At 64.5% G+C, this 222,140-nt stretch carries 208 protein-coding genes, 1 other RNA gene and 3 pseudogenes (2 of these 212 running past the window's edge); 85 read left to right on the top strand and 127 right to left on the bottom strand.

Annotation, left to right across the window (positions count from 1 at the left end):
* Nucleotides 1-138: the 3' portion of a ribose-5-phosphate isomerase RpiA gene (gene rpiA / locus KVG96_RS26015; RefSeq protein ID WP_217894578.1), read on the top strand. It extends 537 nt beyond the left edge of the window; only the last 138 of its 675 coding nucleotides appear in the window; its start codon lies beyond the left edge, outside the window; the stop codon is at nt 136-138.
* Between the two features lie 136 nt (nt 139-274).
* Here the strand turns inward: rpiA and KVG96_RS26010 are convergent, their stop codons facing one another.
* From KVG96_RS26010 to KVG96_RS25995, 4 genes are all read right to left on the bottom strand, one after another.
* A complete protein-coding gene (locus tag KVG96_RS26010) occupies nt 275-1,192 on the bottom strand; it encodes an SdiA-regulated domain-containing protein (RefSeq protein ID WP_217894577.1) in 918 nt (305 codons plus the stop codon).
* A 108-nt stretch (nt 1,193-1,300) separates the two neighbouring features.
* Nucleotides 1,301-2,230 (bottom strand): SdiA-regulated domain-containing protein, encoded by a 930-nt coding sequence (locus KVG96_RS26005; RefSeq protein WP_217894576.1) that lies wholly within the window; start codon nt 2,228-2,230, stop codon nt 1,301-1,303.
* A 287-nt stretch (nt 2,231-2,517) separates the two neighbouring features.
* Complete coding sequence (locus KVG96_RS26000) at nt 2,518-3,183, bottom strand: fumarylacetoacetate hydrolase family protein (protein ID WP_217894575.1); 666 nt, start codon at nt 3,181-3,183, stop codon at nt 2,518-2,520.
* A gap of 39 nt (nt 3,184-3,222) precedes the next feature.
* The gene (locus tag KVG96_RS25995; RefSeq protein WP_217894574.1) at nt 3,223-4,617 is read right to left on the bottom strand and encodes a D-2-hydroxyglutarate dehydrogenase; all 1,395 of its coding nucleotides are present in this window, start codon (nt 4,615-4,617) and stop codon (nt 3,223-3,225) included.
* Between the two features lie 204 nt (nt 4,618-4,821).
* Here KVG96_RS25995 and serA point away from each other — a divergent pair, with 204 nt between their 5' ends.
* Complete coding sequence (serA, locus tag KVG96_RS25990; RefSeq protein ID WP_217894573.1) at nt 4,822-6,051, top strand: phosphoglycerate dehydrogenase; 1,230 nt, start codon at nt 4,822-4,824, stop codon at nt 6,049-6,051.
* A 174-nt stretch (nt 6,052-6,225) separates the two neighbouring features.
* Here the strand turns inward: serA and KVG96_RS25985 are convergent, their stop codons facing one another.
* On the bottom strand, nt 6,226-6,651 hold the full coding sequence (locus KVG96_RS25985; RefSeq protein WP_217894572.1) for a DUF4399 domain-containing protein: 426 nt from the start codon (nt 6,649-6,651) through the stop codon (nt 6,226-6,228).
* 134 nt (nt 6,652-6,785) lie between these two features.
* Between KVG96_RS25985 and KVG96_RS25980 the strand changes: the two genes are divergently transcribed.
* Nucleotides 6,786-7,364 carry a transporter substrate-binding domain-containing protein gene (locus KVG96_RS25980; RefSeq protein WP_217894571.1) on the top strand — a complete coding sequence of 193 codons (579 nt, stop codon included), beginning with the start codon at nt 6,786-6,788 and terminating at the stop codon, nt 7,362-7,364.
* A 39-nt stretch (nt 7,365-7,403) separates the two neighbouring features.
* Here the strand turns inward: KVG96_RS25980 and KVG96_RS25975 are convergent, their stop codons facing one another.
* The gene (locus KVG96_RS25975) at nt 7,404-7,889 is read right to left on the bottom strand and encodes a 2-thiouracil desulfurase family protein (protein WP_217894570.1); all 486 of its coding nucleotides are present in this window, start codon (nt 7,887-7,889) and stop codon (nt 7,404-7,406) included.
* 1 nt (nt 7,890) lies between these two features.
* Nucleotides 7,891-8,523 carry a 2OG-Fe(II) oxygenase gene (locus KVG96_RS25970; RefSeq protein WP_085630121.1) on the bottom strand — a complete coding sequence of 211 codons (633 nt, stop codon included), beginning with the start codon at nt 8,521-8,523 and terminating at the stop codon, nt 7,891-7,893.
* A gap of 108 nt (nt 8,524-8,631) precedes the next feature.
* Here KVG96_RS25970 and KVG96_RS25965 point away from each other — a divergent pair, with 108 nt between their 5' ends.
* Nucleotides 8,632-9,384, top strand: a complete 753-nt coding sequence (locus KVG96_RS25965) for a DUF2059 domain-containing protein (RefSeq protein ID WP_217894569.1) — start codon at nt 8,632-8,634, stop codon at nt 9,382-9,384.
* A 126-nt stretch (nt 9,385-9,510) separates the two neighbouring features.
* Here KVG96_RS25965 and bipL read toward each other — a convergent pair whose 3' ends face one another.
* A complete protein-coding gene (gene bipL, locus KVG96_RS25960; protein ID WP_217894568.1) occupies nt 9,511-10,461 on the bottom strand; it encodes a phospholipase BipL in 951 nt (316 codons plus the stop codon).
* A 97-nt stretch (nt 10,462-10,558) separates the two neighbouring features.
* Here bipL and KVG96_RS25955 point away from each other — a divergent pair, with 97 nt between their 5' ends.
* On the top strand, nt 10,559-11,137 hold the full coding sequence (locus tag KVG96_RS25955) for a DUF6436 domain-containing protein (RefSeq protein WP_217894567.1): 579 nt from the start codon (nt 10,559-10,561) through the stop codon (nt 11,135-11,137).
* 104 nt (nt 11,138-11,241) lie between these two features.
* Nucleotides 11,242-13,653, top strand: a complete 2,412-nt coding sequence (locus KVG96_RS25950) for a penicillin acylase family protein (RefSeq protein ID WP_217894566.1) — start codon at nt 11,242-11,244, stop codon at nt 13,651-13,653.
* A 45-nt stretch (nt 13,654-13,698) separates the two neighbouring features.
* Here the strand turns inward: KVG96_RS25950 and KVG96_RS25945 are convergent, their stop codons facing one another.
* Nucleotides 13,699-14,664, bottom strand: a complete 966-nt coding sequence (locus KVG96_RS25945; RefSeq protein ID WP_217894565.1) for a GlxA family transcriptional regulator — start codon at nt 14,662-14,664, stop codon at nt 13,699-13,701.
* A gap of 184 nt (nt 14,665-14,848) precedes the next feature.
* Here KVG96_RS25945 and KVG96_RS25940 point away from each other — a divergent pair, with 184 nt between their 5' ends.
* The 3 genes from KVG96_RS25940 (at nt 14,849) to KVG96_RS25935 (ending at nt 16,789) form a co-directional block, all read left to right on the top strand.
* Complete coding sequence (locus tag KVG96_RS25940; RefSeq protein ID WP_217894564.1) at nt 14,849-15,490, top strand: HD domain-containing protein; 642 nt, start codon at nt 14,849-14,851, stop codon at nt 15,488-15,490.
* Between the two features lie 163 nt (nt 15,491-15,653).
* Entirely contained in the window at nt 15,654-15,956 is a 303-nt protein-coding gene (locus KVG96_RS27590; protein ID WP_225927402.1) for a transposase, read from the top strand.
* The gene (locus KVG96_RS25935; protein WP_367617499.1) at nt 15,929-16,789 is read left to right on the top strand and encodes an IS3 family transposase; all 861 of its coding nucleotides are present in this window, start codon (nt 15,929-15,931) and stop codon (nt 16,787-16,789) included. The genes KVG96_RS27590 and KVG96_RS25935 overlap by 28 nt, the downstream gene beginning before the upstream one ends.
* Before the next feature lie 90 nt (nt 16,790-16,879).
* Here the strand turns inward: KVG96_RS25935 and KVG96_RS25930 are convergent, their stop codons facing one another.
* The 8 genes from KVG96_RS25930 to KVG96_RS25895 all read right to left on the bottom strand — a co-directional run bounded on the left by KVG96_RS25930 (nt 16,880) and on the right by KVG96_RS25895 (nt 25,694).
* A complete protein-coding gene (locus tag KVG96_RS25930) occupies nt 16,880-17,770 on the bottom strand; it encodes an ABC transporter permease subunit (RefSeq protein ID WP_217894563.1) in 891 nt (296 codons plus the stop codon).
* Complete coding sequence (locus KVG96_RS25925; protein WP_217894562.1) at nt 17,767-18,687, bottom strand: ABC transporter permease subunit; 921 nt, start codon at nt 18,685-18,687, stop codon at nt 17,767-17,769. The genes KVG96_RS25930 and KVG96_RS25925 overlap by 4 nt, the downstream gene beginning before the upstream one ends.
* A complete protein-coding gene (locus KVG96_RS25920; protein WP_085581002.1) occupies nt 18,684-19,826 on the bottom strand; it encodes an ABC transporter ATP-binding protein in 1,143 nt (380 codons plus the stop codon). Before KVG96_RS25920 ends, KVG96_RS25925 begins: the two co-directional genes overlap by 4 nt.
* Before the next feature lie 70 nt (nt 19,827-19,896).
* Nucleotides 19,897-20,994 (bottom strand): polyamine ABC transporter substrate-binding protein, encoded by a 1,098-nt coding sequence (locus KVG96_RS25915; protein ID WP_217894561.1) that lies wholly within the window; start codon nt 20,992-20,994, stop codon nt 19,897-19,899.
* Between the two features lie 188 nt (nt 20,995-21,182).
* A complete protein-coding gene (locus tag KVG96_RS25910; protein ID WP_217894560.1) occupies nt 21,183-22,292 on the bottom strand; it encodes a polyamine ABC transporter substrate-binding protein in 1,110 nt (369 codons plus the stop codon).
* Nucleotides 22,293-22,464: 172 nt separating this feature from the next.
* Nucleotides 22,465-23,829, bottom strand: a complete 1,365-nt coding sequence (locus KVG96_RS25905) for an aspartate aminotransferase family protein (RefSeq protein ID WP_217894559.1) — start codon at nt 23,827-23,829, stop codon at nt 22,465-22,467.
* Nucleotides 23,830-23,885: 56 nt separating this feature from the next.
* Nucleotides 23,886-25,244, bottom strand: coding sequence for a glutamine synthetase family protein (locus KVG96_RS25900; protein ID WP_217894558.1), 1,359 nt, complete (start codon nt 25,242-25,244; stop codon nt 23,886-23,888).
* A gap of 93 nt (nt 25,245-25,337) precedes the next feature.
* The gene (locus KVG96_RS25895; RefSeq protein ID WP_217894557.1) at nt 25,338-25,694 is read right to left on the bottom strand and encodes a glutamine amidotransferase; all 357 of its coding nucleotides are present in this window, start codon (nt 25,692-25,694) and stop codon (nt 25,338-25,340) included.
* 278 nt (nt 25,695-25,972) lie between these two features.
* On the opposite strand from KVG96_RS25895, the gene KVG96_RS25890 reads away from it, so the two are divergent.
* A complete protein-coding gene (locus KVG96_RS25890) occupies nt 25,973-27,349 on the top strand; it encodes a glutamine synthetase family protein (protein WP_085581012.1) in 1,377 nt (458 codons plus the stop codon).
* A 241-nt stretch (nt 27,350-27,590) separates the two neighbouring features.
* On the top strand, nt 27,591-28,244 hold the full coding sequence (locus KVG96_RS25885) for a TetR/AcrR family transcriptional regulator (RefSeq protein ID WP_217894556.1): 654 nt from the start codon (nt 27,591-27,593) through the stop codon (nt 28,242-28,244).
* Nucleotides 28,245-28,583: 339 nt separating this feature from the next.
* On the opposite strand, the gene KVG96_RS25880 is transcribed toward KVG96_RS25885, so the two are convergent.
* The 8 genes from KVG96_RS25880 to KVG96_RS25845 all read right to left on the bottom strand — a co-directional run bounded on the left by KVG96_RS25880 (nt 28,584) and on the right by KVG96_RS25845 (nt 35,923).
* Nucleotides 28,584-28,799 (bottom strand): TOBE domain-containing protein, encoded by a 216-nt coding sequence (locus KVG96_RS25880; protein WP_085581017.1) that lies wholly within the window; start codon nt 28,797-28,799, stop codon nt 28,584-28,586.
* A 109-nt stretch (nt 28,800-28,908) separates the two neighbouring features.
* A complete protein-coding gene (gene ssuB, locus KVG96_RS25875) occupies nt 28,909-29,715 on the bottom strand; it encodes an aliphatic sulfonates ABC transporter ATP-binding protein (RefSeq protein ID WP_217894555.1) in 807 nt (268 codons plus the stop codon).
* The gene (gene ssuC, locus KVG96_RS25870; protein ID WP_217894554.1) at nt 29,712-30,494 is read right to left on the bottom strand and encodes an aliphatic sulfonate ABC transporter permease SsuC; all 783 of its coding nucleotides are present in this window, start codon (nt 30,492-30,494) and stop codon (nt 29,712-29,714) included. Before ssuC ends, ssuB begins: the two co-directional genes overlap by 4 nt.
* A gap of 9 nt (nt 30,495-30,503) precedes the next feature.
* Nucleotides 30,504-31,652, bottom strand: coding sequence for an FMNH2-dependent alkanesulfonate monooxygenase (gene ssuD / locus KVG96_RS25865; RefSeq protein WP_217894553.1), 1,149 nt, complete (start codon nt 31,650-31,652; stop codon nt 30,504-30,506).
* A gap of 25 nt (nt 31,653-31,677) precedes the next feature.
* Nucleotides 31,678-32,643, bottom strand: coding sequence for a sulfonate ABC transporter substrate-binding protein (locus KVG96_RS25860; protein ID WP_217894552.1), 966 nt, complete (start codon nt 32,641-32,643; stop codon nt 31,678-31,680).
* Nucleotides 32,644-32,732: 89 nt separating this feature from the next.
* Complete coding sequence (ssuE, locus tag KVG96_RS25855; protein WP_217894551.1) at nt 32,733-33,326, bottom strand: NADPH-dependent FMN reductase; 594 nt, start codon at nt 33,324-33,326, stop codon at nt 32,733-32,735.
* Nucleotides 33,327-33,652: 326 nt separating this feature from the next.
* A complete protein-coding gene (locus KVG96_RS25850) occupies nt 33,653-34,291 on the bottom strand; it encodes a peroxiredoxin (RefSeq protein WP_217894550.1) in 639 nt (212 codons plus the stop codon).
* Between the two features lie 294 nt (nt 34,292-34,585).
* Entirely contained in the window at nt 34,586-35,923 is a 1,338-nt protein-coding gene (locus KVG96_RS25845; protein WP_217894549.1) for an OprD family porin, read from the bottom strand.
* Nucleotides 35,924-36,342: 419 nt separating this feature from the next.
* On the opposite strand from KVG96_RS25845, the gene tauA reads away from it, so the two are divergent.
* On the top strand, nt 36,343-37,278 hold the full coding sequence (tauA, locus tag KVG96_RS25840) for a taurine ABC transporter substrate-binding protein (RefSeq protein WP_437180528.1): 936 nt from the start codon (nt 36,343-36,345) through the stop codon (nt 37,276-37,278).
* Between the two features lie 81 nt (nt 37,279-37,359).
* On the opposite strand, the gene argA is transcribed toward tauA, so the two are convergent.
* A complete protein-coding gene (argA, locus tag KVG96_RS25835) occupies nt 37,360-38,658 on the bottom strand; it encodes an amino-acid N-acetyltransferase (RefSeq protein WP_217894548.1) in 1,299 nt (432 codons plus the stop codon).
* A 190-nt stretch (nt 38,659-38,848) separates the two neighbouring features.
* Nucleotides 38,849-40,006 (bottom strand): acetylornithine deacetylase, encoded by a 1,158-nt coding sequence (argE, locus tag KVG96_RS25830; RefSeq protein ID WP_217894547.1) that lies wholly within the window; start codon nt 40,004-40,006, stop codon nt 38,849-38,851.
* A gap of 155 nt (nt 40,007-40,161) precedes the next feature.
* On the opposite strand from argE, the gene KVG96_RS25825 reads away from it, so the two are divergent.
* The gene (locus tag KVG96_RS25825; protein WP_217894546.1) at nt 40,162-41,529 is read left to right on the top strand and encodes a CYTH domain-containing protein; all 1,368 of its coding nucleotides are present in this window, start codon (nt 40,162-40,164) and stop codon (nt 41,527-41,529) included.
* Between the two features lie 123 nt (nt 41,530-41,652).
* Here the strand turns inward: KVG96_RS25825 and KVG96_RS25820 are convergent, their stop codons facing one another.
* A complete protein-coding gene (locus tag KVG96_RS25820) occupies nt 41,653-42,117 on the bottom strand; it encodes an Lrp/AsnC family transcriptional regulator (protein ID WP_085581042.1) in 465 nt (154 codons plus the stop codon).
* A gap of 126 nt (nt 42,118-42,243) precedes the next feature.
* On the opposite strand from KVG96_RS25820, the gene KVG96_RS25815 reads away from it, so the two are divergent.
* The 3 genes from KVG96_RS25815 (at nt 42,244) to KVG96_RS25805 (ending at nt 44,847) form a co-directional block, all read left to right on the top strand.
* Nucleotides 42,244-42,582 (top strand): ACT-like domain-containing protein, encoded by a 339-nt coding sequence (locus tag KVG96_RS25815; RefSeq protein ID WP_217894545.1) that lies wholly within the window; start codon nt 42,244-42,246, stop codon nt 42,580-42,582.
* Nucleotides 42,583-42,674: 92 nt separating this feature from the next.
* Nucleotides 42,675-44,459: a type IV pilus assembly ATPase TfpB gene (tfpB, locus tag KVG96_RS25810; protein WP_217894544.1), complete on the top strand. Its 1,785-nt coding sequence runs from the start codon at nt 42,675-42,677 to the stop codon at nt 44,457-44,459.
* A 70-nt stretch (nt 44,460-44,529) separates the two neighbouring features.
* On the top strand, nt 44,530-44,847 hold the full coding sequence (locus KVG96_RS25805; protein ID WP_085581048.1) for a DUF2388 domain-containing protein: 318 nt from the start codon (nt 44,530-44,532) through the stop codon (nt 44,845-44,847).
* Nucleotides 44,848-45,447: 600 nt separating this feature from the next.
* On the opposite strand, the gene gcvP is transcribed toward KVG96_RS25805, so the two are convergent.
* Nucleotides 45,448-48,321 (bottom strand): aminomethyl-transferring glycine dehydrogenase, encoded by a 2,874-nt coding sequence (gene gcvP, locus KVG96_RS25800; protein ID WP_217894543.1) that lies wholly within the window; start codon nt 48,319-48,321, stop codon nt 45,448-45,450.
* A 153-nt stretch (nt 48,322-48,474) separates the two neighbouring features.
* Between gcvP and KVG96_RS25795 the strand changes: the two genes are divergently transcribed.
* Nucleotides 48,475-49,617: a DegT/DnrJ/EryC1/StrS family aminotransferase gene (locus KVG96_RS25795; protein WP_217894542.1), complete on the top strand. Its 1,143-nt coding sequence runs from the start codon at nt 48,475-48,477 to the stop codon at nt 49,615-49,617.
* A gap of 55 nt (nt 49,618-49,672) precedes the next feature.
* On the opposite strand, the gene gcvH is transcribed toward KVG96_RS25795, so the two are convergent.
* From gcvH to KVG96_RS25750, 9 genes are all read right to left on the bottom strand, one after another.
* Nucleotides 49,673-50,056: a glycine cleavage system protein GcvH gene (gene gcvH, locus KVG96_RS25790; RefSeq protein ID WP_217894541.1), complete on the bottom strand. Its 384-nt coding sequence runs from the start codon at nt 50,054-50,056 to the stop codon at nt 49,673-49,675.
* Nucleotides 50,057-50,105: 49 nt separating this feature from the next.
* Nucleotides 50,106-51,188: a glycine cleavage system aminomethyltransferase GcvT gene (gcvT, locus tag KVG96_RS25785; RefSeq protein WP_217894540.1), complete on the bottom strand. Its 1,083-nt coding sequence runs from the start codon at nt 51,186-51,188 to the stop codon at nt 50,106-50,108.
* 156 nt (nt 51,189-51,344) lie between these two features.
* The gene (locus tag KVG96_RS25780) at nt 51,345-52,961 is read right to left on the bottom strand and encodes an ABC transporter permease (protein ID WP_217894539.1); all 1,617 of its coding nucleotides are present in this window, start codon (nt 52,959-52,961) and stop codon (nt 51,345-51,347) included.
* 161 nt (nt 52,962-53,122) lie between these two features.
* Entirely contained in the window at nt 53,123-54,127 is a 1,005-nt protein-coding gene (locus KVG96_RS25775) for an extracellular solute-binding protein (RefSeq protein ID WP_217894538.1), read from the bottom strand.
* Between the two features lie 206 nt (nt 54,128-54,333).
* Complete coding sequence (locus KVG96_RS25770; protein ID WP_217894797.1) at nt 54,334-55,551, bottom strand: 2-octaprenyl-3-methyl-6-methoxy-1,4-benzoquinol hydroxylase; 1,218 nt, start codon at nt 55,549-55,551, stop codon at nt 54,334-54,336.
* 9 nt (nt 55,552-55,560) lie between these two features.
* Nucleotides 55,561-56,046, bottom strand: coding sequence for a DUF4442 domain-containing protein (locus KVG96_RS25765; RefSeq protein ID WP_217894537.1), 486 nt, complete (start codon nt 56,044-56,046; stop codon nt 55,561-55,563).
* Nucleotides 56,039-57,226: a 2-octaprenyl-6-methoxyphenyl hydroxylase gene (ubiH, locus tag KVG96_RS25760; RefSeq protein WP_217894536.1), complete on the bottom strand. Its 1,188-nt coding sequence runs from the start codon at nt 57,224-57,226 to the stop codon at nt 56,039-56,041. The genes KVG96_RS25765 and ubiH overlap by 8 nt, the downstream gene beginning before the upstream one ends.
* Nucleotides 57,223-58,557, bottom strand: coding sequence for a Xaa-Pro aminopeptidase (gene pepP / locus KVG96_RS25755; RefSeq protein WP_217894535.1), 1,335 nt, complete (start codon nt 58,555-58,557; stop codon nt 57,223-57,225). The genes ubiH and pepP overlap by 4 nt, the downstream gene beginning before the upstream one ends.
* A gap of 27 nt (nt 58,558-58,584) precedes the next feature.
* Complete coding sequence (locus KVG96_RS25750) at nt 58,585-59,145, bottom strand: YecA/YgfB family protein (protein WP_217894534.1); 561 nt, start codon at nt 59,143-59,145, stop codon at nt 58,585-58,587.
* Nucleotides 59,146-59,280: 135 nt separating this feature from the next.
* Between KVG96_RS25750 and KVG96_RS25745 the strand changes: the two genes are divergently transcribed.
* The 4 genes from KVG96_RS25745 to KVG96_RS25730 all read left to right on the top strand — a co-directional run bounded on the left by KVG96_RS25745 (nt 59,281) and on the right by KVG96_RS25730 (nt 60,699).
* Nucleotides 59,281-59,490 (top strand): TIGR02449 family protein, encoded by a 210-nt coding sequence (locus KVG96_RS25745; protein ID WP_085581072.1) that lies wholly within the window; start codon nt 59,281-59,283, stop codon nt 59,488-59,490.
* A complete protein-coding gene (locus tag KVG96_RS25740) occupies nt 59,487-59,804 on the top strand; it encodes a cell division protein ZapA (protein WP_085581074.1) in 318 nt (105 codons plus the stop codon). The genes KVG96_RS25745 and KVG96_RS25740 overlap by 4 nt, the downstream gene beginning before the upstream one ends.
* A gap of 30 nt (nt 59,805-59,834) precedes the next feature.
* A non-coding RNA gene (ssrS, locus tag KVG96_RS25735) (6S RNA) lies at nt 59,835-60,013 on the top strand.
* An 80-nt stretch (nt 60,014-60,093) separates the two neighbouring features.
* On the top strand, nt 60,094-60,699 hold the full coding sequence (locus KVG96_RS25730; RefSeq protein ID WP_217894533.1) for a 5-formyltetrahydrofolate cyclo-ligase: 606 nt from the start codon (nt 60,094-60,096) through the stop codon (nt 60,697-60,699).
* Between the two features lie 39 nt (nt 60,700-60,738).
* Here the strand turns inward: KVG96_RS25730 and KVG96_RS25725 are convergent, their stop codons facing one another.
* Nucleotides 60,739-60,894 (bottom strand): hypothetical protein, encoded by a 156-nt coding sequence (locus tag KVG96_RS25725; RefSeq protein ID WP_170929950.1) that lies wholly within the window; start codon nt 60,892-60,894, stop codon nt 60,739-60,741.
* A 196-nt stretch (nt 60,895-61,090) separates the two neighbouring features.
* Between KVG96_RS25725 and KVG96_RS25720 the strand changes: the two genes are divergently transcribed.
* A complete protein-coding gene (locus KVG96_RS25720) occupies nt 61,091-61,543 on the top strand; it encodes an EVE domain-containing protein (protein ID WP_217894532.1) in 453 nt (150 codons plus the stop codon).
* A 140-nt stretch (nt 61,544-61,683) separates the two neighbouring features.
* Here KVG96_RS25720 and KVG96_RS25715 read toward each other — a convergent pair whose 3' ends face one another.
* On the bottom strand, nt 61,684-62,091 hold the full coding sequence (locus KVG96_RS25715; RefSeq protein WP_217894531.1) for a flagellar basal body-associated protein FliL: 408 nt from the start codon (nt 62,089-62,091) through the stop codon (nt 61,684-61,686).
* Nucleotides 62,092-62,241: 150 nt separating this feature from the next.
* Between KVG96_RS25715 and KVG96_RS25710 the strand changes: the two genes are divergently transcribed.
* Nucleotides 62,242-63,219: an NADPH:quinone oxidoreductase family protein gene (locus tag KVG96_RS25710; RefSeq protein WP_217894530.1), complete on the top strand. Its 978-nt coding sequence runs from the start codon at nt 62,242-62,244 to the stop codon at nt 63,217-63,219.
* Between the two features lie 16 nt (nt 63,220-63,235).
* On the opposite strand, the gene KVG96_RS25705 is transcribed toward KVG96_RS25710, so the two are convergent.
* Nucleotides 63,236-63,865 carry a flagellar basal body-associated protein FliL gene (locus tag KVG96_RS25705; RefSeq protein ID WP_217894796.1) on the bottom strand — a complete coding sequence of 210 codons (630 nt, stop codon included), beginning with the start codon at nt 63,863-63,865 and terminating at the stop codon, nt 63,236-63,238.
* Between the two features lie 217 nt (nt 63,866-64,082).
* Here KVG96_RS25705 and glpT point away from each other — a divergent pair, with 217 nt between their 5' ends.
* Nucleotides 64,083-65,432, top strand: a complete 1,350-nt coding sequence (gene glpT, locus KVG96_RS25700; RefSeq protein ID WP_085581086.1) for a glycerol-3-phosphate transporter — start codon at nt 64,083-64,085, stop codon at nt 65,430-65,432.
* Here glpT and KVG96_RS25695 read toward each other — a convergent pair.
* The 6 genes from KVG96_RS25695 to trxA all read right to left on the bottom strand — a co-directional run bounded on the left by KVG96_RS25695 (nt 65,408) and on the right by trxA (nt 72,804).
* The gene (locus tag KVG96_RS25695; RefSeq protein WP_217894529.1) at nt 65,408-66,076 is read right to left on the bottom strand and encodes a gamma-glutamylcyclotransferase; all 669 of its coding nucleotides are present in this window, start codon (nt 66,074-66,076) and stop codon (nt 65,408-65,410) included. The genes glpT and KVG96_RS25695 overlap by 25 nt on opposite strands.
* Nucleotides 66,077-66,272: 196 nt before the next feature.
* On the bottom strand, nt 66,273-67,241 hold the full coding sequence (locus tag KVG96_RS25690; RefSeq protein WP_217894528.1) for a CDP-6-deoxy-delta-3,4-glucoseen reductase: 969 nt from the start codon (nt 67,239-67,241) through the stop codon (nt 66,273-66,275).
* Complete coding sequence (gene ubiD / locus KVG96_RS25685; RefSeq protein ID WP_217894527.1) at nt 67,241-68,707, bottom strand: 4-hydroxy-3-polyprenylbenzoate decarboxylase; 1,467 nt, start codon at nt 68,705-68,707, stop codon at nt 67,241-67,243. Before ubiD ends, KVG96_RS25690 begins: the two co-directional genes overlap by 1 nt.
* A 69-nt stretch (nt 68,708-68,776) precedes the next feature.
* Nucleotides 68,777-70,771 carry an acyltransferase family protein gene (locus tag KVG96_RS25680; protein ID WP_217894526.1) on the bottom strand — a complete coding sequence of 665 codons (1,995 nt, stop codon included), beginning with the start codon at nt 70,769-70,771 and terminating at the stop codon, nt 68,777-68,779.
* A 195-nt stretch (nt 70,772-70,966) separates the two neighbouring features.
* Nucleotides 70,967-72,226, bottom strand: coding sequence for a transcription termination factor Rho (gene rho / locus KVG96_RS25675; protein WP_085581097.1), 1,260 nt, complete (start codon nt 72,224-72,226; stop codon nt 70,967-70,969).
* Between the two features lie 248 nt (nt 72,227-72,474).
* On the bottom strand, nt 72,475-72,804 hold the full coding sequence (gene trxA, locus KVG96_RS25670) for a thioredoxin TrxA (protein WP_085581099.1): 330 nt from the start codon (nt 72,802-72,804) through the stop codon (nt 72,475-72,477).
* 275 nt (nt 72,805-73,079) lie between these two features.
* Here trxA and ppx point away from each other — a divergent pair, with 275 nt between their 5' ends.
* Nucleotides 73,080-74,582 carry an exopolyphosphatase gene (gene ppx, locus KVG96_RS25665; protein ID WP_217894525.1) on the top strand — a complete coding sequence of 501 codons (1,503 nt, stop codon included), beginning with the start codon at nt 73,080-73,082 and terminating at the stop codon, nt 74,580-74,582.
* 59 nt (nt 74,583-74,641) lie between these two features.
* On the opposite strand, the gene ppk1 is transcribed toward ppx, so the two are convergent.
* The gene (gene ppk1, locus KVG96_RS25660; protein WP_217894524.1) at nt 74,642-76,864 is read right to left on the bottom strand and encodes a polyphosphate kinase 1; all 2,223 of its coding nucleotides are present in this window, start codon (nt 76,862-76,864) and stop codon (nt 74,642-74,644) included.
* A gap of 18 nt (nt 76,865-76,882) precedes the next feature.
* Nucleotides 76,883-77,896: a porphobilinogen synthase gene (gene hemB / locus KVG96_RS25655; protein WP_217894523.1), complete on the bottom strand. Its 1,014-nt coding sequence runs from the start codon at nt 77,894-77,896 to the stop codon at nt 76,883-76,885.
* 208 nt (nt 77,897-78,104) lie between these two features.
* Here hemB and KVG96_RS25650 point away from each other — a divergent pair, with 208 nt between their 5' ends.
* Entirely contained in the window at nt 78,105-78,752 is a 648-nt protein-coding gene (locus KVG96_RS25650) for a DedA family protein (RefSeq protein ID WP_217894522.1), read from the top strand.
* Here the strand turns inward: KVG96_RS25650 and KVG96_RS25645 are convergent.
* A complete protein-coding gene (locus tag KVG96_RS25645) occupies nt 78,733-79,968 on the bottom strand; it encodes a sterol desaturase family protein (RefSeq protein WP_217894521.1) in 1,236 nt (411 codons plus the stop codon). The two genes, KVG96_RS25650 and KVG96_RS25645, sit on opposite strands and share 20 nt — an antisense overlap.
* Nucleotides 79,969-80,084: 116 nt before the next feature.
* Here KVG96_RS25645 and elbB point away from each other — a divergent pair, with 116 nt between their 5' ends.
* A complete protein-coding gene (gene elbB, locus KVG96_RS25640; RefSeq protein WP_217894520.1) occupies nt 80,085-80,753 on the top strand; it encodes an isoprenoid biosynthesis glyoxalase ElbB in 669 nt (222 codons plus the stop codon).
* Nucleotides 80,754-80,811: 58 nt separating this feature from the next.
* Here the strand turns inward: elbB and KVG96_RS25635 are convergent, their stop codons facing one another.
* Nucleotides 80,812-82,707, bottom strand: a complete 1,896-nt coding sequence (locus tag KVG96_RS25635) for an FTR1 family protein (RefSeq protein ID WP_217894519.1) — start codon at nt 82,705-82,707, stop codon at nt 80,812-80,814.
* A gap of 144 nt (nt 82,708-82,851) precedes the next feature.
* Between KVG96_RS25635 and KVG96_RS25630 the strand changes: the two genes are divergently transcribed.
* The 5 genes from KVG96_RS25630 to KVG96_RS25610 all read left to right on the top strand — a co-directional run bounded on the left by KVG96_RS25630 (nt 82,852) and on the right by KVG96_RS25610 (nt 87,608).
* On the top strand, nt 82,852-84,264 hold the full coding sequence (locus tag KVG96_RS25630) for a COG3014 family protein (protein ID WP_217894518.1): 1,413 nt from the start codon (nt 82,852-82,854) through the stop codon (nt 84,262-84,264).
* A 188-nt stretch (nt 84,265-84,452) separates the two neighbouring features.
* The gene (locus KVG96_RS25625; RefSeq protein ID WP_217894517.1) at nt 84,453-85,847 is read left to right on the top strand and encodes a COG3014 family protein; all 1,395 of its coding nucleotides are present in this window, start codon (nt 84,453-84,455) and stop codon (nt 85,845-85,847) included.
* Nucleotides 85,848-85,862: 15 nt separating this feature from the next.
* Nucleotides 85,863-86,237 (top strand): YcfL family putative periplasmic lipoprotein, encoded by a 375-nt coding sequence (locus KVG96_RS25620; RefSeq protein WP_085581119.1) that lies wholly within the window; start codon nt 85,863-85,865, stop codon nt 86,235-86,237.
* Nucleotides 86,238-86,273: 36 nt separating this feature from the next.
* Nucleotides 86,274-86,861 carry a penicillin-binding protein activator LpoB gene (gene lpoB, locus KVG96_RS25615; RefSeq protein ID WP_085581121.1) on the top strand — a complete coding sequence of 196 codons (588 nt, stop codon included), beginning with the start codon at nt 86,274-86,276 and terminating at the stop codon, nt 86,859-86,861.
* Nucleotides 86,862-86,864: 3 nt separating this feature from the next.
* Nucleotides 86,865-87,608, top strand: coding sequence for a penicillin-binding protein activator LpoB (locus tag KVG96_RS25610; protein ID WP_217894516.1), 744 nt, complete (start codon nt 86,865-86,867; stop codon nt 87,606-87,608).
* Nucleotides 87,609-87,704: 96 nt separating this feature from the next.
* Here the strand turns inward: KVG96_RS25610 and KVG96_RS25605 are convergent, their stop codons facing one another.
* The 3 genes from KVG96_RS25605 to KVG96_RS25595 form a co-directional block, all read right to left on the bottom strand.
* A complete protein-coding gene (locus KVG96_RS25605) occupies nt 87,705-88,337 on the bottom strand; it encodes a LysE family transporter (RefSeq protein ID WP_217894515.1) in 633 nt (210 codons plus the stop codon).
* A 210-nt stretch (nt 88,338-88,547) separates the two neighbouring features.
* Nucleotides 88,548-89,129, bottom strand: a complete 582-nt coding sequence (locus KVG96_RS25600) for a mechanosensitive ion channel family protein (RefSeq protein WP_085581127.1) — start codon at nt 89,127-89,129, stop codon at nt 88,548-88,550.
* On the bottom strand, nt 89,129-91,039 hold the full coding sequence (locus KVG96_RS25595; RefSeq protein WP_217894514.1) for an ATP-binding cassette domain-containing protein: 1,911 nt from the start codon (nt 91,037-91,039) through the stop codon (nt 89,129-89,131). The genes KVG96_RS25600 and KVG96_RS25595 overlap by 1 nt, the downstream gene beginning before the upstream one ends.
* Nucleotides 91,040-91,089: 50 nt before the next feature.
* Between KVG96_RS25595 and KVG96_RS25590 the strand changes: the two genes are divergently transcribed.
* Entirely contained in the window at nt 91,090-91,551 is a 462-nt protein-coding gene (locus KVG96_RS25590; protein WP_217894513.1) for a TIGR02444 family protein, read from the top strand.
* On the opposite strand, the gene KVG96_RS25585 is transcribed toward KVG96_RS25590, so the two are convergent.
* On the bottom strand, nt 91,548-92,666 hold the full coding sequence (locus KVG96_RS25585) for an AlgP family protein (protein ID WP_217894512.1): 1,119 nt from the start codon (nt 92,664-92,666) through the stop codon (nt 91,548-91,550). The two genes, KVG96_RS25590 and KVG96_RS25585, sit on opposite strands and share 4 nt — an antisense overlap.
* A 192-nt stretch (nt 92,667-92,858) precedes the next feature.
* On the opposite strand from KVG96_RS25585, the gene KVG96_RS25580 reads away from it, so the two are divergent.
* Nucleotides 92,859-93,524: an FKBP-type peptidyl-prolyl cis-trans isomerase gene (locus KVG96_RS25580; protein ID WP_217894511.1), complete on the top strand. Its 666-nt coding sequence runs from the start codon at nt 92,859-92,861 to the stop codon at nt 93,522-93,524.
* Between the two features lie 64 nt (nt 93,525-93,588).
* On the opposite strand, the gene rsd is transcribed toward KVG96_RS25580, so the two are convergent.
* The 8 genes and pseudogenes from rsd to KVG96_RS27920 form a co-directional block, all read right to left on the bottom strand.
* A complete protein-coding gene (gene rsd, locus KVG96_RS25575) occupies nt 93,589-94,059 on the bottom strand; it encodes a sigma D regulator (protein WP_217894510.1) in 471 nt (156 codons plus the stop codon).
* A gap of 181 nt (nt 94,060-94,240) precedes the next feature.
* Nucleotides 94,241-94,783 carry a disulfide bond formation protein B gene (locus tag KVG96_RS25570; protein WP_217894509.1) on the bottom strand — a complete coding sequence of 181 codons (543 nt, stop codon included), beginning with the start codon at nt 94,781-94,783 and terminating at the stop codon, nt 94,241-94,243.
* A 219-nt stretch (nt 94,784-95,002) separates the two neighbouring features.
* Nucleotides 95,003-96,241, bottom strand: a complete 1,239-nt coding sequence (locus KVG96_RS25565) for a heme biosynthesis protein HemY (RefSeq protein WP_217894508.1) — start codon at nt 96,239-96,241, stop codon at nt 95,003-95,005.
* Nucleotides 96,238-97,380, bottom strand: a complete 1,143-nt coding sequence (locus KVG96_RS25560; RefSeq protein WP_217894507.1) for a uroporphyrinogen-III C-methyltransferase — start codon at nt 97,378-97,380, stop codon at nt 96,238-96,240. Before KVG96_RS25560 ends, KVG96_RS25565 begins: the two co-directional genes overlap by 4 nt.
* A 16-nt stretch (nt 97,381-97,396) precedes the next feature.
* A complete protein-coding gene (locus KVG96_RS25555; protein WP_217894506.1) occupies nt 97,397-98,164 on the bottom strand; it encodes a uroporphyrinogen-III synthase in 768 nt (255 codons plus the stop codon).
* Nucleotides 98,161-99,102, bottom strand: a complete 942-nt coding sequence (gene hemC, locus KVG96_RS25550) for a hydroxymethylbilane synthase (RefSeq protein ID WP_217894505.1) — start codon at nt 99,100-99,102, stop codon at nt 98,161-98,163. Before hemC ends, KVG96_RS25555 begins: the two co-directional genes overlap by 4 nt.
* 127 nt (nt 99,103-99,229) lie before the next feature.
* Nucleotides 99,230-99,976 carry a LytR/AlgR family response regulator transcription factor gene (locus KVG96_RS25545; RefSeq protein ID WP_085630161.1) on the bottom strand — a complete coding sequence of 249 codons (747 nt, stop codon included), beginning with the start codon at nt 99,974-99,976 and terminating at the stop codon, nt 99,230-99,232.
* Nucleotides 99,973-100,092: pseudogene (locus KVG96_RS27920) on the bottom strand (sensor histidine kinase); the annotation flags it as partial. The pseudogene KVG96_RS27920 and the gene KVG96_RS25545, both read right to left, overlap by 4 nt.
* A 322-nt stretch (nt 100,093-100,414) precedes the next feature.
* Between KVG96_RS27920 and argH the strand changes: the two are divergent.
* Nucleotides 100,415-101,809 (top strand): argininosuccinate lyase, encoded by a 1,395-nt coding sequence (gene argH, locus KVG96_RS25540; RefSeq protein WP_217894504.1) that lies wholly within the window; start codon nt 100,415-100,417, stop codon nt 101,807-101,809.
* 90 nt (nt 101,810-101,899) lie between these two features.
* Here the strand turns inward: argH and KVG96_RS25535 are convergent, their stop codons facing one another.
* The gene (locus KVG96_RS25535; protein ID WP_217894503.1) at nt 101,900-102,559 is read right to left on the bottom strand and encodes a glutathione S-transferase family protein; all 660 of its coding nucleotides are present in this window, start codon (nt 102,557-102,559) and stop codon (nt 101,900-101,902) included.
* 123 nt (nt 102,560-102,682) lie between these two features.
* Here KVG96_RS25535 and KVG96_RS25530 point away from each other — a divergent pair, with 123 nt between their 5' ends.
* The 3 genes from KVG96_RS25530 to KVG96_RS25520 all read left to right on the top strand — a co-directional run bounded on the left by KVG96_RS25530 (nt 102,683) and on the right by KVG96_RS25520 (nt 106,435).
* Nucleotides 102,683-102,967, top strand: a complete 285-nt coding sequence (locus KVG96_RS25530) for a hypothetical protein (RefSeq protein WP_217894502.1) — start codon at nt 102,683-102,685, stop codon at nt 102,965-102,967.
* A gap of 191 nt (nt 102,968-103,158) precedes the next feature.
* Nucleotides 103,159-103,407 (top strand): TIGR02647 family protein, encoded by a 249-nt coding sequence (locus KVG96_RS25525; protein WP_217894501.1) that lies wholly within the window; start codon nt 103,159-103,161, stop codon nt 103,405-103,407.
* A gap of 184 nt (nt 103,408-103,591) precedes the next feature.
* Nucleotides 103,592-106,435: a class I adenylate cyclase gene (locus KVG96_RS25520; protein WP_217894500.1), complete on the top strand. Its 2,844-nt coding sequence runs from the start codon at nt 103,592-103,594 to the stop codon at nt 106,433-106,435.
* 7 nt (nt 106,436-106,442) lie between these two features.
* On the opposite strand, the gene rnk is transcribed toward KVG96_RS25520, so the two are convergent.
* From rnk to cyaY, 3 genes are all read right to left on the bottom strand, one after another.
* The gene (rnk, locus tag KVG96_RS25515; RefSeq protein ID WP_085581162.1) at nt 106,443-106,853 is read right to left on the bottom strand and encodes a nucleoside diphosphate kinase regulator; all 411 of its coding nucleotides are present in this window, start codon (nt 106,851-106,853) and stop codon (nt 106,443-106,445) included.
* Between the two features lie 142 nt (nt 106,854-106,995).
* The gene (locus KVG96_RS25510) at nt 106,996-107,208 is read right to left on the bottom strand and encodes a DUF1289 domain-containing protein (protein ID WP_085581164.1); all 213 of its coding nucleotides are present in this window, start codon (nt 107,206-107,208) and stop codon (nt 106,996-106,998) included.
* 1 nt (nt 107,209) lies between these two features.
* On the bottom strand, nt 107,210-107,542 hold the full coding sequence (gene cyaY, locus KVG96_RS25505; protein WP_217894499.1) for an iron donor protein CyaY: 333 nt from the start codon (nt 107,540-107,542) through the stop codon (nt 107,210-107,212).
* Nucleotides 107,543-107,894: 352 nt separating this feature from the next.
* Here cyaY and lptM point away from each other — a divergent pair, with 352 nt between their 5' ends.
* The 6 genes from lptM to KVG96_RS25475 are packed head-to-tail and all read left to right on the top strand — an operon-like array spanning nt 107,895 to nt 112,505.
* A complete protein-coding gene (gene lptM, locus KVG96_RS25500) occupies nt 107,895-108,068 on the top strand; it encodes an LPS translocon maturation chaperone LptM (RefSeq protein ID WP_085630167.1) in 174 nt (57 codons plus the stop codon).
* A 9-nt stretch (nt 108,069-108,077) separates the two neighbouring features.
* Nucleotides 108,078-109,325, top strand: a complete 1,248-nt coding sequence (lysA, locus tag KVG96_RS25495) for a diaminopimelate decarboxylase (RefSeq protein ID WP_217894498.1) — start codon at nt 108,078-108,080, stop codon at nt 109,323-109,325.
* Between the two features lie 4 nt (nt 109,326-109,329).
* Nucleotides 109,330-110,160, top strand: coding sequence for a diaminopimelate epimerase (gene dapF / locus KVG96_RS25490; RefSeq protein WP_217894497.1), 831 nt, complete (start codon nt 109,330-109,332; stop codon nt 110,158-110,160).
* 13 nt (nt 110,161-110,173) lie between these two features.
* Nucleotides 110,174-110,899 carry a DUF484 family protein gene (locus KVG96_RS25485; protein WP_217894496.1) on the top strand — a complete coding sequence of 242 codons (726 nt, stop codon included), beginning with the start codon at nt 110,174-110,176 and terminating at the stop codon, nt 110,897-110,899.
* A 2-nt stretch (nt 110,900-110,901) separates the two neighbouring features.
* Entirely contained in the window at nt 110,902-111,801 is a 900-nt protein-coding gene (gene xerC, locus KVG96_RS25480) for a tyrosine recombinase XerC (protein WP_217894495.1), read from the top strand.
* Nucleotides 111,798-112,505: an HAD family hydrolase gene (locus tag KVG96_RS25475; RefSeq protein WP_217894494.1), complete on the top strand. Its 708-nt coding sequence runs from the start codon at nt 111,798-111,800 to the stop codon at nt 112,503-112,505. The genes xerC and KVG96_RS25475 overlap by 4 nt, the downstream gene beginning before the upstream one ends.
* Nucleotides 112,506-112,595: 90 nt before the next feature.
* Here the strand turns inward: KVG96_RS25475 and sutA are convergent, their stop codons facing one another.
* From sutA to glnK, 4 genes are all read right to left on the bottom strand, one after another.
* Nucleotides 112,596-112,925 carry a dormancy-specific transcriptional regulator SutA gene (gene sutA / locus KVG96_RS25470; RefSeq protein ID WP_085581184.1) on the bottom strand — a complete coding sequence of 110 codons (330 nt, stop codon included), beginning with the start codon at nt 112,923-112,925 and terminating at the stop codon, nt 112,596-112,598.
* Nucleotides 112,926-113,026: 101 nt separating this feature from the next.
* The gene (locus KVG96_RS25465) at nt 113,027-113,452 is read right to left on the bottom strand and encodes a secondary thiamine-phosphate synthase enzyme YjbQ (RefSeq protein ID WP_217894493.1); all 426 of its coding nucleotides are present in this window, start codon (nt 113,450-113,452) and stop codon (nt 113,027-113,029) included.
* Between the two features lie 215 nt (nt 113,453-113,667).
* Entirely contained in the window at nt 113,668-115,005 is a 1,338-nt protein-coding gene (locus KVG96_RS25460) for an ammonium transporter (protein WP_085581189.1), read from the bottom strand.
* A gap of 35 nt (nt 115,006-115,040) precedes the next feature.
* Nucleotides 115,041-115,379, bottom strand: coding sequence for a P-II family nitrogen regulator (glnK, locus tag KVG96_RS25455; RefSeq protein WP_002555808.1), 339 nt, complete (start codon nt 115,377-115,379; stop codon nt 115,041-115,043).
* A gap of 413 nt (nt 115,380-115,792) precedes the next feature.
* Here glnK and KVG96_RS25450 point away from each other — a divergent pair, with 413 nt between their 5' ends.
* Nucleotides 115,793-116,053: an accessory factor UbiK family protein gene (locus tag KVG96_RS25450; protein ID WP_085581192.1), complete on the top strand. Its 261-nt coding sequence runs from the start codon at nt 115,793-115,795 to the stop codon at nt 116,051-116,053.
* Between the two features lie 94 nt (nt 116,054-116,147).
* Here KVG96_RS25450 and KVG96_RS25445 read toward each other — a convergent pair whose 3' ends face one another.
* Nucleotides 116,148-116,603, bottom strand: a complete 456-nt coding sequence (locus KVG96_RS25445; RefSeq protein ID WP_217894492.1) for a winged helix-turn-helix transcriptional regulator — start codon at nt 116,601-116,603, stop codon at nt 116,148-116,150.
* A 155-nt stretch (nt 116,604-116,758) separates the two neighbouring features.
* On the opposite strand from KVG96_RS25445, the gene KVG96_RS25440 reads away from it, so the two are divergent.
* From KVG96_RS25440 to KVG96_RS25430, 3 genes are all read left to right on the top strand, one after another.
* On the top strand, nt 116,759-118,000 hold the full coding sequence (locus KVG96_RS25440; protein ID WP_225927568.1) for an MFS transporter: 1,242 nt from the start codon (nt 116,759-116,761) through the stop codon (nt 117,998-118,000).
* 28 nt (nt 118,001-118,028) lie between these two features.
* Nucleotides 118,029-118,925 (top strand): EamA family transporter, encoded by an 897-nt coding sequence (locus KVG96_RS25435; protein WP_217894490.1) that lies wholly within the window; start codon nt 118,029-118,031, stop codon nt 118,923-118,925.
* Nucleotides 118,926-119,060: 135 nt separating this feature from the next.
* Nucleotides 119,061-120,554, top strand: a complete 1,494-nt coding sequence (locus KVG96_RS25430) for a YifB family Mg chelatase-like AAA ATPase (RefSeq protein WP_217894489.1) — start codon at nt 119,061-119,063, stop codon at nt 120,552-120,554.
* 251 nt (nt 120,555-120,805) lie between these two features.
* On the opposite strand, the gene KVG96_RS25425 is transcribed toward KVG96_RS25430, so the two are convergent.
* Nucleotides 120,806-122,782 carry a methyl-accepting chemotaxis protein gene (locus tag KVG96_RS25425; RefSeq protein ID WP_217894488.1) on the bottom strand — a complete coding sequence of 659 codons (1,977 nt, stop codon included), beginning with the start codon at nt 122,780-122,782 and terminating at the stop codon, nt 120,806-120,808.
* A gap of 182 nt (nt 122,783-122,964) precedes the next feature.
* Complete coding sequence (locus KVG96_RS25420; protein WP_217894487.1) at nt 122,965-123,885, bottom strand: LysR substrate-binding domain-containing protein; 921 nt, start codon at nt 123,883-123,885, stop codon at nt 122,965-122,967.
* A gap of 157 nt (nt 123,886-124,042) precedes the next feature.
* Between KVG96_RS25420 and KVG96_RS25415 the strand changes: the two genes are divergently transcribed.
* Nucleotides 124,043-125,434, top strand: coding sequence for a NorM family multidrug efflux MATE transporter (locus tag KVG96_RS25415; protein ID WP_217894486.1), 1,392 nt, complete (start codon nt 124,043-124,045; stop codon nt 125,432-125,434).
* Between the two features lie 54 nt (nt 125,435-125,488).
* Here the strand turns inward: KVG96_RS25415 and KVG96_RS25410 are convergent, their stop codons facing one another.
* Nucleotides 125,489-127,162 (bottom strand): putative bifunctional diguanylate cyclase/phosphodiesterase, encoded by a 1,674-nt coding sequence (locus KVG96_RS25410; RefSeq protein ID WP_217894485.1) that lies wholly within the window; start codon nt 127,160-127,162, stop codon nt 125,489-125,491.
* Between the two features lie 265 nt (nt 127,163-127,427).
* Between KVG96_RS25410 and rep the strand changes: the two genes are divergently transcribed.
* Both rep and KVG96_RS25400 read left to right on the top strand, forming a co-directional pair.
* The gene (gene rep / locus KVG96_RS25405) at nt 127,428-129,437 is read left to right on the top strand and encodes a DNA helicase Rep (RefSeq protein ID WP_217894484.1); all 2,010 of its coding nucleotides are present in this window, start codon (nt 127,428-127,430) and stop codon (nt 129,435-129,437) included.
* Between the two features lie 58 nt (nt 129,438-129,495).
* Nucleotides 129,496-130,068: a xanthine phosphoribosyltransferase gene (locus KVG96_RS25400; RefSeq protein WP_085578914.1), complete on the top strand. Its 573-nt coding sequence runs from the start codon at nt 129,496-129,498 to the stop codon at nt 130,066-130,068.
* Between the two features lie 127 nt (nt 130,069-130,195).
* On the opposite strand, the gene KVG96_RS25395 is transcribed toward KVG96_RS25400, so the two are convergent.
* From KVG96_RS25395 to dadA, 6 genes are all read right to left on the bottom strand, one after another.
* A complete protein-coding gene (locus KVG96_RS25395) occupies nt 130,196-132,118 on the bottom strand; it encodes an acetyl-CoA hydrolase/transferase C-terminal domain-containing protein (RefSeq protein WP_217894483.1) in 1,923 nt (640 codons plus the stop codon).
* Nucleotides 132,119-132,254: 136 nt separating this feature from the next.
* Nucleotides 132,255-132,671 (bottom strand): c-type cytochrome, encoded by a 417-nt coding sequence (locus tag KVG96_RS25390; RefSeq protein WP_217894482.1) that lies wholly within the window; start codon nt 132,669-132,671, stop codon nt 132,255-132,257.
* A 182-nt stretch (nt 132,672-132,853) separates the two neighbouring features.
* Nucleotides 132,854-133,402: a cupin domain-containing protein gene (locus KVG96_RS25385; RefSeq protein ID WP_008086779.1), complete on the bottom strand. Its 549-nt coding sequence runs from the start codon at nt 133,400-133,402 to the stop codon at nt 132,854-132,856.
* A gap of 122 nt (nt 133,403-133,524) precedes the next feature.
* Complete coding sequence (gene alr / locus KVG96_RS25380) at nt 133,525-134,598, bottom strand: alanine racemase (RefSeq protein WP_217894481.1); 1,074 nt, start codon at nt 134,596-134,598, stop codon at nt 133,525-133,527.
* A 93-nt stretch (nt 134,599-134,691) separates the two neighbouring features.
* Nucleotides 134,692-135,045 carry a RidA family protein gene (locus tag KVG96_RS25375; protein WP_085578920.1) on the bottom strand — a complete coding sequence of 118 codons (354 nt, stop codon included), beginning with the start codon at nt 135,043-135,045 and terminating at the stop codon, nt 134,692-134,694.
* Nucleotides 135,017-136,321, bottom strand: a complete 1,305-nt coding sequence (gene dadA, locus KVG96_RS25370; protein WP_085578923.1) for a D-amino acid dehydrogenase — start codon at nt 136,319-136,321, stop codon at nt 135,017-135,019. Before dadA ends, KVG96_RS25375 begins: the two co-directional genes overlap by 29 nt.
* A 154-nt stretch (nt 136,322-136,475) precedes the next feature.
* On the opposite strand from dadA, the gene KVG96_RS25365 reads away from it, so the two are divergent.
* On the top strand, nt 136,476-136,964 hold the full coding sequence (locus KVG96_RS25365; RefSeq protein ID WP_003177284.1) for an Lrp/AsnC ligand binding domain-containing protein: 489 nt from the start codon (nt 136,476-136,478) through the stop codon (nt 136,962-136,964).
* A 328-nt stretch (nt 136,965-137,292) separates the two neighbouring features.
* Here KVG96_RS25365 and KVG96_RS25360 read toward each other — a convergent pair whose 3' ends face one another.
* Nucleotides 137,293-137,646, bottom strand: a complete 354-nt coding sequence (locus KVG96_RS25360; RefSeq protein WP_217894480.1) for a YkgJ family cysteine cluster protein — start codon at nt 137,644-137,646, stop codon at nt 137,293-137,295.
* Nucleotides 137,647-137,791: 145 nt separating this feature from the next.
* Here KVG96_RS25360 and KVG96_RS25355 point away from each other — a divergent pair, with 145 nt between their 5' ends.
* Entirely contained in the window at nt 137,792-139,102 is a 1,311-nt protein-coding gene (locus KVG96_RS25355; protein WP_217894479.1) for an NAD(P)/FAD-dependent oxidoreductase, read from the top strand.
* Nucleotides 139,103-139,164: 62 nt separating this feature from the next.
* Here KVG96_RS25355 and KVG96_RS25350 read toward each other — a convergent pair whose 3' ends face one another.
* Nucleotides 139,165-139,410 carry a DUF1127 domain-containing protein gene (locus KVG96_RS25350; RefSeq protein WP_217894478.1) on the bottom strand — a complete coding sequence of 82 codons (246 nt, stop codon included), beginning with the start codon at nt 139,408-139,410 and terminating at the stop codon, nt 139,165-139,167.
* A gap of 178 nt (nt 139,411-139,588) precedes the next feature.
* Between KVG96_RS25350 and KVG96_RS25345 the strand changes: the two genes are divergently transcribed.
* Together KVG96_RS25345 and KVG96_RS25340 are read left to right on the top strand one after the other, a co-directional pair.
* The gene (locus tag KVG96_RS25345) at nt 139,589-141,010 is read left to right on the top strand and encodes an aminotransferase-like domain-containing protein (protein WP_217894477.1); all 1,422 of its coding nucleotides are present in this window, start codon (nt 139,589-139,591) and stop codon (nt 141,008-141,010) included.
* Between the two features lie 60 nt (nt 141,011-141,070).
* On the top strand, nt 141,071-142,639 hold the full coding sequence (locus tag KVG96_RS25340; RefSeq protein ID WP_217894476.1) for a phospholipase D family protein: 1,569 nt from the start codon (nt 141,071-141,073) through the stop codon (nt 142,637-142,639).
* 21 nt (nt 142,640-142,660) lie between these two features.
* Here the strand turns inward: KVG96_RS25340 and KVG96_RS25335 are convergent, their stop codons facing one another.
* Complete coding sequence (locus KVG96_RS25335; protein ID WP_217894475.1) at nt 142,661-143,806, bottom strand: MFS transporter; 1,146 nt, start codon at nt 143,804-143,806, stop codon at nt 142,661-142,663.
* A gap of 182 nt (nt 143,807-143,988) precedes the next feature.
* On the bottom strand, nt 143,989-145,482 hold the full coding sequence (locus tag KVG96_RS25330; RefSeq protein WP_217894474.1) for an aldehyde dehydrogenase: 1,494 nt from the start codon (nt 145,480-145,482) through the stop codon (nt 143,989-143,991).
* Between the two features lie 236 nt (nt 145,483-145,718).
* Here KVG96_RS25330 and KVG96_RS25325 point away from each other — a divergent pair, with 236 nt between their 5' ends.
* A complete protein-coding gene (locus KVG96_RS25325) occupies nt 145,719-146,081 on the top strand; it encodes a cupin domain-containing protein (protein ID WP_217894473.1) in 363 nt (120 codons plus the stop codon).
* A gap of 130 nt (nt 146,082-146,211) precedes the next feature.
* Here the strand turns inward: KVG96_RS25325 and rpmG are convergent, their stop codons facing one another.
* On the bottom strand, nt 146,212-146,367 hold the full coding sequence (gene rpmG / locus KVG96_RS25320; protein ID WP_003177274.1) for a 50S ribosomal protein L33: 156 nt from the start codon (nt 146,365-146,367) through the stop codon (nt 146,212-146,214).
* An 11-nt stretch (nt 146,368-146,378) separates the two neighbouring features.
* A complete protein-coding gene (gene rpmB, locus KVG96_RS25315) occupies nt 146,379-146,612 on the bottom strand; it encodes a 50S ribosomal protein L28 (protein ID WP_007921114.1) in 234 nt (77 codons plus the stop codon).
* Between the two features lie 446 nt (nt 146,613-147,058).
* Between rpmB and KVG96_RS25310 the strand changes: the two genes are divergently transcribed.
* Nucleotides 147,059-148,645 (top strand): ABC transporter substrate-binding protein, encoded by a 1,587-nt coding sequence (locus KVG96_RS25310; RefSeq protein WP_217894472.1) that lies wholly within the window; start codon nt 147,059-147,061, stop codon nt 148,643-148,645.
* A 70-nt stretch (nt 148,646-148,715) separates the two neighbouring features.
* Here the strand turns inward: KVG96_RS25310 and radC are convergent, their stop codons facing one another.
* A complete protein-coding gene (radC, locus tag KVG96_RS25305) occupies nt 148,716-149,390 on the bottom strand; it encodes a RadC family protein (RefSeq protein ID WP_217894471.1) in 675 nt (224 codons plus the stop codon).
* A 135-nt stretch (nt 149,391-149,525) separates the two neighbouring features.
* On the opposite strand from radC, the gene coaBC reads away from it, so the two are divergent.
* The 4 genes and pseudogenes from coaBC (at nt 149,526) to argB (ending at nt 153,742) form a co-directional block, all read left to right on the top strand.
* On the top strand, nt 149,526-150,734 hold the full coding sequence (coaBC, locus tag KVG96_RS25300; RefSeq protein WP_085655890.1) for a bifunctional phosphopantothenoylcysteine decarboxylase/phosphopantothenate--cysteine ligase CoaBC: 1,209 nt from the start codon (nt 149,526-149,528) through the stop codon (nt 150,732-150,734).
* A gap of 5 nt (nt 150,735-150,739) precedes the next feature.
* Nucleotides 150,740-151,195 carry a dUTP diphosphatase gene (gene dut / locus KVG96_RS25295; RefSeq protein ID WP_217894470.1) on the top strand — a complete coding sequence of 152 codons (456 nt, stop codon included), beginning with the start codon at nt 150,740-150,742 and terminating at the stop codon, nt 151,193-151,195.
* Nucleotides 151,196-151,415: 220 nt separating this feature from the next.
* Nucleotides 151,416-152,819: pseudogene (locus KVG96_RS25290) on the top strand (phosphomannomutase/phosphoglucomutase); the annotation flags it as partial.
* Nucleotides 152,820-152,836: 17 nt separating this feature from the next.
* Nucleotides 152,837-153,742: an acetylglutamate kinase gene (argB, locus tag KVG96_RS25285; RefSeq protein ID WP_085630201.1), complete on the top strand. Its 906-nt coding sequence runs from the start codon at nt 152,837-152,839 to the stop codon at nt 153,740-153,742.
* 165 nt (nt 153,743-153,907) lie between these two features.
* Here argB and pyrE read toward each other — a convergent pair whose 3' ends face one another.
* Nucleotides 153,908-154,552 (bottom strand): orotate phosphoribosyltransferase, encoded by a 645-nt coding sequence (pyrE, locus tag KVG96_RS25280; protein WP_217894468.1) that lies wholly within the window; start codon nt 154,550-154,552, stop codon nt 153,908-153,910.
* 82 nt (nt 154,553-154,634) lie between these two features.
* On the opposite strand from pyrE, the gene crc reads away from it, so the two are divergent.
* Nucleotides 154,635-155,414, top strand: coding sequence for a catabolite repression control protein Crc (gene crc, locus KVG96_RS25275; protein ID WP_007920349.1), 780 nt, complete (start codon nt 154,635-154,637; stop codon nt 155,412-155,414).
* A gap of 84 nt (nt 155,415-155,498) precedes the next feature.
* On the opposite strand, the gene KVG96_RS25270 is transcribed toward crc, so the two are convergent.
* Both KVG96_RS25270 and rph read right to left on the bottom strand, forming a co-directional pair.
* Complete coding sequence (locus KVG96_RS25270; protein ID WP_217894467.1) at nt 155,499-155,867, bottom strand: DUF4870 domain-containing protein; 369 nt, start codon at nt 155,865-155,867, stop codon at nt 155,499-155,501.
* Between the two features lie 28 nt (nt 155,868-155,895).
* The gene (gene rph / locus KVG96_RS25265; protein ID WP_217894466.1) at nt 155,896-156,618 is read right to left on the bottom strand and encodes a ribonuclease PH; all 723 of its coding nucleotides are present in this window, start codon (nt 156,616-156,618) and stop codon (nt 155,896-155,898) included.
* A gap of 269 nt (nt 156,619-156,887) precedes the next feature.
* On the opposite strand from rph, the gene KVG96_RS25260 reads away from it, so the two are divergent.
* From KVG96_RS25260 to KVG96_RS25235, 6 genes are all read left to right on the top strand, one after another.
* Complete coding sequence (locus KVG96_RS25260; RefSeq protein ID WP_217894465.1) at nt 156,888-157,751, top strand: YicC/YloC family endoribonuclease; 864 nt, start codon at nt 156,888-156,890, stop codon at nt 157,749-157,751.
* 10 nt (nt 157,752-157,761) lie between these two features.
* A complete protein-coding gene (gene gmk / locus KVG96_RS25255; RefSeq protein WP_085578963.1) occupies nt 157,762-158,382 on the top strand; it encodes a guanylate kinase in 621 nt (206 codons plus the stop codon).
* A gap of 167 nt (nt 158,383-158,549) precedes the next feature.
* Nucleotides 158,550-158,816 (top strand): DNA-directed RNA polymerase subunit omega, encoded by a 267-nt coding sequence (gene rpoZ / locus KVG96_RS25250; RefSeq protein ID WP_085578965.1) that lies wholly within the window; start codon nt 158,550-158,552, stop codon nt 158,814-158,816.
* A gap of 57 nt (nt 158,817-158,873) precedes the next feature.
* Nucleotides 158,874-160,979: a bifunctional GTP diphosphokinase/guanosine-3',5'-bis pyrophosphate 3'-pyrophosphohydrolase gene (spoT, locus tag KVG96_RS25245; protein ID WP_217894464.1), complete on the top strand. Its 2,106-nt coding sequence runs from the start codon at nt 158,874-158,876 to the stop codon at nt 160,977-160,979.
* 24 nt (nt 160,980-161,003) lie between these two features.
* Nucleotides 161,004-161,384 carry a RidA family protein gene (locus KVG96_RS25240; protein ID WP_065258184.1) on the top strand — a complete coding sequence of 127 codons (381 nt, stop codon included), beginning with the start codon at nt 161,004-161,006 and terminating at the stop codon, nt 161,382-161,384.
* A gap of 73 nt (nt 161,385-161,457) precedes the next feature.
* Nucleotides 161,458-162,198, top strand: coding sequence for a hypothetical protein (locus tag KVG96_RS25235; RefSeq protein WP_217894463.1), 741 nt, complete (start codon nt 161,458-161,460; stop codon nt 162,196-162,198).
* Nucleotides 162,199-162,336: 138 nt separating this feature from the next.
* Here the strand turns inward: KVG96_RS25235 and KVG96_RS25230 are convergent, their stop codons facing one another.
* Nucleotides 162,337-163,194, bottom strand: a complete 858-nt coding sequence (locus tag KVG96_RS25230) for an SDR family oxidoreductase (protein ID WP_217894462.1) — start codon at nt 163,192-163,194, stop codon at nt 162,337-162,339.
* 187 nt (nt 163,195-163,381) lie between these two features.
* Here KVG96_RS25230 and exbB point away from each other — a divergent pair, with 187 nt between their 5' ends.
* The 6 genes from exbB to KVG96_RS25200 all read left to right on the top strand — a co-directional run bounded on the left by exbB (nt 163,382) and on the right by KVG96_RS25200 (nt 170,284).
* Complete coding sequence (gene exbB / locus KVG96_RS25225; protein ID WP_217894461.1) at nt 163,382-164,332, top strand: tonB-system energizer ExbB; 951 nt, start codon at nt 163,382-163,384, stop codon at nt 164,330-164,332.
* 6 nt (nt 164,333-164,338) lie between these two features.
* Nucleotides 164,339-164,767 carry a TonB system transport protein ExbD gene (exbD, locus tag KVG96_RS25220; RefSeq protein ID WP_217894460.1) on the top strand — a complete coding sequence of 143 codons (429 nt, stop codon included), beginning with the start codon at nt 164,339-164,341 and terminating at the stop codon, nt 164,765-164,767.
* A complete protein-coding gene (locus KVG96_RS25215) occupies nt 164,764-165,510 on the top strand; it encodes an energy transducer TonB family protein (RefSeq protein ID WP_217894459.1) in 747 nt (248 codons plus the stop codon). The genes exbD and KVG96_RS25215 overlap by 4 nt, the downstream gene beginning before the upstream one ends.
* A gap of 279 nt (nt 165,511-165,789) precedes the next feature.
* On the top strand, nt 165,790-166,719 hold the full coding sequence (locus tag KVG96_RS25210) for a hydrogen peroxide-inducible genes activator (RefSeq protein WP_085638577.1): 930 nt from the start codon (nt 165,790-165,792) through the stop codon (nt 166,717-166,719).
* A gap of 9 nt (nt 166,720-166,728) precedes the next feature.
* Complete coding sequence (recG, locus tag KVG96_RS25205) at nt 166,729-168,804, top strand: ATP-dependent DNA helicase RecG (RefSeq protein WP_217894458.1); 2,076 nt, start codon at nt 166,729-166,731, stop codon at nt 168,802-168,804.
* A 79-nt stretch (nt 168,805-168,883) separates the two neighbouring features.
* Nucleotides 168,884-170,284, top strand: coding sequence for an aminoacyl-tRNA deacylase and HDOD domain-containing protein (locus KVG96_RS25200; RefSeq protein ID WP_085578983.1), 1,401 nt, complete (start codon nt 168,884-168,886; stop codon nt 170,282-170,284).
* Nucleotides 170,285-170,379: 95 nt separating this feature from the next.
* On the opposite strand, the gene KVG96_RS25195 is transcribed toward KVG96_RS25200, so the two are convergent.
* Nucleotides 170,380-170,763, bottom strand: coding sequence for a helicase (locus KVG96_RS25195; RefSeq protein WP_217894457.1), 384 nt, complete (start codon nt 170,761-170,763; stop codon nt 170,380-170,382).
* A gap of 519 nt (nt 170,764-171,282) precedes the next feature.
* On the opposite strand from KVG96_RS25195, the gene KVG96_RS25190 reads away from it, so the two are divergent.
* Complete coding sequence (locus tag KVG96_RS25190) at nt 171,283-171,651, top strand: DUF6124 family protein (protein WP_217894456.1); 369 nt, start codon at nt 171,283-171,285, stop codon at nt 171,649-171,651.
* A 560-nt stretch (nt 171,652-172,211) separates the two neighbouring features.
* On the opposite strand, the gene KVG96_RS25185 is transcribed toward KVG96_RS25190, so the two are convergent.
* From KVG96_RS25185 to tssA, 26 genes and pseudogenes are all read right to left on the bottom strand, one after another.
* The gene (locus KVG96_RS25185; RefSeq protein WP_217894455.1) at nt 172,212-173,045 is read right to left on the bottom strand and encodes a tetratricopeptide repeat protein; all 834 of its coding nucleotides are present in this window, start codon (nt 173,043-173,045) and stop codon (nt 172,212-172,214) included.
* A gap of 2 nt (nt 173,046-173,047) precedes the next feature.
* Nucleotides 173,048-176,299: an EF-hand domain-containing protein gene (locus KVG96_RS25180; protein ID WP_217894454.1), complete on the bottom strand. Its 3,252-nt coding sequence runs from the start codon at nt 176,297-176,299 to the stop codon at nt 173,048-173,050.
* An 18-nt stretch (nt 176,300-176,317) separates the two neighbouring features.
* Nucleotides 176,318-177,337: a tetratricopeptide repeat protein gene (locus KVG96_RS25175; RefSeq protein ID WP_217894453.1), complete on the bottom strand. Its 1,020-nt coding sequence runs from the start codon at nt 177,335-177,337 to the stop codon at nt 176,318-176,320.
* Nucleotides 177,338-177,342: 5 nt separating this feature from the next.
* Nucleotides 177,343-179,379, bottom strand: a complete 2,037-nt coding sequence (locus tag KVG96_RS25170; RefSeq protein ID WP_217894452.1) for a type VI secretion system Vgr family protein — start codon at nt 179,377-179,379, stop codon at nt 177,343-177,345.
* A 21-nt stretch (nt 179,380-179,400) separates the two neighbouring features.
* Nucleotides 179,401-180,408 carry a serine/threonine-protein kinase gene (locus KVG96_RS25165; protein WP_217894451.1) on the bottom strand — a complete coding sequence of 336 codons (1,008 nt, stop codon included), beginning with the start codon at nt 180,406-180,408 and terminating at the stop codon, nt 179,401-179,403.
* Nucleotides 180,405-181,133 carry a PP2C family protein-serine/threonine phosphatase gene (locus KVG96_RS25160; protein ID WP_085579018.1) on the bottom strand — a complete coding sequence of 243 codons (729 nt, stop codon included), beginning with the start codon at nt 181,131-181,133 and terminating at the stop codon, nt 180,405-180,407. Before KVG96_RS25160 ends, KVG96_RS25165 begins: the two co-directional genes overlap by 4 nt.
* A complete protein-coding gene (tssM, locus tag KVG96_RS25155; RefSeq protein WP_085579020.1) occupies nt 181,133-184,672 on the bottom strand; it encodes a type VI secretion system membrane subunit TssM in 3,540 nt (1,179 codons plus the stop codon). Before tssM ends, KVG96_RS25160 begins: the two co-directional genes overlap by 1 nt.
* A gap of 13 nt (nt 184,673-184,685) precedes the next feature.
* Entirely contained in the window at nt 184,686-185,561 is an 876-nt protein-coding gene (gene icmH / locus KVG96_RS25150; protein ID WP_085579022.1) for a type IVB secretion system protein IcmH/DotU, read from the bottom strand.
* Nucleotides 185,562-185,566: 5 nt separating this feature from the next.
* A complete protein-coding gene (gene tssK / locus KVG96_RS25145) occupies nt 185,567-186,898 on the bottom strand; it encodes a type VI secretion system baseplate subunit TssK (protein WP_217894450.1) in 1,332 nt (443 codons plus the stop codon).
* 2 nt (nt 186,899-186,900) lie between these two features.
* Nucleotides 186,901-187,401 carry a type VI secretion system lipoprotein TssJ gene (tssJ, locus tag KVG96_RS25140; protein ID WP_085630241.1) on the bottom strand — a complete coding sequence of 167 codons (501 nt, stop codon included), beginning with the start codon at nt 187,399-187,401 and terminating at the stop codon, nt 186,901-186,903.
* Between the two features lie 5 nt (nt 187,402-187,406).
* On the bottom strand, nt 187,407-188,603 hold the full coding sequence (gene tagH, locus KVG96_RS25135; RefSeq protein ID WP_217894449.1) for a type VI secretion system-associated FHA domain protein TagH: 1,197 nt from the start codon (nt 188,601-188,603) through the stop codon (nt 187,407-187,409).
* Nucleotides 188,604-188,621: 18 nt separating this feature from the next.
* Nucleotides 188,622-188,762, bottom strand: coding sequence for a type VI secretion protein (locus tag KVG96_RS25130; RefSeq protein ID WP_085579031.1), 141 nt, complete (start codon nt 188,760-188,762; stop codon nt 188,622-188,624).
* Nucleotides 188,763-188,900: 138 nt separating this feature from the next.
* Nucleotides 188,901-190,421: a sigma-54 interaction domain-containing protein gene (locus tag KVG96_RS25125; RefSeq protein WP_217894448.1), complete on the bottom strand. Its 1,521-nt coding sequence runs from the start codon at nt 190,419-190,421 to the stop codon at nt 188,901-188,903.
* Between the two features lie 10 nt (nt 190,422-190,431).
* A complete protein-coding gene (gene tssH / locus KVG96_RS25120; RefSeq protein WP_217894447.1) occupies nt 190,432-193,089 on the bottom strand; it encodes a type VI secretion system ATPase TssH in 2,658 nt (885 codons plus the stop codon).
* An 11-nt stretch (nt 193,090-193,100) separates the two neighbouring features.
* Nucleotides 193,101-194,108 carry a type VI secretion system baseplate subunit TssG gene (gene tssG / locus KVG96_RS25115; protein ID WP_085693776.1) on the bottom strand — a complete coding sequence of 336 codons (1,008 nt, stop codon included), beginning with the start codon at nt 194,106-194,108 and terminating at the stop codon, nt 193,101-193,103.
* Entirely contained in the window at nt 194,072-195,859 is a 1,788-nt protein-coding gene (tssF, locus tag KVG96_RS25110) for a type VI secretion system baseplate subunit TssF (protein ID WP_217894446.1), read from the bottom strand. Before tssF ends, tssG begins: the two co-directional genes overlap by 37 nt.
* A gap of 27 nt (nt 195,860-195,886) precedes the next feature.
* Nucleotides 195,887-196,318, bottom strand: a complete 432-nt coding sequence (locus KVG96_RS25105) for a hypothetical protein (RefSeq protein ID WP_217894795.1) — start codon at nt 196,316-196,318, stop codon at nt 195,887-195,889.
* 17 nt (nt 196,319-196,335) lie between these two features.
* Nucleotides 196,336-196,779 carry a hypothetical protein gene (locus tag KVG96_RS25100; protein WP_217894445.1) on the bottom strand — a complete coding sequence of 148 codons (444 nt, stop codon included), beginning with the start codon at nt 196,777-196,779 and terminating at the stop codon, nt 196,336-196,338.
* Nucleotides 196,776-197,180, bottom strand: a complete 405-nt coding sequence (locus KVG96_RS25095) for a hypothetical protein (RefSeq protein ID WP_217894444.1) — start codon at nt 197,178-197,180, stop codon at nt 196,776-196,778. Before KVG96_RS25095 ends, KVG96_RS25100 begins: the two co-directional genes overlap by 4 nt.
* Nucleotides 197,177-197,569, bottom strand: coding sequence for a hypothetical protein (locus tag KVG96_RS25090; RefSeq protein ID WP_225927567.1), 393 nt, complete (start codon nt 197,567-197,569; stop codon nt 197,177-197,179). The genes KVG96_RS25095 and KVG96_RS25090 overlap by 4 nt, the downstream gene beginning before the upstream one ends.
* On the bottom strand, nt 197,566-197,949 hold the full coding sequence (locus tag KVG96_RS25085) for a hypothetical protein (RefSeq protein ID WP_217894443.1): 384 nt from the start codon (nt 197,947-197,949) through the stop codon (nt 197,566-197,568). The genes KVG96_RS25090 and KVG96_RS25085 overlap by 4 nt, the downstream gene beginning before the upstream one ends.
* A 1,108-nt stretch (nt 197,950-199,057) precedes the next feature.
* Nucleotides 199,058-199,351, bottom strand: a pseudogene (locus KVG96_RS27710) (PAAR domain-containing protein); the annotation flags it as partial.
* 11 nt (nt 199,352-199,362) lie between these two features.
* Complete coding sequence (gene tssE, locus KVG96_RS25075; protein WP_217894441.1) at nt 199,363-199,770, bottom strand: type VI secretion system baseplate subunit TssE; 408 nt, start codon at nt 199,768-199,770, stop codon at nt 199,363-199,365.
* 9 nt (nt 199,771-199,779) lie between these two features.
* Nucleotides 199,780-201,255, bottom strand: a complete 1,476-nt coding sequence (gene tssC, locus KVG96_RS25070; protein ID WP_085579058.1) for a type VI secretion system contractile sheath large subunit — start codon at nt 201,253-201,255, stop codon at nt 199,780-199,782.
* A gap of 28 nt (nt 201,256-201,283) precedes the next feature.
* Entirely contained in the window at nt 201,284-201,787 is a 504-nt protein-coding gene (gene tssB / locus KVG96_RS25065; RefSeq protein WP_008007671.1) for a type VI secretion system contractile sheath small subunit, read from the bottom strand.
* A gap of 32 nt (nt 201,788-201,819) precedes the next feature.
* Nucleotides 201,820-203,379, bottom strand: coding sequence for a type VI secretion system protein TssA (gene tssA, locus KVG96_RS25060; RefSeq protein ID WP_217894440.1), 1,560 nt, complete (start codon nt 203,377-203,379; stop codon nt 201,820-201,822).
* Between the two features lie 718 nt (nt 203,380-204,097).
* Here tssA and tssI point away from each other — a divergent pair.
* The 5 genes from tssI (at nt 204,098) to KVG96_RS25035 (ending at nt 210,361) form a co-directional block, all read left to right on the top strand.
* A complete protein-coding gene (gene tssI, locus KVG96_RS25055; protein WP_217894439.1) occupies nt 204,098-207,439 on the top strand; it encodes a type VI secretion system tip protein TssI/VgrG in 3,342 nt (1,113 codons plus the stop codon).
* Between the two features lie 10 nt (nt 207,440-207,449).
* Entirely contained in the window at nt 207,450-208,121 is a 672-nt protein-coding gene (locus tag KVG96_RS25050; RefSeq protein WP_225927566.1) for a DUF2931 family protein, read from the top strand.
* Nucleotides 208,122-208,201: 80 nt separating this feature from the next.
* Nucleotides 208,202-208,834, top strand: coding sequence for a CDP-alcohol phosphatidyltransferase family protein (locus tag KVG96_RS25045; RefSeq protein ID WP_217894437.1), 633 nt, complete (start codon nt 208,202-208,204; stop codon nt 208,832-208,834).
* Complete coding sequence (locus KVG96_RS25040) at nt 208,821-209,420, top strand: lysophospholipid acyltransferase family protein (RefSeq protein WP_217894436.1); 600 nt, start codon at nt 208,821-208,823, stop codon at nt 209,418-209,420. Before KVG96_RS25045 ends, KVG96_RS25040 begins: the two co-directional genes overlap by 14 nt.
* Entirely contained in the window at nt 209,417-210,361 is a 945-nt protein-coding gene (locus KVG96_RS25035; RefSeq protein WP_217894435.1) for a phosphatidate cytidylyltransferase, read from the top strand. The genes KVG96_RS25040 and KVG96_RS25035 overlap by 4 nt, the downstream gene beginning before the upstream one ends.
* Nucleotides 210,362-210,466: 105 nt before the next feature.
* On the opposite strand, the gene KVG96_RS25030 is transcribed toward KVG96_RS25035, so the two are convergent.
* The 3 genes from KVG96_RS25030 to KVG96_RS25020 all read right to left on the bottom strand — a co-directional run bounded on the left by KVG96_RS25030 (nt 210,467) and on the right by KVG96_RS25020 (nt 212,269).
* Nucleotides 210,467-210,742, bottom strand: coding sequence for an HU family DNA-binding protein (locus KVG96_RS25030; protein WP_003213368.1), 276 nt, complete (start codon nt 210,740-210,742; stop codon nt 210,467-210,469).
* Between the two features lie 190 nt (nt 210,743-210,932).
* On the bottom strand, nt 210,933-212,081 hold the full coding sequence (locus KVG96_RS25025) for an NAD(P)/FAD-dependent oxidoreductase (RefSeq protein WP_217894434.1): 1,149 nt from the start codon (nt 212,079-212,081) through the stop codon (nt 210,933-210,935).
* Between the two features lie 20 nt (nt 212,082-212,101).
* Nucleotides 212,102-212,269 (bottom strand): rubredoxin, encoded by a 168-nt coding sequence (locus KVG96_RS25020; protein WP_085579074.1) that lies wholly within the window; start codon nt 212,267-212,269, stop codon nt 212,102-212,104.
* Nucleotides 212,270-212,469: 200 nt separating this feature from the next.
* Between KVG96_RS25020 and KVG96_RS25015 the strand changes: the two genes are divergently transcribed.
* Both KVG96_RS25015 and ubiA read left to right on the top strand, forming a co-directional pair.
* On the top strand, nt 212,470-213,030 hold the full coding sequence (locus tag KVG96_RS25015) for a chorismate--pyruvate lyase family protein (protein WP_217894433.1): 561 nt from the start codon (nt 212,470-212,472) through the stop codon (nt 213,028-213,030).
* Nucleotides 213,030-213,920: a 4-hydroxybenzoate octaprenyltransferase gene (gene ubiA / locus KVG96_RS25010; protein ID WP_217894432.1), complete on the top strand. Its 891-nt coding sequence runs from the start codon at nt 213,030-213,032 to the stop codon at nt 213,918-213,920. Before KVG96_RS25015 ends, ubiA begins: the two co-directional genes overlap by 1 nt.
* Nucleotides 213,921-214,057: 137 nt before the next feature.
* Here ubiA and KVG96_RS25005 read toward each other — a convergent pair whose 3' ends face one another.
* Complete coding sequence (locus KVG96_RS25005; RefSeq protein ID WP_217894431.1) at nt 214,058-214,441, bottom strand: COG4315 family predicted lipoprotein; 384 nt, start codon at nt 214,439-214,441, stop codon at nt 214,058-214,060.
* Between the two features lie 149 nt (nt 214,442-214,590).
* On the opposite strand from KVG96_RS25005, the gene phoB reads away from it, so the two are divergent.
* The 3 genes from phoB to KVG96_RS24990 all read left to right on the top strand — a co-directional run bounded on the left by phoB (nt 214,591) and on the right by KVG96_RS24990 (nt 218,156).
* Nucleotides 214,591-215,280 carry a phosphate regulon transcriptional regulator PhoB gene (gene phoB / locus KVG96_RS25000; protein ID WP_085579082.1) on the top strand — a complete coding sequence of 230 codons (690 nt, stop codon included), beginning with the start codon at nt 214,591-214,593 and terminating at the stop codon, nt 215,278-215,280.
* Between the two features lie 136 nt (nt 215,281-215,416).
* On the top strand, nt 215,417-216,703 hold the full coding sequence (gene phoR, locus KVG96_RS24995) for a phosphate regulon sensor histidine kinase PhoR (protein WP_264082405.1): 1,287 nt from the start codon (nt 215,417-215,419) through the stop codon (nt 216,701-216,703).
* Nucleotides 216,704-216,815: 112 nt separating this feature from the next.
* A complete protein-coding gene (locus KVG96_RS24990; protein ID WP_085579087.1) occupies nt 216,816-218,156 on the top strand; it encodes a hemolysin family protein in 1,341 nt (446 codons plus the stop codon).
* Between the two features lie 64 nt (nt 218,157-218,220).
* On the opposite strand, the gene KVG96_RS24985 is transcribed toward KVG96_RS24990, so the two are convergent.
* From KVG96_RS24985 to pstB, 4 genes are all read right to left on the bottom strand, one after another.
* Nucleotides 218,221-219,117 (bottom strand): peptidoglycan DD-metalloendopeptidase family protein, encoded by an 897-nt coding sequence (locus KVG96_RS24985; protein WP_217894429.1) that lies wholly within the window; start codon nt 219,115-219,117, stop codon nt 218,221-218,223.
* A 284-nt stretch (nt 219,118-219,401) separates the two neighbouring features.
* The gene (locus KVG96_RS24980) at nt 219,402-220,364 is read right to left on the bottom strand and encodes a response regulator (protein ID WP_217894428.1); all 963 of its coding nucleotides are present in this window, start codon (nt 220,362-220,364) and stop codon (nt 219,402-219,404) included.
* Between the two features lie 165 nt (nt 220,365-220,529).
* Complete coding sequence (gene phoU, locus KVG96_RS24975; RefSeq protein WP_217894427.1) at nt 220,530-221,291, bottom strand: phosphate signaling complex protein PhoU; 762 nt, start codon at nt 221,289-221,291, stop codon at nt 220,530-220,532.
* A 110-nt stretch (nt 221,292-221,401) separates the two neighbouring features.
* On the bottom strand, nt 221,402-222,140 hold the 3' portion of the coding sequence (gene pstB / locus KVG96_RS24970) for a phosphate ABC transporter ATP-binding protein PstB (RefSeq protein ID WP_085579095.1). The gene runs 95 nt beyond the window's last position; 739 of the gene's 834 nt are visible here — the last part of the coding sequence; the start codon falls outside the window, past its right edge — the gene reads right to left on this strand; its stop codon occupies nt 221,402-221,404.

Below are 222,140 nucleotides of genomic sequence, written 5' to 3'. Positions count from 1 at the left end.
ATCACCCACCCGGCGGAGCTGGAAGCGCAGATCAACGCCATCGTCGGCGTGGTCACCAACGGCCTGTTCGCGGCGCGTCCGGCGGACCTGCTGCTGCTGGGCACCCCTGAAGGCGTGAAGACCCTGAAGGCTGAATAAGCCGAAATTTCCGGGCAGATGAAAAAAACTGTGGGAGCTGGCTTGCCAGCGATAGCGGTGTATCAGTCGACATGTTTGGCGACTGATACACCCTCATCGCGAGCAAGCCCGCTCCCACAGTGTCTTGTGAAGCGAATTAGTTTTGCGCAGGCTTCCTGAAGACGTAAAACAGATTCGGCTCGCTCACCAGGTACAGCGTCCCGTCGTCGTCCATCGCAATGCCTTCGGCCTGCGGCACCGTGTTCTTCAGGCCCTGCCGTCCCCCGTTCAGCGACATCGTGCTCAACGGGCGCCCGTCCACATCCAGCTCCAGAATCAGCCGCGACTCGTCGGACAGCGCCAGCAGATGGCCGCTGCGCTCGTCGTACTGCAGGCTCGACAGATCCCGCACGAACATCCCGGCGTCGCGCTTGGGGTTGTTGATCACGTGCACGGCGTAGGACTTCTCCGGATTGAAGTGCGGAAAACCGTGCACCTCATAGATCAGCATCGGATCCCGCTCCTTGGCCACGAACAGGCGCTTGCCCACCGAATCGTAGGCCAGGCCTTCGAAGCCCTTGTTGCCGCTCATGTGCACGCCGAGGGTCATCTGCTCCGCATCGGCCGCATCGAGGAACGTGGTGTCCTGCTCCAGGTGGATCTTGATCAGCCGCTGCTGGCGCTCGTCGGTGATGACGTAGGTGTCGGCGTTGATGAACTCCACGGCTTCCGGATCGCCGAAACCGATCAGCGCCACCCGGCGCAGGATCCGGCCGTCCAGCGACAGCTCGATCAGCTCGGCGTTCTTGTTGGTGACGGTGAACAGGCTATTGCGCACCGGATCGTAGGTCAGGGCCGACACATCGTCGTCCAGCCCGTCGATGACCTTCGCCTCGACAGCCACCCGGTAGCGGTCAAGGCCGATGGCCTCGGCGCTGTGCGGCTGCCACAGCGCATGCAGGTTGAACCAGGCCCGTTCGAACAGGCGCAGGTACTGGCCGACGGCGATCAGCGCGATCAAGGCCACCGCAGACAGCAGAATGAACAGGGGTTTGGGACGGGCGAATCGGCGCATGCGGACGGGCTCGGAATCAAAACGGGCGGATGGAATATCACGCCCGTCTGAACTGAAGCTTAATGGCCGCCGGCCCGTGAGGACAACCGCACGCCTTGGGCGCCGGGGTCACTTCTGCTTTTCGAAGCGATAGAACAGGTTCGGCTCGCTGACGATGTAGAGCGTGCCCGACTCGTCCATGGTCACGCCTTCGGCGCGGGGGATGGTGTTCTTCAGGCCGTTGAAGCCGCCGAGCAGGGTCATGAAACTGACCTGCTCGCCCTTTTCGTCCAGTTCCAGCAACAGGTGCGAGTCGGCGGACAGCACCAGGGTGTGGCCGGTGCGCGGGTCGATGGCCAGGGCCGAAAGGTTGCGCAAGTCCAGTTCGTCGCTCGGCAGCTTCTGCTTGTCGCCCTTGAGGGTCTGGCTGCCGTCACTGCTCCAGGTGAACAGCGCCGGCGGGCGTTCTTCGCCCAGCAGCAGGCGTTGGTTGCGCTTGTCCCAGGTGATGGCCTCGAACGCCTTGTTCTGGTCCCTGGACGGGCCCAGGTCGTATTTCGGATAGTCGTCGCGCTTGAGTTCGCGGGTGGCGGCGTCGACCTTGACGATCGACAGCAGGTGTTCGCGCTCGTCGACGATGGCCATCAGGCCGTTCTCCATCACGGTGACGCCTTCCGGGTTGCTCCAGCCCACCAGCGGCATCTTGCGCAGCACGTCGCCCTGCAGGGTCAGCTCGACCAGGAACGGGTTCTTGCCCATCACCGAAAACAGGGTTTTGGTCTGCGGGTTGTAGGAGAGATCCGATGCCTCGTCCTTTTCCATCCCCGGCAACAGTTTGGCGTCGATCACCGCGCGGTAGCCAGGCAGCCAGATGCTTTCCTTCTGCCCGGCGGGGCTCTCGAAACGCTCCTTCACCCAAAGCAGCCCGCGGTCATCCCAGTGCATGGCATACGCCAAGCCATAGGCAATGACGCCCACCAGCAACAACCAGGAATACCAGCGCATGACGAACCGCGGGCGGCGGGCGGATTTGAGCTTGGGCAGCGATTGAGATGACATCAGAGGACGCGTTCCGAAAATTCAGGCTATGGGTAATAGCACAAAGGGGCCGGCTCAGACGCCAGAATGACCGGAATTATCCGTACAGAATGTGAAAAAAACGGCAAATGGCGGGATCGCCCTGCCTGTGGGGCCGCTGTCTTGATCCGTGCCTTGCGGTGGCGGGCCCACCGCATCGCCAGCAGGCTGGCTTCCACAGAGAAGCCCGGACATCCGCAAGGAACCTGCAGCCCCCAAAAACCTGTGTGGGCCAGCCTGCCGGCAATGGCGTCAGCGGCAGTGACGGATCAGCGCACGCTGCTGGTGAAGCGGCTGGCGCCCGGCAGTTCCAGCACGATGTCGTCGCCGACGTTCAGCGGCCCGACGCCCACCGGCGTGCCGGTGAGGATCACGTCGCCGGCCTGCAGCGAGAAGCAGCCGGCCATGTGCTGGATCATCGGCACGATCGGGTTGAGCATTGCGCTGCTGTTGCCGTCCTGGCGCACTTCACCGTTGATGGTCAGGCGGATGCCGATGTCGGTCAGGTCGGCGAAGGCGCCGGCGGCCACGAACGGCGCGATCACCGCCGCGCCGTCGAAGGACTTGGCGATTTCCCACGGCAGGCCCTTGGACTTGAGCTCGGCCTGCTTGTCGCGCAGGGTCAGGTCCAGCGCCGGGGCGAAGCCGGAGATGGCATCCAGCACTTCCTCGCGGCTCGGACGGGTGGACAGCGGCTTGCCGATCAGCACGGCGATCTCGGCCTCGTAGTGCACCGAACCGCGCTCGGTCGGGATCTTGAACCCGCCTTCCAGCGGCACCACGCAACTGCCGGGCTTGATGAACAGCAACGGCTCGGTGGGCACCGGGTTGTCCAGTTCCTTGGCGTGTTCGGCGTAGTTGCGGCCGATGCACACCACTTTCCCCAGCGGGAAGTGAATCCGCGTACCGTCGACGTACTGGTGCTGATAGCTCATTTACCGACTCCTGCCTTCATTGATTCACAAGGGTTGCGCTCAAACTGCGAAGATCTTGCCCGGGTTCATGATGCCGTTCGGGTCGAACACCGCCTTGACCGCTTTCATGTACTCGATTTCCGCCGGCGAGCGGCTGTAGGTCAAGTAATCGCGCTTGGTCATGCCCACGCCGTGTTCGGCGGAGATCGAGCCGTTGTACTTCTCGACGGTCTCGAACACCCACTTGTTGACGGTGGCGCACTTGGCGAAGAACTCGTCCTTGCTCAGGTTGTCCGGCTTGAGGATGTTCAGGTGCAGGTTGCCGTCGCCGATGTGGCCGAACCAGACGATCTCGAAATCCGGGTAGTGCTTGCCGACGATCGCGTCGATTTCCTGGAGGAACGCCGGGACTTTCGCCACGGTGACCGAAATGTCGTTCTTGTACGGCGTCCAGTGGGAGATGGTTTCGGAGATGTACTCGCGCAGCTTCCACAGGTTGTGCAGCTGGGTTTCGCTCTGGCTCATCACCCCGTCGAGCACCCAGCCCTGCTCCACGCAGTGCTCGAAGGTCTCCAGGGCCAGGTTGGCCACCTCCTCGGTGGTCGCCTCGAACTCCAGCAGCGCGTAGAACGGGCAGTCGGTCTCGAACGGCGCCGGCACGTCGCCGCGGCCCAGCACCTTGGCCAGCGCCTTGTCGGAGAAGAACTCGAAGGCGGTCAGGTCGAGTTTGCCCTGGAAGGCGTGCAGCACCGGCATGATCGAGTCGAAGTCCGGGGTGCCGAGCACCATCGCGGTCAGGTTCTTCGGTGCCCGGTCCAGGCGCATGGTGGCCTCGACCACAAAGCCCAGAGTGCCTTCGGCGCCGATGAACAGCTGCCGCAGGTCGTAGCCGGTGGCGTTCTTGATCAGGTCCTTGTTCAGTTCCAGCACGTCGCCCTTGCCGGTGACGACTTTCATGCCCGCCACCCAGTTGCGGGTCATGCCGTAGCGAATGACCTTGATCCCGCCGGCATTGGTGCCGATGTTGCCGCCGATCTGGCTGGAACCGGCGGAGGCGAAATCCACCGGGTAGTACAGGTCATGCTCTTCGGCGGCGTTCTGCAGCTGTTCGGTGACCACCCCCGGCTGGCAGACGGCGGTGCGGTCGGTGAGGTTGATGTCGAGGATGCGGTTCATGTAGTCGAACGACACGACCACCTCGCCGTTGGCCGCCACCGCGGCGGCGGACAGCCCGGTGCGCCCGCCCGACGGCACCAGCGCCACCTTGTGCGCATTGGCCCAGCGCACGACGGCCTGCACCTGCTCGATGGTCTTGGGGAACACGACGGCGCTCGGCGCCGGGGCGAAATGCTTGGTCCAATCCTTGCCGTATGCGTTCAGGGAGTCGGCGTCGGTCAGGACTTTGCCGGGCTCGACCAGGGTCTTCAGTTCATCAATCAGGGCAGGATTGGTCATCGACAGAACTCTCGAACAATTCATGGTCATCCTGAAGACGCTTCACGTCGCAGGAATGAGTGATTAGCGGGGTGGCTATGCTAGCATACCGACCCCGCAGGCCAGTGCCCAACGGCGGTTCTGCGGCGACGGCTTTCCTGCCGTCCGGGTCAGCATCTGTTGACCATTTCCTGCCATTTTTCTCCGGGATACAGGTTTACGCAGATGAGCAAGACTTCTCTCGACAAGAGCAAGATCAAGTTCCTTCTCCTCGAAGGCGTCCACCAATCGGCTGTCGACGTCCTCAAGGCGGCGGGCTACACCAGCATCGAGTACCTCACAGGCTCCCTGCCGGAAGACCAGCTCAAGGAAAAGATCGCTGACGCTCACTTCATCGGCATCCGCTCGCGCACCCAACTGACCGAAGAGATCTTCGATCACGCGAAGAAGCTGGTGGCGGTGGGCTGTTTCTGCATCGGCACCAACCAGGTCGACCTGGACGCGGCCCGCGAGCGCGGCATCGCCGTGTTCAACGCGCCGTACTCCAACACCCGCTCCGTGGCGGAACTGGTGCTGGCCGAGGCGATCCTGCTGCTGCGCGGCATCCCCGAGAAAAACGCTTCCTGCCACCGTGGCGGCTGGATCAAGTCCGCGGCCAACTCCTTCGAGATCCGCGGCAAGAAGCTGGGCATCGTCGGCTACGGCTCCATCGGCACCCAACTGTCGGTCCTGGCCGAAGGCCTGGGCATGCAGGTGTACTTCTACGACACCGTGACCAAGCTGCCGCTGGGCAACGCCGTGCAGGTCGGCAACCTGCACGAGCTGCTGGGCATGTCCGACATCGTCACCCTGCACGTGCCTGAAACCGCCGCCACCCAGTGGATGATCGGCGAGAAGGAAATCCGCGCCATCAAGAAGGGCGGCATCCTGATCAACGCCGCCCGCGGCACCGTGGTCGAGCTGGACCACCTGGCCGCCGCGATCAAGGACAAGCACCTGATCGGCGCCGCCATCGACGTGTTCCCGGTGGAGCCGCGCTCCAACGACGAAGAGTTCGAAAGCCCGCTGCGCGGCCTGGACAACGTGATCCTGACCCCGCACATCGGCGGCTCCACGGCCGAAGCACAGGCCAACATCGGCCTGGAAGTGGCGGAGAAGCTGGTCAAGTACAGCGACAACGGTACGTCGGTATCGTCCGTGAACTTCCCGGAAGTGGCCCTGCCGGCCCACCCGGGCAAGCACCGTCTGCTGCACATCCACGAGAACGTTCCGGGCGTGATGAGCGAGATCAACAAGGTCTTCGCCGAAAACGGCATCAACATCTCGGGTCAGTTCCTGCAGACCAACGAGAAGGTCGGCTACGTGGTGATCGACGTCGACGCCGAATACTCGGAACTGGCGCAAGAGAAGCTGCAGCACGTCAACGGCACCATCCGCAGCCGCGTGTTGTTCTGAAGCAGCTGCAAGCTTCAAGCTTCAAGCGGCAAGGCTCGTCGCTTGTAGCTTGTAGCTTGTAGCTTGTAGCTTGTAGCTTGTAGCTTGTAGCTTGTAGCTTGTAGCTTGCAGCTTGCAGCTTGCAGCTGAGAACGGGAGCTCCTCGGAGCTCCCTTTTTCATGCCCGCAGAACCGTCATTTCACCGTGATGGTGATCTTCTCCGAGACGATCGGCGGGTCGAACGCCATGTGGTTCTTGTCGCCCAGCTCCAGCTGCAGGGTGTGCTGGCCCGGCTTCAGTTCCAGCTCGGTTTCGGTCTGGGCCTTGCCGAAATGCTTGTGGTTGTCGTCCGTCGGGATCACCTGGCCGGCCGGAACGATGCTCTTGGCGTCCACCAGCAGATGGTGGTGACCGGTGTTCGCGGTCGGATCCCCCGCCGGCGCCAGCGCGATGCCCTTGACCTCGAACTTGACCTTGAACTTGCCTTCCACGACGGCGCCGCTGGTCGGCTCGACAATGTTCACCGAAGCCCCCGCAGGCGCCGGCGTGGCGGCGTTGGCGAGCATCGAGGCGCCGAGCACAAGGCCGGCGAAAGCGGCACGTAGCATGAATGTCTGCATTCTCTTCTCCAGTTTTTCCGTAAAATCCGCGCGGTCATGACAACTTCATGACCATTCGTTGTCGAAGGCACTCGTCAACCATAGCAAAGCGAGCCTGAACATCAGGCCGCGACAATGATTTCAAAGGAGTGACCATGCGTTTCCTGCCTGGCCTGATCTGCCTGCTTCCCCTTCTGAGCCCCCTGGCCCATGCCGAACTGATGGATGACATCAACGACCGCGGCGAGTTGCGCATCGCCCTAGAGGCTAATACACCGCCCTTCAATTTCAAGGACGGCGACACGCTCGCGGGGTTCGAGGTCGAGCTGGGGCAAATGCTGGCCAACGAGCTGGATGTGCGGGCCGACTTCACCGTCACCGACGAAAGCGACCTGCTCCAGGGCGTCGAAAGCGGCAAGTACGACATCGCCCTCAACCACATGGCATTGACCCCGGCGCTCAAGGATCGTTTCGACGTCAGCGAACCCTACGGCCAGGTCAACCCGCAGTGGCTGGCCAAGAAGGACGAACAGCCGCGCCCGCTGGTGCTGGTGCAAGCCTTGACCGAGGAGAAGCCCAAGGATGAAGCGCCGGTGGCGCTGGCGATTCCGTACCAGAAGGGCAACCCGGCGTTCCACGCGAGCCTGGAGAACGCCTTGCAGCGGATCAAGGCGGACGGGCGGCTGGCGACGTTGACGCAGAAGTGGCTGGAGCAGCCTGCCGAACACCCGTGAGCCGATGGCCCTGCGACGCCCGCCAAGGGGCAGCGCAGGTCAGTCGAGCGTCGCCAGGGCCTCGGCGGCCTGCGGCAGCTCCAGTTCGCTGAACACCTGCACGCCATGGCGCTTGAGCAGCGCCGCGGTGACCCCTTCACCTGAGACCTTCACCCCGCTGAACGTGCCGTCATAGGTCAGCAGATTGCCGCAGGACGGGCTGTTGGCCTTGAGCACCGCGATCCGGATGCCGTGGCGGCGCACCAGTTCCAGCGCCTGCTGCGCCCCGGACAGGAACTGCGCGCTGACGTCCTCGCCGTCGGTGGTGATGACCGCAGCGGTGCCGTCGAGCACTTCAGCGCCCTGCCCGCCCGGGATCTCCGCCGCCGCCCGGGGCGTGGGCAGACCGCCGGCCACCTCCGGGCAGGTCGGCACCACACGCCCCTCGGCCACCCATTGCTCCAGCAGCCCGAACGGCCCGCCGGCCCCGCCGTCGTAACGCACGGGATGGCCGAGCAGGCAGCGGCTGACCAGGACCCGCTCCATCTCAGAACGGCTCGTTGCCGCGGCGGCGGAACCAGCCGGTCAGCGACAGGCGCTCGCGGTTGGCCGGCAGCACTTCGTGGGGCACGTCGCCGGAGAGGAACACCACCAGGCAACCGCCCGTGGGCTGCACGTCGTGGATGCGTTCGTCGTCCAGGTACATGCGCAGCTGGCCGCCGTCCTCCGGCAGCCAGGCGTCGTTGAGGTAGATCACCGCCGAGACCGCACGCCGGTCGTCGTCGCGGAAACGGTCGACGTGCCGGCGGTAGAACGCCCCCGGCGGGTACAGGGCGAAGTGGCACTCGAAGTCTTCGAGCCCCAGGAACAGCCCGCGGTTGAGCGCCTCGCGCAGGCTGTCCATCAGGCTCAGGTAGCGGTCGCTGGCGGCGTCCTGGCCCGGCTCGAGCCACTGAATGTGGTCGCCGCGAATGCCTTCACGGACTTCCGTGGAGGCGCCGCGCCCGACCGCCGCCGGCGCCAGCTCGCCCTCGGCGGCGCGCTTGCGGCACTCGGCCGCCAACGCACGGGTCAGGTCCTGGGGCAGGAATATGTTCTGCTGCGACCAGCCGTGATCGGCGAGGTCGTCGACGATGCGCAGCAGCAGCGGGTGATCAGAGGATATGGGCATGGCGCGCATAGTATGCCGGCGGCGAGAAATCCGACAGAGCCACGCGGCGGCCTGATACGAATTCTCGACAAGTACCGGCACCGCACGGAGAATAGTCGGCTGCTGACAGGAGTCCTTATGCGCCGTTTGTTTCTCTCACTGTTGATGTTCTGCGTGTTGCCCGCCTGGGCAGACAGCCACGACCAGTTGTACAAGGTCGCCGGCTGGCCGGAACAGCGCGCGCATTTCAACGACGCCCTGAGCGCCGCGCAGCAGCGTTACCAGAACAGCCTGCCGCCGGCGGTGTTCCAGGCCCTGGTCAACAACAGCAACCAGCGCTTCGCCCCCCAGTCCGTGGACCGGCGCGCCGAAGCGCAACTGCGCCGGAACCTCGCCGACCCGAAACCGGCCCTGTCCTTTTTCCAGTCGCCTCTGGGCAAGAAGATCGTCGCCGCCGAACTGCTGGCGACCCGCCGCGACCAACTGGCGAAGAACGCCAAGGGCCTGCCGAAGATGCCGGCCAGCGACAGCCGCCTGCTGATCATCGGGCACCTGGCCCAGGCGCTGCCCGCCCGCGAGGCCGGCGCCGAAGTCAGCCTGGCGATCGCCGGCGTGGCGGCCGACAGCCTCAGCTCGATGATTCCCGGCCTGCTCGGCGCCGGCCAGGCCCAGGGCATGCTCGACGGCCAGCGTCAGCGGCTGATGGAGCAGATCGGCGCCGACCTGAACAACACCCTGCTGTACGTCTACCGCGACCTGTCGGACGAAGAGCTGGAAGAGTTCGCGACCTTCGCCGAGTCCGCCGAGGGCAAGGCCTACTATCAGGCCGCGCTGTCAGCCATCCGCGCCGGGCTGGCCGTCGGCCAAAGCACCTCGAACCTCAGTCAGTGATCTCTGTCGCCTGACAGTCCGCCATTGCCGGCAAGCCAGCTCCCACAGGGTTCTCGGTCGATCACGAATTGTGTGAACACCGGAAAGATTGCGGGAGCTGGCTTGCCAGCGATGAAGCCATCTGGATCACTGGGGATTGCGGCCCTTGATCCGCTTGCTCAGGAACTCGAAATACTCCTCGCGCATCTCCGCCACCTCGTTGGCCAGGTGATGCCGCGCCTGCGGCAGCATCAGGATCTGCGGCCGGTCGAACTTCCACTTCAGCACCTGAAGGTTGTGCGGCCAGTCCACGGTCATGTCCGCCTGGCCCTGGACGATCAGCGGCCGGCGCGGGCTCTTCTTGGCGTATTCGATGCGCTCGATCCAGCGCGACAGCGCACCGACCCACTTCGTCGGCAAACGCTTGGGCTGCAGCGGGTCGGCCTGCAGGAACGGCAGGAACGCAGGATCGTTGGTGTTCTCGCTGAAGCGCCGGGCGATGCCCCGGACGAAGGGCCGCAGCAGGTAATAGCTGAGCTGCGACCAGCCCCAGGCCCGCGGCCGCACCAGCGGCGCCAGCAGGATCACCTGGCCCTGGGCGGGGCTCTCGACGCTCTGGTCGAGCAGATGATCGACCACGATCGCCGCCCCCGTGCTTTGCCCGCACAGGTGCCACGGCTGCGGCAAGGCGATCGAGCGCGCCTCGGCGAACAGCCCGTGCAGGGCGTCCTGGTACTCGGAGAAGTCGCGGATGCTCGCCCGCTCGCCGCTCGACAGCCCGTGCCCCGGCAGGTCGCAGGCGATCACCGCGAAGCCCTGGTCCAGCGCCCAAGCGATCACATGCCGGTAGAGCCCGGTGTGGTCGTAGAAGCCGTGGAGCAGGAACAGCGTGCCCTTGGCCGTCTCCGGCCACCAGCAATGGCTGACCAGTTCGTAGCCGTCCACCTCGAAGCGGCCCATGCCGCGCCACACGTCGCGCTCGGGGAAGTCGGTGCGGTAGAAGCGCTGGTACGCCTTGGCCTCCTCCGACAGCGGCTGCCACTGGGCCAGGGGCCGCAGGCCGGCACGCAGATGATCGGGGTCGAAGGTCGCAGACATGGGCACTTCCAGAACGGTGAACAGACTTTATCGGCCTGCGATATTCATCTGTCGCGGCAGGCATGGCAAGCTAGCCGGCCTTCGAGGATCGAAAACCATGCGCCCGCCCTACCGCACCGCCCTGTTCGCCAGCCTGCTCGCGCTCGTGTGCGCCGGGGTGCTGTGGGCGGCGTACGACTGGTTCCAGGGCCGCTACCTGCGCGCCTTCAGCTCGCACACGGCGGTGTTCTCCGGCGATCCGCTGCGCCTGCCGGACGACCTGGCCGGCCCCGGCAGCATCCGCCTGGTGCACTTCTGGGATCCGGCCTGCCCGTGCAACGTCGGCAACCAGCAGCACCTGACGGAGATGGTCGAGCGCTTCAGCGCCAAGGGCGTGGAGTTCTTCGCGGTGCAGAAGGTCGGCAGCCACGGCCAGTTGCCCGCCACCCTCGGCAACCTCAAGACCATCACCGTGCTGCCCGGCTCCGAACAGATCCCCGCCAGCCCGGCCGTGGCGATCTGGGACCGCAGCGGCAAACTGGCGTACTTCGGCCCGTACAGCGAAGGCCTGACGTGCAACTCCAGCAACAGTTTTATCGAACCGATCCTCAATGCGCTCAGCGAAGACCGTCCGGTCAACGCCACCCACACGCTGGCGGTCGGTTGCTATTGCCCGTGGCCGGCGGCCGGGCCTTAAGGCATTCCGGACTTTTCGAAAGACAGCGATGCACGGCGCACAAGGTCTGTGCTAATTGTTGACGGCCCCCACGGGCGGGGATCCCGAACGCACAAGGAGTCACCATGAAACGCGTCTTCACCGTTCTTGCCTTGCTCATCGTCGCGCTGCTGGTCGCCGCCGGCGGCTACGTGTACAGCAAGCAGCCGACGCGTCAGGGCCAGGCGGAGCTGCGCAACCTGCAAGGCTCGGTGACCGTGCGCTACGACGAGCGCGGCGTCCCCCACATCCGCGCCGAAAGCGAAACCGACCTCTACCGTGCCCTGGGCTACGTGCACGCCCAGGACCGGTTGTTCCAGATGGAGGCCATGCGCCGACTGGCCCGCGGCGAGCTGGCCGAAGTGCTGGGGCCCAAGCTGCTCGACACCGACAAGCTGTTCCGCAGCCTGCGCATCCGCGAGCGGGCCGCCAGCTACGTCGCCGGCCTCGACCGCCAGTCACCGGCGTGGAAGGCCCTGGAAGCCTATCTGGACGGCATCAACCAGTATCAGGACAGCCACGCCGCGCCCATCGAGTTCGACGTGCTGGGCATCCCCAAGCGGCCGTTCACCGCCGAAGACAGCATCAGCGTCGCCGGCTACATGGCCTACAGCTTCGCGGCGGCGTTTCGCACCGAGCCGTTGCTGACCTATGTGCGCGACCGGCTCGGCGCCGACTACCTGAATGTCTTCGACCTCGACTGGCAGCCCAAGGGCGTGCTGGCCAAGGGACGCGGGCCTTCGGCGCTGGCCCTCGCCGCCGGCGACTGGCAAGGCCTGAACGCCCTCGCCCGCCTCAGCGAACAGGCGCTGATCGACCACGGCCTGCCGCAGTTCGAAGGCAGCAACGCCTGGGCGGTCGCCGGCAGCCGCAGCAAGAGCGGCAAACCGCTGCTGGCCGGCGATCCGCACATCCGCTTCTCGGTGCCGGCGGTGTGGTACGAGGCGCAGCTGTCGGCGCCGGGCTTCGAGCTGTACGGTTATCACCAGGCGCTGGTGCCGTTCGCGTTCCTGGGGCACAACCTGGATTTCGGCTGGAGCCTGACCATGTTCCAGAACGACGACCTGGACCTGGTGGCCGAGAAGGTCAACCCGGACAACCCGAACCAGGTCTGGTACCGCGGCCAGTGGACGGACATGCTCAGCAGCGAGCAGCGGATCGCGGTGAAAGGCCAGGCGCCGGTGACCGTCACCCTGCGCCAGTCGCCCCACGGCCCGATCGTCAACGACGCCCTCGGCACCGCCGCCGGCAAAACGCCCATCGCCATGTGGTGGGCCTTCCTCGAAACGCCCAACCCGATCCTCGACGGCTTCTACCAGCTCAACCGCGCCGACACCCTGGCCAAGGCCCGCGCCGCTGCGGCCAAGGTGCAGGCGCCAGGGCTGAACATCGTCTACGCCAACGCCAAAGGCGACATCGGTTGGTGGGCGGCGGCCCTGCTGCCCAAGCGGCCGGCCGGGGTGAAGCCGGGCTTCATCCTCGACGGCGCGAGCAATCAGGCGGACAAGGACGGCTACTACCCGTTCAGCGCCAATCCCCAGGAAGAGAACCCGGCGCGGGGCTACATCGTGTCGGCCAACTTCCAGCCGGTGTCGCCCACCGGCCTGGAGATCCCCGGCTACTACAACCTCGCCGACCGCGGCCAGCAGCTCAACCGCCAGCTCGCCGACAAGAACGTCAAATGGGACAACGAGGCCAACCAGAAGCTGCAGCTGGGCACCGCCACCGGCTACGGGCCGCGCCTGCTGGCGCCGTTGCTGCCGGTCCTGCGTGAGGTGGTGAGCGACCCGGCGCAGCTCAAGCTGATCGGGCAACTGGCCCAATGGCAAGGCGACTATCCGCTGGACTCGGTCAGCGCGACGGTGTTCAACCAGTTCCTGTACGACCTCGCCGACGCGGCGATGCGCGATGAGCTGGGCAACGACTTCTTCGAGACGCTGCTGTCGACCCGGGTGATCGACGCCGCGTTGCCGCGCCTGGCGGCGAACGCCGACTCGCCGTGGTGGGACAACCGCGCCACCCCGGAAAAGGAAACCCGCGCCGACACCGTCAAGGCGGCCTGGCAGGCCAGCATGGCGCACCTGAAGCAGACCCTGGGCGACGACCCGGCGCGCTGGCAGTGGGGCACCGCGCACACCCTGACCCACGGCCACCCGCTGGGCCAGCAGAAGCCCCTGGACCGGATCTTCAACGTCGGCCCCTACGCTGCGCCGGGCAGCCACGAAGTGCCGAACAACCTCTCGGCGAAGATCGGCCCGGCGCCGTGGCCGGTCACCTACGGCCCGTCCACCCGGCGCCTGATCGACTTCGCCGACCCGGCCCACAGCCTGACCGTCAACCCGGTGGGCCAGAGCGGCGTGCCGTTCGACAGCCACTACGACGACCAGGCCGAAGCCTATGTGGACGGGATGTACGTGCAGGCGCACTTCAGCGACGAGGAAGTGACGGCCAATACCCGCAGCACCCTCAAGCTGCTGCCGGCGCGGGCGGCCCGGTAACCTTCAGCGCGGCGACCGGCCCCGTCGCCGGATCGCCCCTGGCCCTCAGACTTCCAGCGCAAAGTGCTGCCGGAACTGCAGCGGCGTCACGCCGAGCCTGCGGTTGAACACATTGCGCATGTGCTGCGCATCGCGAAAGCCGCACCGGTAGGCAACGGTCTTGAGCGGCAACGCCGTGCTTTCCAGCATCACTCGCGCCGCATCCACCCGCGCCCGCTCGACGAACTCCGCCGGGGTGACCTGCGCCTCACGGGCAAACACCCGGGAGAACGTGCGTGCGCTCATGTTCGCCGCCTTCGCCAGGTCCGCGATGGCCAGATCCCCGTCCAGATGGGCCAGCACATACCGCTGCACCTGCGCCACCGCCGACGTCGGCTCGGCGTGGGGCGTCAGGAACGGGCTGAACTGCGACTGGCCGCCGGCGCGCTGGGTGAACACCACCAAGCGCTTGGCCACGTTCAGCGCCACGTCCGCGCCGTGGTCGCGCGCCAGCAGGTACAACGTCAGGTCGATCCCCGCCGTCACCCCGGCCGAGGTGTAGAGCGCGCCGTCCTCGACATACAGCCGGTCCGCTTCGACCCGGGCCTGCGGACACAGCTGCGCCAGGGCCTGGGCATCGTTCCAGTGAGTGGTCACCGTGCGCCCCTCCAGCAGACCGGCACGGGCCAGCATGAACGCGCCGTTGCAGATCGAGCCGAAGCGCCGCGCCCGCCCGCAGGCCTCGTGCAGCCAGCCGTCGAACGCCTCGCCGAAGCGTGCGGACGGCAGCTGCGGCCCGCCGGCCACCAGCAGCAGGTCGTAGGCCTGCGACGCTTCGCTGAAATGCCGGTCGGGGATCAGCGCCAAGCCGTTGGAGCAACGCACCGGCCCGTGCCCGGTGCCGATCACTTCCAGGCGGTAGTGATCCTCGGGCGCCAGAAAGCGGCCGGCTTCGGCCAGCACGTCCATGGGGCCCGTGACATCCAGCGACTGCACGCCGGGGAACACCACGATGGCGACGGTTCTGTTCATGGTTCAGGAAAATCCCTGTGGCAAGGGCCAAAACCTTAGCCAATCCACGCTCCGGAAGCGAGCTGGCACGATTTGCAGGCGCATTGGCAAGGATCGCAGCCATGGGCCGATTGTCCGGCTCCGGGGCGGGGAACAGACTTTGTCCATCAGCGCCGCCACGGCGTTTTCCACGAGGACGACCCCCATGAACACCACCATCGCCGGCATCAAGATCCCCGACAGCGCACTGGCCCGCGCCACCACCGAATACATCCGCGACATCGAATCCGACCTGCTCTATCACCACTCGCGCCGGGTGTTCCTGTTCGGCGCGCTGAGCGGCGAACGCCGGCAACTGGCCTACGATCCGGAGCTGCTCTACGTCGGCGCGATGTTCCATGACCTGGGCCTGGTCGAAGGCCACCGCAGCGACGACGAGCGCTTCGAGGTCGACGGCGCCAACGCGGCCGCAGCCTTCCTCAAGCCCTACGGGTTGAGCGACGACGACATCGAGCAGGTGTGGCTGTCGATCGCCCTGCACACCACCCCGGGCGTGCCGAAGCACTTGCGCCCGACCGTGGCGCTGGTGACCGCCGGCGTGGAGATGGACGTGCTGGGCATGGACTATGCCGCGTTCACCCACGTGCAGCGCGAAGCGGTGGTGCATGCGCACCCGCGGGGCGAGGGATTCAAGGAATGCATCATCTGCGCGTTCGCCGACGGCTTGCGCCACCGCCCGCAGACCACATTCGGCAATGTGAAGACCGATGTATTGAAGGATCAGGAGCCGGGATTCAAGCCGATGAACTTCGTTGAGGTCATCCGCCAATCACCGTGGATTTCCTGATCACATAAAAACCTGTGGGAGCGGGCTTGCCCGCGATGACGTCATAACAGCCAACAAATGTGTTGAATGTCAGACCGCTATCGCGGGCAAGCTGAACTGGCCTAATAATTCTGGACACCTCAATCGGGCGCTATGATGGCGCCCAAATCTGAGGTGTTTGGATATGCGTAATTCTTATTCCAGTGAGTTCAAACTCAAGGCGGCCGGCATGGTATTGGACGAGGGGCTATCGGTTCCCGAGGTCTGCGCCAGTTTGAGTGTTGGCCCTACGGCTCTGCGTCGCTGGGTTGAACAGGTTCGTCAGGAGCGCCAGGGATCGACTCCGGTCGGGGCCAAAGCGATTACTGCTGATCAGCGAGAAATCCAACAACTCAAAGCCTTGCTCAGGCAAAAAGACCGGGATATCGAAATCCTAAAAAAGGCCAGTGCTCTCCTGCTATTGGACGCCAAAGATCACTCTCGCTGATCGATGAGCTGGGTGAGCTGTACGGCGTTAACGAATGCTGCCGCGTGCTGGGAATCGGCCGCAGCAGCTTTTACGCCTGGCGTCAGCGCCAAGGCCGGGTGCGTCCCGAACGAGAAAAGCTCAAAGCCTTGCTGGTCAAGCACCACAAGGCCTCCAGGGCCTCTGCCGGTTCGCGCACCTTGGCCAAGGTGCTGCAAGCCAATGGGCATCGTGTCGGACGGTACATGGCGCGCAGCCTGATGCGAGAAGCCGGCATCGCCAGTCGGCAGCGTCGGCGTCACAAGTACAAGTCTTCGGGCGTGGAAGCGCTGGTGGCGCCGCATGTACTCAAGCGCCAGTTTGAGGTCACGGCGATCAACCAGGTGTGGTGCGGCGATGTCACGTACATCAAGGTCGGCAAGCGCTGGCTGTATTTTGCCGCGGTACTGGATCTGTTCGCCCGCCGGATTGTGGGCTGGTCGTTTTCGATGATCTCTGATGCCACGTTGACCTGCGAAGCCTTGCGGATGGCCGTCGAGCTACGGGGACACCCCAAAGATGTGCTGTTTCACTCCGACCAAGGCTGCCAGTACACCAGCCATAAGTTTAGAAGTGAGCTGCTGAAACATGGGCACCGGCAAAGCATGAGTCGTAAGGGCGAGTGCTGGGATAACGCCCCGATGGAGCGTTTCTTTGGCAGTTTGAAATCGGAGTGGGTGCCCGAAACAGGCTATGGCTCGGAGCATGAGGCCCGAGCGGATGTACAGCGCTATGTCACGCGCTACAACACCACCAGGCCTCACAGTTACAACAACTATTGGTCGCCGGTCGCGATGGAGAAACTGACGGCGTAAACCGTAATCGGTGTCCAGGATTACTTGACCAGTTCAAGCCCGCTCCCACAGGGATTGGGGACAACCACAGAACTGTGATCTCCCCCGGATTCAAGCCACTTCCGGGGTGGCCGAGCGGCGCACTTCCGGCTGTTTCCAGCCGTCCGCCGCGCTTTCCTCGATGGCCTGCTGGATCGCCTTGCGGCGCGCTTCTTCGGCACGGCGGCTGAAGAACCAGACCAGGAAGGTCACCAGCGACACCGCCAGCAGGATCAGGCTGGCCACAGCGTTGATCTCAGGCTTCACGCCCAGGCGCACCGCCGAGAACACTTCCATCGGCAGCGTGGTCGAGCCGGGGCCGGACACGAAGCTGGCCAGCACCAGGTCGTCCAGCGACAGGGCGAACGACATCATGCCGCCCGCCGCCAGCGACGGTGCGATCATCGGGATGGTGATCAGGATGAACACCTTCCACGGCCGCGCACCGAGATCCATCGCCGCCTCTTCGATCGACAGGTCCAGCTCGCGCAAGCGGGCCGACACCACCACCGCCACATACGCCGCGCAGAACGTGGTGTGGGCGATCCAGATGGTGACGATGCCGCGCTCCTGGGGCCAGCCGATCATCTGCGCCATGGCCACGAACAGCAGCAACAGCGACAGGCCGGTGATCACCTCAGGCATCACCAACGGCGCGGTGACCAGGCCGCCGAACAGCGTGCGGCCCTTGAAGCGGGTGATGCGGGTCAGCACGAACGCGGCCAGCGTACCGAGCGCCACGGCGGCGATCGCGGTGTAGCAGGCGATCTCCAGCGAGCGCACCACCGAGCCCATCAGTTGGGTGTTGTCGAGCAGGCCGACGTACCACTTCACCGACCAGCCGCCCCACACCGTCACCAGCTTCGAGGCGTTGAACGAGTAGATCACCAGGATCAGCATCGGCAGGTAGATGAACAGCAGGCCCAGCACCAGCATCAGGCTGGAGAAACGGAAGCGTTTCATTCTTTACCCTCCATTTCCTTGGCCTGGCTGCGGTTGAACAGGATGATCGGCACGATCAGGATCGCCAGCATCACCACCGCCAGGGCGGAGGCCACCGGCCAGTCGCGGTTGTTGAAGAACTCTTGCCACAGCACCTTGCCGATCATGAGCGTCTCGGGGCCGCCGAGCAGCTCAGGGATCACGAACTCGCCCACCACCGGGATGAACACCAGCATGCAGCCGGCGATGATGCCGTTCTTGGACAGCGGCACGGTGATCTTCCAGAAGCTGTTGAAGGTGCTCGAGCCCAGGTCGGACGCGGCCTCCAGCAGGCTCGGGTCATGCTTCACGAGGTTGGCGTAGAGCGGCAGGATCATGAACGGCAGGTACGAATAGACCACGCCGATGTACACCGCAAGGTTGGTGTTGAGGATCTGCAGCGGCTCGTCGATCCAGCCCATGCCCATCAGGAAACCGTTGAGCAGGCCGTTGTTGCTGAGGATGCCCATCCACGCATAGACGCGGATCAGGATCGCCGTCCAGGTCGGCATCATGATCAGCAGCACCAGCACGGTCTGGGTTTCCTTGCGCGCGGTGGCGATGCCGTAGGCCATCGGGTAGCCGATCAGCAGGCACAGCAGCGTGCTGAAGAACGCCATCTTCAGCGAGCCGAGGTAGGCCGACAGGTACAGCTCGTCGTCGCCCAGCATCGCGTAGTTGCCCAGGTTCAGCAGCAGTTGCAGCTTCTGCTCGGCGTAGCTGTAGATTTCGGTGTACGGCGGGATGGCCACGTCGGCTTCGGCGAAGCTGATCTTCAAGACGATGAAGAACGGCAGCATGAAGAACAGGAACAGCCAGATGAACGGAACCCCGATCACCAGCTGGCGGCCGCCGGGCACGATCCGGTTGAGGCGACGCTTGAGTTTGCGCATGTTCATGAGCGCAGCACCACGCCGCTGTCGTCTTCCCACCACACGTAGACCTGGTCGCCCCAGGTCGGACGCTGGCCGCGGCGCTCGGCGTTGGCGACGAAGGACTGCACCAGCTTGCCGCTCGGCAGCTCGACGTAGAACACCGAGTGGCCGCCCAGGTAGGCGATGTCGTGCACCTTGCCGCTGGACCAGTTGTACTCGCAGGTCGGCATGTCGGCGGTAACCAGCAGCTTCTCAGGACGGATCGCGTAGGTCACCGACTTGTCCTGCACCGAGGTGCTGATGCCGTGGCCGACGTAGATCTGCCGGTCCAGGTCCTTGCAGGTGATGGTCGCGTGGCCTTCGGCGTCGTCGATCACTTCACCTTCGAAGATGTTCACGTTGCCGATGAATTCGCAGACCAGGCGGCTGGTCGGGGTTTCGTAGATGTCGATCGGGCTGCCGATCTGGGCGATCCAGCCCAGGTGCATGATCGCGATGCGCTCGGCCATGGTCATGGCCTCTTCCTGGTCGTGGGTCACCATCACGCAGGTCACGCCCACGCGCTCGATGATCTCCACCAGTTCCAGCTGCATCTGCGAACGCAGTTTCTTGTCCAGCGCGCCCATCGGTTCGTCGAGCAGCAGCAGCTTGGGCCGCTTGGCCAGCGAACGGGCCAGGGCCACGCGCTGGCGCTGGCCGCCGGAGAGCTGATGCGGCTTGCGCTTGGCGTACTGGCTCATCTGCACCAGCTTGAGCATCTCGGCCACGCGGGCGTCGATCTCGGCGGACGGGATCTTGTCCTGCTTGAGGCCGAAGGCGATGTTCTGCGCCACGGTCATGTGCGGGAACAGGGCGTAGGACTGGAACATCATGTTGATCGGACGCTCGTACGGCGGCATGTCGGTGATGTCGACGCCGTCGAGGAAAATGCGCCCCTCCGTGGGCCGTTCGAAGCCTGCCAGCATCCGCAGCAGGGTGGACTTGCCCGATCCCGAGCCGCCGAGCAGGGCGAAGATCTCGCCCTTCTTGATTTCCAGGGACACGTCGTCCACGGCAACCGTCTCGTCGAACTTTTTCGTGACCCGGTCGATTTTGACCAGCACCTGTTTCGGTGTCTGGTCGCCCTCGAGGGCTTTCTTGTAGGCGCCGGAGGCAACTGCCATTTACGAAACTCCCAACAGAATGTGCAGTTCGCCCACGCAAGACGAACGCTGGATAGTTTGATCCTTAAAGTTATTTGCCCGACTTGACCGTGGTCCAGCTGCGGGTCATCAAACGCTGAATCTTGGGCGGCAACTCCTTCGACACGTAGAGCTTGTCGAGGATGGCCTGCGGCGGGTAGACCGCCTCATCGGTGCGGATGGACTGCTCCATCAGCTTGTCCGACCCGGGGTTGGGGTTGGCGTAACCGACGTAGTCGCTGACCTGGGCGATCACCTCAGGCTTGAGCAGGTAGTTGATGAAGGCGTGGGCCTCTTTCACGTTGGCCGAATCCTTGGGGATCGCCAGCATGTCGAACCACAGCGCGCCGCCCTCTTTCGGGATCGCGTAGGCGATGTTCACGCCCTTCTTGGCCTCTTCGGCGCGGTGCTTGGCCTGGAAGATGTCGCCGGAGAAACCGACCGCCACGCAGATGTCGCCGTTGGCCAGGTCAGTGATGTATTTGGAGGAGTGGAAGTAGGTCACGTACGGACGCACCGCCAGCAGCTTCTCGGTGGCCTTCTTGTAGTCGGCCTCGCTGGTGCTGTTGGCGTCCAGGCCCAGGTAGTTGAGCACGGTCGGCATCATTTCGTCGGCCGAGTCGAGGAACGCCACGCCGCAGCTCTGCAGCTTCTTGATGTTCTCAGGCTCGAACAGCACGCCCCAGGAGTCGATCTTGTCGACGCCCAGCACGGCCTTGACCTTGTCGACGTTGTAGCCGATGCCGTTGGTGCCCCACAGGTACGGCACGGCGTACTGGTTGCCCGGATCGTTCTGCTCCAGACGCTTGAGCAGCGCCAGGTCGAGGTTGCCGTAGTTGCCCAGCTGCGCCTTGTCGAGCTTCTGGAACGCCCCGGCCTTGATCTGCTTGCCCAGGAAGTGGTTCGACGGCACGACCACGTCGTAGCCGGTGCGGCCGGCCAGCAGCTTGCCCTCCAGGGTTTCGTTGGAGTCGAACACGTCGTAGACCGGCTTGATGCCTGTCTCTTTCTGGAAATCGGCCAGGGTCGTCTCGCCGATGTAGTCCGACCAGTTATAAATATGCACCGTACCGGCGGCCTGGGCTCCGACCGCGAAGGTCAGGCCGGCTGCGGTCAGCAGGGCATTGCGCAACGAAGAGAAAATAGGCAAGTGAAGGTCCTCTAAAATCAGTTGGGCCCAAGTTGCCCCGCATTGCATGACAGCCATGGCTGCCCGGCAACAAAACCGGCGCGCAACTTACCCTCGAAAAACCGTTCAAGCAAAACTTTCAGTCATTTAATTGCGCCGCTGGCCGCCCTCGCGGGGACGACGGCCAGCGGTCGCTGCCTCAAACCGGCTTATTTGCCGGACTTGATCTTGGTCCAGCTGCGGGTCAGCTCACGCTGGGTCGCGGCCGGCAGGTCGGCGATCGCATACAGCTTGGCCTGCACGTCCGCCGGCGGGTAGATGCCCGGATCGCTGGTGATGTCCTTCTCCACCAGCGGCGTGGCGGCGGCGTTGCCGTTCGGGAAGCGCACGGCGTTGGTGATGCCGGCCATGACTTCAGGCTTCTGCAGGAAAGTCATGAACTTGTAGGCGCCTTCGACGTTCTCGGCATCCTTCGGAATGGCGACCATGTCGAAGAAGCTGCCTGCGCCTTCCTTCGGAATGGCGTAGCTGACTTTCACCTTGTCGCCGGCTTCGGCGGCGCGGGACTTGGCCTGCTGCACGTCGCCCGAGTAGCCGACGGCTACGCAGATGTTGCCGTTGGCCAGGTCCGAGATGTACTTGGAGGAGTGGAAGTAGGTGATCGAAGGACGGATCTTGAGGAACAGCTCCTCGGCCTTCTTGATGTCGTCTTTCTTCTGGCTGTCGGTCGGCAGGCCCAGGTAGTGCAGCGCGACCGGGATCATTTCGGTCGGCGAATCGAGGAAGCTCACGCCGCAGCCCTTGAGCTTGGCGATGTTCTCAGGCTTGAGCAGCACGTCCCAGGAATCGATCTTGTCGGTGCCCAGCGCCGCCTTGACCTTCTCCGGGTTGTAGCCGATGCCGATCGAGCCCCACATGTACGGGAAGGCGTGCTTGTTGCCCGGGTCGCTGACCGACACGGCCTTGAGCAGGTCCTGGTTCAGGTTCTTCCAGTTCGGCAGCTTGGCGGTGTCCAGCTCCTGGTAGACGCCGGCCTTGATCTGCTTGGCCAGGAAGTTGTTCGACGGCACGACCACGTCGTAGCCCGACTTGCCCGCCAGCAGCTTGGCTTCCAGGGTCTCGTTGCTGTCGAACACGTCGTAGACGACCTTGATCCCCGACTCCTTCTCGAAGTTGGCGATGGTGTCCGGCGCGATGTAGTCCGACCAGTTGTAGACGTGCAGCACTTTGTCGTCCGCGTGGACCGCACCCGCCATCATGCCCGCCACGGACAGGGCGAGCAGTGTCTTGCCAGCAAGCTTTTTACCTAATGCCTTCATGCGTCATGCTCCAAATTTTTCTTTTTTGAACCACTTTGTTCAGCGGCCGAACCCCGACAACCGGAACCGCGGCTAGTCTGGCAAGATCCGGGCCGGTCTTTCAAGGAAAGACCGGCCTTTCTGACAGCTCAGTGCGCGCATGCCGGCGGCACCCACGCCAAGAGCCTAGCACTTAGCCTTGCAACGCACTCAGGGTCAGGTCCAGGCACTTGCGCGCCTTGGTCACCAGCTCATCGATTTCCGCCTTGCCGATCACCAGCGGCGGGGCAATGATCATGGTGTCGCCCACGGCGCGCATGATCAGCCCGTTGTCGAAGCAGAACTGGCGGCAGATCATGCCCACGCCCTTGCCTTCGTAGCGCTTGCGGGTGGCCTTGTCCTGCACCAGCTCGATGGCCCCCAGCAGGCCGACCCCGCGCACTTCCCCCACCAGCGGGTGATCGTTGAGTTCGCGCAGACGCTTCTGCAAATACGGTGCCGTTTCCTCGTGGGCGCGCTCGATGATCTTCTCTTCGCGCAGGATGCGGATGTTCTCCAGGCCCACCGCCGCCGCCACCGGGTGGCCGGAGTAGGTGAAGCCGTGGTTGAAGTCGCCGCCCTCGTTGAGCACCGCCACCACTTCGTCGCGCACGATCAGGCCGCCCATCGGGATATAGCCGGACGTCAGGCCTTTGGCGATGGTCATCATGTGCGGCTTGAGGCCGTAGAAATCGCTGCCGAACCATTGGCCGGTACGGCCGAAGCCGCAGATCACTTCGTCCGCCACGAACAGGATGTCGTACTTGGCGAGGATTTCCTTGATGCGCGGCCAGTAGGTGTCCGGCGGAATGATCACGCCGCCCGCGCCCTGGATCGGCTCGGCGATGAAGGCGCCGACGTTGTCCACGCCGATTTCGAGGATCTTCTCTTCCAGTTGGTTGGCCGCCCAGATCCCGAACTCTTCCGGGGTCATGTCGCCGCCTTCGGCGAACCAGTACGGCTGGGCGATGTGGACGATGCCCGGGATCGGCAGGTCGCCCTGCTCGTGCATGTAGGTCATGCCGCCCAGGCTCGCGCCGGCCACGGTGGAGCCGTGGTAGCCGTTCTTGCGGCTGATGATGACTTTCTTGTTCGGCTGGCCCTTGATCGCCCAGTAGTGGCGGACCATGCGCAGCATGGTGTCGTTGCCTTCGGAGCCGGAGCCGGTGAAGAACACGTGGTTCATGCCCTCGGGCGCCACGTCGGCGATGGCCTTGGCCAGTTCCAGCGCCGGCGGGTGGGCGGTCTGGAAGAACAGGTTGTAGTACGGCAGCTCGCGCATCTGTTTCGCGGCGGCGTCGGCCAGCTCGTCGCGGCCGTAGCCGATGGCCACGCACCACAGGCCGGCCATGCCGTCGAGGATCTTGTTGCCCTCGCTGTCCCACAGGTACACGCCCTTGGCATTGGTGATGATCCGCGGGCCCTTCTCCTTCAGCTGCTTGAAGTCGCTGAACGGAGCCAGGTGATGCTCGCTGCTCAAGGTTTGCCACTCACGGGTTTGCGGGTTGTTGCTGGTCATGCCAATTCTCCTTGTTATCGGTGAAGGCGCGGCGTGCGACGGCCGCGCCGGGCGCGTCAGACGGCGAACAGCAGGTATTCGCGCTCCCACGAACTGATCACGCGCTTGAAGTTTTCATGCTCGGCCCGCTTGACCGCGACGTAGCCGGTGATGAAGTTCTTGCCCAGGTATTTCTCGATGGTGGCGCTCTTCTCCATGCGCTCCAGGGCGTCCTCGATGGTCAGCGGCAGGCGCAGGTTGCGGCGCTCGTAGCCGCGGCCCACCACCGGCGCGCTCGGGTTGAGGCCCTCGACCATGCCGATGTAGCCGCACAACAGGCTCGCGGCGATGGCCAGGTACGGGTTGGCGTCGGCGCCCGGCAGGCGGTTCTCGACACGGCGGTTCTGCGGGCCGGCGTCCGGCACGCGCAGGCCCACGGTGCGGTTCTCTTCGCCCCATTCCACGTTCACCGGCGCCGAGGTGTCCGGCAGGAAGCGGCGGAACGAGTTGACGTTCGGCGCGAACAGCGGCAACAGCTCGGGGATCAGCTTCTGCAGGCCGCCGATGTGGTGCAGGAACAGCTGGCTCATGGTGCCGTCGTCGTTGGAGAAGATGTTCTTGCCGGTCTCGATGTCGATGATGCTCTGGTGCAGGTGCATCGCGCTGCCGGGCTCGCCGGTCATCGGCTTGGCCATGAAGGTGGCGGCCACGTCGTGCTTGAGCGCGGCTTCGCGCATGGTGCGCTTGAACACCAGGATCTGGTCGGCCAGGGACAGCGCGTCGCCGTGACGGAAGTTGATTTCCATCTGCGCGGTGCCGTCCTCGTGGATCAGCGTGTCCAGGTCCAGTTCCTGCAGTTCGCACCAGTCGTAGACGTCTTCGAACAACGGATCGAATTCGTTCGCCGCCTCGATGGAGAACGACTGGCGGCCGATCTCAGGGCGCCCGGAACGGCCGACCGGCGGCTGCAGCGGGTAGTCGGGGTCGTCGCTGCGCTTGGTCAGGTAGAACTCCATCTCCGGCGCCACGATCGGCTGCCAGCCCTTGTCGGCGTAGAGCTTCAGGACCTTCTTGAGGACGTTGCGCGGCGACAGCTCGATGGGGTTGCCCTGTTTGTCGTAGGTGTCGTGGATCACCTGGGCGGTCGGCTCGATGGCCCACGGCACCAGGTACACCGCGCTCTGGTCGGGACGGCAGACCATGTCGATGTCCGCCGGGTCGAGCAGTTCGTAATAGATGTCGTCTTCGACGTAGTCGCCGGTCACGGTCTGCAGCAGCACGCTCTCCGGCAGGCGCATGCCCTTTTCGGCGATGAATTTGTTGGTCGGCGAGATCTTGCCCCGGGTGATGCCGGTCAGGTCGCTGATCATGCATTCGACTTCTGTGATCTTGTGGTCTTTCAACCAATCGGTGAGCTGGTCGAGGTTGGTGCTCATAAGTGCCTCTGGGCTGTCGCCTGACGCGTGTCAGGCCATGTTTGACGCACGGGGCGTCGCGTTAAAGGGGGCTTGCGTGCGCGCAGTGCCGGCTTACGCCGGGCACCGCGCATCGACAATGAAGGAGGAGCTTACCTGCCCTTTACGCTGGCGTTGCATTTCCTGTGCGGACCTGGGGTGTGCAGAATCGTGTGCACCGCGCCGGACGCCGCACAGGCCGGAGGAATGAAAGCGATCTATATTGAAAGGAGAACCGCTAAAGGGGATGCCGTCGCGTGCGTCCTGAATACCGGACGCCGGAGCTTTTTCCGCCGGGGACAGGAGTCCCTTCCACAGGCTGCGGGCCTTGCCGGCCGCGCTGCGCGCGGACGTGTCGCCACTGATGTGATGAGCATGCAGGCCAGACTGCTGGAAGCCGTCGGTGACGCCGATGATCGGCAGGCGAGACATGAAGCACCCCGGTATTATTGCTGTTATGGGTTTGACCCGAGCTTAGCCTTGTTCATTTTTTTACACAACACCCCCGTAAAAAATACAACACGGCCTGCTCAAGCCCGCGGGTGGCGTGAATTCCGCGGACAAAAAAACGCCCCAAAGCGCCCCACAAATGCCCCCGTGGCGCTTTTTTAGGGCAAAAAAGGCCTCGCTTGACTTCGGCAGGCCGTTCGGGTTGACTGAAACCCGAAAAGATCAATGATTGATATTTTTAACAAAAAAGGTGTTGCATCATGTCGGTACCCCCGCGTGCCGTTCAGCTCAACGAAGCGAACGCGTTCCTTAAGGAACATCCTGAGGTTCTGTACGTCGACCTTCTGATTGCGGATATGAATGGTGTGGTGCGCGGCAAGCGCATCGAACGCACCAGCCTCCACAAGGTTTACGAGAAAGGCATCAACCTGCCGGCCTCCCTGTTTGCCCTGGACATCAACGGCTCGACGGTGGAAAGCACCGGCCTGGGCCTGGACATCGGCGATGCCGACCGCATCTGCTATCCGATCCCCGATACCCTGTGCAACGAGCCCTGGCAGAAGCGCCCGACCGCGCAGTTGCTGATGACCATGCACGAACTCGAAGGCGACCCGTTCTTCGCCGACCCGCGCGAAGTGCTCCGTCAAGTTGTCGCAAAGTTTGACGAACTGGGCCTGACCATCTGCGCCGCGTTTGAGCTTGAGTTCTACCTGATCGACCAGGAGAACGTGAACGGCCGTCCGCAGCCGCCGCGCTCGCCGATCTCCGGCAAACGCCCGCACTCGACCCAGGTCTACCTGATCGACGACCTCGACGAATACGTCGACTGCCTCCAGGACATCCTCGAAGGCGCGAAGGAGCAAGGCATCCCGGCCGACGCCATCGTCAAGGAAAGCGCCCCGGCGCAGTTCGAGGTCAACCTGCACCACGTCGCCGACCCGATCAAGGCATGCGACTACGCGGTGCTGCTCAAGCGCCTGATCAAGAACATCGCCTACGACCATGAAATGGACACCACCTTCATGGCCAAGCCGTACCCGGGCCAGGCGGGCAACGGCCTGCATGTGCACATTTCGGTACTCGACAAGGATGGCAAAAACATTTTTGCCAGCGAGGATCCCGAGCAGAACGCCGCGCTGCGTCACGCGATCGGCGGTGTGCTCGAGACCCTGCCCGCGCAGATGGCTTTCCTCTGCCCGAACGTCAACTCGTACCGCCGCTTCGGCGCGCAGTTCTACGTGCCGAACTCGCCGAGCTGGGGCCTGGACAACCGCACCGTGGCCCTGCGCGTGCCGACCGGTTCCGCCGATGCGGTGCGCCTTGAGCACCGCGTGGCCGGCGCCGACGCCAACCCGTACCTGCTGATGGCTTCGGTGCTGGCGGGCGTGCACCACGGCCTGACCAACAAGATCGAGCCGCCGGCCCCGACCGAAGGCAACAGCTACGAGCAGAACGAACAGAGCCTGCCGAACAACCTGCGCGACGCGTTGCGCGAACTGGACGACAGCGAAGTGATGGCCAAGTACATCGATCCGAAGTACATCGACATCTTCGTCGCGTGCAAGGAAAGCGAGCTGGAGGAGTTCGAGCACTCCATCTCCGACCTTGAGTACAACTGGTACCTGCATACCGTCTAAGCGGATTGCGGTGATTGAGAACGCCGTTGGCTGAGTCAGCCGGCGGCGTTTTTTTATGGCCGCCTGCGGCGGATCGCTGGCAAGCCAGCTCCCACAGGGTTCTGCCTTGCACTCAAGACCGGGGCTTGACGGAGCCTCTGTGGGAGCGGGCTTATCGGTCGCCGCACCGCAGCGATGGGCGTCCGGGCAGACAACGCCCAAGCCGGCTCGTACAATGCCCGCTGCCCCGCAGGAGACTTTCATGACGCGCCCCGCCCCCGTCCGCAAACCCCGTGCCCGCAGCCAGGCGCGGATCGATTCGATACTCGATGCCGCGCGCACCCTGCTGGCCGCCGAGGGCGTGGGCAGCCTGTCGATCTACAGCGTCGCCGAGCGCGCGCAGATCCCGCCCTCCTCGGTCTACCACTTCTTCGCCAGCGTCCCGGCGCTGCTGGAAGGGCTTACCGCGGATGTCCATGCCGCGTTCCGCGCCTGCCTGCAATTGCCCATCGACCACGACGCCCTGCGCGACTGGCGCGACCTGTCGCGGCTGGTCGAGCAGCGCATGCTGGAGATCTACGACCAGGACGCCGCCGCCCGCCAATTGATCCTGGCCCAGCACGGCCTCACCGAGGTCACCCAGGCCGACCGCCAGCACGACCTGGAGCTGGGCGACCTGATGCACAAGCTGTTCGACCGCCATTTCGAACTGCCCAGGCTGCCGGACGATGTGGACGTGTTCGCCCTGGCCATGGAACTGGGCGACCGCGTCTACGCCCGCTCGGTGCAGCAGCACGGGCAGATCACCCCGCGCATGGCCGAGGAAGGAATGCGGGTGTTCGATGCCTACATCGGGCTGTACTTGCCGCCGTACCTGCCCAAACGGGTTCTCCAGGGTCTGTGTGAAAAGTCTTGAGACGAAGGTCAGGCAAGGCGAAAACAGCCGAGGAAGCGGAGTCTACGGGTTGTACATGAGCATTCCGAGGCTGTTTTCAACGCAGCATCACCGAGTATCAAGGCTTTTCACACAGGGCCTAGGGCCCTGCCCGATGGGCGCGGCCACTGAAGCCGGATGTGCCGCCGTCATCGCGAGCAGGCTCGCGCCTACAGGTTTATGCACTGACCGCAGATCCTGATTTCACCGACGCCTCTTGTGGGCGCCAGCCCGCTGGCGATGGCCTCAGCGCCCCATTCAAGCCAGGCACAAAAAACCCCGAAGGGTTCGCACCCTTCGGGGTTGTCTGCATCCACAGCCTCACAACTTGGCGATGGACACCTCGGTGGACTTCACGAAGGCGATCACTTCGCTGCCCACGTCCAGTTCCAGCTCCTTGACCGAGCGGGTGGTGATCACTGAGGTGACGATGCCGGAGGCGGTCTGCACGTCGATTTCCGACAGCACGTCGCCCAGGACGATTTCCTTGATGGTGCCTTTGAACTGGTTGCGTACGTTGATGGCTTTGATGGTCATGGTATTTCTCCTGGAGTCGAAATGAGCGGCAAGCGGCAGGCCACCCGCTGCAAGCAAAAGCGATCCGCTTCCTCTTGCAGCTCGAAGCCTGAAGCTCGCAGCCGCTTCTTCATTGCGCCCAGCGCAGTTGCGTGGGCAAGGGTGAAACAGGTTCCGGCGCCGGCGGTTCGCCGGGCAGGGACAGCACACGGTTGAGCACTTCGGTTTCCAGCGCCGCCAGCCGGTGCGAGCCGCGCACCCGCGGGCGCGGCAGTTCCACGGCCAGGTCGAGGCCGACTTCGCCGTCCTCGATCAGGATCACCCGGTCGGCCACCGCCACCGCCTCGCTGACGTCGTGCGTCACCAGCAAGACGGTGAAGCCGTGCTGTTGCCAGAGGCGTTCGATCAGTTGCTGCATCTCGATCCGGGTCAGCGCATCCAACGCGCCCAGCGGTTCGTCGAGCAGCAGCAGGCGCGGCTGGTGGATCAGCGCCCGGGCCAACGCCACGCGCTGCTTCTGCCCGCCGGACAGCGCCGCCGGCCACTCGTCGGCCCGGTCCGCCAGGCCCACCGCGTCCAGCGCTTGCAGCGCCTGGGCCCGCCAGTCGCCCTTGAGGCCCAGACCGACGTTGTCGATGATGCGTTTCCACGGCAGCAGCCGCGCTTCCTGGAACATCAGGCGGGTGTCTTCCCGCGCCTCGCTCAGCGGCGCCGCGCCGGCCAGCAGGTCGCCGCCGGTGGGCCGGTCGAGGCCGGCGAGCAGGCGCAGCAAGGTGCTTTTGCCGCAACCGCTGCGCCCGACCACCGCGACGAACTGCCCCGCCGGGATGTGCAGGTCGATGTCGCGCAACACCTGCCGCGCACCGAAGGTCTTTTGCAGGTTGCGCAGCGCCAGCGGGATCCCGCGCAGCAGGCGCGGAGGCTGTTGAGCGGTCATGCCGCACCTCCTTTGGCCGCCTGATAGGCCGGATGCCAGCGCAGCCACACACGCTCGAGGCCACGGGCCGCGAGGTCGGCCAGTTTGCCGAGCACCGCGTACATCAGGATCGCCAGCACCACCACGTCGGTCTGCAGGAACTCCCGGGCGTTCATCGCCAGGTAGCCGATGCCGGAGCTGGCGGAGATGGTTTCGGCCACGATCAGCGTAAGCCACATGAAGCCCAGCGCGAAACGCACTCCCACCAGGATCGACGGCAACGCCCCCGGCAGGATCACCTGCCAGAACAGGCCGAACCCGGACAGGCCGTAACTGCGGGCCATCTCCACCAGCGCCGGATCGACGTTGCGGATGCCGTGATAGGTGTTGAGGTAGATCGGGAACAGCGTGCCCAGCGCCACCAGGAAAATCTTCGCCGACTCGTCGATCCCGAACCACAGGATCACCAGCGGGATCAGCGCCAGGTGCGGCACGTTGCGGATCATCTGCACCGAGCTATCGAGCAGGCGCTCGCCCCACTTCGACAGGCCGGTGATGAAGCCCAGCGCCAGGCCGATGCCGCCGCCGATGGTGAAGCCCAGCGCGGCGCGCCAGCCGCTGATCGCCAGGTGCGTCCAGATCTCGCCGCTGCGCACCAGGTTGACGCCGGCCTCGACCACCGCCACCGGCGCCGGCAGGATCCGCGTCGACAGCCAACCCGCCGACACCGACAACTGCCACACCGCCAGCAACAGCACCGGCAACGCCCAGGGCGCAAGGCTGTGGATAAGCTTCTTCATGGCGACGCCTCAGCTCTGGGACGCGGCTTTGGGAAGGATGTCGTTGGCCACCATCTCGCCGAACGGGCTGACGTAGCCGGCGCTTTTCGGCGCCTCCGGCCGTTCGATGTCCAGGTGCGGGAACAACAGCTCGGCCACCCGGTACGACTCTTCGAGGTGCGGATAACCGGAGAAGATGAAGGTGTCGATGCCCAGGTCCGCGTATTCCTTCACCCGGGCCGCCACGGTCGGGCCGTCGCCGACCAGCGCCGTACCGGCCCCGCCGCGCACCAGGCCGACGCCGGCCCACAGGTTCGGGCTGACTTCCAGGTTGTCGCGGCTGCCGCCGTGCAGCGCGGCCATGCGCTGCTGGCCCACCGAGTCGAACCGCGCCAGCGATGCCTGGGCCCGTTTGATGGTGTCGTCGTCCAGGTGCGAGATCAGCCGGTCCGCCGCCTGCCAGGCTTCGGCGTTGGTTTCGCGCACGATCACATGCAGGCGGATGCCGAAGCGCACGGTGCGCCCGAGTTTGGCGGCCTTGGCGCGAACCTGCTCGATCTTCTCCGCCACCGCCGCCGGCGGCTCGCCCCAGGTCAGCACCATTTCCACTTGCTCGGCGGCCAGGTCCTGGGCCGCTTCCGACGAGCCGCCGAAGTACAGCGGCGGACGCGGCTGCTGGATCGGCGGATAGAGCAACTTGGCGCCCTTCACGCTGATGTGCTCGCCGTCGTAATCCACAGTCTCGCCTTCCAGCACCCGGCGCCAGATCCGGGTGAATTCCACCGAAGCCTGGTAGCGCGCTTCGTGATCGAGGAACAGGCCGTCGCCGGCCAGTTCTTCCGGGTCGCCGCCGGTCACCAGGTTGAACAGCGCGCGGCCGCCCGACAGCCGGTCCAGCGTCGCCGCCTGACGCGCCGCCACCGTCGGGGAAATGATCCCGGGGCGCAGGGCCACCAGGAACTTCAGGCGCTGGGTCACCGGAATCAGCGACGCCGCCACCAGCCACGAGTCCTCGCAGGAGCGGCCGGTGGGGATCAGCACGCCGCCGAAGCCCAGGCGGTCCGCCGCTTGCGCGACCTGCTGCAGGTAGCCGTGGTCGACGGCGCGGGCGCCTTCGGCGGTGCCAAGGTAATGGCCATCGCCGTGGGTAGGCAGGAACCAGAAAATATTGAGGCTCATGGAGTGGTCTCCTTGGTTATTCGAATTAAGGTGCCTTGGCCACGGCGGCCGGCGGGGTCCAGATCACATCCTTGATGCTCAGCGGCTTGGGGATCAGCTTGAGCTGGAAGAAGGTGTCGGCGATTTTCTGTTGCGCGGCGACCACGTCCGGGGTCAGGAACAGCGCGCCGTAACCCTGGCGCTTCACCGAGGTCAGGGTGATGTCCGCCGGCAGGCCGAGCAGCGGCGAAACCTGCCGGGTGACGTCTTCGGGGTTGGCCTTGGACCATTCGCCGACCGCGCGCACTTCCTCGACGAGGGTGGTGATCACCTCGGGATGCTGCCGGGCGTAGGATTGGGTCGCCAGGTAGAACTGGTGGTTGTCGACGAGGCCTTTGCCGTCGCGCAGGGTGCGTGCCTGCAATTGCCGTTCGGCGGCGGCCTGGTACGGATCCCAGATCACCCAGGCGTCGACGCTGTTGCGCTCGAACGCCGCGCGGGCATCGGCCGGCGGCAGGTAAACGGCCTGGATGTCGCTGTACTTGAGGCCGGCGTCTTCAAGGGCGCGCACCAGCAGGTAATGGACGTTGGAGCCCTTGTTGAACGCGACCTTCTTGCCCTTCAGGTCCGCGACGGATTTGATCGGCGAGTCCTTCTGCACCAGGATCGACTCGCTGTCCGGCGCCGGCGGCTCATAGGCCACGTAGAGCAGATCGGCACCGGCGGCCTGGGCGAAGACCGGCGGGGTTTCGCCGGTGACGCCGAAGTCGATCGAACCGACGTTCAGGCCTTCCAGCAGTTGCGGGCCGCCGGGGAACTCGGTCCACTGCACGTCCACGCCTTGGGCGGCCAGACGCTTTTCCAGGGTGCCCTTGGCCTTGAGCAGCACCAGGGTGCCGTACTTCTGATAGCCGATCCGCAACGTCTCGGCCTGGGCCTGGGTGATGGCGCCGAAGGACACAGCCGCAGCAAACAGAGCGACCAGACCACGACGCAAAAATACAGTGCGCATAGCGCTCTCCTTTTTGCAGTTGGTTTTGGCTGCACCTGCTTGCCCGTTGGCGGGCGAGTAAGGCCAGTGATGTCAGATTCGGGTAAAGCTCAAATGCTCCAGCGGGCACTCAACAGACGTTCGTTCAACACACCCGGCGCCAGCGGCTTGGGCCGGCGGGCCATGGCCCCGACAAACAGCTCCAGGGCTTCGTGCAGACGCTGCTCCAGCGCCGGCGCGAGCTGCGGCTGGGCACTGCCTTCGCCGTAGGCGATCTGGCTGTCCTCCGCGAAGATCCCCTGCAGCATTTCCTGGGCCTTCAAGGCCGACAGCACCGGCTTGAGGGCGTAATCGACCACCAGCATGTGGGCGATGCTGCCGCCGGTGGCCATCGGCAATACGATCTTGTGGCTCAGGGCGCGTTCGGGCAGCAGATCGAGCACGGCTTTCAGGGCACCGGAAAACGAGGCCTTGTACACCGGCGTTGCGATCAGCAGGCCGTCGGCGTTTTCGATCCGGCGCAGCAGGTCGAGCACTTTCGGGCTGTCGAAGCGGGCGTGGAGCAGGTCTTCGGCGGGAAAGTCCCGCACCTGGTAACTCACCACCTCCACGCCTTGGCGCTGCAACCAGCGTTGCGAGCGTTCCAGCAGCACTCCGGAACGGGAGCGTTGACTGGGACTGCCACCGAGCGATACCACCAGCATTCAGAAGATTCCTTGCGCATTGCGGGCGATTCGCGGGGTGCGGTCTCGCTGTGTTGGAGTGACCTTACCAGCTCATTTATATATCCATAAATCATATTTATTCATTTGGTTATTCCCTGTAGAGATATGCGTCGTCATTTCCTCCAGGCAAAAAAACAGGCCGTCGAAACGGCCTGAAACCCTGCTTTGCGGGTACTGCACTTGAAGTCGTTGCTGAACGGGCCTGACTCATCGCGGGCAGGCCCGCTCCCACAGGGGAATGCATTCAACTGCGGGAGCCAGCCTGCTGGCGATGGCGGCTTCGGCCGCGCCGAATGCCCCGGGGATCACTTGTTCGGCTGCGGCGTCAGGCGCAGGTACGGCTTGATCGCCCGGTAGCCCTTCGGAAAGCGTCGTTTGATTTCTTCCGGATCCTGGAGCGACGGCACGATCACCACCTCTTCGCCGTCCTGCCAGTTGGCCGGGGTGGCCACCTTGTAGTTGTCGGTGAGCTGCAGCGAGTCGATCACCCGCAGGATCTCGTGGAAGTTGCGTCCGGTGCTCGCCGGGTAGGTGATGGTCAGGCGGATCTTCTTGTTCGGGTCGATCACGAACAGAGAGCGCACGGTGAGGGTGTCGCTGGCGTTGGGGTGGATCAGGTCGTAGAGGTCGGACACCTTGCGGTCGGCGTCGGCCAGGATCGGGAAGTTGACGAGGGTGTTCTGGGTTTCGTTGATGTCTTCGATCCACTTGTGGTGCGAGTCCACCGGATCCACCGACAGTGCGATGGCCTTCACGCCGCGCTGGGCGAACTGCTCCTTGAGCTTGGCGGTGAAGCCCAGTTCGGTGGTGCACACCGGGGTGAAGTCCGCCGGGTGGGAAAACAGCACGCCCCAGCTGTCGCCCAGCCATTCGTGGAAACGGATCTTGCCGGCGCTGGAGTCTTGTTCGAAATCGGGGGCGATGTCGCCGAGTCTGAGGCTCATGGTGCTGCTCCTGATGAGTGGGTGGAGAAGACAACTGTAGCTCGGCTTTTGATCTTCTGAAAAAGAATAAATATCTAGATATTTAGACCAAACAGAAATATTAAACATCTGTTCACTGGACGCCTCCGGGCATCGCGACCACCATCGGCCCCAAGGTTCGAGAAGGCCTTGAGTTGCAGTAAAGAGGGAAACCTCGGGAAGGGTCTACGGGGGTGGGCCCGACCCGAAACGCAAAAGCCCCGTCCGGCGCAATGCCGGACGGGGCTTTTTTTCATCGGCGACTCGGGCGCGCTGTTACAGCAGCGGGATCGAGTAGCTGAGGATCAGGCGGTTTTCGTCCTGCGAACGGGTGTTCGGCAGGTCGGTGCGCCAGGTGGCGTTCTTCCACATGAAACCGACGTTCTTCAGCGGACCTTCCGGAACCACGTAACCGATGGTCAGGTCACGTTCCCACTCAGTGTGGTCACCGCTTGGGGTGTCGATGTTGTCGCCACGCAGGTAAACGACACCGGCGGTCAGGCCAGGTACGCCGACCTTGGCGAAGTCATACGAGTAGCGACCTTGCCAGGTGCGTTCGCCGGCACGGCCGAACTTCTGGATCTGCATGTCGGTGATGGTGTAGTTGGACGAGCCGTCACCCTGGTTCAGCCAAGGGAAGTCGCTGTCGCCGTTGCTCACCTGGTAGCCGCCGCCGAAAGTGTGGCCAGCAACGGTGTACAGGAACAGACCGCTGTACAGGTTGTTGTCGACTTTGCCTTTGGTGACGCTACCGCCGTAGTAACCGGTGGTGAAGTAGTTCTTATCATGGCCGTTAGCGCCATCGTCACGGCTGTTGAAGTAGCGGAAGTCCGACTTCAACACGCCCGGACCGATTGCCCAGTTGTGAACCAGACCCAGGAAGTGCTGCTTGTAGAAGTCTTCCAGGTTGCCGTAGTAGTACTGGGCAGTCAGGTCTTTGGTGATTTTGTAGTCACCGCCGGCGTAGATGAACTTGTTGCTGTCGCGGCCAGTCGAGGTGCGACCGTTGGCGCCGGAAATCGACAGCTGTTCGTTGTTGCTCGAGTTACGACCTTTGGCGGACTCGATCTGACCACCGATCAGGGTCAGGTCTTTGATGTCGTTGGAGGTGATCTGGCCACCTTGCCAGGTTTGCGGCAACAGACGACCGTCGTTGGTCACAATGACCGGCAGCTTTGGCTGCAGGGTGCCCAATTTCAGTTCAGTCTGAGAAATCTTGGCTTTGGCGGTCAGGCCCAGGCTGGAGAAGTTATCAACGGCTTCGCCATTGTGTTCGCTTGGGAACACAGTGCCACCGTAGGAACCTGGGTTAGAGCCGGACGGAGCAGTGGCGCCGTTGGTGCCGCCGCCCGAATCCAGACGCACGCCCAACAGACCGATGGCGTCGATACCGAAGCCGACGGTGCCCTGGGTGTAGCCGGAAGTGAAACGCAGATCGAAGCCTTGGCCCCACTCTTCGTTCTTGTTCGGGCCGGCGCCATCACGGTTGTCGGTATTGATGTAGAAGTTACGCAGCCCCAAGGTGGCCTTGCTGTCTTCGATGAAACCGGCGGCGCTTGCCTGCTGCGCCAAAACCCCTACGGCCACAGCCAGGGCCAAGGTGGACTTGTTCATGTAACGCTCCTCTCGTTTCTAATTCTTGTGTTCCTGGTCCGGGGTCTGATGCCCCTGGATCCTAAGATGCGCGATTAGCGCCAGACCGTGACTGACAAGTCAATCGCAACCTTGTGCGCCTACGACCAAGGTCTAATCGCAGTGATTTGGTCCCTGCAGGGTAATGATTTCCTGATACAGCCAAAAAGAATTTATTCATTCTTTTTCATACCATTTCGGAATATGGCCATCTACTGGCCACCCACGCCGGGCTACAACGTATCGGCGCCTAAGCTCATTCCTAAACGGTATTTGGTCGCCTTTTTTTAGATCGATTAGCGTTGACCCAACCCCAATACGTCAATCCCTATCGAAAAGGCGACGCCATGATGGCCAAACGCGCACTATCTAGTCAATTTGTTACAGTTTGTGTGTCGGCGATGATTTCTTTTTCTGTCCAGGCTTCTGGCCTCACGGTCGGGTATCAGACCGGCATCGACCCGAGCAAAGTGCCCCAAGCCGACGGCACCTACGAAAAGGCCCTCGGCGAGAAGATCGACTGGCGCCGCTTCAACAGCGGCCCGGAAGTTGTGACAGCCATCGCCTCCGGCGACGTGCAGATCGGCAACCTCGGCTCCAGCCCGCTGGCGGCGGCCGCCTCGCGCAACCTGCCGATCGTGGCGTTCATCGTGTCGGCCCAGATCAACAGCGCCGAAGCCCTGGTGGTGCGCAACGGCAGCGGCATCGACAAACCCCAGGACCTGGTCGGCAAGACCCTCGCCACCCCGTTCGTCTCCACCTCCCACTACAGCCTGCTCGGTGCGCTCAAGCACTGGGGCCTGGACACCTCCAAGGTCAAGGTGGTGAACCTGCAGCCCGCCGAGATCGCGGCGGCCTGGAAGCGCGGCGACATCGACGGCGCGTTCGTCTGGTCGCCGGCCCTGGGGGAAATCCGCAAGACCGGCAAGACCCTGACCGACGCCGCGCAAGTCGGCCAGTGGGGCGCGCCGACCTTCGAGGTCTGGGTGGCGCGCAAGGACTACGCCGAGAAGCACCCGGACGTGGTGGCCGGGTTCGCCAAGGTGACGCTGGACGCGTTCGCCGACTACGCCGCGCATAAGGACAGCTGGACCGCCGACTCGGCGCCGGTGCAGAAAATCGCCAAATTGACCGGTGCCAACGCGGCGGACGTGCCGGAACTGCTCGCCGGCTCGGCGTTCCCCGACGCCCGGGCGCAGCAGACCGCCGCGCTGCTGGACGGCGGCACCGCGAAGGCGATCGGCGAGACGGCGAAGTTCCTGAAGGAACAGGGCAAGGTCGAGACGGTGCTGGCGGATTACTCGCCGTATGTCAGCGCGAAGTTTGTCGCACCCTGAACGCTTCGCGGGCAAGCCCGCTCCCACAGGACCGATGCGATCCTTGTGGGAGCGGGCTTGCCCGCGATGGGGACGACGCAGTCACAGGCTCTTTTCGAAGATCTTCGAATTGCGCTGATAGTTGTACAGCGAGGCCCGCGCCGCCGGCAGGCGCTCGACGCTGCTTGGCTCGAACCCGCGTTCGCGGAACCAGTGCGCGGTGCGGGTGGTGAGCACGAACAGGGTCTTGAGGCCCTGGGCACGGGCCCGGGTCTCGATGCGCTCCAGCAGCTCGTCGCCGCGGCCGCCGTGGCGATACTCCGGGTTGACCGCCAGGCACGCCAGTTCGCCGGCATCCGAATCGGCGATCTGGTACAGCGCCGCACAGGCGATGATCATGCCCTCACGCTCGACCACGCTGAACTGCTCGATCTCGCGCTCCAGCACCTCGCGGGAACGGCGCACCAGAATCCCTTGCTCCTCCAGCGGGCTGATCAGGTCCAACAGGCCGCCGACGTCCTCGATCGCCGCCTCGCGCACCCGCTCGAACTGCTCCTGGGCCACCAGCGTGCCGCCGCCGTCGCGGGTGAACAGTTCGGTGAGCAGCGCACCGTCTTCGGCATAGCTGACGATATGGCTGCGGGCCACGCCGCCGCGGCAGGCTTCGGCGGCGGCATCGAGCAGTTCCGCCTGATAGTTGCTGCCCAGGCGTTGCAGATGCGCCGGCACCTGCTGCGGGCGCAGTTCGCGCACCAAGTGGCCGTGTTCGTCGATCAGGCCCAGGTCGGCGCCGAACAGCAGCAGCTTGTCGGCCCCCAGGTCGATGGCGGCGCGGGTGGCGACGTCTTCGCAGGCCAGGTTGAAGATTTCGCCGGTCGGCGAGTAGCCCAGCGGCGACAGCAGCACAATGGAGCGCTCGTCCAGCAGGCGGTTGATGCCCTTGCGGTCGACCCGGCGCACTTCGCCGGTGTGGTGGTAGTCGACGCCTTCGAGCACGCCGATCGGCCGCGCGGTGACCAGGTTGCCGCTGGCCACCCGCAGGCGCGAGCCCTGCATCGGCGAGGAGGCCATGTCCATCGACAGGCGCGCCTCGATGGCGATGCGCAGCTGGCCGACGGCGTCGATCACGCATTCCAGCGTGGCGGCGTCGGTGATGCGCATGCCGTGGTGGTAATGCGGGGTCAGGCCGCGGGCGGCCAGGCGCGCCTCGATCTGCGGACGCGAGCCGTGCACCAGCACCAGGCGCACGCCGAGGCTGTGCAGCAGCACGATGTCATGGACGATGTTGCCGAAGTTCGGATGCTCCACGCCGTCGCCGGGCAGCATGACGACGAAGGTGCAGTCGCGGTGGGCATTGATGTAAGGGGACGCGTGGCGAAGCCAATTGACGTATTCGGGCATGAACCTGGGCCTGTAATAAATAGCAGCCGGAAAAGGGGCGGAACGGAAAACGCACAGCGGGCTGATGGTTATCGTCGGAACAGGCTTGGCGACACGCGCGCTCTCCTCATGAATACGGGTTGGATCGGCGGCAATTTACCGCGTTTGCCCGGATAAAACACCGGCCCCTGCGCCAGGGGCCGGCTCGTGCCTACAGGTTTTTGTCCGGCGTCAGGCAGTAATGTTCAATCAATTGCCGCAACAGTTGCACGGTAGGCTGCAGACGTGACATTTCAAGGTATTCGCCCGGCTGGTGCGCGCAGGCGATGTCGCCCGGGCCCAGCACCAGGGTCTCGCAGCCCAGGCGCTGAAGATAAGGCGCTTCGGTGCCGAACGCCACCGCTTCGGCGGCGTGGCCGGTGAGCTTCTCGGCGATGCGCACCAGTTCGCTGCCTTCGGCCTGCTCGAACGGCGGCACCTCAGGGAACAGCGGCCGGTAGTCGATCTTCACCCGGTGCCGTTCGGCGACCGGGTTGAGCTTCTGCAGGATCTCGGCCCGCAGCACCTTGGGGTCCATGCCCGGCAGCGGCCGCAGGTCGAACTCCAGCGAGCACTGGCCGCAGATGCGGTTGGGGTTGTCGCCGCCGTGGATGCAGCCGAAGTTGAGGGTCGGCTGCGGCACGCTGAACTGCGGGTTGTTGAACTCGCGCTGCCACAACAGGCGCAGGCCGCGCAGTTCGCCGATGGCGTCGTGCATGGCCTCCAGGGCGCTGTGGCCCAGGCGCGGATCCGACGAATGGCCGCTCTGGCCGAGGATTTCGATGCGCTCCATCATCACGCCCTTGTGCAGGCGGATCGGCTTGAGCCCGGTGGGTTCGCCGATCACCGCCGCCCGCCCCAGCGGCCGCCCGGCTTCGGCCAAGGCGCGGGCACCGGCCATCGAGCTTTCCTCGTCGCAAGTGGCGAGGATCAGCAGCGGCTGCCTGAACGGCTGCGCCAGCAACGGTTGCACGGCTTCGATGACCAGGGCGAAGAAGCCCTTCATGTCGCAGCTGCCCAGGCCGATCCAGCGGCCGTCGGCCTCAGTGAGCTTGAGCGGGTCGGTCCGCCACAGCGCGTCGTCGTAGGGCACCGTGTCGCTGTGCCCGGCCAGCACCAGGCCGCCGGGACCGCTGCCGTAGCTGGCAAGCAGGTTGAACTTGCCGGGGCTGACCGTCTGGATGTCGCAGGCGAACCCCAGATCGCCCAGCCATCCCGCCAACAGATCGATCACGGCCCGGTTGGACTGGTCCAAACCCGGCTGGGTGCAGCTGACCGACGGCACCGCGATCAGCGCGGCGAACTGGTCTTTCATGGACGGCAAAGGCATCGCTGACTCCCACTCCCGGATTGGAGTCCATCATAGAGCCATCCGGCGCCCGGAATAAACCGCCGCAAGGCGCAGCCCCCGTGAGTCCTGTACACTGCACGGCCTTGGCAGCCGCGCATCCCCCGGCTGCGCTCCCGATCCTGGATTTTCCGGCCATGCAGAAAGAAACCGAAATCAAGCTCCGCGTCAGCCGCGAAACCCTCGCCGCCCTGCGCGAGCACCCGCTTCTGAAAAAACGCAACAAAAATGGCTGGGAACGCCGTGAGTTGATGAACCAGTACTTCGACACCCCCGAGCGCGACCTGGCCCAGGCCAAGGTCGCCCTGCGCCTGCGCAAGGACGGCGACGAAGTGATCCAGACCCTCAAGACCCGCGGCCAGAGCGTCGCCGGCCTGTCCGAGCGCAACGAGTACGACTGGCTCCTGGCCAAGGCCAAGCTCGACGTGAAGAAACTCGACGGCGAATGCTGGCCCGAGTCCCTCGCGGAACTGGACAAGAAAACCCTCAAGCCGATCTTCACCACCGATTTCGTCCGCGAGCGCGCCGAGATCGCCTGGGGCCGCGGCAAGGCCAAGGTGGTCATCGAAGCCGCCCTGGACCTGGGCCACGTGGTGGTCGGCAAACAGAAAGAAGAAATCTGCGAACTGGAACTGGAACTGCGCGAAGGCGAACCCGCCGCGCTGCTGGAACTGGCCGCCGAACTGGCCGAGACCCTGGCCCTGATGCCGTGCGACATCAGCAAGGCCGAGCGCGGCTACCGCCTGCACGACGCCGGCAGCTACTCGCTGAGCCTGCCGGCGCCGCAACTGACCGCCGAAACCCCGCTCGACGACGCGTTCGCCGCCCTGGGCTGGCACTTGCTCGGCAGCAGCCAGCGGCTGGCCGAACAGTACCGCTTCAATGGCCACTGGCGCCTGCTGCAGGACTGGGTCGAACAGCTGGCGGAGCTGCGCGCCCTGCTCAGCAGCCTCGGCCAGGCCGCGCCGCGCCCGTCGACCCATGGCCTGCGCGCCGCGCTCGATGCCCTGCTGGAAGACTGGCGCCCGCTGGTGCAGGCCGGCCTCGACGACGAAGACGTGCGCAAGGCCGCGCCGGAACAGTTCCTCGAAGAGCTGCAAGACCCGCGCTGGGGCCTGTTCTCGCTGAACGCCTCACGCTGGCTGCTGGCCCGCGGCTGGACTGCCGAACGCACCACCCGCGGCAACCGCCAGGGCTCGGCCCAACTGCAGAGCTGGCTGCCTCGACTCTTGAGCGAAGAAGCCGGTTCCCTGCAGTTGCAGCGCTACCAGCAGCAGCCGGAAGACCTGGCCGAACAGCTGCCGCGCATCGAGCGCATCCAGGTGTGGCTGCACCACGCGCGCGACGTGCTGGAGATCGCCGAGATGGATCGCCTGTACGGCGAACTGAACAAACTGGCGCAACTGGCCAACCAGCCGATCACCGACGAAGCGCTCGATGCCCGCAAGCATCAGGCGATCGCGGTCTATCAGAACCGCGCCTGGAAGACCCTGCTGCGCCTGTGACCCCGCCAACGCCGGCAAGCCGGCTCCCACAGGGGATTTGTGGCTGACGCAAAACCTGTGTGGGAGCGGCGGTGCGACGACTCGACCTGCTCGCGATGAAGCCCTCCCCCTCAACGAAGGTCCTCAGACCGGCAGGCTGGTCGTGGACTTGATCTCCGACAGCGCCACGATCGAATTCACCTCCTGGATCCCCGGCACCAGCGACAGCTTCTCGAAGAAGAACCGCTCGTACGCCTCGATGTCCGCCGCGACGATGCGCAGCATGAAATCCACCGCCCCCATCAGCACGTAGCACTCCAACACTTCCGGAAAACCGCGGATCGCCTCGGTGAACTCGGTGAAGTTCGAGCGGCCGTGGGCGTTGAGCTTCACCTGGGCGAAGATCTGCGTGTTCAGGCCGATCTTCTTGCGGTCGAGCAAGGTCACCTGGCCGCGGATGATCCCCTCCTCCTTCATCCGCTGGATCCGCCGCCAGCAGGGTGACTGCGACAGCCCCACCTGTTCGGCGATCTGCGCGCTGGACAAGGAAGCGTCCGCTTGCAGCAAGGCGAGAATGCGCCGGTCGTAGCTGTCCAGCTCGCTGTGCATAAATAATCCTCATAACAATAGAATGCGGAATAGAACTTGTCGGCCAACTCCATAATCCGCCTATCTTAGATAAGAAATACCCGGCATCGAATGTAAAAATTTCTCCACCGAACCCGGAGAGCCGCCATGCCCCACCTCGAAGCCGTGACCACCCCCTCGCCCCGCGCCGATGCGTGGAGCGCGCGCAACGCCCATTGCCTGGCGCAGTACCGGATCCTCGCCGAAGCCGAACCGGACCTGCCGGTGCGCGTGCTGAACCTGTTCGCCCTGCAATGCCTGACGCCTGAACAGGTCAGCCTGCAGCGGCTGGACGACCTGCTGTCGATCGACATCGTCATGGGCGGGCTGAGCTGGCACCGCGCCCAGGTGATCGCACAGAAGCTGGGCAACCTGGTCAGCGTCTGCTCGGTCACGCTGCACAATGCCAACGCGGCGCGGACGGCGCCCGTGCAGGCGGCCGGCTGAAAGATCCCGAAACGGCTTGCCGCCGGTAGTGGCCCAACGGTCTGCGGGGCCGCGGCTATCCTTTGGCGCACTGTCGTCGAAAAGGTGTCCGCATGTCCGTTCAACTCGCCGCTCAGGATCGCTGGCTGGATCTCAATGATGTCTTGCGTGAACTGGTGGCCCAGGGCTTCATCAGCCAGGACGCCGCCGAGCAGGCGCTGAACGCGCGCCGCCGCCAGGGCGCCCACAACCCCCTGCACCCGCTGGAGTTCATCGCCGGCCAGCAGCTGGACGACCTCAGCCGCCCCGGCCGGCACCTGGACCTGGAAAGCCTGACCCTGTGGCTGGCCCAGCAGGCCGGCCAGCCGTACCTGCGCATCGACCCGTTGAAGATCAACGTGGCGGCCGTCATTCCGCTGATGTCCTACGCCTTCGCCCAGCGCCACAGGATCCTGGCGGTGGCCGTCGACCGCGACGCGGTGACCGTGGCCAGCGCCCAGCCCTACGTCCGGGGCTGGGAGGCCGACCTGACCCACGTGCTGAAGCTGCCGGTCAAGCGGGTGGTGGCCAACCCGGCGGACATCCAGCGCCTGAGCGTCGAGTTCTTCCGCCTGGCCAAGTCGGTCAGCGGCGCCAGCAGCGCCGACCAGCAGGGCGGCCACCCGGGCAACTTCGAACAGCTGCTCAACCTCGGCGCCAGCGACCAGGAGCCGGACGCCAACGACGCGCACATCGTCAACATCGTCGACTGGCTGTTCCAGTACGCGTTCCAGCAGCGGGCCAGCGACATCCACATCGAGCCGCGCCGCGAGCAAGGCACGGTGCGCTTTCGCATCGACGGCGTGCTGCACAACGTCTACCAGTTCCCGCCGCAGGTGACGATGGCCATCGTCAGCCGCCTCAAGAGCCTGGGCCGGATGAACGTCGCCGAAAAGCGCAAGCCCCAGGACGGCCGGGTCAAGACCAAGACCCCGGACGGCGGCGAGGTCGAGTTGCGCCTCTCGACCCTGCCCACGGCGTTCGGCGAAAAGATGGTCATGCGGATCTTCGACCCCGAGGTGCTGCTCAAGGACTTCGACCAGCTGGGCTTTTCCGCCGACGACCTGCGCCGCTGGCAGGACATGACCCGTCAGCCCAACGGCATCATCCTGGTCACCGGGCCCACCGGATCGGGCAAGACCACCACGCTCTACACCACGCTCAAGAAGCTGGCGACGCCCCAGGTCAACCTCTGCACCATCGAAGACCCGATCGAGATGGTCGAGCCGGCATTCAACCAGATGCAGGTGCAGCACAACATCGACCTGGGGTTCGCCGCCGGCGTACGGGCGCTGATGCGGCAAGATCCGGACATCATCATGATCGGCGAGATCCGCGACCTGGAAACCGCCGAAATGGCGATCCAGGCCGCGCTCACCGGGCACCTGGTGCTGTCGACCCTGCACACCAACGATGCGCCCAGCGCCATCAGCCGCCTGCTGGAGCTCGGCGTGCCGCACTACCTGATCAAGGCCACGGTGCTCGGGGTCATGGCGCAGCGGCTGGTGCGCACCCTGTGCCCGCACTGCAAGGCCCCCCTCACCCTCGACGACGACGGCTGGCAGTCCCTGACCCGCCCGTGGCAGGCGCCGCTGCCGGGCAACGCGCAACGCTCCGTCGGCTGCCTGGAGTGCCGCGACACCGGTTACCACGGACGGGCCGGCGTCTACGAGATCATGCAACTGAGCGACGGCCTCAAGGCCCTGATCACCCCCGACACCGACCTCACGGCCATCCGGCGCCAGGCGTTCAAGGAAGGCATGCGCAGCCTGCGGCTGTCGGGTGCGCAGAAGGTCGCGGCGGGGCTGACGACCATCGAGGAAGTGCTGCGGGTGACGCCGCAGAGCGAGCAGCGCTAGCCGCCACGGAACTCGACCCCGGCGCGACGATCCAACGGCACAGTCATCACCCCCAGCGGAGTCATCCACCATGCGTCTCAAACTTGCTGTCGCCACCCTTGCCTTGCTGTCTCTGCCTGTCGGTTCAGCAATGGCCGACAGCTTTTGGCGTAACGTCATCTCGTCCGGCGCCACCACCGGCTCGACCTACCTGACCTTCAAGGACCACAAACTGATCGTCGCCGCCCAGGACGATGCCGGCAGCTTCGTCGCCAGCGAAGGCAGCATCCGCGGCCCGTACCTGGAGGCGGCGATGCAGAAGGTCCGCGCCGACAACCCGGGCCTGCAAGCGTCGGACATGGAACTGGCGAACGCGATCCTGGCGAAGAACGCCGTGGCTTCCGAGTAAGCCTTGCCCCACAGAAATGCCGCTCCCGGGAGCGGCATTTTTTTGCCCGCGTTTCTGCGGGAACGACCGGATGGGTTCCGCCCCGGAGGTGCCTGTGACGACGCCATCGCGGGCAAGCCCGCTCCCACAGAGTGCGCGGAGTACACACAGCGCAAAGACCTGTGGGAGCTGGCTTGCCAGCGAAGAGGCCGGCACATCCGGCATCACCAGTGCCTGACCCGCCGCCATCGCCAGCAGGCTGGCCCACAGAGTGCGCGGAGTGCACACAGCGCAAAGACCTGTGGGAGCTGGCTTGCCAGCGATGAGGCCGGCACATCCGGCATCACCAGATGCCTGACCCACCACCATCGCCAGCAGGCTGGCCCACAGAGTGCGCGGAGTACACACAGCGCAAAGACCTGTGGGAGCTGGCTTGCCAGCGAAGAGGCCGGCACATCCGGCAGCACCAGTGCCTGACCCGCCGCCATCGCCAGCAGGCTGGCCCACAGAGTGCGCGGAGTGCACACAGCGCAAAGACCTGTGGGAGCTGGCTTGCCAGCGATGAGGCCGGCACATCCAGCATCACCAGATGCCTGACCCGCCGCCAGCTACCGCAGGGTTTCAGCGGTAGTCGTCCACCGGCAAGCACGCGCAGAACAGGTTCCGGTCGCCGTAGACGTTGTCCACCCGGTTCACCGCCGGCCAGTACTTGTGCGCCTTGGTGTGCGCATCCGGGGTGATGCCCTGCTCGATGCTGTAGGGCCGCTCCCACACCCCGGTGATGTCCGCCAGGGTATGCGGCGCATGCTTGAGCGGGTTGTCCTCGGCCGGCCAGTTGCCGTTCTGCACTTCGGTGATTTCCGCGCGGATGCTGAGCATGGCGCCGATGAACCGGTCCAGTTCGGCCTTCGACTCGCTCTCGGTGGGTTCGACCATCAACGTGCCCGGCACCGGGAACGACATGGTCGGCGCATGGAAACCGTAATCCATCAGGCGCTTGGCGACGTCCTCCTCGCTGATGCCGGTGAGGGCCTTGAGCGGCCGCAGGTCGAGGATGCACTCGTGGGCCACCCGTTCGTTGCGGCCGGTGTACAGCACGGGAAAGGCGCCGGACAGGTGCCGGGCCAGGTAATTGGCCGCCAGGATCGCCACCTCGCTGGCATCGGCCAACTGCGGCCCCATCATGGCGATGTACATCCAGCTGATCGGCAGGATGCTCGCGCTGCCCCACGGCGCGGCGCTCACCGCCCCGTTCTGCGGCTGCGGGCCGTCGAGCGGCACCACCGGGTGGTTGGCGACGAACGGCGCCAGGTGCGCCCGCACGCCGATGGGCCCCATGCCCGGCCCGCCGCCGCCGTGGGGAATGCAGAAGGTCTTGTGCAGGTTCATGTGCGACACGTCGGCGCCGATGTCCGCCGGCCGGGCCAGCCCGACCTGGGCATTGAGGTTGGCGCCGTCCATGTACACCTGGCCGCCGTGCCGGTGGATCACTTCGCAGATCTCGCCGATGCCCTCCTCGTACACGCCGTGGGTCGAGGGATACGTCGCCATCAGGCAGGACAGCTTGTCGCCCGCCTCGGCCGCCTTGGCCTTCAGGTCGTCCAGGTCGACGTTGCCGGCGTCGTCGCACTCGACGATCACCACCCGCATCCCGGCCATCTGCGCCGACGCCGGGTTGGTGCCGTGGGCCGAGGACGGAATCAGGCAGATGTCGCGCCCGCCCTGTTGCCGGCTCTCGTGGTATTTGCGGATCGCCAGCAGCCCGGCGTACTCGCCCTGGGCGCCGGAGTTGGGCTGCATGCAGATCGCGTCGAACCCGGTGATCGCGCAGAGCCAGCGCTCCAGTTCCTCGATCATCAACGTGTAGCCGACCGCCTGCTCCCTGGGCGCGAACGGGTGCAGATGGGCGAACTGCGGCCAGGTGATCGGGATCATCTCGCTGGTGGCGTTGAGCTTCATGGTGCAGGAGCCCAGCGGGATCATCGACTGGTTGAGCGCCAGGTCCTTGTTCTCCAGTTGCTTGAGGTAGCGCAGCATCTCGGTTTCGCTGTGGTGGGCGTTGAACACCGGGTGGCGCAGGTACGGCGTGCTCCGCTGCAGGGCGTCAGGGATGCCGGACACCACCTTCTGCGCGTCGAGCGCCTCGACGCTCAGGCCGTGATCGGCCCCCAGCAGCACATCGAACAGCTTCGCCACGGTCTGTTCGTCGCAGGTCTCGTCGAGGCTCAGCCCCAGACGCCCGCGGCCGAGGATCCGCAGGTTGATCTGCGCGGCCTTGGCGCTTTCGATGATTGCAGTCTGCGCGCCGCCCACCTCCAGCGTGAGGGTGTCGAAAAAGTGATCGTTGACCCGGTCGATGCCATGCCGGGCCAGACCGGCGGCGAGGATGCACGTCAGCCGGTGCACCCGCTGGGCGATCCGCTTGAGGCCCTCCGGCCCGTGGTACACCGCGTAGAACCCGGCGATGTTGGCCAGCAGCACCTGGGCGGTGCAGATGTTCGAGTTGGCCTTCTCCCGGCGGATGTGCTGCTCGCGGGTCTGCAGGGCCATGCGCAGCGCGACGTTGCCGCGGGCGTCCTTCGACACCCCGATGATCCGCCCCGGCATCGCCCGCTTGTGCTCCTCGCGGGTAGCGAAGTACGCCGCGTGCGGGCCGCCGTAGCCCATCGGCACGCCGAAGCGCTGGCTGGAGCCGAACACCACGTCCGCGCCCAGTTCGCCCGGCGGGGTCAGCAACAGCAGGCTCAGCGGATCGGCAGCCACGCAGGCCAGCGCCTGCTGCGCGTGGAGGTGGTCGATCAGCGGCCGCAGGTCGCGGACTTCGCCGTGGGTGTCGGGGTACTGGAGCAACGCGCCGAACACCTGATGCTGCCTGAGGTTATCCACAGCATCGACGATCAGCTCGAAACCGAAGCCTTCGGCGCGGGTGCGCACCACGGAAACCGTCTGCGGGTGGCAGTTCTCGTCGACGAAGAACAGGTTGCTCCTGGACTTCGCCACCCGCTTGGCCAGGGCCATGGCCTCGGCGGCGGCGGTGGCTTCGTCGAGCAGCGAGGCGTTGGCCAGTTCCAGACCGGTGAGGTCGATGATCAGTTGCTGGAAGTTGAGCAGCGCTTCGAGCCGGCCTTGGGCGATCTCCGGCTGATACGGCGTGTAGGCGGTGTACCAGCCGGGGTTTTCCAGCACGTTGCGCAGAATGACGGCCGGGGTGACGGTGCCGTGGTAGCCCATGCCGATGAGGCTGATCCAAACCTGGTTCTGCTCGGCGTACCCGCGCAGCTTCGCCAGGGCCGCCTGTTCGTCCAGCGCCGGCGGCAGATCCAGTTCACGGTTGAGGCGGATGCCCGGCGGCACCGTCTGCTCGATCAGTTCGATGCGGCTGCCCAGGCCCAGGCTGTCGAGCATCGCCTGCTGTTCGGCGGCATCGGGGCCCAGGTGGCGACGGAGGAAGGCCTGGGGGTCGCGTAACTGGCTCAAGGACGGCATCTTGGACATGACGGGCTCTCTTCTTGGCTGGCGCTCGGCGTCAATGCGACACGGTCAAACCAGCATAGCAGCCGATGCCGGCACGGACGGCTTGGCGCGACGCGCCGGGCGGCGCATGCTGTGTGGCCCGTATCCGGCCCCACCAATGGACGACCGATCCCCATGAGCCAACCGCCGTTCCTGCCGTTCTCCAAACCTGTCATCGATGAAGCCACCATCGCCGCCGTGGGCGACGTGCTGCGCTCGGGCTGGATCACCAGCGGACCGAAGGCCCAGGCCTTCGAGGCGCAACTGTCGGACTACTTCGGCGGACGCCCGGTGCGCACCTTCAACTCCGGCACCTGCACCATGGAGATCGCCCTGCGCATCGCCGGCATCGGCCCCGGGGACGAAGTGATCACCACACCGATCTCCTGGGTGGCCACCGCCAACGTGATCCTGGAGGTCGGGGCCACGCCGGTGTTCGCCGACATCGACCCGGTGACCCGCAACATCGACCTTGACCTGCTGGAAGCGGCGATCACCCCGCGCACCAAAGCGGTCATTCCGGTGTACCTGGCCGGCTTGCCGGTGGACATGGAGCGCCTCTACGCCATCGCCCGCAGGCACAACCTGCGCGTCGTCGAGGACGCCGCCCAGGCCTTGGGCTCCAGCTGGAACGGCCGGCGCATCGGCGCCGCCGGGGACTTCGTGTCGTTCAGCTTTCAGGCGAACAAGAACGTCACCTGCGCCGAGGGCGGCTGCCTGGTGCTCAACACCGCCGAAGAGGCGCGGCTGGCGGAGAAGTACCGCTTGCAGGGCGTCACCCGCAACGGCTTCGACGGGCTGGACGTCGATGTGCTGGGCGGCAAGTTCAACATGACTGACGTGGCGGCCACCATCGGCCTGGGCCAGTTCGCCCACATCGAAGCCTTGACCGCCCACCGGCGCGAACTCGCCCGGCACTACTTCCGTTGCTTGGGCGACGACTTCGAAGCGACCTTCGGCGCACAACTGCCCCCGGCGGACTTCGAGAACAGCAACTGGCACCTGTTCCAGCTGGTGCTGCCGGAACGCCAGGACGGGCAGCCGGCGCGGGCGACCTTCATGGAGCAGATGCAGGCCCTCGGTATCGGCATCGGCTACCACTACCCGCCGATCCACCTGCTGAGTCTGTACCGCGAGCGCGGCTTCAAGGAAGGCATGCTGCCGGTGGCGGAGCGGGTCGGCCGGCTGATCGTGTCGCTGCCGATGTTCACCGCCATGACCTTCGCAGACGTCGAACGCTCGGTGGCGGCGGTGAAGGCGGTGCTGCGCGGAGGCTGAACGGCGGGCATGAAAAAGCCCCGACGGATCGGGGCTTTGGGGTGTCGCGCGTGGCTTACTCGCCGATTTCTTTCTGGTAGGCGGCGGCGTCGAGCAGCTTGTCCAGCTCGGACTTGTCGCTTGGCTTGAGCTTGAAGATCCACGAGTCGTAAGGTTCTTCGTTCAGCAGCTCCGGCGAATCGGCCAGTTCTTCGTTGACCGCGATCACCTCGCCGCCCACCGGCGCGTAGATGTCGGAAGCCGCTTTCACCGATTCGACGACGCCAGCCGCATCACCGGCGGCAAAGACCTTGCCCACTTCGGCCAGCTCAACGAACACCACATCGCCCAGCGCTGCTTGCGCGTGGTCGCTGATGCCCACGGTGACGGTGCCGTCGTCTTCCAGGCGGGCCCATTCATGACTTTCGGCGTAACGCAGGTCGGCGGGAATATTGCTCATCTTCGGTGTCCTCAAGGATTAGGTCAGCGGTCGTACCCGCCGCAATAGATTAGATCAAGGTTTTGCCGTGGCGCACGAAGGTCGGCTTGACCACCCGCACCGGATACCATTTGCCGCGGATTTCCACTTCGGCGCGGTCGGCGGTCGCCATCGGCAGGCGCGCCAGGGCGATCGACTTGCTCAGCGTAGGAGAGAAACTACCACTGGTGATCTCCCCTTCGCCAACATCCGCGATGCGCACCACCTGATGCGCGCGCAAAACGCCGCGTTCCTCCAGCACCAGGCCCACCAGTTTGTGCTGCACGCCGGCGGCCTGCTCGGCCTCCAGCGCATCGCGGCCGATGAAGCGGCGGGTGGCCGGCTCCCAGGCGATGCTCCAGGCCATGTTCGAGGCCAGCGGCGAAACGTCCTGGTGAATGTCCTGGCCGTACAGGTTCATGCCGGCCTCGACCCGCAGGGTGTCACGGGCACCGAGGCCGATGGGGGAAATACCGGCCCCCACCAGGTCGTTGAAGAAACCCGGCGCTTCATTGGCCGGCAGGACGATCTCCAGCCCGTCCTCGCCGGTGTAGCCGGTGCGGGCGATGAACCACTCGCCGTCGACGCGGCCTTCGAAGGGCTTGAGGTGATGGATCAGGTTGGCGCGGGCCTGGCTCACCAGTTCAGCCACCTTGTGCCGGGCCTGCGGGCCCTGGATGGCGAGCATGGCCAGTTCGGAACGCTCGCGCAGGCGCACGTCGAGGCCGGGCAGGTGCGCCTGCATCCACTCCAGGTCCTGGTCGCGGGTGGAGGCGTTGACCACCAGACGGTAACCGTCGTCGAGGCGGTAGACGATCATGTCGTCGACGATGCCGCCGCGCTCGTTGAGCATGGCGCTGTACAACGCACGGCCGGGGCTGTGCAGGCGTTCGACGTCGTTGGCCAGCAGGTACTGGAGCCAGGCCTTGGCCTGGGGGCCGGCGACGTCGAACACGGTCATGTGGGAAACATCGAACACCCCGCAATCGCGGCGCACCTCGTGGTGCTCCTCGACCTGCGAGCCGTAATGCAGTGGCATGTCCCAACCGCCAAAATCGACCATCTTCGCGCCGAGGGCGAGGTGAAGGTCATACAGAGGCGTACGCTGTCCCATGGGTTTCTCCTTCCGGGCGTGGCGAAGGCGCGGGCAGCCGCTGCACAGGATGAAAGCCTTGGAACACAAGGCTTCGAGCCGATCTCAGCAACTGTTTCTGTCAGACTGACCGCACCGAATGCCGCGCATTGTAGCCGCAAGGCCCGGGACTGGCACCTAGCCGTTTCGGTGGGCCGAACGGCGGATCAGGCCGATGACCGGCAACAGCCCGACCAGCACCAGGGTCAGCGCCGGCAACGACGCCCTCGCCCATTCGCCTTCGCTGGTCATCTCGAAGATCCGCACCGCCAGCGTGTCCCAGCCGAACGGGCGCATCAGCAAGGTCGCGGGCATTTCCTTGAGCACATCGACGAACACCAGCAGCGCCGCGCTCAACGTGCCCGGCAGCAACAGCGGCAGATACACTTTGAAAAACAACCGCGGCCCACTCACCCCAAGGCTACGTGCCGCTTCGGGCAAAGAAGGCCGTATACGCGCCAGGCTGCTTTCCAGCGGTCCGTAGGCCACCGCCACGAAACGCACCAGGTACGCCAGCAGCAGCGCCGCCAGGCTGCCCAGCAGCAACGGCTTGCCCGCCCCGCCCAACCAGGCCGACAGCGGAATCACCAGCACCCGGTCCAGGTAACTGAAGGCCAGCATGATCGACACCGCCAGCACCGACCCCGGCAACGCGTAGCCGAGGTTGGCGAGGCTGACGCCGGAGCGGATCGCCGGCGTCGGCGCCAGGCGCCGGGCAAAGGCCAGCAGCAGCGCCACGCCGACAGTGATCAGCGCCGCCGTCGCCCCCAGGTAGAGCGTGTGCAGGATCAGCCCGGCGTAGCGCTCGTCCAGGTCGAACCGCCCGCGCCGCCAGAACCACACCGCCAGTTGCAGCACCGGGATGACGAACGCGCAGGCGAACACCAGGACGCACCACCCGGTCGCCGCCCAGGCCTTGGGCCCTCGCAGGTGATACAGCGCCTTGACCCGCGGCCGCTCGTTGCCTGCCCGGTTGGCGCCGCGCGCACGGCGCTCGCCGTACAGCACCAGCATCACCGCCAGCAGCAACAGGCTGGCCAGCTGCGCCGCGCTCGACAGGCTGAAGAAGCCGTACCAGGTCTTGTAGATGGCAGTAGTGAAGGTGTCGAAGTTGAACACCGACACCGCGCCGAAATCCGCCAGGGTTTCCATCAGCGCCAGCGCCACGCCCGCGCCGATGGCCGGCCGCGCCATCGGCAGCGCCACCCGCCAGAACGCTTGCCACGGCGACTGGCCGAGCACCCGCGCCGCTTCCATCAGGCCCTTGCCTTGGGCGAGGAACGCGGTGCGCGCCAGCAGGTAGACGTAGGGATAGAAGACCAGCACCAGCACCACGATCACCCCGCCGGTGGAGCGCACCCGGGGCAGGCGCAGGCCGCTGCCGAACCACTCCCTCATCAGCGTCTGCACGGGGCCGGCGAAGTCCAGCAGGCCGACGAACACGAACGCCAGCACGTAGGCCGGCACCGCGAACGGCAGCATCAGCGCCCAGTCGAGCCAGCGCCGGCCGGGGAACTCGCACAGGCTGGTGAGCCAGGCCAGGCTCACGCCCAGCAGCGTCACGCCGACGCCGACGCCGACCACCAGGGTCAGGGTGTTGCCCAACAGGCGCGGCATCTGGGTGTCCCACAGGTGCGACCAGATCTGCGCATCGACGCTCTGCCACGACAGCAGCAGGACGCTCAGGGGCAACAGCACCAGCGCGGCGATGGCGAAGACGATGGGGTACCAGCGACGTTGGACGGGGTGGGCCAAAGCGGATCTCTAAAGATGTGTGGTCGGTGCAGCGGGGTTGGGGCATTCAGATGAGGGGCCGCTTTGCGGCCCGGCGGGAGCAAGCTTCCTCGCCACAAGCAAGCTCCCTCACCACTAGCAAGCGTCCTCGCCACAGGCGGACGCCCTCGTTACGGCGCGGATCAGTTCCAGCCGGCCCGGTCCATCATCCGGATCGCTTCGGCCTGGCGCTTGCCCGCCACTTCCACCGGCAGGGTGTCGGCCACGAACTGACCCCAGGCCGCCACTTCCTCGGACGGTTTCACCGCCGGGTTGGCCGGGAACTCCTGGTTCACGTCGGCGAAGATCTTCTGCGCCTCAGGCGTGGTCATCCACTCCACCAGCGCCTTGGCCGCTTCCGGGTGCGGCGCGTGCCTGGTCAGGCCGATGCCCGACAGGTTGACGTGCACGCCGCGGTCCGCCTGGTTCGGCCAGAACAGCTTCACCGGCAGGTCAGGCTTCTGCTTGTGCAGCCGGCCGTAGTAGTAGGTGTTGACGATGCCCACGTCGCACTGGCCGGCGTTGATCGCCTCCAGCACCGCGACGTCGTCGGAGAACACGTCGGTGGACAGGTTGTTGACCCAGCCCTTGAGGATCTTCTCGGTCTTCTCGGCGCCGTGGGTCTCGATCATCGTGGCGGTCAGCGACTGGTTGTAGACCTTCTTCGCCGTGCGCAGGCACAGGCGGCCTTCCCAGTTCTTGTCGGCCAGGGCTTCGTAGGTGGTCAGTTCGCCCGGCTTCACCCGCTCGGTGGAGTAGGCGATGGTGCGGGCGCGCAGGCTCAGGCCGGTCCAGGCATGGCTGGAGGCGCGGTACTGCTGCGGAATGTTGGCGTCGATGGCCTTCGAGGTGAACGACTGGAGAATGCCCATCTGCTCGGCCTGCCAGAGGTTGCCGGCGTCGACGGTCAGCAGCAGGTCGGCGACGGCGTTGTCGCCTTCGGCCTTGATCCGCTGCATCAGCGGCGCTTCCTTGTCGGTGATGAACTTGATCTTCACCCCGGTCTTGGCGGTGTAGGCGTCAAACACCGGCTTGATCAGTTCGTCGATGCGCGAGGAGTAGACCACCACCTCGTCAGCGGCCTGGGCGGCGGTGCTGCCGATCAGGGTCAGGGCCAGTGCGGTCAGAAGACGCTTGGATGCCAACATGGGAGCGGTCTCTCGGTCGGGAAAAGTGGGCCAAATGATAAGGACTCACATTTACCGACTCAATCGAACGCTGTTCGAAGGAGTTACCAGATGTTGCACGGCGGAATCAAAAGGACGCTTTCGGCGGCAACGGCGGCCGGCGAATGCCAGGGCCGCTTCGCGACCCGGCGGGAGCAAGCTCCCTCGCCACAGGGCCAACGCCCTTCTCAGGCCTTGGCCAGATCCGGCAGGTCCCCGGTCAGCCCCAGCGCCTGGCGCACGAACATCGCCTTGGCCTCCGGCATCTGCTCCACCATCTTCAGCCCGGTGTTGCGCAACCAGCGCAGCGGCAGCGGATCGGCCTGGAACAGGCGCTCGAAGCCTTCCATCGCCGCCATCAGCGCCAGGTTGTGCGGCATCCGCCGGCGCTCGTAGCGGCTCAGCGTTTTCACGTCCGCCAGGCGTTCGCCGCGTCCGGCCGCCTGCAGCAGCACTTCGGCCAGCACGGCGGCGTCGAGGAAACCGAGGTTCACACCCTGCCCGGCCAACGGGTGAATGGTGTGCGCCGCATCGCCGATCAGCGCCAGGCCTTCGGCCACGTATCGCTTGGCGTGCCGTTGGCGCAACGGCACGCACAGGCGCGGATCGGCGCTGACGACCTCGCCCAGGCAACCTTCGAACGCCCGCTCCAGCTCCCGGCAGAACGCTGTTTCATCCAGCGCCATCAGGCGCTCGGCCTCGCTTGGGGTGGTGGACCAGACGATCGAGCACCAGTCCTGCTGTCCGTCACGCTCAAGCGGCAGAAACGCCAGCGGGCCGTGGTCGGTGAAGCGCTGCCACGCGGTCGTCCGGTGCGGCCGGGTGCTGCGCACGCTGGTGACGATGGCATGGTGCATGTAATCCCATTCGCGGGTGGCGACGCCGGTCAGGCGGCGCACCGCCGAGTGGGCGCCGTCCGCCGCGATCACCAGCGGCGCGCGCAAGGTGCGGCCGTCGGCCAGGGTCAGCAGCCAGTCGTCGCCGGAGCGGCGCATCTGCTCCAGCCGGGCATTGGCCAACAGGCCCAGGTCGCAGTCGTGCAGGCGGTCGAGCAAGGCGTCCTGCACCACGCGGTTCTCGACGATGTGGCCGAGCACGCCGGCATGCACGCTGCTGGCCGAGAAATGGATCTGCCCGGTGCCGCTGCCGTCCCAGACGTGCATGTCGGTGTACGGGCTTGTGCGCCGCTGGACGATGCCGTCCCACACGCCCAGGCGTTCGAGGATGCGCTGGCTGGCCGCCGACAGGGCGCTGACCCGCGGTTCGAACGGTGCCTGCGCATCGAAGGGTTTGACGCTCAACGGGCTGCCGTCGAGCAGCAGGACTTCCAGCCCGCTGCCCTGCAACGCCAGCGCCAGGGCGCTGCCGACCATTCCGGCTCCGACAATCAGCAGATCTGCGCGCATTTCCATGCTTTAGGCCTGTCTCGCTTGCGGCTTGAGCCGCACGTAAAGGGTTTTTCCGACCCGCGCCACCAGGGTGCCGGCGCCGTCATGAATGTCGACCTGCAACTGCGGCAGGTACTTGTCGCCGTTGGCGGTCTGCCGGCGGACGTCGTCCAGCAGCGCGTCGTCGATGCTGAACCTTGCGAACACCGGGCCCTTGCCCGGTGAGATGAAATCGATATCGGCGGCCTTGTCCCAGACGATGTAGCGCGGTCCGAGGTTCTCCATCAGCATCAGCATGAAGAACGGGTCGACCATCGAATACAGGCTGCCGCCGAACTGGGTGCCGACGTAGTTGCGGTTGTGCCGGCCCAACCCCATCGACACCCGGATGTCGCGAAAGTCATCGCTGATGTGCCGCACCCGGACGCCGGCGCCCAGGTACGGCGGGTAGAGCGTCAGGAACCAGCGCATCAGCCGCGCCTTGCCGAAGCGGCGCATCAGCCACTTACGCATCCGGCCGCGTCCCCAGCCCCATGGCCTGGCGGGCGAACCAGCGCTTGGCCGGCGGCAGCAGGTCGAGGCCGAGCAGGCCGATGCTGCGCCCCAGCGCCACCAGGGGCTGGGTGCTGCCGAACAGGCGGGTGACCTGATCGGAGAAGCCCACGGTGAGGGTCTGGTCCAGGCGTTGGCGTTCGCGGTAGGCCTGCAGCGTGGCGAAATCGCCCAACGGCTGGTCGCTGGCCAGCAGCGCGGCCGCCAGCGCATCGGCATCGCGCAGGGACAGGTTGAAGCCTTGCCCGGCGATCGGGTGCAGGCTGTGGGCGGCATTGCCGAGCACGGCCAGGTGCGGGCGCACCTGCTCTTCGGCCTCCACCAGCGCCAACGGGTACAGGTGCCGGGCGCCGACCTGCTTCAGGGTGCCGAGGCGATAGCCGAACACACCTTGCAGCTCGCTGAGGAAATCCCGCTCGCTGAGGCCGGCCAGGCGCTGTGCGTCCATCCCCAGCCGTGTCCATACCAGCGCGCAGCGGTTCTCCGGCAGCGGCAGCAGGGCCATCGGGCCGTCGTCGGTGAAACGCTCGAACGCCATGCCGTTGTGCGCTTCGCTGGGGGTGATGTTGGCGATCAGCGCGCTCTGGTTGTACGGACGCTTGCGCACGTTGATGCCCAACTGCTCGCGCAGGCCGGAACGGCCGCCGTCGGCGAGCACCGCCAGGTCGCACTCGACCGTGGTCTCGTCGTTGAGGGTCAGGCGGTAACCGTCGGGCAAAGGCTCCAGGCGCGTGACCTCCGCCGGGCAGCGCCAGCTGATCACGTCCTTGTCCAGGTGCTGCCACAGGCACTGGCCGAGCCAGGCGTTCTCCACCACGTAACCGAGGGCCGGCACGCCCTCTTCCATCGCCGACAGGCGGGCGGTGGAGAAGCGTCCGCGGTCGGACACATGGATCTGCTTGATCGGCTCGCCGCGGCGGGAGATCTCCTGCCACACGCCCAGCCGCTGATAGATCTGCCGCGAGCCGAACGACAGCGCCGACGACCGGGCGTCGTAGCTCGGCTGCCAGGTGTCGCCGGGGGCGAACGGTTCGATCAGCACGATTTTCCAGCCCCGGGCCTTGGCCCCGGCCTGCAGGGCCAACGCCAGGCTGGCGCCGACCAGGCCGCCGCCGATGATCGCCAGATTGACCCGGCTCATGCCGCATCCGCCCGGGCCTGCGCCATCAGGGCCTCGATCTCGGCGACGGTCTTCGGCACGCCGCCGGTCAGGATTTCACAACCGTTCTTGGTCACCACCACGTCGTCCTCGATGCGCACGCCGATGCCGCGCCATTTCTTCGCCACGTTCAGATTGTCCGGGGCGATGTAGATGCCCGGTTCCACGGTCAGCGCCATGCCGACCTCCAGCACCCGCCATTCGCCGCCGACCTTGTACTCGCCGACGTCGTGCACATCCATGCCCAGCCAATGCCCGGCGCGGTGCATATAGAAAGCCTTGTAGGCTTCGGACGCGATCAGCTCGTCGACCTCGCCCTGCAACAGCCCCAGCTCCACCAGCCCGGCGGTGATCACCCGCACCGTGGCTTCGTGCGCCTGGTTCCAGTGCCGGTCTGGGGCGATCTCGGCGAACGCGGCTTCCTGGGAGGCCAGCACCAGCTCGTAGATCGCCTTCTGTTCGGCGGAAAACTTGCCGTTGACCGGCCAGGTGCGGGTGATGTCGCTGGCGTAGCAGTCGATCTCGCAGCCGGCGTCGATCAGCACCAGGTCGCCGTCCTTGAGCAGCGCATCGTTCTGCTGGTAATGCAGGATGCAGCCGTTGCGCCCGGCGGCGACGATCGAGCCGTAGGCCGGCATCTTCGCCCCGCCCTTGCGGAACTCGTAATCGAGCTCGGCTTCCAGGCTGTACTCGTGCAGGCCGGGCCGGCCGGCCCGCATCGCCCGGATGTGGGCCTGGGCCGAGATCCGCGCGGCCTCGCGCATCACCTTCACTTCCGCCGCCGATTTATACAGGCGCATGTCGTGCAGCAGGTGATCCAGGGCAACGAATTCGTTCGGCGGCTGGGCGCCGAGGTGGGCCTTGGAGCGGATCACGTTGATCCAGTCCATCAGGTGCCGGTCGAACTCCGGGTTGCTGCCCATGGCCGTGTACACCCGGTCGCGGCCTTCGATCAGGCCCGGCAGGATGTCGTCGATGTCGGTGATGGGGAACGCGTCGTCGGCGCCGTAGTCACGGACCGCGCCTTCCTGGCCGGCCCGCAGGCCGTCCCACAGCTCGCGCTCGGGGTTGCGCTCACGGCAGAACAGCACGTATTCGCCGTGCTCGCGGCCGGGCATCAGGACGATGACGGCCTGGGGCTCGGGGAAACCGCTCAGGTACTGGAAGTCGCTGTCCTGGCGGTAGACGTGCTCGACGTCGCGGTTGCGGATGGCCACCGCGGCGGCGGGCAGGATGGCGATGCTGTTGGGTTCCATCTGCGCCATCAGCGCCTTGCGGCGACGGCCGTACTCCGCTTTCGGGATATGGATCATGGGCAGACGGACGTCCCTGTTCGGCGATCAGTGCAGAGAAGGCTTGGCGGCCGGTGCGCCAGCCTGCTTGTTGGTTTCGGTGAACAGCAAGAGCGGAGCGACCCGCAGGTACTCCATGACTTCCATGTAGTCGCTTTCGCCGTCTTCGGAGTCTTCCAGCGCATCCTGGACCTGGGAGATCGCGACCAGATCCTGCAGCACTTCGGTGGCTTCGGTGCTCAGGCTGCTGCGGTCGGGCGAGTTCAGGCCGAAACCGGAAATGAAGCCCTGGCACCACTGGCCCAGCGCGGCGGCGCGTTCGGCCAGCGGCGCGTCGTCGGTCGGCAGCAGCAGGACCACGGTCATGTCTTCGCCGGTCAGTTCGCTCTTGACCATTTCCTGGAGGCCGATCAGGGCGTTGCGCACGTTGTCCTGGGGCTCGGTCTCGAGCAGGGAGGCCACGTCGCTCAGCCAGCCGTCGACGTCGAAGCCGGCGCCGGCGCAACTGCGGCCGAGCAGCAGGCCGTGCAGTTCGGCGGGCGAGACGGGATGGCCGCTGGCGCTCAGCAGGGTGGCGAAGGCTTGATAAGGGGAATTCTGAATGGGCATGGGCAGCTAGGCGCCAGACGGCGCTATGTCTAGAATGAAGGCCTTGTATCCTACATCGACAGACCCGCCAAGACCATTAAAGGCTGACCGCCAGCCAGGCGCCCGCCTCCGTCAGACACGAAATCAGTGGACACAATGGAAGACATCGACCTGCAAGCGCTGATGGCCAGACTCGAACTGCTGATTGACCGAGTCGAGCAACTTAAGAGGCAAAACGCACTCTTAACAGCTCAGGAAAAGACCTGGCGCGAGGAACGCGCGCATCTCATTGAAAAAAACGAAATCGCCCGGCGTAAGGTCGAATCGATGATTTCGCGTCTCAAGGCCCTGGAGCAAGACTCATGAGTTCAAGCAATAGCGTCACCGTGCAGATCCTCGACAAAGAGTATTCGATCATCTGCCCCCAGGAAGAGCGCAGCAACCTGATCAGCGCCGCCCGCTACCTGGACGGCAAGATGCGCGAGATCCGCAGCAGCGGCAAGGTCATCGGCGCCGACCGCATCGCCGTGATGGCCGCGCTGAACATCACCCACGACCTGCTGCACAAGGAAGACCGCCCGGCCCTGCAGGCCAGCGGCTCGACCCGCGAGCAGGTGCGCGACCTGCTCGAACGCGTCGATCTGGTGCTGGCCACCGATCCGGACGTCAGCAAGGGCTGATTCGCCGGGACGCTTGAGGTATACTCGCGGCACTCCCTGGGGTGCTTGCCAGTTGACGATGTCCCTGAGCCGATTTGCACTACCCTGGGGGTTGCACGTTGGGCTGGTGTGCATGTCCGCCAGACGGAAAGCCTTAAAGCCTACTGCATCCTCCACCTTGAACTCTCGGGTTCAAGGGCTAAGTCGACAGCGGCTCATCCGGGGAGCCTGATTCGAATCCGATGCCGGTGCATGCCGGCATCGGATTTTTTATGCGTACGTTTTCGCACCCCTTCGCCGAAGCCGAACCATGACCGAACCCGCGCCGCCGACCCGCCCCCAATTGCGCCGACAGCTGCGCAAGGCCCGCCGCTCGCTGACGCCGAGCCAGCAACGCGAGGCCGCCGAAGGCCTGTACCGGCAACTGGCGCAGCACCCGCAGTTCCGCCGGGCCAGGCACGTTTCCCTGTACCTGCCCACCGACGGCGAGATCGACCCGCGCCTGTTGCTGCGCGCCGCCCAGCGCCGGGGCAAGGCCACCTACCTGCCGGTGCTGAGCGCCTGGCCGCGGACCAAGATGGTGTTCCAGCGCATCCGCCCCGGCGAGAAGCTTGCGCCCAACCGTTTCCGCATCCTCGAACCGCGGATCAACCCGGCCCGCCAGCGCAGGATCTGGGCGCTGGATCTGGTGCTGCTGCCGTTGGTGGGGTTTGACGATGTCGGCGGACGCCTGGGGATGGGCGGCGGCTTCTACGACCGCAGTCTGGCCTATCTGGCCCGACGCAAGAGCTGGCGCAAGCCGGTGCTGCTGGGGCTGGCCCATGAGTGTCAGAAGGTCGGGCGTCTGGCGCAGGCCAGTTGGGATGTGCCGTTGCAGGGCACGGTCACGGACAAGGCATGGTACGTGGCGCAATAGACGCCGCGAGGGAGACGGCGGCGTCGCGGCAAGAGGGGTTCAGCGCTTGAAGGCGGTCGACTGCTGAACCTGCTGCGCCACTTCGACCGGTGCGTCGGCCTTGTTGGCCCACAGGCTCTGCGCATAACCGGTGGTCACGACGCCGAGACCGAACAAGATCACCAAAGTCCAAAGCAAATCCGGTTTGCGTTTCATCGATTGCCCCCCTCAAGGCACATCATCACGATGACAGCAGCGGTTTCCGTTCGTAGCCGTGCAGCAGCGTCAAGCTTTAAAGGCCGGCATTTTGCGACAACGTGAACCGCCGCGCAAACGCTGACGTCAACCGACCGTCGGTTTGTCATAAAATTGCCGACGACCTGCCCGACGACCTCTGCGAGGAGCAAGAACCATGGCCTATTGGCTGATGAAATCCGAACCCGACGAGCTCTCGATCAAAGGCCTGCAGCAACTCGGCAAGGCGCGCTGGGACGGCGTGCGCAACTATCAGGCGCGCAATTTCCTGCGTTCCATGGCGGTCGGCGACCTGTTCTTCTTCTATCACTCCAGCTGCCCGGAGCCAGGCATTGCCGGGATCGGCAAGATCATCGAAGCCGCGTACCCGGATCCCACCGCACTGGAACCGGAAAGCCATTACTTCGACCCCAAAGCCACGCCGGAGAAAAACGCCTGGAGTGCGATCGATGTCGCCCACGTCGAAACGTTTACCCGGGTGTTGAAGCTGGATTATCTGAAGCAGCAAACCGCGCTGGCCGAGATGCCACTGGTGCAGAAGGGCTCGCGGCTGTCGGTGATGCCGGTGACGGCCGAGCAGTGGGCGGCGGTGATCGCGTTGAAACCGTAGCGTGTTGGCGCCTTTGAAAACGCCATCGCGAGCAAGCTCGCTCCCGCAATGGATCTGTGTTGAACCACAAAGTCGTGATCACCCTGGATCCAGTGGGAGCGAGCCTGCTCGCGATCAGGCCCGCCCGGACACCGAATGCCTTACTGAATGATCAGGTTGTTGAACAACAGATCCTCGACCACCGGCTTGCCAGTCTCGTCATTCATCACTTGCTGGGTCTGCTTCAAGGCTTCCTGACGCAGCTTTTCCTTGCCTTCGATGCTGCCCATCGCGTCGGTGGTCTGCTGGGCGAACAGCGCCACCAGCTGGTTGCGGATCAGCGGCTCGTTGGCCTTGACCAGCTTGGTCGACTCCTCGCCGGTCACGCGCAGCGCCACATCGGCCTTGTAGACCTTCAGCTTCGGCGTGCCGTCCAGCCCGTAGTTGCCCACGAACGGCGGGCTCAGGGTGATGTAGTTGACCTTCGGCGCCTCGCCTTCTTTGGCTTCTTCGGCCAGCGCTGCCACAGGCAGAGACAGGGCCAGCAACAACATGATCCACGCTTTCACAATTCGCTCCTTATCCGGTTTGCGGCCTAGCATAACGGCCCGCCGCGCAAGCACAAGCTTATGGCGGACTATCAGGGCCGGGCATGCTCGTTGACCCGTCGACGGCCACACCTACACTTATCGGCCATCACTCCCAAAGGAATAGCCCTGATGAAAGCCGTGCTGTGCAAAGCCTTCGGCCCCGCCGAATCGCTGGTGCTGGAAGAGGTCGCCAGCCCTGCCCCGAAAAAGAACGAAATCCTGCTGGAGGTGCACGCCGCCGGGGTCAATTTCCCGGACACGCTGATCATCGAGGGCAAGTACCAGTTCAAGCCGCCCTTCCCGTTTTCGCCGGGGGGCGAGGCGGCCGGCGTGGTGCGTGAAGTCGGGGAAAAGGTCAGCCACCTCAAGGTCGGCGACCGGGTGATGGCGCTGACCGGTTGGGGCAGCTTCGCCGAGCAAGTCGCGGTGCCGGGCTACAACGTGCTGCCGATCCCGCCGTCGATGGACTTCAGGACGGCCGCCGCCTTCAGCATGACCTACGGCACCTCGATGCACGCCCTCACGCAGCGCGGCAATCTGCAGCCGGGCGAAACCCTGCTGGTGCTCGGCGCGTCCGGCGGCGTCGGCCTGGCCGCCGTGGAGATCGGCAAGGCCCTGGGCGCCCGGGTGATCGCCGCCGCCAGCAGCGCGGAAAAGCTCGCGGTGGCCAAGGCCGCCGGCGCCGACGAACTGATCAACTACAGCGAAACCAGCCTCAAGGACGAGATCAAGCGCCTCACCGACGGCCAGGGCGCCGACGTGATCTACGACCCGGTCGGCGGTGACCTGTTCGACCAGGCCATCCGCGCCATCGCCTGGAACGGCCGCCTGCTGGTGGTGGGCTTCGCCAGCGGGCGCATCCCTGAACTGCCGGTCAACCTCGCGCTGCTCAAGGGCGCGGCGGTGCTCGGCGTGTTCTGGGGCTCCTTCGCCCAGCGCCAGCCCCAGGACAACGCCGCGAACTTCCAGCGGCTGTTCGGCTGGTTCGCCGAAGGCAAGCTCAAGCCGCTGGTGTCGCAGGCATATCCGCTGAGCGAGGCGGCGCAGGCGATCAATGACCTGGGCCAGCGCAAGGCGGTGGGCAAGGTGGTGGTGCAGGTGCGCTGAGCCGGCGCAGGCACCGTCAGATCCGGGGCAACATCGCTCCGTCGCCGGGCAGCAGGTGCTCCTGAACCTTCTCGCTGCGTGACGGAACGAGTCGCCCCTTGTCGTCGAAACGCAAGACGATCACCCAGTCGTAGACCCCGTCCGGCCACTTGCGCTGACCCATCAGCGCCGTGGCGTCGCCGCCGAACGCCTTGATCAGCTTGTCGATGTGCCCGTGGTGCCAGGCGATCAGCACCGTCGGCGCCTTGTTGCCCTTGCGCAGCAGTTTCACCAGGTCATGGACATCGCCGTTGATGTAGGGCTGCTCGACCGAAAGGTTCAGGCGCCGGGCCAGCGGGGTCAGGGTCAGGCGCGAGCGGACGCTTTCGGGGCTGTCGCCGGCGGCCAGCAGGCGCTGGGGCGTCAGCGTCTGACCATCCAGCTCCAACGGGTTGAAGTAGTCGGCGTAGGCCGCGGCGCGCTGCTCGCCCCGGGCATTGAGCTCGGTCCCGACGTCAGGCTTCTCCGCATGCCGGACGATCAGCACCGTGGCATTGCGCAAGCCGGAATGCCCGGGATGGTCGGTGAAGATCAGCGCCAGCAAGCCGGCGGTGAGAACGGCCGCCACCACCAGGCGGGCCACGAGCATGCGCACCTTCAAAGCCATCATTCGTCTCTGCGGATCAATCGGTTTGCCGAGTCTAGGGCAACCGCGATCCGCCGGCGCAAAAACGCCCTCTTCTTACAGCTGCGCGACAGGTTCGTAAAGGAACGTGCGTTTTCCAACATTTCCGCTGTTTTGCTGATGGCAGGCGGTGCTATTTTCGGTAACGAAACTGTAACATTCGCATCCGCAGTCAAAACAAGAATTCTGGAGCTCTTGAATGTTTGCTTTCTTTCGACCTGCCGCACATCAGGCTCCCTTGCCTGAAGAAAAAATCGACAGCACCTACCGACGCCTGCGCTGGCAGATCTTCGCCGGTATCTTCTTCGGCTACGCAGGCTACTACCTGCTGCGCAAGAACTTCTCCCTGGCCATGCCGTACCTGATCGACCAAGGCTACAGCCGCGGCGACCTGGGTCTGGCAATGTCGGCCATCGCCATCGCCTACGGCCTGTCCAAGTTCCTCATGGGCCTGGTGTCCGACCGCTCCAACCCCCGCTACTTCCTGCCGTTCGGCCTGCTGGTGTCGGCCGGGGTGATGTTCATTTTCGGTTTCGCGCCGTGGGCGACCTCCAGCGTGACCATGATGTTCATCCTGCTGTTCATCAACGGCTGGGCCCAAGGGATGGGCTGGCCGCCGAGCGGACGCACCATGGTGCACTGGTGGTCGCAGAAGGAACGCGGCGGCGTGGTGTCGGTGTGGAACGTGGCGCACAACGTCGGCGGCGGCCTGATCGGCCCGCTGTTCCTGGTCGGCATGGGCCTGTTCAACGACTGGCACGCGGCGTTCTACGTACCGGCGGCGGTGGCCCTGGCGGTGGCGGCGTTCGCCTTCATCACCATGCGCGACACCCCGCAGTCGGTCGGCCTGCCGCCGATCGAGAAGTACAAGAACGACTACCCGGAAGGCTATGACGCCAGCCACGAAGACGAATTCAGCGCCAAGGAAATCTTCGTCAAGTACGTGCTGCGCAACAAAATGCTCTGGTACATCGCCATGGCCAACGTGTTCGTCTACCTGCTGCGCTACGGCGTGCTCGACTGGGCACCGACCTACCTCAAGGAAGCCAAGCACTTCGACGTCGACAAGACTTCGTGGGCGTACTTCTTCTATGAGTGGGCGGGGATTCCGGGCACGCTGCTGTGCGGCTGGATGTCGGACAAGATCTTCCGCGGCAACCGCGGCCTGACCGGCATGGTGTTCATGGCCCTGGTGACCGTGGCGACCCTGGTGTACTGGCTGAACCCGGCCGGCAACCCGACCGTCGACATGATCGCCCTGTTCTCCATCGGCTTCCTGATCTACGGGCCGGTCATGCTGATCGGCCTGCAGGCGCTGGAGCTGGCGCCGAAGAAAGCCGCCGGCACCGCGGCGGGCTTCACCGGCCTGTTCGGCTACCTGGGCGGTTCGGTGGCGGCCAGCGCCGCGATGGGCTACACCGTCGACCACTTCGGCTGGGATGGCGGTTTCGTGCTGCTGGTGGGCGCCTGCCTGCTGTCGATGGCCTTCCTGGCCCCGACCCTGCTGCACAAGCAAGCCGCCAGTCAGAGCCGAGAAGCGCTCGCCTGATCGGCCTTTGAGCGGCAGCGCCTGAGCCGCGCCTCCAGATTCCGGTCTGGCATGGCGTGGCTGCGCAGGGCGTGGGCGGTCTGCTCGACATAGTCGCGCGTCGTGCCGTAGCGCCCGCAGGCGCTTTCGAACACCTGGCTCAGCACATGGTCCGGCAAATTGCCAGCATAGCTGGGCAGGTGCCGCTCCAACACGAACCCCAATGCCTGAACCTGATTGCCGTCCTCCAGACGGCAATTGAGCCAGTGCGGGCGATAGGACGGGAACGGCATCTCACGTTTCCACAGGGCATACAGCGCGCTGTCGAGATTGTCTTCCGGCAACCGGTAGGCGAAGCCGCTGCACGAGCCGCCGCGGTCCAGGCCGAACACCAGCCCCGGCATCTCCGGCGTGCCGCGGTGCTCGTGGGACCACAGGTACAGACCGCGGTGATAGCCGTGCACCCGACCCCGAACCCGCTCCACCGCCGTGCATTCCGGCCGCCAGATCAGCGATCCGTACGCGAACAGCCACACCGGCCCGCCCTTGTGGCGCGCCATGGTCGATTGCATGGAGACGAGAAGTTGTTCATGGGTCAGCTGCGGCCCGAGATCGAGGCGCGGAGGGTAAGCCGGATGCGAAAAACCGTTTTCGATGGCGCTCATGGCGAATAGCGTTCAGCTCCCCGCGGGTGAAGAATTACTAAATAGAACGCACCGCTGTAACAATAAGGCACATATGTTTTAAGGCAATTGAAGTGCCCGGCGCTTTCATTCATCCATTGCCGGATTGATATATAACCTACCGGTATTCATGCAATTACATAAATACCGATCGGCTATATATGGAGGTATATCGAACTTATCCCCGGGGGGCGTAGGCGAACACGTCGGCGCGCATCTGATGGGCGTCCATGCCGGCCTCGACCAGTGCATCGAGCGTGCCGTAGACCATGGCCGGCGAGCCGCTGGCATAGACGTGCAGGGCCTTCAGGTCGGGGAAATCCTCGCACACCGCTTCGTGCAGCATCCCGCAGCGCCCTTCCCAGCCGCACTGATCGCTGACGACCTTGTGCAGGAACAGGTTGGGCAACTTCAGCCATTCGTCCCAATGTTCGATCCGGTAGAAGTCTTCAGGCCGGCGCACGCCCCAATACAGGTGCACCGGGTGCTTGAAGCCGTTGGCCCGGCAATGTTCGATCAGGCTGTGGATCTGGCCCATGCCGGTGCCGGCGGCGATCAGCACCAAAGGCCCGTCGGGCAGTTCGGCAAGGTGAGTGTCGCCGAACGGCAGCTCGACGCGCACCAGCGGGTTGCGCTTGAGCTGGTCGATCAGGCTCAGCGCGCTGTTCTCCCGCGCCAGCACGTGGATCTCCAGGTCGCGGCCGGCGTGGGGCGCCGAGGCCATGGAGAACGCCGATTTCTCGCCGTTCTCGCGTTCGATCATCAGGTACTGCCCGGCGTGGTAGCGCGGCGGCTTGCCGGCCGGCGCCCGCAGGCGCACCCGCCAGGTATCGCCGCCGACGTCCCGGCATTCGACGACCTGACACGACAGGCTGCGCACCGGCAACTCTCCCAGCGCGAGCACGCCATCCCACAGCACGATGCAGTCTTCCAGCGGCTCCGCCATGCAAGTGTAGAACTCGCCGTGGTCATGCACCTTGCCGGCCTGTTCGACCCGGCCTTCCACCAGCAGCGCCGCGCACACATGGCAATTGCCGTTGCGGCAGCTCTGCGGGCATTCGTAGCCCAGGCGCCGCGCACCATCGAGAATCCGCTCGCCGGGCCGTATCTCTAGCACCGCTCCGGAGGGCTGAAGGGTTACACGCATCAATCTATTCCTAACTGATTCCAGATGGCATCGATCCGTTGGGTGACGGCGTCGTCCTTGACGATGACGCGGCCCCATTCGCGAGTGGTCTCGCCCGGCCACTTGTGGGTGGCGTCCAGCCCCATCTTCGACCCCAGCCCCGACACCGGCGAGGCGAAGTCGAGGTAGTCGATGGGCGTGTTGTCGATCATCACCGTGTCGCGCTTGGGGTCCATGCGCGTGGTGATGGCCCAGATCACGTCGTTCCAGTCCCGGGCGTTGATGTCGTCGTCGGTGACGATAACGAACTTGGTGTACATGAACTGTCGCAAAAACGACCAGACACCCAGCATCACGCGCTTGGCGTGCCCCGGATACGACTTCTTCATCGTCACCACGGCCATGCGGTACGAGCAGCCCTCGGGCGGCAGGTAGAAGTCGGTGATCTCCGGGAACTGCTTCTGCAGGATCGGCACGAACACTTCGTTCAGCGCCACGCCGAGGATCGCTGGCTCATCCGGCGGCCGGCCGGTGTAGGTGCTGTGGTAGATCGGCTTGATGCGGTGGGTGATGCGCTCGACGGTGAACACCGGGAAGCTGTCCACTTCGTTGTAGTAACCGGTGTGGTCGCCGTACGGGCCTTCGTCGGCCATTTCGCCCGGATGGATCACGCCCTCGAGGATGATCTCGGCGGTGGCCGGCACCTGCAGGTCGTTGCCGCGGCATTTCACCAGTTCCGTGCGGCTGTCGCGCAGCAGACCGGCGAAGGCGTATTCGGAGAGGCTGTCCGGCACCGGAGTGACCGCGCCGAGGATGGTCGCCGGATCCGCGCCGAGGGCCACGGACACCGGGAACGGCTGGCCCGGATGCTTCTCGCACCACTCGCGGTAGTCCAGCGCACCGCCACGGTGGCTGAGCCAGCGCATGATGACCTTGTTGCGGCCGATCACCTGCTGACGGTAGATGCCCAGGTTCTGACGGTCCTTGTTCGGGCCTTTGGTCACGGTCAGGCCCCAGGTGATCAGCGGCGCGACGTCGCCGGGCCAGCAGTGCTGGATCGGCAGCGTGGCCAGGTCGACGTCGTCGCCCTCGATGACCACTTCCTGGCACGGCGCGTCCTTCACGACTTTCGGCGCCATCGCAATGATCTTGCGGAAGACCGGCAGCTTCGACCAGGCATCCTTCAGGCCCTTGGGCGGCTCGGGCTCCTTGAGGAACGCCAGCAGCTTGCCGATCTCGCGCAGTTCGTCGGTGGACTCGGCGCCCATGCCCATCGCCACCCGCTGCGGGGTGCCGAACAGGTTGCCGAGCACCGGGATATCGAAGCCGGTCGGCTTCTCGAACAGCAGCGCAGGGCCCTTGGCCCGCAGGGTGCGGTCGCACACCTCGGTCATCTCCAGCACCGGCGAGACGGGCACCTGGATGCGTTTCAACTCTCCGCGCTGCTCAAGCTGCTGCACGAAATCCCGAAGATCCTTGAATTTCATTGACGATGGCACCCTCAAAATAGGCGTACATCCTACCTGCTATGCCGCCCGCTGGCAGCCCGTCAGGCCTCACTTGGCTGCATTGGCCTGCCCTTTGCGAAGGTCGGCCCCGGCCTGCAGGCCGACGAACAGCGGTTCGAGGACCGGCGCCACGAACCGCGCGCCGACTTCCGAGAGGTGATTGTCGTCGGTGTACAAGGAATGGCCGTCGAGCTCGGCGCGGCAGAAACCGTCGTCACCGCACAACCGGGGCGCCGGATCCACCACCCGCACCGCCGGATCCTGCGCCAATTGGGCGAACAGCCGGCTGATGAAGGCCTGACGCTTGAGGTGCTCGCCGATCGCCAGGCCGACACCGTCCACCGGGCGGTTAAGCATCGCCAGGCGCGTGAGCCGGTAAGGCGGGCTGAAGGCCTGCAGCGGCGCCTCCTTCACCAGCCAGACCCGATGCCCGCCGGCCCGCAACTGCGCCACCCGCGCCCGCAGGCCGTCGGCCAGGCGCTGCTCGGCGACGGCGCGGTCGTAGTGCCCGTCGGCGGCCTTCAGGGCGTGGGCCAGATCGCCCTTGGCGTCGCCGTAGAGGTAAAGGCTCCAGCGCGCCACCAGCACCACATCGCTCACCGGCGGCGTCAGGGCATGCTCGACCCGCTGGTTGAAACGCGCGCAGCGGGCGTCATGCTCGATGCCCTGCACCGGCACGCAACCGGGGGAACTGGCCAGCATCACGCTCACGGCATGGGCCCTGGCGCCGTCGTCGAACACCGGGATCAGCGCCGTGGCGTGGCTGTCGCCCCACACCAGCGTGCGGGCCGGGCCGTTCGCGGCGCCGTAATGGCAGAACAGCTTGTCGTCCGGCGTCTTGTCGTCGGCCAGACACGCCATCAGCTCCGGCCGCCACTCGCGCCCCTTGGCGTACTGCAGGGCCTGCTCGGACAGGCGCCACGGCAAGCCGTCGGTCCAGCGCAGGCTCTGTCCGGCCAGGCCGATCACCAGCACGCCGCAGGCGCCGGCCAGCAGGATCTGCCGGCGGCCGGCGAGCAGGCGACGCTCGCGGAACGGCGTCTCGACGAACTTCCAGGACAGATAGCCCAACACCAGCGTCAGCAGAATCAGGCCCAGGGTGTCGAACGCGCCCGGCTCATCGACGCTGGCATAGCTGGAGAACACGAACACCGGCCAATGCCACAAGTACCAGGAATACGACACCAGGCCGAGACCGACCATCACCCGGCTGCTCAGGAGCTCGCCGACCCAGGTCCGGCGGTGCCCGTTGGCCAGGATCAGCGCCACCACGCCCAACACCGGCAGCAGCGCCGCCGCGCCGGGGAACGGCGTGACCTTGTCGTAGCCGAACACCGCCAGCAGGATCAGAGCCAGCCCGAGCAGGCTCAAGCCCTGGGCCGCCATCGGCTTCAGGCGCCAGGCGCTTTTCGGCGCCACCGCCAGCATCGCCCCGGCCAGCAGTTCCCAGGCGCGCATGGGCAGCAGGAAGAAGGCTTTTTCCGGGTGGTGGCCGACGGCCCAGACGCTCAGGCCGAACGACACCAGCAACACGCCGAACAGCGCCAGCCGCCAGTGCTTCAGGTGCCCGGACAGCAAGGTCAGCAGCAACGGGAAGAGAATGTAGAACTGCTCCTCCACCGCCAGCGACCAGGTGTGCAGCAGCGGCTTGAGGTCGGAAGCGACATCGAAGTAGCCGTCCTGGCGCATGAACAGCAGGTTGGAGATGAACATCACTTGGTAGCGCACCGAGCGCCCCAGCTCTTCGTAGTCCTTGGGCGCCAGCAGGAACCAGCCCACCGCCAGCACGGCGAGGATCATCGCAAACAGCGCCGGCAGGATCCGCCGGGCGCGCCGGGCCCAGAAATCGACGAAGCTGAAGCGCCCGGCCTGGCGCTGGTTCCAGATGATCGAGGTGATCAGGTAGCCGGAAATCACGAAGAACACGTCCACGCCGACGAAACCGCCGGAAAAGCCCGGAACCCCGAAATGGAACAGCACAACGGCGATCACCGCGACTGCGCGCAAGCCGTCGATATCCCTTCGATAAGCGAGTGTGCTCATAAATTGTTCAATGCCGATCAGATGGTTGTTTTCTGTGCAGCCGCGACGCTCTCCATGAGCCGCTCGCGCTCGCTGCCGGTGGTCATGCCCACTCACTGACCATACCAGATCGCAAACCTCCCATCGCCCGGACAAAAAACAGGCAAAAAAAATGGCGCCCCGCAGGGCGCCACTTTTCGGACTCGACCGTCTATGTCACTTGCGCTTCATCGACAGGAAGAATTCGTCGTTGGTCTTGGTCGTCTTCAGCTTGTCGACCAGGAACTCGATGGCCGCGACTTCGTCCATCGGGTGCAGCAGCTTGCGCAGGATCCACATGCGCTGCAGTTCGTCGTCGGCGGTCAGCAACTCTTCGCGGCGGGTGCCGGACTTGTTGATGTTGATGGCCGGGAACACGCGCTTCTCGGCGATGCGGCGGTCCAGCGGCAGTTCCATGTTGCCGGTGCCCTTGAACTCTTCGTAGATCACTTCGTCCATCTTCGAGCCGGTCTCGACCAGCGCGGTGGCGATGATGGTCAGCGAGCCGCCTTCTTCGATGTTACGCGCGGCACCGAAGAAACGCTTCGGCTTCTCCAGGGCGTGGGCATCGACACCACCGGTCAGCACCTTGCCGGAGCTCGGGATCACGGTGTTGTAGGCACGGGCCAGACGGGTGATGGAGTCCAGCAGGATCACCACGTCCTTCTTGTGCTCGACCAGGCGCTTGGCCTTCTCGATCACCATTTCGGCCACCTGCACGTGACGGGTCGGCGGCTCGTCGAAGGTCGAGGCGACCACTTCGCCGCGCACGGTGCGCTGCATTTCGGTCACTTCTTCCGGACGTTCGTCGATCAACAGCACGATCAGGTGAACTTCTGGGTTGTTACGGGCGATGTTCGCTGCGATGTTCTGCAGCATGATCGTTTTACCGGCCTTCGGCGGCGCCACGATCAGACCACGCTGGCCTTTACCGATCGGCGCGCACAGATCGATCACACGACCGGTCAGGTCTTCGGTGGAACCGTTGCCGGCTTCCATCTTCATGCGCACGTTCGGGAACAGCGGGGTCAGGTTCTCGAACAGAATCTTGTTCTTCGCGTTCTCGGGACGGTCGAAGTTGATCGTGTCGACCTTGAGCAGGGCGAAATAACGCTCGCCTTCCTTCGGCGGACGGATCTTGCCGACGATGGTGTCGCCGGTGCGAAGGTTGAAACGGCGGATCTGGCTCGGCGAGACGTAGATGTCGTCGGGACCTGCGAGGTAGGAAGCGTCAGCGGAGCGCAGGAAGCCGAAGCCGTCCTGGAGAATCTCCAGCACGCCATCACCGGAGATTTCCTCACCGCTTTTCGCGTGCTTCTTCAGCAGGGAGAAAATCACGTCCTGCTTGCGCGAACGGGCCATATTTTCTATGCCCATGTCTTCGGCCAGCTGGAGCAGGTCGGTAATCGGCTTTTGCTTGAGTTCAGTCAGATTCATATAGGAATGACGTAATCATTTATAGAGGGGGGAAATTAAGCTTTTGGCTTAATGAGGCCGCGCCGCGGAGAAGGCGACAGGATCGCGTACTTGTTCGAAAGGAGTGCGTCGGCGACGGCTAGCAGGGGGCAGTGGAGAAACCAGTGCGGGGCCGAATGTATCACCTGAGTTTCGGAGCGTCTAGCCCTGAATACGCAAAAAGCCCCGCAATTTGCGGGGCCTTTTTCAGCGGGACTTTACAGCGGCGCTCAGAGGCTGGCGTCGAGGAAAGCCTTGAGCTGGGACTTCGACAGCGCGCCGACCTTGGTCGCTTCGACGTTGCCGTTCTTGAACAGCATCAGGGTCGGGATGCCGCGCACGCCGTGCTTGGCCGGGGTTTCCTGGTTCTCGTCGATGTTCAGCTTGGCGACGGTCACCTTGCCCTGGTACTCGGCGGCGATGTCGTCCAGGACCGGGGCGATCATCTTGCACGGGCCGCACCACTCAGCCCAGTAGTCGACCAGGACAGCGCCTTCGGCCTTGAGTACGTCAGCTTCGAAGCTAGCGTCGCTAACGTGTTTGATCAGATCGCTGCTCATGGAATTCTCCAGGTTGTAAGCAAAAAAACGTGGCCCATCATAGCTGCCCTTCCCCTGTTCAGGAAGCCGCAGATGATTGAGTCTCGCTATGGTGGCTCATGAGTTTGGGTATAGCCCAAACCGCGCGCCGCCGGGGGCCCGGCGAAAGGCGACGGCTCCGGTCGGCCAAGGATCTTGCGCGAATCTGCGCAGGATCAAGGGTTTGGCCCCTGCGCGTTGGCGGCGGCGTTTGATCGTGGCACGATGTCGGGGTTATCGACCGAGACCCCCTGACCATGCCCCAGAACCAAGCCAAGAATCTGTCCCTGATCGCCGCGATCGACCTGGGCTCCAACAGCTTCCACATGGTCGTGGCCAAGGCCCAGAACGGCGAGATCCGCATTCTCGAACGCCTCGGGGAGAAGGTCCAGCTCGCCGCCGGCATCGACGAAGAGCGCCACCTCAACGAAGAATCCATGCAGCGCGGGCTCGACTGCCTCAAGCGCTTTGCCCAACTGATCAACGGCATGCCCCTGGGCGCCGTGCGGATCGTCGGCACCAACGCCCTGCGCGAGGCGCGCAACCGCGTCGAGTTCATCCACCGCGCCGAAGAGATCCTCGGCCATCCGGTGGAGGTCATCTCCGGCCGCGAAGAGGCGCGCCTCATCTATCTGGGCGTGTCCCACACCCTCGCCGACACGCCGGGCAAGCGCCTGGTGGCCGACATCGGCGGCGGCAGCACCGAGTTCATCATCGGCCAGCGCTTCGAGCCGCTGCTGCGCGAAAGCCTGCAGATGGGCTGCGTCAGCTTCACCCAACGCTACTTCAAGGACGGCAAGATCACCCCGGCCCGCTACGCCCAGGCCTATACGGCGGCACGGCTGGAGATCATGAGCATCGAGCACGCCCTGCACCGCCTGACCTGGGACGAGGCCATCGGCTCCTCGGGCACCATCCGCGCCATCGGCCTGGCGCTGAAGGCCGGCGGCCACGGCTCGGGCGAGGTCAACGCCGAAGGCCTGGCCTGGCTCAAGCGCCGGCTGTTCAAGCTCGGCGACGTGGAAAAGATCGACTTCGAAGGCATCAAGCCTGACCGCCGGGCGATCTTCCCGGCGGGCCTGGCGATTCTCGAGGCGATCTTCGACGCCCTCGAGCTCAAGCGCATGGATCACTGCGAAGGCGCGCTGCGCGAAGGCGTGCTGTACGACCTGCTGGGCCGCCACCATCACGAAGACGTGCGCGAGCGCACCCTGACCTCGCTGATGGAGCGCTACCACGTCGACCTGGAACAGGCGGTGCGGGTCGAGCGCAAGGCCCTGCACGCCTTCGACCAGGTCGCCGCAGACTGGGACCTGGACGACGGCATCTGGCGCGAACTGCTGGGCTGGGCGGCGAAAGTGCACGAAGTCGGGCTGGACATCGCCCACTACCACTACCACAAGCACGGCGCCTACCTGATCGAGCACTCGGACCTGGCCGGGTTCTCCCGCGAGGACCAGCAGATGCTGGCGCTGCTGGTGCGCGGCCACCGCCGCAACATCCCCAAGGACAAGTTCGCCGAGTTCGACGATGACGGCATCAAGCTGATCCGCCTGTGCGTGCTGCTGCGCTTCGCCATCCTGTTCCACCACATCCGCGGCACCCAGGCGATGCCGCAAGTGGCGCTGCACGCCAACGGCGACACCCTCGATGTGGAGTTCCCGGAAAACTGGCTGGACGACAACCAGCTGACCCAGGCGGATTTCGCCCTGGAGGCGGAGTGGCTGACGCGGGTCGGGATCGTGCTGACCGTTCACTGAGCCACCGGCCATGAAAAAGGCGATCCCGAGGGATCGCCTTTTTTGTGCCTGAGCGCCGGTCAGCTGCTGACCGGCAGGATCGGGCTGCCCAGCCGCTCCAGCAGCGTCGCCTGGGCGCTGCGCGGGTTCTGGTTGCCGGTCGGCGTGTTGCGGATGTAGCGGCCGTCCGACTGCAGGCTCCAACTGTGGGTGTTGTCGGTCAGGTACAACTCCAGCTCCTTCTTGACCCGGGTCAGCAGTTTCTTGCCTTCCACCGGGAAGCAGGTCTCGACCCGCTTGTCGAGGTTACGCTCCATCCAGTCGGCGCTGGAGAGGAACATCTGCTCCTCGCCGCCGTTGAGGAAGTAGAACACCCGGGTGTGCTCCAGGAAACGGCCGATGATCGAACGCACGTGGATGTTGTGCGACACCCCGGCGATGCCCGGACGCAGGCAGCACATGCCACGCACCACCAGGTCGATGCGCACGCCGGACTGACTGGCCTTGTACAGCGCGCGGATGATCTTCGGATCGGTCAGCGAGTTGAACTTGGCGATGATGTGCGCCGGCTTGCCGTCGAGGGCGAACTGCGTCTCGCGGGCGATCATGTCGAGCATGCCCTTCTTCAGGGTGAACGGCGCATGCAGCAGCTTCTTCATGCGCAGCGTCTTGCCCATGCCGATCAGCTGGCTGAACAGCTTGCCGACGTCTTCGCACAGGGCATCGTCGGAGGTCAGCAGGCTGTAGTCGGTGTACAGACGGGCGTTGCCGGCGTGGTAGTTGCCGGTGCCGAGGTGGGCGTAACGCACGATCTCACCCTGCTCGCGGCGCAGGATCAGCATCATCTTGGCGTGGGTCTTGAAGCCGACCACGCCGTAGATCACCACCGCGCCGGCCGCCTGCAGACGGCTGGCCAGCTGCAGGTTGGACTCTTCGTCGAAGCGCGCGCGCAGCTCGATGACCGCGGTCACTTCCTTGCCGTTGCGCGCGGCGTCCACCAGCGCATCGACGATTTCCGAGTTTGCGCCGGAGCGGTACAGGGTCTGGCGCACCGCCAGGACGTGCGGATCCTTGGCCGCCTGGCGCAGCAGGTCCACCACCGGCGTGAACGACTCGAACGGGTGCAGCAGCAGGATGTCCTGCTTGCTGACCACGCTGAAGATGTTTTCGCTGTTCTGCAGAAGCTTGGGGATCTGCGGGGTGAACGGAGCGTGCTGCAGCTCCGGATGGCTGTCCAGGCCGGTGATGCTGAACAGGCGGGTCAGGTTGACCGGGCCGTTGACCTGATACAGCTCGGTCTCGCTCAGGTTGAACTGCTTGAGCAGGTAGTCGGACAGATGCTTGGGGCAAGTGTCGGCGACTTCCAGGCGCACCGCGTCGCCGTAGCGGCGCGAGAACAGCTCGCCGCGCAGGGCACGGGCCAGGTCTTCGACGTCTTCGGAGTCAAGCGCCAGGTCAGCGTTGCGGGTCAGGCGGAACTGGTAGCAGCCCTTGACCTTCATGCCCTGGAACAGGTCATCGGCGTGGGCGTGGATCATCGACGACAGGAACACGTAGTTGGCGCCCGGGCCGCCGACCTCTTCCGGCACCTTGATGATCCGCGGCAGCAGGCGCGGCGCCGGGATGATCGCCAGGCCCGAGTCGCGGCCGAAGGCGTCGATGCCTTCGAGCTCGACGATGAAGTTCAGGCTCTTGTTCACCAGCAGCGGGAACGGGTGCGTCGGGTCGAGGCCGATCGGGGTGATGATCGGCGCGATCTCGTCGCGGAAATAGCGGCGCACCCAGGTCTTGAGCTTGGTGGTCCAGTAGCGGCGGCGGATGAAGCGGATCTGATGCTTTTCCAGTTCCGGCAGCAGGATGTCGTTGAGGATCGCGTATTGGCGGTCCACGTGGCCGTGCACCAGTTCGCTGATGCGGGCCAGGGCCTGGTGCGGCTGCAGGCCGTCGGCGCCGGCCTGTTCACGGGCGAAGGTGATCTGCTTCTTGAGGCCGGCGACGCGGATTTCGAAGAATTCGTCGAGGTTGCTGGAGAAGATCAGCAGGAACTTCAAACGCTCCAGCAACGGATAGGACTCGTCCAGCGCCTGTTCCAGCACGCGGATGTTGAACTGCAGCTGCGACAATTCGCGGTGGATGTACAGGCTGCTGTCATCCAGGCCCGGAATCGCGATCACCGGGGCCGCAGCGGCTTCGGCGGCCGGCGCGGGTGGCGCGGGCTCCAGCTCCGGTGGCGTCTCGGTGATCTGCTCGACCACGGGTTGAGCGTCTTTTACGGCAACTTCAGTGAGTCCTTCGGTATTCATCGAATGTTCCTGGGAGGGCTATTTCTGCTCTCGTAACAATTGGGCGGCACGGACAGCAAAGTAAGTCAGGATGCCATCAGCGCCCGCACGTTTAAAGGCGGTCAGGGATTCGAGGATCACGCCTTCGCTCAACCAGCCGTTCTGGATCGCCGCCATGTGCATGGCGTATTCGCCGCTGACCTGATAGACGAAGGTCGGCACCTTGAAGGCATCCTTCACCCGGAACAGGATGTCCAGGTACGGCATGCCCGGCTTGACCATCACCATGTCCGCGCCTTCAGACAAGTCGGCGCCCACTTCGTGCAGGGCTTCGTCGCTGTTGGCCGGATCCATCTGATAGGAGGCCTTGTCAGCCTTGCCCAGGTTCGCCGCCGAGCCCACCGCGTCGCGGAACGGCCCGTAATAGGCGCTGGCGTACTTGGCCGAGTAGGCCATGATGCGCACGTTGACGTGGCCGGCCACTTCCAGGGCCTCGCGGATCGCCTGGACGCGCCCGTCCATCATGTCCGACGGGGCCACCACCTGGGCGCCGGCCTCGGCATGGGACAACGCCTGCCTGACCAGCGCATCGACGGTGATGTCGTTCTGCACGTAGCCGCTTTCATCGAGGATGCCGTCCTGGCCGTGGGTGGTGAACGGATCCAGGGCGACGTCGGTGATCACGCCCAGTTCTGGGAACCGCGCACGCAGGGCCCGGGTGGCGCGCTGGGCGATGCCCTCGGGGTTCCAGGCTTCGGCGGCGTCGAGGGACTTGAGCCCGGGCGGGGTGACCGGGAACAGCGCCAGCGCCGGAATGCCCAGCTCGACCCACTTGGCCGCCTCTTCCAGCAGCAGATCGACGGTCAGGCGCTCCACGCCCGGCATCGAGGCCACGGCTTCGCGGCGGTTCTCGCCGTCGAGCACGAACACCGGCAGGATCAGGTCGTCGACCGTCAACACGTTTTCACGCACCAGCCGACGGGAAAACCCGTCACGGCGGTTGCGACGCAGGCGGGTGGCTGGGAACAAGCGGTTGGCAGGGGTAAAGCTCACGGCAGACTCCTGAGCCCGCGCTGACGGGCGAGCGTGACAGTTATAAGCGGCCATTATGACGGTCGTATTACAGTTATGTGCACCCCTGTGACAGGTAGTCGCATTCCATTGTCTGTGTAGGAATTGTTCACGTCGAGACACATTTCGACACTTTCCTGAATGTGTCCGAAGGGTTAGGCTGCGCGTTCATTTCGCCAGCACCCAGACAATGCTCCAACAATTTCTGCATGACTTCGGCTACTTTGCCTTGTTTCTCGGCACGTTCTTCGAAGGCGAAACCATCCTGGTGCTCGCGGGCTTCCTCGCGTTCCGTGGCTACATGGACATCAACCTGGTGGTGGTCGTGGCGTTCTTCGGCAGCTATGCCGGCGACCAGTTGTGGTACTTCCTGGGCCGCAAGCACGGGCGCAAGCTGCTGGCGCGCAAACCGCGCTGGCAGATGATGGGCGACCGGGCGCTGGAGCACATCCGCAAGCATCCGGACATCTGGGTGCTGAGCTTCCGCTTCGTCTACGGCCTGCGCACGGTGATGCCGGTGGCGATCGGCCTGTCGGGCTATCCGCCGGGACGCTACCTGCTCCTCAACGGCATCGGCGCGGCCATCTGGGCCGCCGCGCTGGCCGCCGCTGCGTACCACTTCGGCGCCGTGCTCGAAGGCATGCTCGGCAGCATCAAGAAGTACGAACTGTGGGTGCTGGGCGGCCTGCTGGTGCTGGGCCTTCTGCTGTGGCTGCGCCGGCGCTTCAAGAACGCGCGGCTGGCCAAGCAGGTCTACGAAGACGAACAGGCCGCCAGGGCCGAGCGTCGCAAGGCCGAACTGGCCAGCGCCGCCGAGCCTAAGACGCCAGCCGAGTGAGCCGCTGGCGGCAGCAGTACAGGCCGATGCCGCTGAGCAAGGTGTAGCTGAGCAGGCCGATCCACGCCACCGGGCTGGCCGGCCACAGCCCGACCAGCGGCGCCAGCCACACCAGCGGCAGGTTCGAGGCCAGCCGCAGCAGCTCCACCCTAAACGCCCACGGGCGGTTCTCCAACGCCGTGCCCAACGCGAACAGCCCCAGCGCCACCGCGCCCCAGCCGAGCACCAGCGCGCCGGCGGGCAGGCTGTGTTCCAGGTTCATCAGGTAGCTGCCCAGCGCGATGTAGACGCCGAACTGCAGCACCACGTACCACTGCTGGCGGCCGTCCAGCGGCACCTCGAACTTGCGGAACTGGCTCAGGTCCGGCTTGCTCATCGGGTACTTCGCCGCCACGTCCGCCGGGCGCCAGCCGGTGCGCATGAACCAGATCCGCAGCTTGTCCCATTTGCTGCGCGTGCGGCGCGCGTCGTCCCACAGCTGCGCGTAGAACTGCAGGTTGGCCCACAGCGGGTTCCAGCTCGCCAGCGGCGTGGTCACGCCGAAAATCACCGGCTCGTTGTCGTCCTCTTCCTGGAACGAGCCGAACAGCCTGTCCCAAACGATGAACACCCCGCCGTAATTGCGGTCCATATAGAGAGCGTTCTGCGCATGGTGGGCCCGATGGTTGGACGGCGTGACGAAGAACCGCTCGAACCAGCCCAGCTTGGGGATGTGCCGGGTGTGCACCCAGAACTGGTACAGCAGGTTCAGCGCCGCCACGCTGACGAACACCGGCAGCGGCACCCCGGCCAGCGCCATCGGCAGGTAGAAGATCCAGCTCAGCAGGAACCCGGTGCTGGTCTGGCGCAGCGCCGTGGAAAGGTTGTAGTCCTCGCTCTGGTGATGCACCGAGTGCGCGGCCCACAGGATGTTGCGCTCATGGCCCATGCGGTGCAGCCAGTAGTAGCAGAAGTCATAGAACACGAAGGCGAACACCCAGACCCAGACGCTGTCGGCCGGCAGCCGCAGCAGGGCCAGGTGATCCAGGGCGAACGCATAGGTCACCAGCCCCACGCCTTTGGTCAACAGGCCGGTGGTGGTCGACAGCACGCCGGTGCTGATGCTGTTCACCGCATCGGCCAGGCGATAGTTGCTCACCCCGCGCCAGCGGTCGGCGACGAGCTCCGCCGCGATCAGCACAAAGAAGAACGGTACCGCATACAGAATGAAATCCATGACGCGCCCTGATCGTGATCTTTGAGGACAGATCCTAGGTGTAGCCGCGAATTATCCCTATGGCAACGAGTGACAAATTAGTGGACATTTAACGCCATGAATCTGGAGAAAGCCCCATGAGCAAGAAAATCGCAGTGATCCTGTCCGGCTGCGGCGTGTACGACGGCGCCGAGATCCACGAAAGCGTCATCACCCTGCTGCGCCTCGACCAGCGCGGCGCCCAGGTGCAGTGCTTCGCCCCGGACATCGCGCAACGGCATGTGGTCAACCACCTGACCGGCGAGGAGATGCCCGAGTCGCGCAACGTGCTGGTGGAGTCGGCGCGCATCGCCCGGGGCGAGGTCAAGGATCTGCGCGAGGCCGACGTCGAGGACTTCGACGCGCTGATCGTGCCCGGCGGCTTCGGTGCGGCGAAGAACCTGTCCGACTTCGCCGTCCAGGGCCCCGGCTGCACCGTGCAGCCTGAGGTGCTGGCCCTGGCCGAAGCCTTTGCCGAAGCGGGCAAGCCGGTGGGGCTGATCTGCATCTCGCCGGCGCTGGCGGCGAAGATCTACGGCCCGGGCGTGACCTGCACCATCGGCAACGACGCCGACACCGCGGCGGCCATCGGCAAGATGGGCGCCACCCACGAAGACTGCGCGGTAACCGACATCGTCGAAGACAAGGCTCGCAAACTGGTGACCACCCCGGCCTACATGCTGGCGAAATCGATCGGCGAGGCAGCTTCGGGGATCAACAAGCTGGTCGACCGCGTGCTGGAACTGACCCACGAAAACGACGCCTAAGCGCAAGCGCCCCTTTGTGGTGAGGGAGCTCGCTCCCTCACCACTATTGCTTCTGCGGTCAGGCCGTCGCCCGCCGCTTCTCCGCCACCCGGCTGCGGCCGTAGAGGATGACGATCGCCGCGATCGCCACAGCCTGAGCCGTCAGCGAGTAGGCGTCGGCATGGATTCCCAGCCAGTCGAACTCGAAGAACGCCACCGGCCGGGTGCCGAAGATGCCCGCCTCCTGCAACGCCTTCACGCCATGCCCGGCGAACACCACCGACAATGCGCACAGCAGGCCGGCGTTGATGCTGAAGAACAGCGCCAGCGGCAGTTTCGCCGAACCGCGCAGGATCACCCACGCCAGGCCGACCAGCAGCACCAGCGCCGTGGCACCGCCCGCCAGCACGGCGTCATGCCCGGCGGGGCCGGCCTGCAGCCACAGGGTTTCGTAGAACAGGATCACTTCGAACAGCTCGCGGTACACCGAGAAGAACGCCAGCACCGCGAAACCGAAACGCCCGCCGCCGCCCACCAGGCTCTGCTTGATGTAGTCCTGCCAGGCCGCCGCGTGACGGCGGTCGTGCATCCACACCCCGAGCCACAGCACCATCACGCTGGCGAACAGCGCCGTGGCGCCTTCGAGCAGCTCGCGCTGGGAGCCGCTGACGTCGATCACGTACGCCGCCAGCGCCCAGGTGCCGAGGCCGGCGAGCAAGGCCAGGCCCCAGCCGACGTTGACGCTGCGCACCGCCGACTGCTGGCCGGTGTTGCGCAGGAACGCGAGGATCGCCGCCAGCACCAGAATCGCTTCCAGCCCTTCGCGCAGCAGGATCAGCAGCCCGGAGATGTAGCTCAGCGACCAGCTCAGGCCATCGCTGCCCAGCAGCCCGGCAGACTCCTTGAGCTTGGCCTTGGCCGCGTCCAAACGCTGTTCGGCCTGGGCCACCGGCAAACCGTCCTGCAGGGACTGCCGATAGGCCATCAGGGACTTTTCGGTGTCCTTGCGCACGTTGGCGTCGACGTTGTCCAGGGAGCTTTCGACCAGTTCGAAGCCTTCGAGATAGGCGGCCACCGACAGGTCATACGCCTGGTCGCGCTCGCCGGCACGGTAGGCGGCGAGGCTCTTGTCCAGGGTCGCGGCGGTGTAGTCGAGCAACTGCGCCGGGCCGCGCTTGACCTGCGGCGGCTGCGCCCGCTGCGCGCGGAACAGCGCAGCGGCCTGCGGGCCTTCGGCCGCCTGCACTTCGGCCGGGGTCTGACGGGCCAGGTCGGCGATGTTGTAGGTCTTTTCGGATGCCGGCGCAGCCGAATCGACGCTGAACTGGGCGATGTAGGTCGCCAGATCCCAGCGCTGACGGTCGTCGAGCTGGTCGGCGAAGGCCGGCATGTCGGTGCCTTCGACGCCTTGGCCGAGGGTGCTGTAGATCGCGTACAGGCTCAGGCGGTCCATGCGCACGGCATCGCGCAGGTTGGCCGGGGCCGGGGTCAGGCCGACGCCCGCCGGGCCGTCGCCGGCACCGGTTTCGCCGTGGCAGACCGAACAGTGCTGGGCGTAGAGCGGCGCGCCGCGGGTCGGGTCGGGGGTGATCACCGGCGCCTGACTGACCTCGTAGGCCACCGCCAGTTGCGCGCCCAACTGCCGGGCCTGGCGGGCGACGTCCGCGCCGTCCTGCCTGGCCGCGATGGCCGCACGCAACGCGCTGACGCCCTGCTCCAGCCCAGCCTTCTCGGGCTTGGCCGGCATGGCCGCGATCAGCCCTTGCAGCACCTGGGTGAACTCCAACTGCTCACGGTACTCCGCGTCATCGATGACCTTGCCGGCCGCCACCGTCGGCGGGTAGTCGGCGCTGATGTAATCGAGCAGGTGCAGCGCCTGCGGTGCGCCTTCCACGGTATCGGCCAGCAGGTCGAAGCTGCCCAGCACGCAAAACGGGAACACCAGCCAGGCCAGGAATCGGGACGCGGCAGTCATGAATGAGTCTCAAGTGGAAATGCGAAGTTACATATTGTTCACGTCGAACGCGTTTCCCTCAAGCTTTCTTGCCGATGCAGAGCACATGGCCAGCACCCGTCCCTATAATGCGCCACCCCAACGCTCAAGGAAGAAACGCTCCCCATGCGCCACTGCCTGCTGCTTTCCCTGCTGTTCAGCCTTCTCGCGCAACTGGGCGGGTGCGCCACCTACCGCAACTACGACCTGGAAATGCAGCAGACCAACGACCAGTTGATGATGGGCAACCTCGACAACGCGCTGTACCTGATCGAGCGGAACAACCCGTGGGAAGACAAGGACCTGCTCTATTACTTCGAGAAAGGCGCCGTCCTCAGCCTCGGCAATGCCCTGCCGGAGAGCCAGGCGACCTGGCGCAGCGCCGACCGGATGATTCTCCACCGCGAAGAAGCGGTGCCTTCCGCCCCGGTGAAGCTGCTCAACCGCTTCTACAAGGAAATGGGCATGATGCTGGTCAACGACAAGCTGCAGCGCTACGACGGCTACGATTACGAAAAGGTCATGCTGACCACCCAGATGGCCCTCAACCAACTGGCGATGAATGACTTCGACGGTGCGCGGGCCGACATCAAGAAGACCCACGAGCGCGAAACGCTGATCGCCAGCCAGCGCGAACGGCAGTACGAAGAGGTCGAGAACCAGGCCAAGGCCCAGGGCACCCGGCTCCACTACAAGGATCTGCAAGGCTATCCGGTGACCACCCTGGAGGCGCCGCCGGTCATCGAGCTCAAGAACGGCTATCAGAGCGCGTTCAGCCATTACCTGGCCGGGTTCACCTACGAAGCGCTGGGAGAGCGGACCCTGGCCGCGCCCGGCTATCGGCAGGCGATCGAACTGCGGCCCAACCTTCCGTTTCTCGAGCAGGCGCTGCGCAACCTCGACAAACCGCCGGCCAAGTCCGGCGAAAGCGATGTCCTGATTGTCGTGCAGAGCGGCTTGGCGCCCGCCCGGGCGTCCGTCACCGTGCCGATTCCCGTGCGGCTCAACGAGAACCTGGTCATCGTCGCGCCGATCTCGTTTCCGGTGATGATCCCGGACGCGGTCACGCCCGGGTTCGACCACCTCACGGTGGATGGCCGCAAACGCTCGCTGGCCCAGGTCAACAGCGTCACCGACATGGCGGTGCGCACCTTGCGCGACGACATGCCGGCGATCATTTCCGCCGCCATGTTCCGCGCCAACATGGCCGCGATCGGCCAGGCCAACGAAAACGAGCGCAACCCGGCCAAGGCCTCGCTGACGGTGACCGCCAGGGATCCGTTCGAGGAAGCCGACACCCGCACCTGGCGCACGCTGCCGGACAAGACCCTGGTGGCGCGCCTGCGCCTGAAGAAGGGCGAGCACACCCTCGTCCTTCCCAACGCCAAGCGCACGCCGCCGATCACCGTGCGCATCGACCAGGACCATCAGGTCATCAACCTGCGGGCGTTCGGCGACCTGGCGTTCATCATCGGCGCGGCCTATGTGCCGCCGCAGGCGCCCGTATCGAACACGGCACAAGTAATGGCACCTAACTAACCGGTGAAATTAAAAAGCTATTACATAGCCAGCACCGCGGACCTATAATGCCGCGCCCTCGCTATCGCGAAACGGCATTAAAGCTCCTCTCTTAATGAGGAATCGGCAGGACGCCAACACCCCTGCCGATCGGTCCCTGCAGCCCGACCCGCACCGGGGCTGTCGCCACTCATGGAAGAAGTACCCCCATGGCATTCCGCGCTCCCACCCTGCTCGCGCTCAGCGCCGTCACCCTGCTGTCCGGCTGTTCGGCGTTTCGCAACTATGATTCCGAACTGGCCCAGACCAACCAGCAACTGGCCGCCGGCAACGTCGACGCCGCCCTGACCCTGCTGGAAAAGAACAACACCGGTCCCGACAAGGACTTGCTCTACTACTTCGAGAAAGGCGAACTGCTGCGCGCCAAGGGCGACCTGTCCGGCAGCCAGGGCGCCTGGACCGCCGCCGACCAGGTGGTGGGCAAGTGGGAAGACTCGGTCAAGCTCGACACCGACAAGTACCTGGCCCAGTTCGGCAGCTTCCTGGTCAACGACAAGGTGCGCCGCTACGAAGGCTACGACTACGAAAAGGTCATGCTGACCACCCAGATGGCCCTCAACCTGCTGGCGGTCAACGACTTCGACGGCGCCCGCACCGCGATCAAGAAGACCCACGAGCGCGAAGCGGTGATCGCCGAGCTGCGCGACAAGGAATACCTCAAGAGCGAGGAAGAGGCCGAGAAGGAAGGCATCAAGACCCAGTACAAGGATCTGCAGGGCTACCCGGTCGCCAGCCTCGACGCGCCGGAAGTGGTCGGCCTGAAGAACAGCTACCAGAGTGCGTTCAGCCACTACCTGGCCGGCTTCGTCTATGAAGCGCTGGGCGAGAAGGATCTGGCCGCACCGGGCTACCGCAAGGCCGCCGAGCTGCGTCCGAACACGCCGTTGCTGGAACAGGCGCTGGTCAACCTCGACAAGCCGGCCAAGTCCGACGACAGCGACATCCTGATCGTGGTGCAGAGCGGCCTGGCGCCGGCCCGCGATTCGATCCGCGTGCCGTTGCCGCTGCCGATCGACAACAACCTGGTGATCACCCCGCTGTCGTTCCCGGTCATCAAGCCGGACACCTCCACCGCGCCCTTCGCCCAGATCGGCGTAGACGGCCGGCAACTGGACCTCACCGCCCTCAACAGCACCACCGCCATGTCCCGCCGCGCCCTGCGCGACGACATGCCGGGGATCATCGTGCGCACCGCCGTGCGGGCGATCACCAAGGGCGCGGCGCAAAAGAAACTCAACGAAACCAACCCGCTGGCGGGCCTGGCGGTGGGCATTTCTTCAGCCGTGCTCGAAGGTGCCGATACCCGTACGTGGCGCACGTTGCCGGACACCACCCAAGTGGTGCGCCTGCGCCTGAAAAAGGGTGAGCACCAGGTGACCCTGCCAAGCGTGGCCGGTGGTTCGCAGGTCAAGGTCACCGTCGATCAGCGCTACCAGGTCATCACGTTGCGCGCCGTCGGCAGCCAGGTGTTCGCCGCCGGCAACGCCGCCCACGTGATCCCGGGCGCCAACGCCACCGCCGTGGCCAGCCTCAAACAACCTTAAGAACGGAGTCTTTGCATGCGTTTCAAACTCTTCGCCGTCGCCGCCCTCGCCCTGCTGGCGAGCGGCTGCGCCACCCCGCCGCCACCGGAGCCGGGCAGCGCCGCGAGCAAGGTCGTGGCCATGGGCCCGCAGAAGCACATCGTGGTCGGCGCCATGCGCGTGGCCCGCGAGAACGGCTTCATGACCGTCAACGTGCAGTTGAGCAACACCCTCAACAGCAACAAGACGTTCTACTACCGCTTCGCCTGGCTCGGCCCTGAAGGCTTCCCGGTCGCCGAAGAAGAAGTCTGGAAAAGCCAGATGATGTACGGCGCCCAGACCAGCTTCATCCAGGCCATCGCCCCGACGCCCAAGGCCGTGGACTTCCGCCTGGAACTCAAGACGCCTTAAGCCCGACACCCCATTCCCGATTTAGAGAGCATTCCCATGTTTGCACGCTTTTCCTGCATCGCCGTCCTCGCCCTGCTGGCCACCGGCTGCGCCAACACTTCGCCGACCCTGGGCAGCAAGAACATCAGCTACGGCGACACCAAGGCCGTCGAGACCGTGACCAACGAATTCGGCTCCACCGACCTGCAGATGATCGCCGAGTCGATGACCCGCTCCCTGGCCCAGTCCGGCATCCTGCAGGGCCGTCCTGTGGTCCAGGTCTACGACGTGAAGAACAAGACCAGCGAGTACATCGACACCCGCGAAATCACCACCAGCATCAAGACCCAGCTGATGAAGTCCGGCACCGCCCGCTTCGCCAGCGACAACACCGCGATGCAGAGCCAGGTCGACCAGCTCAAGCTGCAGAACCAGAGCGGCCTGTACAAGAAGAGCACCGTGGCCAAGACCGGCAACATGATCGCCGCCAAGTACCGCCTGGAAGGCTCGATCAGCTCGATCGTCAAGCGCAGCAGCGACTACAAGGACGTCTTCTACAAATTCAGCCTGCAACTGATCGACGTCGAAAGCGGTCTGGCCGAGTGGATGGACGAAAAAGAGATCCGCAAAACCACGGAGCGTTAACCGATGCGCGCATGGATTGGCATGATGGCCCTGGCTTGCGCGTTCGGCGCGCAAGCGGCCCCGAAAGTCGCGGTGACGGACCTGGCGTACCAGGAGCGTGTGGAGCAGTACATCCACATCGTTTCGGCCCAGAACAACTACCGCGAGGGTTACTACAGCGCCAGCGGCTCCTCGAGCTACAACGAGCTGGAGGCCACCACCAGCTACATCGAGCAGGGCGAGCTGCGCAAGTTCACCGGCGACATCAAGGGCGAGATCCTGCGCACCGGGATGTTCCAGCTGGTGCAGGGCACGCCCTACACCGCCTCGTCCAAGGGCGACGTCTACGACGTGATCAAGCGGATCAAGGCGGGTCACTTCAAGGGCGCCGACTACGTGCTGTTCGGCACCGTGTCGGACATCGACTTCACCCAGGACATGAACGAGCTGGCCCACACCGACAGCTACTCGGCCGTGCTGGGCCTGACGCTGGTGGCGGACTTCAGCCTGATCAACACCAAGACCTACGAGATCACCTCGGCCTTCACGGCCATGGGTGAGGCGCAGGACACCAAACTGGTGAACGGCCGCGACATCAAGATCTCGCTGAACCGCCCGCGGGTGGTGCGTGACGTGTCGAAGGCGCTGGGCGAGGACGTGGCCGGTCAGCTGAGCATGCAACTCGGCGGCGGCGGTTACGAGCAGCCGCGCGAACCGCAGCAGCGCAACAATCTGCCGCGCGACACGGCGCCGGTGATCCTCAAGTGATCGCCCGCTGACGCCGAGAAGCACCGTCGGCGGGGAAGTATCCCAAGGCAACAAAAAGGCGACCTGAACAGGTCGCCTTTTTTGTGGCCGCAGGATTCAGACGGCGGCTTTGCGCAGCGTCGCCATGAACGCCGCCGCGCCGATGAACAGCCCGGCGAAGGTACGGTTCATGCGTTTCTGCTGCTTCGGCGTACGCAGCAGGCGCAGCACCTTAGACGCCAGGCCGGTGTAGCCGGCCATGACGATCAGGTCGACGCAGATCATGGTCGCGCCGATCACCAGGTACTGGATCAGCAGCGGCGCATGCGGGTCGATGAACTGCGGCAGCACCGCCAGCATGAACACCAGGGCCTTGGGGTTGCTGATGTTCACCAGGAACCCGCGGAACACCAGCGCCATCGGCTTGCCGATCGGCCGCACGGCGGCGTCGTCGCTCATGTCGCTGGGCAGCGCACGCCATTGCTTGACCGCCAGGTACACCAGGTAGGCCACACCGAACCACTTGATCGCGTAGAACGCCGTGGCCGAGGCCGTCAGGATCGCGCCGACGCCGGCGCCGACGATCGCGATCTGCAGGGCCAGCCCCAGCTGCAGGCCGAGGGCGTTCCAGTAACCGCGCCAGAAACCATACTGCAGACCGCTGGACATCGACGCGATCGCGCCGGCGCCCGGAGACAGGCTGATCACCCAACAGGCGGCGAAGAACGCCAGCCATGTTTGAAACTCCATCGCACACCTCGACTCAGACTCGTGACAGACGTCCAAGCTAATGCGGATCCGGGCGGATGACCACCGATTTTTTGCAGGATGTTGCAGCTTGCCGACCAACGTTTACGGGCCGGTGGCGCCGTCACGGGCAAGCCCTTGCTTACGCCACAGGACCTGTAGGAGCCAGCCTGCTGGCGATGGCGTCAGCCAAGGCGACGCCGGACAGAAGACTTACTTCTCGAACCCGCTCGAAGGAAACACATCGCTCCCCCGCCAGCGCCGCACCGAACGCTGGAAGAACAGGCTGTTGGGCACCTGCACCATGGCGCTGCCGGTGCCGAGCTCTTCGGCCTCGATCAGCGTGGTGTACAGCAGGTTGATCGCCACCACCCGGCCCTTCACCCCGGGCTTGTCGGTGGTGTCCACCAGTTCGACCACATCGCCCAGGCGGAACGGGCCGACGGTGAAGATCAGGATCGCGCAGAGCAGGTTCGACAGCACGCTCCACATGGCGAAGAACGCCACCGCCGCCACCGCGACGAAACCGGACAGCGCCGTCCACAGCACCGTGGCCGACACACCGAGGCGCTCCAGCACGAAGATCAGCGCGCTGCCCATGATCAGCCAGCGCAGGCCGCCGCGCAGGGGCATCAGCAACTGCGGCGGGAACGGGTAACGCTCGCCCAGGCGGGTCAGGCATTTGGCGACGAAGCGCTGGGCGAAGTAGGCGGCCAGCAGAATCAGCAGGATCTGCACGCCGAGCCAGATCGGCTCGACCCACACCGCCGGCAGCGGCAGCTTGAACGCCTCCATCAAGACAGCGTCTCCAGCTCCGCCTGCATGCTTTCCAGGGTTTCCAGCGCTTGCATCCACGCCTCTTCCAACTCGGCTTCCCGCGCCTTCAGCTTGGCCTGTTCGGCCAGCAGGTCACGCAGTTCGTTCTTGCGCGCCGGGTCGTAGATGTCGCTGTCGCCGAGGCTGGCGTCGACCTTGGCCAGCTTCTCGTGCAGCTTGCCCAGCTCCGCTTCGAGCTTGTCGGCTTCGCGCTTGTGCGGCGCCAGTTGCTGACGCAACGCAGCGGCGGCCTGGCGCTGGGCCTTCTTGTCGGTCTTGTCCGGGTTCACCGGCGCGCTGCTGACCGGCGCGTTGCGCTGACGGTACTCCACCAGCCAACGGGCGTAGTCGTCGAGGTCGCCGTCGAACTCTTCGACCTTGCCGTCCGCCACCAGGTAGAAGTTGTCCGTGGTGCTCTTGAGCAGGTGCCGGTCGTGGGACACCACCAGCACCGCACCGCTGAACTCCTGCAACGCCATGGTCAGGGCCAGGCGCATTTCCAGGTCCAGGTGGTTGGTCGGCTCGTCGAGCAGCAACAGGTTCGGCCGCTCCCAGGCGATCAGCGCCAGGGCCAGACGCGCCTTCTCGCCGCCGGAGAAATTCAGCACCGGCTCGTCGATCCGCCCGCCGCGGAAGTCGAAACCGCCGAGGAAATCGCGCAGGGTCTGCTCGCGTTCGGTCGGCGCCAGTCGCTGCAGGTGCAGCAACGGGCTGGCCTTGGCGTCCAGCGAGTCGAGCTGATGCTGGGCGAAGTAGCCGACCACGGTGTTCTCGCCGCGGGTCAGGCGCCCGGCCAGCGGCGAGAGCTCGCCGGCGAGGTTCTTGATCAGGGTCGACTTGCCCGCGCCGTTGGGGCCGAGCAGGCCGATCCGCGCGCCCGGGGTCAACTGCAGCTTGACCTTCTCCAGGATGGTCTTTTCGCCGTAGCCCAGACGGGCGTCGGACAGGTCGATCAGCGGGCTCGAGATCTTGGTCGACTCGCGGAACACGAAGTCGAACGGTGAATCGACATGGGCCGCCGACAGCTCTTCCATCCGCTCCAGGGCCTTGATCCGGCTCTGGGCCTGACGGGCCTTGGTGGCCTGGGCCTTGAACCGGGCGATGTAGCTTTCCATGTGCGCACGCTGCGCCTGCTGCTTCTCGTAGGCCTGTTGCTGCTGGGCCAGTCGCTCGGCGCGGGCGCGTTCGAACGCGGTGTAGCCGCCGCGGTAGAGCACCAGCTTGCGCTGGTCGACATGGGCCACGTGATCGACGACTTCATCGAGGAAGTCGCGGTCGTGGGAAATCAGCAGCAGGGTGCCGGGGTAGCCCTTGAGCCACTCCTCCAGCCAGATGATCGCGTCGAGATCCAAGTGGTTGGTCGGTTCGTCGAGCAGCAGCAGATCCGACGGGCACATCAAAGCCTGCGCAAGGTTCAGACGCATCCGCCAGCCACCGGAGAAATCTCCTACCTGACGATCCATCTGCTCATTAGTGAAACCGAGGCCTGCCAGCAGCTTGCGCGCACGCGCATCGGCAGTGTAGCCGTCAGCGCTGTCGAGTTCGGCGTGCAGGCGGGCCAGGGCCTCGCCGTCATGGGCCGCTTCGGCCGCCGCGAGGTCTCGCTGCACCTGGCGCAGGCGCACGTCGCCGTCGAGCACGTAGTCGACCGCCAGGCGTTCGAGCGTATCGACTTCCTGGCGCATGTGGGCGATGCGCCAGTCGGCCGGCAGCAGGCAGTCGCCCGAATCCGGGTGCAACTCGCCGCGCAGCAAGGCGAACAGGCTGGATTTGCCGGCGCCGTTGGCACCGATGAGGCCGGCCTTGTGGCCGGCGTGCAGGGTCAGCTCGGCGTCTTCTAGCAGACGCTGCGGGCCACGCTGTAAAGTCAGGTTCTGAAGTCGGATCATAATGGCGGCGGAGTCTACCAGCTTCGCCCGCAACTGGCGCGAGTAGCACGATGTCCCCTGACCTGTGGAGCTTTGCCCTGGCCGTCTACGCCCGCCCGGACGTGGAGGCCGCCTGCCTGCGCCTGCAATCGGCGGGGGCGAACGTGTGCCTGATGCTGTGCGGCCTGTGGCTTGAACAACGAGACGCGACCTGCGACGACAGGCGCGTGCACCAGCTTCGGCAGATCACCGATCCCTGGGACCGCGACGTGGTGCAGCCGCTGCGGGCGCTGCGCCTGCAATGGAAAGAGGCGGCCGATACCGACCCGCTGCTCAAGGGCATGCGGGAACAGATCAAGGGAATGGAACTGGAGGCGGAGCGCGCGCTGCTGTCGCGGCTGGAAGGCATGGCCCAGGGTTGGGCGCGCAATTCGAAGGAATCGAGTGATTGGCTGGAGGCGCTCGCCGGCGAGGCGGCCAACCTGAACCGCGACGCGCTGCGGGTGCTGCGCGTCGCGGCGGCCGGCGCTTAGGAGGCGCTGGTCGGGTTGCTGGCGACGCTCGACACGGCGGCCGGCGCAGGTGTAGGTGCGCTGGTCGGGGTGGCGGCGGTTGGGGCGGTGGCGGCAGCAGGCGCTGCTGCGGTTGGCTTGGCGGCGGCAGCGGTCGCCGGCTTGGCGACAGGCTTGGCGGCGACCGGTTTTTTCGCGGCAGGTTTGGCTGCTGGTTTGGCGGCAGGCTTGGCCGCAGGTTTTGCAGCGGCCGGCTTGGCGGCGGTGGTCGCAGGTTTCGCCGCGGCGGCCGGTTTGGCAGGCGCTTTTGCCGCAGGCTTGGCTGCCGGTTTGGCGGCGGCAGGCTTAGCGGCAGGTTTCGCGGCAGCGGTCTTCACCGCCGGTTTCGCTGCTGGTTTCGCTGCTGGTTTCGCCGCAGGTTTGGCGGCTGCGGTCTTCGCCGGGGCGGCTTTGGCGGCAGTCGGTTTAGCGGTGGCCGGCTTGCTGGCGGCAGTCTTCGCGACAGCCGGTTTGGCGGCGGGTTTGGCCGCAGGCTTGGCGGTGCTGGCCGCTGCCGGTTTCTTCGCGGCAGGTTTGGCGGCAGCCTTCGCCGGCGCTTTGGCGGCGACGGGTTTCGCGGCAGGTTTGGCCGGTGCCTTGGCGGCAGCGGTGTTGGCGGCGGCAGGTTTTGCAGCGGGTTTAGCGGCAGGTTTCGCGGCGGCTTTCTTGGCCGGTGCGGCGGCGGCCGGCTTGGCCGTACGGGCGGACAGCGCCTTGCCGGCGGCTTCCTGCACACGACCCACGCCCTGGGCCAGCTTCAGGCTTTCCTGGGCATCGCGCTTGAGTTGCAGAATGTAGCTGCGGGTGTCGGACTGACGGCCCTTCAGCGCGTCGAGCAGGTCTTCGAGTTCCTTCACGGCCGACTTGGCCTTGGCCTGCGCCTTGGCTTTGCCGGCGGCGGCCGCGTCTTGCAGTTTGGTGCGGGACTTGTGCAGTTTCTCTTGCGCCTTGCCGCGTTGCTTCTCCAGTTTGGCGAGCAGTTTTTCAGCATCAGCCAAGGCTTGGGAGCATGCGTTTTCCAGATGTTCGAGCAGGCTGCCCGAGAGCTGTTGGAGTAAGTGCAACGGAGTGTTTACGGGCTTCTTGGTGGCCGACATGGTTTACCTCCTGGCTGACGTGAGTGCGGCTCATACTAGACCTCTGCTGCTACCGCCGCTAGGGCATGTTGACAGTATCGAAAGCGCTCGGTTGCAGCGCTGCGCAAAACTTCTGCGCACAGGCAAAAGCAGTTCACCGTTGCAGGCGTCTGCGCTGGCATAATCCACCGCAATTCTGGATGGAGAGTGCCCATGCCGCGCTACTTTTTTTTGTCCCTCTGCCTGGTTTTTTCCGTCGCTCAGGCCGACGAAAAAACCACCGCGAACGATGCCCATGACCTGGCCTACAGCTTGGGCGCCAGCCTCGGCGAACGCCTGCGCCAGGAGGTGCCGCAACTGCAGCTGCAGGCGTTGATCGACGGGTTGCAGCAGGCCTACCAAGGCAAGCCGCTGGCCTTGAGCGAGGCGCGGATCGAGCAGATCCTGGCCGACCACGAGTCGCGCAACGCCGAGCAGGCATCGCAACCGTCGAGCGAAGCCGCGATGGAAAACGAACAGCGCTTCCTCACCGCCGAAAAGGCCAAGCCCGGCGTGAAGGAACTGGCCGACGGCATCCTGATGACCGAGCTTGCGCCCGGCACAGGCACCAAGGCAGGTCCCGACGGCAAGGTGCAGGTGCTGTACGTCGGCCGGCTGCCGGACGGCACCGTGTTCGACCAGAACACGCAGCCGCAGTGGTTCAACCTCGACAGCGTGATCGCCGGCTGGCGCACCGCGTTGCAGAACATGCCGGTGGGCGCGAAGTGGCGACTGGTGATTCCCTCCGATCAGGCCTACGGCGCGGACGGTGCCGGCGACCTGATCGCGCCGTTCACGCCGCTGGTGTTCGAGGTCGAATTGAAGGGCGCGACCGGCTGACCGCGCCAACGAAAAACGGTGCGCCATGGCGCACCGTTCTGTGTGTCTTGCCCAAGGGTTGCCGTCAGGCCTGAACCGGGGCCTCTTCCTTGTGGGCGTTGTGCAGCACTTCGATCAGGCAGTCTTCCAGCTCGAAGCGTTCGCGCAGCAGACCGCCCAGCTTTTGCAGCGCCTCGGAGAAGCGCTCGGTGTCGTTGCACTCGCCTTTGTGGCAATGGTCATTGAAGGCCACCGCGTGCTGCGTGATCTCATCGATGCGCGGCCCGATCTGCTCCGCCAGTTCCAGCCCGCCTTCGTCATCGAACGCCTTGGCTTCATCGGTCAACTGCTCACGCACTTCGAAGTGCCAGGCGGACACGTAATCGACGAGGATCTGGCAGAACCGGCCGTTCTTCGACTTGTCGGCGAACGCAGGCTTGGCGTCACGCAGTTCGCGGAACGCGGTCACCAGTTCCTCGCGCTCCCGGAGCCAGCGGTCGATCAGTTGATGAACTCCACCCCAACGTTCCTGAGCACTCTGACAACTTTCGAGCATGGCGATCTCTCTTCCCTTGTGGGTCACTGCTCTACACCCGCGCCCCTCTTGTGAAAACGGATTCGGGGGCTGCCGGGCAGAGCGTCATTGAGCAACTGAATTGCAATGACACGTGCGGGCCAGATTATTCCCGCAGGCCAGTGGCTTCAAGGTACGCAGGCGACAAAGTTCATACAAGCGTTTAATCCCGTATCAACAGCCGGTGCGACGCTTCGCCGCCGAACGGACGCTGCACGGCGCCCCAGAGCAGACGCAAGAGTTGGTAGACCGCCAGGATCGACATCGCGATGAAAAACAGCAGGCTCCATTCCGGAATGCTCAGGTCGAACAGCGTCCAGGAGATCTCGGCGCAGTCGCCGTGGTCGTTGAACATGCCCGACAGCGCGCACATCCACGACAGCGGCGTTTCAGGCGCCGGTATGCAGTTCGCCAACTGGTGCAGCGGGTCACTCTGCCACAGCACCTGGCGCCAGGCGGCGGTCATGCCCCCGGCGCTGGCGGCCAGCGCCAACACCCAGTAAAGCGACAGGCCGACGCGCCGCGGTCCATGCACCGCCGCCGCGCCACAGCAGACGAACAGCGCGGCCAGGAACAGACGCTGCACCAGGCACAGATTGCAAGGCGTCAGGCCGACCGTGTATTCGAGGTAGTAGGAAGCCCCCAGGGCCAGAGCCCCTGCCATGAAAGCCATGAAAAACAGGGAGCGTGAGCAGGTCAACGACATGGCTTATCCGCAACAGTAAAGACAGGCAGTTACGGTAGAGGAAAGCGCGCCGGCCTTTCAAGGCGGGGCCCTGCCGACACTTCACCAGAGGTGTAGGGAAATCCCGACAGGTGCGAGAGGATTAGATGTAGTCCCGTGTAGGACGCTGCCTAAGACCAAACTCAGCAGTAACTTTTCCGGCGTCTGGCGTTAACGGGGAGCACGCTCCCCGTCACGCGTTCAGGCACGGGCCGGCACCGGCAACGGTGCGGCCAGCAGACGGTCATCCAACAGCCCCAGCCCTTCCTGGAACAGCTGATTGCTGCGTTCGGTGTCGCCAAGGCGCGCCAACAGACGGGCGAGTTCGGCACAGGCCTCCGGGTTGCGCTGGGTGCGCAGGCTGCTTTCCAGGTAGTCCCGCGCCTTGCCCCACAAGCTGGCTTGCAGGCACAGGCGACCCAGCGTCAGCAGCAGGCTCGGATCGGCGGGATGCTCCTTGAGCCACCCCTCGGCCGTCTGCAACTGACGCGCCGGATCGTTGCCGCGCACCAGGCCGTACAGGCGCGCCAGGTGGCTGTCGTACTTGCGCTTGAGGGCATTGCGCAGCACCTCTTCCGCCTCGACCTGCGCGCCCAGCTGACGCAATTGCTCGGCGTAGGCCAGCACCAGCGGCGCCTCCTGGCGCTGGGCGGAGGTGAGCTGCTGCCAGGCCCGTTCAAGGGATTGCTGGCCGACCGTGCCGTCCTCTTCACGCTGGGCCGCCAGCGACAGGTTCTGGCCCCAGGCGCGGCGTTCCAGCTCGGTCAGTTCGGCCGGCGGCAAGACTTTGTCCTTGCGCAGCTCCGGCAACAGCCGGATCACCGCCGACCATTCCCCGCGCTGCTGATGCAGCCGCTGCAACTGGCGCAGGGTCTGGGCGTTGTGGGGATGGCGCCCGTGCATGGCCTGCAGCGTTTCCAGGGCGCCGTCGGTGTCGCCGCGGTCGGTCTGCAACTGCGCGTGGCTCAGGGCGATCGCCAGTTCGGCTTGGGGCTGACGCTCCAGGGCGCGCTCCAGCAAACGGTCGCATTCCTCATAGTTGCCCTGCTCGTTGGCGGCACGGGCGGCGCCGAGGTAATACAGCAACGGCTGGCGCTCGGCTTCGGCGGCCCGGTACAGGTGACGCTGGGCGCTGGCCCAGCGGCCTTCGGCCAGGTCCAGTTGCCCGTGTTCGATCGCCACCTGCACGCGCCGGCTGCGGTTGCGCCGCGACCACGGGTTGACCACCCCGCCGGACGTCAGCACCAGCTCGACCAGCGCCTTGACGGCCCAGATCAGCAGCCACAGGATCGCCACCAGCGCCAGGGTCGCCCACAGGCTCGACTCGTAGCGAAAGCTCTTGTACGCGACCAGCACGTAACCGGAATGCTGGGCGATCGCCAGGCCCAGCGCCGCCGTGACGGCGATGGCCAGAAACACGATCACATACAGGCGCTTCATGGCGTGGCCTCCTGCGCCGTGCCGGCGGCCGGTTTGGCGAACGGCTTGACCGAGTCTTCGGCATTGACGTTGCGCCGCTCGAGATAGGCCTGCACCGCGCCCAGGGTGCCGGCCAGGTCCGGCGTGCTGACCGTCACGGGCTGCAGGCTCAGTTCGGCCACTTGCTCCAGCATGATTTTGCTTTGCGGGTTGTCCGGATTGAAGTTGCCCTTGAGCACGTCCCGCGCCTCGCCCAGCGCCTGGGCGTAGACCGGCGCCTGCCCGTTGAGCGCCGCCCACTGCGCCTGCTCGAGCGCCAGGCTCAGGGCCAGGCGCACCTGGCTCAGGCTCTGCCCGGCCAGCAGCGGCCGCACGTTCTTGTCGGCGTTGAAGTCGATGCGGATGTACCGCGAGACCTGATCCCACCATTGCGCCCAGCGGCTGGCCCCGTCGCCGTCGGCCGTCAGGCCCAGCAGGGATTCGCCGCGGTCCTTGTATTCGGGCGCCAGTTCGGTGAGTTCGATGACCTGATCGCGCAGGGCGCCCAGGCGCAGGAACAGGCCGGTGCGGTCCGGCTGCGCGGTGCTGCGCAGGGCCACCAGGGTTTTCGCCACTTGCTCGCGGGCGGCGAACGAACCGGGATCGTTCTGTTCGCGCAGGATCTCGTCGGCGCCCTGCACCAAGGCCTGAGCGCTGCTGACGTCCTGCAGCGCCGACAGGCGCAGGCTGGCCAGACGCAGCAGGTGCTCGGCCTCGGCCAGGCGCCAGTCCTTGCGGCTGGCGCCGAGGACGGTTTCCAGACGCTGGTTGAGGCGTTGCTGATCGCCCTGCAACTGGGTCACCAGCCGCTGGCGCTCATCGAGCTCGTCGGCGCCCGGCAATTGCCCGAGACGCTCGGTCAGGCGCTGCTCGTTGAGTTTCAGCGACTGCGCCTGATCGTTCAGCGCCTGCACCTGGCTCAACTGCTGCCGGGTGTCGGCCTGCAGGTGCCGCACCTGCCAGACGCCCCAGCCGCCGACCGCGACGCCGGCGGCGCCCAGCAGCAATGCCACGATGGCCAGTCCGTTTCCCCGACGCGGTTCCCGGGCCGGTGGTGGTACGTCAACCGGTGCATCGGTCACAGGTTGAACATCATCTTTAGGCAAGGCTGTTTCGCTCACGTATCCATCCTTTGCATTAGAGAACGGGCACGGGATGCTCCCGTAACGCCGTCAGCAAGGCCGCGGCACTGGCGCCGCGGCAATCCACAACTGTTCGGGCCCCGGCGGCGCGCGCCTGCCCGGCGACCCTTGGGCTTGGAACAAACAACGGCAGCTGCGCCACCTCGGGCCAGGCGTCGCCGGCCAATTGGCGCAGGTGCTCGAAACCCTGTCCACTGCTGACCACCAGCCCGTTCAGGCGTTCCGATCCGATCCTGCGCGTCAGTTCCCCCGGCGCGCAGGCCGGCAGGTCGCGGCGGTACAGCTCCAGATACTCGACACTAGCACCAAGCGCGCGCAGGCGCTCGGCGAGCAGCTCGCGCCCGCCCTCGCCGCGCAGGATCAGCACCCGCGAACCGGGCCGCGCCACCGCCTCGCGCAGACGCGGCAAGCGCAGCAGCGCTTCGCTGTCGTCGCCCTCGTCCGGGAAGTGGGTGTCCAGCCTCCGGTCCTTTAGAATCTGCGCCGTCGCCGCGCCGACGCTGAACCAGGGCAACGACGGCGGCACGTCCGCGCAAACGTCCAGCAGCTGCACGGCCAGGCGCGCCGCCGGTTTGCTGACCACGATCACCGCAGCGCACTGCGGCAGTTGCCCCAAGGTTCGGCGCATTGTGTCAGAGACCGCCAAAGGGACGATCTCCAAAAGCGGCAGGCAGCTGCTGAAAATCCCCTGCTGCGCCAACACCTCGGCCAGCGCCGTGCAGTCCTCCGCCGGACGGGTCAACAGCAGGCGCCAGCCGGTCACTCGTGACCGGCCTCGCCGTACACTGCCTTGAGGATGTCGTCGGCGCCCTGGCCGAGCAGGTCTTCGGCGACCTGCACGCCCAGCGACTCGGCCGCCTCGCGCGGGGCCCGGGCCTGGGCGCTGAGCAGCTTGCCGCCGCTCGGCTCGCCCACCAGGCCGCGCAGCCACAGTTGATCGCCTTCCAGCACGGCGTAGCAGGCGATCGGCACTTGGCAGCCGCCGTTCAGGTGTTTGTTGAGGGCACGTTCGGCGGTCACCCGCGAAGCGGTGTCGGCGTGATGCAGCGGCGCCAGCAGTGCTTGGATTTCGCGGTCGGCGCTGCGGCACTCGATGCCCACGGCACCCTGGCCGCCGGCGGGCAGGCTGTCGTCGACGCTGATCGCCGAAGTGATGCGGTCTTCGAAGCCGAGACGGATCAGGCCGGCCGCCGCGAGGATGATCGCGTCGTACTCGCCTGCGTCGAGCTTGGCCAGACGGGTGTTGACGTTGCCGCGCAGGAAGCGGATCTCAAGATCCGGACGGCGGGTCAGCAGTTGGGCCTGGCGGCGCAGGCTGGATGTGCCGACGATGCTGCCGGCCGGCAGCGCGTCGAGGCTGGCGTAGGTGTTGGAGACGAAGGCGTCACGCGGGTCTTCGCGCTCGCAGATGCAGAACAGGCCCAGGCCTTCGGGGAAATCCATCGGCACGTCCTTCATCGAGTGGACGGCGATGTCGGCTTCGTTCTCCAGCAGCGCGGTTTCCAGTTCCTTGACGAACAGGCCCTTGCCGCCGATCTTCGACAGCGGCGAGTCGAGCAGCTTGTCGCCGCGGCTGACCATGGGCACCAGCGTCACCTGCAACCCCGGGTGGGCCGCTTCCAGACGGGCTTTGACGAATTCGGCCTGCCAGAGGGCCAGAGCACTTTTGCGGGTGGCGATGCGGATTTCGCGAGAGGACATGGATCAATCCGTACTGAATAGATACGGCGGATGATAACAGCTCAGCCAAATCCACTTTGACTTGAATCAGCAAGCGCACGGCCTCCCTGGCCCGTGTGCCTGACGGGAAGAAGCGACGGACGCCCGGTCAGAGCCCCTGCATCATCTTGCGCACGCCCGCCACATGCCGGCGGCTGACGATCAAGGCGTCGCCGTTCAGGCCTTTGAGGTAGAGCTGGAAGTGCCCCAGCGGCGTGCGCTGCAGCCGCTCGATGCGCTCGCGCGCCACCAGGGCGTTGCGGTGGATGCGCACGAAGCGCTCGCCGAACTCGTCCTCCAGCGCCTTGAGCGGCTCGTCCAGCAGGACTTCGCCGTGCTCGTGGCGCAGGGTCACGTACTTGTGGTCGGCGATGAAGTACACCACCTGATCCAGGGGGATCAGTTCGATGCCTTTGCGGGTCCGGGCGCTGATGTGACTGCGCGGGCCGTTGCCGCTTTCGGCGGCGGGACGGGTCAGGGCCGAGAGCTGGGCCCGGTTGGGACGTTCGGCCCTTTTCAGGGCGTCCTGCAAGTGTTCGGTTCGCACGGGTTTCACCACATAGCCCACGGCACCGGCCTTCAGGGCCTCCACGGCAAATTCATCGGAACCTGTGCAGAACACCACGGCGGGCGGGGTTTCTCGTTCGCACAGACGGGCAGCGACCTGCAGGCCATCCAGGCCCGGCATGCGGATATCGAGCAACACGATATCCGGCTTGTGACTGTCGATCAGGGCCAGCGCCTCCTCGCCATTGGTGGCGCTGGGCTCCAGGACAGTGTAGCCCCCGAGTTCGCTCACCATTCGGCTGAGGCGCTCGCGGGCCAAGGGTTCGTCATCAACGATCAGGACATTCATATTGCGCTGGATTCCTGCGTGAGTCTCGCACAAGGATAGCGTAGACAGGTGGAGTGACGTCCGTCACCGCGATCCACGCTAAGACTAGCGCGGGCGCCGAAAAGTGCCGTACGTCGGCCGGCAAAATTTGCCGGTGCCCGGATCCTGCGCCTTGCGCAGGGCTTGCCGATGGCCAAAGCGCCCACCCCTCTCTTTTTCTTGGCCGGCGTCCGATCCGCATTTGCGCCGACCCTTCAGTCCAACTGTAGACGTTCGTCGGCCCGACATTGCTCAATCGGAAAATATCGTTGCGCAAATCACGGCGGCGACGGCGGCGATTGTGGCGCACGAGATGAGAAAAAAACGTTTCGACCAGTGTCAGCGACAGGATCGGCAACCCTGTTATCATCCGCGCCAGCATTTGCAGCCTTCTTTCTCCAAGCCGATACGAGCGAATTCATGAGCACTGACAAGACCAATCAGTCCTGGGGCGGCCGCTTCAGTGAGCCCGTCGACGCCTTCGTCGCCCGCTTCACCGCCTCCGTCACTTTCGACCAGCGCCTGTATCGCCACGACATCATGGGCTCGATCGCCCACGCCACCATGCTGGCCAAGGTCGGCGTGCTGACGGATGCCGAGCGCGACAGCATCATCGACGGGCTGACGACCATCCAGGGCGAGATCGAGGCCGGCCAGTTCGACTGGCGCGTGGACCTGGAAGACGTCCACATGAACATCGAAGCCCGCCTGACCGACCGCATCGGCATCACCGGCAAGAAGCTGCACACCGGCCGCAGCCGCAACGACCAGGTCGCCACCGACATCCGCCTGTGGCTGCGCGACGAGATCGACCTGATCCTGGCCGAGATCACCCGCCTGCAGAAAGGCCTGCTGGAGCAGGCCGAGCGCGAGGCCGGCAGCATCATGCCGGGCTTCACCCACCTGCAGACCGCTCAGCCGGTGACCTTCGGCCACCACATGCTGGCCTGGTTCGAAATGCTCAGCCGCGACTACGAGCGCCTGGCCGACTGCCGCAAGCGCACCAACCGCATGCCGCTGGGCAGCGCCGCGCTGGCCGGCACCACCTACCCGATCGACCGCCAATACACCGCGCAGCTGCTGGGTTTCGACGCAGTGGGCGGCAACTCGCTGGACAACGTGTCGGACCGTGACTTCGCCATCGAGTTCTGCTCGGCGGCCAGCATCGCGATGATGCACCTGTCGCGCTTCTCCGAAGAGCTGGTGCTGTGGACCAGCGCGCAGTTCCAGTTCATCGACCTGCCGGACCGCTTCTGCACCGGCAGCTCGATCATGCCGCAAAAGAAGAATCCGGACGTGCCGGAGCTGGTGCGCGGCAAGACCGGCCGCGTGTTCGGCGCCCTGATGGGCCTGCTGACCCTGATGAAAGGCCAGCCGCTGGCCTACAACAAGGACAACCAGGAAGACAAGGAACCGCTGTTCGACGCCGCCGACACCCTGCGCGATTCGCTGCGCGCGTTCGCCGACATGGTGCCGGCGATCAAGCCCAAGCACGCGATGATGCGCGAGGCGGCCCTGCGCGGCTTCTCCACCGCCACGGACCTGGCCGACTACCTGGTGCGCCGCGGCCTGCCGTTCCGCGACTGCCACGAGATCGTCGGCCACGCGGTGAAGTACGGCGTGGAGACCGGCAAGGACCTGGCGGAAATGAGCCTCGAGGAACTGCGCAAGTTCAGCGACCAGATCGAGCAGGACGTGTTCGCCGTGCTGACCCTGGAAGGCTCGGTCAACGCCCGTGACCACATCGGCGGAACCGCGCCGGCCCAGGTCAAGGCTGCCGTGGCCCGCGGCCAGGCCCTGCTCGCCGCCCGCTAAAGGCCAATGGCATCGCCGGCAGGCCGGCTCCCACCACTCAAATGTGGGAGCCGGCCTGCCGGCGACGACTGATCCGAAAACCCCGCAACTCTATTTCTTGGCTGCGATCATCGCCAAAAACGCCGGCATCGCCGCTTCCTTGTCCGCCGCGATCTTCTGCACGTGCGGATTCGCTTCCAGCTGCTCCAGCAGCGCCTTGGCCTTCGGCATCTGCGCCAGCAGATCCACACCGAACAGCTTCTGCCCGACCGCGCAGGCCAGCGGCACGCTGTAGAGGAAATACAGGTCCGCCACGCTCAGGCTATCGCCCGCCACGTACGGCGCGAACTTGCCGTGCCGGCCCAGGGCGGCAAACCCCAGCAGCAGTTCGGCCTTGGTCTTTTCCTTGATCGCCTCGGGCACCGTCGCGCCGAAGAACGCCTCGCCGTAGCAGGCCCGGCCCGGCAGCTCGATGTACAGCTCGATCTCCTTGGCCAGCGCCAGCGCCTGCGCCCGCTCGAACGGGTCGGCAGGCAGCAGCGGCGCGCCCTGGCCGGTCTGTTCGAGGTATTCGAGGATCACGGACGTCTCATTGATGTAGCCGGGGCCGGCCCCCAGCACCGGCACTTTGCCGCGGGGGCTGATGGCCAGGGCCTCCGGGGTCTGCGTCGGGTAGAACGTGACCTCTTCGAACCGCAGGCCTTTCTCCAGCAGCGCCAGCTTGACCATGTTGTAGTAGTTGCTGACAGCGAATCCGTACAGTTTGAACATCACATAGCCTCCAGGCCGTGCGGGGTGGGCAGTGCCTGTTTATAGATCCTGCCGGGGATTCGCGCCACCGGCATCACGGCGCTGAATGAGGGTAGACTGACGCCTTTTGCACAGGAGCCGGCCATGAGCGAGCCAACCGACATCGACAACGACGAAGAAGCCTTCACCGAGTCCACCCTGATCGAAGCCGTCGAGAACCAGATCGAGAGCGAAAACCCGCCGGCGGCCAAGGCCACGTTCAACAAGCTGACCCTGGTCGGCTACGAACGCGAAGACATCCTCAATCTGATGGCCCATGTGCTGGCCTACGAGATCGACGCCATGCTCGACGAAGACCGGGCGTTCGACACCCAGTGGTACGAGACGGCCTTGCGCGCGCTCCCTGAGCTGCCGCCGGAAAAGCCATGAGCCCGATCCAGTGGGAGCGCGCCCGCTCCCACACAATTTGTCACCCATCTCTGCGGCCCGTCGCCGGCGCCTGACTACACTGGACTCCACCCCCATCCAGGAAAAACCCGGTCGGCGGCACTGGACAGGCCGCAGCGGCAGGTTCACCTTAGGGGCGCTGTCGCTCAATTCCTAGAAAGTCTGGAGTCCTTATGTCGCTTACCCCTGAGTTGGTTGCCGAACTGGAAGTCCTCGCACTCTTCAACCTGGACAGTTCCCAGGAAGGTCTGAAGATTCATCAGACCGCCGCCCCGAAACACATCGCCGCCGCCAAGAGCCTGTTCCAGAAAGAACTCATCGACCAGGTCGACGGCGGCTACCTGACCAGCCTGGGTCGTGACGCCGCAGAACACGTGCAGGGTCTGCTGACCATCCTCGACGTCGCCAAAGAAACCGCCTGACCCTCCCCTGTCGCCCACGGAAACCCCTGCCACGGGTTTTCCGCGGGCCAGCCCGGCTGGCCTGCCGGCACCGGCGCTGGAAAAATGGCGCCAAAAAAACAAATTCAGCTTAATGATTCCCCTGCCCAGGCGCTAAACTCCCCGGCATTGCGAGCCCCTCTGCCCCCGAGCCCTGCGAGCCGACATGACCCGCACCCACGAAATCCGCCCCGACCTGGACGAAGGCATCGACCGCAAGGTGCTCAGCCAGCTGCGCGCACGTTTCCTCAAACTCAACGAAGGCCGCCTGAACCGGGCGCGGGAAGGGCTGTCGCCCCGTCAGCAAAGCGTGCTGACCCTGTTGCCGCTGTTCTTCCACGTCAATCATCCGCTGCTGCCCGGCTACGTGTCGGGCAGCACGCCGGCAGGGCTGTCGAACTACGAACCGGACGCCGACACCCTCACCGAGGCCCAGCGCCTGACCCGCTCGTTCTCCTACAAGCCGCGCCACGGCAGCAATCCGCCCCGGCCGATCCACGGCCTGTTCCTGATGGGCAGCCTCGGCACGCTGGCCCAGGCCGACCAGAGCGACATGGACGTGTGGGTCTGCCATGCCCCGGCCCTGGGCGACAACGAACTGGCCGAACTGCGCAAGAAGTGCCAGGCCCTCGAAGCCTGGGCCGCGAGCCAGGGCGCCGAAGCGCATTTCTTCCTGATCGACCCGGCCCGCTTCGTCAAAGGCGAACGCGACAGCCAGTTGAGCTCCGAAGACTGCGGCACCACCCAGCACTACCTGTTGCTGGACGAGTTCTACCGCACGGCCATCTGGCTCGCCGGCCGCACGCCGATCTGGTGGCTGGTGCCGGTCTATGAAGAAAGCGCCTATGCGCAGTACACCCATACCCTGATTTCCAAGCGTTTCATCCGCACCGACGAAACCCTCGACCTCGGCCACCTGGCGCACATCCCGCCGGGGGAGTTCATCGGCGCCGGGCTGTGGCAGTTGTTCAAGGGCATCGAATCGCCCTACAAGTCGGTGCTCAAACTGCTGCTGACCGAGGTCTACGCCAGCGAGCACCCGCACGTGCAGTGTCTGAGCCTGCGCTTCAAGCAGGCGGTGTTCGCCAACCGGCTGGACCTGGACGAGCTGGATCCGTACATGGTGGTGTACCGGCGCATCGAGGAATACCTCACGGCACGCAACGAACCGGAGCGGCTGGAGCTGGTGCGCCGGGCGCTGTACCTCAAGGTCAACCGCAAGCTCACCGGCAGCACCCGCACCCAGAGCTGGCAGCGCTCGCTGCTCGAGCGCCTGGCAGGCGAATGGCACTGGGACCGGCGGCAACTGGCGCTACTCGACAGCCGCAGCCAATGGAAGGTGCGCCAGGTCAGCGCCGAGCGCCTGGCGCTGGTCAACGAGCTGAACTACAGCTACCGCTTCCTGACCCGCTTCGCCCGCACCGAACAGACCGTCAGCCTGATCAACAAGCGCGACCTCAACGTGCTGGGCCGGCGGCTGTACGCGGCCTTCGAGCGCAAGGCCGACAAGATCGAATTCATCAACCCCGGCATCGCCCCGGACCTGGCCGAAGACACCCTGACGCTGGTGCAGTCGCCCAACAAGAAAGAACCGGGGCAGACCCAGTGGGGCCTGTACAACGGCAGCCTCACGGCCCTGGAATGGGAGCACTTCGCACCGATCAAGCGCAGCCGCGAGCTGCTGGAACTGCTGACCTGGTGCCACCGCAACGGCGTGATCGACAGCAGCACCCGGCTGGCGCTGCACCCCGGCACCAGCGACCTGAGCGAGTTCGAGCTGTTCAACCTGCTCGGCAGCCTGCAGCAGAGCATCGCCCTGCCCTTGCCCACCGTCGCCGAAGAACCGTTGCTGCACGCCAGCGTGCCGAGCGAGGTGCTGTTGCTGGTCAACGTCGGCGTCGATCCGCTCAAGCACCACCGCGACCTGAACATCCTGATGACCACCGAGCGCACCGACTCCCTGAGCTACGCCGGGGTGCGCGAGAACCTGGTGCTGACCCTCGACCAGGTCACGCTCAACAGCTGGAACGAGGTGCTGGTCAACCGTTTCGACGGCCCCCACGCCCTGCTCGACTGCCTGCGCGACTACCTGAACAACCTGCCGGGCGGCGCACGGCAACCGAAGCTGCAGGTGCGCTGCTTCTGCCACAACCGCGCGCAGTTCATCGCCCGCCGGGTGGAGGAGATCGTCGACACCGCCCAGACCTTGCTGCTGAGCGGGCTCAACCACCGCTACCTGATCCAGGTCCAGCAGCACTATCACGTCCTCGAGCTGGTGCCGGGCCAGGTCAGCCACGCGGCGCTCGCCACCTTGCCCGCGCTGCTGGATTACCTGGGCGAAGAGCTCCCGCACTACAGCCCCCTGCACCTGGATCCGATGGCGCTGGAGGACCACGACCTGGCGCTGATCCTGCCCATGGGCCAGCCCGAATGCATTCAGGTGTTCTACCGGGTGACCGAGCGGCAGGCCGAGCTGTACGTGCTGGATGAGTTCAATGCGCTATGGCAGCAGCATTTGCCCTACCACGACGAACAGAGCCTGCTGGTGCCGCTGCAGCGTTTCCTGCAATCGATCCAGTTCCGCCGCGAGACGCAGGCGCCGATGGATCAGGGCCCGGCCCCCGACCTCGAGATTTTGTATTACCAGTTATTGCCCCAGGGCCCCGGACGGGCGCGCCGGGTCGACGCGCGGCCGGCGCCGCAGACCCCGGCGGACGAACCGTACTACGACGTGCAGGCCATCGTCGGCAAGGCCGCACCCGGCCAGGTGCAGGTCACGCTGTACTGCAACCAACGGGAATTCAGCGAACTGGAGCATGGCGACCAGCTGTTCGGCGTGGTCGCCCGGGAGATCATCGGCCAGCGCCGGGAGACCGAGCGCTACCGCTGCTACATCACCGACCTGGACCTGTCGGGCCTGCTCGGGGACGGGCAGAGTTCCAGCAATCTGTACCTGCGCTACAAGGCCGACCTGGAGCGCGCCCTGAACGAGGCGCTCGAACAGGCCTGAGGCGGGGTCACACCGGGAAGTCGCCGCCGTTGGCCGGCTGCGATTCGACTTCCAGCAGGGTCAGCTTCAGGGTCTTGCCGCCCGGCGCCGGCCAGTCGATGTGCTGGCCGACCTTGAGGCCCAGCAGCGCGCTGCCCACCGGCGCCAGGATCGAGATCTTGCCTTCGTCGGCATTGGCGTGCTTCGGATACACCAGGGTCAGGTGATAGTCCTTGCCGCTGCCTTCCTCGCGGCAGTGCACGCGGGAGTTCATGGTGACGACGTCGGCGGGCACGTCATCGTGGCTCACCAGCGTTTCGGCGCGGTCCAGTTCGGTTTGCAACTCATCAACGCCGCGGGTGCCTTCAGGCAATCTGTCGATCAGCTGCTCCAGACGTTGCACGTCCAGACGGGTAAGGGTGATGGATGGTGCGGTCATGATCCGGGCAGACTCCTTTCTTCTGCGCAAAAAAGCAAAACCCCGCCAAAAAAGACGGGGTTCTTACCGGGCCTCGATGGGTTGAGGCGTGTCCGGACACTATCACAGCTCAAAAAATATACAAGCCACCCAAGGCCGCCGGTCAGGCCCGGGCCTTGCGGGCCACCGCCTGTGCGCAGATCGCCCGGCGGCGCTCGTCGTCCGCCGAGCGCCATTCGCGGATGTCTTCGACATGGCGGAAGCAGCCCAGGCAGACCTTCTGCTCATCCAGCCGGCAGACGCCGCTGCACGGCGAAGGCACCGCCGGGCTGACGTTGCTGTAGAGCGGCTTGGCGGGCCGGATCTCGGTGCTCATCTCAGATCTCGTCGAAGTCGAGCTTCTCGCCGGCACGCTCCCAGACGATGCGTTCGAGCATTTCGCCCAGCAGCTCTTCGGTCTTCTCGCACACCCACTTGCCGGCCTGCTCGTCGTAGTCGAAGTGGAAACCGCCGGAGCGGTCGGCCAGCCACAACTGACGCAGCGGCTCCTGGCGGCTGAAGATCAGCTGGCTGCCGTTGTCGAACTTGACGGTCAGCACACCGGCCGAGTTCTCCATGTCCAGGTCCAGGCCGCTGTCGTCGAAGATGTCCTCCAGCGCCTGCTGGGTGGCATCGACCAGATCGTGGAAACGGGCTTCGGACAGACTCATTGCGGCAACCTCGGGAAATGACGGATCAGGCTCAAGGGCCGCAAGATACGAGCGACGGCGCCCGATTGCAAAGAATAACGACCGGGCGCCGCCCTGTCGGATGCGCCGGCCCCTTCGCGGGCAAGCCCGCTCCCACAATGTTTGCGGCGGCCACAGACTCTGCACTCGCCCCCGCCCCTGCGGGAGCGGGCTTGCCCCGGGCGGCGATCCGACGAAGGCGTCAGCCGGTGCGCCGCAGGAGTCGCTTGCGCCGCCGGAACAGGCCCCGCCGGACGGGAACCCCGTCGCATAGGCAATCCGCCGGGTCGCCGGTATACTCCGGCGCAATTAACGCATTTTCAAGGATTTCGCCATGAAGCGCCTGATCTCTTCCCTCGCGGCGCTCGTCGCGGTTGCCTGCCTCGTCTCGGCCTGCGGTCAAAAAGGCCCGCTGTACCTGCCAGACGAAGATCAGGATCCGACCGAGCAAGCCAAGTCGTCGCAGCACCAGCCTGCTTCCAAGGCACACAAGCACGACGTCTACTAAGGGATCGCCATGGACGCTTTCAACTACCGTGGCGGGGAGCTGTTCGCGGAAGGTGTGGCGCTGTCCGCCGTCGCCGACCGCTTCGGCACGCCGACCTACGTCTACTCCCGCGCCCACATCGAGGCCCGGTACCGGGCCTACGCCGATGCGCTGGCCGGCATGCCGCACCTGGTCTGCTTCGCGGTCAAGGCCAACTCCAACCTCGGTGTGCTGAACGTCCTGGCCCGTCTCGGCGCCGGTTTCGACATCGTCTCCCGCGGTGAGCTGGAACGCGTGCTGGCCGCCGGCGGCAGCGCCGACAAGATCGTGTTCTCCGGCGTCGGCAAGACCCGCGACGACATGCGCCGCGCCCTGGAAGTCGGCGTGCACTGCTTCAACATCGAGTCCACCGACGAGCTGGAGCGCCTCCAGGCCGTGGCCGCCGAGCTGGGCGTCCGCGCGCCGGTCTCGCTGCGCGTGAACCCGGACGTCGATGCCGGCACCCACCCGTACATCTCCACCGGCCTCAAAGAGAACAAGTTCGGCATCGCCATCGCCGATGCCGAAGACGTGTACGTGCGCGCCGCGCACCTGCCGAACCTGGACGTGATCGGCGTCGATTGCCACATCGGCTCGCAGCTGACCACCCTGGCGCCGTTCCTCGACGCCCTCGACCGCGTGCTGGACCTGGTCGACCGCCTCGGCGACTGCGGCATCCACCTGCACCACATCGACCTGGGCGGCGGCCTCGGCGTGCGCTACCGCGACGAAGAGCCGCCGCTGGCCGGCGACTACGTCAAGGCCGTGCGCGAACGCCTCGCCGGCCGCGACCTGGCGCTGATGTTCGAGCCGGGCCGCTACATCGTCGCCAACGCCGGCGTCCTGCTGACCCGTGTCGAGTACCTCAAGCACACCGGGCACAAAGACTTCGCCATCGTCGACGCGGCCATGAACGACCTGATCCGCCCGGCCCTGTACGAGGCCTGGATGGACATCGCCGCCGTGCGCCCGCGCGACACCGCGGCGCGGACCTACGACGTGGTCGGGCCGATCTGCGAGACCGGCGACTTCCTGGCCAAGGAACGCGAACTGGCCCTCGAAGAGGGTGACCTGCTGGCCGTGCATTCGGCCGGTGCCTATGGCTTCGTGATGAGCTCCAACTACAACACCCGCGGCCGCGCCGCCGAGGTGCTGGTGGACGGTGATTCAGTTTTCGAAGTGCGCCGCCGCGAAACCGTGGCCGAGCTGTATGCCGGCGAAAGCCTGCTGCCGGAGTGACCCCATGCTGCTGCGTTTTACCAAGATGCACGGCCTGGGCAACGACTTCATGGTCCTCGACCTGGTCAGCCAGCACGCGCACATTCAGCCCAAACACGCCAAACAGTGGGGCGACCGCCACACCGGCATCGGTTTCGATCAACTGCTGATCGTCGAGGCGCCCAGCAACCCGGACGTGGACTTCCGTTACCGGATCTTCAACTCCGACGGCTCGGAAGTGGAACAGTGCGGCAACGGCGCCCGCTGCTTCGCCCGCTTCGTGCTCGACAAGCGCCTGACCGCCAAGCGTCGGATCCGCGTCGAGACCAAGGGCGGCATCATCGAGCTGGACGTGCGCAACGACGGCCAGATCGGCGTGAACATGGGCGCCCCGCGCCTGGTGCCGGCCGACATTCCGTTCGATGCGCCGGCCCAGGCCCAAAGCTATCCGCTGCAGGTCGACGGCGTCACCGTCGACATCGCCGCCGTGTCGATGGGCAACCCGCATGCCGTGCTGCGCGTGGATGACATCCACAGCGCACCGGTGCATGAGCTGGGGCCGAAGATCGAACACCACCCGCGCTTTCCGGCGCGGGTCAACGTCGGCTTCCTCCAGGTCATCGACCGCCACCGCGCGCAGTTGCGCGTCTGGGAGCGCGGCGCCGGGGAAACCCAGGCCTGCGGCACCGGCGCCTGCGCCGCTGCCGTGGCCGCGATCAGCCAGGGGTGGATGGATTCGCCGCTGTCGATCGACCTGCCGGGCGGGCGCCTGTCCATCGAATGGGCAGGCCCCGGCCAACCGGTGCTGATGACCGGTCCGGCAGTGCGTGTATACGAAGGACAAGTGCGTCTTTGAGCGAGCAGAAGCCATGACCGACAAGCCTCAAGCCCCCGCCAGACCGTCCGCCGGATCCGCCGCCGAATACATGGAGGCGGCCGCCGTCGCCGCCTACCTGGAGGCCCATCCGGACTTCTTCGCCGAACACGAGGAACTGCTGCCGTCCCTGCGCATCCCCCACCGGCGTGGCGACACCGTGTCGCTGGTCGAGCGCCAGATGGCGATCCTGCGCGAGCGCAACATCGAGATGCGCCATCGCCTCTCGCACCTGATGGACGTCGCCCGGGACAACGACCGGCTGTTCGAGAAGACCCGGCGCCTGATCCTCGCGCTGATGGACGCCGCGACCCTCGAGGACGTGGTGATCAGCGTCGAGGACAGCCTGCGCCAGGATTTCCAGGTGCCGTTCGTGAGCCTGATCCTGCTCGGCGACAACCCGGCCCCGGTGGGCCGCTGGGTGACCCACGCCGACGCGCAGACCGCCATCGGCGGCCTGCTCACCGAAGGCAAGAGCGTCAGCGGCAGCCTGCGCGAGCATGAGCTGGACTTCCTGTTCGGCGAAGAGCAGCGCAAGCAGATCGGCTCCACCGCCGTGGTCGCCGTCAGCCACCAGGGCATCCACGGCATCCTCGCCATCGCCAGCCGCGATCCGCAGCACTACAAGAGTTCGGTGGGCACGCTGTTCTTGAGCTACATCGCCGAAGTCATGGGCCGCGTGCTGCCACGGGTCAACAGTTCCCTGCGCAAGGTGCGCTGAACATGGAACGGCAACTGGACGCTTACTGCGAACACCTGCGCAGTGAGCGGCAGGTGTCGCCGCATACCCTGTCGGCCTACCGCCGCGACCTCGACAAGGTGCTCGGCTGGTGCGCCAGGCAGAACATCGGCAGTTGGCAGGCGCTGGACATCCAGCGCCTGCGCAGCCTGATCGCCCGCCTCCACGCCCAAGGACAGTCCTCGCGCAGCCTCGCCCGCCTGCTCTCGGCGGTGCGCGGGCTCTATCACTTCCTCAACCGTGAAGGCCTCTGCGACCACGACCCGGCCACCGGCCTGACGCCCCCCAAGGGCGAGCGCCGCCTGCCCAAGACCCTCGACACCGACCGGGCGCTGCAACTGCTCGAAGGCGCGGTGGAGGACGACTTCATGGCGCGCCGGGACCAGGCGATCCTGGAACTGTTCTATTCCTCCGGTCTGCGCCTGTCGGAGCTGACGGGCCTGAACCTCGACCAGCTCGACCTCGCCGACGGCATGGTCCAGGTGCTCGGCAAGGGCAGCAAGACCCGCCTGCTGCCGGTGGGCGCCAAGGCCCGCGAAGCGCTGGAGCATTGGTTGCCGCTGCGCGCCCTGGCCAATCCGGCGGACGACGCCGTGTTCGTCAGCCAGCAGGGCCGGCGCCTCGGCCCCCGGGCGATCCAGGTGCGGGTCAAGCTCGCCGGCGAACGGGAACTGGGGCAGAACCTGCATCCGCACATGCTGCGGCATTCCTTCGCCAGCCACCTGCTGGAGTCTTCGCAGGACCTGCGCGCCGTGCAGGAACTGCTCGGCCACTCGGACATCAAGACCACCCAGATCTATACCCACCTGGACTTCCAGCACCTGGCGGCGGTCTACGACAGCGCCCATCCACGGGCCAAACGCACCAAAGGCGAGGATTCATGAGCATCCAGTTGATCACGTTCGACCTCGACGACACCCTGTGGGACACCGCGCCGGTGATCCTCAGCGCCGAAGCGGTGCTGCGCCAATGGCTGGGCGAACATGCGCCGAACCTGGGCGCGGTGCCGGTGGAGCACCTGTGGGCCATCCGCGAACGGGTGCTGGCCGGCGAGCCCGGGCTCAAGCACCGCATCAGCGCGCTGCGCCGGCGGGTGCTGTTCCACGCGCTGGAAGAGGCCGGCTACGCCCATGGCGAGGCCTCGGACCTGGCGGACAGGAGCTTCGAGGTGTTCCTGCACGCACGGCACCAGATCGAGGTGTTCCCCGAGGTCGAGCCGGTGCTGGAGATCCTCGCCAACCACTATGCCCTGGGCGTGGTCACCAACGGCAACGCCGACGTGCGCCGGCTGGGGCTGGCCGACTACTTCAAGTTCGCCCTGTGCGCCGAAGACATCGGCATCGCCAAACCGGACGCCCGGCTGTTCCACGAGGCCTTGCAGCGGGGCGGCGCGAGCGCCGAGGCGGCGGTGCACATCGGCGACCATCCGGGGGACGACATCGCCGGGGCGCAGCAGGCCGGGCTGCGGGCGATCTGGTTCAACCCGGCGGGCAAGGCCTGGGAAGCGGAGCGCCTGCCGGACGCCGAGATCCGCAGCCTGACCGACTTGCCGGCCGTGCTCGCGCGCTGGAATGCCCTCTCCCGCTGACGCCATGCCCGCGTAGGAGCCAGCCCTTTCAGCCGCCCATGAAAAAGCCCGCAGCGACGGCGGGCTTTTTCGGCAAGCGGGCGACGCGCCTCAGATAGGGCGGCTGCCGTACTTGTTGTCGGGCTTCTTGGGCGGGTCGGCGACCACATTGGCCTCCACCTCCACCACTTTGCCGCCACGGGCAAGGAATTCTTCCATGGCCTTGGCCAGGGCATCGCGTTCCTTGTTCTTGGCTTCCATGCTCGGCAGCTCGTCGACCGAGACCGCAGCCTTGGCCTTGCCTTTAGCGGCCGGGGCAGGTGCATCGCCGCCGTCATCGCTGTCCTCGGCGACATCGTCGGCCGCCGCTTCCAGACCTTCTTCGGTATCGTCTTCGTCGCCTACTTCGAGGTCGTCGTTTTCCAGATCATCGTCGCTCATGTTCTACCTCATGACTTGCGAAAAGCAGATTAGTTATAGACCAGCTTAGGCAACTGTCGAAAGTCGCCGGAAAAAATCATCCGCCGCTGCTGACCAGCGGCTCATGCCCCTTCACCGTGCAGGGTGGCGAGGACTTTGCGGGCACCGCCATGATCGCGGTGCTCCCCCAGGTAAACGCCTTGCCAGGTGCCCAGCGCCAGCTTTCCCGCCGAAACCGGCAGGCTCAACTGACAGCCCAGCACGCTGGCCTTGAAGTGCGCCGGGAGGTCGTCCAGGCCTTCGTCGTTGTGCTCATAGCCGTCCGTTCCTTGTGGGGCCAGACGATTGAAAAACCGTTCGAAGTCGCGACGTACCGCCGGATCGGCGTTCTCGTTGACAGTCAACGACGCCGAGGTGTGCTGCAGCCACAGATGCAACAGACCGACCTTGCATGCCTTGAGTCCGGGCAGGCCGGCCAGCAACTCGTCCGTCACCAGATGAAAGCCCCGGGGCCGTGCCCGCAGGGTTATCAGAGTCTGTTGCCACATACAGTTCTCCGCACGTTCGGGGCGCATTCTAGCGCGCTCTGGAAAAAAACAAAGGCCCTAATATTCCTTCAGCGGTGTAAGCCATTGGCCGCATAAACACCCCCGCCTGCGACAGCGCCGAAGCCATGTGCGAAAACCTTCCGGCGGTATCGCAGATGACAAATTCCGGACAAAAAAATGCCCGGCGAACCGGGCAGTTTTTTCATGGCGCCGGCTTACAGGTTGTAGCCGCGCTCGTTGTGCTGAGCCAGATCCAGGCCCACCGACTCTTCCTCGTCGGTCACGCGCAGACCCATCACGGCGTCCAGCACCTTGAGGATGACGAAGGTGGCGACCGCGGTGTAGATCACCGTGAACCCGACGCCCTTGCACTGGATCCAGACCTGCGCCGCGATGTCGGTGACGGTGCCGAAACCGCCCAGCGACGGCGCGGCGAACACGCCCGTGAGGATCGCGCCGAGGATGCCGCCGATGCCGTGCACGCCGAAGGCGTCCAGGGAGTCGTCATAACCGAGCTTGCGCTTCAGGCTGGTGGCGCAGAAGTAGCAGACCACGCCCGCCGCCAGGCCGATCACCAGCGCGCCCATCGGGCCGACGGTGCCGGCGGCCGGCGTGATCGCCACCAGGCCGGCCACCACGCCCGAGGCGATGCCCAGTGCGCTCGGTTTGCCGTGGGTGATCCACTCGGCGAACATCCAGCCCAGCGCCGCGGCGGCGGTGGCGATCTGGGTGACCAGCATCGCCATGCCGGCGGTGCCGTTGGCGGCGGCGGCGGAGCCGGCGTTGAAGCCGAACCAGCCGATCCACAGCATCGCCGCGCCCATCAGGGTGTAACCCAGGTTGTGCGGCGCCATCGGGGTGGTCGGGAAGCCTTTGCGCTTGCCCAGCACCAGGCAGGCGATCAGGCCGGCCACACCGGCGTTGATGTGCACCACGGTGCCGCCGGCGAAGTCGAGCACGCCCCAGTCCCACATCAGGCCGCCGTTGCCGGACCAGACCATGTGCGCGATCGGCGCATAGACGACGGTGAACCAGATGCCCATGAACACCAGCATGGCGGAGAACTTCATCCGCTCGGCGAACGCACCGACGATCAGCGCCGGGGTGATGATCGCGAAGGTCATCTGGAAGGTGACGAACACCGCCTCGGGGAACAGCGCCGCCGGGCCGGTCAGGCTGGCCGGGGTGATGCCGGCGAGGAACGCCTTGCCGAAGCCGCCGACGAAGGAGTTGAAGTTGACGACGCCCTGCTCCATGCCGGTGGTGTCGAACGCGATGCTGTAGCCGTAGATGACCCACAGGACGCTGATCAGGCCGGTGATGGCGAAGCACTGCATCATCACGGAAAGGATGTTTTTCGAACGGACCATGCCGCCGTAGAACAGCGCGAGGCCGGGGATGGTCATGAACAGCACGAGGGCCGTGGAGGTGAGCATCCAGGCCGTGTCGCCGGAATTGAGGACCGGGGCCGCCGCTTCGTCTGCCGCCATGGCCAGGCCGGGCATTACGATAGGCAACAGGGCTCCTAGCCCTGCGAATTTACGCAGAGTCATTTTGTTTTCTCCTGGGGCGTTGGGTTTGTGGCGGCTTAGATGGCGTCGGTATCGGTTTCGCCGGTACGGATGCGGATCGCCTGTTCCAGATTGACCACGAAGATCTTGCCGTCACCGATCTTGCCGGTGTTGGCGGCCTTGGTGATCGCCTCGATGACCCGATCAAGGTCCTTGTCGTCGATGGCGACGTCGATCTTCACCTTGGGCAGGAAATCGACCACGTATTCCGCGCCGCGGTACAGCTCGGTGTGACCCTTCTGCCGGCCGAAGCCTTTGACTTCAGTGACGGTAATGCCCTGCACGCCGATTTCGGACAGCGACTCGCGCACGTCGTCCAGCTTGAACGGCTTGATGATGGCAGTGACTAGCTTCATGAAACTCTCTCCCGAATTGGTGGACTTGCCCCAGGAAAACAAACCCGACTCAAGTCTAAGCGCAGTGCCTGGCTTTGTAACGCATCGTCGGCCCTGCCGGCCCGACCGACGCCAGCTAACCGCATCAGACGAAACTCCCCGCTCCGCCTGCCGCACTGCATTCATCACAGCGACTGCATCAGTGCATGGGTCACCACCGACTAAGCAGAAAGCTTGCCACCTTGCCAAAACCCACTGATTTCAATCCCTTGGCCGCGTCGGCAGTGGCCATCACTAAAATGGCACCCGGGATACGCACAACAACGGTGCGCCGCCGTCCGGCGGCCTGCGCGAAAAGCGTGCATCCCTGCCGGCGCCAATGACTATAGACACTGCGTGATACACTGCCGGCCATTGTTTCCAGGACATTTCCCATGCTCGCGCCCAAAGACTTCCTCGACGCCCTGAGCGGCACCGCCTCCCGTCTGTTCAGCGGCGACACGCCCTTGCCCAAAGCCGAAATCGAAAGCCAGTTCAAGATGCTGATGCAGAGCGCCTTCAGCAAACTGGACCTGGTGAGCCGCGAAGAGTTCGACAGTCAGATGGTGGTGCTGGCCCGCACCCGCGCCCGCCTCGAAAGTCTCGAGGCGAAAGTCGCGGAGCTTGAGGCCAAGCTGAACCCGCCGGCCGAGTGAGGCCGCAGCCTGCCGGGCTGCGGTTCGGCAGCCCATGAAAAACCCCACGCCTTGCGGTGTGGGGTTCGCGTATCCGGTGAAGGCGTCCCGCGCCTCAGGCGCCGCGCTTGACCACCCGCCGGTGGCAATCGGCCGGGGACAGCACCTTGCCCGACCTTGAGCGGACCGCAATGGTCTCGATCGGCTCCGACAGTTCGTCGTCCAGCAGCACCGAATGGCACTCGCCTTCCTTGAAGAGGAAGCGCTCCCCCCACTGGCGCAGGCTGACCACGATGGGAAACACGGAGCGCCCCATCTCGGTCAGCACGTATTCCTTGTAGGCACTGCCGTCGGACGCCGGCCGCACCTCGAACACGCCCAACTCGACCAGCATCTTGAGCTTGACCGTGAGGATGTTGCGGGCCAGGCCCAGGCGTTTCTGGAATTCCGTGAACCGGCGGACATCGTCGAAGGCGTCGCGGATGATCATCAGCGCCCACCGGTCGCCGATGGCTTCGAGCGTGCGGGCCACGGGGCATTCGCTTTGCGCCAGTTGCTGCTGTCTGGCCATGGGTCTCCGGATTCAATCGACAAAGGGACAAAAGACGCCGCTGGCGTCAGAGGAACGTGCTTCACACAACTGGTTGCATATTAAAACCTGATTGGGTAAAAATCCACGCATCGGTTTTGTTTCGAAACCACATCAGCTCAAGGATGGATGTCGCGATGCCGGATCCTCAAACGCCCTCGACAACGGATCTCGAGGCCGCTGCCCCGGCCTGTCGGGAACGCCCGGCGCCGACGCCCGGCCGCTACCGGACGCTGCTGTTCGCCATCACCTGCGCCATGGCGGTGGCCAACGTGTATTTCGCCCAGCCGCTGCTGGAGTCCATGGCCGCGAGCCTAGCGGTCGCGCCCGGCGCCATCGGCGTCGTGGTGACCGCCACCCAGGCCGGTTACGCGGTGGGGCTGCTGTTCATCGTGCCGCTGGGCGATCTGCTGAACCGCAAGCGACTCATCCTGACGCAGTTGCTGATGTCCGCCGTCGCCCTGTGCGCGGTCGGCCTGTCGCAGGACTGGCTCACGCTGCTCGGCGCGATGGTGCTGGTGGGCCTGATGGCCGTGGTGGTGCAGGTGGTGGTCGCCTACGCCGCCGCCCTGGCCAGCCCGGAACAGCGTGGCCAGGCCATCGGCACCGTCACCAGCGGCGTGGTGCTGGGCATTCTGCTGGCCCGTTTCGTCTCCGGCGCCGTGGCGGACCTGGCGGGTTGGCGCGGTGTGTATTTCGTCTCGGCCGCCCTGATGGCCGGCATGGCGCTGGTGCTGCAGCGCACCCTGCCGGCGTCCGCCACGCCGTCGGCCGCCGGCAGCTACCGGCAGTTGCTGCGCTCGGTCTTGCGGCTGTACCTGAGCGAACGCACGCTGCGCGTCAGGGGCACCTTCGCCCTGCTCATCTTCGCCGCCTTCAGCGTGCTGTGGACCTCGATGGTGCTGCCGCTGAGCGCACCGCCGCTGTCGCTGTCGCACACCCAGATCGGCCTGTTCGGCCTGGCCGGTGTCGCCGGCGCCCTGGCCGCCGCCAAGGCGGGGCAACTGGCCGACCGGGGCCTGGGCAACCGCACCACCGGTATCGCCCTGGCGCTGCTGACCTTGTCCTGGCTGCCCAGCGCTTTCGTCGAAAGCTCCCTGCTGGCCATGGTCATCGGCGTGGTGCTGCTGGACTTCGCCGTGCAGGCGGTGCACGTGACCAACCAGAGCCTGATCTTCGCCGCCCGGCCCGACGCGCAAAGCCGCCTGGCGGGTGCCTACATGTGCTTCTACTCGGTCGGCAGCGGCCTGGGCGCCGCCGCGGCCACCTACACCTACGCCCACGGCGGCTGGATGAGCGTGTGCTTGCTCGGCGCCGCCATCAGCGGCGTCGCGCTGCTGTACTGGGCATGCCTGAACCTTGAGTCCGCAGCGCGATGAACCCCCTCCTCCTGAAAGCGAACCGACCATGAAACCACTGCACGTAGCGTTGGCCGTACTGATCACGGCCATCTGGGGCATCAACTTCTCGGTGATCAAACTGGGACTGGCCACCGTCGACCCGTTCATATTGGCGGGCATCCGCTTCAGTCTCTGCGCGCTGCCGGCGATCTTCTTCATCCGCAGGCCCGCCGTGCCCTGGCGCTACCTCATCGGCTACGGGCTGGTGTTCGGCATCGGCTTGTGGGGCGTGGTCAACCTGGGCATCAAGGCCGGGCTCTCGGCGGGCATCGCCTCGCTGGTGCTGCAGTTCAGCGCGTTCTTCACCCTCCTGCTGGGCGGCTGGGTATTCCGCGAAGCCCTGACCCGCTTCCAGGTGCTGGGCATGCTGATCGCGCTCGCCGGGCTGCTGTGCATCATCAGGATCAGTGACGGCTCGGTCAGCCTGACGGGCGTCGTGCTGGTGCTGGCGGGCGCGGCGTCGTGGAGCGTCGCCAACCTCATCAACAAGAAAGCCAACACCCGGGACGTGTTCGGTTTCCTGGTGTGGTCCAGCGCCTTCGCGCCGATCCCGCTGTTCGCCCTCGACTACGCCGTCAACGGCAGCGCCGGCTACAGCGCGTTCGTCCAGCAGGTCGACACCACCGCCGTACTGTCGATCCTGTTCCAGGTCTACCCCAACACGCTGTTCGCCTATTGGATCTGGAACTCGCTGCTCAAGACCTATCCGGTGTCCACGGTGGCGCCGCTGTCGCTGCTGGTGCCGATCTTCGGCATGCTCGGCTCGGTCGTGGCGTTCAACGAAAGCGTGCCGCTGAACAAGGTGCTGACGGTGATCCTGATCGTCCTCGGCCTCGTCGTCGGCCTTTACGGGCAGCGCATCCGCAATGCTGTGCCGGCGCGTCCTGCGCGCACTTCGGGCTGAAGCGGCAGGCGTCCGGGAGCGCCTGCCGCAACATCCGGTGAAGGTTTGCCGCCCCGCGCCCGCCGCCGGATCCGTTTCCCCCGTCTACCCTTGAGACACCGCAGGAAGCGGCCCCGCCCATTTCAAGGAACGCCCATGTCCCTCGCCATCGTCCACAGCCGCGCCCAGATCGGCGTGGAGGCCCCCGCCGTCACCGTCGAAGTCCACCTGGCCAACGGCCTGCCGTCGCTGACCATGGTCGGCCTGCCCGAGACGGCGGTGAAGGAGAGCAAGGACCGGGTGCGCAGCGCGATCATCAATTCCGGGCTGCAGTTTCCGGCGCGGCGGATCACCCTGAACCTGGCCCCGGCGGACTTGCCCAAGGACGGCGGGCGGTTCGACCTGGCCATCGCCTTGGGTATCCTCTCGGCCAGCGTGCAGGTGCCGACCCTGACCCTGGACGACGTGGAATGCCTGGGCGAACTGGCGCTGTCCGGCGCCGTGCGCCCGGTGCGCGGGGTGCTGCCGGCGGCGCTGGCGGCGCGCAGGGCCGGACGCTCGCTGGTGGTGCCGCGGGCCAACGCCGAGGAGGCGTGCCTGGCGTCGGGGCTGAAGGTGATCGCGGTGGATCACCTGTTGCAGGCGGTGGCGCACTTCAACGGGCATACACCGGTCGAGCCGTACGTGTCGGACGGTCTGATCCACGCCGCCAAACCCTATCCCGACCTCAACGAGGTGCAGGGCCAGGCGGCCGCCAAACGCGCCTTGCTGATCGCTGCGGCAGGCGCCCACAACCTGTTGTTCAGCGGACCGCCGGGCACCGGCAAGACGCTTTTGGCCAGCCGCTTGCCGGGGCTGCTGCCGCCGCTGGCCGAGAGCGAAGCGCTGGAGGTCGCGGCCATTCAGTCGGTCGCCAACGGCGCGCCGCTGACCCATTGGCCGCAGCGCCCCTTCCGCCAGCCGCACCACTCGGCGTCCGGGCCGGCCCTGGTCGGCGGCAGCTCGAAACCGCAGCCCGGGGAAATCACCCTCGCCCACCACGGCGTGCTGTTCCTCGACGAGCTGCCGGAGTTCGACCGCAAGGTGCTGGAGGTGCTGCGCGAGCCGCTGGAGTCGGGCCACATCGTGATTGCCAGGGCCAAGGAACGGGTGCGCTTTCCGGCGCGCTTTCAGCTGGTGGCGGCGATGAACCCGTGCCCCTGTGGATACCTTGGCGAGCCCACCGGCCGTTGCTCGTGCACGCCGGACATGGTGCAGCGCTACCGCAACAAGCTGTCGGGGCCGCTGCTGGACCGGATCGACCTGCACTTGACGGTGGCGCGGGAAGCCACGGCGTTGAATCCGCAGATGAAACCGGGGGAAGACAGCGCCAGCGCCGCCGGGCAAGTGGCCGAGGCCCGGGAGCGTCAGCAGAAGCGCCAACGGTGCGCCAATGCCTTCCTGGATCTGCCGGGGCTGCGGCGCCACTGCGGGTTATCCGCAGCCGACGAGGCGTGGCTGGAATCGGCCTGCGAGCGCCTGACGCTGTCGCTGCGCTCGGCGCACCGCCTGCTCAAGGTGGCGCGGACGCTGGCGGACCTCGAACGCTGCGACGACATCCGCCGCGACCATCTGGCGGAGGCGCTGCAGTACCGACCGGCGACACAGTAGAGGCGGGAACCGCCTCGGCCCCATCGCGAGCAGGCTCGCTCCCACAGGGAACGCGGTGGTGCGGCTAGAACTGCAGGAACCGGCCTGCTGGCAATGGCGGACTGTCCGGCACATCGATGTCGGATGGACCGCCGTCATCGCGGGCAGGCCCGCTCCCCGAGGGGAACGCGGTGGTGCGGCTCCCACGGGATCCGGTAGCACCGGTCAACCTGTGGGAGCGGGCTTGCCCGCGAAGCGATGTCAGGGGCGACTCAGCGGAAGCGGTCGACCTCGGAACGCAGGTCCGCCGCCAGCTTCTCCAGTTCCTTGGCGGTGACCGCCAGGTTGGACACCACTTCCCGCTGCTCGCTGTTGGCCAGCGCGATGCTCTGCAGGTTGCTGCTGAGCAAGGTCGCGGTGCTGCTCTGCTCCTGGGTCGCGGTGGTGATCGCCGCGAACTGCTGGCCCGCCGAGCGGCTCTGCTCGTCGATGCGCGCCAGGGCCGAGGCGACGTTGGCGTTGCGCGACAGGCCTTCCTGCATCAGCGCATTGCCTTGCTCCATGGTGCTGATGGCGTTGCCGGTCTCCTGCTGGATGCTCTGGATCATGCCGGAGATCTCGTCGGTCGCCTGACGGGTGCGCGAAGCCAGGTTGCGCACCTCGTCGGCCACCACCGCGAAGCCGCGGCCTTGCTCACCGGCACGGGCCGCTTCGATGGCGGCGTTGAGCGCCAGCAGGTTGGTCTGTTCGGCGATAGCGGTAATGACGCTGACGATGCCGCCGATTTCCTGGGAACGCTGACCGAGGGTGTTGATGACAGTCGCCGTGGTGTTCAGCGCGCCGGCGATCTGCTCCAGCGAGGAAGACGCTTCTTCCATCGAGGTGCGGCCGATCTGCGTCTGCTGGGCGTTTTCCTGGGCCAGGCGCTGGGTGTTGCCCATGTTGTCGGCGATGTTCAGCGAGGTGGCGCTGAACTCTTCGACCGCGCCGGCCATGCTGGTGATTTCGCCGGACTGCTGCTCCATGCCTTCGTACGCACCGCCGGACAAGCCCGACAGCGCCTGGGCCCGGCGGTTGACCTCTTCGGAGGAACGGCGGATGTGCTCGACCATGGTCGACAACGCTTGGCTCATCTGGTTGAAGGCGCGGGCCAGCTGGCCGATCTCGTCGTGGCTCGAGACGTCCAGGCGCACGCTCAGATCGCCGGCGCCCAGCGCCTCGGCCTGCCGCACCAGATCCCCCAGCGGCTGCAGCTTGCTGCGCAGCAGCCAGACCACGGAACCCACCGCCAGCAGCATCGCCAGCAGGCTGCCGATGGCCAGTTGCGTGCCGACGCTCCAGGTCACGGCACGGATCTCGCTTTTCGGCATGCTCGCCACCACCGACCACGGCCCGCCGTCGAACGGTACGGCGATGCTGTAGAAGTCTTCAGCGCTGTCGCTCCAGAAGCGGCCCTTGCCCGGCGTCTTCGCCAGGCCGGCGACCACCGACACCGCTTGCTCCGGCGCCTGCACGCCGGCCGGGGCCACCAGCCATTTGCTCTGCTCGTCCAGCAGCGCCAGCGAGCCGGTCTGGCCGATGCGGAAGCGCTTGAGGTTGTCGAACTGGGCGTTCTGCGCATCGGTGTAGTCGAAGCCGACGAACAGCACCGCGATCACCTTGCCGCTACCGTCGCGCACCGGGGTGTACTGGGTCATGTACAGGCGCTCGAACAGCAAGGCGCGGCCGACATAGCCCTGCCCCGCCATCAACCGCGCATAGGCCGGGTGGGCGTGGTCGAGCACGGTGCCGATGGCCCGGCTGCCGTCCTGTTTGCTCAGGGAAGTACTGACGCGGATGAAGTCCTCGCCGCTGCGCACGAACAGCGTGGCGACGCCGGCGGTCATCTGCTTGAACTCGTCGACTTCCTTGAAGTTGTTGTTCAACACCTCGCCGCCCAGGTGCAGGCCAGGCGTGCGGGTGCCGGCGACGGTCACCGGCTCGTCCGGATGGACGCTCAGGCCCGCGCTGAAGCGCTTCTCGAACAGCCCGCTCAGGCGCTGGGTGCTTTCGCGCAGCGTGCCGTGGAAAGTGCTCAGCTGGTCGGCCAGCAGGCGCGCCTCGCTGGCCAGGTGCTCTTCACGGGTGGCGAGGTTGGCCGAATCCAGCGAACGCAAGGCGAACACCGTACTGCCGCTGATGACGACCGCCAGTATCACGGCGAGCGCGAGGCCCAGCTGCGAGGCGATCCGGGCGCGGGGTTGAGACATGGACAGCTCCTGGCCGGGCCTGCGGATCCTCCCTGATCACGGCTCGGAAAATATTCTAATAATGGGGGTGTATCGCGGACCGGCACGACGGTTCCACTTGGACGTATTCGGCGGTGAAAGCGAATACTTGAGCGCACAACAGGGTTATGGCCCAGGGCCGGCATTGTGCTGGCTCGAACGATTCAGCTCAAGCGCGCGACCTGCGGCAACTCCATCGCCCGGACTTCGCCCTGAAGGAAATCGCTGAGGCGGCGCAAACGTTCACCTCCGGGGCGGGTCCTGGGCCACACCAGGTAGTAGTTCAGGCCGCTGGCGACGGCGGTGGGCCACGGCAGGCTCAACCGCCCTTGAGCCACATCTTCGGCCACCATCAGCAGGTCACCCATCGATACGCCGTAGCCCCGCGCCGCTGCGATCATCCCCAGCTCCAGGGTGTCGAACACCTGCCCGCCCTTGAGCGACACCTGCTCGGACAGGCCCATGCGCTCCAGCCAGCTGCGCCAGTCGCGCCGGTCGGGGGTCGGGTGCAGCAGTTCGGTGGCGGCCAGGCGGGCCGCGTCCCAGGGCCGGTCATTGGGCAGGTTGGGCGCGCCCACCGGGATCAGTTCTTCCGGGAACAACAGGCTGGCTTCCCAGTCCGGCGGAAAATGCCCGTCGCTGAGCAGCACCGCGCAATCGAACGGTTCGTTGTTGAAGTCCACCGAGTCCACGTCCATCCAGGCGCTGGTCAGTTGCACCTCGTTGCCCGGCTGCAGATGGCGAAAACGACTGAGCCGCGCCAGCAGCCAGCGCATGGTCAGGGTCGACGGGGCTTTCATGCGCAGGATGTCGTCTTCGGCGCGCAAGGTATTGCAGGCCCGCTCAAGCGCCGCAAAACCCTCACGGATGCCGGGCAGCAGCAGGCGCGCCGATTCGGTCAGTTGCAGGTTGCGGCCGCTGCGGTGGAACAGCCGGCAGGCGAAGTGCTCCTCGAGGGTGCGGACATGCCGGCTGACCGCACTCTGAGTGATCGACAACTCTTCGGCGGCACGGGTGAACGAGCTGTGCCGCGCCGCTGCTTCGAATGCGCGCAGGGCATACAAGGGCGGCAGACGACGGGACATGACAAGGCTCCGGTTGCGGGATGGCGCCAACTTATCAGAAATGCCCCTGGATGAGTTTTAATCATGCCACCCATCCTTTTTATCCCTTTGTGCCAACCTCGCCGAACCGCGAGAATCGACGGTCTCTTGCTCCCTCGATTAAAAGGATGTGACGACCATGCAGCGTCCCGTGCGTACCGAACTCTGGGCCATCCTCCGGCTGGCGGGGCCGCTGATCGCCTCGCAGTTGGCGCACATGCTGATGGTGCTGACCGACACCCTGATGATGGCGCGCCTGAGCCCGGAAGCCCTGGCCGGCGGCGGCCTGGGCGCGGCGAGCTATTCGTTCGTGTCGATCTTCTGCATCGGCGTGATCGCGGCGGTCGGCACCCTGGTGGCGATCCGTCAGGGCGCCGGCGACATCCTCGGCGCCGCCCGGCTGACCCAGGCCGGGCTGTGGCTGGCCTGGCTGATGGCCCTCGGCGCCGGCCTGCTGCTGTGGAACCTCAAACCGGTGCTGCTGCTGTTCGGCCAGACCGAAACCAACGTCAACGCCGCCGGGCAGTTCCTGCTGGCCTTGCCGTTCGCCCTGCCCGGCTACCTGAGCTTCATGGCCCTGCGCGGCTTCACCAGCGCCATCGGCCGGGCGACGCCGGTGATGGTCATCAGCCTGGCCGGCACCGTGGCCAACTTCCTGCTCAACTACGCGCTGATCACCGGCCTGTTCGGCCTGCCGAAACTGGGGCTGACCGGCATCGGCCTGGTCACGGCGATCGTCGCCAACTGCATGGCGCTGGCGCTGGCCTGGCACATCCGCCGGCATCCGGCCTACGACGCCTACCCGCTGCGCCAGGGCCTGTCGCGCCTCAACCGGCAGTACCTCAAGGAACTGTGGCGCCTGGGCCTGCCGATCGGCGGCACCTATGCCGTGGAGGTCGGGCTGTTCGCCTTCGCCGCGCTGTGCATGGGCACCATGGGCAGCACGCAACTGGCGGCGCACCAGATCGCCCTGCAGATCGTCTCGGTGGCGTTCATGGTGCCGGCGGGGCTGTCCTACGCGATCACCATGCGCATCGGCCAGCATTACGGCGCCGGGCAATTGCTCGACGCGCGGATGTCCGGGCGGGTCGGGATCGCCTTCGGCGCGGCGGTGATGCTGTGCTTCGCCATGGTGTTCTGGCTGTTGCCGGATCCGCTGGTGGGCCTGTTCCTGGATCACGACGACCCGGCCTTCGCCGAGGTGATCCGCCTGGCCGTCAGCCTGCTGATGGTGGCGGCGTGGTTCGAGCTGTTCGACGGCGTCCAGACCATCGCCATGGGCTGCATCCGCGGGCTCAAGGACGCCAAGACCACCTTTCTGGTCGGGCTCGGCTGCTACTGGCTGATCGGCGCGCCGGCGGCGTGGCTGATGGCGTTCCACCTGCACTGGGGGCCGACCGGCGTCTGGTGGGGCCTGGCGCTGGGGCTGGCATGCGCGGCGGTGTGCCTGACGCTGGGGTTCGAGTGGAAGATGAAGCGGATGATCCGGCACGAGCCTTCGGACTCGTTCGCGGTCGCCCAGGCCGAATGATCCTGACGCGCAGCGCCTGGACTGACGCCATCGCCAGCAGGCCGGGTGACCCGCTCAGACCACCACGTCCAGCGCCGGCTCTTCGCCGGAGCCGACCGTGAGGTAGGCCACCAGCTCCGCCAGCGGCAGCGGCTTGCTGATCAGGTAGCCCTGCACCTGATCGCAACCGAAGCCGCGCAGCAACGCCATCTGTTCTGCGGTCTCCACCCCCTCGGCCACCACTTCCAGGTGCAGGTTGTGCGCCAGGTTGATCATCGCGTGCACCAGCTTGCGGTTCTCTTCGCGCTGTTCCATGCCGCCGACGAAGCTCTTGTCGATCTTGAGCAGCGTGATCGGCAGGCTGTTGAGGTGCACGAACGAGGAGAACCCGGTGCCGAAGTCGTCCAGCGAGAAGCGCACGCCGAGGCGGCCGAGGGCGTCCATGGTCTGCTTGACCAGGTCGCTGCGGCGCATCACGGCGGTTTCGGTGAGTTCGAACTCCAGCCACTGGGCCTCGACGCCGCGCTCGGCGATCAGGCGGCTGAGGGTAGGCAGCAGCTGGCTGTCCTGAAACTGGCGGAACGACAGGTTGATCGCCATGTGCAGCGCCGGCAGGCCGTGCTCGCGCAGGGCCTGCATGTCGCGCAGGGCCCGGGAGATCACCCAGTAGCCCAAAGGCACGATCAGCCCGCTCTGCTCGGCCAGCGGCACGAACTCGCTGGGCGGCAGCAGCCCGCGCTCGCTGTGGCGCCAGCGTACCAGGGCCTCGAGGCCGACGATCTGCCCGTCCGCCAGGTTCAGGCGCGGCTGGTAGTGCAGCTCCAGCTCGTCGCGGCGCAAGGCCCGGCGCAGCTCGCTTTCGAGGTCGGCCATGCTCCGCGCGTTGCGGTTGATCCGTTCGTTGAAGATGTGGAAGGTGCAGCCCTGGGTGCTCTTGGCCTGCTGCATGGCGATGTGCGCGTGCCACATCAGCGGGTCGGCGCCGGCGTGGGCGCGGGCATGGGCGATGCCCAGGCTGGAGCCGATCAGCAGGCTCTCGCCGTCGATCCAGTAGGGTTCGGCCAGCGCTTCGGTGATGCGTTCGGCCATCCACTCGGCGCGCTGCGGGGCGCGGCGGGTGTCGATCAACAGGGCGAATTCGTCGCTGCCCAGACGGGCCAGCTGATCGCCGGCCTCCAACTGGCTCTTGAGCCGCGCCACCACCTGCAGGATCAGGCGGTCGCCGGCCTGGTGGCCGAGGGCGTCGTTGGCGTGGCGGAAGTTGTCCAGGTCCAGGTGCCCGAGGGCCAGGCCCCGGCCGTCGTTTTCGGCCAGGCGGGCCGTGAGCAGGGTCTGGAAACCCTGGCGGTTGGCGATCCCGGTCAGCGGATCCTGTTCGGCCAGGCGTTGCAGGGTGTTCTCCAGCACGCCCCGCTCGCGCACATGGCGCAGGCAGCGGCGCAGCATGCCGGTGTCGAGCGCGTCGCGCACCAGCCAGTCGCTGACGCCGTCGGGCGGGTTCGCCGGCTCGTGCTCCAAAAGCAGCACCGTCGGCAGGCTGCAGCGCCCGGGCGCCGGCTGCAGGCCCGGCACGGTCAGCAGCACCGCGTGGCGGTTGTCTTCGAACAGGCGGCTGACCGAATCCCAGTCCGGCGCGCCGATCAGCACCGCCGAGCTGCCCATCGGCGCCAGGCACTCGCGCAACAACGCTGTCCAGGCCGGCTCTTCGGCCAGCAGCAGCAAACGCAAGGGTTCGACAGGCGTAGACAAGCTGACTCCCTAGACTCTGCAATGATGTGGGCGGCGGGCATTATGCCGTTGCGCCGGCCAATGACCAAATGACATCGGTTATCAAATCGTCGTTTTGTGTCACGAATGAGAACATTAGACGCAAAATCTCCGCACATCCTGCGTGAAAGTATCAAAACCGGCAAACTGTAACCGCGTGCTGCGTCACAAGTCGGACAGGAGCGGCACAATTCGCTGAGCCTGTTAAAATGCCGCCCCATTTCGTCAACGACTCCCGAATTTCCGTATGTCCCGACTCAATCCCCGGCAGCAAGAGGCCGTGAACTACGTCGGCGGCCCTCTTTTGGTGCTCGCCGGCGCTGGCTCCGGCAAGACCAGCGTGATCACGCGCAAGATCGCGCACCTGATCCAGAACTGCGGCATCCGCGCCCAGTACATCGTCGCGATGACCTTCACCAACAAGGCCGCCCGCGAGATGAAGGAGCGCGTCGGCACCCTGTTGCGCGCCGGCGAAGGCCGCGGCCTGACGGTCAGCACCTTCCACAACCTGGGCCTGAACATCATCCGCAAGGAGCACGAGCGCCTGGGCTACAAGCCCGGCTTCTCGATCTTCGACGAGACCGACGTCAAGTCGCTGATGACCGACATCATGCAGAAGGAATACTCGGGCGACGACGGCGTCGACGAGATCAAGAACATGATCGGCGCCTGGAAGAACGACCTGATCCTGCCGGCCCAGGCCCTGGAGAACGCGCGCAACCCCAAGGAACAGACCGCCGCCATCGTCTACACCCACTACCAGCGCACGCTCAAGGCGTTCAACGCGGTGGACTTCGACGACCTGATCCTGCTGCCGGTGAAGCTCTTCGAGGATCACGCCGACATCCTCGAAAAGTGGCAGAACAAGGTGCGCTACCTGCTGGTGGACGAATACCAGGACACCAACGCCAGCCAGTACCTGCTGGTGAAGATGCTGATCGGCAAGCGCAACCAGTTCACCGTGGTGGGCGACGACGACCAGTCGATCTACGCCTGGCGCGGCGCGCGGCCGGAAAACCTGATGCTGCTCAAGGAAGACTACCCGTCGCTCAAAGTGGTGATGCTGGAGCAGAACTACCGCTCCACCAGCCGCATCCTGCGCTGCGCCAACGTGCTGATCTCCAACAACCCCCACGAGTTCGAGAAGCAGCTGTGGAGCGAGATGGGCCACGGCGACGAGATCCGCGTGATCCGCTGCCGCAACGAGGACGCCGAGGCCGAGCGCGTGGCCATGGAAATCCTCAGCCTGCACCTGCGCACCGACCGGCCCTACAGCGACTTCGCGATCCTCTACCGCGGCAACTACCAGGCCAAGCTGATCGAGCTGAAGCTGCAGCACCACCAGGTGCCGTACCGTTTGAGCGGCGGCAACAGCTTCTTCGGCCGCCAGGAAGTGAAGGACCTGATGGCCTACTTCCGCCTGATCGTGAACCCGGACGACGACAACGCCTTCCTGCGGGTGATCAACGTGCCGCGCCGGGAGATCGGCTCCACCACCCTGGAGAAGCTCGGCAACTACGCCACCGAGCGCAAGATCTCGATGTACGCCGCCACCGACGAGATCGGCCTGGGCGAACACCTGGACAGCCGCTTCACCGACCGCCTGTCGCGCTTCAAGCGCTTCATGGACAAGGTGCGCGAGCAGTGCGCCGGCGAAGACCCGATCTCGGCCCTGCGCAGCATGGTCATGGACATCGACTACGAGAACTGGCTGCGCACCAACAGCTCCAGCGACAAGGCCGCGGATTACCGGATGAGCAACGTCTGGTTCCTGATCGAAGCCTTGAAGAACACCCTGGAGAAGGACGAAGACGGCGAGATGACCGTCGAGGACGCCATCGGCAAGCTCGTGCTGCGCGACATGCTCGAACGCCAGCAGGAAGAGGAAGACGGCGCCGAGGGCGTGCAGATGATGACCCTGCACGCGTCCAAGGGCCTGGAGTTCCCTTACGTGTTCATCATGGGCATGGAAGAGGAAATCCTGCCGCACCGTTCCAGCATCGAGGCCGACACCATCGAAGAGGAACGCCGCCTGGCCTACGTGGGCATCACCCGCGCCCGCCAGACCCTGGCCTTCACCTTCGCCGCCAAGCGCAAGCAGTACGGCGAGATCGTCGACTGCGCCCCGAGCCGCTTCCTCGACGAGTTGCCGCCGGACGACCTGGCCTGGGAAGGCAACGACGACACCCCGACCGAAGTCAAGGCCGTGCGGGGCAACAACGCATTGGCCGATATACGCGCGATGCTAAAGCGTTAGAATCGACCACTTTTTTACTAGACCTTCGGCGCACACGGCGCCAGTAGAGGAACGCTTCATGGAAGCACTGCACAAGAAAATCCGCGAAGAAGGCATCGTGCTTTCCGACCAGGTCCTGAAAGTCGACGCCTTTCTGAACCATCAGATCGACCCGGCCCTGATGAAGCTGATCGGCGACGAATTCGCCGCGCTGTTCAAGGATTCGGGCATCACCAAGATCGTCACCATCGAAGCCTCGGGCATCGCCCCGGCGATCATGACCGGCCTGAACCTGGGCGTACCGGTGATCTTCGCCCGCAAGCACCAGTCCCTGACCCTGACCGAGAACCTGCTGTCGGCGACCGTGTACTCGTTCACCAAGCAGACCGAAAGCACCGTGGCCATCTCCCCGCGTCACCTGACCAGCAGCGACCGCGTGCTGATCATCGACGACTTCCTGGCCAACGGCAAAGCGTCCCAGGCGCTGATCTCGATCATCAAGCAGGCCGGCGCCACCGTGGCGGGCCTGGGCATCGTCATCGAGAAGTCGTTCCAGGGCGGCCGCGCCGAGCTGGACTCGCAAGGCTACCGCGTCGAGTCGCTGGCCCGCGTGAAGTCGCTGAAGGATGGCGTGGTGACTTTCATCGAATAACCCGCAACACCGCGCTCCCTTGTAGGCGTGAGCCTGCCCGCGATAGCGATGTATCCGTCTCCACATGTCGTGACTGATAGACCGCTATCGCGAGCAGGCTCACGCCTACAGGTGTTTGGGCCAGGCATTACTGTGCAGTGGCCTTCAGGCCTGTGAGCAGCAAACGCCGGTACAGGTCTTCTTTCAAGCCTTCCGGCCTGGTGAGCTGCATCCGCGCCAGGTGCTCCGGGAAAGTCGAGGCTTCCGGTGCATCGAGGGCAGCCCTGCCCAGCTCCAGAATCTCGCTCAGCTTGAACTTGCTCTTGAGCCAGTTCAGCGCCCGCAGCAGGTCCCGCTCCACCTCGGTGAAATCGCAACCCAGCGGATACTCCGGAAACAGGTTCGGATGCCGCGCGGCCATCCCCTGCAAACGCTGCGGGGTGTTGTCGGCGAAACGCGGATCGAGGCGGAAATCCTTCGGCAGCTTGCCGGCCTTCTGCGCCCGCTCGGTCAGCTCCGGCTGAAAGCGCGAGTCGCTGATGTTCAGTAGCGCTTCGATCACCGCCGCGTCGGACTTGCCGCGCAGGTCGGCGATGCCGTACTCGGTCACCACGATGTCGCGCAGGTGCCGGGGAATCGTGCAGTGGCCGTACTCCCAGACAATGTTCGAACTGACCTCGCCGCCGGACTCGCGCCAGCTGCGCAGCAGCAGGATCGACCGCGCCCCCTCCAGCGCATGGCCCTGGGCAACGAAGTTGTATTGCCCGCCGACGCCGCTGAGCACTCGCCCGTCTTGCAGTTGATCCGCCACACCGGCGCCCAGCAGGGTCATGGTGAACACGGTGTTGATGAACCGCGCATCGAGGCGCTGCAGGCGCTTGAGCTCTTCCTGACCGTACAGTTCGTTGATGTAACTAATGCGGGTCATGTCGAATTCGAGGCGCTTGCCGTGCGACAGCTCGTGCAGGCGCTCGTAGAAACTGCGCGGCCCGAGGAAGAAGCCGCCGTGCACCGAAACGCCGTCGGATTGCGCGGCCTCATCGAGGGTGCCGGCGTTGGCCTGTTGCTGGGTCGGCACATCCGGGTAGACCTTGCGCCGGATGATCCCCGCCTCCGCCAGCACCAGAAGGCCGTTGACGAACATTTCGCTGCAACCGTACAGGCCCTTGGCGAACGGTTCGAGACCGCCCTCGCGCTCGATCAGCCGCGCCCACGGGCTGAGGTTCACCTCTGCCAGCAGGCTGCGGTATCCGGCGTTGTCGGCCTGGCGCACCAGCAGGGCGGCGGTCAGCGCATCGCCCATCGAACCGATGCCGATCTGCAGCGTGCCGCCGTCGCGCACCAGCGCGCTGGCGTGCAGGCCGATGAAGTGGTCCTGAAACCCCACCGGCATGTTCGGCGTGGAAAACAGCGTGCTGCTGTCCTTCTCGTCGACCAGCAGGTCGAAGGTGTCGATGTCCACCTCGGCGTCGCCGGGCATGTACGGCAGTTCGGTGTGCACCTGGCCCACCAGCAGGATGGTTTCCCCGGCGGCCCGGCGCTTGGCGATCATCGGCAGCAGGTCGAGGGTGATGTCCGGGTTGCAGCTCAGGCTCAGGCGATCCGGATGCACGGCGCTGCTGGCCAGCAGCTGCGCCACCAGGTTCAGCCCGGCGGCGTTGATGTCGCGGGCCGCGTGGCTGTAGTTGCTGCTGACGTAGTCCTGCTGGGCCTGCGTGCTGTGCAGCAGGCTGCCGGGCTGCATGAAGAACTGCTCGATGCGGATGTTGGCCGGCAGGCTGTCGCGGCGCAGGTCGGCGAGGAACTCCAGTTCCGGGTAATCGCCGAAGACCCGTTCGACGAAGGGCTCCAGAAAACGCTTCTGCAAGCCGTCGCCCAAGGCCGGACGGCCGAGGCACAGGGCGGTGTAGACCGTCAGTTGCCGTTGCGGCAGGCCCTTGATGCGCCGGTACAGCGCGTTGACGAAACGGTTGGGCTTGCCCAGCCCCAGCGGCAGGCCCATGTGGATATGCGCCGGCAACCGCGCCAGCACATCGTCCACGGCCTGTTCGATCGAACACAGTTGCACCATCTGAAGCCTCCCGCCCGTTCCATGAATAGAGGTACGACCGAGCTTGCCGCCAGATTGCTGCAATGACCAGTCTCAGGACGGAACGGCGGGCACAAAAAAACCGTCCGAAGACGGTTTTTTTCGTCAGAAGAGCGGCTTATTTCAGGCCGGACATCTTCTGGATCGCGCCCTTGAGCTCGGCGTCGGAGCAATCGGCGCAGGTGCCCTTCGGCGGCATCGAGTTGATGCCGGTGATGGCCTTGGCCAGGATGCCGTCGAGGCCGCCCTGGTGGTCGGCACGCTCTTTCCAGGCCGCCGCGTCGCCGATCTTCGGCGCGCCCAGCAGGCCGGAGCCATGGCAAGCGTTGCAGTGCTTGGCGATCACTTCATCCGGCGTCTTCGCGCCGCCACCGCCGCCTGCGGCTGCGGCGACTTCCATCCCCTTGCACTCCTGACCCTGAACGCAGACCTGGCCGACCGGCTCGAGGCGTTTGGCGATATCGTCGTTGGTCGCAGCTTGAGCGCTGGCAGCCCAGAGGGCCAGTACGGTTGCTGGTGCGGCCAGCATTTTCATAATTAGGTTCACGCGTTCACCCTCAATGGTGGCTATTCACGCCTGCGGCCACGGTTCGCAGGCGGGCGCAAGTATAGCGGTAAGCCCGCCACACTGAAACAACCCCAAAGTTGAAGGGGTTTTGTCGCGCATCGGTCAAACGGTTCGCACGCCTTCGCCGCCACGGCCTGGCGCCTGCGGGACTAGAAGTTCGCCGGCGTGGCTGCGCTGATTAGTCGCGCAGGTAAGTCGAACGGATTGCGGAAGCGGTGCGGCTTGGTACTTTCAAAGTAGTAGCTGTCGCCGGCCTCGAGGATAAAAGTTTCAAGGCCCACCACCAGCTCCAGGCGCCCTTCCACCAGGATCCCGGTTTCTTCGCCTTCATGGGTGAGCATCTCTTCGCCGGTGTCGGCGCCCGGCGGGTAGATCTCGTTGAGGAAGGCGATGGCCCGGCTCGGGTGGGCGCGGCCGACCAGCTTCATGGTCACGGCGCCGTCCGAAATGTCGATCAGTTCGTTGGCCTTGTAGACGATCTGGGTCGGGACTTCCTGCAGGATCTCTTCGGAGAAGAACTCGACCATGGACATGGGAATCCCGCCCAGCACTTTGCGCAGCGAACTGATCGAAGGGCTGACGCTGTTCTTTTCGATCATCGAAATGGTGCTGTTGGTGACGCCCGCACGCTTGGCGAGTTCACGCTGGGAAAGCCCTTTGAGCTTGCGGATCGATTGCAGCCGTTCGCCGACGTCCAAGGCACGCGCCTCCTGAGGTTGTAGAGATAGTGAGCGTTATCATGGCGACAGCGTTCAGTATTTACAACACTTGGGCCTGTGCCCCGGAGGGGCATGCGGTCGGCGGAGACGGCTTCGGGGCGTCAATCCCCGGAATAGAGCCTCGGCACCCGGCGCAGGTTGCAGAAGATCTGGTACGGGATGGTGTCGGCCCACTTGGCCACGTCGCTGGCGAGGATGTTTTTGCCCCACAGCTCCACGGTGGAACCGAGGCCGGCCTGCGGCACGTCGGTGAGGTCGATGCACAGCATGTCCATCGACACGCGGCCGAGGATGCGGCTGCGCTGGCCGGCCACCAGCACCGGGGTGCCGGTCGGCGCCTGGCGCGGATAGCCGTCGGCGTAGCCCATGGCGACCACACCGATGCGCATCGGCTTGTCGGTGATGAACCGGGCGCCGTAGCCGACCGGCTCGCCGGCCGGCAGTTCGCGCACGCTGATGACCTTCGATTCGAGGGTCATCACCGGTTGCAGGCGCTCGGCCACGGCGTTGGCTTCTTCGAACGGCGTAGCGCCGTACAGCATGATGCCCGGGCGCACCCAGTCGCTGGGGATCTGCGGCCAGCCCAGCACCGCCGGCGAGTTGCGCAGGCTGATTTCCGCCGCCAGGCCCTTGCGGGCGGCCTCGAACACCGCGACCTGATCGGCGCTGCTCTGCTCGTGCAGTTCATCGGCGCGGGCGAAGTGGCTCATCAGCACGATCTTCGCCACCTTGCCGCTGGCCAGCAGCCGCTGGTAGGCCGACGGATAATCCTTGGGATGCAGGCCCACGCGGTGCATGCCCGAATCGAGCTTGAGCCACACGGTGACCGGTTTGCTCAACGCCGCCTGCTCGATCGCTTCGAGCTGCCACAGCGAATGCACCACGCACCAGAAGTCGTGCTCGACGATCAGCGCCAGCTCGTCGGCCTCGAAAAAGCCTTCGAGCAGCAGCACCGGCGCGCGGATCCCGGCGGCGCGCAGTTCCAGGGCCTCTTCGATGCAGGCCACGGCGAAGCCGTCCGCTTCGGCCTCCAGGGCTTGGGCGCAACGCACCGCGCCATGGCCGTAGGCGTCGGCCTTGATCACCGCCAGCGCCTTGGCGCCGGTGGTCTCGCGGGCGATACGGTAGTTGTGGCGCAGGGCTTGAAGGTCGATCAGGGCACGGGCAGGACGCATGGCGGCAGACTTCTGGGCGGTCATGGGAAGAAAAACCGGCGCCGGCTGGCGTTGACCGCCAACAGCGCCGGGAGAGGGATTTTTAGCGTCGGATCACGGCTGTGCGGCGATCACCGAGATCTCGACCAGCACATCGGGACGGGCCATCTTCGCTTCGACGGTGGCCCGGGCCGGGGCGACGCCCTTGGGCAGCCACTGATCCCACACCGCGTTCATGGCGGCGAAGTGCGCACCGATGTCGTTCAGGTAGATCGTCGCCGACAGCAGGTGGTGCTTGTCGGTGCCGGCCAGGTCCAACAGCCGCTCGATGTTGGCCAGCACGTCTCGGGTCTGCTGTTCGACCCCGGCGCTGAAGTCGTCGCCGACCTGTCCGGCCAGGTACACGGTGCCGTTGTGGGTGACGATCTGACTCATGCGCTCATTGGTGAGCTGGCGCTGGATTGCCATGCTTGGCGGACTCCTGGGTGGTGTTGCCGTAACGGGAAATGTCGAGGCCTTCGGCGCTGATCTGCGGCTTTTTCTTGGCCATCAGGTCGGCCAGCAGACGGCCGGAGCCGCACGCCATGGTCCAGCCGAGGGTGCCGTGGCCGGTGTTCAGGAACAGGTTCTTGAACGGGGTGGCGCCGACGATCGGGGTGCCGTCCGGAGTGGTCGGACGCAGGCCGGTCCAGAAGCTCGCCTCGGCCAGGTTGCCGCCCTGAGGATAAAGGTCGTTGACGATCATCTCCAGGGTTTCGCGCCGGCGCGGGTTCAGCGACAGGTCGAAACCGGCGATCTCGGCCATGCCGCCGACGCGGATGCGGTTGTCGAAACGGGTGATCGCGACCTTGTAGGTCTCGTCGAGGATGGTCGACGTCGGGGCCATCGCCGGGTTGGTGATCGGCACGGTCAGCGAGTAGCCCTTGAGCGGGTACACCGGGGCCTTGATGCCCAGCGGCTTGAGCAGTTGCGGCGAGTAGCTGCCCAGGGCCAGCACGTAGCGGTCGGCGGTCTCCAGCTTGCCGTCGATCCACACGCCGTTGATGCGGTCGCCCGCGAAGTCCAGGCGCTGGATGTCCTGGCCGAAGCGGAACTCGACGCCGAGCTTGGCGGCCATTTCCGCCAGGCGGGTGGTGAACATCTGGCAGTCGCCGGTCTGGTCGTTCGGCAGGCGCAGGGCGCCGGCCAGGATGTCGGTGACGTTGGCCAGGGCCGGCTCGACCCGGGCGATGCCGGCGCGGTCGAGGACTTCGAACGGCACGCCGGACTCCTTCAGCACGGCGATGTCCTTGGCGGCGCCGTCCAGCTGGGCCTGGGTGCGGAACAGTTGGGTGGTGCCCAGGCTGCGGCCTTCATAGGCGATGCCGGTCTCGGCGCGCAGTTCGTCGAGGCAGTCGCGGCTGTACTCGGACAGGCGCACCATGCGCTCCTTGTTCACCGCGTAGCGGCTGGCGGTGCAGTTGCGCAGCATCTGCGCCATCCACAGGTACTGGTCGATGTCGGCGGTGGCCTTGATGGCCAGCGGCGCGTGACGCTGCAGCAGCCACTTGATGGCCTTGAGCGGCACGCCCGGCGCTGCCCACGGCGAGGCATAGCCAGGCGACACCTGGCCGGCGTTGGCGAAGCTGGTCTCCATGGCGGCCGCCGGCTGACGGTCGACCACCACGACTTCAAATCCGGCGCGGGCCAGATAATAGGCACTGGTGGTGCCGATGACGCCGCTACCCAAGACCATGACGCGCATTTTTGTATCCCTCGCCGCGGTCGGACCGCGAACCTGTTGTCAGAGCAATGATGCGCGCAGTGTAAGAAAGATTTGCCAGTGCTTTTCACTGTATAAGCGCCTATATTTGGCGACAATTCTCGGCAAAAACCCTTTTCACGGAGGCGCATCCCCTATGCGTACCAACACTCAGACCAAACGCGAGCTGGACAAGATCGACCGCAACATTCTGCGGATCCTCCAGGCGGACGGGCGGATCTCCTTCACGGAGCTTGGGGAAAAGGTCGGCCTGTCGACCACGCCGTGCACGGAGCGAGTGCGGCGGCTGGAGCGCGAGGGGATCATCATGGGCTACAACGCCCGGCTCAACCCTCAGCATTTGAAGGGTAGCCTGCTGGTGTTCGTCGAGATCAGCCTTGACTACAAATCCGGCGACACCTTCGAAGAGTTCCGACGCGCGGTGCTGAAACTGCCCCATGTGCTGGAGTGCCATCTGGTGTCGGGGGATTTCGACTACCTGGTGAAGGCGCGGATTTCCGAGATGGCCTCGTACCGCAAGCTGCTGGGCGACATCCTGCTCAAGCTGCCGCATGTGCGCGAATCCAAGAGCTACATCGTGATGGAAGAGGTGAAGGAGAGCCTGAGCCTGCCGATTCCCGACTGACATGCGCGGCGCCTGATCCGGCCCCATCGCTGGCAAGCCAGCTCCCACAGGGTCAGAAGGTGTTCGCAGAATCTACGCTCACCTCTGGACTTGTGGGAAGAGAGCCTGAGCCGGCCCTATCGCTGGCAAGTCATTCCCACAGGGTCAAAAGGTGTGCGCAGAATCCACGCTCACCTCTGGACTTGTGGGAAGAGAGCCTGAGCCGGCCCTATCGCTGGCAAGTCATTCCCATAGGGTCAGAAGGTGTTCGCAGAATCCACGCTCACCTCTGGACTTGTGGGAGCTGGCTTGCCAGCGATGGGGTCGCCGCGGATTCAGCGCGAACGCTTCAGACCAGCACCTGCCGGTTCTCGGCCATGTATTCGAACACCTGCCGCTCCACCCGCGGATGGATCAGCTCCACCGGCCTGCGCCCGTTCGGGCAAGGCAAGGTCTGGGTCGTACCGAACAGCCGGCAGATCAGCGGCCGTTCGTCATACACCGTGCAGCCTTCCGGCCCCAGGTGCACACAGTTGTAGGCGTCCATGGCCGCGTCCTGTTCGGCGCGGGTCTTGCGCGGCAGGCGCGCCATCTCCTCCGGGGACGTGGTCACCGGCCCGCAGCAGTCGTGGCAGCCCGGCACGCAGTCGAACGTGGGGATCTGCTGGCGCAGGGAACGGACTTTCTGGCTGTTGCAGCTCATGGAAGCGATGACCGACGTGGAACAGGCGGCGATTGTGCCGCAAAAGCCGCGATCCAGACAGCGGTGGCCGACCGGTGTTGCCCGGCTTCCGGCGTCCGGCTTATCCTCCGTCAAATTTTCTCGACACCCGCTCAGGATGACGCCCATGAATGCCCGCGCCCACGCCACCGCGAGCCAGCCTCACGTTGCCTCCTACTACGCCGCCAGCAGCCTGCCGCAGCCCGACCATCCGGTGCTGCAGGGCGAGGTGACCGCAGACGTGTGCGTGGTCGGCGGTGGCTTCACGGGCCTGAACACCGCGCTGGAGCTGGCCGAACGCGGCCTCGGCGTGGTGCTGCTGGAGGCGAACCGGATCGGCTGGGGCGCCAGCGGCCGCAACGGCGGGCAACTGATCCGCGGGGTCGGCCATGGCCTGGATCAGTTCGCCAACGTCATCGGCACCGAAGGCGTGCGCCAGATGAAACTCATGGGCCTGGAGGCGGTGGAGATCGTCCGCCGGCGCGTGGAGCGCTTCCGGATCCCCTGCGACCTGACCTGGGGCTACTGCGACCTGGCCAACAAGCCCCGCGACCTTGATGGCTTCGCCGAGGACGCCGAGGAACTGCGCAGTCTCGGCTACCGCCACGAGACCCGCCTGCTGCGGGCCGACCAGATGCACACCGTGGTCGGTTCCAAACGCTACGTCGGCGGCTTGATCGACATGGGCTCCGGGCATCTGCACCCGCTGAACCTGGCCTTGGGCGAAGCCGCGGCGGCGCAGCAGTCGGGGGTCAAGCTGTTCGAGCGGTCGGCGGTCACCCGCATCGACCACGGCCCCGAAGTGCGGGTGCACACGGCCCAGGGCACGGTGCGCGCCAAGACCCTGGTGCTGGGCTGCAACGCCTACCTCAACGGCCTCGACCCGCAACTGGGCGGCAAGGTGCTGCCCGCCGGCAGCTACATCATCGCCACCGAACCGCTGAGCGAAGCCCAGGCCCATCAGCTGCTGCCGCAGAACATGGCAGTCTGCGACCAGCGCGTGGCGCTCGACTATTACCGGCTCTCGGCGGACCGGCGCCTGCTGTTCGGCGGGGCCTGCCACTACTCGGGCCGCGACCCCAAGGACATCGCCGCCTACATGCGGCCGAAGATGCTGGAGGTGTTCCCGCAGCTGGCGGGCGCGAAGATCGATTTCCAGTGGGGCGGGATGATCGGCATCGGCGCCAACCGCCTGCCGCAGATCGGCCGGCTGGCGGGGCGGCCGAACGTGTATTACGCCCAGGCCTATTCGGGCCACGGGGTGAACGCCACGCACCTGGCGGGCAAGCTGCTGGCCGAAGCCATCAGCGGACAGCACGGCGGCGGGTTCGACCTGTTCGCCCAGGTGCCGCACATCACCTTCCCCGGCGGCAAGCACTTGCGCTCGCCGCTGCTGGCCCTGGGGATGCTGTGGCACCGCCTCAAGGAACTGGTCTGAAGGCCTTGCCGCAGCCTTGATGCCCCCGTCGCGAACAGGCTCGCGACGGGGGCATCAAGGGCTCAGATCCGCCAGAACGGCTTGAGCCCCTCCTCCAGCGCCTGCTCACGGGTCAGCCCGATGTCCTTGAGCTGCTGCGGCGTCAGCCCCAGCAACGCCCTGCGCGTGTGCAGACGGTGCCAGAACAGGCCCCAGCGGCTCAGGCCGGACGGGGCGTTGCGCAGGGCCTCATTGCGCGCGCTGTCCTGCTGCCCTGCCGCCAGTTCCTGACTGTGTAACGTCAGCCGCACATCGCTCAAGCCGTTCATTTTCTTTGCTCCTGTTTACTTGGGTAGCGAGAGATTCCATGATGCGCGGGCGGGCAAAAGCATTACAGATTCAACGCATCTGTATTAACTCCATACAGATTGGCCGTCCCGAGCTCTGAATTGTGGATTTCCGCCCCATCTGTACCGGTCTACCGGATCACCTGTACGAGGCAGTGCCATGACCCTGTATGTGAACCTCGCCGAGTTGCTCGGCACGCGCATCGAGCAAGGCTTCTACCGGCCCGGCGACCGCCTGCCGTCGGTGCGCGCCTTGAGCGTCGAGCACGGGGTCAGCCTGAGCACGGTGCAGCAGGCCTACCGGATGCTGGAGGACAACGGCCTGGCCACGCCCAAGCCCAAGTCCGGCTACTTCGTGCCGGTCAGCCGCGAGCTGCCGGAACTGCCGGTGGTCGGCCGGCCGGTGCAGCGCCCGGTGGAAATCTCGCAGTGGGATCAAGTGCTGGAGCTGATCCGCGCCGTGCCGCGCAAGGACGTGGTGCAGCTGGGGCGCGGCATGCCCGACGTGTCCTCGCCGACCATGAAACCGCTGCTGCGCGGCCTCGCCCGGATCAGCCGCCGCCAGGACATGCCCGGCCTGTATTACGACAACATCCACGGCACCCTCGAACTGCGCGAACAGATCGCCCGGCTGATGCTCGATTCCGGCTGCCAGCTGAGCGCCGGCGACCTGGTGGTGACCACCGGCTGCCATGAGGCGCTGTCCACCAGCATCCACGCGATCTGCGAGCCGGGCGACATCGTCGCCGTGGACTCGCCGAGCTTCCACGGCGCCATGCAGACCCTCAAGGGCCTGGGCATGAAGGCGCTGGAGATTCCCACCGATCCGCTCACCGGCATCAGCCTCGAAGCCCTGGAACTGGCGCTGGAGCAGTGGCCGATCAAGGTCATCCAGCTCACGCCCAACTGCAACAACCCGCTGGGCTACATCATGCCGGAGTCGCGCAAGCGCGCCCTGCTGCACCTGGCGCAGCGCTTCGACGTGGCGATCATCGAGGACGACGTGTACGGAGAACTGGCCTACACCTATCCTCGCCCGCGCACCATCAAGTCCTTCGACGAAGACGGCCGCGTGCTGCTGTGCAGTTCGTTCTCCAAGACCCTGGCGCCTGGCCTGCGCATCGGTTGGGTGGCGCCGGGCCGCTACCTGGAGCGGGTGCTGCACATGAAATACATCAGCACCGGCTCCACCGCGCCGCAGCCGCAGATCGCCATCGCCGAATTTCTGAAAGCCGGGCACTTCGAACCGCATTTGCGGCGGATGCGTACGCAATATCAGCGCAATCGCGACGTGATGATCGATTGGGTGACGCGGTATTTCCCGGCCGGTACTCGCGCCAGCCGTCCGCAAGGCAGCTTCATGCTCTGGGTCGAACTGCCGGAAGGTTTCGATACCCTGAAACTGAATCGCGCACTGCACGATCAGGGCGTACAGATTGCCGTCGGCAGTATTTTTTCCGCGTCGGGCAAGTACCGCAATTGCCTGCGCATGAACTACGCTGCGAAGCCGACACCGCTCATCGAAGAAGCCGTGCGCAAAGTCGGTGCGGCGGCGATCAAGTTGCTCGCTGAAGCCGACTGACCTTTTTCCAGAGACCCGCGTCCATATGCCGACCCTTGCCGCCAACCGGAACGATCCTACGTGAGCTTCAGACAGCCCCTACTCGCTCTGCTGTTACTCGCCTCGTTTCTGGGCGGTTGCGCGACCCTCGACGTGCCGCGTGAGCCAAGCCAGGCATTGCCGGCCTCTTCATCGAGTTTCGGCAGCTCTATCCAGGCCCAGGCCGCGCCGTACAAGGGTCAGTCCGGATTTCGCCTGTTGTCCAACAGCACCGAAGCCTTCACCGCTCGCGCCGAGTTGATCCGCAACGCCCAGAGCAGCCTCGATTTGCAGTACTACATCGTCCACGACGGCATCAGTACGCGGATGCTGGTGGAAGAAGTGTTGAAGGCTGCCGACCGTGGCGTGCGGGTGCGCATCCTGCTGGACGACACCACCAGCGACGGCCTCGACCTGATCATCGCCACACTGGCGGCGCATCCGAATATCCAGATCCGCCTGTTCAATCCACTGCACCTGGGCCGCAGCACCGGCGTGACCCGCGCCGCAGGCCGCCTGTTCAACCTGTCGCAGCAACACCGGCGGATGCACAACAAGCTGTGGCTGGCGGACAACAGCGCCGCCATTGTCGGCGGACGCAATCTGGGTGACGAGTATTTCGATGCCGAGCCCAACCTGAACTTCACCGACATCGACATGCTCAGCGTCGGGCCGGTCGCCGAACAACTCGGGCACAGCTTCGATCAGTACTGGAACAGCGCCCTGAGCAAGCCGATCGACGAGTTTCTGTCCAGCAAACCATCGGCCAAAGACCTGCAGAACACCCGCACACGCCTGGAGGAATCCCTCGAGGAGACTCGCAAACAGAACCACGCGCTCTATCAGCAGTTGATGACCTTCACCACTCACCCGCGCATGGACATCTGGCGCCGGGAGCTGATCTGGGCCTGGAACCAGGCGCTGTGGGACGCCCCGAGCAAAGTGCTGGCGGACGGCGAGCCGGATCCGCAACTGCTGCTGACCACGCAACTGGCACCGGAGCTGCGGGGCGCCAGCAAGGAACTGATGATGATTTCCGCCTACTTCGTGCCGGGTCAGCCAGGGCTGGTTTATCTGACTGGCCGTGCCGATGCGGGTGTTTCGGTGAGTCTGCTGACCAACTCACTGGAAGCCACCGACGTGCCGGCGGTGCACGGGGGTTACGCGCCCTATCGCAAGGCACTGCTGGAACATGGCGTGAAGTTGTATGAACTGCGGCGCCAGCCTGGGGATAACTTCGGCAGCGGCCCGCACCTGTTTTACAGCAAGTCGTTTCGCGGCTCGGATTCGAGCCTGCACAGCAAGGCGATGATCTTCGACGGGAAAAAGGCGTTCATCGGCTCGTTCAACTTCGACCCGCGCTCGGTGCTGTGGAACACCGAAGTGGGGGTGCTGGTGGACAGTCCCGAACTGGCTGCCCACGTTCGTGAGCTGGCGTTGCAGGGCATGGCGCCGGCGCTGAGTTACGAGGCAAAACTTCAGGACGGGAAAGTCGTCTGGGTCACCGAGGACAACGGTCAGATGCACACATTGACCAAGGAACCCGGCAGCTGGTGGCGGCGCTTCAATGCGTGGTTCAGCACTACGGTGGGGCTGGAGCGGATGCTGTAGCCATCCGCCCCGGCCAGGTCGTCAGGCAGGCTCCGGCACCTTGCCGAACGCTCCTTGCCGCGACAGCAGAATCACCAGCCCGAACGCCCCTGCCGCCATGAACCACGGCAACGCGTGCCCGCTGATCCATTGACTGCCCGCCCCCGCCGCCAACGGCCCGATCAGACAACCGACGCCCCACAGTTGCGCGACATGCGCATTGGCGCGCACCAGTGCGTCATCGCGGTAGCGTTCGCCAATCAAAATCAGCGACAGGGTGAACAAGCCACCGGCACTGGCGCCGAATAACACCCACAACGGCCAGATCAGCAGGGTGTCGATCAGCATCGGGATCGCCAGACTCGACAGCATCAGCACCACGGCGCAACCGGCGAACAAGGTCCGCCGCGACAGGTAGTCGGCCAGCGCACCGATGGGCAATTGCAGCAGCGCGTCGCCCACCACCACGGTGCTGACCATTGCCAGCGCTATTTCCGCCGTGAAGCCCTGTTGCAGGCAGTACACCGGCAACAGGGTCAGGATCATCGCCTCAAACGCGGCGAACAACGACACCGCCCAGGCAATCGCCGGCAATTCGCGACTGAAGCCCCACAGGTCACCGAAGGTCACGCTGCTGGCCTCGCTGCTCGGTGCACCGCTGCGACCCAGCAACAGAAGTGGCGCAGCGATCAAAAGGCCGACACCTACCCAGAAGCCGTAATCATGCTCGGTGCCGAGCGCACCCAGCAGTAACGGCCCGGACAGTTGGCTGAGCGCATAGCTGCTGCCGTACAGCGCCACCAGCCGTCCGCGCCAGTGCTCGACCACCAATTGGTTGATCCAGCTCTCGCCGAGGATGAACACGATGGTCAGGATCACCCCGATCATCAGCCGCAGCACCAGCCACACCGGATAGCTCGGCAACAGCGCCAGCAGGCCGATGGACAGCGCCCCGCCCCACAGGCACAGGCGCATCAGGTTCGCCGTGCCCAGGCGCGCCGCCAGATGGCTGGACACCTTCGCCCCCAGCAGCACGCCGATGGCCGGCATCGCCGCCATCACGCCGATGGCGAAGGAGCCGTAGCCCCAGCCCTCCAGCCGCAACGACACCAGCGGCATGCTGACCCCCAGGGCCAGGCCGACACTCAAGACAGACGCCAACACGGCGAAATACGTCGCCCAACGCATGGTCCACGCTCCTGTGGATATTGTTATGTGCACCGCAAAACCAATGCGGGAGCGGGCTTGCCCGCGATGGCGGTGGGTCAGACACAAAAATGCCGACTGACACACCGCCATCGCGGGCAAGCCCGCTCCCACAAGGGCTCACTGCAGTTTCGGGGGCCTGACGGGCAGGCCCCCTCAACGGTTCACAGCTTGATCCAGGTCGCCTTCAGCTCAGTGTATTTGTCGAACGCATGCAGCGACTTGTCGCGGCCGTTGCCCGACTGCTTGAAGCCGCCGAACGGCGCGGTCATGTCGCCGCCGTCGTACTGATTGACCCACACGCTGCCGGCCCGCAGGGCCTTGGCGGTCAGGTGCGCCTTGGAAATGTCCTGGGTCCACACCGCCGCCGCCAGGCCGTACGGCGTATCGTTGGCGATGCGCACCGCCTCCTCGGCGGTATCGAAGGTGATGACCGACAGCACCGGCCCGAAGATCTCTTCCTGGGCGATCTTCATCGCATTGCTCACGCCGTCGAAGATCGTCGGCTCGACGTAGGTGCCGCCGGTCTCCTGCAGGGTGCGCTTGCCGCCGGCCATCAGTTTGGCGCCGTCGGCGTGGCCGGACTCGATGTAGGACAGCACGGTGTTCATCTGCTGGGTATCCACCAGCGCACCGACGTTGGTGGCCGGATCCAGCGGATTGCCCGGTTTCCAGGCCTTGAGCGCCTCGATCACCATCGGCAGGAATTTATCCTTGATCGAACGCTCGACCAACAGGCGCGAGCCGGCGGTGCAGACTTCGCCCTGGTTGAAGGCGATGGCGCTGGCGGCGGATTCGGCGGCGGCCTGCAGGTCCGGCGCGTCGGCGAACACGATGTTCGGGCTCTTGCCGCCGGCCTCCAGCCACACGCGCTTCATGTTCGATTCGCCGGCGTAGATCATCAGTTGCTTGGCGATCTTGGTCGAACCGGTGAACACCAGGGTGTCGACGTCGTTGTGCAGGGCCAGGGCCTTGCCGACGGTGTGGCCATAACCCGGCAGCACGTTGAGCACGCCTTTCGGGATGCCGGCCTCGACCGCCAGGGCGGCGATGCGGATGGCGGTCAGCGGGGATTTCTCCGACGGTTTGAGGATCACCGAGTTGCCGGTCGACAGGGCCGGGCCCAGTTTCCAGCAAGCCATCAGCAGCGGGAAGTTCCACGGCACGATGGCGCCGACCACGCCCACCGGCTCGCGGGTCACCAGGCCCAGCTGATCGTGCGGGGTGGCGGCGACTTCATCGTAGAGCTTGTCGATGGCTTCGCCGCTCCAGCTCAGCGCCTGCGCCGCGCCGGGGACGTCGATGTACAGCGAGTCGCTGATCGGCTTGCCCATGTCGAGGGTCTCGAGCAGGGCCAGCTCTTCGGCGTGCTGCTTGAGCAGGCCGGCGAAACGGATCATGGCGGCCTTGCGCTTGGTCGGCGCCAGGCGCGACCAGACACCGGAATCGAAAGTGGCGCGGGCGTTCTCCACGGCGCGCTGGGCGTCGGCGGCGTCACAACTGGCGATCTTGCCCAGCAGACGGCCGTCGACCGGGCTGATGCACTCGAAAGTCTCGCCCGAGGCGGCGTCGGTGTACTCGCCATTGAGGTAGGCGCGGCCTTCGATCTTCAGGTCGCGGGCGCGTTGTTCCCAGTCGGCACGAGTCAGGGTGGTCATTCGAGTGTCCTCCTCTTGTTGGATGCGGGCGCCGCGCTCGTCGCGGCCGTCCTCAGGAATTCTGCCCGGCCAGCCTGCATTTCGGCCAAGGGCATCCGCCACCCTAAACCAGTGGCCGGGTTTGTTTCAATATATTTGACATAAGGCCACGATACGACCTTGCGGTGTTCAATTTAATAAACATAGACTTTGGCCCTTTCCAATCCATCGCGTCGCCACCACGGGAGACAACAACAATGAACATCCAGAACGTCGTCGACATCAGCCAGACCGCCAGCGAAGCCGAACGCTACCGGCCGGATCCGGCCAAGGTGCTCAAGGGCGACCCCGAGCAGGCGGTGTCCAACCAGTACGACAGCCCTTGCGGGCAAATGAACGTCGGGGTGTGGGAAGGCGCGGTCGGGCAATGGACGGTGAACTACACCGAGCACGAGTACTGCGAGATCCTTCAGGGCGTCTCGGTGCTGCGCGACAACGACGGCAACGCCAAGACCCTGCGCGTCGGCGACCGTTTTGTGATTCCGGCCGGTTTCCGCGGCACCTGGGAAGTGCTGGAGGCGTGCCGCAAGATCTATGTGATCTTCGAGCAGAAGGCCTGAGGATCTCGCTCGCCTGCCCCGACGAATTCGCGGGCAGGCCCACGGGCCCGGGCTGGCAGCCCAAGACCAGGGCAACAAAAAAGGCCCGTATCGTGAGATACGGGCCTTTTTCGTCGGTCGGAAAAATCAATTACTTGATTTTGCCTTCCTTGTAGATCACGTGCTTGCGAACAACCGGATCATATTTCTTGATCTCGATTTTGTCCGGGGTAGTACGCTTGTTCTTGTCGGTAGTGTAGAAGTGACCAGTACCGGCGCTCGAGATCAAACGAATCAATTCACGCATGATTAGCTCCCTTAAACCTTGCCATCGCGGCGAAGTTCGGCCAGCACGACATCAATGCCGCGCTTGTCGATGATACGCATGCCTTTGGCAGATACGCGCAGACGCACGAAACGTTTCTCGGACTCAACCCAGAAGCGGTGATGCTGCAGGTTTGGCAGGAAACGACGACGGGTTTTGTTGTTTGCGTGGGAAATGTTATTCCCGGTTACCGGACCCTTACCGGTAACTTGACATACTCTAGACATGCCTCAGCCCTCTAAAACCACATGCCCAACCCGGCATGGGTTGGCCGCTTAATCTCTAGTCATTGTGGCGCCAGGCGCCGCGATTCTTTAGAGGTCTTACCGGCTACACCTACAAGCGAAGGAACCGGGCCCCTAGAAAAGAGCGCTGCTTTATACCAGAAAGACCCGGAGGCAACAACAATCGGTGTGCAATCAATTGGCAAAAAGCCGGAATTTTCGCCGTCAGGCGCTTTGGATAAAGGCTGTCGCGGATTTCGACCGCTCGTCGCAGAAAATCGGTTCTGCCGACGATCCGCAGGGACGGCATCCTCACACGCCGCAAAAAGCCCGGCAACCCGACCCTGAAATCGCAAAAAGGGATAGTCATTTGCAACCGTGCCCACTAGGGTAGGCCTTTTCCAGACTGCACTTGCAGATGGGCCTCCGATCTGTAAAGGAATCTGACCATGCGCCTCGCTGCCCTCCCCCTTCTGCTCGCTCCGCTGCTGCTGAGCCCCCTCGCCCAGGCCGCCGCCCTGAGCGTCTGCACCGAGGCCAGCCCCGAAGGGTTCGACGTGGTGCAGTACAACTCGCTGACCACCACCAACGCCTCGGCCGATGTACTGATGAACCGCCTGGTGGACTTCGACACCGCCAGCGGCAAGGTCGTCCCCAGCCTCGCCGAGAGCTGGGACGTCAGCACCGACGGCCTGACCTACGTGTTCAAGTTGCGCCCGCAGGTGAAGTTCCACAGCACCGATTACTTCAAGCCGACCCGCGACCTGAGCGCAGAAGACGTCAAGTTCAGCTTCGACCGCATGCTCGACCCCGCCAACCCATGGCACCAGGTGGCCCAGAGCGGGTTCCCCCACGCCCAGTCGATGCAGTTGCCGGCGCTGATCAAGAAGATCGACGCCCTGGATCCCTTGACCGTACGCTTCACCCTCGACCATCCGGACTCGACCTTCCTGGCGACCCTGAGCATGGGCTTCGCCTCGATCTACTCCGCCGAGTACGCCGACCGACTGCTCAAGGCCGGCACCACCGACAAGCTCAACAGCCAGCCGGTGGGCACCGGCCCGTTCGTGTTCACCCGCTTCCAGAAGGACGCATCGGTCCGCTACAAGGCCAACCCGGACTACTTCGGCGGCAAGCCGGCGGTGGATCCGCTGATCTTCGCCATCACCCCGGACGCCAACGTGCGCCTGCAGAAGCTGCGGCGCAACGAATGCCAGATCGCCCTGTCGCCCAAACCGCTGGATGTGCAGGCGGCGAAGCAGGAGCCGACACTTAAAGTAGAAAAGACCGACGCGTTCATGACCGCCTTCGTCGGCATCAACAGCCAGCATCCGCCGCTGGACAAGCCGGAAGTGCGCCAGGCGATCAACCTCGCCTTCGACAAGGCCAACTACCTCAAGGCCGTGTTCGAAGACACCGCCGAGGCCGCCAACGGCCCCTACCCGCCCAACACCTGGAGCTACGCGAAGAACCTGCCCGGCTACGCCCACGACGTGGACAAGGCCAAGGCGCTGATGGTCAAGGCCGGCCTGAAGGACGGCTTCCAGACCACCATCTGGACGCGCCCCTCCGGCAGCCTGCTCAACCCCAACCCGAGCCTCGGCGCCCAGTTGCTGCAATCGGACCTGGCGGAGATCGGCATCCAGGCGGAAATCCGCGTGATCGAATGGGGCGAGCTGATCCGCCGGGCCAAGGCCGGCGAGCACGATCTGCTGTTCATGGGCTGGGCCGGCGACAACGGCGACCCGGACAACTTCCTCACCCCGCAGTTTTCCTGTGCAGCGGTGAAATCAGGCACCAACTTCGCCCGTTACTGCAATGCCGACCTGGACCGCTTGATCAGCGCCGGCAAGACCACCAGCGAGCAAGGCGTGCGCAGCAAGCTCTATGAGCAGGCGCAGGCCCTGATCCAGCAGCAGGCACTTTGGCTGCCGCTGGCGCATCCGACCGCCTTCGCGCTGACGCGCAAGGATGTGCAGGGTTACGCCGTGAGCCCGTTCGGGCGGCAGGACTATTCCAAGATCACCCTGAAGTAACCCGCCACAACACAAAACCTGTAGGAGCTGGCTTGCCAGCTCCCACAGGGTTTGGCGTTTTTCCTGAGAGCTACATCCAGCCGCACTCCGCCATCGACAGCGGCTCACCGTCACCCACGATGAAGTGATCGAGCACCCGCACATCGATCAGTTCAAGGGCTTTTTGCAAACGCTTGGTCAGCAGGCGATCCGCCTGACTCGGATCGCTGTTGCCCGACGGATGGTTGTGGCACAGGATCACCGCCGCTGCGTTGTTCGCCAGCGAACGCTTGACCACCTCTCGCGGATGCACGGCAGTGTTGTCGATGGAACCGCGAAACAGTGCCTCGAAATTCAGCACCTGGTGCTTGGAATCCAGAAACAGGCAACCAAACACCTCGTGCGGCTCATGGCGCAGCATGGCTTTGAGGTAATCGCGAACCACCTGGGGATTTTCCAGCGCCATTTTCTTTCGCATGCGCTCAGCCAGATGCCGCCGCCCCATTTCGAGCACCGCTTGCAGTTGGGCGAATTTCGCCGGCCCCAGCCCCAACTGTGCACTGAATGACACGAGATCAGCCTCAAGCAGTGCCCGCAGGCTGCCGAATTCGTTCAAAAGGTGTCGCGCCAGATCCACCGCGCTTTTTCCGGACACGCCGGTCCGCAGAAAAATCGCCAGCAGTTCGGCATCGGAAAGACTTCCCGAGCCCTGTTCAAGCAGCTTCTCCCGCGGCCTTTGCGCCGCCGGCCAATCGCGAATACTCATACACATTCCTTGTCTGTGGGCGCCGCTGCTCCGTAGCGGACGCTGTGATATCGTAGCCCATCTTTTTTGGCGGTCGGTTCGCCCCTGGGGAGGGGGTATCGCACCGCTACCATCCATGAAATGAAAGGCAGACCTATGCAGCGGCTGTATCGGAAACGCATCGTTCTGGGCGTCGGCGGCGGCATCGCGGCCTATAAAAGCGCCGATCTGGTTCGCCGCCTGATCGACCAGGGCGCCGAAGTGCGCGTGGTCATGACCCGCGGCGGCAGCGAATTCATCACCCCGCTGACCATGCAGGCCCTGTCCGGCCACCCGGTGCACCTTGACCTGCTCGACCCCGCCGCCGAAGCCGCGATGGGCCACATCGAACTGGCCAAATGGGCCGACCTGGTGCTGATCGCCCCTGCCACCGCCGACCTGCTGGCCCGCCTGGCCCAGGGCATCGCCAATGACCTGCTGACCACCCTGGTGCTGGCCACCGACGCCATCGTCGCCGTGGCTCCGGCCATGAACCAGGCCATGTGGCGCGACCCGGCCACCCAGGCCAACCTGCAGCTCCTGGAAAGCCGTGGGCTGAAGACCTTCGGCCCGGCCTCCGGCAGCCAGGCCTGCGGCGACGTCGGCATGGGCCGGATGATGGAAGCCACCGACCTGGCCCAGTGCGCGGCGGACTGCTTCCAGCGCCAGGCGCTGACCGGCAAGCACGTGGTCATCACCGCCGGCCCGACCCAGGAAAACATCGACCCGGTGCGCTACATCACCAACCACAGCTCCGGGAAAATGGGCTTCGCCCTGGCCGAAGCGGCGGTGGAAGCCGGCGCCCGCGTGACCCTGATCAGCGGCCCCGTGCACCTGCCGACCCCGGACCGCGTCACCCGCATCGACGTGGTCAGCGCCCGGGACATGCTCGCGGCCTGCGAGGCTGCGATGCCTTGCGACATCTTCATCGCCTCGGCGGCGGTCGCGGACTACCGCCCGGAAGTCGTGGCCCCGCAAAAACTCAAGAAAGACCCTACGAGCGGCGACGGCTTCGTCCTGCAAATGGTACGTAACCCGGACATCCTGGCCACCATCGCCACCCGTCCCGACCGTCCGTTCAGTGTCGGCTTCGCTGCCGAGACCGAACACCTGCTCGACTACGCTGCACGCAAACTGAAGGACAAGAATCTCGACCTGATCGTCGCCAACGACGTCGCCAACCCGAGCATCGGCTTCAACAGCGAAGAGAACGCCTGCAGCGTCATCGACCGTGGGCTGCACGCCACGGTCTTCGCCCAGACCAGCAAGGGCAAGATCGCCCGCCAACTGGTCACTTTCATCGCCGAACGGCTGAACCAGGTTTAATTTACATGCACGCTTTGCAAGCCAAGATCCTCGACCCACGCATCGGCACCCAATTCCCGCTGCCGCAATACGCCACGCCCGGCTCCGCTGGCCTCGACCTGCGCGCCATGCTGGAACAGGACACCGTGATCAAGCCGGGCGAGACCGTGCTGATCCCCACCGGCCTGTCGGTGTACATCGGCGACCCGAACCTCGCCGCGCTGATCCTGCCGCGCTCAGGCATGGGCCATAAGCACGGCATCGTGCTGGGCAACCTGGTCGGCCTGATCGACTCCGACTACCAGGGCCCGCTGATGGTCTCCTGCTGGAACCGCGGCCAGACCGACTTCACCATGACCGTCGGCGAACGCCTGGCGCAACTGGTGCTGGTGCCGGTGGTGCAGGCGCATTTCGAGATGGTCGAGGAATTCGTCGAGACCGAACGCGGCACCGGCGGTTTCGGCCATACCGGCACCAAATGACCGTTTGTGGCGAGGGAGCTTGCTCCCGCCGGGCAGCGTAGCCGTCCATCGATTTTGTGGGCGCTGCGCACCCAAGCGCGAGCAAGCTCCCTCGCCACAGGGGTGTCATGGCCCTTTCATACCACGAACTCTCTGCGGAAAACGCCGTCATACCCTTCAGTTTGAGCCTGCCGCCGAGTGAGTCGCCGGCGCGTCCAGCCACTTTCGAGATGGAGCATTTCCGCCGATGAGCACCCCCGCCCAAGCCGCACCGAAGCTTCCCGACAGCATTTTCCGCGCGTATGACATCCGCGGCACCGTGCCGGAATACCTCAACGCCGAAACGGCCTACTGGATCGGCCGCGCCGTCGGCTCGCAGAGCCTGGCCCAAGGCGAGCCGAACGTGTCCGTCGGCCGTGACGGGCGCCTGTCCGGACCGGAGCTGGTCGCCCGACTGATCAAAGGCATCGCCGACAGCGGCTGCCACGTCAGCGACGTCGGCCTGGTGCCGACCCCGGCGCTGTACTATGCCGCCAACGTGCTGGCCGGCAAGTCCGCCGTGATGCTCACCGGCAGCCACAACCCGTCGAACTACAACGGCTTCAAGATCATGATCGCCGGCGACACCCTCGCCAACGAGCAGATCCAGGCCTTGCACGAGCGCCTCAAGACCGGCGACCTGAGCAGCGGCCAGGGCAGCGTGACCCAGGTCGAGATCCTCGACCGCTACACCACCGAAATCGTCCGGGACATCAAGCTGGCCCGGCGCATGAAGGTCGTGGTGGACTGCGGCAACGGCGCGGCCGGCGTCATCGCCCCGCAACTGATCGAAGCGCTGAACTGCGAAGTCATCCCGCTGTTCTGCGAGGTGGACGGCCACTTCCCCAACCACCACCCGGACCCGGGCAAGCCTGAGAACCTCGTCGACCTGATCGCCAAGGTCAAGGAAACCGGCGCCGACCTGGGCCTGGCCTTCGACGGCGACGGCGACCGCGTCGGCGTGGTGACCGACGCCGGCAGCATCGTGTTCCCGGATCGCCTGCTGATGCTGTTCGCCCGCGACGTGCTGGCGCGCAACCCGGACGCGGAAATCATCTTCGACGTCAAATGCACCCGCCGCCTCATCCCGCTGATCAAGGAATACGGCGGCCGGTCGCTAATGTGGAAGACCGGTCACTCGTTGATCAAAAAGAAGATGAAACAATCCGGCGCCCTGTTGGCCGGCGAGATGAGCGGGCATATCTTCTTCAAGGAACGCTGGTTCGGTTTCGACGACGGCATTTACAGCGCCGCGCGGCTGCTGGAGATCCTCAGCCAGGAGAAAACCACCGCCGAGGAGCTGTTCGCGACCTTCCCGAACGATGTTTCGACGCCGGAAATCAATATCCATGTGACCGAAGAGAGCAAATTCAGCATCATTGATGCACTGCACGACGCACAGTGGGGCCCAGGCGCCGACCTGACCACCATCGACGGCGTGCGGGTCGACTACGCCAAAGGCTGGGGCCTGGTGCGCGCCTCCAACACCACACCGGTGCTGGTGCTGCGCTTCGAGGCCGATGACGAGGCAGAACTTGCACGCATCAAGGCTGTGTTCCATGCCCAGCTGAAACGCGTTGCACCTGATCTCCAACTACCGTTCTGATTCACCCGGAGCCCTGAATGACCCTCGAACGCGATGCCGCCGCCCAAACCGCCAAGGTTCTGTCCGAAGCGCTGCCTTACATCCGACGCTATGTCGGCAAGACCCTGGTGATCAAATACGGCGGCAACGCGATGGAAAGCGAGGAGCTGAAGACCGGCTTCGCCCGCGACATCGTGCTGATGAAGGCCGTGGGCATCAACCCGGTGGTCGTGCACGGCGGCGGCCCGCAGATCGGTGACCTGCTCAAGCGCCTGTCCATCGAAAGCCACTTCGTCGACGGCATGCGCGTCACCGACGCCGCGACCATGGATGTGGTGGAAATGGTGCTCGGCGGTCAGGTCAACAAGAGCATCGTCAACCTGATCAACCGTCATGGCGGCAGCGCCATCGGCCTGACCGGCAAGGACGCCGAGCTGATCCGCGCGAAAAAGCTCAACGTCACCCGCCAGACCCCGGAGATGACCACCCCGGAAATCATCGACATCGGCCATGTGGGCGAAGTGGTCGGGATCAACACCGACCTGCTGAACCTGCTGGTCAAGGGCGACTTCATTCCGGTGATCGCGCCGATCGGCGTCGGAGAGAACGGCGAGTCGTACAACATCAATGCGGATCTGGTGGCCGGCAAGGTCGCCGAAGCGCTGAAGGCCGAGAAGCTGATGCTGCTGACCAACATCGCCGGCCTGATGGACAAGGAAGGCAAGGTACTGACCGGCCTGAGCACCCAGCAAGTCGACGCGCTGATCGCCGACGGCACCATCTACGGCGGCATGCTGCCCAAGATCCGCTGCGCGCTGGAAGCGGTGCAGGGCGGCGTGGGCAGTTCGCTGATCATCGACGGCCGCGTGCCGAACGCGATCCTGCTGGAAATCTTCACCGACACCGGTGTGGGCACGCTGATCAGCAACCGCAAGCGTTCGTAAGCATCGCGGAAAACAAAAGACCCCGCTCAGCCTGGCTGAGCGGGGTCTTTTTTTGCCTCAGAGCCCTGTAGGAGCGAGCCTGCTCGCGATGAGGCCCTTACATTCACATTTGATGTGGCTGAAAGACCGCCATCGCGAGCAGGCTCGCCCCTACAGGAAATCCGGTCAAACGCCGAACTGGGCGCGGTAGGCCTCGACGGCCGGCAAGTGCTGCTTGAGCTGCGGGTCGTCGGCCAGGAATTCCAGCACCTGATTCAGCGACACGATGCTGATCACCGGGATGCCGAAGTCACGCTCGACTTCCTGGATCGCCGACAGCTCACCGTTGCCGCGTTCCTGGCGGTTCAGGGCGATCAGCACGCCGGCCGCCTTGGCGCCTTCCTGGGACGCGATGATCTGCATCACCTCGCGGATCGCGGTGCCGGCGGTGATCACGTCGTCGATGATCAGCACGTCGCCGGTCAGCGGCGCGCCGACCAGGCTGCCGCCTTCGCCGTGGGCCTTGGCTTCCTTGCGGTTGAAGCACCATGGCAGGTCGCGGCCGTGATGTTCGGCCAGCGCGACGGCGGTGGTGGCCGCCAGCGGGATGCCTTTGTAGGCCGGGCCGAAGAGGACGTCGAACGGAATGCCGCTGTCGGCGATGGCCGCCGCGTAGAAGCGGCCCAGCTGGGCCAGCGCGGAACCTGAATTGAACAGGCCGGCGTTGAAGAAGTAAGGACTGGTGCGCCCGGACTTCAGGGTGAACTCACCGAAGCGCAAAACGCCGCGATCGATGGCAAAACGAATGAAATCGCGCTGATACGCTTGCATGAAAAAAACCCCAAATACCACGGATTTAGCTAATTAGCTTGACGCCGTGTATCATACACGCACGCGATTTTTGGGGCCATTTATGCGGATCATCAGTGTGAACGTCAATGGTATTCAGGCTGCAGTCGAGCGAGGTTTGCTCAGTTGGCTGCAGGCTCAGAATGCCGACGTCATCTGCCTGCAGGACACCCGTGCCTCCGCCTTTGAACTGGACGACCCAGCCTTCCAACTGGACGGCTACTTCCTTTATGCCTGCGACGCCGAAGTTCCCGCCCAAGGCGGTGTGGCTTTGTACTCGCGGTTGCAACCGAAGGCTGTCATCAGCGGTCTCGGTTTCGAGACGGCCGACCGCTACGGGCGCTACCTGCAAGCAGATTTCGACAAAGTCAGTATTGCCACCTTGCTGCTTCCTTCGGGGATGAACGGCGATGAGGACTTGAACCAGAAGTTCAAGCTCATGGACGACTTCGGCAAGTACCTGGACAAGCAGCGGCGCAAACGTCGCGAGTACATCTATTGTGGCTCGCTGTACGTGGCGCAGCAGAAGCTCGACATCAAGAACTGGCGCGACAGCCAGCAATCCCCGGGCTTCCTGGCGCCGGAACGCGCCTGGATGGACGAGATCGTCGGCAACATGGGTTATGTCGACGCCTTGCGCGAAGTCAGCCGCGAAGGCGACCAGTACAGCTGGTGGCCGGACAACGAACAGGCCGAGATGCTCAACCTCGGCTGGCGCTTCGACTACCAGATCCTGACCCCGGGCCTGCGTCGCTTCGTGCGCAGCGCACGCCTGCCGCGTCAGCCACGGTTCTCGCAGCACGCGCCGCTGATCGTGGACTACGACTGGACGCTGACCATCTGAGCGCCTTTCGCAGCCGCAAAAAAACCGACATCGCTGTCGGTTTTTTTGTGTCTGAAGGCTTGCCGCTGCGGCAACCGTCGGTCGTTACTTGATCAGGCGCCAGGTGAACGGGTACCGGTAGGCGATCCCTTCGTTGGCCTTCACCCCGGCGATGATCGTCAGCACCAGCGCGCCGATGGCCAGCAGACCGAACAGCACGAAGCCGATGATCAGCACCATCAGCAGGAAACAGACCATCGAGGCGATCGCCACGGTGATCTGGAAGTTCAGCGCTTCCTTGCCCTGGGCATCGATGAACGGATCGGTCTCGCGCTTCATCTGCCACAGGATCAGCGGCCCGATCAGCGTGCCGAACGGCACCCAGATCCCCAGCAGGGCGGACAAGTGACAAAACATGGCCCACTGACGCACCTCGTGGCTCGGCCTGGGCTGCAGCTCTTGTTCGTCACTCATCGCATCCTCCTTGGGGGCGCCCGGCGGCTCAGTCGGCCAGCGCCGCCTTCTGCAGTTCGAAGATTTCGGTCATGCCCTTCTTGGCCAGCTCCAGCATGGCGGTCAGTTCCTCAGGCTGGAACGGCGCGCCTTCGGCGGTGCCCTGCACTTCGATGAAGCCGCCGGTGCCGGTCATCACCACGTTCAGGTCGGTCTCGGCGGCGGAATCCTCAAGATAGTCCAGATCCAGCACCGGCTCGCCCTGGTACATGCCCACGGAAACGGCGCCGATCATCTGCTTGAGCGGGTCGCCGCCCTTCAGGCCGCCGCGCTTCTTGATCACCTTCAGCGCATCGACCAGCGCGACCATGGCGCCGGTGATCGACGCGGTGCGGGTGCCGCCGTCGGCCTGGATCACGTCGCAGTCGACGTACAGGGTGACGTCGCCCAGCTTGGACATGTCCAGCGCCGCGCGCAGGGAGCGGCCGATCAGGCGCTGGATCTCCAGGGTGCGCCCGCCCTGCTTGCCGCGGCTGGCCTCGCGCTGGTTACGCTCGCCGGTGGAGCGCGGCAGCATGCCGTACTCGGCGGTCAGCCAGCCCTGGCCCTGGCCCTTGAGGAAGCGCGGCACGCCGTTTTCGACGCTGACGGTGCAGATGACCTTGGTATCACCGAATTCGACCAGTACCGATCCCTCGGCATGCTTGGTGTAGTTGCGGGTAATGCGGATCGAGCGAAGCTGATCGGCAGCGCGACCACTTGGACGTTTCATAGGAGATACCTGTACTGGGGACGGAAAACTGCGGAGCATTATAGAGCCGTGCACCGCGCCTGGGCAGTCGTCAAAAATGCCCGCCGACGACCGAGGGCCCTGCAACGCCTGTCCCCGACGGCCTGCAGCCCTTTGTCACAGCGTGTGTTTGGGCGCATCCGCCGCACTGCGCTACAATCCTGCGCCTTTGCTGCCAGTCGGCTTACATTCATTGAGAGCGATGAGGCGGAACGCAGGTTCCGCACCGTTCTGCATTGCGAGGTACCACCATGGTGCACAGCATGACCGCCTTCGCCCGCGTCGAGAAAGCCGGCGTCCAGGGCACCCTGAGCTGGGAGCTGCGCTCGGTCAACAGCCGCTACCTGGAACCGCACCTGCGCCTGCCGGAGTCCTTCCGCGACCTCGAAGGCGCCGTGCGCGAAGCGCTGCGCCAGGGCCTGTCGCGGGGCAAGCTGGAATGCACCCTGCGCTTCACCGAAGAAAGCACCGGCAAGCCGCTGCAGGTTGACCGCGAGCGCGCCGCGCAACTGGTCGCCGCCGCCGAGACCGTCGCCGGCCTGATCAAGGACCCCGCCGCGCTGAACCCGCTGGAAGTGCTGGCCTGGCCGGGCGTGCTGGTCGCCGACGCCACCGACCCGCAGGCGCTCAACGCCGAGGCGCTGGCGCTGTTCAACCAGGGCCTGAAGGAACTCAAGGCCGGCCGCGAGCGCGAAGGCGCGGAGCTGGCCCGGCTGATCGACGATCGCCTGACCTCCATCGAAGAAGACGTATCGACCCTGCGCGAACTGGTTCCGCAGATGCTCGCCACCCAGCGCCAGAAGATCCTGGACCGCTTCGCCGACATGAAGGCCGAGCTGGATCCGCAGCGCCTGGAGCAGGAAATGGTCATGCTCGCGCAAAAGAGCGACGTGGCCGAAGAACTGGATCGCCTGAGCACCCACATCATCGAAGTCCGCCGTGTGCTCAAGTCCGGCGGCGCGGCCGGGCGGCGCCTGGACTTCCTGATGCAGGAGCTCAACCGCGAAGCCAACACACTGGGCTCCAAGGCCTTCGACCCGCGCAGCACCCAGGCGGCGGTCAACCTCAAGGTGTTGATCGAGCAGATGCGCGAACAAGTGCAGAACATTGAGTAAGGCTATTCCCATGACCCACAGCACCGGCACCCTTTACATCATTTCCGCCCCCTCGGGCGCGGGCAAGAGCAGCCTGGTCAAGGCGCTGACCGACGCCAACCCGGAAATCCGCGTATCGATCTCCCACACCACCCGCGCCATGCGCCCGGGCGAGGTGGATGGCGTGAACTACCACTTCGTGACCCGCGAAGCATTCGTGAAGATGGGCGAACACGGCGACTTCCTCGAACGCGCCGAAGTGTTCGGCAACTTCTACGGCACCTCGCAAAGCCGCCTGCAGCAGACCCTGGACGAAGGCCACGACCTGATCCTGGAGATCGACTGGCAAGGCGCCGAACAAGTGCGCAAGCTGATGCCCCAGGCCCGTTCGATCTTCATCCTGCCGCCCTCGCTGCAAGCCCTGCACCAGCGCCTGACCAACCGCGGCCAGGACAGCGACGAGATCATCGACGGACGCATGCGCGAAGCGGTCAGCGAGATGAGCCACTACGTCGAATACGACTACGTGATCATCAATGACGATTTCGCCCACGCACTGGACGACCTGAAAGCGATTTTCCGCTCCAACCAGCTGCTGCAGAAACGCCAGCAAGTGCGTTTCGGCAAACTGCTGGCCGAACTGCTCGGTTGACCGACTCTTCCCAAACGCGCCGCAAGGGCTTTACATTGGCACTTGCAGCGCGTTGAAGGGTCTGGTCAAAAAATCAGCGCTTCCCTAATCGCTGGTGTTTTTTTAAACTGCCGAGTCCGCTCGCCCATCCGGGCACCGCGCATATCGCATTTGCTACGAGGAAGACCATGGCCCGCGTAACCGTTGAAGACTGCCTAGAACACGTGGATAACCGCTTTGAGCTGGTCATGCTCTCGACCAAGCGTGCCCGTCAACTGGCAACCGGCGGCAAAGAGCCGAAGGTCGCATGGGAAAACGACAAGCCTACCGTCGTCGCCCTGCGTGAAATCGCCGAAGGCATCGTGACCCCTGAATTCATCGCCGCCGAAGAAATCGTCACCGAAGACCCGGTCTTCGCTGCATTTACCGAGGACGAGTCCAACGAGGCCGTCTAAGCCTATGCCTGGTCGACGTAGCACGGCGCGGGAACACAGCTTGCGGCAGGAGTCATCATGCCGAGCATAGACGCCCTCGCCGATCGCTTATCGGCCTACCTCGGCCAGGACCAGGTCAACCTGGTCCGCCGGGCCTACTTCTACGCCGAACAGGCCCACGACGGCCAGCGCCGCCGCAGCGGCGAGGCGTACGTCACGCACCCGCTCGCGGTCGCGAACATCCTTGCCGACATGCACATGGACCATCAGAGCCTGATGGCCGCGATGCTGCATGACGTGATCGAAGACACCGGCATCGCCAAAGAGGCGCTGCAGGCGCAGTTCGGCGAAACCGTGGCCGAACTGGTCGACGGGGTCAGCAAACTGACCCAGATGAACTTCGAGACCAAGGCCGAAGCCCAGGCCGAGAACTTCCAGAAGATGGCCATGGCCATGGCGCGCGACATCCGCGTGATCCTGGTCAAGCTGGCCGACCGCCTGCACAACATGCGCACCCTGGAAGTGCTCTCCGGCGAGAAGCGCCGGCGGATCGCCAAGGAAACCCTGGAGATCTACGCCCCCATCGCCAACCGGCTGGGCATGCACTCGGTTCGCGTGGAGTTCGAAGACCTCGGCTTCAAGGCCATGCACCCGATGCGTTCCGCGCGGATCTACCAGGCGGTCAAGCGCGCCCGGGGCAACCGCAAGGAAATCGTCAACAAGATCGAAGAGTCCCTGAGCCACTGCCTGGCCATCGACGGCATCCAGGGCGAAGTCAGCGGCCGCCAGAAGCACCTCTACGGCATCTACAAGAAAATGCGCGGCAAGCGTCGGGCCTTCAACGAGATCATGGACGTGTACGCGTTCCGGATCATCGTCGACAAGGTCGACACCTGCTACCGCGTGCTGGGTGCCGTGCACAACCTGTACAAGCCGCTGCCGGGACGCTTCAAGGACTACATCGCGATCCCCAAGGCCAACGGCTACCAGTCGCTGCACACCACGCTGTTCGGCATGCACGGCGTGCCCATCGAGATCCAGATCCGCACCCGCGAGATGGAAGAGATGGCCAACAACGGCATCGCCGCCCACTGGCTGTACAAGTCCAGCAGCGACGAACAGCCCAAAGGCACCCACGCCCGCGCCCGCCAATGGGTCAAAGGCGTGCTGGAAATGCAGCAACGCGCCGGCAACTCGCTGGAATTCATCGAAAGCGTGAAGATCGACCTGTTCCCGGACGAGGTCTACGTGTTCACGCCCAAGGGCCGGATCATGGAGCTGCCCAAAGGCTCCACCGCCGTCGACTTCGCCTACGCGGTGCACACCGACGTCGGCAACAGCTGCATCGCCTGCCGGATCAACCGCCGCCTCGCCCCGCTGTCCGAACCGCTGCAGAGCGGCTCCACGGTCGAGATCGTCAGCGCCCCCGGCGCCCGGCCGAACCCGGCGTGGCTCAATTTCGTGGTCACCGGCAAGGCCCGCACCCACATCCGCCATGCGCTCAAGCTGCAGCGCCGCTCCGAATCCATCAGCCTGGGCGAGCGCCTGCTGAACAAGGTGCTGAACGGCTTCGACAGCTCGCTGGAGAACATCTCCGCCGAGCGGATCCAGGCCATGCTCGCCGAGTACCGCCTCGAACTGATCGAAGACCTGCTGGAAGACATCGGCCTGGGCAACCGCATGGCCTATGTGGTGGCCCGCCGCCTGCTCGGCGAGGACGAACAGCTGCCGGCGCCGGAAGGTCCGCTGGCGATCCGCGGCACCGAGGGCCTGGTGCTCAGTTACGCCAAATGCTGCACGCCGATCCCCGGCGACCCGATCGTCGGTCACCTGTCGGCGGGCAAAGGCATGGTCGTGCACCTGGACAACTGCCGCAACATCAGCGAAATCCGCCACAACCCGGAAAAATGCATCCAGCTCTCGTGGGCCAAGGATGTCAGCGGCGAATTCAACGTCGAGCTGCGGGTCGAGCTGGAGCACCAGCGCGGCCTGATCGCGCTGCTGGCCAGCAGCGTCAACGCGGCCGACGGCAACATCGAGAAAATCAGCATGGACGAGCGCGACGGCCGCATCAGCGTCGTCCAGCTGGTGGTCAGCGTCCACGACCGCGTGCACCTGGCCCGCGTGATCAAGAAACTGCGCGCCCTGACCGGGGTGATCCGCATCACCCGCATGCGCGCCTAAGCCCGCCATCACAAGGAGTCATACATGACCAAGACCGTTATCAGCAGCGACAAGGCCCCGGCCGCCATCGGCACCTACTCCCAGGCGATCAAGGCCGGCAACACCGTGTACATGTCGGGCCAGATCCCGCTGGACCCGAAAACCATGGAACTGGTCGAAGGCTTCGAAGCCCAGACCGTCCAGGTGTTCGAGAACCTGAAGGCCGTGGCCGAAGCGGCCGGCGGTTCGTTCAAGGACATCGTCAAGCTGAACATCTTCCTCACCGACCTGAGCCACTTCGCCAAGGTCAACGAGATCATGGGCAAGTACTTCGAACAACCGTACCCGGCCCGCGCCGCCATCGGCGTCGCCGCCCTGCCGAAGGGTTCGCAGGTCGAAATGGATGCCATCCTGGTCATCGAGTAATGCGCACGGCGCAGCGCCCGAACGCTGCGCCGACTGCTTTGCCGTCAAGAAAAGGTTTCGAAAGGATTTCTCCATGCGCAAAGCGCTTGCTCTCTCGCTGTTCGCCGTTTTCCTCGGCGGCTGCGCCAGCGACCCTGCCGACCGCGACATCAGCGGCACCTGGATCAACCAGACCGCCATCGACGCAGCCGCAAAAGGCGGCCCCCTGCGCGAAGCGCTCCAGGCCTACGGCCCGAACCTGGAATGGGACGTCAACACCCGTGCCGGCCAGGCCCGCTACACCAACGGTTTCGAAAATGTCGAAGGACGCTTGCAGGGCGAGCAGTCCGGCGCGTGGAAAATCGACTTCTACGGCGGTTCCGGCAGCGAGCTGAAGCGCGACGGCAGCCAGATGAAACAGGCCGCCACCGAAAACGAACCGGAACAGCTGTTCGACCGCGCCCAAATCCCCGTGCCGGACGGCGCGCCCATCGGCGCCAGCTTCGAACGCGCCTTGTACTCGGCCTACCTGGGCGGCAACTGGACCATCGCCAGCGGCCAGGGCGAAGGCAGCACCGTGCAGTTCCAGGCCGACGGCCAGGTCTCCGGCCTGCCCGGCGCCGACCGCTATGCCTTATGCCTGGCAGGCGACTGCGCGTCGATGAACAGCGACCACGACAGCATGTGGCTGCAGCTCAACGGCCAGGGCAACAACTGGATCTTTGCGCGCAAGGGCAAGGAACTGGAGATCTTCCAGGCCGTGAACACCGCGCTGGCGGACGAACAGCCGCAGTTCACCCCGGGTGAGCGCAAGTGGTTGCTCGAGAAGCAGTGACCCACCTCTGAAGCTACAGAGATCCCATGTGGGAGCGAGCTTGCTCACGATGAGGCCATAGCATTCAACATTTGTGCTGACTGTTATGCTGCCATCGCGAGCAAGCTCGCTCCCACAGTGGTTTGTGGCGCCTGGAATTCAGCACTTGCCCGCAAGAATCGCGGCATACCCCTCGCGATAACTCGTATACCTCGGCACCCAGCCCAATGCTTTCGCCCGGGCATTGCTGCACTGTTTGCTGCCGGTACGACGCACGCTGGCATCCTCCGCCCACTCAGTGACGCCCAGATACTCGCGCAACCACGCCACCACCTCGGCCAGAGGTGCCGGCGCATCGTCCACGCCGATGTAAATGTCATCCAGCGCCACACCCTTGCGATCCGCCTCCAGCAGGAACGCCATCAAACCCGCCGCGTCATCGGCATGGATGCGATTGCCATACAGCGGCGGATCGACTGCCACGCGATAACCCCGACGCACTTGGGTCAGCAGCCATTCACGGCCCGGGCCGTAAATACCTGTCAGACGCACGATGCTCGCCGGGATGCCGCTGTTCAGCGCGATTTGCTCGGCCTCCAGCATCAATCGACCGGAATAACCGGCAGCAACGGTTTCGGAAGTTTCATCCACCCATTCCCCGTCCTGCTGCCCGTAAACACTGCTGCTGGAAACGAACAGCAGCCGATCCGGCACCTGGCCGTAGTCGTTCAACCACTCCAGCACATGCTGCAGGCCCTGCACATAAGCCGCGCGATAACCGGCTTCATCGTGCTCGGTCGCGGCGGCGCAATACACCAGGTAATCCACGGCACCGACCGGCCAGGTCTCGGGGCAATCTTCATTGAACAGGTCACCGGCTACGCCGACGACACCGTCCGGCAAGCGTGAAATATTCCGGCGCAGGCCATACACCTGAAAGCCGGCAGCCAGCAATTGCGTGGCCAGACGGCTGCCGACATCACCGCAACCGGCGATCAAAACAGAGGGCGCGGACATCAAAAATCTCCCATCGGAAAGCGACAGACTAGCCCTGGCAGGGGACGAGCGGCTAGCAATGCAGGAAAAAAAGCAACTCTATTACTTCTGTTAACAAGAATTACTTGCAATAATGCACGCCACTTTGTTCTCGGCCTCTCGAGGCCTGGAAGAGCATCACCGTTTTTCTACCTCAGGTCCGGCCAGCATGACACGCATTCAAACCTCCGCTTCGCCAACCAACCGACCTCGCGCCTGGCGCGCGGCGGCAGCCCTGCTGCTCAGCCTGATGCTGGCACCGGTCGCCGCGTTCGCCGACACCACGGCCGCCCCTGCCGCCACCGAGCAGGCTGCGCCAGCCGCCCCTGCCGCAGCGCCCGCCGCCGACGCGATCCAGGCCGTTGATGCCGGCGCCGCCGACCAGCCGGAAGTCCTCGAAGCCGACAACACCCTGGGCATGGCCCACGACCTGTCGCCTTGGGGCATGTACCAGAACGCCGACGTGATCGTGAAGTCCGTGATGATCGGCCTGGCCATCGCCTCGATCCTCACCTGGACCATCTGGATCGCCAAGGGCTTCGAGCTGCTGGGCGCCAAGCGCCGTCTGCGCGGCGAGATCGCCAGCCTGAAGAAAGCCGCCTCCCTCAAGGAAGCCAGCGTCACCGCCGCCAAAGAAGGCACCCTGGCCAACCTGCTGGTGCACGACGCCCTGGAAGAAATGCGCCTGTCGGCCAACGCCCGCGAGAAGGAAGGCATCAAGGAACGCGTCAGCTTCCGCCTCGAGCGCCTGGTGGCCGCCTGCGGCCGCAACATGAGCAGCGGCACCGGCGTGCTGGCCACCATCGGTTCCACCGCGCCGTTCGTCGGCCTGTTCGGCACCGTGTGGGGCATCATGAACAGCTTCATCGGCATCGCCAAGACCCAGACCACCAACCTCGCCGTCGTGGCGCCGGGCATCGCCGAAGCGCTGCTGGCCACCGCGCTGGGCCTGGTGGCGGCGATCCCGGCGGTCGTCATCTACAACGTGTTCGCCCGCTCCATCGCCGGCTACAAGGCCCAGGTGTCCGACGCGTCGGCCCAGGTGCTGCTGCTGGTCAGCCGCGACCTCGACCACCAGCCTGAGCGCAGCTCGCAACCGCACATGGTGAAAGTGGGGTAACCGGCCATGGGCCTGCATTTGAAAGAAGGCGCAGACGACGATCTGGCCGAGAACCACGAAATCAACGTCACGCCGTTCATCGACGTGATGCTGGTGCTGTTGATCATCTTCATGGTGGCCGCGCCGCTGGCCACCGTGGACATCAAGGTCGACCTGCCCGCCTCCACCGCCAAGCCCGCGCCGCGCCCGGAAAAACCGGTGTTCCTCAGCGTCAAGGCCGACCAGCGCCTGTACCTGGGCGACGACGAAGTGAAGCCTGAAACCCTCGGCGCCGCCCTCGACGCCAAGACCCAGGGCAAGAAAGACACGACGATCTTCTTCCAGGCCGACAAAGGCGTGGACTACGGCGACCTGATGAGCGTGATGGACAAGCTGCGCAGCGCCGGTTACCTCAAAGTCGGCCTGGTGGGCCTCGAGACGGCAGCCAAGAAATGATCGAGCCGCGCCATAAGCTGACGCGTTACGGCGGTAGCCTGGCCGTGGTGCTGGGCGTCCACGCGCTGGCCATCGCGCTGGCGGTGAACTGGACCGCCCGGCCGCCCATCGAGCTGCCGCCGCAGGCCATGATGGTCGAACTGGCCCCGGTGCCCGCACCGCCGCCGCCCGCACCGCCGAAAGTGGTCACGCCGCCGCAGCCGCCGGCCCCGGTCGAGGAACTGCCGATCCCGAAACTGGCCGAAGCGCCGAAGGCCGAGATCGCCGTGCCCAAGCCTAAACCCAAGCCGAAGCCCAAGCCTCAGCCGCCCAAACCGGTCGAGAAGCCGGAGCCGCCGAAGGAAAAGCCTTCCGAGGAAAAACCGGCCGACACGCAACCGACCCAGGCGCCCACGGAGAAATCCGCGCAGCCGGCACCGGGCCCGTCGCCGGCGCAGCTGGCGGCCAAGGCCAGTTGGCAAGGCACCCTGCTCGCGCACCTGCAGAAGTACAAGAAGTACCCGGCCAGCGCGCAGGCACGGGGCAAGGAGGGCCTGAACCGCCTGCGGTTCGTGGTCGACGGCGAAGGCAACGTGCTGTCGTTCGAACTGGTGGGCCGCTCCGGCAACGCCGATCTGGACCGGGCCACCCTGGACATGATCCGCCGCGCCCAGCCGCTGCCCAAGCCGCCGGCCGACATGCTGAACAACGGCTCGATCGAAATCGTCGCGCCGTTCGTGTACTCGCTGGAGCGTCGCCGCTGAGGAACACCGCATCAACCTGTGGGAGCTGGCTTGCCAGCGATAGCAGTGGGTCAGGCCAGGATTTGGCGACTGACCCGGCGCCATCGCTGGCAAGCCAGCTCCCACAGGGTTCGGCAGGCACCTGACGACCCAGCACACAAAGGCACCGCAAGGTGCCTTTGTCACATCCGCAAACGGCAAACCGGCATTGCCCGGTGTCGCATGCCGCACTCTCTCTGATAACGTGCGTCTATCGATTGCAGCCGGTATGCTTGGCCCGCAAACCCACGGACGCTTGCCATGACTCTCACAGAATTACGCTACATCGTCACCCTCGCCCAAGAGCAGCATTTCGGCCACGCGGCCGAGCGTTGCCACGTCAGCCAGCCGACCCTTTCGGTGGGCGTGAAAAAACTTGAAGACGAACTCGGTGTGCTGATTTTCGAGCGCAGCAAAAGCGCCGTGCGCCTGACCCCGGTCGGCGAAGGCATCGTCGCCCAGGCGCAGAAGGTGCTGGAGCAGGCCCAAGGCATCCGCGAACTGGCCCAAGCCGGCAAGAACCAGCTCACCGCCCCGCTGAAGGTCGGCGCGATCTACACCGTCGGGCCGTACCTGTTCCCGCACCTGATTCCGCAGCTGCACCGGGTCGCCCCGCAGATGCCGCTGTACATCGAAGAGAACTTCACCCACGTGCTGCGCGACAAGCTGCGCAACGGCGAGCTGGACGCGATCATCATCGCCCTGCCGTTCAACGAAGCCGACGTGCTGACCCTGCCGCTCTACGACGAGCCGTTCTACGTGCTGATGCCGGCCCAGCACCCGTGGACGCAAAAGGAATCCATCGACGCCGCCCTGCTCAACGACAAGAGCCTGCTGCTGCTCGGCGAAGGCCACTGCTTCCGCGACCAGGTGCTGGAAGCCTGCCCGACCCTGACCAAGGGCAACGACGGCGCCAAGCACACCACGGTCGAATCCAGCTCGCTGGAAACCATCCGCCACATGGTCGCCTCGGGCCTTGGCGTGTCGATCCTGCCGCTGTCGGCGGTCGACAGCCATCACTACGCCCCCGGCGTGATCGAAGTGCGGCCGCTGTCCGCGCCGGTGCCGTTCCGCACCGTGGCCATCGCCTGGCGCGCCAGCTTCCCGCGCCCGAAAGCCATCGAGATCCTCGCCGACTCCATCCGCCTGTGCTCCGTGGCCAAGCCCGCCGCCGCGGTCACGGCCGGTTAAGCCAGCGTCATGGGCGAGCTGTCGCAAGTGTCGGTGACGGCACTCAAGGGTGTCGGCGAAGCCATGGCCGAGAAACTGGCCAAGGTCGGCCTGGAGAACCTCCAGGACGTGCTGTTCCACCTGCCGCTGCGCTACCAGGACCGCACCCGCGTGGTGCCCATCGGGGCGTTGCGCCCGGGGCAGGACGCGGTGGTCGAGGGCACCGTCAGCGGCGCCGACGTGGTCATGGGCCGGCGCCGCAGCCTGGTGGTGCGCCTGCAGGACGGCACCGGCGGCCTGAGCCTGCGCTTCTACCACTTCAGCAACGCGCAGAAGGAAGGCCTCAAGCGCGGCACGCGGATCCGCTGCTACGGCGAAGTCCGGCCCGGCGCGTCGGGGCTGGAGATCTACCACCCGGAATACCGCGCCATCACCGGCGACGAGCCGCCGCCGGTGGATGAGACCCTGACCCCGGTCTACCCGCTCACCGAAGGCCTGACCCAACAGCGCCTGCGCCAGCTCTGCCTGCAGACCCTGACCCTGCTCAAGCCGTCCAGCCTGCCCGACTGGCTGCCGACGGAACTGGCCCGCGACTACCAACTGGCGCCGCTGGCCGACGCGATCCGCTACCTGCACAACCCGCCCGCCGACGCCGACGTCGAAGAACTCGCCCTCGGCCATCACTGGGCCCAGCACCGGCTGGCGTTCGAAGAGCTGTTGACCCACCAGCTGTCCCAGCAGCGCCTGCGCGAGAGCCTGCGCTCTCTGCGCGCCCCGGCCATGCCCAAGGCCACCCGGCTGCCGGCGCAGTACCTGGCCAACCTCGGCTTCAGCCCCACCGGCGCCCAGCAGCGGGTCGGCAACGAAATCGCCTACGACCTCAGCCAACAGGAACCGATGCTGCGCCTGATCCAGGGCGACGTCGGCGCGGGCAAGACCGTGGTCGCTGCCCTCGCGGCCCTGCAAGCGCTGGAGGCCGGCTACCAGGTCGCCCTGATGGCGCCCACCGAGATCCTCGCCGAACAGCACTACCTCACCTTCAAGCGCTGGCTCGAACCGCTGGGCATCGACGTGGCGTGGCTGGCCGGCAAGCTCAAGGGCAAGAACCGCGCCGCCGCGCTGGAGCAGATCGCCGGCGGCACGCCGATGGTGGTGGGCACCCACGCGCTGTTCCAGGACGAAGTGCAGTTCCGGAACCTCGCCCTGGTGATCATCGACGAACAGCACCGCTTCGGCGTCCAGCAGCGCCTGGCGCTGCGCCAGAAGGGCGTCGGCGGGCGGATGTGCCCGCACCAGCTGATCATGACCGCCACGCCGATCCCGCGCACCCTGGCCATGAGCGCCTACGCCGACCTCGACACCTCGATCCTCGACGAACTGCCGCCGGGCCGCACGCCGGTCAACACCGTGCTGGTCACCGACACCCGCCGCGTCGAAGTCATCGAGCGGGTGCGCAGCGCCTGCGCCGAGGGCCGCCAGGCCTATTGGGTGTGCACACTGATCGAAGAGTCCGAAGAGCTGACCTGCCAGGCCGCCGAAACCACCTTCGAAGACCTCACCGCCGCCCTCGGCGAGCTGAAGGTCGGGCTGATCCACGGGCGCATGAAGCCCGCCGAAAAAGCCGCCGTGATGGCCGAATTCAAGGCCGGCCACCTGCAATTGCTGGTGGCCACCACCGTGATCGAAGTCGGCGTGGACGTGCCCAACGCCAGCCTGATGATCATCGAAAACCCCGAGCGCCTGGGCCTGGCCCAGCTGCACCAGCTGCGCGGCCGTGTGGGCCGGGGCAGCGCGGTCAGCCATTGCGTGCTGCTCTACCACCCGCCGCTGTCACAGATCGGTCGTCAGCGCCTGGGCATCATGCGCGAGACCAACGACGGCTTCGTCATCGCCGAAAAGGACCTCGAACTGCGCGGCCCCGGCGAAATGCTCGGCACCCGCCAGACCGGCCTGCTGCAATTCAAGGTCGCGGACCTGATGCGCGACGCCGACCTGCTGCCCGCCGTGCGCGACGCCGCGCAGGCGCTGCTGGAGCGCTGGCCTGCCCACGTCAGCCCGCTGCTCGACCGCTGGCTGCGGCACGGGCAGCAATACGGCCAAGTGTGAGCACCGTCGCAGTTTCTCAAAGCCCGCGGCGACCAAGCTGGTTATACTCCTGCCATTGTTTCAAAAACGGATACAGACCATGACCGAAGCTGCTCTCGCCCCCGACACCCCGCACGCTCCGTCTGTCATTCGGCTGCTGCTCAACAAACTCGGCATCGCCTACGAAGAAGTGATCGACCATCACGGCCTCAACGCCTCGCGCAAAGTGCAGGCCGTGCTGCTGGACGACGCCGTCGGCGCGCTGATGGTGCTGTTCCCACAGAGCCAGTTGCTGGATCTCAACCGCCTCGCCGAACTGACCGGCCGTCGCCTGACCGCCGTGTCCACCGAGCGCCTGGACAAGATGCTCGGCAAGCACAGCCTGAGCCTGCTGCCGGGCCTGCCGGCGCTGACCAGCTCGCCGTGCCTCTACGAAGAAAGCCTGCTGCGCGAGCCCAAGCTGCTGATCCACTCCGGCGAGCCGGGCGTGCTGCTGGAAATCACCAGCGAAGCCTTCAAGACCATGCTGACCAAGGCCAGCGCCGCCAACTTCGGCGAAGCCCTGAGCAGCATCCGGCCCAACCTCGACCGCCCGGACGACGACCGCGAGGAAATCACCCAGGCCGTGCAGGCGTTCACCGCACGGCGCATCCAGCAGCGCCTGGAAGCGACCATCGAGATCCCGCCGCTGGCCGAGACCGCGCAAAAGATCATCAAGCTGCGGGTCGACCCCAACGCCACCATCGACGACATCACCGGCGTGGTCGAGACCGACCCGGCGCTGGCTGCGCAAGTGGTGAGCTGGGCGGCGTCGCCGTACTACGCCTCGCCGGGCAAGATCCGCTCGGTGGAGGACGCCATCGTCCGCGTGCTGGGCTTCGACCTGGTGATCAACCTGGCCCTGGGCCTGGCCCTCGGCAAGACCCTGAGCCTGCCCAAGGACCACCCGCAACACACCACGCCGTACTGGCAGCAGTCGATCTACACCGCCGCCGTCATCGAAGGCCTGACCCGCGCCATGCCGCGCGCCCAGCGCCCGGAAGCCGGCCTGACCTACCTCGCCGGCCTGCTGCACAACTTCGGCTACCTGCTGCTGGCCCACGTGTTCCCGCCGCACTTCTCGCTGATCTGCCGGCACCTGGAGGTCAACCCGCACCTGTGCCACAGCTTCGTGGAACAGCACCTGCTGGGCATCAGCCGCGAACAGATCGGCTCCTGGCTGATGCGCTACTGGGACATGCCCGATGAACTGGCCACCGCCCTGCGCTTCCAGCACGACCCGAACTACGACGGCGCCTACGCCGAGTACCCGAACCTCGTGTGCCTGGCCGTGCGCCTGCTGCGCGCCCGCGGCATCGGCTCCGGCCCCGACGAAGACATCCCGGACGCGCTGCTGGAACGCGTCGGCCTGACCCGCGACAAAGCCAACGACGTCGTCAGCAAAGTCCTCGAAGCCGAAGTCCTGCTGCGCGAACTGGCCTCGCAGTTCAGCCAGGCCTAAACGCATCGCGGGCAAGCCCGCTCCCACAAGATCAACGCGATCCCTGTGGGAGCGGGCTTGCCCGCGATGAATCCAACCCGGTCTACCTGACCGCATCAAGCCTTAGGCTTGGCCTTCTTAGGCTTCAAATACTTGGTCAGCCCCTGGAACCACATCACCAGCGCCGGGTTGCCCTTGAGCTGGATCGACTTGTCCTGAATCCCCTGCATGAACGCCAGCTGCTTGTTCTTCGCCTGCATCGTGGCAAACCCGTACGCCGCGTCTTTAAAGGCAATCGCAAACGCCGGCTCCGCCACCACGCCAGACTTGCTGGTAATGCGCTGCCCCTTCACCACGAAATGCCGCGCCACCTTGCCGTCCAGGGTCTGCAGCTGAAACACCAGATCCTTGTCACCCAACTGCTGCTGGAACGCCGGATTGGTCCGACTGGCCTTGCCCATCAACAGCCCCAGCATCCACAGAAGAAAACGAAATTTCATGCGCACAGCCTCAAAAGGAAAATGAACGGCTGGGGGAGTGTAAGGGATTCATGGGATAACGCCACTATCGAGTGACGTTGCAAGACGATGGTGAGTATTTCTCGCATGATGACTGCCAAGTCACGATTTCCAACCCGGCGTCCTACACGTGTTGAAACACATCCCTGTAGGAGCTACCGAAGCCGCGATCTTTTGATCTTGTGCCTCGCAAACCTATAGGAAATTTCCCTCAAAACGCCGGGATACCCATGAACTAGGCGGGCTAGCGGTTCGTCGATAGCCTCTGTGTGTCGCCGCAAAATCGGTGACTCGGACGTGCAAGTCCGGTGGGAGTACACATTGGTTATGGCAATCGGCCGGGCGTTTTCCTATGCTCGCGGATCGTTATGGCTGCTGTGTATGGGAGGCCTTCGGGTCTGCCGGGTTACTCCACCGGTCTTGCACACCTATGCACAGCTGCCACCACTTTCGAAGTGCGAGCGAAACGGTGTCAGCTCCTCGAATCTGGAGTAAGCGCTAATGATCAAACCAACACCCAATCCCCCCGCAACGCCAGAAACCTCCCCCTACGAATCCCTTGATTCAAGGAAACTCCACGAAGCCGCCGAACGCGCCCTCGACCACCACCTGAAACCCGCCACCGCGCGTCCCAAACGCCTCGGCGGCCTGTTCATCCTCTGCCCCAACGCCGACGCCGAAGCCCTCATGGCCAACGCCTCCGAAGACCTCCTGTGCATCAGCGCCATCGCCGCCAACCTGGCCGACGAACTCGACGGCCCCCGCCGCTCGATGGCACTGGGCCTGAGCAGAATGGCGGACGGCGTGCGGTTGATCGTGGAAGGCACAATCGATCACATTGAGTTCAGGGAGTATCAGGTCAGGCCGTAACCGGATCGTGGGCGGAAAAAAGGGGACGTTGAGTCCCCTTTCTCACATGCTCGAGTCACCACTGACAGCCAGTTTCAGGCAATACACTCATATTGCTATCGTGCTCGAATATGTATTTCTTTTCGGACTTGCGGTTTGTGTAAACGATTCCGAAAATGAGGGGATCCTGACTCGCCATTACATAATCCCCAGTTACCATGCCTCCAGACACCTCCACCCACTTCGTCGTGATTTCGGGAGGGCGGCTAGCAATCACGCCACGCTGTCGATGTTCAACCGGTGACCCTTATCAGCCGCCATTTGATAACAGGCTAATGCTCGGGACATATCCTTTGTTCCCAACTAGAAAAATGGGGACAGACCACGGTTTTCGAGCAACTACTAAAACGTGGCCTGTCCCCATTACACTGCGGGTCAACTTACGGCCTCACTGCCGAAGGCATACGCAATTCCCGCAAAAATGTCGAGCCATGGATTAAGCACACGCCCATCCACGTGATCACCGCACATACGCCTCGGTGGTGCGCATGCCGCCCAGGATCGAAGCCTCCCTCGCGCCGCTATTTCGCCCGTTCAGCAACGCGTGCAGGCACTTTTCCGGCTTTACCTTCCGCGATCATGGCGTCAGAGTATTTTTTGTAATATTTCGCAGCCTCGGAAGTTTCTTTCAAATTCCACAAAGAGTCCGCGATATTGAGCATCAGCACAGTCCGCTTACCAACTACTTCGATTCCCCGATAAATCCTCAGTGCGGACGAATCATCACCTGCTTGTGCTAGATAGAAACCGATATTGTTCAAGGCTTGGACGTTCTTACTGGCCGGGTAGCAACTCATATAAGATTCGACCCCCATGAATAGTTGGTCTTTTACAGCAAGGCCTTTCGCAGACGCATTATTAATCGGCTCCACTGACTTTATTAGGTTGTTAGGAGAAATCGTTTCCAAGTTCGGCACAATCACCTCTCCCCCATCAGTCAACCAATTTCCCCCTTTCCAACTTCCAGAACACGCTTCAGCGGAGCGTGACAAAAGTACGCAACCAGTATCCATTGAAACCATATCGCAATAATTATTCTCGGTGGCAACCACCTCTTGCCCATTGCTCAACTCTCCAAATACAGTTCGCTGAACCAACGCATATTTTTTGCTGGGTGAAAGAGAGTCAGAGTTAATACCTACGCCAACTGAAGTTTTGTTCCCATTATCGTATAAATCATAGCTGTCGTTCATCTTGGAGAAGGTAGCGCGCTTCCATACAGCGGCACCTTGGTCCCAAGAAGAAAACTTGAGCATCGCACCATCGGCACTCGTCAAACTCGAATCTGCGGCATTACAAAAAGATCCAATTGAAAAAATTAGACATGTACCTATAAAAAATTTTGCCTTTAACATTTTCAAAGCCCTGCCTTTAAGTAATTATAACGGAGAGATGGATTCGTCATTCTTCTGTTATTACCATACAAATCGAGAACCTTCCGCTCATTCGCGCCGTGCGCCGCCCCCCAGGTATCAATATTCCTACTTACCGCCGGATTCTGGGAGAAGAACGTGTCGAGCGCTGCACCTAAATCATCCTTGACAAAGGCGGGCCTATTTATATCATGATCAAGTACTACAGCCTTTCCTAAAGGAGACTTAAATAACTTTTCGGCACTAAAGCTGTACCCCGCGGGCACTTTACTCAATGCAGCATGCAGCCTATCAATAAAATCCATTATTTGTATTTCCACGTATAACGGGCTTGCAATTGCACACGCCATCGCAGAAACTGGTTGGCAATCAATTACCTTACCAAAGGTCGCTTCATTACATCCAAGTTGCAGGTTTTCTTTTAGCGCCTGCTTTTCCAATTTAGCGCCGTTAGCTCGAGCCTCCCCCTGATAATATAATTGTGGGGACACACCTGCATCATCTAATTTCCAACCTTTAGATTCAAAAAATTCTACATATGCATCTGGATATTGATCCTTGAATTTTTTAATTTGATCTGGCAGCTCACCGCCACCGGTGACTTTCATTGTTTTCTGCATCGCTCCCGCAGTGATCACTTCACTGTCATAACACTGTACCCCATTGATTTTTGCTTCATTCCCCGACATGACAACAATGATTTTCTTTTCATCCGCTGTAATCCTCCCCGCAGATACTAGCTCATCCCATTGAGGAGCACTGCCTAACTCTTTATCACCGGTATGTAGTGGGCCGTAATGGGTCATAGTGCTAGAATTCCAACGAGTCACTTTAACAATAGCATTGCACTCGCAGATTTTTTTAGCGGTCATATTTTTTATGAATTCAACCGGATGAAAATGCCAAACCACATCTGAACTAACAGCGGTCTTACCAGACAGCTCACTCCAAAAAACATATTTGCTTATCCGTTCTTTTTCGTGCTTCAACGTTTTTGGAGATGCTTCTAGTAATTTATCCAACTTACTCCACTTAACCGACTCCGCCTTGTCCTTCCACTCAGTTGGATGGTGAGCAATGAGCTTCGCCCAGTGATCTCTCATATCAACATTTTTCAATGCCTCAGAGAGTTCATTGCGATCAACATCCCCGTCGTGGTTTTTATCAATTTTGGCGAAAAGATCTTTGAAGAACTGAGGCATGTCTTGAGGGTCGAGGAATCCATCGGCAACGGTGTTTGTTTCTTCCACGATCTGAAAACCCAATTTCTCCCAGTCGTGCTGAGTGATGAGCGTTGCGCCAGATTTTTTAACAAGTCCCTTTAACGGTTGATCGTCTTCCACCACACTGACGTCATACCAGCTTTCATCGCCTTCCTTGATCACGGGAGCCTTACTTAAATCAACAACATGCTCCTTTTTGACCGGAATACTACCGGTAGCAGGCGCCTTTTTCTTGAGCTCAGCTCCTGCCAAAAGATGCAGATATTGTTTACCTATCTTCAAACCAGCAGCGTTTTGAAGAAAATTTTTTACGTCGACATCATCAGTGAATATCTCGACATGAACCTGATATTTATTGGTTACGCCGCCATCTTCGCCTGTGAGGTTTTCTGTCAGCCCTAAGTATCCGATCGGATCACCTGCCTTGATACCGGTACTTGCAGGCTCTACAGAATTGAAGCTACTCGGGATTACATCCCAGGCAACATATTCGTTTTCCACAATCGCCCAGAAGCTGGGAGGAAGGTTTCCCGTCCCAGCCAAGCTACCGCTGCTGGTACATTTCGCCATGCGACGAATTGTCCCTGCAACATTGAGGTTCAGTACCTCTTTGCTTTCAAATTCCACCGAACTTTGAGGGTTAAGTTGCAGCGAGCCAATCTTATCACCGGCATTCTGCCCATTTTGGGCAGAGATAGGATCCTGATAAAGATCCAATCTTTTCAACGCGATTCCTTTCACCTTACCTTGCCAATATTTTGGCTTTAAACGCTCCGGGATCGGGTCTGCCAGCCATATACGTGCGGGTTTGGAGTTTTTGTAGGGTTCTCCGTCTTTCAAGTATGCGAACCAGACCTCCTTTCCAGCCTCACGAACTTTGTGACCGTTCTTTTTAACGCTACCTGAAAGAATTTTCCCTTTCGCATAGGTAACGTTGCCTAAGTCCTTCTGATCCAATATCTCAAGCCTGGTCCCCGCAACAAGCTTGCCAACGTTCTGAACGGTGCTGGTTTCAGGGAAATCATCGTAAGCGTTGAAGTCACTTACTTTCATGGTCACGTGAGGTTTCGGAGTTTCTTCCTCCGTTAGCGGATAACGTTTGAAGGGCAGAAGGTGCATGTACAAACTGTAGAAGTTCAGCTTGTTTTGCTTGCCTTTATTCGGCCCTTCTTCTGAGTTTGGCGCAGATTTGTACTCATGTCGCACCAAACAAAACGAGTTGGAATACTTGAGTTTTTTCTCATTTTCGCCGAACGTAGACTCCAGATAGTCTTCGTTAAGTCGATAGGCCACGACTTCACCATCGGACATGCAACGAATCGGTTCATTCAAGACACACTGCGGAGCACTCGCATTACTTATGTGTATGCCACCATGCCAAAATTTATTACTCCCTAACAAATAATGCCCTGCGGTTTCCTTTTCGAGAGCTTTATAGACTTCTTCAGCGTCAGCGAATTGTTTTCCGTCTGCCTGCCTAAACGGGTATTGAAATTTTATTAACGGCGTAGACTCTACCGGTGCCGGTGCTGGTGCTGGTGCTGAACTTCCTCCGGTCCTGGTCGACTCTTTAACCCTTAAAAATTTTGTAGGGACTGGCCAATACCAAGCCTTCCCAAAGGCACCGAATTTGGCAGTAGCTGGCCCAGAACTTTGCGCTCCGAAGAATTCCCCAAACTCAGAATCCAGCGTACTGTCATAATGTTCGACAATACCTGTATGGTTTAACGTCTTATTTTGATGATTTGACGTGGCATTAATCCAGAGTACGATATCTCCCCGCTTCACATTAGTCGGGCTTATTACATCGTAATATTTGAGCGCTTCCTGGCTATTAAGCCCAGCGGTATTCTGGTAAGGAACTTCGTAGCCCGCCCCCGTCAGCAACAAGTTAACCATATGAGAACAGTCGACAACTTTTTTACCATTCTCTACGGCGTAACCATCCCCGCCCTCTTTATAGCTATAATTCGCGCTGGTGTAATTTCCAGATAAATCCAGTGGTTCTGTCATTTCTGCTTCCTGCAATAATCAATAGCAATAGCTGGCTTTAGCAATTCCAGCGGGCTGCTTATTCAGACGTTCCAAATGTGCGATAGACCCTTTGCTGCCTTTTTGGGCAGCGAGTTGGTAGCAAGCAATCGCCCTGGACATGTCCTTAGTAACCAATTCTCCAGTTTCAAAGGCTCGACCGAGTGCATTTGTTGCAAAGGCGTCTCCCATACGGGCCGCCTGCGTCAACGCTTCTTCAGCCTCTTCTGGATGCTGGCATGGAGCATCAGAGGAAACATTGTTTCCATCGCAGTAAAACAACGAAAGGCTCATCGCACCCTCAGGCAACGTAGTCGCTGCTGCCTTGAATAGCTGTTCAACCTTATTAGTTTCTAGCTGCGGAGCCATGCCAGAAAGGCTCAAACTTGCAGCATTCAAACTAGCCTGAGGATCACCGGAAGCTGCTGCGCATAGGTAGTTCTCCAAAGAAGCTTCAAATAACTCACCTGTGAGTCGGTACTGCTCTAACCCCCCCAGGCCTCTGAAGGCTTCTGCACGCTGGAAGCAAAAGTTCTCTGCCTCGCTCATGTGGGCATTGCTCGCCTCTACGAGATCTTTCTCTCTGATCGACCAATCTTCAATACCCTCAAGCACCCAACATGCTTGGCGAGAAAAGTTGAAAATCTTGATGTTGCTGTTGCCCGCCCGTTTATCCACTACGTTGAAATGACTATCGTCGATCGCTTCGACCACCACGCCTTCCGTCTTGTCTGTGCCCACAGGCGACATTAGCGGAAATGGCAAACTGGAGCTCTTGACTCCCGTCGTTTGTGGCTCAAAAACTCCGTGCTCTCCCACCGGTTTCAAAACCAGTGACTTCACCGTCATCGCAGTCAACCGCTGCTGAGTTTCAGCATTCGCAGAGAACGCAGGCAGGAACTGGGAAAAATCCTCAGACGGACACTCATCCGCATAAGCGCTGCCATGAAACAGGCTCAGCAGCGAGGCGGTGAGAGCCGCTACGGCGAAGCCATTCCTCTTCTTCAACAAACCATTCATGTCGATCACTCAGAAAACACAAAAAAAGCCTTCGGCTTAACCTTCTCAGGCGGCGCATTCGCAATCGCCTGATCCATCAAACTCCCCGCCTTATCCTTATCCGCCGCCCCCGGCAGCACCGGGGGCTTGATCCCGATCCCAGTGCCCGAGCCAGCCGACCCGCCGGCGTTGATCTTCACCACCGGCCCCACCACGGTCACGCCGCCGCCGTCGAGCTTGATGAAGCTGCCGCCGCCCTGGATGGTCAGTTCGGTGCCGGCTTCGATGACGATCTTGTCGCCGGCCTTGAGGTGGATCTCTTTGCCTGCGCTGGTCAGTTGCGCGGTGCCCAGTTTCACGTGCTGGTTCTGGCCGACGGTCAGGTGGTCGTCCATTCGCGCTTCGATCTTGCGGTCCGCGATGGTCGTGCGGTGCTCTTCGGCCTTCAGTTCGGTGTAGGTGTTCTTCACCACAGTGTCGTGACGTTCATTGCCGACACGGATCTTCTGGTCGTGTTCGATGTTTTCGTCCCAGTCGCGCTGGGCGTGGATGTAGATCTGTTCGGCGCCTTTCTTGTCTTCGATGCGCAGTTCGTTGTACCCGCCGCCGCCCGGGGAGCTGAGGGACTTGAAGACGCTGCGGGTCTTGTTCGCCGGCAGGGCGTAGGGCACCGGGTTTTCCTTGTGGTACAGGCAGCCGGTGACGAGGGGCTGGTCGGGGTCGCCTTCAAGGAAGGTGACGAGGACTTCCATGCCGATGCGCGGGATGCTGATGGCGCCGTAGCGGTCGCCGGCCCAGGCGCTGGAGACGCGCAGCCAGCAGCTGGTCTTGTCGTCGGCCAGGCCTTCGCGGTCCCAGTGAAACTGGACTTTGACGCGGCCGTACTGGTCGCAGTGGATCTCTTCGCCCTTGGGGCCGGTGACGGTGGCGGTCTGGCTGCCGAGCACGCGGGGCTTGGTGTGTTCCAGGGCCGGGCGGTAGAAGACGTCCCACGGGGTGGCGAGGAAGCGGTTGCGGTAGCCCTGGTGGAAGTCGTCCTTGTTGTCGGTGGTGTCGCTGGTCACCGACTCTTCGAGCACTTGCGGCTGCTTGCCTTCGTGGACGATTTCGGTGAGCAGCCACAGGTCGTTCCACTCGCTGCGCGGGTGGTCGGACAGGGCCATGAAGTGGCCGCTGACCAGTTTGGTCTGGTCGCCGCGGCCCTCGGCCTGGCGGTAGTCGGCGCGGTGGCGTTCGAGGGCGCGCTGGCTGAGGAACTTGCCGCGGGCGCGGTCGAGGAAGCGGCCCGGGTAGTCGTAGTCTTCCAGGTCCGGCTCGGTGCTCTCGCCATCCGGTTTGTACGCGGCCTCCAGTTGCAGGCGCGGCTTCTCGAAGTCGTAGTCGCGGCGGGTGACGCGGCCGGTGCGGGTTTCCAGGCGCAGCTTGAAGCCCTTGATCACCGGCTCTTCGGCGACCATGCCGCTGCCCTGCACGTACGCGGTCGGCTGGCCGAGGTCGGGGAACACGGTCTGGTCGTCGCCGAACACCAGCAAGTGGCCCTTCTTGCTGTGCTGGAAGTGGTAGTGGATGCCCTCCTCCTCGCACAGGCGCTGGATGAAGTGCAGGTCGGTCTCGTCGTACTGCACGCAGTAGTCGCGGTCCGGGCACTTCTCGCTGAGCTGGAAGCTGTAGGCGTTGGCCATGATGCCGTGCTCGTCGAGGATCAGCGCAATGATCTTCGGCACCGACATCTGCTGGTAGATGCGCTGGTTGGTGCGGTGATGCAGGTACTGCATCTGCGGCACCAGCGACACCTTGTAGCGGGTCAGGCGCTTGCCGGCGTCGCCCTGGGCGACGCGGTAGATCTGGCCGTGGATGCCCGAGCCTTGCGGGTCGAAGGCGAGGAAGGCCTGCTTGTGCAGGAGCTGCTCCAGGTCCAGGTCGGGGTTTTCGCTGACCAGTTCCAGGTCGAAGCGGAACGGCTGGCTGATGCCTTCGGTGCCGGTGAACGACAGCACTTGCAGGTCGCCCACGTAGTCTTCGACGGTGAGGCTGAAGTGGGTTTCGTTAGCGGGGTTGAACATAAAGGGCTCCCTGTTCGAGTGTCATCCGTGGCGCCGCAGCGCCAGACGCTGCAGCCACGACGGATCGACGCTCAGTGCTTCATGCAGTTGGCGGGCAGTGACGGTGCGCTGCGCCGCGTCGAAGGCCAGCGCGGTGCGCAGCGCGGGCCAGCAGTGTTTCGGTAGGTTGTCCGGGGCCTCCAGGCCGCGGTCCAGGCCTTCGTCCCGGGCCTGGGTCGACGGCAGGCGGCGGAACGGGTGTTTGCCGCCCGCCAGCTCGTAGATCACGCAGGCGGCGCCGTACACGTCCGCGCTGGCCGACAGCGGCCGGCCCTCCAGCAGTTCGGGGGCGGCGTAGCCCGGTGTCCAGGCATTGAAGCGTTCGCGGCTCAGGTGCGGCAGGCCGGGCAGCACGCCCTCTTCGGCTTGACCTAAGCCGAAGTCGAACAGGCGCAGGCCGTCTTCGCTGAGCATCACGTTGCTCGGTTTCATGTCGCCGTGCAGCACGCCGCGGCGGTGGGCGCAGGCCAGCGTGTCGAGCAGCGGCAGCGCGATGTCGCGCAGTTCTTTCCACGGCAGGCCCAGGGGCCGCTCGCAGAGCAATTTGTCCAGGGTCAGGCCACGCATGAGTTCCATGGTGATGAAGGCCCGCTGGCAGTCGGTGTCCACTTCGAACGTGTGCACGCGCACCACGTTGTCGTGGCGCAGGCGCCGGGTCAGGGCGAACTCGCTGTAGAGCAAGGCGCTGGCGTCCGGCGATTCGGCGAATTCTTCGCCGAGGATCTTCAGCGCGATGTAAGGGTCGGGATCGCCGAACTGTTCGTGCAAAAGGTCCCGCGCCCGGTAGACGGCACCCATGCCGCCGGCCCCGAGCAGGCGCTCGAGGTGGTAGCGGCCCGCGAGGATCTGGGGCAGCTCGCCGATGCTGGCCTTGGTCGGCGCCAGCGCAGGCTCTGCCTTGTGGGACTTGGCGAAGGCGAAATAGGTCAGGTTGTTGGCCTGCTCTTCGCTCATCAGCAGGTCGTCGACCGAGGATTCGAGCCCGTTCATTGGCGCACCACCACGGCGGTCAGGTTGTCCCGCGCGGCGCCGCGCAGGGCGCCGTCGAACAGGCGCTCCAGCGCCACGTGCGGCGCGCTCAGGCTCAGGGCGTTGCCCATCGCGTCGCTGCTCAGGCCCTGGTAGAGGCCGTCGCTGCACAGCAGGAACACGTCGCCCGGATACACCTCAAGCTCCAGCACATCCAGGGTCAGCTGTTCGGCGGCGCCGACCGCCCGGGTCAGCGCCTGGGCCGCCGGATGCGCGGCGGCCTGTTCGGCGCTCATCTGCTGTTCGTCGATCAGTTGCTGCTGCAGCGAATGATCCTTCGACAGCTGATACAGACGCTGCCCGCGCCACAGGTAGCAACGGCTGTCGCCGGCCCAGATGCACGCCGCGCGGTTGCCTTCCACCAACAGCGCCACGACGGTGCTGCCCATGATGCTGTCGTGGCGCCCGGCGGTGACGGTCAACTCCTGCCCCAAACGCCGGTTGAGCCAATGCAGGCACTGGCGGATAGCCTTGAGGCGTTCGTCGAAGTCGTCCTGCTGAGGCAGTTCCGCGAGGCTGGCGACGATCAGCTGGCTGGCGACATCGCCGCCCTGGTGACCGCCCATGCCGTCGGCGACTGCCCACAGCCCCTGCTGCGGACAGTCGAGGAAGGCGTCCTCGTTGCGCGAGCGCACCTTGCCCGCGTCGGTGCGGGCCGCGCTGCGCCAAGGGCTGGCCACCAGCATCAGAGCTGCACCGGCATGCGGAAGGTGCGCAGCACGCTGAGGTCGAACGGGTTCGGCGTGCGCTGGCTGGTCAGCAGGTAGTTGGCACGCAGGCCGCCCACGTCCGCTTTCAGCACCAGCACGTCGCGGCCGGTCAGGTACTCGGTCTGCATCAGGTCGAACAGGCGGAACAGCGACCAGGGGCCGGTGTTCTTCTCGATGCCGATCGGGCGGCCCGCCATCTTGTCCATCACCAGGCTGGTGCGGCCGTCTTCAGCGTCGGTCGGCCACTTGAAGGACATCGGCAGAATCGGGCCGTGGCGGTATTCCATGACCTTGTCGCCGAACTTGAACTCGGAGCGGCTGACCGCCGGATCCAGGGTGTACGGCTCCAGCTTGAACTGCACCTGCGGTTCGGCCGGGTTGATCGAGAAGAAGCTCTGACGGATCACCAGCGCCGCGGCCATCTGGTCGAGGTAGACCTTGGACACCGGCAGGCTGTGGCCGTCGACGCTGCGCATCCGGTAGTTGCCCGGATCGCCGCTGACGAACGGACGCATGTAGGTGTCGAAGAAGCGGTCGACGATGCCCTGGGCCTTGAAGAAGTCGCGGAAGTCGCTGATCGCCACGTCGCTGGTGCTGGTGGCGCTGAACGGGTAGCGCTTGCTGATGGTCTTGCCGTACACGCTGTACAGCTCGTTCTGGTAGCGGCCGTTGAGGTACTGGTAGGCGTCGTTGAGCACCAGGCGCCAGGAGTCCTCGGCCAGCACGTTGAACCACACGCTGAGCGGACGCGGCAGGCGGCCGGAGGCGTTGCGCAGGTTGGTCAGCGCATCGCGCTGGCCGCTCATGCGGGTCTTGGCCATTTCGAACGAAGCTTGTTCCGGCGAGCTGGAACGGGCCAGGCTGGCCAGTTGCAGTTGCAGGTCGTTCAACGCGTTGAGGGCCGGGGTCAGGTCGGCGGCCGGGCCGTTGTTGTCGTCCAGCAGACGGTGCAGCGGCTCGAAGCGGCGTTGCAGGGACTTCTTGGCGGTGTCCGGCAGGTTCTTCGCCACGTTCATGGCGGAAGCCTTGTCGGCCACGGCGGAGGCGATCTTGCCGACCTTGCCCAGCTTGCCCTTCTGCCCGGCCAGCGCGTCGGCGGCGTCGCCGGCTTCGTCCACCGGCTCGGCGACCACCGGGAAGCGGGTGTTCTCGCGCACTTCCGACAGCAGCGCCAGCACCGGCGAATTGGCCGAGGTCAGGCCCGCCAGCTGCTCGGCACCTTCGCCGGCGTCGTTGATCGGCGGCAGGGCCACCTGGCCGACGGCCTCGCTCCAGTAGTTGGCGTAGTCGCGAAAGTACAGTTGCTCCAGCTCGACCATCAGGCGACGCAGGTCCATGTCGCTGATGCCCGCGCCTTCGCCCAGCACCCAGTTGTCACGCAGGATGTCGGTGACCAGCGCCGAGCCCTGCACCGAGAAGTACTGCTGATAGCCCTGCAGGGTGTAGAACCCCGGGATCACGTACTCGGTGCCGATGAACAGCGAGCCCTGCGGGCCCAGGTGCTGGCTGAAGCGGTAGTCCGGCAGATTGCGCGCCTGCTCGCGGAGCATGCGGTACACCACGGCGGCCAGGGATTCGCTGCGCAGCACCTGACGGGCCTGGGTCACCAGTTGCTCGTTGAGCGGGTAAATGAACGGCTGCTGCAGCAGGCGTTCCAGGTGCGTGGTCAGACCGTTCTGCACCGCGGTGTTGCCGGAGTAGCGCATCGACCAGTCGTTGGCGACCCAGTCCTTGAGCCACGCGGCGTCGCGGCGGTCCTTCATGTTCAGCATCAGGTATGCGCGCAGGCTGTTGATCAGCTTTTCGCGGTCCTTCATGTTGGCGCGGATCTGCCCTTCGAGCTGGGTCGCGACCCGTGGCAGCAGTTGCTTCTCAAGCTCGCGCTCGTAGGCTTCCTTGACCACCGGGTTGACGTCGGTGCCCTGATACAGGCCGAAGCGCTCGTGGTACGACACGTCGCCCTTCTTCGGGAACACCTGGGTGGCGGCGTAGCTGGTGTCGAGGGTCTTGAGCACGCCCATCGCGTCGTCGCGCGGGCTCAGCGCGGTGCGCTGCTGCGTCCAGTTCTGCGCCAGCGCACGGAGGTTTTCCAGGCGCTCGTAGTTGGCCGAGAAACCGCCGGCCCAGAGCATGCCGAACAGCGCCAGCGCCCCCAGTGCGCCCACGTACAGGGCACGCTGGCCCCAGTGGATGCGGCTGCGCTCGCGCTTGTCCAGGCCCGCCAGGTCGGCCTCGGGGAAAATCACCCGGCTGAGCAGGTGATGGATGAACCGCGAACGGCCGCTGCGCAGGGTCGGCAGCACGCCGGCGCTCATGCCCAGGCTGGCGCCGATGCCGGCGGTGGCGGAGTCCATTTCCTGGGTCAGGTGCGGCGCGCTGATCAGGTAGAAGCCGCGCAGTTGGCTGGCCCGCTGGTAGCGGTTGCCGGTGAACGCCATGTCGACGAACAGGCACATGCGCTCGCCGATCTGGCCGAGCTGGTGCGGGAAGTCGAGGATGCGGCCGCGGCGCTGGGTGTCGCGCTCGGAGTGCATGCGCATGATCACCTGGCTGTTGAGGCGACGCAGCAGCTCTTCGAATTCACCGCGCAGCACGGTCACGTCGGTGCCGACCTGATCCTTGCGGAAACTGGTGCCGAGCACCTGGTCGCTTTCCTCGCGGGTCAGCTGGTCGAAGAACTCGTCGAAGCCCAGCAGCTTGTCGGCCTTGCTCAGCACCAGATACACCGGCACATCCACGTGCAGCTTCTGGTACACGTCCTGCAGACGGCCGCGCACCTGGCGGGCCAGGGTCTCGATGTCCTGCTCGCTGCCGCCGGTGAGGGTCTCCACCGGGATGGTCACCAGCACGCCGTTCAGCGGACGGCCGCGGCGGCGCTTGCGCAGCAGCTCCAGCAGGGTCGTCCAGGCGCTGCCGTCGACTTCCGCGTCCGGCTGGCTCATGTAGCGCCCGGCGGTGTCGATCAGCACGCCGTGGTCGGCGAAGTACCAGTCGCAGTGACGGGTGCCGAGGGTGTCGCGGGTCAGCTTGCGGTCGATCTTGTTGATCGGGAATTCCAGCCCGGAGAAGTCCAGCAGGCTGGTCTTGCCGCTGCCCTGGGGGCCGATCAGCAGATACCACGGCAAGTCGTTGCGCCAGCGCTCGCTGCGGCCACGGTACAGGCTCGAGGTCTTGAGGGTCTTGAGCGCATCACGGAAGCGCGCCTTCAGTTCCTTCTGCTCTTCGTCGATCAGCTCTTCGCGGCGGATGCGGTCCTGGCCGTCTTCGGTCTCTTCCACGGCCTTCTTGCGGATCCCGGCGCGCCAGCTGACGAAGACCATGGTCAGGCCCCAGATCAGGAACAGCACGCTGATGGTCAGCAGGCGGGAGGTCGAGCCTTCCCAGAACTTGTAGTCGGCCACCGCCAGCAACGGCCCGACGAACCACACCAGCAGCGCCACGAACAGCACCAGCAGCAGGGTCCAGACCCAGGTCTGGCGCAGGAAGGCGCCGACTTTCTTGAAAAACTTTTTCATCACACGTCCCTGTTTACGGCTGCGACTGCGGCGCCGCCGCGGCCGGATCAAACGGCTGATAAGGTTGCAGAACGGTGTCGCGCTGCTCGCCCAGCACCCAGGCGAACCCCGAGAACATCATCACCAGGCAGACGAAGGTGAACAGCACCACCATCCACGCCGGCACGATGCGCACCAGGTTGCGGCGCTGGTCGTTCAGGCCTTCCCACTGCGGCGACAGCTCCCGCGGCACGTCGCCGCGCAGTTGGCGGATCTGCCGGTAGAGGGCGTCGCGGATGCCTTCGAGCTCCAGCATGCCGCGGGCCTGCACCCGGTACTTGCCTTCGAAGCCGAGGGACAGGCACAGGTACATCAGCTCCAGCATCGGCAGGTGCTTGACCGGGTTCTTTGACAGCCGGTCGAGCAGCTGGAAGAACTTCTCGCCGCCGAAGGTCTCGTTGTGGAAGCTGCTGAGCAGGCTCATCTGCGACCACTCGCTTTCGTTGCCCCACGGCGTGGTCACGACGGCTTCGTCGACCACGGTGCAGAGCACGTAACGGGCGGCCATCACCTGGCTGCTCTCGGCGCCGTTGTGCAGGGCGCGCACCTCGAACAGCTTGAGCCCGGCGGTCAGGCGCTCGTTGAGCGCGTACAGGTCCTCGCGGGTTTCGCTGTGCTTGAGCCGCACCACTTCCGACAGCAGTTCGGAGGACGCCGCCACCAGCGAATTGAGGCTGATGTTGAAGGCTTCCGCCGGGCGCAGGCGCGCGGCGTAGATCATCCGTTCTTCCAGTTGCTCGAAGCGCGGCGGCGCAGCGAAGTCGGTCAGCGGACCCGACGCCGGGCCATGGCCCTGACGGTCGAGCAGGACGGTCTTGTCGTCCTGGTTGTGTTCCATGTCCTTGATCATGTCGGTCAGTTCCTGATGGCCCAGAATTTCAGTTCAAGCTCGGCGAATTCGCCGGACACGTGGAACGCGAAGCCGCCGGAGCGCTCGAGCTGCGCCAGGTCTTCGGAACTGAGTTCGAGGATGAAATAGGTTTTGTTCGAGTGGAACGCGATCTGCCGCGGGGCCACCGGCAACGGTTTGACCTTGATCCCCGGCAGGTGCAGGTTGACCAGTTGGCGGATGCGCTCCACCGGGCCGACCTTGAGGTGCGCCGGCAAGCGGTGGCGCAGTTCTTCGGAGTCGCAGTTGGCGCTGGCCGCCAGCACGAACGAGGCCGAGCCGAGCAGTTTGTGGTCGTGCAAAGGCGACACGATGATCCCGTACTGGCGCGCCTGCAGGATCAGCTCGATGGCGTGCTGTTCCAGCACCATCGACAACACCTGGCGGATCGATTCCATCAGCTTGCGGAAGCTCGCGCCCTGGTCGGCGTGGGAGTAGCGGCTGTCCAGGCGCGGACGCTTGTTTTCGCTGGAGAAGGTCGCCAGGTCGCCAAGCATGGTCAGCAGCGTGCGGTACAGCTCTTCCGGGTGCACTTGCTCCAGGCCCAGGTAGTGGCGCAGCAGCAGTTCGGTGCGGTTGATCAGTTGCAGCATCATGAAGTCGCCGACTTCCGCGCCGCCGACCTTGCCGTTGGAGCGGATCCGCTCGGCGATGGTGTCGCCCCGGTGGTTGAGCATGCTGATGACTTCTTTCAGGCACGACAGCAGGTAGCTGGAGGCGTGGGCCTGGATGTAGGTCGGCACGAAATCCGGGTCGAGGCTGATCACGCCGTCCGGCGTGGTGTCGAGCACGTCGCAGACTTTCAGTTTCACGTAGGCCTGGTCGCTCTGCTGCTCGCCGAGCAGCAGCTTGAAGTCCGGGCGGCCGCACTTGACCTGGCTCGACGAGTCGTCGCCGGCGTTGGAGTCGGCCACTTCGGTCTCGTAGGCGGTGTAGCGCGCCAGCACGTCGGACTGCTCCGGACGGCGGGCCTCGATGTGGTTGCCGGTGACCAGCGGCAGCGCCAGGTAGATCGGCGTGTTGCCGGTGTTCGGCGGCACGTCCAGGGCCAGCGGCTCGGTGTTGCCGCCGAGCTCGAACAGGCTGCCGTCCGGCAGGATCCCCGAGGCTTCGCTGATCACAAGCTTGCCCATGTTGAGGAACTGCAGGTCGATCTCAAGGTTCAGGAACCCCCAGGTGTAGCCGCCCAGCAACTGGGTGCGGGTCTTCATCTGGTGGTCGTAGTAGCGGTCGTTGTGCTGGAAGTGCTGCGGACGCAGCAGCATGCCTTCCTGCCAGATGACTTTATGGGTATTCATGGTCAGTCACCCGCCTTGGCCAGCACGGCATGGGTATTGCGGATGCCGGCCTGATCGAGGGTCAGGTCGACGTCGTTGATTTCCACCGGGGTGATCTGCACCGTGTGGCGCCATTGGGCGTCCGACAGGTCGCGGTAGGCGGCGAGGATGCCGACGTAGCGGCTGCCCTCCTCCACGCTGAGCTTGAGCTCGACGGTTTCGCCCGGGCGCAGCTCCAGTTCTTCGCTGGCCACCAGGTCCGGGTTGAGGGATTCCTTGGCGCGTTCGTAGAGGCTGAAGAAGTCGGCGTTCTCGAAGGTCACCGGGTGCTTGAGCTCGAACAGGCGCACCACGATCGGCGAAGGCCGGCCGTTGAGGTCCAGGTTCAGCTGATCGCTGCCGGTCAGCTTGAGGTTGACCTTGGTCATCGTCGAATACGGCGTCAGCGACGAGCAGCCGGCCAGCAGCACCAGCGCGGCGAAGGCCGTCAGTGTCTTGAGAAAAGCGGTCGAGCGGCGAGGCATGCGCATCATCCTTGAAGATCGGTGTGTAGGGTGGAGATCAGGCGGATCTGTTCTTCGTAGGCCTGGGCGAAGTCGCGGGCCAGCAGGCGCTCGCTCCAGTCGTCGTCCTGGCGCAGCGCCTGGTGGTAGCGGCCGAAGGCTCTCCAGCGTCCGCCGGAGGTGGCGATCAACGGCTTGTTGTCGCGCTCGAAACGCAGGGTCAGCTGCTCCGGCGAGAAGTGCTCCAGGGTGCCGCGCACCGCCGCACGGCTGGCGGTCAGCAGAGCCACCTGATGCGCCTGCAAGTCGCGGAACGCACGGGACACCGCCTGCGTCGCCGGCAGGTGCCCCGGCTTTTGCGGCTGCAGCAGCATGCCCAGCGCTTCGCCGGCATCCACCGCGAATTTCAGCGGGTTCTTGTTGGTGCCCTGGGCGGTGGTCTGGGCCAGGCGCAGTTCGTTCTTCAGCTCCGAACGGGTGCGCAGGCTCTGCTGGAGGCCGCCGATGCTCTGCTTGAGCAGGCGCGCCGCGTTCAGCGCCAGCGCTTCGCGCTCGTCGTGGCTGAGGCCTTTGAGGTCCACGCCCAGCGCCGTGCCGAAGTGCTCCCAGAACCCTTCGCTCTGGCGCTCGACGGCTTTCGGCGCCGGGGCCGGCTCAGGCTTGGCCGGCTCGCTGATCAGCTCCGGCACCATCAGGCTTTCCATGTCGATGCGGGCGTAGTCGGCGCGCTGACGGGAGTCCTCAGGCTTGGTGTTGGGCGCCAGCAGCTCGTCGATCTCCGAGTACACGCGCTCCTGCTGTTCCAGCGCGTTGAGCGGGTCGAGGTCGAGGAAGGCGTCGTCCGGGATGATGCTGCCGGCGGCACGGGGGCGCCCGGCTTCGCCGTCGAAGGTCGCCGGGTCGCGCACCAGCCGCGCGCGGATCTCGAAATCGCCCAGCACGTAGGTGCTGCCGTGTTCGATGCGCACCGGCTCGCCCTTGTGCAGGCGTGCGCCGCTCTCACCGTCCTGCACGCCGTTGCTGCTGGTGTCGGTGAGGAAAAACGTGCCCTCGCGGTAGCTGACGATCGCGTGGTGGTTGGACAGGTGCCGCTTGCGGTCCGGGATGATCCAGTCGCAGTCCTCGCCCCGTCCGATCACGCCGCCGGCCTGTTTGAAGGTCTTCTGGCACAGTTCGGTGGGCACGAACTGCTTGGTGTTCAGCATTTCGAAAACCAGTTCCATGTTTGATGCTCCTTGCGGTCACTTGCCGCGATTGGCCGCCTGCGGATCACCCAACGGGCGATAGTCCTTGTCGTTGTATTTGTAGTTGCCGCTGCAGCCGCCGAGGCCGCATAGAACGACGAGGGTCAGCAGGACGGCTTGCCAGTGACGTACAGGCATCAGAGGGTCTCCAGGTGTAGACAAAGCACAAAGCGCCGACCCTTGCGGGCGGCGCTGAAAGAGGTGTTCGGGGTACTGGCGAAGGCTCTGCATCGGGGCCTTCGCGCCATCCTCGGCGAGGATGCAAGCCATTGCGGGTCAGCCATCGAAGTCCCCCAAATTGATGTTCAGGCGGCCGAGCCGGTACAGCAGCGTGCGCCGGGGCAGGCCCAGTTCGCGGGCGGCCAGGGTCTGGTTGCCGTCGTTCTTGCGCAGGCAGTCGAGCAGCAGCGTGCGCTCGACCCGCTCCAGCCGTTCGCGCAGGTTCAGGCCGCTGTTGTCTTCCGGCGGCGGTTCCAGGCGCAGGGAAAAATGCTCGGCCAGCAGTTCACCGCCCTCGCACAGCAGCACCGCCCGCTCGACCAGCCCTTTGAGCTCGCGCACGTTGCCGGGGAAGCTGTAGCCGGACAGGTGCTCCAGCGCCGCCTCGGACCAGCGCACGGGGTCGCGCTGCAGGAACGCGCAGGCCTTGTCGGCGAAGTGCCGGGCCAGGTCGAGGATGTCGCCTTCGCGGTGACGCAGCGCCGGCAGCTCGATCGGGAACTGCGCGAGGCGGTAGTACAGGTCTTCGCGGAACTTGCCCTCGCTGACCAGCACCGACAGGTCGCGGTGGGTCGCGGCGATGATGCGCACGTCGATCTTGTGGGTGTCGTTGGAGCCCAGCGGCCGGATCTCGCTTTCCTGCAGCACGCGCAGCAGCTTGGCCTGCAGCGACAGCGGCATGTCGCCGATCTCGTCCAGCAACAGGGTGCCGCCGTTGGCCGCGTCGAACAGCCCGGCGCGGTCGCGGTCGGCGCCGGTGAACGCGCCCTTGCGGTAGCCGAACAGCTCGCTTTCCAGCAGGTTTTCCGGGAACGCCGCGCAGTTCTGCACGATGAACGCCTGGGAGCGGCGCGGGCCGCAGTCGTGGATCGCCCGTGCCACCACTTCCTTGCCGGTGCCGGTCTCGCCGCGCAGCAGCACGGTGTAGGGGCTGTGCAGCACCTTGCCGATCAGCGAGTAGGTCTGGCGCATCGCCGCGCTCTTGCCGATCAGGCCGTAGCCGCTGATGCTCGGCACGCTGCGCAGGGCCGGTTCGGCGGCGCACGCCGGTTGCCGCAGGCGTTGCAGCAGGTGCAGTTGGCCGAGCACGAACGAGCCGAGCTGGCCGAGGGAGTCGGCGAAGCCTTGCAGGTCGGCATGGCGACGGCTGGCGCACAGCAGCAGCCCTTCGACCGCCTTCTGCGGGTTGACCAGCGGCACGCACAGCAGCGACTGCCATGGCGCGGAGGTCGCCGGCAGGAAGCTGGTCTCGTGCAGGCTGCCGCTCAGTTCGCTCAGGCACACCACGCGGTTCTGGCACAGGGCGAACTGCAGCAGCTGTTCGCCGTTGTAGTCCGCCGGCAGGCTCGCCGCCTCGCGCGGCTGCAGCACGCCGTCGAGGCATTCGGCGTTCATCCCCAGGCACGTGTGCGTGGCGTCGAGCAGGTACAGCTGCGTCAGTTCGCAGCCGCTCAGTTCCGCCAGGCCGCGCACGAACTCACCCAGCAGCGCAGCGCCGTCCGCCGCCCGCGACAGGCTGGCGAACTGCGCCAGCAAGGCTTCGGCATAGACCAGCGGCTGCGGCACTTGAGTGAACATCACACCCACCTCAGGCGAACTCGCAGGTCACGCCGGCATCGCCGTCGAGGGTGGCGTGCACACGCTGCAGGCTTTCGCCGGTGGCCATGGCGTCGAGCAGGCGGTCGGCCACCAGCGGCAGCACGTGCTGGTCGAGCAGATGGTCGATCAGGCGCGCGCCGCTTTCGCTCTGGGTGCAGCGCTCGGACAGGTGATCGACGAGGTTCTGGCACCAGGTGAAGTCCAGCTGCCGGCGGTTCAGGCGCTCGCCCAGACGGCCCAGCTTGATCTCGATCAGCTCGCGCAGCACCGGGCCGCCCACCGGGTAGTACGGCACCACTTTCATGCGCGCCAGCAGCGCCGGCTTGAAGTGCTTGCTCAGCACTGGGCGGATGGTCTCTTCCAGCACTTCGGCGGTCGGCCGCTGGCCGTTCTCGCACAGGTCGCTGATGCGGTCGCTGCCCAGGTTCGAGGTCATCAGGATCAGCGTGTTGCGAAAGTCGATCTCACGCCCTTCGCCGTCGTTGGCCACGCCCTTGTCGAAGATCTGGTAGAACAGGTTGAGCACGTCCGGATCCGCCTTCTCGACTTCGTCGAGCAGCACCACCGAGTACGGCTTCTGGCGCACGGCTTCGGTGAGCATGCCGCCCTCGCCGTAGCCGACGTAGCCCGGCGGCGCGCCGATCAGGCGGGAAACGGTGTGCTTCTCCTGGAACTCGGACATGTTGATGGTGGTGATGAAACGGTCGCCGCCGTACAGCAGGTCGGCCAGCGCCAGCGCGGTTTCGGTCTTGCCGACGCCGCTCGGGCCCACCAGCAGGAACACCCCCACCGGCGCGTCCGGCTTGTTCAGGCCGGCGGCGGTGGCGCGCATCGAACGGTCGAGGGCGTGCACGGCCTGTTCCTGGCCGCGGATGCGGGTGCGCAGGTCGGTGGCGAAGCTCGCGACCTTGGCGTTGTGTTCGCGGGCCAGCTGCGCCAGCGGCACGCCGGTCCAGGCGCTGATCACTTCGGCCACCAGGCGCGGGCAGACTTCGAAGCTGACCAGACGTTCCTTGGCCTGGGCGGCGGTCAGGGCACTGTGGGTCTCATGCAGCTCGGCCTCCAGCGCCTCGACGCTTTGGGCCTCATCAGTCTCGGCCACGAGGGTTTCGATCACGGTGCCTTCGGCGTCTTCCTCGATGCTCACCAGCGGCTCGACCGCCGCCGCTTCGCGGGCCTTGGCCAGTTGCTGGCGCAGTTCCAGCAGGCGCTCGGCCAGTTGCTTCTGTTCGGTCCACAGGGTTTCCAGCGCGGCCATTTCATCTTCGGCCTCGTCCAGACGCGCTTCCAGCGCCTCCAGGGCTTCGTGGTCGACCGGCAGGCCGGCCTCGGCGTCGCGGCGCAGGGCCTGGCGCTGACGGCCGCCCTCGGCCAGCTCGCCGCGCAGGCGCTCCAGGCTTTCCGGGGCGGCGGCCAGGCTGATGCGCACGCGGGCGCAGGCGGTGTCGAGCACATCGACGGCCTTGTCCGGCAGTTGGCGGCCGGCCAGGTAACGGGCGGACAGTTCCGCCGCCGACACCACGGCGTCATCGCGCAGGTAGATGCCGTGGCTCTTCTCGTAGACCTGAGCCAGGCCACGCAGGATGGTCACGGCTTCGTTGACGGTCGGCTCGTGCAGTTGCACCGGCTGGAAGCGGCGGGCCAGCGCCGGATCTTTCTCGAAGTATTTCTTGTACTCGGCCCAGGTGGTGGCGGCGATGGTGCGCAGTTCGCCGCGGGCCAGCGCCGGCTTGAGCAGGTTGGCCGCATCGGAACCGCCCGCGTTGCCGCCGGCGCCGATCAGGGTGTGGGCTTCGTCGATGAACAGGATGATCGGCTTCGGCGAGGCTTTGACCTCGTCGATCACGCCCTTGAGGCGGCGCTCGAACTCACCCTTCACGCTGGCGCCGGCCTGCAGCAGGCCCATGTCCAGGGCCAGCAGCTCGACGCCCTTGAGCACCTGCGGCACTTCGCCGGCGGCGATGCGCGAGGCCAGGCCTTCGACGATGGCGGTCTTGCCGACGCCGGCCTCGCCCACCACGATCGGGTTGTTCTTGCGGCGCCGGGCGAGGATGTCGACCATCTGGCGGATCGCACCGTCGCGGCACAGCACCGGGTCGAGCTTGCCGTCGCGGGCCTGCTGGGTCAGGTTGTGGGTGAAGCGCTGCAGCAGCGATTCGCCCTGGGCAGCGGGTTTGCCGCCGGCCGCCGGTTGCTCCTGCTGCGACAGGGCGAATTCCTTCAGGCGGTCGATGTTGAGCTTGGCGAGCAGCGGCTGGTAGCGGCTGCCGGCGTAGCGCATCGGGTTGCGCAGCAGCGCGAGGATCAGCGCGGCCTGCTCGACCTGGGTCTGGCCCAGCTCGAGGTTGGCCACCAGCAACGCGTCCTGCAGCCACTGCACCAGCTCCGGGGCGAACACCGGGTTGCGCGAAGCGCTGTGCTCCACACGGGTCTGCAACGCGGCGCTCAGCTCGCCGGCGTCCACGTCGGCGTCTTGCAGGGCGCGGCCGAGCAGGCCGTTCGGGCGCTCCAGCAGGCCCAGCAGCAGGTCTTCGACCAGGATCTTGCTGCCGCCGCGGGCGACGCAACGCTCGGCCGAACGCTCCAGGTCACGGCGGGTTTCGGCGTCCAGCGCCTGGATGAGTTGTTGCAGGTCTACGTTGATCATGGCTCACGTCCTTAATGAATTTTGCTGCCCAGGGTCACCACGCCGTCCGCTTTCTCGCAGCCCAGCCAACTGGTCCAACCCAGGCGACAGTCGTTCTTCTCGCCGATGCGCAGTTCGCGGATCTCTTCCGGACGCAGCACCAGGCGGATGTCGTAATCGAGCGGGTCACGCAGGGTGAACCGCACCAGCGCGCACAGCGGCTGGTAACCGAAGCCGATGGGCAGGAATTCGTGGAACCGCTCCCAGTCGAGTTCGGTGATGTGGATGCGGAACTTGCCGCTGCGGTCGCGCACGTGCTCGCCCAGCACCAGGTCTTCGCCGAGCACGCTGTTGTTGCGGCCCAGACGGTTGCGCTGCTCATCGAGAATCTCCACGCGACGCTCGATGCATTGCTCGATCACCAGGTCCTCGTGCTTGAAGTAGTACCGCAGCACCGCTTCGATCAGCGCCGCCGAGTGGGCCCGCAGGCTCAGGAGGCCGAGGTACGGCAGCAGGCGCTTCCAGTTCAGTTCCTTGGCCTTGCGGATCTCGTCGCCGCCCAGGCCGATCAGGGCGAACAGCTGCGACGAGAACGGGTCGATGGCGCCGCTCTGGAAACTGGCGCGGTAGCGGTACTTGCGCCAGATCGGCAGCAGCAGCCGCTGCAGGCGATGGTGGAACAGGTCGAGGAAGTTGCGCGTCGGGTTGCCTTCTTCGCTGTCGCCCAGGGCCTGTTCGCCGTAGAACGCCGGCAGCGGCGAACCGGAGCCGACCAGGCCGATCAGGTTGAAGCGCATGCGCGCGCGCATTTGCCCGTGCTCTTCGAAGAACTCCACGCGGTCGACGTCGCAGCCGGGGAACCCGAGGCTCGGGTTGGCCTGGAATTCCAGCTGGTCGTACAGGTCGTCTTCGCTCAGGTACGGGTGCGCATCGCGCAGCCGGTCGATCACCAGCAGCACGGCCTGGAACAGCGAGTACTCGCGTATTGCCCGGGTCAGCCCGCTTAGAGCAGGGGCTGCAGACCCATACGTGGTGTCCATTGGTACACCTCTCCCTGTGTGCTTTTGACCCGCAGCTCGTGATACGAGTTGAGACTGGCGTAGAGCGCGAAAAACTCGTTGAGGACCGAGGCGAAGACGAACAGGTCGCCTTCACCGATGTAGCCTTCCGGGTCGATGGTCAGTTCGGTGCGCAGACCGCGCACCGGCAAGCCACGGTGCAGGCGGTCCACGTGATGGTGCTTGATGTGCTTGAGGCCGCCGAGCAGGCGTTTGCTGACCTTTTCCGCGTGCTGGTCGTAGTAGCGCGGCAGGTCGTAGGTCTCCAGGATCACCTTCAGCGCGTTGACGTCGGCCAGCGACAGGTAGTTGAGCGACATGTTGCTGATCAGCTTCCACAGGAAGTCACGGTTCAGCGGCGGCGCGAAGCTCGACGTCGCCGGGGTGATGTTGCGGAAACTCAGGAACTCCGGCGTCTCTTCGCAGGCCATGCAGATGTCGCCGAGCTTGAGCTTGCGCGGCAGGTTCTGGTTGGTGCACGTCAGCTCGATCGACAGGGTCTCGTGGGCCTCGGTGTGGCGGATGCCGAAGCTCAGGTAGGTGTCGAGGCCGTCGTGCAGCAAGGACGAGCGCTGGCGGATGCTGTAGTGCGGACGGCTGTTGGGCACGTCGAAGCTCGGATCGTGCTCGAACGATTCGAACGGCACGTACTCCTGGTAGCCGAGGCCGCCGGGCTTCCAGCCGGTGACGGTCTCCACCGAGAACACGCCGCAGTTCTCCAGGTCGAACTCCGCCGGCAGCAGCAGGTATTCGTCCTGCTTGCCGTCGAGGCGGATCGGCAGCGCATCGTGCTTGAACAGGTTGACGATCGGCGTGCAGAACAGCTTCACGTTGTCCAGGGTCGGACGCATGCGCATGATCCCGCTCTTGCGGATGTCGAAGCGCAGCTCCAGGCCGCGCATCTGCTTGAGCGTGTCTTCCGGCAGCGCCTTGAGGATGTCGAGGCCGTTGACGTCGACGAACAGGAACTTGTCCTGGAAGGCGAAGTATTCCTGCAGGTAGCGGTAGCCGCGGAAGGTGTTGAGCGGGTACGGGATCAGCGCCTCTTCTTCGGCGAACCCCACCGGCTTGACGCGGTCGCCCGGGATCTTGAACGCCATCGGCTTGCCGCTGACCCCGTCGATGGGCTTGCCGGCGCCGTCCAGCGGGATCAGCTCGATGCCTTCGAGGTTGCGCAAAAGGCTCAGGTAAAGCATCTGGCTGATGTAGCGCTCGCCGGCGAAGTGCAGGCGCAGCTTGCTCAGTTCCAGCTCGCCGAGGTGGCCGTCGGCGCTCATCTCCAGGCGCAGGCTGAGCAGCGAGCCGTCGCCCTTCACCGAGTAGTTCAGCGCGGCCAGGTCCAGCGGCAGCACTTCGGTCGGGTAGCAGGTGCGGAAACGACAGCGCACGTCTTCGATCGGCACGCTTTCGATCGGCGTGTCCCGCTCGACCTTCAGCGCCGGTCCCGAACGCTTGAGCGGGTCGAACTGCAGAATGCTGAACGCCGGCAACGGCCGCATGTAGTTCGGCCACAGCAGTTGCATCAGCGAATGGCTGAGCTCCGGCAACTCGTCATCGAGCTTCTGGCGCAGGCGCCCGGTCAGGAACGCGAACCCTTCCAGCAACCGCTCCACATCCGGATCCCGCCCGGCCTGCCCCAGGAACGGCGCCAGCGCCGGACTACGCTCGGCGAAACGGCGGCCCAGTTGGCGCAGTGCGGTGAGTTCGCTTTGGTAGTAGTGGTTAAAGGACACGGGTTACCTGCCTGGTAGTGGAACTCATCAAAAAAATATCCTGTAGAGCGCGACCGTCAGACCGGCACAGAAGTAACCGGCGATCAGGAGGTACGGCACGAGCAGAATCCAGCCGTAGGCCATGAAAGCACTGTCGAACGGCCCGGCGACCAGACTGCACACGCCATAAAGCATCCAGGGCACCGCGTAGAAAGGGATGAACTTCAGCGGTGCCAGCCAGACCATTCGTACCGCCTGTTGCTCACTTCGGCTCTTCGCGGTCCGCGATACCCAGAGCGCAAACAGCAACAGCCCGGGCATACCGAACCACAACAGATACACCCAGTGGGTCTCGGACGAATCGAAGGTCGAATATTCGCCAATCCATAGGCCATAGGATGAAAACGCCAGCATGGCCAAGAATGGCGTCCACAAGGCACCCATGAAAAAACTCAGCTGCGCGCGGCTGAGGATGGGCATCTGGTTCGATACACCGATCACGGGCAAGCCCTCATTTGCGAAACCACGTCCTGCGAAGCAATCGCAGGCAATGCCTGCCGCGTCAAAGCGCGCTTTTCCAGGCGCAGCTCAATGACCTGCGTGGCCAGAATCGCCAGCAATGTCACCCCGCCCTGGGCCACGGTGTAGTACAGCGCTCGTAGTGGGTTGTCAGGCACCATCATGAACAGAATCCAGGCAACCATTAGTGTGAACAGGCCGAGCTTGACCCACAGTTTCGGGATAATCGCGACCAGCGCGTTCACCCCGAAAAAGATGTAGATGAACATGTAGTGAGCAATACCGATCGCCACCCCACGAGAGGTAAATCCGCCGTTAAACGCCTTGTAGGCCACAACGACTGCGTTGTTCAAAAAAACGTAGGCCACGCATCCCACCGCGTGAATCACCAGACACAGAGCAAGGCGCACGTAGATATTCATCGCTGCGCAATTCCCTGTTTTTGCGGCGTGATCACGACGCCCGTGTACAGATAGAGCTCGACGCCATCGTAGCCGCCAACAGCTGCGGCGCTGAGCGGATAGCTGTCTCGGGCGCCGTATCGAATCCAACCTTCGATCCACATCCCACCACTCTCGTGGCGAATCTCAACGTAGTAGTCCGGTGCCTCGTTCCTGGTAATTTCAACGAATACCCCACCATCCTCGGCACCGATCCACAGAGCATTGGGATGGGCGAACAGCTTGGGCTCGGTGGAGTGTTCCATTCGCAACAACAACGCAAGGCCGACCAGAATCGCCAGCAAACCGACCGAGCTGAGAAAAGCTACAAGGCATTGCCAGGCACTGAGCTTCTTGGAGCCGATCCGAAAAAAGCGCTTCATGGGCAGAAAGCCCCGTTATCGACCGTCCATGAGCGAACACCTCTTTCCTCAGTTTTTTCTATTCTCGCCAAGGCTTTGCGTAACGTTTGCGCGTCGATGGTTTTAGTCGCGGCCAGACTTTTAAGCATCAGGCTGTATTGGTCACTGATCTGACCCAATACGTCTTCGCCAAAGGATTGATAGTTGGCGACGGAGCTGCGCTCATTCGGAGCCAACGTGAAGCTGCGTGGTTGATCGTCGTAGTTGGAGTCGTTTGCCAGCGTCAGCTCCAGCGGTACTCCACAAGTGTTCTGCAGGTACACGTCATTGCGGTAAACCTGTTGGACAGTACAGGCAGCCAATGAAAGGCCCGCCCAGCTCGACATGTAGGTCATTCCTGGCAGTTTCATGGGCAGATCGAAGCCTCACGGATCGTCCACTCGCGCTGGGTTCCTTCAGTGACTTTCTCGACAACGGCCAGGCGCTGTTTCAACTGAGTAGCGTCAATGGATTTACTGCCCGCAGCGTCGTTGATGGTCAGCTGATAGTTGCTCGGGATCTGTTCGATCACGTCTTCACCGTAAGAGACAAAGCTCGCCACGAGCGCACGAGCGCCTGCTGCAACGGTCAGGTTGCGATCCAGTGAGTGCATGTTCGAGCTGTTGGAAACCTTCATCTCGAGTGGCTGGCCACAACGGTTCTCCATGTACACATGGTTGTTGTAGACCTGCTGCGCTGCGCAGCCGTACAGGGAGACAAACAGCAGGATGAACCCGGCGAACCTAGTCATCGAATTCAACCCTGGCCAGCCAGAGCAGGCTTTTCACGTCTTGTTCAGAAGCGGCCATGCGCTTCTGCAGGCTGGCGGCCGACTGGGTGTAGCTGCTGAAGTAATGCATGACATCCACCTCCCCCGTGCTCGGTGTCGGATGGTTTGCCTTGGGGTTTTGCATCAACGTTGACGTTTCTTTGTGCGTCCACGAGTAATTCGGGATCAGTCCGCCACCGTATTCGTTGAGAATCAGATGCCCGAACTCATGGGCCGAGGTCTCTTTGAATTCTTCCTGTGCATAGTTGGCAGCATCCGCAGCCGCAAGGCCTTGACGCTTGACGAGTTGGTCAAAGGCATAGCCGGCGTTGTGGTAAACCTTCCGGGCGATTGCCAGGCTGGTCGAACGACCGAAGTCCGCTGACAACGAGTCAATCAAGGGGAAGTTCCCGGCCTTGGGCTCGACGTTGACCTCGGCCTTGACCGTGACTTTGTAGACCCCTTTGCTGGTGGTGATCCCTTCGGCAATACCACCACCGCGCGAACCATTGCGTGACCAATACAATTCGATGCCTTCCTTCGCCCAATCCAGCAAAGTGCTGAACGGTGTAGGCACCAGGCCAGGCGTGGAACCGGTGCTGCCACCATCCGAGAAACTCGGGCGCAGCGTCACTTCCACGGTCTTGGCGTTGCGGTCAATGCGCACATCGACCCACTTCACCTCTCCAGCCGAGCAATCAAGCTTCACTTCGGTCACTTGCTGCTTGCCCGCCCCGGTCGCGGTGAGGCGCACTTTCAGGTTTGGGCTTTTCAGGATTTTGGTGTCGAGGATGCCGGCAGTGTCGTACCCATCCCATTGCCACGGGTGCTTGCCAGGGGGCAAGAACGGGGCGGTATTGGCTTCGGTGTAGACCGGTTTTTCGCCGTCCAGCACTTCCAGCTTCACACTGTCTGCCGTGTCCATCCGGTTCTCGACGACGAAGTCGACCAGTTCGCGGTTTTTCGATGTTCCGGACTTCAGTTCATCGAAGTCCGGTATTTCCAACGGGGTCAAAACCGAGTTGCCACCCGACTTCAGACCCAGTCGGTATTCCAGAGCAGCGGCGACCGCAAGGGCGGCAAGCCCCGAAAACGGCGCCGGCGAATGCGAATTCCCGATGATCACCGTCCCGGAACCCGCCGTGACCTTGTTGCCGTGCGCCCCCACCGAACCCACGGTCGCGGCCGGTTTGCCGTTGATCAGCACCGTGGTGGCGAGGTCGCCGACCATAGCGCCGCCGCAGGCCGAGGCATCGCCCTGGCGGGCGGCCGGGAGGCCGTCGAAGAAGACGTCGCCGGAGCCGGCGGCGATCGGGTTGGTGCCGTGGCCAGGGATCGGGCAAGCGGTGGGGTCGGAGACGCGGGCTGCAGGTTTGCCGGACATCGGGGATTTCCTTAGGTGACCTTCACTTGGCCGCTGCCGTCCAGGCGCGCGGAGAAACTGACCTGACGCTTGAAACCGTCCACCTCCAGCAGGCCTTCGATGCTGAAGGACAGGCGGAGCTGGTCGTGGTCACGCGGCAGGGAAATGACACGCACGTTGCTCAGGCGCGGCTCGTAGGCTTCGATGAAGCTTTCGATGGCCAGGCGGGCCTGGCTCAGGGAGTCGTGCAGGCTCAGGCGCATGTCATTGAGATCGGGCAACCCGTAGTCGGACAGCGTTTGCACGCTGCCGGCCCGGGTGCTGAGCATTTTGGCCAGATGGGCAGCCACCGACGCCATGGCCGAAGCCTCGCGGCTCCAGCCGGCGCGCAGGTCCGCGTCGCCGTTCAGGCGTTCGAAAAGGCTGCCGTATCCGTCCATGAGTCGCTCTTACTCTTTGTCCAGCTTGCCGACCAGCGACAGGGTGAAGTCAGCACCCATGTACTTGAAGTGCGGACGCACGTTCAGGCTGACGCGGTACCAGCCCGGCTCGCCTTCGACGTCGCTGACGATCACCTGCGCAGCGCGCAGAGGACGGCGGCCACGGACTTCGGCGCTCGGGTTTTCCTGGTCGGCCACGTACTGGCGGATCCACTTGTTCAGTTCCAGCTCGAGGTCGGTGCGCTCTTTCCACGAACCGAGTTGCTCGCGCTGCAGCACCTTCAGGTAGTGGGCCAGGCGGTTGACGATCATCATGTACGGCAGTTGGGTGCCGAGCTTGTAGTTCAGCTCTGCAGCCTTGCCTTCTGCGCTGATGCCGAAGAACTTCGGCTTCTGCACCGAGCTTGCGGAGAAGAACGCCGCGTTGTCGGAGCCTTTGCGCATGGTCAGGGAGATGAAGCCTTCCTCGGCCAGTTCGTACTCGCGACGGTCGGAAACCAGAACTTCCGTAGGAATCTTGGTTTCGATTTCGCCCATGCTTTCGAAGTGGTGCAGAGGCAGGTCTTCAACCGCGCCGCCGCTCTGCGGGCCGATGATGTTCGGGCACCAGCGGAACTTGGCGAAGCTGTCGGTCAGCTTGGTGCCGAACGCGTAGGCGGTGTTGCCCCACAGGTAGTGCTCGTGGCTGTTGGCGACGTTTTCCTTGTACACGAACGACTTGACCGGGTTCTCTTCCGGGTCGTACGGGTTGCGCAGCAGGAAGCGCGGCACGGTCAGGCCGACGTAGCGGGCGTCTTCGGAGGTACGGAAGCTCTGCCACTTGGTGAATTGCGGGCCTTCGAAGTGGTCTTTCAGGTCCTTCAGGTCCGGCAGGCCGGTGAAGCTTTCCAGGCCGAAGAATTTCGGGCCGGCGGCGGCGATGAACGGCGCGTGGGACATGCAGGCGACGCTGGACACGTACTGCATCAGCTTCACGTCCGGCGAGCTTGGGGACAGGTAGTAGTTGGCGATGATCGCGCCCACCGGCTGTCCACCGAACTGGCCGTATTCAGCGGTGTAGATGTGCTTGTACAGGCCCGACTGCATCACTTCCGGCGAGTCTTCGAAGTCGTCCAGCAGGTCGTCCTTGGAGACGTTGAGGATTTCGATCTTGATGTTTTCGCGGAAGTTGGTGCGGTCCACCAGCAGTTGCAGGCCGCGCCACGACGATTCCAGGGCCTGGAAGTCCGGGTGGTGCAGGATTTCGTCCATCTGACGGCTGAGCTTGGCATCGATCTCGGCGATCATGCGGTCGACCATGGCCTTCTTGACAGGCTCGCCGTTGTTCTGCGGCTTGAGCAGCTCTTCGATGAACGCCGACACACCGCGCTTGGCGATGTCGTAGGCTTCGTCGTCCGGCGTCAGGCGGGTCTCGGCGATGATGCTGTCGAGGATGCTGTATTCGCCGTTCTCGGCGGCGTTCTGTTGTGCTGCGCTAGTGCTCATTGTGTTGGCTTCCTTGGCTGCTGGAGTCTCAGGCGTCCGGGGCTGCGGCGTTCAGGCCCAGCTCACCGAGTACGCGACCGCGGGATTCGTCGTCGGCGAGCACGCCTTCGATGGCTTTACGGAACGCAGGGGCGTTGCCCAGCGGGCCTTTGAGGGCCACCAGCGCATCGCGCAGTTCCATCAGCTTTTTCAGTTCAGGCACTTGCTCGACCAGGCTGGCCGGGTTGAAGTCCTTCATGGAGTTGACGCGCAGCTGCACGGCCAGCTCGTCGGCTTCGCCGTCTTCCTGCAGACGGTTCGGCACGCTCAGGGTCAGGCTCAGCTCCTGCTTGGCCAGCACCTCGTCGAAGGTCATCTTGTCGATGCTGATCGGCTTGCGATCCTCGATCTTGCGCTCGTCCTTGCGGTGGGTGTAGTCACCGATCGCCAGCAGTTTCAGCGGCAGTTCAATCTCTTCCTGAGCACCGCCGGTGGCGGGTTTGAAGGTGACGTTGATGCGTTCCTTGGGGGCTACCGAGCCTTCTTTGGCCATGGCTTTTCTCCTTGCGGTTGTGGCCCTGGGGCCTATTCGAGTACCACTTCGAGGTCGAGGTGGCACAGCCTGCGATAAATCTCATCCTTGCGTTCACGTACGGCATGGTTCTGCGGCATCAGCTCGCAGCAACTGTGCAGCAGGTGCAGCACTTCCAGCGCAAGATCGGGCTCCCAGGCGTGCAGGCCTGAGTCCTGGAGTGTCTGATCGAGGGTTTCGAGCTGGTTCTTGGCCAGTTCGTACTTCTTGGCCATGAAGCACAGGCGCGCCAGGGCGAACTGCCAGAAGAAGCGCACCCGCCCGCCATGGGCGGCCTGCAGGCCTTGCTTGAGGATCTGCACGGCGGCCTTCAGGCCTTCCTTGCGCAGGATCGGCATCACCTCTTCGAGGGCCTTTTCCCAGGCCGGCTGGGTCTCGACCTCGGCCTCGACCTTGCGCGGCGCGCTGGCGCTCTGCAGGTGCGGCATGACATTGGCGGCGATCCAGGCGCGGGTGGCCGGATCGGCGAACGGCACGCCGTCGTGGAAACGCAGCTCGACGATGCCGGGCAGGCGCTGAACCAAAAGCGCGAAGTGGATCTCCACTTCGCGCATGGCCATTTCGGCGTTGAGGTTCTGCAGGCATTCCCAGACCATCCGCTGGCCGTCGAACCAGAACGGCGCCTTCGCCAGGCTCGCCTCCAGCTCCACCAGCAGGTCGGCGTACTTGCCCTGGTCGAAACGGTCCTGATAGGCCTTGAGCTTGTCCGTCGGCAGGTTGCGCAGCACGGTGATCTGCTCGGCGTTGCGCTCGGGCACCGCGTCGATCGGCAGCCACAGCAGCGTGCGGTTCAGGCGCAGGGCGCGCAGGTCGGTGGCCTTCTGCTTGAGCCACCAGGCGCACAGCGGGCGGGCGCTCTCCTGCTGGGCGCGCAAGGCCTTGTAGGCCTCTTTCTCGTTGTCGATCGGCGCGCCGGGTGTGAACAGTTGGGTGGCCGCCTGCTTGACCTGGGCCACCGCCGCGCCGACCACGCCGGGTTCCGGCTGGTTGTCGGCGGCGCGCTGGATCATGGTCTTGAGGCGGCGGCTGACCGGCAGCAGCAGCGGCGCGTCGTCGCCCAGGTGCTGGCTGCACGCGGCGTCAAGGCCGTCCAGATGCTCGGACAGGCGCCGGAACATCGGCAGCTGTTCCTTGATCGCGACATTTTCGGTGATGACCTGCTCCAGCCGCGGCACCAGCCAGCCGATGGCGGCGGCCCGGGTGCGGGGCTTGAGCGGGTGGATGTCGGCCCAGTTGTTTTCCGACAGATGGTGCAGCAGACCCAGGCCAGCGAGCAGCCCGGGGAAGGACTCGCGCTGGTACAGCGACCATGTCAGCCAGGCGCCGACCCGCAGGTCCTTGGACTGGGTGCGCAGGAGGGTTTCGCTGTTTTCGCGGATTTTGAGCCAATCGACCTGGCCGCTTTCGTGCATCGACGAAGCCTTGGCCAGCTCGCTTTCCAGCGCCTCGAATTCGCTCGAGAAGCGAACGTCTTCGCCCGCAAAATTCTCTTTGGAAACAGAGACTTTAGCGAGTTCGAGGTAATGGGCGGAAAGTTTGCTCGAGTAGGACATCCATGGCCTTTAGTTTGGATTACGGTCGTGCGCCCATTGGAATGGCAGCGGCGCGGGACAGTATCGAAGAGCGGCGAAGCGACTCATCCAATTGAGTTTCTGCTCTTTCAAGTGCGCGCATCGTAATCACTATGATGGCCACTAGCAAGCATCTGATTAAACAACAAGACGAAGTGTTCATTGGGTTCTGTAAGAGATTGCCCTATATGCCGCAGGGGTTTCCCTGATGCCTGTTTATATTCCACGTTTACCTCCCTCCCGGCCGAAACCTCCGACCTAGAGCGGCCCGTGAAACCGCCGCCGGACAGCTGCACGCTCGTCCCATAAGTAAGGGCGGCAAGCATGACAAATCCGGAAAAAAAATGAAGTAGGAAGGTTCTGAAAATGGGACGGTATCTATGAACAAATGGTGAGAACCTGCCGGGAACAATAAAAGTGCCATCATCGTGATGGCATCCTATATATCCACTAGTTCCAAAGGCCTTCCCCAAACGGGGGCCCATGCCTCGAATCAATATCCAGCCATCACTCTTCCTACAGCCCGTTCCTCAAACCGGGCCCGCACTTTGAAACGCGGATCGGTCTGACTCAAGCCCCGGACACTTCTTACATAAACATGTTTCACGCCTTGTTAGCGTGTCGGGCAATGTTCGCGTGCGCTGACCAGGGAGGGTTTCGACATCACGCCCAATTTCCCTCTCTGCTTAAGGATAAGCGTATGTCTGGAGCTGTCAGTTCTGCGCGCTTTACGCTGCATATTCCCGCCGTTCGCAACGACTTCAAGGTGTTGGCTTTCGAAGGTGCCGAGGCCGTCAGCACGCTGTATGCCATCAAGGTAGAACTGGTCTGCGAGGTTCATGATTTCGACGTGGAAGGTTTGCTTGGTCAGCCGGCGTTCCTGCGCTTCGGACTGAATGGCGAAGGTATTCACGGGTGCATCGAGGATGTACAGGCCGGCGAGTCGGGAAAGCGCCTGTCGCACTATGGCCTGACACTGGTTCCAGTCCTCCACTATTTGCAGTTCAGTCGCGATCAACAGATTTTCCAGAACCAGACTGTCCCACAAATCATCACACAAGTGCTCAAGCGGCACGGCATCCTTGCCGATGCGTTCAGGTTCCATGTCCAGACCTTGCCACCACGCGCGAACTGCACCCAGTACGGTGAAAGCGATTTCGGGTTCATCCAGCGCCTGTGCGCCGAAGACGGCCTCACATGGCATCACCAGCACTCGTTGGAGAGGCACTTGCTGGTGTTCACCGATGACACGGTGTTCCTGCCGACATTGCACACAACAACCTACCGGCACGACAGCGCGATGGTGGCGGAGCACCCGGTGGTTCACCGGTTCTCCTGGCACGCCCGAACACGTACCAGCCGCGTCACCCGTCGAGACTACGACCCGAAGCGCCCGCACCTGTTGCTTGAAAGCCGCTTTGTCGCCGATTTCACACCCAGACTTGAGGACTATCGCTACCCGCTGGCGATGGAGAACGAGAAGCGCGGCAAACAACTTGCCCGTCAGGCCCTGGAGCGCCATCGCGCCGATTATGAAACAGCCGAGGGTCAGAGCAACCAGCCAACCCTGCGCTGTGGCCACCTGTTCGAACTGACCGAACATCCCCGAAAGCGATGCAACGGGCTGTGGCAATTACTCGAAGTCACGCACACCGGACGACAACCTCAAGTTCTGGAGGAACACGCCACACACCAAGTCCCTTGCGCAGACGGTTTTACCCAGGGATACCGCAACAGCTTCCGCGCCATTCCTGCCGAAGTGGTTTTCCGCCCGCCTCTGCCCGTGCGCCGGCCTCCATTAGTGAGCCAGACCGCTCGGGTAACCGGTCCAAAAGGTGACGAGATCTACTGCGATGAGTTCGGTCGCGTGAAGATCGAGTTCCACTGGGACCGGGCCGGGCTGAACAGCGAGCGCAGCAGTTGCTGGGTACGGGTGTCGTCGAGCTGGGCCGGAAACGGCTTTGGCGCAATGACCCTTCCCCGCGTCGGAATGGAAGTAGTGGTGACCTTTCTGGAGGGCGACCCCGATCAACCACTGATTACCGGTTGCGTGATCAACAAACTCACACCCGCGCCTTACAGGCTGCCCGAGCACAAGACCCGCACCGTGCTGCGCAGTCGCAGTTCACCCGATACCGGCGGCTACAACGAACTGACGCTTGAAGACCGTGCCGGCCAGGAACTGGTTTACCTGCGCGCCCAACGCGACATGGAGCGGCAGGTTCTCCATGACAGCCGGCTGGCGGTCGGGCGCGATCGATGGGAAAGCATCCAGGGCAGCAGCCAGACGACCGCGGGCAAAATCATCACTGTCGAGGCAGGCCAACAGGTACAGGTCAAGGCCGGCGCCAGCGTGGTGCTGGATGCAGGCGCCAGCATCACGCTGAAGGCGGGTGGTCACCATATCGTGATCGACAGGGACGGGATCTTCAGCAGCACCGAGATGGTGGCGGGAGGAAAGCCATCCGCCAGCAAAGCCGCTGATCATCCAGAAGCCGCAATGCCAAGAGCCTTGGCCGCAGGACCGGCAACTGCTTCCACTCAAGCCGCGGAGGAAGGCGAGCTTGAAGAAGAGGAGGAAGAGGTCGAACTGGAAGACGAGTTACCTGCTGGCATCACCTTGCGGATCGGCGTGTTTTTCGATGGGACGGGGAACAATCTGTTCAACAGCGAACAGGTGAAGGGGTGCTACGCGCGGGATGTGAATCTTGAGGAGGAAGCCGAGGACATTCGCCAGTTCTGCCAGTCGCATGGGTATGACGGGCAAGGCAATGTGCCGGATAGCAGTTATGGGAATGACACTAGCAATGTGGCGAAGTTGTATAGGTTGTATCGCGATGACCAAGGACGGCGACTGGCAGAAGAAGAAACCATCTGGCACATACCGATTTACTTTGATGGCATAGGTACGAGTGCCAATGAGGACGACTCGGTGTTTTCGCAAATGACCGGCACAGGTGCACAAGGTGTATTGGCGAGAGTCAAGCAAAGCCCAGCGAGCATCATTGCCGGGATTCGCGTTTTTGAGCTGGCAAACCCGACCTTGAAAGTGGAATCCGTTCAGTTCGACATCTTCGGCTTCAGCCGCGGTGCCGCAGCTGCGAGACACTTCGCCAATGAAGTAATGAAAGGCGAGCAAAGCCCGCTGGCGCAATTACTTCCCTCGGACTCGTCACTGTTCCTTGAGAGCTTCTCCTGGCGGGCCAAAATCGATGTCAGCATCAACTTCATCGGCATCTTCGACACCGCTGCCGCCATAGGCAGCATGGCTGACGGCGATTTCAGCGTCCATGACGCCAACAACCCCGGCGTCAATCTGTATCTGGCGCCGGACATTGCAAAGAAAGTTGTGCACCTGGTTGCCCGGGACGAACGCCGCCACAACTTTTCGCTCAACAGCGGTGGAAGCGCCGACATTGTGTTGCCCGGCGTCCACTCCGACTTGGGCGGCGGGTACTTACCGAATCTTGTTGAACGGGTACTGCTTAGCAAGCCTCGCTGCAGTCGCGACGTGGACTTCAATACCCCTCCGTCGTCGACCAACGCTTATCGATTGGCCGAGCAAGAACTCAGCAAGCTTCAGGACCAACTGCATCTCTATGGGCTGACGCTTCAAGTCAAAACCTGGGCGGTGGAAACGGCCAGCAACGTCAAGGGCGATCGGCGCAAATCAAAAAGTGTCTATGCGGCGGTCTACAGCGAACGAATCGTGCGCAATGACCTGTCCTTGATTTACCTGCGAATCATGCGGGAGCTGGCGACCCGGCACGGGGTCGAGTTCGAAACGATTAACGAAGAAGCTCAGAGTTACGCGTTACCTGAGGAGCTCATGGATATCGCCCGAAAATTGATGATGTTTGCGCTCGGTGAATCCCGCAGTCTCGATTTGAGCCTGAACGAGAATGCGCTACTCGCTCAACGCTACATTCATCTGTCATCCAACTGGAATGCTGCGAAGGGACTCAACGAAACCGGGCTGAGCATCCTGTTTATCAATCGCCCCGCCGATCAGTCTGTTCGTGTGGTGCACCCCAATGCGTGAGAACTCGTACATGCTCAAGATTGGCTTTGCATTGATATTCATTGTGTTGCTGGGCGGCTGCACATCCGGTGGTACAAAATCACTGCCTTATGACGGCTGGATGCTCAGGTTTTTCACACCCGACTACATGGAGGCCTGGATCGAAACTGCAGACGTCGTGGACGTCAACAAACGCGTGTTTCTGGACGCAGCCGGAGGAGTTCCAGCCTTTGCCTATCCTCGACCGTACAGCAAAGGCGTGCCCACCACTTTCCGTGGGCAGGCACCAGGATGGCCGGAACATCCGGTAGGCAAAGGTCGACGTGTCACGGGGGCCGCGCTGCCCTATCTGGTCTTCGTCCGCTGGTATTCCATGGCCGAACCACAGACTTACAAAGCCTTCATAAAAATTCCGGACTCAGTGCGCCAGATCATGCTCAAGAGCGAGAGGGTTTTCTGTCGGGCGGACGGCAAGTGGATCACGGATTACCGAAATATGATGGTCATCGGCCTCGCGCCAGGCGGCATCGCCAAGGTCTGGCTGGGCGGCCAGTGTCTTTTGTCGACCGAAGTCATGCGGGTCCAGGGCAAGATCGATCCCAAAGGTCCCTACGGTGGCAAGACCAACGGAAGACACAGGCAGCTCTATGAAGAATCCAAGGCCTACATCGAAAAATACGGCATCCCCTACGACTCCTGGTGACCTAGATTGCCGAGCACCGTCTACCGCCAGCGACCACAATACAACCCGCTGCAACTCATCACTGATACGGACATTGGCAAATGGATGAAAACAGACGACCCATCAAGACCCGCTCGGCGGGCTGGGCGAGACGCTTCACGGATGAACTGGTCAAGCGGGACATCTCCCCCAACCAGATCTCCGTCATCAGCATGCTCTTTGCGCTGTTCGGCGCGGTGGCCCTGAACATCGACAATGACGTGGCCGGCTCGATCTGCTGCATCGTCGGCATTCAGTTGCGGCTGCTGTGCAATCTGTTCGACGGTATGGTTGCAATTGAAGGCGGCAAGCAGTCGGCTATCGGCAGCCTGTACAACGAGTTTCCGGACCGGATCGCCGACAGCCTGCTGATCGTCGGGCTGGGCTTTGCCATCGGCCAGTCCGACCTCGGCTGGTTTGCCGCATTGGCCGCTGCACTGACGGCGTATATCCGGGTGTTCGGCGGCTCTCTCGGACTCACGCAGAGCTTCATGGGGCCCATGGCCAAGCAGCACCGGATGGCGGTGATGACCGTGGCGCTGCTGTTGAACGTCTTCGAAACCATTTATTACGCGACCCACTACGCACTGCTGATCGCGCTGGTGATCATTGCCCTTGGCTCCATAGCCACCTGCGTGACGCGCACCCTGGCCATCGCCAGACAACTGAAGGGGAATGCCCATGTGGATCAGTAATGCACTGATTTCGGTGCTGCGTTTCTTGATCGGCGTGACCGCCCGCTGGGAGAGCCCGCCGGACCTCACCCGCCAGCGCATTTACTACGCCAACCACACCAGCCACATGGACACCCTGGCGATCATCGCCGCACTGCCGCCGGAAGCCCGGTTGAACGTGAAACCGGTGGCGGCCGCTGACTACTGGGGCAAGAACCGCTTCCTCTCGTACATCTCGCAGAAAGGTCTGAACGCGGTGCTGATCGAGCGTAACCCGGCACCGGGCACTAATGTGCTGGAGCCGATCTTCGATGTGGTGCGGGCCGGCCACTCGATCATCATTTTCCCCGAAGGCACCCGCTCCACGCAGGCACTGCCGGGGGAGTTCAAGTCCGGAATCTTCCGCCTGGCCGAGACCTTCCCCGACGTCGATCTGGTGCCGATCTACCTGGAAAACCTGCACCGCTCGATGCCAAAAGGCAAACATGTCCCGCTGCCGATCATCTGCACGATCCGCATCGGCGATCCGCTGCAAAGGATAGAAGGCGAGGAAAAACAGGTGTTTCTGGAACGGGCGCGTGACGCCATCGTGAGGTTGTCGAAATGAGTCTGGAAACCAAGTTCCTGTGGTTCTTCGCAGCCATCGCCGGGCTGCTGGCCGTGGCGTCGCTCACCGGGCGCGTTCTGGCCCGGCGGGCCACCTCCGAAAGCTCGGTGGCGACCATCGAAAACCTCAACCAGCGGGTGAATGCCTGGTGGGGGATGGTCATTGTTTTCTTCGTGTCCTGGCTGCTCGGCCCCAACGCCACGGTCGTGCTGTTCGGCTTCATTTCCCTGTTCGCACTGCGCGAGTTCATCACGCTGACGCCTACCGCGCGTGGCGACCACAACGCGCTGTTCTCGGCGTTTTTCATCTTGATCCCCCTGCAATACCTGCTGATCGGCACGCACTGGTACTCGATGTTCACGTTGCTGGTGCCGGTGTATGCGTTCCTGCTGCTGCCGGCGATTGCCGTCCTGAGCCAGGACACGGAAGGATTTCTGGAGCGCACGGCGAAGATCCAGTGGGGCGTGATGATCTGCATCTACTGCATCAGCCACGCGCCGGCGCTGTTGCTGCTGGATCTGCAAGGCTTTCAGGGTCAGAACGCCCTGTTGCTGTTCTATCTGGTGTTCGTGGTGCAGATGAGCGATGTCCTGCAGTACGTGTTCGGCAAGCTGTTCGGCAAACGCAAGGTCGCGCCGCTGGTGAGCCCGTCGAAGACCGTGGAAGGCCTGATCGGGGGCGGCCTGTCGGCCACGCTGATCGGCGGCTGCATGTTCTGGATGACGCCGTTCAGCTTCTGGGCAGCGCTGCTGATGTCGCTGGTCATCGTGACCATGGGCTTTCTCGGTGGCCTGGTCATGTCCGCGATCAAGCGCAGCCTGAGCGCCAAGGACTGGGGCACAATGATCAAGGGCCACGGCGGCATGCTCGACCGGATGGACTCGATCTGCTTCGCGGCGCCGATCTTCTTCCACCTGACCCGCTACTTCTATTCGGCCTGATCCGCACCTTCTCCCTTGCGCCAGGCACAAAAAAGGGCATCCGACCTGGTCGTGATGCCCTTTTTTCACTGCGGCACCCCCGCTCATCCCGGGGGCGCACCGCAATTACGGATTGACGCTGTCCTTCAACGACTTGCCCGGCTTGAACGCAACGGTGTTGCTGGCCTTGATCTTCACCGGTTCGCCGGTTTGCGGGTTCTTGCCGGTGCGGGCACCGCGGTGGCGTTGCAGGAAGGTGCCGAAGCCCACGAGGGTGACGCTGTCCTTGCGGTGCAGGGCGCCGGTGATTTCTTCGAGAACGGCATTGAGGACGCGGTTGGCCTGCTCTTTGGTCAGGTCCGCTTTTTCTGCGATGGCGGCGGCGAGTTCTGGTTTACGCATTAGTGAAGCCCCTTTGACGGTTTTTTGTTGTTATGTCCGTGCTGTCCTCGTTGGAACAGCGCCCAAGGCGCCGCAGGCTCTACGCTGCGGCAGACGGGAGTGAGGATGGCACGCGGTTCGGGGCGGCGCCAGTCTCCCCGCGACCTTTGTGGGGGCAAAAGCGGGGTGATTCCGACAGAACGACCGGCATTTACGCCAGCAGGGCCGGAAGTTGTTTGTTCAGGGCGAGTTTTTCGGTCACGGCCGCGCCGGTCAGGGCGTAGCCCAGCAGCTGGCCTTCGCCGTCGTGGCACAGCGCTTTGACGTCGGCGCCCTGCCCCTCGACCGTCCACACGCCCTCGCGGCCCCGTGGCGGCGGGGACACCACCAGCGGGCAGACGGGGGTCTTCACGGTGATCGGCATCGGCCCGTAGCTGACCGCCGTCGGATTGCCGCTGAGGGTCTGCGCCAGCGCTCTCGCACAACTCATGAGGGGCATCACGTACAGAAGATTCAGCCCGTCGACCTCGGCGCAGTCGCCCAAGGCGTAGATGTTGGCGTGGGACGTCTTGAGCTGGCGGTCGACCATCACACCGCGGTTGACCTGCAATCCGGCGGCCGCCGCCAGGTCGATCCGCGGACGCAGGCCGATGGCCGACACCACGGCGTCGCAGGCGATCACCTGGCCGTCGGACAGGTGCGCCTCCAGGCCGTCCGCGACCTTTTGCAGGCGGGCCAGCACCGGGCCGAGGTGGAAGCGCGCCCCGAGGCCTTCAAGCCCCGCCTGCACGGCCGCAGCGGCGGCCGGGTGCAGCAGGGTCGGCATGACCTGTTCGCACGGCGCAACCACTTGCACCTCGTAACCGCCCAGGATCAGGTCGTTGGCGAATTCGCAGCCGATCAGCCCGGCCCCGAGCAGCAGCACCCGGCGCTTGCCGTCCACGGCGGCACGGAAACGCGCGTAGTCTTCGAGATCGTTGATCGGGAACACCCGATCCGCCGCATCGCCCGCGATCGGCACGCGCACGGTCTCGGCGCCCCAGGCGAGGATCAGGTCGCGGTACTCGACCGCCTCTTCGCCGATCCACAGGCGCTTGTGGCCGGGGTCGATGCCGCTGATGCGGGTGTGGGTGCGCACCTCGGCCTTGAGCAGCCCGGCCATGTCGCCAGGCTCGGCCATGCTCAGGCCGTCGGCGTCCTTGTTCTTGCCGAACCCGGTGGAGAGCATCGGCTTGGAGTAGGAACGGCCGTCATCGGCGGTGATCAACAGCAGCGGGGTATCGCCGTCGAGCTTGCGAAACTCTCGGGCCAGGTTGTAGCCGGCCAGCCCGGTGCCGATGATCACTACAGGTGCGTTCATGCCCTACTCCTTGTGTTTTCTCAGTTGATTTCGATCATTTCAAAGTCCGTCTTACCGACGCCGCAGTCCGGGCAGAGCCAGTCTTCAGGCACGTCTTCCCAGCGGGTGCCTGCCGCGATACCGTCATCCGGCCAGCCTTCGGCTTCGTTGTAGATCAGGCCGCAGACGATACATTGCCACTTCTTCATTCCGGTGTTTCCTCAGGGGTTCAGGCGAGTGTCGGCGCAGAGGGTCGATGGTGTCGCGCTGCCCTCCGGCTCAGGGCGTTTTGTACTGGGGGTGCCGGGCAGATGCAAGCCTGTTCGGCGCAATGGCGACCCGGATCAATCAATATCGCCGCCTGCCATGGTAAGCTCGCCGCCTCATTTGCGGCCAAAAACGACTCATTGTGCAACCCACAGAATCCCGCCCGGCCCCGCTCTGGCTGGCGCAAACGCAGTTGATGCCCCTCCCCGCCCCACAGGTCATGGACTGGCTGTTCGACGAAGGCTCCCTGACCCGCCGCCTGACCGGCCTGTCCGACGGCGGCTTCAGCATCACCCCGCTGTTCGAAGGCTGGCAGCCCCTGCGCGCCGACGAGTGCGCGGCGCTGGACCTGGCCGAAGGCAGCGAAGGCTGGGTGCGCGAAGTCTACCTTCACGGCCACGGCGAAGCCTGGGTGTTCGCCCGCAGCGTGGCCTCGCGCAGCGCCTTGCAGGGCGACGGCCTGCACATGGACGAACTGGGCAGCCGCTCCCTGGGCGAGCTGCTGTTCTGCGACCACGCCTTCAGCCGGCGCGCCATCGAAGTCTGCCGCTATCCTGAGCAGTGGCTGCCCGCCGAATGCCGCGGACCAGGCCTGTGGGGCCGCCGCTCGCGCTTCGACCGCGGCGCGCTGAGCGTGCTGGTGGCGGAGGTCTTCCTGCCGAGCCTGTGGGCCGCCACCGCCGCCGAACCGGAGAACCGCTGATGTACCAGAGCCTGCTCAAGTCCCTGAACCGCCTGAACCCGCGGGCCTGGGACTTCATCCAGCTGACCCGCATGGACAAGCCCATCGGCATCTACCTGCTGCTGTGGCCCACGCTGTGGGCGCTGTGGATCGCCGGCAAGGGTTCGCCGTCGCTGGCCAACATCGTGATTTTCGTCCTCGGCGTGGTGCTGACCCGCGCCGGCGGCTGCGTGATCAACGACTGGGCCGACCGCAAGGTCGACGGTCACGTCAAACGCACCGCGGAGCGCCCGCTGGCCGCCGGCAGGATCAGCTCCAAGGAAGCGCTGGCGTTCTTCGCCCTGCTGATGGGCGCAAGCTTCCTGCTGGTGCTGTGCACCAACGCCGCAACGATTTGGCTGTCGCTGGGCGGCCTGGCGCTGGCGTTCACCTATCCGTTCATGAAGCGCTACACCTATTACCCGCAGGTGGTGCTGGGCGCGGCGTTCTCCTGGGGGATGCCGATGGCGTTCACCGCCGAGACCGGCGAGCTGCCCGCGACCGCGTGGCTGCTGTGGATCGCCAACCTGCTGTGGACGGTGGGCTACGACACCTATTACGCGATGACGGACCGCGACGATGACCTGAAGATCGGCGTGAAGTCCACGGCGATCCTGTTCGGCGATGCCGACCGGGCGATCATCCTGACCTTGCAGGGGCTGGCGCTGGGCTGCCTGCTGCTGGCGGGCTCGAAGTTCGGGCTGGGCCTGTGGTTCCACCTGGGCCTGCTGGCGGCCGCCGGCTGCTTCGCGTGGGAGTTCTGGTTTACCCGAGACCGCGACCGGATGAAGTGCTTCAAGGCGTTCCTGCACAACCACTGGGCGGGGATGGCGATCTTCATCGGGATCGTGCTGGATTACGCGCTGCGCTGAGCCGCCGCCCAGAACCATTGCGGGAGCGAGCCTGTTCGCGATGGCGGCGCATCAGTCAACGGATCTGCCGACTGGCCTGACGCCTTCGCGGGCAAGCCCGCTCCCACAGGGTTCCACAGAGGCAAAAGATCAAGCGGTCACTTGTGCTCGTGCACCACGTGCCACACGTCCTTCATGCCGTCGCCCTTCATTTCCCCGGGCTTTTCATCCTTCACGAAGGTGTACAGCGGCTTGCCGTCGTAGGCGTACTGCATCATGCCGTCGTCGCGCTTGATGACCGTCCACTTGCCTTCGGCCTTGGCGCCCGCCGGCGCCATCATCGGCGGCCAGTTCTTGGCGCAGTCGCCGTTGCACATCGACTTGCCGCCGGCGTCCTTGTCGAACGTGTAGACGGTCATGCCTTTGTGGTCGACCATCATGCCGTCCTTCATCATGGCCGGCTCGGCCGCCAGGGCAAGGCCAGGCAACGTCAGTGCGGCGGCCATCAGCAGGGCTTTGAAAGAAACAGTCGTCTGAGTCATGGAAACCTTCTTTTGTGGTTGTCAGGATTCGAACTCAGAGCTTAGTCCAGGATTTGCACAATCGCCGGGCGCCGAATACTGTCACACGACTGCAATAATTCCGTTATCTAATGCGGCGCACGACAGTTAAATGACAAGAGGATTAAGGCATGGTTGGCAGGAACATTCTGATCGTCGACGACGAAGCGCCCATCCGCGAGATGATCGCCGTGGCGTTGGAAATGGCCGGCTACGACTGCCTTGAGGCCGAGAACTCGCAGCAGGCCCACGCCATCATCGTCGACCGCAAGCCGGACCTGATCCTGCTCGACTGGATGCTGCCCGGCACGTCCGGCATCGAACTGGCCCGCCGCCTCAAGCGCGACGAGCTGACCGGGGACATCCCGATCATCATGCTCACCGCCAAGGGCGAAGAGGACAACAAGATCCAGGGCCTGGAAGTCGGCGCCGACGACTACATCACCAAGCCGTTCTCCCCCCGCGAGCTGGTGGCGCGCCTGAAGGCCGTGCTGCGCCGCGCAGGCCCCACCGACGGCGAGGCGCCGATCGAGGTCGGCGGCCTGCTGCTCGACCCGATCAGCCACCGCGTGACCATCGACGGCCGCCCGGCCGAGATGGGCCCGACCGAATACCGTCTGCTGCAGTTCTTCATGACCCACCAGGAACGCGCGTACACCCGCGGGCAATTGCTGGACCAGGTCTGGGGCGGCAATGTCTATGTCGAGGAGCGCACCGTCGACGTGCACATCCGGCGCCTGCGCAAGGCCCTCGGCGATGCCTACGAAAATCTGGTACAAACCGTGCGCGGCACCGGCTATCGGTTCTCCACCAAGGCATAAAAGCAGCGGCAAGCTTCAAGCCACAAGCGGCAAGGACTAGCCGAACCGCTCTGACTTGCAGCTTGCAGCTTGAAACTCGAAGCTGCGTTAAGGACGCTCCGTGAATCAAAACTGGCATGGCACCCTGATTCGCCACATGCTGTTGCTGGTCACCGCCTGCCTGGTGATCGGCCTGATCACCGGTTACTACGGCTGGAGCATCGCCGCGGGCCTGGGGCTGTACCTGGCCTGGACACTCAAGCAGTTGCTGCGCCTGCACGAATGGCTGCGCCTGCACCAGCCCGACGAAGCGCCGCCCGACGGCTACGGCCTGTGGGGCGAGGTGTTCGACAGCATCTACCACCTGCAACGCCGCGACCAACGGGTGCGCGGACGCCTGCAAGCGGTGATCGACCGCGTCCAGGAGTCCACCGCCGCCCTGAAGGACGCGGTGGTCATGCTCGACAGCGAAGGCAACCTCGAGTGGTGGAACCGCGCCGCCGAGACCCTGCTCGGCCTCAAGACCCCGCAGGACAGCGGCCAGCCGGTGACCAACCTGGTGCGCCATCCGCGCTTCAAGGAATACTTCGAGCAGGACAGCTACGCCGAACCGCTGGAAATCCCCTCGCCGACCAACGACCGCCTGCGCATCCAGCTGTACATCACCCGCTACGGCAACAACGAGCACCTGATGCTGGTGCGCGACGTCACCCGCATCCATCAGCTGGAACAGATGCGCAAGGACTTCATCGCCAACGTCTCCCACGAACTGCGCACGCCGCTGACGGTGATCTGCGGCTACCTGGAGACCCTGCTCGACAACGTCGAGGAAGTGAACCCGCGCTGGGGCCGTGCCTTGCAGCAGATGCAGCAACAGGGCGGACGCATGCAGACGCTGCTCAACGACCTGCTGCTGTTGGCCAAGCTGGAAGCCACGGACTATCCGTCGGACAATCACCCGGTGCAGATCGATGCATTGCTTCAATCGATCAAGAGCGATGCGCAGCAGCTGTCCGGCAGCAAGAACCAAAGCATCAGCCTGGAGGCCGACGGCAGGATCCTGCTCAAGGGCAGCGAGGCGGAACTGCGCAGCGCCTTCTCCAACCTGGTGTTCAACGCCGTGAAGTACACCCCGGCCGAAGGCAACATCCGCATCCGCTGGTGGGGCGACGAGCAAGGCGCCCACCTGAGCGTGCAGGACTCCGGGATCGGCATCGACAACAAGCACCTGCCGCGCCTGACCGAACGCTTCTACCGCGTCGACTCCAGCCGCAACTCCAACACCGGCGGCACCGGCCTGGGCCTGGCCATCGTCAAGCACGTGCTGCTGCGCCACCGCGCCCGCATGGAGATCAGCAGCGTGCCCGGCCACGGCAGCACGTTCACGTGCCATTTCGCCCCGGCCCAGGTGGTGCGCTCGCGCGCCGTCAGCGCCGCCGAGTAAGCCCGCACTAGGCAATCGCCCGGTCAGCCGCTACATTGGCTGACTTGCGCCTGCCCTTTCAGGTGCGCTCCTTCTCATTTTTCGAATCACACGGAATCCGCAAAACCCCATCATGGACCCTTCCCCTGGCTTGTCCCTCGCAACCATTTTCGCCGACTTCGGCATGATTCTCTTCGCTCTGATCCTGGTCCTGCTCAACGGCTTCTTCGTTGCGGCGGAGTTCGCCATGGTCAAGCTGCGCTCGACCCGGGTCGAGGCCATCGCCGAGCAGCACGGCTGGCGCGGGCACATCCTGCGCACCGTGCACAGTCAGCTCGACGCCTACCTCTCGGCCTGCCAGCTGGGCATCACCCTCGCCTCCCTGGGCCTGGGCTGGGTCGGCGAACCGGCGTTCGCGCACCTGCTGGAGCCGGTGCTCAGCGCCGTCGGCGTGCAGTCGGCCGAGGTCGTCAAGGCGATCTCGTTCTTCACCGCGTTCTTCATCATTTCCTACCTGCACATCGTGGTCGGCGAACTGGCGCCCAAGTCCTGGGCGATCCGCAAGCCCGAGCTGCTGTCGCTGTGGACGGCGGTGCCGCTGTACCTGTTCTACTGGGCCATGTACCCGGCGATCTACCTGCTCAACGCCAGCGCCAACGCCATCCTGCGCATCGCCGGCCAAGGCGAGCCCGGCCCGCACCACGAGCATCACTACAGCCGCGAAGAACTGAAGCTGATCCTGCACTCCAGCCGCGGCCAGGACCCGAGCGACCAAGGCATGCGCGTGCTGGCGTCGGCGGTGGAGATGGGCGAGCTGGAAGTGGTCGACTGGGCCAACTCCCGGGAAGACCTGATCACCCTGGAATTCAACGCCCCGCTCAAGGAAATCCTCGCACTGTTCCGCCGCCACAAGTTCAGCCGCTACCCGGTGTACGACAGCGAGCGCCAGGAGTTCGTCGGCCTGCTGCACATCAAGGACCTGCTGCTGGAGCTGGCGGCCCTGGACCACATTCCGGAGTCGTTCAACCTCGCCGAGCTGACCCGCCCGCTGGAGCGGGTGTCGCGGCACATGCCGCTGTCGCAGCTGCTGGAGCAGTTCCGCAAGGGCGGCTCGCACTTCGCCGTGGTCGAGGAGGCCGACGGCAACATCATCGGCTACCTGACCATGGAAGACGTGCTGGAAGTGCTGGTGGGCGACATCCAGGACGAACACCGCAAGGCCGAGCGCGGCATCCTCGCCTACCAGCCGGGCAAGCTGCTGGTGCGCGGCGACACGCCGCTGTTCAAGGTCGAGCGCCTGCTGGGCATCGACCTTGACCACATCGAGGCGGAAACCCTGGCCGGCCTGATCTACGAAACCCTCAAACGGGTGCCGGAAGAGGAAGAGGTGCTGGAGGTGGAAGGCCTGCGGATCATCATCAAGAAGATGAAAGGGCCGAAGATCATCCTGGCCAAGGTGCTGATGCTCGATTGATCGGCTGGCTGTCGGTCGAGTCGATCCCATCGCGAGCAGGCTCGCTCCTACAGGTTCAGTGCCCTCATTGCTTGCCCAGCGCAAAGTTGGGCAACGCCCCCAGCGGCTGGTTGAACTGATACGGAATCGACACCAACCCCTCGCCCGTATTGCGCTGCACCACGAAGTGCAAGTGGGGGCCGCTGCTGTTGCCGGTGTTGCCCGAGAGCCCCAGGGGGCTGCCCACCGTCACGCGCTGCCCTTCCTTCACGCTCACGGAACCTTGCTTGAGGTGCAGATACACGCCCATGGTGCCGTCATCGTGCAGGATCCGCACAAAGTTGCCGGACGGATCGGTGCCGCGCCCGTTCTGGGAATTCTCGGTCTTCACCACCACACCCGCCCGCGCCGCGATGATCGGCGTCCCCACCGGCATGGCGATGTCCATGGCGTATTTGTTCTTCGGCCCGAAGTGGCTGTAGTCGCCATTGGCACCTTGGCTTAGGCGGAACGGCCCGCCGCGCCAGGGAAACGGATACCGATAGCTCTGCGCTGCGCCAGCCGGATCGCCCAGGGAATAATGGAACATCGGCGTATACACCAGCGGCTTGCCACCGGACACCGCCGTCAGCAACGCCAACCGGGTATTGCTGCGCGCCGGCAGCACCCGGCGGATCGTCTGCGCCGGGGCGCCACGCACGTTGCTCATCCCGGTAAACGCCAGTGCCACCTCCACCGGCGCGTACAGGTCGTTGCGCACGAACACCACGTCCACGCCCTTCTGCTTCTTGATGTCCAGGTACACCTGGCGCTCCAGGCGCTCGACCATCCGGTCCTGGAAGACGAACACCTGGGAGCCTTTGCTCGGACGGTCGCTGTACGAAACCACTCCGTTGGCATCGGTGGACTTGTAGATCGTCATGGCCACGGTCGAGGTGGAGGCCATGAACAGACCACAGAAAAACAGCAGGCGCAGGGGCATGGGCGAACGTTCTGTCGAGGAAGGCCTGGAAGTGAGCCTAGCAGCTGAGACAGACCAGGCTAGCCGACAGATGTTTCAAATGTGGCACAGGGGGGAGATGGGCGGCGCATTCAATGACGCCATCGCGAGCAGGCTCGCTCCCACAGGGGGTCTGTGGTGCAGCGCCCCTGTGGGAGCCAGCCTGCTGGCGATGGCGTCAGCCCACGCACAGCAAGGCAGTGGCTCCCGCAAGAAACGGTGGGAGCGACAGTACGACGCTTCGACTTGCCCGCGCAGACGGACGGTCAGGCGCCCGGAACGAAATGCTTCTGCGCCGTGCCGCGGGCAATCAGGCGGGAGAGGTAGTCGAGCTTCTGCGCGTCCTGGTCGACGAAGCGGAAGGTCAGTTGCAGCCAGTCGCTGTCAGGCTTCGGCTCGTGGGCCACAACGGCGTGCAGGTAGCCGTTCAGGCGCGCGGTTTCGGCGTTCTCGCCCTGCTCCAGGTCGAGCACGGCGCTGTCGAGGATCTGCGGCAGGTTGTCGGTGCGTTTGACCACCAACAGCGCTTCCTTGATGCTCAGGGCCTTGATCACGCACTGCTGGGTGCCGCTCGGCAGGCGCAACTGGCCCTGGCCGCGGCCGCTGGCCGGTGCCGCCGCCGCGGCCGGTGCCTTGGGCGCAGGGGCGTTGTTGAGCAGGCCACGGGACGGTGCGGCGGCCGCCGGCGCCGGCGCGGCGGCAGGCTTGGCGAACGGGTTGACCGCAGGCGCGGCGGCCGGGGCGCCGCCGACCACGGCAGGCTTGCCGCCGGTCAGGGCGCTCAGGGAGTCATTGCCGAACGCCGAGTTCATCTTGGTCGGCGCGCTGTTCATCAGGGTGTCGAGCTTGCCGACCTTGTTCAGCGCCTGCTTGACCTTGGTCAGCAACTGCTCGTTGGTGAACGGCTTGCTGACGTAGCCGGTGACGCCGGCCTGGATTGCCTGCACCACGTTCTCTTTGTCGCCGCGGCTGGTGACCATGATGAACGGCATGGTCTTGAGGTTGTCCTGCTCACGGCACCAGGTCAGCAGCTCGAGGCCGGACATCTCCGGCATTTCCCAGTCGCACAGCACCAGGTCGAAGGCTTCCTTGGCCAGCATGGCCTGGGCCTTGCGCCCGTTGATGGCGTCCTCGGTGCGAATCCCCGGGAAGTAATTGCGCAGGCACTTTTTCACCAGGTCACGAATGAACGATGCATCGTCCACGACCAACACACTGATCTTGCTCATCCAACACCCCTAAAAAAATCCCGGCAAGCATAACGCTTGAATGATGGCACTTTGCCAAAACTTTTCAGTCACGCCGGGACTTTTCGTTCGCGGGTGCTGCTTTTTCGATTCGCGCCCCAAACGAAAACGCCCGGCCAAAGGACCGGGCGTGCTTCTTGGGCAATCTTACTTATCGTCAGCTTCGTCCGGAACATTAGCGGTTTCGCCGCTTGTGCCTTCAACTTCTTCCTTCATGCGCTTGAGGCCCATGTGGCGCACATCGGTGCCGCGCACCAGGTAGATCACCAGCTCCGAGATGTTGCGCGCGTGGTCGCCGATCCGCTCCAGCGAACGCAGCACCCAGATGATGCTCAGAACCCGCGAGATAGAGCGCGGGTCTTCCATCATGTAGGTCGCCAGCTCGCGCAGGGCGGTCTTGTACTCGCGGTCGATGATCTTGTCGTACTGCGCCACGGACAGCGCCAGGTCGGCGTCGAAGCGGGCGAACGCGTCCAGCGCGTCGCGCACCATGTTGCGCACCTGATCGCCGATGTGGCGCACTTCGACGTAGCCGCGCGGCGCCTCGCCCTCTTCGCACAACTGGATGGCGCGGCGGGCGATCTTGGTCGCTTCGTCGCCGATGCGCTCAAGGTCGATCACCGACTTGGAGATGCTGATGATCAGCCGCAGGTCGGACGCCGCCGGCTGGCGGCGGGCCAGGATGCGCAGGCATTCCTCGTCGATGTTGCGTTCCATCTGGTTGATCTGGTCGTCGATCTCGCGCACCTGCTGGGCCAGGCCCGAGTCGGCCTCGATCAGCGCCGTGACCGCGTCGTTGACCTGCTTCTCGACCAACCCGCCCATGGCCAGCAGGTGGCTGCGCACCTCTTCGAGTTCGGCGTTGAACTGCTGGGAGATGTGGTGGGTTAAACCTTCCTTCGAAATCATGGGTTTGCTCCGCAAAAGCTGTGAGCCGCAAGCTACAAGCTGCAAGCTGTTTCGTTTTTTACTCGGTCCGCTCTTACTTGCCGCTTGAAGCTTGCGGCTCGCAGCTGCGACTAGCCGTACCGTCCGGTGATGTAGTCTTCGGTCTGCTTCTTCGCCGGGTTGGTGAACAGGGTGTCGGTGTCGCCGAACTCCACCAGTTTGCCCATGTACATGAACGCCGTGTAGTCGGAGACCCGCGCGGCCTGCTGCATGTTGTGGGTCACGATGACGATGGTGAACTTGGACTTGAGCTCGTAGATCAGCTCCTCGACCTTCAGGGTCGAGATCGGGTCGAGGGCCGAGCACGGTTCGTCGAGCAGCAGCACTTCCGGCTCCACGGCGATGGTGCGGGCGATCACCAGACGCTGCTGCTGGCCGCCGGACAGGCCGAGCGCCGAGTCATGCAGACGGTCCTTGACCTCGTCCCACAGGGCCGCGCCCTTCAACGCCCACTCGACCGCTTCGTCGAGCACGCGCTTCTTGTTGATGCCCTGGATGCGCAGGCCGTAGACCACGTTTTCGTAGATGGTCTTGGGGAACGGGTTGGGCTTCTGGAACACCATGCCGACCCGGCGGCGCAGCTCGGCCACGTCCTCGCCCTTGCGGTAGATGTTGTTGCCGTAGAGGTTGATCGCGCCTTCGACGCGGCAGCCGTCCACCAGGTCGTTCATGCGGTTGAAGGTGCGCAGCAGCGTGGACTTGCCGCAGCCGGACGGGCCGATGAAGGCGGTCACGCGCTGTTTCGGGATGTTCATGCTGACGTCGTACAGCGCTTGTTTCTCGCCGTAGAACAGGCTCAGGCCCGGCACT

Source organism: Pseudomonas ekonensis, assembly GCF_019145435.1.
Lineage (GTDB): Bacteria > Pseudomonadota > Gammaproteobacteria > Pseudomonadales > Pseudomonadaceae > Aquipseudomonas > Aquipseudomonas ekonensis.
The sequence above is the reverse complement of the archived record's forward strand: the minus strand, read 5'-3'. Positions and strand labels throughout refer to the sequence as shown.

What these genes read in the sequence shown, in the direction of transcription:
- elbB (WP_217894520.1), top strand. Translation starts at nt 80,085, where the DNA reads ATGAGCAAGAAAATCGCAGTGATCCTGTCCGGCTGCGGCGTGTACGAC.
- KVG96_RS25825 (WP_217894546.1), top strand. Translation starts at nt 40,162, where the DNA reads ATGCAGAAAGAAACCGAAATCAAGCTCCGCGTCAGCCGCGAAACCCTC.
- KVG96_RS25895 (WP_217894557.1), bottom strand. Translation starts at nt 25,694, where the DNA reads ATGTCTCGCCTGCCGATCATCGGCGTCACCGACGGCTTCCAGCAGTCT.
- KVG96_RS25200 (WP_085578983.1), top strand. Translation starts at nt 168,884, where the DNA reads ATGACCGAAGCTGCTCTCGCCCCCGACACCCCGCACGCTCCGTCTGTC.
- KVG96_RS25090 (WP_225927567.1), bottom strand. Translation starts at nt 197,569, where the DNA reads ATGAAACTGCCAGGAATGACCTACATGTCGAGCTGGGCGGGCCTTTCA.
- KVG96_RS25475 (WP_217894494.1), top strand. Translation starts at nt 111,798, where the DNA reads ATGAGCATCCAGTTGATCACGTTCGACCTCGACGACACCCTGTGGGAC.
- KVG96_RS26005 (WP_217894576.1), bottom strand. Translation starts at nt 2,230, where the DNA reads ATGTCATCTCAATCGCTGCCCAAGCTCAAATCCGCCCGCCGCCCGCGG.
- KVG96_RS25970 (WP_085630121.1), bottom strand. Translation starts at nt 8,523, where the DNA reads ATGCGCGCCATGCCCATATCCTCTGATCACCCGCTGCTGCTGCGCATC.
- KVG96_RS25510 (WP_085581164.1), bottom strand. Translation starts at nt 107,208, where the DNA reads ATGAGCACCGAGATCCGGCCCGCCAAGCCGCTCTACAGCAACGTCAGC.
- KVG96_RS25030 (WP_003213368.1), bottom strand. Translation starts at nt 210,742, where the DNA reads ATGCGTAAACCAGAACTCGCCGCCGCCATCGCAGAAAAAGCGGACCTG.
- KVG96_RS25260 (WP_217894465.1), top strand. Translation starts at nt 156,888, where the DNA reads ATGGTGCACAGCATGACCGCCTTCGCCCGCGTCGAGAAAGCCGGCGTC.
- KVG96_RS25805 (WP_085581048.1), top strand. Translation starts at nt 44,530, where the DNA reads ATGCGTCTCAAACTTGCTGTCGCCACCCTTGCCTTGCTGTCTCTGCCT.
- KVG96_RS25005 (WP_217894431.1), bottom strand. Translation starts at nt 214,441, where the DNA reads ATGACTCAGACGACTGTTTCTTTCAAAGCCCTGCTGATGGCCGCCGCA.
- KVG96_RS25130 (WP_085579031.1), bottom strand. Translation starts at nt 188,762, where the DNA reads ATGCCTGTACGTCACTGGCAAGCCGTCCTGCTGACCCTCGTCGTTCTA.
- argH (WP_217894504.1), top strand. Translation starts at nt 100,415, where the DNA reads ATGAGCACTGACAAGACCAATCAGTCCTGGGGCGGCCGCTTCAGTGAG.
- lysA (WP_217894498.1), top strand. Translation starts at nt 108,078, where the DNA reads ATGGACGCTTTCAACTACCGTGGCGGGGAGCTGTTCGCGGAAGGTGTG.
- spoT (WP_217894464.1), top strand. Translation starts at nt 158,874, where the DNA reads ATGCCGAGCATAGACGCCCTCGCCGATCGCTTATCGGCCTACCTCGGC.
- bipL (WP_217894568.1), bottom strand. Translation starts at nt 10,461, where the DNA reads ATGTCTGCGACCTTCGACCCCGATCATCTGCGTGCCGGCCTGCGGCCC.
- phoB (WP_085579082.1), top strand. Translation starts at nt 214,591, where the DNA reads ATGGTTGGCAGGAACATTCTGATCGTCGACGACGAAGCGCCCATCCGC.
- KVG96_RS25460 (WP_085581189.1), bottom strand. Translation starts at nt 115,005, where the DNA reads ATGACTCTGCGTAAATTCGCAGGGCTAGGAGCCCTGTTGCCTATCGTA.
- KVG96_RS25750 (WP_217894534.1), bottom strand. Translation starts at nt 59,145, where the DNA reads ATGCCCATTCAGAATTCCCCTTATCAAGCCTTCGCCACCCTGCTGAGC.
- KVG96_RS25580 (WP_217894511.1), top strand. Translation starts at nt 92,859, where the DNA reads ATGCCGCGCTACTTTTTTTTGTCCCTCTGCCTGGTTTTTTCCGTCGCT.
- dapF (WP_217894497.1), top strand. Translation starts at nt 109,330, where the DNA reads ATGCTGCTGCGTTTTACCAAGATGCACGGCCTGGGCAACGACTTCATG.
- KVG96_RS25360 (WP_217894480.1), bottom strand. Translation starts at nt 137,646, where the DNA reads ATGAGCTGCAACAGCCAGAAAGTCCGTTCCCTGCGCCAGCAGATCCCC.
- rnk (WP_085581162.1), bottom strand. Translation starts at nt 106,853, where the DNA reads ATGACCGCACCATCCATCACCCTTACCCGTCTGGACGTGCAACGTCTG.
- phoU (WP_217894427.1), bottom strand. Translation starts at nt 221,291, where the DNA reads ATGATTTCGAAGGAAGGTTTAACCCACCACATCTCCCAGCAGTTCAAC.
- KVG96_RS25965 (WP_217894569.1), top strand. Translation starts at nt 8,632, where the DNA reads ATGCGCCGTTTGTTTCTCTCACTGTTGATGTTCTGCGTGTTGCCCGCC.
- trxA (WP_085581099.1), bottom strand. Translation starts at nt 72,804, where the DNA reads ATGAGCAGCGATCTGATCAAACACGTTAGCGACGCTAGCTTCGAAGCT.
- tssE (WP_217894441.1), bottom strand. Translation starts at nt 199,770, where the DNA reads ATGGACGGATACGGCAGCCTTTTCGAACGCCTGAACGGCGACGCGGAC.
- KVG96_RS25995 (WP_217894574.1), bottom strand. Translation starts at nt 4,617, where the DNA reads ATGACCAATCCTGCCCTGATTGATGAACTGAAGACCCTGGTCGAGCCC.
- tssB (WP_008007671.1), bottom strand. Translation starts at nt 201,787, where the DNA reads ATGGCCAAAGAAGGCTCGGTAGCCCCCAAGGAACGCATCAACGTCACC.
- gcvT (WP_217894540.1), bottom strand. Translation starts at nt 51,188, where the DNA reads ATGGGACAGCGTACGCCTCTGTATGACCTTCACCTCGCCCTCGGCGCG.
- KVG96_RS25085 (WP_217894443.1), bottom strand. Translation starts at nt 197,949, where the DNA reads ATGACTAGGTTCGCCGGGTTCATCCTGCTGTTTGTCTCCCTGTACGGC.
- KVG96_RS25940 (WP_217894564.1), top strand. Translation starts at nt 14,849, where the DNA reads ATGAACACCACCATCGCCGGCATCAAGATCCCCGACAGCGCACTGGCC.
- glpT (WP_085581086.1), top strand. Translation starts at nt 64,083, where the DNA reads ATGTTTGCTTTCTTTCGACCTGCCGCACATCAGGCTCCCTTGCCTGAA.
- KVG96_RS25740 (WP_085581074.1), top strand. Translation starts at nt 59,487, where the DNA reads ATGAGTTCAAGCAATAGCGTCACCGTGCAGATCCTCGACAAAGAGTAT.
- tagH (WP_217894449.1), bottom strand. Translation starts at nt 188,603, where the DNA reads ATGGAACTGGTTTTCGAAATGCTGAACACCAAGCAGTTCGTGCCCACC.
- tssK (WP_217894450.1), bottom strand. Translation starts at nt 186,898, where the DNA reads ATGAATACCCATAAAGTCATCTGGCAGGAAGGCATGCTGCTGCGTCCG.
- KVG96_RS25355 (WP_217894479.1), top strand. Translation starts at nt 137,792, where the DNA reads ATGAATGCCCGCGCCCACGCCACCGCGAGCCAGCCTCACGTTGCCTCC.
- coaBC (WP_085655890.1), top strand. Translation starts at nt 149,526, where the DNA reads ATGCAGCGGCTGTATCGGAAACGCATCGTTCTGGGCGTCGGCGGCGGC.
- KVG96_RS25330 (WP_217894474.1), bottom strand. Translation starts at nt 145,482, where the DNA reads ATGACCACCCTGACTCGTGCCGACTGGGAACAACGCGCCCGCGACCTG.
- KVG96_RS26000 (WP_217894575.1), bottom strand. Translation starts at nt 3,183, where the DNA reads ATGAGCTATCAGCACCAGTACGTCGACGGTACGCGGATTCACTTCCCG.
- KVG96_RS25325 (WP_217894473.1), top strand. Translation starts at nt 145,719, where the DNA reads ATGAACATCCAGAACGTCGTCGACATCAGCCAGACCGCCAGCGAAGCC.
- argA (WP_217894548.1), bottom strand. Translation starts at nt 38,658, where the DNA reads ATGCCCGAATACGTCAATTGGCTTCGCCACGCGTCCCCTTACATCAAT.
- glnK (WP_002555808.1), bottom strand. Translation starts at nt 115,379, where the DNA reads ATGAAGCTAGTCACTGCCATCATCAAGCCGTTCAAGCTGGACGACGTG.
- KVG96_RS24990 (WP_085579087.1), top strand. Translation starts at nt 216,816, where the DNA reads ATGGACCCTTCCCCTGGCTTGTCCCTCGCAACCATTTTCGCCGACTTC.
- ubiH (WP_217894536.1), bottom strand. Translation starts at nt 57,226, where the DNA reads ATGAGCCGGGTCAATCTGGCGATCATCGGCGGCGGCCTGGTCGGCGCC.
- KVG96_RS25610 (WP_217894516.1), top strand. Translation starts at nt 86,865, where the DNA reads ATGCGCGCATGGATTGGCATGATGGCCCTGGCTTGCGCGTTCGGCGCG.
- KVG96_RS25920 (WP_085581002.1), bottom strand. Translation starts at nt 19,826, where the DNA reads ATGGCAGTTGCCTCCGGCGCCTACAAGAAAGCCCTCGAGGGCGACCAG.
- rho (WP_085581097.1), bottom strand. Translation starts at nt 72,226, where the DNA reads ATGAATCTGACTGAACTCAAGCAAAAGCCGATTACCGACCTGCTCCAG.
- KVG96_RS25170 (WP_217894452.1), bottom strand. Translation starts at nt 179,379, where the DNA reads ATGTTCAACCCCGCTAACGAAACCCACTTCAGCCTCACCGTCGAAGAC.
- rph (WP_217894466.1), bottom strand. Translation starts at nt 156,618, where the DNA reads ATGAAACGTCCAAGTGGTCGCGCTGCCGATCAGCTTCGCTCGATCCGC.
- tssC (WP_085579058.1), bottom strand. Translation starts at nt 201,255, where the DNA reads ATGAGCACTAGCGCAGCACAACAGAACGCCGCCGAGAACGGCGAATAC.
- KVG96_RS25195 (WP_217894457.1), bottom strand. Translation starts at nt 170,763, where the DNA reads ATGAAATTTCGTTTTCTTCTGTGGATGCTGGGGCTGTTGATGGGCAAG.
- KVG96_RS25045 (WP_217894437.1), top strand. Translation starts at nt 208,202, where the DNA reads ATGGATGAAAACAGACGACCCATCAAGACCCGCTCGGCGGGCTGGGCG.
- KVG96_RS25375 (WP_085578920.1), bottom strand. Translation starts at nt 135,045, where the DNA reads ATGGCAATCCAGCGCCAGCTCACCAATGAGCGCATGAGTCAGATCGTC.
- rpoZ (WP_085578965.1), top strand. Translation starts at nt 158,550, where the DNA reads ATGGCCCGCGTAACCGTTGAAGACTGCCTAGAACACGTGGATAACCGC.
- KVG96_RS25910 (WP_217894560.1), bottom strand. Translation starts at nt 22,292, where the DNA reads ATGAAGGCATTAGGTAAAAAGCTTGCTGGCAAGACACTGCTCGCCCTG.
- recG (WP_217894458.1), top strand. Translation starts at nt 166,729, where the DNA reads ATGGGCGAGCTGTCGCAAGTGTCGGTGACGGCACTCAAGGGTGTCGGC.
- rep (WP_217894484.1), top strand. Translation starts at nt 127,428, where the DNA reads ATGTCCCGACTCAATCCCCGGCAGCAAGAGGCCGTGAACTACGTCGGC.
- KVG96_RS24980 (WP_217894428.1), bottom strand. Translation starts at nt 220,364, where the DNA reads ATGAGCAAGATCAGTGTGTTGGTCGTGGACGATGCATCGTTCATTCGT.
- KVG96_RS25525 (WP_217894501.1), top strand. Translation starts at nt 103,159, where the DNA reads ATGTCGCTTACCCCTGAGTTGGTTGCCGAACTGGAAGTCCTCGCACTC.
- KVG96_RS25095 (WP_217894444.1), bottom strand. Translation starts at nt 197,180, where the DNA reads ATGAAGCGCTTTTTTCGGATCGGCTCCAAGAAGCTCAGTGCCTGGCAA.
- ppk1 (WP_217894524.1), bottom strand. Translation starts at nt 76,864, where the DNA reads ATGAATACCGAAGGACTCACTGAAGTTGCCGTAAAAGACGCTCAACCC.
- KVG96_RS24985 (WP_217894429.1), bottom strand. Translation starts at nt 219,117, where the DNA reads ATGCCCCTGCGCCTGCTGTTTTTCTGTGGTCTGTTCATGGCCTCCACC.
- KVG96_RS25335 (WP_217894475.1), bottom strand. Translation starts at nt 143,806, where the DNA reads ATGCGTTGGGCGACGTATTTCGCCGTGTTGGCGTCTGTCTTGAGTGTC.
- cyaY (WP_217894499.1), bottom strand. Translation starts at nt 107,542, where the DNA reads ATGAGTCTGTCCGAAGCCCGTTTCCACGATCTGGTCGATGCCACCCAG.
- tssH (WP_217894447.1), bottom strand. Translation starts at nt 193,089, where the DNA reads ATGATCAACGTAGACCTGCAACAACTCATCCAGGCGCTGGACGCCGAA.
- KVG96_RS25445 (WP_217894492.1), bottom strand. Translation starts at nt 116,603, where the DNA reads ATGGCCAGACAGCAGCAACTGGCGCAAAGCGAATGCCCCGTGGCCCGC.
- ssuC (WP_217894554.1), bottom strand. Translation starts at nt 30,494, where the DNA reads ATGAAGAAGCTTATCCACAGCCTTGCGCCCTGGGCGTTGCCGGTGCTG.
- KVG96_RS25925 (WP_217894562.1), bottom strand. Translation starts at nt 18,687, where the DNA reads ATGAACATGCGCAAACTCAAGCGTCGCCTCAACCGGATCGTGCCCGGC.
- argB (WP_085630201.1), top strand. Translation starts at nt 152,837, where the DNA reads ATGACCCTCGAACGCGATGCCGCCGCCCAAACCGCCAAGGTTCTGTCC.
- KVG96_RS25530 (WP_217894502.1), top strand. Translation starts at nt 102,683, where the DNA reads ATGAGCGAGCCAACCGACATCGACAACGACGAAGAAGCCTTCACCGAG.
- KVG96_RS25950 (WP_217894566.1), top strand. Translation starts at nt 11,242, where the DNA reads ATGAAACGCGTCTTCACCGTTCTTGCCTTGCTCATCGTCGCGCTGCTG.
- KVG96_RS25165 (WP_217894451.1), bottom strand. Translation starts at nt 180,408, where the DNA reads ATGAACGGGCTCGAATCCTCGGTCGACGACCTGCTGATGAGCGAAGAG.
- tssJ (WP_085630241.1), bottom strand. Translation starts at nt 187,401, where the DNA reads ATGCCTCGCCGCTCGACCGCTTTTCTCAAGACACTGACGGCCTTCGCC.
- KVG96_RS25645 (WP_217894521.1), bottom strand. Translation starts at nt 79,968, where the DNA reads ATGGATTTCATTCTGTATGCGGTACCGTTCTTCTTTGTGCTGATCGCG.
- KVG96_RS25980 (WP_217894571.1), top strand. Translation starts at nt 6,786, where the DNA reads ATGCGTTTCCTGCCTGGCCTGATCTGCCTGCTTCCCCTTCTGAGCCCC.
- KVG96_RS25845 (WP_217894549.1), bottom strand. Translation starts at nt 35,923, where the DNA reads ATGAACAAGTCCACCTTGGCCCTGGCTGTGGCCGTAGGGGTTTTGGCG.
- KVG96_RS25630 (WP_217894518.1), top strand. Translation starts at nt 82,852, where the DNA reads ATGCGCCACTGCCTGCTGCTTTCCCTGCTGTTCAGCCTTCTCGCGCAA.
- KVG96_RS25235 (WP_217894463.1), top strand. Translation starts at nt 161,458, where the DNA reads ATGCGCAAAGCGCTTGCTCTCTCGCTGTTCGCCGTTTTCCTCGGCGGC.
- KVG96_RS25690 (WP_217894528.1), bottom strand. Translation starts at nt 67,241, where the DNA reads ATGCGTGTAACCCTTCAGCCCTCCGGAGCGGTGCTAGAGATACGGCCC.
- KVG96_RS25420 (WP_217894487.1), bottom strand. Translation starts at nt 123,885, where the DNA reads ATGTCCCGTCGTCTGCCGCCCTTGTATGCCCTGCGCGCATTCGAAGCA.
- gcvP (WP_217894543.1), bottom strand. Translation starts at nt 48,321, where the DNA reads ATGTCCAAGATGCCGTCCTTGAGCCAGTTACGCGACCCCCAGGCCTTC.
- KVG96_RS25770 (WP_217894797.1), bottom strand. Translation starts at nt 55,551, where the DNA reads ATGCGCGCAGATCTGCTGATTGTCGGAGCCGGAATGGTCGGCAGCGCC.
- KVG96_RS25975 (WP_217894570.1), bottom strand. Translation starts at nt 7,889, where the DNA reads ATGGAGCGGGTCCTGGTCAGCCGCTGCCTGCTCGGCCATCCCGTGCGT.
- KVG96_RS25180 (WP_217894454.1), bottom strand. Translation starts at nt 176,299, where the DNA reads ATGACAGAACCACTGGATTTATCTGGAAATTACACCAGCGCGAATTAT.
- ssuB (WP_217894555.1), bottom strand. Translation starts at nt 29,715, where the DNA reads ATGACCGCTCAACAGCCTCCGCGCCTGCTGCGCGGGATCCCGCTGGCG.
- ssuD (WP_217894553.1), bottom strand. Translation starts at nt 31,652, where the DNA reads ATGAGCCTCAATATTTTCTGGTTCCTGCCTACCCACGGCGATGGCCAT.
- KVG96_RS25545 (WP_085630161.1), bottom strand. Translation starts at nt 99,976, where the DNA reads ATGAATGTCCTGATCGTTGATGACGAACCCTTGGCCCGCGAGCGCCTC.
- KVG96_RS25465 (WP_217894493.1), bottom strand. Translation starts at nt 113,452, where the DNA reads ATGTGGCAACAGACTCTGATAACCCTGCGGGCACGGCCCCGGGGCTTT.
- KVG96_RS25520 (WP_217894500.1), top strand. Translation starts at nt 103,592, where the DNA reads ATGACCCGCACCCACGAAATCCGCCCCGACCTGGACGAAGGCATCGAC.
- KVG96_RS25570 (WP_217894509.1), bottom strand. Translation starts at nt 94,783, where the DNA reads ATGTCGTTGACCTGCTCACGCTCCCTGTTTTTCATGGCTTTCATGGCA.
- gmk (WP_085578963.1), top strand. Translation starts at nt 157,762, where the DNA reads ATGACCCACAGCACCGGCACCCTTTACATCATTTCCGCCCCCTCGGGC.
- KVG96_RS25850 (WP_217894550.1), bottom strand. Translation starts at nt 34,291, where the DNA reads ATGAGCCTCAGACTCGGCGACATCGCCCCCGATTTCGAACAAGACTCC.
- lpoB (WP_085581121.1), top strand. Translation starts at nt 86,274, where the DNA reads ATGTTTGCACGCTTTTCCTGCATCGCCGTCCTCGCCCTGCTGGCCACC.
- argE (WP_217894547.1), bottom strand. Translation starts at nt 40,006, where the DNA reads ATGCCTTTGCCGTCCATGAAAGACCAGTTCGCCGCGCTGATCGCGGTG.
- KVG96_RS25625 (WP_217894517.1), top strand. Translation starts at nt 84,453, where the DNA reads ATGGCATTCCGCGCTCCCACCCTGCTCGCGCTCAGCGCCGTCACCCTG.
- tfpB (WP_217894544.1), top strand. Translation starts at nt 42,675, where the DNA reads ATGTCCGTTCAACTCGCCGCTCAGGATCGCTGGCTGGATCTCAATGAT.
- KVG96_RS25890 (WP_085581012.1), top strand. Translation starts at nt 25,973, where the DNA reads ATGTCGGTACCCCCGCGTGCCGTTCAGCTCAACGAAGCGAACGCGTTC.
- KVG96_RS27590 (WP_225927402.1), top strand. Translation starts at nt 15,654, where the DNA reads ATGCGTAATTCTTATTCCAGTGAGTTCAAACTCAAGGCGGCCGGCATG.
- ubiD (WP_217894527.1), bottom strand. Translation starts at nt 68,707, where the DNA reads ATGAAATTCAAGGATCTTCGGGATTTCGTGCAGCAGCTTGAGCAGCGC.
- tauA (WP_437180528.1), top strand. Translation starts at nt 36,343, where the DNA reads ATGATTTCTTTTTCTGTCCAGGCTTCTGGCCTCACGGTCGGGTATCAG.
- KVG96_RS25190 (WP_217894456.1), top strand. Translation starts at nt 171,283, where the DNA reads ATGATCAAACCAACACCCAATCCCCCCGCAACGCCAGAAACCTCCCCC.
- dadA (WP_085578923.1), bottom strand. Translation starts at nt 136,321, where the DNA reads ATGCGCGTCATGGTCTTGGGTAGCGGCGTCATCGGCACCACCAGTGCC.
- KVG96_RS25605 (WP_217894515.1), bottom strand. Translation starts at nt 88,337, where the DNA reads ATGGAGTTTCAAACATGGCTGGCGTTCTTCGCCGCCTGTTGGGTGATC.
- KVG96_RS25695 (WP_217894529.1), bottom strand. Translation starts at nt 66,076, where the DNA reads ATGAGCGCCATCGAAAACGGTTTTTCGCATCCGGCTTACCCTCCGCGC.
- hemC (WP_217894505.1), bottom strand. Translation starts at nt 99,102, where the DNA reads ATGTCCTCTCGCGAAATCCGCATCGCCACCCGCAAAAGTGCTCTGGCC.
- KVG96_RS25020 (WP_085579074.1), bottom strand. Translation starts at nt 212,269, where the DNA reads ATGAAGAAGTGGCAATGTATCGTCTGCGGCCTGATCTACAACGAAGCC.
- KVG96_RS25710 (WP_217894530.1), top strand. Translation starts at nt 62,242, where the DNA reads ATGAAAGCCGTGCTGTGCAAAGCCTTCGGCCCCGCCGAATCGCTGGTG.
- KVG96_RS25040 (WP_217894436.1), top strand. Translation starts at nt 208,821, where the DNA reads ATGTGGATCAGTAATGCACTGATTTCGGTGCTGCGTTTCTTGATCGGC.
- KVG96_RS25035 (WP_217894435.1), top strand. Translation starts at nt 209,417, where the DNA reads ATGAGTCTGGAAACCAAGTTCCTGTGGTTCTTCGCAGCCATCGCCGGG.
- icmH (WP_085579022.1), bottom strand. Translation starts at nt 185,561, where the DNA reads ATGATCAAGGACATGGAACACAACCAGGACGACAAGACCGTCCTGCTC.
- KVG96_RS25930 (WP_217894563.1), bottom strand. Translation starts at nt 17,770, where the DNA reads ATGAAACGCTTCCGTTTCTCCAGCCTGATGCTGGTGCTGGGCCTGCTG.
- KVG96_RS26010 (WP_217894577.1), bottom strand. Translation starts at nt 1,192, where the DNA reads ATGCGCCGATTCGCCCGTCCCAAACCCCTGTTCATTCTGCTGTCTGCG.
- KVG96_RS25730 (WP_217894533.1), top strand. Translation starts at nt 60,094, where the DNA reads ATGACCGAACCCGCGCCGCCGACCCGCCCCCAATTGCGCCGACAGCTG.
- pyrE (WP_217894468.1), bottom strand. Translation starts at nt 154,552, where the DNA reads ATGCAAGCGTATCAGCGCGATTTCATTCGTTTTGCCATCGATCGCGGC.
- rpmG (WP_003177274.1), bottom strand. Translation starts at nt 146,367, where the DNA reads ATGCGTGAATTGATTCGTTTGATCTCGAGCGCCGGTACTGGTCACTTC.
- KVG96_RS25310 (WP_217894472.1), top strand. Translation starts at nt 147,059, where the DNA reads ATGCGCCTCGCTGCCCTCCCCCTTCTGCTCGCTCCGCTGCTGCTGAGC.
- phoR (WP_264082405.1), top strand. Translation starts at nt 215,417, where the DNA reads ATGCTGTTGCTGGTCACCGCCTGCCTGGTGATCGGCCTGATCACCGGT.
- KVG96_RS25125 (WP_217894448.1), bottom strand. Translation starts at nt 190,421, where the DNA reads ATGTTCACTCAAGTGCCGCAGCCGCTGGTCTATGCCGAAGCCTTGCTG.
- KVG96_RS25815 (WP_217894545.1), top strand. Translation starts at nt 42,244, where the DNA reads ATGCCCCACCTCGAAGCCGTGACCACCCCCTCGCCCCGCGCCGATGCG.
- crc (WP_007920349.1), top strand. Translation starts at nt 154,635, where the DNA reads ATGCGGATCATCAGTGTGAACGTCAATGGTATTCAGGCTGCAGTCGAG.
- KVG96_RS25905 (WP_217894559.1), bottom strand. Translation starts at nt 23,829, where the DNA reads ATGACCAGCAACAACCCGCAAACCCGTGAGTGGCAAACCTTGAGCAGC.
- KVG96_RS25600 (WP_085581127.1), bottom strand. Translation starts at nt 89,129, where the DNA reads ATGGAGGCGTTCAAGCTGCCGCTGCCGGCGGTGTGGGTCGAGCCGATC.
- exbB (WP_217894461.1), top strand. Translation starts at nt 163,382, where the DNA reads ATGACACGCATTCAAACCTCCGCTTCGCCAACCAACCGACCTCGCGCC.
- dut (WP_217894470.1), top strand. Translation starts at nt 150,740, where the DNA reads ATGCACGCTTTGCAAGCCAAGATCCTCGACCCACGCATCGGCACCCAA.
- KVG96_RS25860 (WP_217894552.1), bottom strand. Translation starts at nt 32,643, where the DNA reads ATGCGCACTGTATTTTTGCGTCGTGGTCTGGTCGCTCTGTTTGCTGCG.
- rsd (WP_217894510.1), bottom strand. Translation starts at nt 94,059, where the DNA reads ATGCTCGAAAGTTGTCAGAGTGCTCAGGAACGTTGGGGTGGAGTTCAT.
- KVG96_RS25395 (WP_217894483.1), bottom strand. Translation starts at nt 132,118, where the DNA reads ATGGTGCAACTGTGTTCGATCGAACAGGCCGTGGACGATGTGCTGGCG.
- ppx (WP_217894525.1), top strand. Translation starts at nt 73,080, where the DNA reads ATGCCCCAGAACCAAGCCAAGAATCTGTCCCTGATCGCCGCGATCGAC.
- KVG96_RS25365 (WP_003177284.1), top strand. Translation starts at nt 136,476, where the DNA reads ATGCGTACCAACACTCAGACCAAACGCGAGCTGGACAAGATCGACCGC.
- KVG96_RS25680 (WP_217894526.1), bottom strand. Translation starts at nt 70,771, where the DNA reads ATGAGCACACTCGCTTATCGAAGGGATATCGACGGCTTGCGCGCAGTC.
- KVG96_RS25175 (WP_217894453.1), bottom strand. Translation starts at nt 177,337, where the DNA reads ATGAATGGTTTGTTGAAGAAGAGGAATGGCTTCGCCGTAGCGGCTCTC.
- KVG96_RS25345 (WP_217894477.1), top strand. Translation starts at nt 139,589, where the DNA reads ATGACCCTGTATGTGAACCTCGCCGAGTTGCTCGGCACGCGCATCGAG.
- KVG96_RS25650 (WP_217894522.1), top strand. Translation starts at nt 78,105, where the DNA reads ATGCTCCAACAATTTCTGCATGACTTCGGCTACTTTGCCTTGTTTCTC.
- KVG96_RS25025 (WP_217894434.1), bottom strand. Translation starts at nt 212,081, where the DNA reads ATGAACGCACCTGTAGTGATCATCGGCACCGGGCTGGCCGGCTACAAC.
- KVG96_RS25900 (WP_217894558.1), bottom strand. Translation starts at nt 25,244, where the DNA reads ATGAGCACCAACCTCGACCAGCTCACCGATTGGTTGAAAGACCACAAG.
- KVG96_RS25720 (WP_217894532.1), top strand. Translation starts at nt 61,091, where the DNA reads ATGGCCTATTGGCTGATGAAATCCGAACCCGACGAGCTCTCGATCAAA.
- KVG96_RS25585 (WP_217894512.1), bottom strand. Translation starts at nt 92,666, where the DNA reads ATGTCGGCCACCAAGAAGCCCGTAAACACTCCGTTGCACTTACTCCAA.
- rpmB (WP_007921114.1), bottom strand. Translation starts at nt 146,612, where the DNA reads ATGTCTAGAGTATGTCAAGTTACCGGTAAGGGTCCGGTAACCGGGAAT.
- KVG96_RS25485 (WP_217894496.1), top strand. Translation starts at nt 110,174, where the DNA reads ATGACCGACAAGCCTCAAGCCCCCGCCAGACCGTCCGCCGGATCCGCC.
- KVG96_RS25885 (WP_217894556.1), top strand. Translation starts at nt 27,591, where the DNA reads ATGACGCGCCCCGCCCCCGTCCGCAAACCCCGTGCCCGCAGCCAGGCG.
- KVG96_RS25210 (WP_085638577.1), top strand. Translation starts at nt 165,790, where the DNA reads ATGACTCTCACAGAATTACGCTACATCGTCACCCTCGCCCAAGAGCAG.
- KVG96_RS25050 (WP_225927566.1), top strand. Translation starts at nt 207,450, where the DNA reads ATGCTCAAGATTGGCTTTGCATTGATATTCATTGTGTTGCTGGGCGGC.
- tssI (WP_217894439.1), top strand. Translation starts at nt 204,098, where the DNA reads ATGTCTGGAGCTGTCAGTTCTGCGCGCTTTACGCTGCATATTCCCGCC.
- KVG96_RS25390 (WP_217894482.1), bottom strand. Translation starts at nt 132,671, where the DNA reads ATGAAAATGCTGGCCGCACCAGCAACCGTACTGGCCCTCTGGGCTGCC.
- KVG96_RS25945 (WP_217894565.1), bottom strand. Translation starts at nt 14,664, where the DNA reads ATGAACAGAACCGTCGCCATCGTGGTGTTCCCCGGCGTGCAGTCGCTG.
- ubiA (WP_217894432.1), top strand. Translation starts at nt 213,030, where the DNA reads ATGTACCAGAGCCTGCTCAAGTCCCTGAACCGCCTGAACCCGCGGGCC.
- KVG96_RS25425 (WP_217894488.1), bottom strand. Translation starts at nt 122,782, where the DNA reads ATGTCTCAACCCCGCGCCCGGATCGCCTCGCAGCTGGGCCTCGCGCTC.
- KVG96_RS25590 (WP_217894513.1), top strand. Translation starts at nt 91,090, where the DNA reads ATGTCCCCTGACCTGTGGAGCTTTGCCCTGGCCGTCTACGCCCGCCCG.
- tssM (WP_085579020.1), bottom strand. Translation starts at nt 184,672, where the DNA reads ATGAAAAAGTTTTTCAAGAAAGTCGGCGCCTTCCTGCGCCAGACCTGG.
- KVG96_RS25435 (WP_217894490.1), top strand. Translation starts at nt 118,029, where the DNA reads ATGAAACCACTGCACGTAGCGTTGGCCGTACTGATCACGGCCATCTGG.
- KVG96_RS25620 (WP_085581119.1), top strand. Translation starts at nt 85,863, where the DNA reads ATGCGTTTCAAACTCTTCGCCGTCGCCGCCCTCGCCCTGCTGGCGAGC.
- KVG96_RS25105 (WP_217894795.1), bottom strand. Translation starts at nt 196,318, where the DNA reads ATGCCCATCCTCAGCCGCGCGCAGCTGAGTTTTTTCATGGGTGCCTTG.
- xerC (WP_217894495.1), top strand. Translation starts at nt 110,902, where the DNA reads ATGGAACGGCAACTGGACGCTTACTGCGAACACCTGCGCAGTGAGCGG.
- radC (WP_217894471.1), bottom strand. Translation starts at nt 149,390, where the DNA reads ATGAGTATTCGCGATTGGCCGGCGGCGCAAAGGCCGCGGGAGAAGCTG.
- KVG96_RS25440 (WP_225927568.1), top strand. Translation starts at nt 116,759, where the DNA reads ATGCCGGATCCTCAAACGCCCTCGACAACGGATCTCGAGGCCGCTGCC.
- serA (WP_217894573.1), top strand. Translation starts at nt 4,822, where the DNA reads ATGAGCAAGACTTCTCTCGACAAGAGCAAGATCAAGTTCCTTCTCCTC.
- gcvH (WP_217894541.1), bottom strand. Translation starts at nt 50,056, where the DNA reads ATGAGCAATATTCCCGCCGACCTGCGTTACGCCGAAAGTCATGAATGG.
- KVG96_RS25185 (WP_217894455.1), bottom strand. Translation starts at nt 173,045, where the DNA reads ATGTTAAAGGCAAAATTTTTTATAGGTACATGTCTAATTTTTTCAATT.
- alr (WP_217894481.1), bottom strand. Translation starts at nt 134,598, where the DNA reads ATGCGTCCTGCCCGTGCCCTGATCGACCTTCAAGCCCTGCGCCACAAC.
- KVG96_RS25565 (WP_217894508.1), bottom strand. Translation starts at nt 96,241, where the DNA reads ATGAAGCGCCTGTATGTGATCGTGTTTCTGGCCATCGCCGTCACGGCG.
- KVG96_RS25775 (WP_217894538.1), bottom strand. Translation starts at nt 54,127, where the DNA reads ATGTTGGCATCCAAGCGTCTTCTGACCGCACTGGCCCTGACCCTGATC.
- ssuE (WP_217894551.1), bottom strand. Translation starts at nt 33,326, where the DNA reads ATGCTGGTGGTATCGCTCGGTGGCAGTCCCAGTCAACGCTCCCGTTCC.
- tssA (WP_217894440.1), bottom strand. Translation starts at nt 203,379, where the DNA reads ATGTCCTACTCGAGCAAACTTTCCGCCCATTACCTCGAACTCGCTAAA.
- KVG96_RS25765 (WP_217894537.1), bottom strand. Translation starts at nt 56,046, where the DNA reads ATGCGTAAGTGGCTGATGCGCCGCTTCGGCAAGGCGCGGCTGATGCGC.
- tssG (WP_085693776.1), bottom strand. Translation starts at nt 194,108, where the DNA reads ATGGACACCACGTATGGGTCTGCAGCCCCTGCTCTAAGCGGGCTGACC.
- KVG96_RS25400 (WP_085578914.1), top strand. Translation starts at nt 129,496, where the DNA reads ATGGAAGCACTGCACAAGAAAATCCGCGAAGAAGGCATCGTGCTTTCC.
- KVG96_RS25230 (WP_217894462.1), bottom strand. Translation starts at nt 163,194, where the DNA reads ATGTCCGCGCCCTCTGTTTTGATCGCCGGTTGCGGTGATGTCGGCAGC.
- KVG96_RS25430 (WP_217894489.1), top strand. Translation starts at nt 119,061, where the DNA reads ATGTCCCTCGCCATCGTCCACAGCCGCGCCCAGATCGGCGTGGAGGCC.
- KVG96_RS25350 (WP_217894478.1), bottom strand. Translation starts at nt 139,410, where the DNA reads ATGAACGGCTTGAGCGATGTGCGGCTGACGTTACACAGTCAGGAACTG.
- KVG96_RS25240 (WP_065258184.1), top strand. Translation starts at nt 161,004, where the DNA reads ATGACCAAGACCGTTATCAGCAGCGACAAGGCCCCGGCCGCCATCGGC.
- lptM (WP_085630167.1), top strand. Translation starts at nt 107,895, where the DNA reads ATGAAGCGCCTGATCTCTTCCCTCGCGGCGCTCGTCGCGGTTGCCTGC.
- KVG96_RS25160 (WP_085579018.1), bottom strand. Translation starts at nt 181,133, where the DNA reads ATGCTGGTGGCCAGCCCTTGGCGCAGCGCGGCCCGCACCGACGCGGGC.
- KVG96_RS25100 (WP_217894445.1), bottom strand. Translation starts at nt 196,779, where the DNA reads ATGAATATCTACGTGCGCCTTGCTCTGTGTCTGGTGATTCACGCGGTG.
- KVG96_RS25880 (WP_085581017.1), bottom strand. Translation starts at nt 28,799, where the DNA reads ATGACCATCAAAGCCATCAACGTACGCAACCAGTTCAAAGGCACCATC.
- KVG96_RS25415 (WP_217894486.1), top strand. Translation starts at nt 124,043, where the DNA reads ATGCAGCGTCCCGTGCGTACCGAACTCTGGGCCATCCTCCGGCTGGCG.
- KVG96_RS25270 (WP_217894467.1), bottom strand. Translation starts at nt 155,867, where the DNA reads ATGAGTGACGAACAAGAGCTGCAGCCCAGGCCGAGCCACGAGGTGCGT.
- KVG96_RS25745 (WP_085581072.1), top strand. Translation starts at nt 59,281, where the DNA reads ATGGAAGACATCGACCTGCAAGCGCTGATGGCCAGACTCGAACTGCTG.
- KVG96_RS25535 (WP_217894503.1), bottom strand. Translation starts at nt 102,559, where the DNA reads ATGTTCAAACTGTACGGATTCGCTGTCAGCAACTACTACAACATGGTC.
- KVG96_RS25955 (WP_217894567.1), top strand. Translation starts at nt 10,559, where the DNA reads ATGCGCCCGCCCTACCGCACCGCCCTGTTCGCCAGCCTGCTCGCGCTC.
- KVG96_RS25820 (WP_085581042.1), bottom strand. Translation starts at nt 42,117, where the DNA reads ATGCACAGCGAGCTGGACAGCTACGACCGGCGCATTCTCGCCTTGCTG.
- KVG96_RS25215 (WP_217894459.1), top strand. Translation starts at nt 164,764, where the DNA reads ATGATCGAGCCGCGCCATAAGCTGACGCGTTACGGCGGTAGCCTGGCC.
- KVG96_RS25985 (WP_217894572.1), bottom strand. Translation starts at nt 6,651, where the DNA reads ATGCAGACATTCATGCTACGTGCCGCTTTCGCCGGCCTTGTGCTCGGC.
- KVG96_RS25450 (WP_085581192.1), top strand. Translation starts at nt 115,793, where the DNA reads ATGCTCGCGCCCAAAGACTTCCTCGACGCCCTGAGCGGCACCGCCTCC.
- KVG96_RS25795 (WP_217894542.1), top strand. Translation starts at nt 48,475, where the DNA reads ATGAGCCAACCGCCGTTCCTGCCGTTCTCCAAACCTGTCATCGATGAA.
- pepP (WP_217894535.1), bottom strand. Translation starts at nt 58,557, where the DNA reads ATGATCCATATCCCGAAAGCGGAGTACGGCCGTCGCCGCAAGGCGCTG.
- sutA (WP_085581184.1), bottom strand. Translation starts at nt 112,925, where the DNA reads ATGAGCGACGATGATCTGGAAAACGACGACCTCGAAGTAGGCGACGAA.
- KVG96_RS25595 (WP_217894514.1), bottom strand. Translation starts at nt 91,039, where the DNA reads ATGATCCGACTTCAGAACCTGACTTTACAGCGTGGCCCGCAGCGTCTG.
- exbD (WP_217894460.1), top strand. Translation starts at nt 164,339, where the DNA reads ATGGGCCTGCATTTGAAAGAAGGCGCAGACGACGATCTGGCCGAGAAC.
- KVG96_RS25725 (WP_170929950.1), bottom strand. Translation starts at nt 60,894, where the DNA reads ATGAAACGCAAACCGGATTTGCTTTGGACTTTGGTGATCTTGTTCGGT.
- KVG96_RS25705 (WP_217894796.1), bottom strand. Translation starts at nt 63,865, where the DNA reads ATGGCTTTGAAGGTGCGCATGCTCGTGGCCCGCCTGGTGGTGGCGGCC.
- KVG96_RS25635 (WP_217894519.1), bottom strand. Translation starts at nt 82,707, where the DNA reads ATGACTGCCGCGTCCCGATTCCTGGCCTGGCTGGTGTTCCCGTTTTGC.